The organism is Streptomyces sp. NBC_01497 (assembly GCF_036250695.1).
In the GTDB taxonomy this organism is placed as follows: Bacteria; Actinomycetota; Actinomycetes; order Streptomycetales; family Streptomycetaceae; genus Streptomyces.
In genome coordinates, this window is sequence record NZ_CP109427.1 from 1 (window position 1) to 230686 (window position 230686).

Consider the following 230686-nt stretch of genomic DNA (forward strand, 5'->3'; position numbering starts at 1 on the left):
GCGCTGCGCGCAATGCAAGCGAACCACCTTGCTGCGCAAGGTGGTTGCGCTCCGCTCCGCGGGAGCGCTGGTGGCCCGCTGCGCGGCCACTCACCCCACGGGCTGCGCCCGTGGGTGAGGTTCCGTTCGCTGCGCTCCCGGAACGGGGTGAAGGTTGCGCCTTCGCTGGGGGCTTTCGCTTCGCTTCGGCCCGGGGCGGGTCCGCTGCGCTCCCCGCCTGACGGTCCTTCCGGCTGCGCCTCCAGGCCCGTTGGGGCCCGCTGGCGCGGGCCGGGCTGGCTGCGAGGGGTGGGGGGCTCGTTCGTGTGGGTTCTAGTGGACCGTGTGCATCACGGTTGATGCACCATGTATTGTTGGCGGAAAGGCGGGATACCCCCAGCCATCCGGGAACCTTTCCGGAATTCTGAGAGAGGAACGGCGGTTCAGGGTCAGTTGCTTGCGGCCAGGAGCATGGAGATTGTCTCCGTGTACTCTGCTTGGCGCTCAGGAGTGTGTTTCCAGCGGTTGGCGCCACGGCCAGCTTGGGCCAGTGCCTCGGCTATCCGGGTGGCGCCGTGGTCCAGCAACAGCCGGACGACTGCCGGCCTGCCCCCGGACGCCGCCCATTCCAGCGGTGTCCGGCCCCGTCCCACCGACTCCAGGCATGCTCCGTGGTCCAGCAGCATCTCAGCGATGCCCTCCTGTCCTTCGGTGGCCGCCACCATCAAGGCGGTTGCCCGCCCCTCACACAGTCGGCCATCAGGCTCTGCCCCGGCCTCCAGCAGAATGCGGGCCATGGTCTGCATTCCACGCTCAGCGGTGAAGCGCAGTGGCAGCGTCTCGGCGTACTGCCCGATGGGCTGTTCAGTGTTCGTGCCCGCAGCCAGGAGCAGACAGACAGCTCCGTGCCGCCCCGCCCACAGAGCACGATCCAGAGGAGTACGGCCCTCTCGATCTCTGCCGTCGACCGGTGTGCCCTTGCCCAGCAGACTTGTCATCAGCTCCAGATCGCCACAACCCGCCGCCTCTACCAACTTCGCTGCCCCATCCATCTCCCGCATCGTCCCCCAACATCCCAACCAGAGCTACGTCCATCACCGCCAGTACACCGCAATCACCTCGGCTTCATTGTCGGACAACGAACCGTAGACCTCACTGAAAGAAAGTTCTCCATGCCGCACGTACAGCTTCGGAAACACCAACTGGACCAGAAAACGAGTTTCCGCAGATGGGTAGAATTTACTGCAAGATCATCTCCGCCCCCGCAGGGTGCCCGGGGCACGATCGTCTCCGCGACCGGATCCGGCAAAACGATCACCGCTGCTGCGTGCGCGCTGGAGTCGTTCGCGGACGGCCGGATCCTCATCACGGTGCCGACCCTGGACCTGCTCGCGCAGACCGCCCAGGCGTGGCGGGCGGTGGGCCACCGGGCGCCGATGGTCGCCGTGTGCTCGCTGGAGAACGACGCGGTCCTGGGCTCGCTCGGGGTGCGCACCACCACGAACCCGATCCAGCTCGCTCTGTGGGCCGGGCACGGGCCCGTGGTCGTGTTCGCCACGTACGCCTCTCTCGTGGACCGGGAGGACATCGACGCGCCCGAGGGCCAGCGGAGGGTTCGCGGGCCGCTGGAGGCCGCTCTGGCGGGCGGGGAGCGGCTCTACGGGCAGCGCATGGACGGCTTCGACCTCGCCATCGTGGATGAGGCACATGGAACCGCTGGTGATCTTGGGCGTCCGTGGGCGGCGATCCACGACAACGCCCGTATCCCGGCGGACTTCCGGCTCTACCTCACCGCCACCCCGCGTATCCTCGCCGCGGCCCGCCCGCAGAAGGGCGCGGACGGCCAGGAGGCGGAGATCGCGACCATGTCGGACGACCCGGAGGGCACGTACGGCGCGTGGCTCGCAGAGCTCGGTCTGAGCGAGGCCATCGAGCGCGAAATCCTTGCCGGGTTCGAGATCGACGTGCTGGAGATCCGCGACCCCTCGCCTGTCCTCGGGGAGTCGGAGGAGGCGCGGCGCGGCAGGCGCCTGGCGCTGTTGCAGACCGCGCTCCTGGAGCACGCCGCCGCGTACAACCTGCGTACGGTCATGACGTTCCACCAGAAGGTCGAAGAGGCCCGTGCGTTCGCGGACAAGCTGCCCGAGACGGCTGCCGCGCTGTTCCTGAACGACGCCTCCGACGCCGATCTGGCCGCCGCCGACAAGCTCCCCGCGTCCTCGATCGACGCGGAGTTCTACGAGCTGGAGGCCGGCCGCCACGTCCCGCCGGACCGGGTGTGGTCGGCGTGGCTGTGCGGTGACCACCTCGTAGCCGAGCGGCGGGAGGCGCTGCGGCAGTTCGCCAATGGCATCGACGCGGCCGGGCGCCGGGTGCACCGGGCATTCCTCGCCAGCGTTCGCGTTCTCGGTGAGGGCGTGGACATCACCGGCGAGCGGGGAGTCGACTCGATCTGCTTCGCGGACACCCGCGGCTCCCAGGTGGAGATCGTGCAGAACATCGGCCGCGCGCTGAGGTTGAACCGCGACGGCTCCACCAAGGTGGCCAGGATCATCGTGCCGATCTTCCTGGAGCCGAACGAGGACCCGAACGACATGGTCGCCTCCGCCTCGTTCCGCCCCCTTGTAGCCGTTTTGCAAGGGCTCCGCAGTCATGATGAACGACTCGTTGAGCAGCTCGCCTCCCGCGCCCTCACCAGCGGCAAGCGCAAGGTCCACATCCAGCGAGACGAGAACGGCCAGATCATCGGCGCCGACGGCGCGGGCGACGGCGAGGACCAGGAGCACGACGACACCCAGGCCGCCGCCGAATCCGCTCTGCTCCACTTCAGCACTCCCCGGGACGCCGCCACGATCGCCGCGTTCCTGCGTACCCGCGTCTACCGGCCGGACAGCCTCGTCTGGCTGGAGGGCTACCAGGCCCTGCTCCGCTGGCGGGCGGAGAACGAGATCACCGGCCTCTACGCCGTTCCCTACGACACAGAGACCCAGGTCGGGGTGACGAAAGATTTTCCCCTTGGGCGCTGGGTCCACAAGCAGCGGAAGGCGCTGCGGGCCGGGGAGCTGGAGGAGCGGCGCAAGGAGCTGCTGGACGCCGAAGAGGCCGGGATGGTGTGGGAGCCGGGTGAGGAAGCCTGGGAGACCAAGCTCGCCGCGCTGCGCTCGTACAGGCGGGCCACCGGGCACCTCGCACCCCGTCAGGACGCCGTGTGGGGCGAGAGCGAGGCCAAGGGCATGGTGCCCATCGGGCAGCACATGGCCAATCTGCGCCGCAAGGGCGGCCTCGGGAAGGACCCCGAGCGCGCCGCGGTACGGGCCGCGCACCTGACCGCCATCGATGAGGACTGGGACTGCCCGTGGCCGCTGGACTGGCAACGCCACTACCGCATCCTCGCCGACCTCGTCGACGCCGACGGCATGCTGCCGCAGATTGAGCCGGGCGTGCTCTTCGAAGGTGATGACCTTGGCCGATGGCTCCAGCGGCAAGTCAGCTCCTGGACGGAGCTGCCGAAGGAGCAGCAACAGCGCCTGTCCGGGCTGGGCGTGAAGCCTGCCGAACGGCCCGTCCCGGCCACCACGACCAAGGGCTCCGGGAAGGCGTCGATGGCCTTCCAGCGGGGCCTTGCGGCTCTCGCTCAGTACATCGCCCGCGAAGGCCACGACCGCGTCCCCAGGGCTCATGCAGAGCGGATCACGGTCGGCGGCGAGGCTGAACCGGTGACCGTGAAGCTGGGCGTGTGGGTCTCCAACACCAAGACCCGCCGCGACAAGCTCGCGCAGGAGCAGCGCGCTGCCCTCGCGGAGCTGGGAGTCGAGTGGGCATGAATGCTGCTTGATCGGTGCGCAGACCCCTCCGTTCCGTAACTGGGTGTGGCTCGCAGGTGGTTACGAGAAGCGGGGCCGACGGAGTGGGGTGGCATGAGCGGCGAGAGTAAGGCACCGGCAGCAGTTGAGGGGCTCGCGCTGCCGAGCGGTGTGCTGCGCGTGGGACCGCTGCAGGGCGAGATGACGCAGTCGTTCCTGACGCGGCTGGCGGCGCGCTACGGCATGGCGTTCAGGGACCTGCTGGCGGCGGTCGTCGATGTGGACGGGCTGCCGAACGCGATGGGCAGGGCGCAGCTGGACAGCGAGATCTACCTGAACCAGGAGGCCCGGAACCGGGTAGCGCAGCTGTGTCGCGTCCCGGAGGATCGTCTGCTGCGGGCGCTGCCTGCCTGGGCGCAGGAGGAGCCCCGTCGACGGTTCGCTATAGGGCCGGCAGCGCAGTTTCACCACACCGCGGAGAAGGTTCGGTGCTGGGGGCCGGCTTGCCCTGAATGCACGGCGCGGCGTACCGGAAGGAGGGAGACCGCTCGCCTGTATCTGGGGCCGCAGCAGCGGGTGTGCCCGTCTCATCGCCGGTGGCTGATGCATATCCCGGGCACGGCGGGCCGAGTGATGGACCTGGCCGGGTGCGGGCAGGTGCTGGACGCCCAGCGCCGTCACGTGAGGCTGCTGCGTCGTTCCGCGCTGGCGTCGGATGCTTTTGAGGTGGCGCGGGCGGTGGCGTCGTCGTGGTGGTGGCAGACGTGGCCGCAGGAGCATTTGTGGTCGGCGCGGCTGCGGAGCCTGGACAGTGACGGCTTGGACCAGGATGTGTGGCGGGTTGTGGCTCGGGAACTGGTGATCTATCCGGAGACCGTTGCTCTGGCCACTCTGCTTGCCAGTGACGGCTTCCGGCGCCGCGTGGTGGCCGATGCACAGGGCCATCTTCCTTTTCGCCTGGCTGATCTGCCGTCGCTTTTAACTGCTGTTGCGGGCTGTGTGCGGAGGCCTTGGTACGTGGAGCAGCTGGCGCAGGAGACGTCAGGTCCTCTCTTTGCGTGGGCTTATCAGTGCGTGCGGGCACAGGGTGGGACAAGGGCTGCGGAACAGGCGATGTGGGCGGTGGCTCCGGCGCACCGTCAGCTCCCTCTGGTGGACGAACTCGCGGTACGGGCGCATGTGGGGTCCGGCGGCCGTAGCGCGGAAGGCAAACGGCGGCGCGGACACAGCCGGCAGGCGGACGAAGCCTTCGCGGCCGGCCTGGTGCATGCCAGCCGCTACGTGCGCGAACACGGCAATCTCGCAGTCCCGCAGGACACCGTGATCGATTCCTATCGGCTTGGGGAATGGCTGAGCAACGTCCAGACCAGAGCGTGGGCAATAGGGCCGGACCGTGCACAGGCTCTCGCGGTTTTGGACCCGTGGTGGAACGTCCCCTGGTCGGTGCAGTGGCAGCGCTCGTACTACCGGGCGCGCGATCACGCCGCAGTCGCCGGCCCGCCCGATGCGGCCGCGGGATTCCCCGGCACCCAGATCCTCAACGGCGAGTGGCTGTATCTGCAGTGCACCCACTACAGCACTCTCCATCCTGAGCAGCAGCGTCTGCTGGCGGACATCGGGATCACGGCCGAGGCGGCCCGCACCGCTCTGCCGCGGCGGATCCCCATCCAGGCCGGCTTCGAAACGGGGCTGACGCACGCCAGGTCCTACGTCGCCGAGCAGGGTCACCTGGCCGTCTCGGGCAAGGACGCGATGTACCAGGGGTATCCGCTGAGGTCGTGGCTCGTGCACCAGCGCCGCAGGGCCCGCGAGAACCGGGAACCTACGGAGCACTCCCGTGCCCTCGACGCCGTCGACCCCTGGTGGAATCCGCCCTGGGTGCTGACATGGCAGCGCTCCTACGCACAGGCCCGGCGGCTGGTGGAGAGCCGGGGCGGGCTCGATGTGGGGGGCGGCTTTCCAGGAGTCGAAGCAGATCTTGCCCTGTGGTTGTCGCGGCAGTGCGCCGCGTATCGGCGTCTGGACCCCGATCAGCAGCGCCTGCTGGCAGACATCGGCATCACAGCCGAGGAAGCCGCGAAAGTGCAGGGCGGGTCCGGGGCATCCCAGGCCGTGAACGAGCAGATTGCTGCTGCCGGTCTGTGGGCTTTGGACGGCATGGCCAGTGCTCGTTCCTTCGCCGCGGTAAACGGGCACCTTGCGGTTGCCTCCGAGTACGTGCACGACGGGTTTGCCCTGGGCCGCTGGCTGGTGGAGCAGCGCCGCCAGGACCGTCGGCACGCTCAAGCCACCGAAGGCGTGTGGCTGCGTGGCCGGCTGCTGGCCGAACTGGATCCCTGGTGGAACCCGCCCTGGCCCTTTCCCTGGCAGCGGAGTTACCAGCGGGCCCGTAAGCGATGGCGGAAAGGCCAGCTGAACGTGCTTGGCCCGCATCGCGGCAGGGACGAGGACGAGGTGACAGTGTGGCTGCACCGTCAGTGCGTCCAGCACGACGTTCTGCAACTCGATCAGCAGAGTCTCCTCGCGGACATCGGCATCTCCTCTGCCGTCGCCCGCGCAGTGACCGAAGCCGATCGAAGCCCCGCCCGCGTAGACACAGGGCTCGCCCACGCACGTAGCTATGCCGCCGAACACGGGCATCTGGCCGTGGCCGAACGGACCCGCCACAACGGCTATCCCCTCGGTACCTGGCTCCTACGCCAGCGACACCGCGTGGCTGACGGGCGCACCGATCCGGCCCGGATCGCCGCGCTGAACGCCCTTGACCCGCACTGGAACCCGCCCTGGCCCCTGGCGTGGCAGCGCGCCTACCACCGGGCACACGCCGCCCCTGCCAGCGGCAACCTGACCGTGGCCCAGCGACGCTGGGCCACCACCCAGACAAGGCTGTGGGACAGCCTCCATCCCACCCAGCAAGAGCTCCTGGCCAACCTCGGCGCCACGCCCGCCACCGAACCCGTACCGGCTCCTACAACCGCGCACCGCTATCCCGCAGGCGAAGGCCTCCCCCACGCCCGTGCCTACGCCGCCGCCCACGGCCACCTAGCCGTGTTCAAACACACCCAGCACCACGGCTTCGCCTTGGGGCACTGGCTCATCCAGCAACGGCGCAAAGCCCGCGCTGGCCTCCTGTCCGCCCTCACCCTGCAAGAACTCACCGTCCTCGACCCCTGGTGGAACCCGCCCTGGCCCTTCGCCTGGCAACGCAAGTACCACCAGCACCGCACCCTCCGCACCACAGGCCAGCCCCTCCCGCCCGAGCTTCAGCGCTGGGCCCGTAAACAAACCGTCCTCTGGCACCAACTCCACCCCCACCAACAGGCCCTGCTGAGCACCATCGGTATCCGCCCTGAGGCTTCGAGTCGGCAAGGCACCTTGCGTGAAGCGTGACGGTGAGACTTCCGAGAGTGATCACGTAGGGCGTGCCGATGGCCAAGATCTTTTCCCAACTCCCCCTGTCTCCCGGCCTGTCGCATCGCCTTCGCAGGTCACAGGGGTAGCAGGAGGTGGCAGGAAAAACGGTCTGAAGGTGGCTCCGTCGAGTAGAAGTGACGGCCCCAGGAGGACGGGGCGCCTGGGCATCCGCTGCAAAAGCGCCCGCCGGGACGGCGGACACGAGACCGTGGTGAAGTGACCCATCACCCCGGCCTGCTGCGGACAGTTCCCCTTCAGGGGGAGACGACCTCGTCGCTGATCTGCCGCATCGCGGGCCGTTACGGGATGGAAGCGAAGGTGTTGCGGTCGTGCTGGCAGTGGCGCAACTACCCGCCGGGGCACGACGGCGGGGGCACGCGGGCCGACGCCGAGGTGCTGCTGAACCCGCCCGGACGACAGCTACTGGCAGGCATGTGCGGCGTCGAGGAAGACGTGCTGGCGCGGGCGTTGCCGTCCTGGGGACAGCAGGACGCCAAGCTGTCGGCCAGAAAGAACAGCGTGCCGGCGGCCGCGTGGCGGACCGGGGGTGCGGTCGCCGGGCCGGTCGCCTTCGGCTGCCGTCTGTGCGCGGCCCGGCGCGCGGGGACGGCCGTGCGGGTGGTGCGGTACGCGCCGCGATGGGAGCGGGTGTGTGTCCGGCACGGGCGGTGGCTCCTGGACGCCGACGCCGACCAGCCTCTTGAGTATCTGGACGTACGGGGTGTGCCGGAAGTGGCCGCGGCGCAGCGGCGGTGGACTGGTGTGACGCGGCGGGCGGTACGGGCTGGAGCGGAGCCGGAGAGGGTGTTCGCTCTGGCTTATGCGGTGGTGGCCCGGTGGTGGGAGCAGGCTCTGCACTGGGAGCGGGAGACGCTGTGGCCTCAGCGGCTGCACCAGGTCGCGGGCGGCAACGCCGGTACAGAGCTGGAGCGGTGGCGGATCGTGGGCCGGGACGCGGTCGTCTTCCCCGAGGTGGTGGCCGTGGCCGACGCGCTGCTGGACCCGGCGATGGCCGAGCTGGTGTGGAGGGACAGCGGTGCCGGGCGGCCGCGGGCGCTGCCCTCCGACGGGGCGTTCTGCCGCCGACTCGGTGAGCGCGTCGGGCGGGGGTGGCTGGGGCCGCTGGCGGCAACCGACTACGGCGGCCCGCTGACCTCGTGGATGGGCGCCGTCATCCGCATCCGTCGTGGCGCCGGCGGCCCGCCCGGCTACGACAACGATCCGTGGTGGCTGCGCCAGGAACACCAGCCCGCGACCATGGCCGGACAGTTGCGCGTCCTGTCCAAGGAACGTAGCGCGCCCGGCTCGGGCACCACGTGGCGCTCTGCGGTGCCGGCCGAGCAGCGGGCGCTGATCAGCAGCCTGGTCAACGACGCCGAAGAGCAGCTGACCCAGCTGCGCGGCGCCCAGTACGGCAAGACCGCCGACGCCGCGCAGCAGTTGCTGGGCAACCTCGGCCATGCCGCCACACTGATCGAGCAGGCCGTCCGGGAGAGCGCAGCAGCAGCCTTCGCGGCCGGGATGGCGCTGGAGGACCTGGCGCGCTGGGCCCGTCTGCCGGCCGATGTCCTGGCCGAGGCACTCGCGGACCAGCGCAACGAGCGGCCGGGAAAGGAGCGGTGAGTAAGTGTCAGGAGGCAGGCAGGCTCTGCAGGGACCACGATCCGCAGGGCACTACCTCATGGCCCGGCACTCGTGATCAAAATCCGTGAAGCGGCCCGCCGCACTGGCAGGACGGGCTTGACTGGGGCGCGTGGGCAGCAAGGACGCAGCGGCCGCAGCAGGTGGCCGCTCACAGCGCATGCAGACGGATACCGGATCCGAGTGGGAGGCGGTCTTCGTCGATCCTCTCGGGCAGGTGGTGCAGCAGCGGTGGGCGGACGCGGTTCTCGCGGTGGCCTTCGAGGAGTTGGAGCCGGTGTCGGCGTTCCCGGTGGTGCCGAGGCGGCGGTGGGGTCCTGGGCAGTGGTGGTCGGCCACGACCGGCCGGCATGTGGCGTGCGGGTCGGCCGCGATGCGGGCGCAGCTGACGGTGCTGGACCGCGACCCCGAGGTGGTCGGCCTGGCCGGGCGGCCGGTGCGTCTGCTGTGGCGGGACGCGCGCGGCCAGGTCCGCTCGTGGGTGCCGCAGCTCTTCGCCCGCCACCGCGACGGCACCGCCCTGCTGGCCGACTGCCCCAACCACCTGGAGGCCGGCGGCGAGCGGGCGCAGCGTGCTGCGACGGTCCTTGAGGCGGCGTGCGCGCAGGCCGGCTGGAGCTACCGGCGCCTTGAGCCGCTGGAGAAGACGCTTTCGGCAAACCTGAAATGGCTGGCCGGGTACCGCCACCCCCGCAACGCCGGCCATCCCCGTCTCGCGGCCGCCCTGCGTGAGGTGTTCGCACAGCCGCAGCCGCTGATCGAGGGCGTCGAAGCGGTGGGCGACCCGATCGAAGTCCTGCCCGCCGTCTTCCACGCCCTGTGGCACGGACACCTCACCGCGCCCCTGGACGTACCGCTTAACGAGCGGGTCCTCGTCAGCACCGGCGCCGGCGGTGCGAACGGCCACGGCGGCCCGGGCAGCGGGGAGGGGCAGTGAGCGTGCGGCGTGGCGGCCGGCCGGTGCTGCAGGTCGGAGCGCACGTCCGCTTCCGTGACCGCACCTGGCAGGTCATCGCGATGGCGGGGCAGCAGGTCCACCTCGCCGGTGAAACAGGCGAAGACGAGACGGTCGTGGCCGGACACCTGTTCGCCGACCCGTCCTTCACCATCGTGGGCGCCGAAATGCCCCAGGCCGCAACGCAGTGGGGTCTGTTCGAAACCGCGCCCGAGGACGCGCGGCGCAAGGCACTGGCCTGGCAGCGGCACATCCGCGAGGTGGAGACCGGCCTGCCCGGCGGGACGGACAGCGACGGGGCGCCCCGGGCCGAGTACGACCCCGACCGGTTCACCCTCGCACAGCGCGAGGAGGCCAAGGCCACGGAGCTGACCGCGATCGGCTTCGGCCCTGTCTCCCGGACCACGGTGCAGCGCATGCGCCTGGCCTACCGCAAGCAGGGACTGTGGGGGCTGGTTGACCACCGCACCACCCGTCGGCCCGTGCCTACCGGGCGCACCGACGAACGCGTCATCGCCGCCATCGAGGAAGCGCTGCGCCGCCAGCGCGGCCGTTCCAAGGGCACCGTCAAGGGCTTGATGCCCCTGGTCACACAGATCCTTACCGACCGGCACGGCCGCGGCACAGTGCCCGCCCCCTCCCAGGCCACCTTCTACCGGCTCGTCCACCAGCTCGCCGACCCTGCCGAACACCCCCACCGCCCCGCCCGTACTCTCCCCTCCCCCACCGGCGGACAGGCGTTCACCCCGACCGTGGCGCTGCGGCCGGGCGAGCAGGTGCAGGTCGACACCACACGGCTGGACGTCCTGGCCGTCTTCGACGACGGCACCACCGGCCGGCCCGAACTCACGATCGCCGTCGACGTCGCCACCCGCGCCATCCTCGCCGCGGTCCTGCGGCCCGCCGGCACCAAGGCAGTCGACGCGGCCCTGCTGCTCGCCGAGATGGCCGTCCCGCACGCGGCCCGTCCCTCCTGGCCCGACGCACTGTGCCTCGCCCACACCCAACTCCCCCAGCTACAGCGGCTGATGGACCTGGACGAACGGCTCGAGGGCGCGGCTGCCCGGCCGGTGGTGGTGCCCGAGACGATCGTCGTGGACCGGGGCAAGGTCTACCTGTCCACGGCGTTCACCGCCGCCTGCGAAACCCTCGGCATCAGCGTCCAGCCCACCCCGCCCCACGCCCCCGCCGCCAAAGGCATCGTCGAACGCACCTTCGGCACGGTCAACGCCCTGCTGTGCCAGCACCTGCCCGGCTACACCGGCTCCGACGTCACCCGCCGCGGACCGGACGCCGAAGGCGAGGCCTGCTTCAGCGTCGCCCAGATGCAGGACCTTCTGGACGAATGGCTGATCCACTACCACCACCGCCCCCACGAAGGCCTGCGCCACCCCACCCTGCCGAAGAAGGCTCTCACCCCGAACCAGATGTGGGCCGCGCTTATCGCCGTGACCGGCTACGTGCCCCTCCCCTTGAGCGGCAGCGACTACCTCGAACTGCTGCCGGTGCGCTGGCAGGCCATCACCGAACGCGGCATCCGCGTCGACCACCGCACCTACGACCACGATGTCCTCGCCCCCTACCGCGGTCAGCCCTCCCCCGTCACCGCACGCGGCGGCAAATGGGAAGTCCACACCAACCCCCACGACGCCCGCCAGGTCTGGATCCGCCTGCCCGACGGACACCTGACAGAGATCCCGTGGATCCACCGCGACCACATTCACCAGCCGTTCAACAGCGCCACCTGGCAGCACATCAAAACGATCACCACCCGCCACAGCGACCGCGACACCCACGAAGCCGACCTCGCCGACGCCCTCGACCAGCTCATGCGCCGCGCCCACGCCGGCACCGCTACCCCCGGCGAACAGCGCCTGATCACCCGCGCCGCACCACTGAAAACACCCCCGCCCGCAGCCGGCACCCGCCCTCCCTACGATCCGGCCCCGCAGGCCGACGCCTGGGACGACGCCTGGGACGACGACAGCATCGACGACCTCGACGACCTCGACGACCAGCCCGACGAACCAGAACAGGCCGACAGCGAAGACGAACTCGGACCCGGCGACACCAGCGACGTGCCCGTCCCGTACACCGGACTCGGCCTCTACGACCCCGCTCAGGAAGCCCTCAACTGGTGACCAGCCCCGCACGCAACCACCACGCCCCCGCCAACACCGAGGCACCGCCGCCTGGCACGCAGGCAGTCGAGCCGGAATGGCCGATCACCACCTGGCAGGGCTGGCAACGCTTCGCCACCACCCCGCCCCTCACCCCGCCCCAGCCCGGCGACACCCCACGCAGCACGGAAGAACGCCTCGCCTACCACTCCGCGTTCGTCACCGTCCGCACCCCCGCCATCAACACCCTCGCCACCCAGGTCCGCACCCTGATGCTCCTCGGCCGCCACCAGCAGACCACCGCCCGGCCCTCACTGATCGTCACCGGCCCCGCCGCGGCCGGGAAAACGACCGCCCTCCTCGAAGTCGGACGCACCTGCCACCTCGCCCACACCCGAAAACACCCCGCCCCGCCCGGACGCACCCACCAGCAGACACCGGTCGCGTACCTGCTGGTGCCGGCCGGCGCCACCGCGAAAACCCTGGCCACCGAATTCGCCCGCTACCTCGGCATCCCCGTCACCACCCGCATGACCCAGACCCAGATCACCGAGGCCGTCTGCCACACCTACACCGCCGCTGGCGTCCGCCTGGTCCTCATCGACGAGATCCACCGCCTCAACCCGCGCACGACCACCGGCGCCGAAGCCGCCGACCTGCTCAAAGACCTCACCGAACGCATCAGAGCAACCTTCGTCTACACCGGCATCGACGTCGCCTCAACCACGCTGTTCTCCGGAGTACGCGGCGCCCAACTCGCCGGCCGCGCCAGCCTCATCACCTGCGGCCCCCTCCCCGCCCGCCACGGAAACACCCGCCCCTTCACCGATCTCATCACCGACATGGAGAACGCCCTCGACCTCACCCAGCACACACCCGGCACACTCCCCCGCCACGCCTCCTACCTCCACCAGCGCACCGCCGGCCGCATCGGAAGCCTCGCCCGCCTCATCCGCCAAGCAGCGATCACCGCCATCTGCGACGGCACCGAACGCATCACCAAAAAGGCGCTCGAAGCTATCCAGCTCGACCACCTCGCCGAAGAAGCAAGCCGCCCCCGAACCCGCCAACCCGCCAGAACGGCATGATGCGGACATGAAGACGACCACCGAAACGCCAGGCGGCGACGAGTTCGCTGCCCTCTGCCGGCAGGCCTGGGACACCCTGATCCCCGCCCGCGCCGACTACCTGGCAGGCGTCTCACCCCACTACGACGAGGTCCTCCACGACGTCGCGCAGCGAACCGAGCACACCGGCAGCCTCGGCAAGACGGACATCGCAGCCCTCGTCGTCTGGAAACGGCTCTCCGCACAAACCCGCTGGGTGACAGAACTGATGTCCCTGCCCGACACCCAGGTCCGAGCCGTCACCGAGCGAGTCGTCACCGCCGTCCGCGACACCACCATCTCGCGCGGGGAGGCCGCCCGCACGGGGCGCGGCATCATCTGGGAACTGCCCGGCTTCCGCACCGGCGACGCCCTCGCCTCAGCCATCCTCACCGCAGCAGCACCCCAGCGGATGGCCGTCTACGACCGCCGCGTCCAACACGCCCTCGACACCCTCCGCCTCCCCCTCACCCCCACACCGGGACGCTACGGCCGCTACCTCCAGCTCCTCGACGACCTCCTCCACCACGGCGGAGCACACGCCGCCGGCTGGACCGCACGCGACATCGACACCGCCCTGTACTGGACCGGCGGCAACCCCCACCCGACAGCAACGGCATAGCCCACCAGCAGACCCCGACCATGCAGCAAGCCGCTGACCAGCACAAACCCGCACCGACCCTTTAGATACCGGAGCCCATCACCAACACCACACCGCCGTTATCAACGAACCCCGAACAACCACAGGCCAGACGCCCCATCACCACTGTCTCCAGCTCCCCGTAAGCGCCGGACTCCTTATCAGGGAATCACCAACACCCCAGCTCAAGCAGCCCTCGCCACACCAGCTACGAACCTCGGAATCACAACCACGCCGCTGCGGATCCTGGCCCGCGGCGACGACGGCCGGCCCACCGCCACCGAGATGTCCTCACTGATCGACGTGGCCACCCACAGCATGTGCGCGCTGATGATCACGCCCAGTCGCCCCCGGGACGCCGAGAACGGACACGCAGGCCGGGCGACCCGGGCGATCGACCTGACCCTGATGCTGGCCCAGGCTCTCGCGCCCTGGCCGGTGATGCCCGGCTGGGACCCGCTCAGCGCGGCCGCCGCCTCCAGCCTGCCGTTCGGCGCGCTTCGCGCTGCGGATGAACGGTTCACCGAGGCCACCGCCGCCCGCCCGGTCATCCGCCCCGAACTGATCATCTACGACCAGGGCAGCCCCTACGTCAGCGAGCACTTCACCGAGGTCTGCGACCGGCTGCGCATCGCCCGCCGCCCGGCGCGCAAGAGAACCGCGCCCGACAAGCCGCTCGTCGAGCACTTCTTCATCACCCTCGCGCACCGCTTCAGCCAGCACGTGCGGCACGGCTGGCAGGGCCGCAGCCACAAGAAGCGCGGCCGCGGCATCGAGCGGATGCCGCTGTACACGATCGCCGAGCTCCAGCAGATGGCCCAGGAATGGGTGGCACTGGAGTACCAGCAGACCCCCGATGCGGGGCTGCGCGACCCGTTCCGCCCCCACATCGTGCTGTCACCCAACGACATGTACGCCGTCCAGGTGGCCCGCAGCGGCTACCGGGCCGTGCCGCTCTCCCCCACCCAGAACCGCTTCTTCCTGCTGTCGCAGTGGGTCACCCCCGGCAAGGGCGGCTTCATGATCGACTATCGGACCTATCAGCCCGTCGCTCAGGACGCCGCACACTACCGCGAGGTCCTCCTGCGCGGCGGCTCGAAGCTGCCCGGCGCAGGGGGCAAGTGGGAATGCCGCTTCAACCCCTACCGCCCCGAGCGGGTGTGGCTCTACGACCACACGGCCAACACCTGGGTGACCTGCGATTTCCGGCTCCGGCACCTGCTGCACGATCCGTGGACCGCAGACATGTGGCAGGAACATGCCGAGCAGCACCGTGCGGCAGGCGGCAGCGAGCAGGACGAGGAGGCGATCGCCCTGGCCCTGGCGCAGCGCGAACGCAGGCGGCGCAGCCGCAGGCCGCCGCCCAAGCGCACCGGAGCCGAACCACCCTTCCAGGGGCTGGCGTTGGAGACCGAACAGCCCTCCCACGACCCCTACGCGGACCTGGAAGAGTTCGACCTGTCGACGCTGCGTCCCTACCCAGCGCTGCCCATCTCTCCTCTGGCTCCCCCGCCCGCACCCGTCTCCCCCGCGCTGCCCGCAGGCCCGGGCAGCGCGGACCAGCCGTCGGACAACGGGCAGGCCCCGCATCCACTGGCAGCGCTCTTCCCCGACAACGGCGACAGCAGCCCGCCGGACGCCCCCACGGCCGAAACACCGGCAGTTGCCTACGAGGTCGTCGAAGCGGAACTCCTCGACGACCTCGATCCGGACGGTGATGACGGTGCCGAGGACGACGTATGGGAGATGTAGGCGGCCGGCGCAGGGGCCGTGGACGACGCGGCCGTGGGACGGCCCCGGGGGCGGACGCATCCTCCGGGGCCGGGGCTAGATCTGGAGGTGTGAGGCAGGAACCGTGATGAGGAAGAAGCGTGATGAAGGCGTCCGTCGAACTGCGTAACAAGCGTGAAGCCCGTCTGCGTCAGCAGCTGAGGGACACTCCGATGCGGCCTCTTCCGCTGTTCCAGCTCACCGGTTGGACCCACTTCGTCGACGAGGAGGTGAACCCGCCCGTTCTGGCGGCGGGCAGCAGTCCCGCCGAGGACAGGAAGTCGGACGAGCAGGCCATCGCCTACCACCGGCACCTGCGGATGGTGCCCACCGACGCGATGACGCACATGCAAGAGACGGTCGTCGAGGCGGTCCACCGCAACAGCGGGTGCCGTGAGGGCCTGATGGACCATGTCATCGACGGGCCCGCAGGCACCGGCAAGACCTGCCTGTTGCGTGCGATCGGGCGCACCGCCCAGCAGGAGGTCGAGGCCGCCACGAACGGCAGGCAGCCAAACACGATCCCGGTGGTGCACATCACCACCCCCGCGGACCCGGAGCTGAGGGTGAACTGGGTCTGGGAGATCGGATCCTACCTGGGTCTCAACCCCGAGCCGAAGAGCCTCGCGGAAGTCTTGGAGATGCGCCGGCACCAGGACGTGACCCTGCCGGTCAACTACGTCCTGGAAACGGCACAGACCCGTCTGCTGCTCATCGACGACATCAACCGGGCCTCGCCGCCGCAACTGGCGAACGTACTGCCCTACTTCGACTACCTGCGCGACAAGCTGGGCATCTCGCTCATCTTCTGCGGCACCGGCGCCAGCCACCTCCTGCACCAGGCCCGCATCCTGGCCCAGGACCTGACCCGGGTCAGCGAGGAGAACCGGGTACGGCTCGAGCAGGCGGGACAACCGGCTGAGCCCGTCTCGCCCTCCCCCGCCGCGCTGCTGCCGGTGACCTGGCTGCACCCCCTGCCCCTGGGCACCAAGGCCAAGGAACAGGAGATGTTCCGGCGCGTACTGGCGGGCTTCGAGGCCGACTTGAGCCTGTACCGGCTCGAGGGAAACGCCCTGAGCAAACACGCCGCCGAACTGCACCGGCGCACCGGCGGCTACTTCAAAGCCCTCACCTACGTCATCTCCACCGCCGCCGTCATCGCGATCCGCACCGGCAGCGAGAACATCACCATGAAAGAGATCGACGCCGCAACAGCCCAGCTCAGCTGAACCGCTACCGCCCCAGCTCGATCGGCTGATGCCGACAGCCGGACGAGCCAGCGCGTTCGTGCAGAGCGCTCACCAGGCAGGCACCGCACATTCAACCGCAGCGGGCAAGCATCGCACCGGTGAGCACGGTAGGGGCCACCGCCCACGACGCAGCGCCGTTGTCAGTGGTGGGCTTTACGGTGCAGGCGTGGGTATCGAAGCTTTTACGCACATGTCGGCATCAGCGTGCGGTGACGCATGACAGAGGGAGGTACGCCGCTGCACGCGAGCACTGCCCGCACACGGCGTGAGCGGGAATCTGGGGTGGGAAGCTTGGACTACGACGAACTGGTCGCGCTGCGCAGACACCATTCCGCCTGGAAGCTGCTGCGGGCGGACAACGCGGCACTGATGCTGAGCTTCTTCAACAAGGTCTTCGTCGAGCATGGCACCCGTTCGATCGCCGGTGTGGAGCTGGCCGATCGTCTGGACGACGAGTTGTTCGCACTCAATGAGCGACTTGGCCAGGGGGCGTTCCCGAAGTCCGCGAAGGCGTATCTGGACGACTGGTCGGGGCCGCAGTCGGGCTGGTTGCGCAAGTACTATCCGGCGGACTCGGACGAGCCGCACTATGACGCGACTCCGGCGGTGGAGAAGGCAATCGCCTGGATCCGGTCACTTCAGGTCCGGTCCTTCATCGGTACCGAGTCACGTCTCAACACCATCTTCGACCTGCTGAGGCAGATGACGTTCGGGGCCGAGACCGATCCCGAGGCGCGGCTCGAGGAACTGCAGCGTCGGCGTCTGGAGATCGACGAAGAGATCGCCCGGGCCGAGGCCGGCGACGTGGACGTACTCGACAGTTCCGGTCTGCGGGACCGCTACCAACAGCTGACCGCCACCGCACACGACCTGCTCGCCGATTTCCGTGAGGTCGAGGCCAATTTCCGCGACCTGGACCGGGAACTGCGCCGGAAGATCGCCGTGTGGGACGGCAGCAAGGGCGAGCTCTTGGACGAGATCCTCACCAGCCGGGAGAGCATCGCCGAATCGGACCAGGGCAGGAGCTTCCAGGCGTTCTACGGCTTCCTGCTCTCCCACCGCCGCCAGGACGAGTTCAAGAAACTCCTGGCCGCGGTCGAAGCCATGGACGCCATCGGCGAACCCGACCCCCGCATGCGGCGCATCCCCCGGGACTGGCTGGACGCCGCCGAGCGCACCCAGGCGACCGTCCGCCAGCTCTCCGAGCAGCTGCGGCGTTTCCTCGACGACCGGGCCTGGTCCGAGGACCGCCGGGTCATGGAACTGATGAGCGGCATTGAGGCCCGCGCGATCGCACTGCGTGATACGCCCGGCATGGACCTGATCGTGGAGATCGACGCCGCCGCCCCAACCATCACTCTGCCGATGGAACGACCGCTGTACGCGCCCGTGACCCGGACGCCGATCGACAGCGCCGACATCCGTGTGGGGGATGAGGAGTTCGCGGCCGACGCGTTGTTCGAAGCGGTCTATGTGGACCCGGCCCGGCTCGTCGAGGCCGTCCGGCGCGCACTGGATCTGCAGGCTCAGGTGTCCCTGGCGGACCTCGTGCGCCAGCACCCGCTGGAGCAGGGGCTCGCTGAATTGGTCGCGTACCTCGCGCTGTCCGGGGACGGTTTCACGGTGGTCTTCGACGACAGCCGCCGCGAAGAGATCACCTGGGCCGGCGCGGACGGCGTCCAGCACGTCGTCCAAGCCCCCGTGGCGGCGTTCGCCCGCACCATCTCCGGCGCCACCTGGGCCTCGGGCAAGGAGGAGCAGTCATGACCACGCCTGTGCCACCCATGCCACAGCAGACCCGCAGCCTGTCCCTGCCGGTCAACCAGCTGCTCAAGGGGCCCCTCTTCCGTGACCAGCATGAGCGGGCCTGGGAAGCGCTGCTCCAACTGCGCGCCCGCGTCCAGGACTACGTCGACGTCATGGGCCTGACCGTGGTGATCGACGAAGCCGAGGGCTATGCGTTCCTGCGCTCCCAGCCCGAGGAGGAGAACGCAGATCCGCGCTTGGCTGCGCCGCGCCTGATGCCCCGCCGGTCCCTGTCGTACCCGGTCAGTCTGCTGATCGTGCTGCTGCGCAAGCGGCTGGCGGAATTCGACGCCGGGTCCGGCGAGACCCGGCTGATGATCACCCGCGACGAGATCGTGGAAATGATCCGCATGTTCCTGCCCACCGGCAGCAACGAGGCGCGTCTGGTCGACCAGATCGACACGTACATCACCAAGGCCGTGGAGCTGCAGTTCCTGCGCCGCGCCAAGCACCAGGAGCAGTTGTACGAGGTGCAGCGGATCATCAAGGCCTATGTCGACGGGCAGTGGCTTGCCGACTTCGAAACGAACCTGGCCCGGTACGCGGCCCCCACCACCCCGGAAGGACAGCAGTGATCCCCGCTCAGTCCGGCCCGTTCGTCACCGACGCCTCCCCCGATCTCGACCTGGCCGGGTTCCGGCTGGAGCGGCTGGAGGTGTACAACTGGGGCACTTTTCACCAGCGCGTGTGGTCCTTGGGAGTCGGCGGCGCCAACGCCCTGCTGACCGGCGACATCGGCTCGGGAAAGTCCACCCTGGTCGACGCGGTCACCACGTTGTTCATGCCCGCGAACCGCATCGCCTACAACCGGGCCGCCGGCGCGGAGAGCCGCGAACGCAGCCTGCGCTCCTACGTCCTGGGCCACTACAAGTCCGAACGCAACGAGGCCACCGGCACGACCCGTCCGGTCGCCCTGCGCCAGCCGGGCAACTACTCGGTGATCCTGGGGGTGTTCACCAACCGCGGCTACGACGCGACGGTCACTCTCGCGCAGGTTTTCTGGATGGCCGACGGCAACGCCACCCAGCCGGAGCGCCTGTTCCTCACCGCGGACCGGGCCCTGTCCGTCACGGACGACTTCTCCGACTTCGGTACCGACGTCAGGTCCCTCAAGAAGCGGCTGACCGGCAGCGGCGTACGGGTGCACCCGTCGTTCGCCGCCTACAGCAAGGACTTCCGCCGCCGCATGGGCATCGAGTCCGAGCAGGCCCTGGAACTCTTCCACCAGACGGTGTCCATGAAGTCCGTCGGCAGCCTCGACGACTTCGTCCGCAGCCACATGCTGGAACCCTTCGACGCAGCCATGATGACCGAGACGATCGTGGCGCACTTCGACGCCCTGACCACCACGTATGAGTCGGTGCAGCGCGCACGCGCCCAGATCGACGCCCTCACGCCACTGCTTCAAGAGTGCGACCAGCACGACGTCCTCGCCAGGAGTATCGACGAGGCCGTCGCGCAGCAAAGCGCCCTGCGGTTCTTCTTCGCCCAGCGCAAGTCCGCCCTGCTGGAGGCGGACCGTCTCACGCTGAAGCGTGATCTGAGCCGCCACGAGAACGACCGGGGGGCCGCGAAGGACCGGCTCAAGGATCTTCACGGGCAGCACAGCCGGTTGGAGCTGCAGCGCGCGGGAATGGGCGGCGCTCGCCTCGGCGAACTGGAAAGGGAGATCGAACGGGAGTCGCGCGCCCGCGATGACCGTCAGCGCAGGGCAAGGGACCACGCCGCTCTGCTGGGTCAGGTGGAGCTCAGCCCTGTCAGCAGCGCAGAACAGTTCACCGAACGCCTCCAGGAGATCGCCGACTCCCAACAAGCCGCCACCACGGTGCAGCAGGAGACCCGGGAAGCCCTGAGCGCCCTCGCGGTCGATGCCAACCGCCTGCGCCAGCAGGCGACGGAACTGGGCGAGGAGCTGGTCAGCCTCCGCTCCCGGCGCAGCAACATTCCCAAGAAGCAGCTGGATCTGCGCGCCCGCCTGTGCCATGAGCTCGGGATCGAGGAGAGTGCGCTGCCGTTCGCCGGCGAACTGATCCAGGTCCGGGCCGACGAGCAGGCATGGGTCGGCGCCGCAGAACGGCTGCTGCGGGGTTTCGCGCTCTCGCTGCTGGTCCCGCACGACCTGTACTCTCCCGTGTCGGAGTGGATCAACGCGCACCACCTCGGTGCCCGGCTCGTCTACTTCCGCGTCCCCGAAACAGTCCCGGTGCGGCGCCCGCAGCACACCGAAGCCCCTGTCCTGGCCTCCAAACTGGAGGTCAAGGCAGAGTCCCCGTTCGCCCACTGGCTGGCCAGCGAGCTGGACCGCCGCGCCGGACACATCTGCGCCGAGACGATGGCGGACTTCAAGCGGGCCGACCTGGCGATCACCCCGCAGGGTTTGGTCAAGGGGGCGCGGGGCCGTCACGAGAAGAACGACACCACCCGCATCGACGACCGCAGCTCCTACGTTCTGGGCTGGACCAACCAGCTGAAGATCGACGCTCTCCTCGACCAGGCCCGCGGCACGCAAAAGGAACAAAAAGACCTCAATAAGAGGAAAATCAGCATCGAGACCGCCCATACCAACAGCATCACTCGCGGCCAGATCCTCGCCCAGCTCGCAACCACCCGCGACTACAGCGAGATCGACTGGGCCTCGGCCGTCAGCCGCATCACGGCGCTGGCCGAGGAGAAGCGGCGCCTTGAGGAGTCCTCCGAGGACCTGGACCAGATCACCCGCCGCCTGGAGGTGCTCGCGAAGGAGATCGCCCAGGCGGAAGACGACCGTGAACAGGCAGGCCTGGCCATCGGCGGCCTGAACGAGGCCCTCAAGACCGCGACGCGTGAGCACGACGCCGCCCGGGCCCTGCTGGACGAGCCTGACTGCGCAGCCGCCCGCGCACACTTTCCCGCCATCGAGCAGCGCCTGGCCCAGACACGGCTGGCCTGCCGGACGGTGAGCGAGTGCACTGCCGCGGAAAGCCGTGTGCACGGCGAGCTGGCCTCGGCCAAGGACCGCTTCAGCATCCAGCAGAACCGCATCGGCCAGGCGATCGCCTCCAAGATGGGCGCCTTCCGCCGCGAGTACCCGGTGGAGACAGGCGAACTGGACGACTCGGTGAACTCCGCCCGCGGCTACCGCGAACTGCACCAGCGCCTGGTCGCCGATGATCTGCCCCGCTTCCAGGAGCAGTTCAAGAGCTACCTGAAGACAAACGTCATCCGTGACATCGCGGGCTTCCACGCGCAGCTGACCAGCCAGGCCGACCAGATCGGCGAACGCGTCGCCATCATCAACGACTCACTCGCCGGCATCGACTACAACCCCGGCCGCTACATCACGCTGAAGACCGATCGCACGCCCAACGTCGAGATCCGCGACTTCATCACCGAACTGCGTGCCTGCACGGACGACGCCCTGGCCGACGACCACTCGGACACCTATTCCGAAGAGAAGTTCCACCAGGTCCGCCGTCTCATCGAACGCTTCAAGGGCCGCGAAGGGCACACCGAGGCTGACCGTGCGTGGACCCGCCGCGTCACGGACGTGCGCTACTGGTTCGTCTTCAGCGCCAGTGAGCGGCGGCGGGAGGACGACACCGAGTATGAGGTCTACTCCGACTCCGGCGGCAAGTCCGGCGGACAGAAAGAGAAACTCGCCTACACCATCCTTGCCGCCTCCCTCGCCTACCAGTTCAAACTCGACTGGAACTCGGCCCGATCCAAGACCTTCCGATTCGTCGTCATCGACGAAGCCTTCGGCCGCGGCTCCGAGGACTCCGCCCGATTCGCCCTCGACCTCTTCAAACGGCTCGGCCTGCAACTCCTCATCGTCACACCCCTCCAAAAGATCCACGTCATCGAGCCGTACGTGTCCGCCGTCGGCTTCGTCGACAACCCCGACGGCCACGACTCACGCTTGCGGACCCTGACCATCACGCAGTACCGCCAGGAGCGCCTCGCCCACACCCTGTCCGCGCTGCAGGGCGCCGGCACCGGCCGGGGGCACTGACATGGTGGCGCCGACCGACCGCCGGGCATGGACCACACCCGCAGACGTCACAGACCGCCTGCGCAGACGCTGGATGCGCGGTGACTTCCTCACCGCGCTCGCCGAGCAACATCCCTTCGAACCGCTCTGCATCCCGCTGGGCGGCCCCAAACCCTCCGAGCTGACCCGCGACTTCGACGCCGTCCGCACCTGGGTCCACACCTGGGACTCCGCCCGGCAGCAGTTCTCGCGCATCGAGCACCGGCGAGTCGGAGGACGCGTCGTCGGCGCCAACGACCTCCCTCACCAGGCATGGATCGACCGCCGCGAACAGCTGTGGGACCTCCTCGGCGTCACCAGCGCCGTCCACCGCTTCCAAACGCTGCTGGCCTCCGCCCGAAAGGCCACCCCTGAGCTTGCGGCCTGGATGACCGCCTATCCCATGAAAGTCCTGGACCTCGAAACGGATTGGGAGCGCCTGCACCAGACCGTCCGCTGGATCCTGGACTACCAGGGTCCGCCGCTCTATCTACGGCAGATCGACGTACCGGGCGTGGACACCAAGTTCATCGAGAGCCACCGCGCCATCCTGACCACTCTGCTGGAGCACTGCCTGCCCGCCGACCGGATCGACACCGAAGCGCCGCGCACCAGCTTCACCGCCCGCTTCCGCTTCCGGGGCAAGCCCGCCTACGCCAGATTCCGTCTCCTCAGCGACACCTCTATCGCCGGATTCAACGAACTGACCGTGCGCGTCGATGAGTTCACCGCATCCCCGCCCGACATCACAACCATCTTCATCGTCGAGAACGAGACCACCTACCTCGCCTTCCCGCCCCAGCCCGCGAGCATGGTGATCCTCGGCAGCGGATACGCCGTCACCCGGCTCGCCGAACTGCACTGGCTCCACGACAAGCGACTCGTGTACTGGGGCGACCTGGACACCCACGGTTTCGCGATCCTCGACCGACTGCGCCGCGTCTTCCCCCACACGGAGTCGATCCTGATGGACCGCTCCACCCTGACGGCCCACCGGGGCCAGTGGGTGAAGGAGCCCAAGCCCACCCAGGAACACCTGCAGTCACTGACCGGCGAGGAAACCGACCTCTACCAGAGTCTCGTGGACGACGACTTCGGGCACGGCATACGACTGGAACAAGAACGGATACGCTTCTCCGCCGTCCAGACAGCACTGGCCAGCCTTCACAGCCACCCCTCGCAGCTACCCCACGACGAGGGACGGCCCAGATCCCCGCAGGAATGAGGTGAGACATCACTTCCTCAGGCGCCGACCCTTTTCTTCCCCTTCATCCGAGAATGCCGACGAGGGCGGCGCTCAGTCCGCTGAAGATCCATTCGCCGCGGGTCGGCGAGCGCGAAGGGGTCTGTACGCTCACCGGCTCTGTTCCGTAGTCGGTGGTGACGTTGGGTGTCTATGTGCTGAGTAGGATGCGGTGGCGGAGGAGCTCGAATCCGGCTCGGCCGTGCATCTGCCGCATGATCTTCTTGGTGTGGGTGTTGACGCCTTCGGTGCGGCCGTTGCTCCAGGGGAGGGTCAGGCCGGCGTTGACGGCGGCGCGGTCGAGTTCCAGGCCGTTGCAGAAGGTGTGCAGGTGGGGCAGGTCTGCGCCGCGGGCCTGGGTGATCCACTCGGTGAGCTTGGAGTCGTTGCCGCTGGCGGGTGTCAGCAGGGCGGCGAAGTCGCGGATGAGGGCGGTGAGCTGGGTCATCTCGGGGCAGGTCGCGGTGAGGAGGCTGAGCAGGTCGGTGTCCTTGGTCCGCAGGTGGTCGGGGTGGGTGAGCAGGAGCCGGGCGAGGCGGCGGGGGGTGGTGACGGGGCGGTCGCCTTCGGCGCGGCCCTGGTTGAGGTAGCGGACCAGCAGGTTGGCACTGCCGGTGTAGCCGAGTTCCCTGATCTCGTGCAGGAGGTGCGTGACGGGCACGCCGGGCTCGGCTGCGCGACGCGTGCGCAGGTGCTCGCGGTAGGGGTCGACCAGGGTGGGCCGATAGCGTGGGGCGATGCGCTCGGTGGGCGGCTCGGGGGTGCGTGCATAGCGCTTGACCGTGTTCAGGGACAGGTCCAGGCGGCGAGCGCAGTCCAGCAGGCCAACGCCTTTGTCGAGGAGGTCGTGGACCTTGTGCCAGCGCTCGCGGGTGGTCTGCTCGCGCACCCCGCCGGGACGGGGCGGGTTGACGGTGGCCCAGCAGGGGGCGTGGGCGCGGACTTCGGCCAGGGTCTTGTCGCACAGGTTGCTCCACAGGTGCCAGCGGTCGCTGACCTGCGCCGTGCCGGGCAGCGCCCGGCGGATCGCCTCGGCGTAGGTGGCCGAGCCGTCGCGGCATACGGCCTCGATCCCGGTCCTCCCGCGCAGCCATGCCTCCAGGATGGCGGCCTCGCGGTCGGGGAGTACGTCGATGCGTTCCCCGGTCTCGGCGTTGATGATGATCGTGGCGTAGCGGTGCCGGCGGCGCAGGGCGAAGTCGTCGACCCCGACAACCCGTGGAACGCGCACCGTCGGGGTGGGGATGCGCCGCAGCAGGCGCAGGGCGGTGGCGTAGGAAACGGGCGTGACCAGGATGCGGGTGAGGCGGGAGGTCGCCCGGCCGCATAACTCCTTGACCACCCCGGAGATCTGGCCGGTCAGACGCGTGGTGCGGCGCTGGAGGCGCTCCAGCAGCCCGGGCACCTGCTCGCGGAAGGTCTGCCGCCGGCAGCCCAGGACCGGGCAGACCAGACGCCGCACCCGGACATGGACCACGACCCGGCGGCCGTCCACCGGCACATCCGCCACCGTCCGGCCGTGATACCCGTGCACCTTCCCCGTCACCACCCCGCACACCGGACAGGGCACGGGAACATCCCGGGTCCGGGCAGTCACCCGGATCACCTCGCCACCGTCCTCCACATCCTCGATGACCAGCGCCGACAACCCGGAAAACACCACACCTACAAGGGAGTTGATGTCAGTCATGTCTCATGATGGCATGCGACGACTCAACGTCACCACCGACTACGGAACAGAGCCGCTCGCTTTACAGACCCGTGCGCGCCGCACACCGTGCGCAGTGAACGGGGCCGTAGGACGGAAGCTCCATAGCGTCACGGCCGATGGGTTGGCGGTTGTCGCTCCGTCTATTGAGGACGGTGCGATCAATACTCCTCCCCCGGTCCGCTTTCGAGTCCGGACCGGAAGGGGGGCCGGGCAGGGAAAGTCGGGTGTGGTGCGGGTAGCGAGGAAGGCAGGGAGCCGTTGGAGTGGATCCGCGCCGGCGCGGTCAGCGCGCCCTCACGGCAGTGTGGTCAAGGACGGTCAGGTGCAGGGTATGCAGGGGCTGGGTCCGGGTCGGGCGGATCACCTCGAACCAATCGCTCACATCTTCCAGCAATCGGGACAGGTAACCGAAGCCGCGCCAGCCGAGTCCGATCCCCACCGTGGGCGAGGGAGCGCTGTAGTGGCTACCTGTCAAGGGTTCACCGTGGAGTAGCACGTGGTCCACGGTGTGCTCGGTGCTCTCCAGATGGGCCAGTGCCCCGGCGGCGGCGCGGCGCAGCGGGCTGGTCTCGGTCCAGCGGTGCAGTGCTTCGAGCGCTGCTGGATGCTGCGGTACCGCGTCGGGCAGGTCCAGGCGGTCGATGCGGATGGCTCCCCGGGAGACCAGGTCGACGAGTTCGATGCGGACTGGTCGTGGTATCCACCGGTCCAGGCCCTCGAATGCCTCGATCATGTGGTCGCGCGGGGCCCGGCCGGCGGTGGGGTCGGGGGTGAGGGCGGCCAGGCGGGCGCGGGCGGTGGCGACGGGTTCGGGGCGGGTCCACAGCACGGTCAAGGGGAAGCCGTCCTCCTCCAGGGTGCTGCGCTCGCGCAAGTGGAGCTGCAGGCCGCGGCTGCGGCCTTTCAAGGCGCGTTTCATCGATCCGGACGGATCGCCGCCGTAGGACAGGGCATGGACGAACTCGGACGTCAGCCGGTTGTCGGTGCGGTGCTCCACCACGACGTCGACGTCGTGCGGCTCCAGCGCGCCGCGGGCGTAGGAGCCGAACACCAGGATCTGGTCGACCAGGTCCAGCGGCCATTCGCCTCCTTCCAGGCGGTCGAGCATCTCGGTCAGCAGCAACGTGGCACGAGCGCGCTTCACGGAAGAGACCTCCATCGGGGTCCGGCCGGGGTGGTCATGACGAGCCTCCATGGTCACGGTGGTCTGTCGAGGACGTGAGGCGTATGGGGAGCTGCAGTTGCGTGGCCGTGATCCTGTGGTGGCGGCAGGCCCATGCCTCGACTGCCCAGTTGCCCTGGTGAGGGGCGAGGATGACGGCGATGAGGGTATGGAAGGCCAATTCCGGGTCATCCAGGAGCCGGCGGTAGGTGCTTGCATCGCGCGGGCTGGGGGTCGTCGTGGCGCCCGTGGGATGGGTGTGCCATTCGCCGATCCAGACGCTGCCGTCGGCGGCGAACGCCTGGTCCGCGAAGGCTTGAGCATGTGCCAGGTCGCGCAGGAAGGATGTCGGTGTCCGTACGGCGGCGGGGCCGGGGGTGCCGGCGTGGCGAACGACGACGGTGTCGCGATCGTGGCGGCCCAGAAGGATGCCACCGGTTTCGGTGTCGTGGTCGTTGGTGGCCAGCTCTGTCGTGATGCTGCGGACCGCTCGGGCGGTCATGCGTACCCGGGTGACCGGCTGTTGGACGGTCATGGTGCTTCGCATGTGGGGCAGCGCGGTTCGGGGGGCGGTGCGGGCAGCCAGCGCAGTTCGCCGGTGCGGTTCAGGTCGAACGGCGGGGAGCAGTCGGGCTGGCGGCGCAGTGCCAGGAGCGCGTGTTCGCCGGGCAGCCGCTGGTCGGGGTGCCCGGCGCGTTCCAAGACGGTGGCTACGGCTGTTTTGGCCGCGAGGTGGGCGACCAGGTGCAGATCGGGGCCGACTGCGGTCATCGGTCGGTGGCGTGTGCCGGTGCCGTAGCCGGCGTCCAGGGCGGGCTCGGGGTCCATGCCCCCGTTGTTCACCAGCGTTTGACGGCGGCAGGTCAGGCAGCCGTGGCGGGGCCAGGGCTGGAGCCTGAGTACCTCGCCGATGGCGCCGTCCTGCAGGACGCATGCCAGGACGGCGGTGACGCCGGCACGACGTGCGAGGTGGCCGATGGTTCTGCGGGCCGCGACGCCGTCGGCGGTGCACACCACGATGTCGACGGTGGGAAGCAGCGCCCGTACACGGTCTGCTTGGGCGATCACGTCCCAGGGCAGCGGTTGAACCTGGGTGTCCGGGCGCAGCCGGGTGAGCTCTTCGGCCAGGGCTGTGACTTTGTGGCGGCCGATGTAGCGGCTGGCGCTGGTGTGGCGCACCAGGTTGTGCCAGGACAGGCGGTCGGGATCCATCAGGGTCAGCTGTCCGATGCCGTAGCCGGCCAGTGCGTGGGCAGTGGCGCTGCCGATGCTGCCGGCCCCGACCAGGAGAGCGTGGGTCTTCTGCAGGTGCGCTGCCGGCCAGTGCGGCTCCAGTTGGGCGATGCCGGTGACGGCGGGCTGGATGAGGATGTCGAGCGGGAGGGCGCCTTCTGGGGTGACTTGCCAGGCGACCAGGTCGGGCAGTGCGGCGCCGGGGAAGGCCTCTGCCACGCCGGGCGCGTAGGTCACGGCAAGGTAGGGCGTTCCGAAGGTCCGGTAGCCGCCGCGTACGGCGTCCCGGAATGCTGTTCGGGGAATGACCGTGTCCTGGCGGGCGTGGCAGTGCGCCCAGGCCAGGTGCAAGGCGGGGTCGACCCGATACCACAGGCTGATCGGAGCGGGGTCGCAGTTCGCAAGGAGCCGTTCGGCGGGCTCGGGGTCGACCGGGACTCTGGGGTTGTCGCCGTCCGACAGGGCGCACACCACGGCCAGTTCGTCCGGGGCGCTGACACGCAGGGTCAGGTAGCCCCATGTGCCGGCCTGGCGGATCGTGGCGGCAGCCAGGTGCGGAAAGAGAATCAGCACGGCGCCTCTGCCTTCGGGCCGGTGTCCGCTTGGCCGGTTGCGGGTGCGGTATCGGTTTCACCGACTGCGGGCGGCGGCTGGGAGAAGAGGTGATCGTGGCGGTTGTCGCTGACGATGCCGCAGTGGGACATCTCCTGGATGACGCCGTGTTTCATCAGCGCGTACTCCAGCCGCCATCCAGCCGCTTTGAGCAGCAGGTCGATGAGCGAGTCCCGTCCGGTCCACCAGGCGTGTTCCCGCAGCAGGCACAGGGTGCCGTCTCCGTTGACGTGCCAGCGGGTCTGGGTCCACTCCTGGGGCAGCGGTACGGGGTCCAGGGGCTGCAGAGAGGGCTCCACCATGGGGTAGGCCTGGTTGTAGGCAACGGTCAGGCGCAGCCCCTGCTCCCCCACCCAGGCACTGAGGTTCGGCGGTTCTGGACGGTCGAACGGCCAGCGCGGCAGGACGCCGGTCCAGGTGCCGGCGCCGTCACTGTTCCACACCAGGGCGCTGAACCGGGCGGTGATCTCGGCCTGGTCCCTTTCAAGACGCCGGGGTTCGGCTTTCCACCATGTGATCGGTTCAGGTTCGGGCCTGACCATGGCCGTCATCCCTGGGGTGCGTCCTTGATCGGCCGAGGTGCGATCAGGGCGGGTGTGCCCGTGATCTTCGACGTGGGCTTGGCGGGTGCGGGAAAACCGTCGCCGAAGATGTCCTGCCACAGTCGCAGCGCACCGTCGGTGTCCCCGGCAGCAGCAGCGGCGCAGGCCCGCTCAGCGAGGTCCGCGGCATCGGCGAACGCGTCGGAGAGTCCGGCGTAGTCCAGGTCGGGCTGCACCTCCCCGCACAGGCCCGCGGGATCCGAGACTCCTTCGTTGACCCTGACCGCGGCGGCGGTGAAGAACGTCTTCAGTCCTTCCGCGCGGCTGCCCTCTTTCGGCATGCACTTCAGTGCGAGGACCTCCACGACCAGGGACTTGACGCGGCCCTGGACCGGCGCACTGTGGCGCCAGTCTTTGAGTACCCGCACCAGCGGGCGGAAGTGCTCCCACTCGCCCTGGTGCTCGGCGACCTTGCGGATCAGGTACTCCGGGTCTGCCGGGACCCAGCGGCGGTTGAGCTTCTCCGGGATCAGCAGGGTGCCGTCGCTCTGGCGCAGTGCCGGCATGACGTCGACCGTGAACGCCTCCTCCTCGTCCTTGTCGTCCAGGAAGCATTTGACCGCATGGTTGCGCGGAGCGGCCCGACGGACTTCCTGGGCGACGGTGCCGTAGGTCTGGCCCAGCCGGTGGATCTGACCGCTGGCGTGCTCCAGGGCATCGCCCGCGCTGTCGCCCGGTGCGCCCCAGCCCGGGTGCGCGGCCGCGTCGTAGACCACGACTATGTCCACGTCGTGGATGGGCTTGAGCTGGGTGCTTCGGCTCAGGGATCCCGAGCCGAACGTCTCCAGGACGTCCTCCTCGCCGAGCAGGGCCTTCTTGAAGGTGTCCCGGCGCTCGCGCGCCAGCTTGACCTGGTCGATATCGGCGTTGACCTCTCCCTGGAGCTGATCGAACGCGTCGTTGATCCCCATCACGTGCCTCCTCAGGCTCGTCGTTCAGCCCGAGTGCGCGCCGCCGCCGGCCGTCAGGAGACGGTCGGCGGGCGAGCTGGCAGCACCGACAGCTGTTCCTTCCGACAAGCCTAGGACCCGCCACTGACAACGCCCCGGCGTCGTCAGCCGCCGCCTGCGGGGCGGGGTGGTGCCGGGGCGTTCAGATGTGTGGTGGGGTCCGTAGCGCCTGCTTCTTGAGGCTGAGGCGGGTGTGGTTCAGGCGTCCACGGTGAAGGCCGCCTCGTAGACGTCCTGCGTTGCCACGTGCTCGTACACCACGGTGGGGCGCAGCCGGTTCCAGCGGTGGCCGAGCAGCAGGGCCAGGCCCATGGGGCATGCCTGGAAGAGGTGGATCCGGGATGCGCCGCGGCTGGCCGTACGAAGAGCGTCACGGATACCGACGGCCAGGGCGTTGGCGGTGGCGGCGTCGGGGATCGAGTTGTCCTTGGCGCCGGTGGGCGGGCGCAGGACCAGGAGGCGCGATACCGGTAGTTGCCGGTATCGCAGGAACTCCAGGACGTCGGCGGTGGGGTCGGTGGCCACCGCGATGGCCACGGCCAGGTCCTGGCCCCGGCCGATCGCGTGGGTCTCCTGGGCGGGGGCGAGCGCCGTGTCGTAGGGCTCGGTGGAGGACCAGAGTTGGCCGCGCTGGAGTACTGCCAAGTCGGCGCCGGTGACCATGCGGAAGGCGCTGCCGGTGAGGAAGGCGGGCGCAAGGCGCAGGCTGCCGGTTACCGCCACGGCGGCTGTTCCGGGGGGAAGCCGGTGGGGCGCCGCCTCGATCTCCTCCTGGAGCTGCACCCAGGTAGCGGGGGCCTTGGGGCGGTACTTGGAGTAGGCGGTGTCTCCCTCGAAGCGGTCGGCCCAGTCGACAGCGTAGTCGGCGTCGTCGGCCATCGGGTCGGGCTTGAGGGTGGCGATCGACACGACGGCGCGGTTGGGACCGGCCGTGAGCGCGAGCGTCTGGACGGCATCGGTGATCTGGGCCAGGGACAGCGTGCGCTGACCGTTGATCACCTGGCGGGCCACCCAGTCCGCGCCGGCCTGCACCGCAGCCGTGTCGGGGCGAAGGCCCGCAGCGAACATCAGCAGCTGCAGGTGTTCGTGGAGGTGCAAGGGGTCGCGGGCGATGTCGAAACGCAGCACGCGCAGCAGGTCGAGAAGCTGCTCTTCGTCTGTCCCGGCGTTCGCCGCCCAGCGCCCGCGGGCTTGGCCTTTCGCGGATCGGGGTCCTTGCTGACCGGCCTTGGGCATGAGGGTCTGGGTACGTGGATCACGCAGCGAGACGAGCGAGTCAGCGGGGTCGGGCGCCCGGTTGCTGATCAGTGCCACGTCGACCGGCACCCCGTCGACGGTCAGACGTTGCCAGCTCTGGGTGATCTTCTTCAGGAGCGAGGGGCCGCCGGAGGCGCTGGGAGTGAACAGGTACGTCTCGTTGACGGGGGTGGCGGCGTCAGCGGTGTACTTCACCTGGGCGTAGGTGTGCGGAGGGCTGGCCCGGTACAGGACAACGTCGTCCAGATTGCCCACCTGGTCGGCCTCGACACCGACGCAGACAACCGGGTTGGGTGCGCGGGTAGCGGCGTCCCGCAGTGCTGTGACGCAGCCCTGCCAGGCCCAGAGCCACTGGTATTTATCGCCGGCAATCCGCACGCCGGTGGGACCGGGGGCCGGAAGTTCAGGCATGAGGTCCGCTCCGTGATCTTGGGGGTGAGCTGCAGCTGTTCGAGGGCTTCGACTTCCCATTGCACGGGATGGTCGTATCGAAGCCGTAGCGGCGGGCGAAGGCCGGCCATCACGGGTCGTCGCGCTTGCCCGCGGCCGCGGGCAGAGCGTACTGCTGGACCTGGTCGTGGGTGAGCAGGCCCGCGCCGCGCTCGCGGATGCCGGCGCTCTCATGAAACGGCTCCCCGAGAGAGAAGGGGCGGACACCTGGTTGGCGTACGGCGAGAAGAAGCACCGCGTCCACCTCAGCCACGCCTACACCACGCTCGCAGACACGGCCCGCGCCCGCGAGAGCCAGCAGCGGGCGCCGGAGCTGTCGGCGTCGGCCAGCACCGTGACGCGCGCCCTGCTGCACATCGACGCCGGCCGCCTGTGCCCACCACGACGGCGACAGCGAACAGGCCTGCCGCCGTACGACTGCCACCCTGGCCACGCTGCTGGCCGACTACCGCACCCGCCTGGTCCACCGCTGCGCCCTGGACCCGTACGAGGCGATCCCCCACCGAGCGCCATCACGAGTGCGCCGTACGGAAGTTGCGGGACGTCCTGGCCCTCTGACTCGGATTTCTGAGCGCGATCGTGCTATCGCTGCACCGGGCGGCCGACGGTCCACAGGTCGCCTGGGGCGCGGATGAACGCGCCGTGGGCGAGCATGTCCCTCTTCAACTGCGCGGCGGAGACCGTGTGGCCGCGTCGGGCGAGCGCGTCACGCAGTTCGCCGGGCATCAGGGGCCGGCCGCAGCGCGCGAGGTAGCGGGCGGCCAACTGCTCGCTGGTCGGGTAGACCGGGGGCTCTACCACCAGAAGTGAGTCACTGAGCGTCTGGTGCTCCATCATCCCGGCTTCGGCCAGCTCCAGCAGCGGCATAGCTGCATCCCCCATCCGCGAGAGGCCCCGCCGCCAGTTGTCGCGGGTCAGGTAGCCGCGGTGGTAGCACCACCACAGCAGGCCGCCCACGGCGGCCGTCGCGGCCAGCGGGTTGCGCGCGACAAGGGCCACCAGGCGGTGGGTGCCCTCGCCGAACAGCCGGAGTACCAGCTCGATGAGTACCAGGCCGTTCGCGGCGGTGGCCTCCAGGCCGGCCAGGCGCAGCACGCTCTGGGCGACGGGGATCCACTCGATGACGGCGAACCCGAAGCGGGCGAAGACACTGTACTGGGAGACGATGACGCACGGCCCCAGGAACTCTGCGAGCGCCATCGTGGGCGCGTCGTCCGGGTCGCCCCGGTACTTCAGCGGCATCTCCCGGTCGACCCGCAGGATGTGACGGGTCCGCCAGGACAGGTGATCACGGATCTCCAGGTCGACCACCCGAAGGGCGGGCCATATCTGCTGATCGAGCACGCGGCGTGCCTGACGCTCCGCTACCTCGAAGTGGTCGGCCATCTTGGCCAGGTGTTCGTCGACTTCGCCGGGGACGTGCGCGGCGGTGTACGGGGTGGCGTGGCCGGTGCCGGCCAGCGCGGTGACCCGGTCCTGCCGGCCGCCGTGCCTGGCCAGAGAGCAGGCTTCGACCAGCAGCGCATTGGCATCGAGGATGGGCAGCAGCGTCGGCCGGTCTAGCACCATGGGGTTGAACGCCGATCCGGAGGAGACCAGCAGTGGCGGTGCCAAGTCGGCACGGTCGAGCATCATGGACCAAGTGTCGCCAGCCCCACTGACATGCGGGCAGGATTTTCGGTCCGGCACCGGTCCGCTCTGGCAGCCAAGCTCATAACCGCGTACGCGAGCAGGCCTGGCCTGAAGGCCGGGCCACTCGTGTAACCCCTCTACTCCCCCAGCCGGGCCCGCGAACGAAGACGTTGCCGGTGCTGGAGCGGCGGTGCCGCTCGGACAGTCCCGGCACCTACTCGACGAACGTCTTGCGGGAACAGCTCTTCCGGTCACAGAAGTACCGGCGGACCCGCAGCCGGACTATGACCCGGCGAGACCCCAACAGCCTTTCTTCTAGGGCATGTTGGTACGTGCTGTGTCTGCGCCTCACCTGTTTCCGGCAGTCCGGGCACCGGCCCGGGCGCGCGGTGGACACCGCGTCCACCACAAGGACGTCGGAGGAGTCGCTGACGCGCTCCACTCGCACATCGATCCCCGGAAACAGCACAGCCTCGACCGTCTTGCTCGCCATTCCAGGACATACTCTGCCGAAGCGATCCCTCGCTCATTTCGCTGACCGGGATCGGGGTAGCCGTCGACAGACCTGCCTGACCGGCTACAGCGCGCCGGCCGCCGCCGCGCGGTCACGGATGGTTCGCAGGCTGACGCGTACTCCGTTCTCGTCTTCGATGTGCCATTCGTTCATGCCCTGGCAGGTCTTGGTGCCACGGGCGACGGCCCCGGCCTCGTCGACCCGGCCGTAGGGCGTGCCTCCGGTCGCAGCGAGGATGATGCCGCCGTTCGCGTCGATGGTGGCCCAGTGCTCGGTGGCGCGGTAGGTGAGCACGATCCGGGTGTCGGCTGTCAGAACTTGGGCGTCGATCATCCTGGCCACGTCGGTGCGTCGGCCAGAAGCCGCTCTGCGCCGTGGAGGGGCCTGGCGCGGACGGGCGACCGGCTGGCTGGCGTCGCGTTGCGGAGGTGCAACGGCAGCAGAGACGGGCAACCCCAGGCGTTCGGGTTTCCAGATGCATTCGAACAGGCGCAGATACAGCTCCTGCCGGGTCTCGATGACCGTGGTCATGGTCTCTCTCGGCCCGAAGGCCCGCATGTGCTTGTCGAGTTGGTGTGCCTTGATGAAGTCCCGCAGCTCAGGGTTGCGGTGATCGTATTCAGGGGCCATGACGCCCAGGAGGACGTTGTTGCGGGCGTAGAGGCGGTTCTTGTCGCCGAAGGGGAGGTCATTGATACTGGAGTTCTCTCGGCCCCTCAGCAGGCCGAGGCCACCGAGTTGGTTGCGGCGGCTGCGGAAGACGACCGGGTCAGGGATGTCACCGGCGACGCGATGGTGGTGGTTGGCCCACAGGTGTTCTATGTGGAACTGGTCGCGGTCGAGGTAGGCGAGGATGTCGAAGGGCTTTTTGCAGGCCTCGTCGGCGTAAGCGGTGGCGCGGGCGAGGAGATAGCGGATCTGATGGGCGTTGTTGCCTCGCAGGCCCAGGGTGATTGCTTCGCGCACCGGGTTCCCGTTTTGCTGGGCGAGGTCGCCCAGTGTGGAGGCGACGTCGGCGACGGTGCGGCAGCCGCGCAGGAGGGGGACGAGCTCGGTGTGGACCAGGGCGTCGGCGTCGGCGGACTGGACGGGCAGATCCTGCAGGATCCGCAGGGCGTACCAGCGGTCGATGTAGGAGGCGACAAGGCGGCCCTTGTCCTTGGCGTCGGTGGGCCGGTCGTCGGGGGCGATGGCAGCGAGCACGGCGACGGACTGGACGCCGAGGCCGTTGCGCTCGTTGAACAGCACCGTCTCCAGGCGGTCGCCGTCCATCTTCAGGGTGCGGGTGGCGGCGAGGACGGGCCTGTACAGACGGGCCGTCCTCAGCAGATTCTGCACGAAGTTGAGGAAGTGATCGGGGCGTCCCGGGGTCAGGCCGAGGTACTCCGCGTTGTGGCGTACCCACACGTTGAGGTTGGTGGTGATCTGGCGGCGGTCCTCGTCGCAGTCCTCGCGCGCGCAGCGGGCAAGGAGGTATGCCTTGAGGAAGCGGGATGCCGCCTGGGGGTCATCGCGGTCGGTGGAGAGTTCCCGCAGCATCTCCTGCCACTGGGTATTCAGCTGATCTTCAGCGGAGCCGACGTTGGACAGCAGATGGCTCTTGAGGAGGTCGACGGTGGTGAGGCGGGCGCCGCGGTCATTCATCGTCTCGAACATGCGGTAGCCGTGGTCGGGGCCTGCCGCGCGGATGCCCACCAGGACCACGCGTGTCAGGAGCCATTCGGTGAAGGGGTGGAGTTTCTCGGCGTCGAGTTCCTCGGCGAGCTGGGATTCGATCTGCTGGCCGCGTGCCCACAGGTTGCGGCGGGAGAGGGAGTCCCCCGCGCCGGCCTCGTATTTGCGGCCCTCGCTGACGGCTTGCAAGACGGGGTCGTGGTCGGTGATGGCGACGCTGAAGTGCTTCCCGTCGGTCGTGATGACACGGTTGAGTTGGTCGACCGTGTGGGTATCACCGGCTTCCTGGGCCGACAGTCTCAGCTGCAAAAAGAGCAGGTGCAAAGTGACGAAGCGCTGCTGACCGTCGACGAGGAAGCGGCGCTTTTCCGACGGCTCGTGGTAGACGAAGGGGCCGAGGAAGTACTGCGGCGCGGTGTGGGGGCGGCGCCGGTACGCGGAGTCGCCCAACCAGTGCTTGAACGAATCGCACAAGTCCCGCAGCAGGGTGCGGACTTCTTCGTCACCCCAGGTGTAGTCACGCTGGTAGTAGTCGATCTCGTACGTCACGTCACGGAACAGCTCATTCAGGTTGAATCCCTGAGACCTGATCTCGTCCGCCCCCACGCAACCACCCCTCCACCTGCCAGGCATATCCCGTCATGCTCCCAATCCGGCGCCGCGGCGTACAGACGGCGCGGGAGTCTGGTCGGCAGCGTGCAGAAACATCGGCGCAGGCGACTATGTCGTCCCCAGCCCGTCAGGGCCGGGCGATGCTGCTGCCCATGCAGCCGCCGGCGACCGCACGACGGCTGCTGCTCCGCGGATTGCCTTCTGGACGGGCCGACCGGGTCATTGGGCCGGGGACGGTGGTGGCTTGCGGCCTGCACCGGACGGGTGGTGGAAGATGTCGAGTGCCCTGGCCGGGTTCAGCAGCTCCTGCGCGATGATGGGCGGCGCGGCCAGGGTGACGATGCCCCGGATCCAGTCGGCGGATGTCGTGTAGGCCACGATCGCGGTGGTCTCCCAAAGCGACAGGGGTTCCACCGCGGTGCATGCGTCTGGGTCGCTTCCAAGGGGAGGAAGCCGCACGCTGACCTCCACGCTCTCCGCGCCAGCGTGGGCGGTGTCTCTGTCGGAGAGCTGAAGCCGGGCGCTGAGGGCGTAGGCGGCATAGTCCGGGCTGGTGCTGTCGGTCGAGTCCTGCCGCTGCCGCCACTCCTGCCAGATTCGTGCCGACTGCGTGGTGGCTCCAACCTGCTGCAGCTCGACGGTGGCCTGGTGGAGTAGGGCCGTTTCGATGATGCTCTGTTGTTCTCTACACCGGCGTTCCACGCAGGCGACGGCGCGTTCCAGCGTGGAGCGGGCCCAGTCGTGCAGCCAGGGGTGCGCCTGCAGGCCGTGTGCAGTCTGCGACAGCTCAGTCTGCAGGGTCCGCCAGTGATCCCAGTTGAAGTTCGGCCCCAGGAAGTCCGGTACGTAGGCGGGTTCTTCCCGGCTCTCTGCTTCCTCGGCCTCTTCGGCGAGAAGCTCACAGAGTGAAACAAGGTCGACGAGGACATCCGACAGAGAGTTGTCAGCGGTAACGGTTTCCACCCGGCAGCATCCGCACATGCGGGATGCGATGTCCGCGTCGAAGCGAGCACGACGTGCTTCCCGTGGGCGGGCGCTTGGCCGGGCACCGCATCTGCGATCGCTGTGTACGTGGGTGCGGTCCGGCCGCGTGACCACATCCATCTGCCGGCCGTAGAACCGGTCGACGGGGATGTTGTAGCGGCTCATCAGCCCGACGGGAATAGAATCTGCCAAGGCGCTCTGCACCTGGCCAGGCTAGGCCGCGGGGCAGTCGCGGGTGAGGGGAAGACTGCGTTGGTTCATGGTCTGGCCGATGCAGCGACAAGGCCGGTGCCGCTTCGTTCACGAAGAGTCGCAACCGGGTGGGCTTGCGACCGGTTTGTGGCACCCAAGGTCCAGCAGGACGCGCCCCGGCCGACCGAAGGCAGGCCGGGGCGGCAGTAGCGGAGTCTCCGCCGAAACGGCGACGTCGGTGGGGCAATTCGTCGATGCGCCGAGGTTCGACAACTCATCGGTCGCCGGCCACGGCGCATCTAGAGTGTCGTCCTGTCCGGTGGCTGCAGGATCGGGTTCCAGGAGAACCAGCCCAGGTTCTCGGCGCCGAGTTCCCACGGCGACTCCAGCAACCGTTTCCGGGTTGCCTCAAGGTCCGCGGTGACGGCAGCCGGAGCAGAGCCGATGCGGGTCATCAAGTCGCCCCGTACGCGCCAGAACTCCTCGTCCTCGCCGCGCAGCCGGCGCACCGCCGCTTCCACGCAGGCAGGCCATTTCGGCATCCCGTAGTGGTCGTCGTGGGTCCCGATCCGTGGAGCACCGGCGAAGACGAGGAAGTCGTCCGGCGGCAGGCTCTTCTCGAAGTGCCTGAACATGTCGATGCGCTGTTTCACCTGCTTCTTGATCTCTCCGAGGAACCCCCAGCCGAAGTCCGTCAGGGTCCCCTCACAGCCCGGCCAGACCATGTCCCGGTCCAGGACCAGGTCCTCCAACTCATAGAGACGGAACTGGTCGTCGGAGCCCAGGACGTCGAACGCCTACCGGGTGAGCCAGGTGTTGCGGGCGAACATCGTCCCGTCATGCAATGCCTTGCGCCGGCTGGTCGGCCGGGAGGCGTGCGCGTCCTCAATCGGACCATTGCGCCACACGGACAGGACGAGCCCCTGGGCCGCCGCCCACCGCAGTCCGTCCTCCGCCTCGAAGACGCCCATCTCCTTGAGGCGCTGCCGTGCCCAGTCCAGCGCATCCTGGATGTCCTCGTCCACCGACTGCCGCTCCCCCACGATGCCCCGCTCCCCCTCTGTCTGTTTCGTCGCTGTTCGTGTCATCCGCGCGATGCGGCGCCCGCAGGAAAAGCCGGATCGTACGCGGTCTCGCCGGCACGCGCCGGTGCCGTCTGTGCCAGCCGTGGCGTCCGCCGGGGCCGCTCTCAGACGGACCCGGGCTGTTGGAAGGCCGTGCCGAGCGCGCGCAGTTGAGCGCGCCGGGCCTGCATGAGTTCCTCCGGTCGGCGCAAGGCAGTGTCCAGGAGCCATACCCCGCGGCGGAACGGCTGGAAGCCGATGCTCTCCCACAATGCGGCGATCTTCTTCTTCGCCTGGAGCCGATAGGCCTCGGTGACCTGCTCGCGGTCTTCGGGGTACTCGCCCATGCCGGGAAACACCGCTACCGCGCAACAGCCCCCGGACAGACGGCGGATCGCCTCGACGGCCAGCGCCGGGCCGAGTCCGAAACCCCTCCACGCCTTGTCCAGGCTGACGCGGTCGAGGATCAGCAGATCGCCGACAGGATGTGTGACCACTTTCTCGAACGCGGCGCTGTAGCCCGTGCGTCCGGAACGGCCAAGAACGGCGGAGACAACTACCTCAAGATCGCCGGATTCGGCGTCTGCCGCCTCCCACCGGTTGTCGCCAGTGTAGTCACGCAGCCTCCACAGGATGAGGTGCCCGATCTCGGAGCCCGCGGCCGGAGCGTGGCCGCCCCCTTCTTCATCGTCTTCCCACTCCTCGTCGCCCGCCGTCCCGTAAGTGACCGCGACGTGCCAGGGTTCCAGGGTGTCCTCGGAGTCGTACGGCACTGCGGGATGTCCGTGGCCGTAGCGGAGGTGAAGACGGGCGGGATCGCCCGGGAGTTCACTGACCGGCCGTTTGGGCATCGCTGATGTCATGACGGAAAGACTAGGAGCGGGCACTGACATCCCACCGGGAAACGGCACGAACGAGACCACGGACGCGGATTGGCCCCAACTGGACTGAGCACCTTCGCAGCCCCGCCCCTTGACCGGGATCGACCCGCGTCATCAGTACGTCGAAGAACGGCTTCCTCGTCGCGGGCCGACACAGCTCGGTCAGCCCTGGCCAGCGCTCCGGAAAGCCAGGCGCTGACCCTGCCGCCACTCAGACACGGCCCGCCAGCCCCCTGACCAGCACAGACCAATCCACCTGAACCACGCAGCGATAGAGAAATCCCACGCCGATCACTACATTCCAAGACGATCACTGAATCTGCACTCCAGAGCCCCTCCGGCTTCCGCACCTCCACGAAAACCCCAGCTCAGAGACGCACCACACCACAGCAAAAAATCCTGAAACGATCACTAGATACCCAGGCCAGCACATCACTCATCTAGTGATCACTAACGGATTTGTCAGATCGCGGCCGCGATGGTGACGACCGCCGCGAGGCAGGCGTCGCACGCGAGGGGTCAGGGCCCGCATCTTGCGCAGGGCCAGGGCGCTGAGGACCTGGAGGCGGACGCGGCGGCAATCCGTCGTCAGGTCCTCGGTCAGGGCGGCCTCAGACGCGGTGGCGAAGAAGGCGAAGGAGCCGCGGTCCTGTAAGCCGTTGCCGCGCAGGCGGGGGCGGATGAGCAGGAGGGACAGTGTCACCGAGGCGATGAGGGCCAGGGCCCCGAGCGCGCCCGGCCACGCGGCGGCCGCCGTCCTCGGACAGGCCGCTGCGCAGGTGGGCTTGAGACGGAAACGGAAGAGGGGCCCGGAGCGTAGCTCCCGGGCCCCTCTTCTGAGCGCGGGTCGGGGAACGTCGCGCGCTCATGCACACGGATCAGAGGTGGTGCTGGGCCCACCAGACAGCAGACCAATCGCTCCGCTGCCGATCCCGTACGCCGCCCCGCGCACGACGTAGACCTGCGCGTCGCGTCGGCGGGCGGCGAGCCGTCGCCGGCCTGAGGCGGCGCGCTCGTTTTGCTCAAGCCAGTCCGCCCGGGGGCCGGCCTTGTTAGTCTCGCTCACAGGGTGTTCCTCCTTTTTCGTTGAGGTGGGGCGGATGCCGCGCAGGGAGCCCCCCGGCTGTTGGCCTCGCAAACCGGTGCCGGGACGAGGGCTCCCTTTCGCATGTACCGGCCGCGGCCGGTTGCCCGGTCAGGGGCGGGTGAACTCGCGGATCATGCGCCGGGCCAGGCGGTGGTCGGGCAGGTGGACGATGCCGCAGGTCTGCTCGTCCTCGTCGGCCAGGCGGTCGACCTCCATCTCCAGGTCGCCGGTGGGCGGGTGGGCCTTCGAGCCGTTGCGGCGCACCCACTGGGCGACCAGGCCCATGCTGTCGAGGAAGACGTCGTCGACGACCTCCGTCCCGCGGTCCTCGGCGAGGGCCTCGGCCAGCTGGTGGCGCCAGTGCCGCGCCTCGCGGTCCTCGCCGAGGGCCAGGTGGTGCTGGTGGAGGCAGTAGGCGGCCACGCGGTCGCCGGCGCCGGCCGCGAGCTGCCACCAGAACTTCGCCGACTCCGGGTGCCCGGCCAGAAAGAGCAGGCACGCGAAGACGAGCTCCCCGTCGACGGGCGCCACCTCCTGGCGCTCCTCGTCCGCGCGGTCAGCGAGGCGGTCGACCTGGGCCCCGGCGTCCGGCGCGTTGATGATCCACCGGCACACCACCGACAGCCGCTGACTCGCCGCGGTGGCCCGGGCGACGTCGTCGGCCGGCGCGACCGGCTCGGCCGCCAGGCGGCGCAGCCCGACCCCGACGTCGAAGCCGGTCCGCTCCGGCGCCGTGGTCGGGAGCGCCGCGCCTTCCAGGAGATCTTCGATCGTGACGGTCATTCGGCTGTCCCCTTCCCCTTGGACTGGGTGCTCTTGGTGTTCTTGGACTTGCGGGTCGGCCGCAGGTCGACGCGCAGCTGGGTGGCGAGGCGCTTCTTCGCCTCGCGCAGGTGGTAGCCGGCGGTCCGCTCGTCCAGGCCCATGAACCGGGCGACCTGCTTGGTCGAGTAGCCCAGGACGTAGCGGATGACGATCGCGTTGAACTGGCGGCCGGGCAGGGCGTGTATCGCGTCGTAGAGGCCGGTGGCACTCTCCGTCAGCTCCAACTGCTCGCGCACGCCCGCGCGGCCTCGTGGATCGGGCCGTCGAACAGGTAGGCGGGGTCGCGCCGGTCGTAGACGAGGCGGGCCTGGACGTGGCGGGTGAGGACCGCGAGGGTCTGCTGTTCCAGGTCGCCCTTCCTGAGCAGCTGGCCCCAGGTGGCCAGGATGTCCTGGAAGACGCGATGCACGACCTCCTCGGCGGTGCGGCGGCCACCGAGGTGGATCTCGGCGAACGCGTGGAAGAACTCCTGATGCCCGAGGTAGAGGGCTTCGAAGTCCAGCGGCAGCTGCCGGAGCTCGCCCACGGGCCGCTGCCCGGACTCCGGCGAGGTGCCCTCGAAGGCGTCGTCGTCGTTCACGCGAGCCTCCAGCGTGCTGTCTCCATCAAACAGGTCCTCTTCGTTTAGGGCAGCACAGCAAGAAGCATGCGCCGGCGGAGCGAGAGCTCCACACCCCTCACGATGTCGAGAAGACGCCCGAAACACTCAACCCGGAACCCAAAAAAATCACTCACAGATGATCAGATGCACACACTAGGTAGTTCCATATTCAATAAATGCACGCAAACCACCCTCTGAGCAGGCACAACTCCACGCACCCGAAAGGGAAAGTGCATCTGCACTTGCAGCAAGTGACCGACGTCACTCCGCAGTTGACCGCCCTGCTTCCGAACCTGACGTAGACCAGGCACGTTTCGCCCACCCCGCCCCCTCCCACGCGCGGCGCACGCCCGGCTCGCCCCAAGGCTTCACGGCCGCCCGGGGCAGCGCGGCCGGCCCACGCGTCTGCCCGCGGCCGGTGCGTAGCGAGACCGGTGCAACCGCCGGGCCGTGTGACGGGTCTGCTGCTGTGTGAATGTGAATCTGCCGAGGCGCCGCAGCGAACAGCGCGGACTGCGCTTATGGCCCGTCGGACCTGTCCTGACCCTGACGTTCGTGACGGCCATCGTCGTGGCCGGCGCAGTCTTCTTCGCCGGCTGGGACCTGCTCGACGCGCACGGCCTCAAGCCCGAGCACCGCATCGACTCCAAAACGCTGTTCGACCTGGTGAAACTGTCCTTCGGCGTCGTGGCCGGCGCCGGCGCGCTCGTCGCCCTCGTCGTGGCATACCGGCGGCAGCGCGTCGACGAGGACGGCGCGCTGCGAGACGCCACCCGCCTGCACAACGAGCGCTTCACCACCGCCGTCTCCCAGCTCGGCGACGCCTCGCCCGCGGTACAGCTCGGCGGCGTCCACGCCCTGGCCGGCCTCGCCGACGACGCCCCCACCCGCGAACTGCGCCAGACCTGCATCGACGTCCTGTGCGCCTACCTCCGGCTCCCCTATACGGCGGAGGCCGCCCTGGACCCCGCCGACCAGAATGCTCGGCATGCATACCTGGCGGTGCGAGAAGTACGGCACACGGTCATCCGCCTCATCCGCGACCACCTTCGCCTCTCGTGCGAGCACGTTCACTCCTGGCAGGGCCACGACCTCGACTTCACGGGGTGCCATTTCGACGGCGGCAGCTTCGATGGAGCCGTCTTCTCCGGCGGCAGGGTCGTCTTCACCGGGGCGCGCTTCGCCGACGGTACGGTCACCTTTACCGACGCGGAGTTCTCCAGCGGCACCGTCGGCTTCGCCGCGGAGTTCTCCGGCGGCACCGTTCAGTTCGGCGCGCGGTTCTCCGGCGGCACCGTCGACTTCACCCACGCACGGTTCACCGGTAGCACCGTCGATTTCTCCGACGCTCGGTTCTCCGGCGGCATTATCGATTTCACCGCCGCTCGGTTCTCCGCCGGCACCGTCACCTTCGCCACTGCGGAGATTTCCGGAGGAACGCTCATCTTCACCGTAGCGCGGTTCTCCGGCGGCACCGTCGACTTCACCCACGCACGTTTCTCCGGTAGCACCGTCACATTTACCGGCGCATGGTTCTCTGGCGGCACTATCGCCTTCGTCATGGCTGACTTCTCCCGCAGCACGGTTGACTTCACCGGTGCGCGGTTTTCAGGTAGCACGGTCCGATTCTCGCAAGCAACGGGCTCTATTCCGCCTGTCGGCCTGGTGCCTCCCACCGGGCAACCCGTACCAGGGGGGCTCTTGCTACCTCTGGCCTGGCATATGCACATGCCGACGTCGTGACGGGCGTCTGACGCGCCGCCTTTTGCACGCCCTCGGCCTGCCGCGGAAACAACCCCACCCGCTCGGTAGGACCGGGCCGACGGACGGTGGGGGGCGAGGGGCGGGCCGAGGCGCTCATGCACGCATGATCCCCGTGGGGCGCCCCTTGGACGGTCAGGTCGCTGTACTTTTGCGCCAGTCGCTTTCTGGTCCGGGGAGTCGGCAGTCGAGGATGAAGGCGTCGACCGGTAGCGACAACTGGTCTTTGAGCCGGGCCGCCTGGGATTTCTGGGTGTCGGTGACGTTCTGGAGGCTGTGGTCGGTTACAGGGCAGCTGCGTCGCTGGTGGTTCCAGCGGGTGCAGTCGAAGTAGCCGACCAGGAGGAGGCCGGCTGTCCAGGGCCGGGTTAGGTAGGCGGCAAGCTGGCGTGGGATGGCGTGCTTCAGCTCGTTGTTCCAGCAGCCTTTGCATTCGATGATCAAGCTCAGGGCAGGCCGGTCGCTGCCGTCGGAGACGGGAGCGTCGATGTGGATGTCGGTGCGCTGCCCGGGCAGGCCCGAGCGCCTGATCTCCACTTCGCGGTTGATGATGATGCCGCGGGTGCCGATGTCGCGGCGGAGGAAGGCCGTGACGGCGTCGCATAGATCGTCTTCCCAGCACGGCCAGCACTTGGTGCTGGCCGTGAAACGGTCCGTGTCCCTGTTCCATAGGTTGACGGACGTTCCGTTGTCGCCCTGAACGTCGTCTTGTAGGGCTTGGAGGGATTCCAGGACGACCTCGAGCAGTTGGTGTTCGTCGCGTACCAGGCGGAGCCTGTGGTTGTCGGCCAGGGTGATGAGTTCCTTGGCCGCGACGGGAGTGGCCAGGGAGGCGGCTGCGATGCGGCCGGTGATGCGCGCGAGCCTTCGCAGGGCCGGCACGTCGCTGTAGCTGCTGGCGAGGTCATCCAGGACAGCGGCCGCCTGGGTGGATTCCTTCCTGGCGATGAGCTCGGGCAGAGCCTGGATGAGTTCGGCGACCCGCTCGTCGCCTCCGACGAAACCTGTACGCCACGGCCAGATGCGCAATGCGGCGAGGTCGTCCTGTTCGCAGATCAGCCGGTAGAGGCCGGCCAGGTCGTCCTCTGACAATTGGCCAAGCCCCGACGGCCATCCGTATACCGCCTCCGGATTCCCGGCGGTTACATGGAGGAAGTCCGTGAGAATGACGGGATCGGTGAGGCGGCAGCTGATATCCGACCAGAACACCGCGAGGTTCTTGTCGTGCAGGAGGGTCTGGCAGGCCAGCGTCCAGTGCCGTCTGGCGGGGGTGCCCGGCTTGTGGTCTGCGGGATCGTCCCGCAAGGCGACTGCCAGCTGGTCGGTGGCGTCACGGTCGCCTACGGCGGACAGCTCGGCCAGGACGGCATGCCAGCGTTCCGGGTCGACGTCGGCATTCCGGGCCCAGGACAACAACGCGGGCCTGCAGTCGGGGAAGTGGGCGAGGGAGCGCGCGACACTGCGGACGGTGTGTTCAGTGACGGCATCCAGAATCGTCGGCAGAAGTTTCCGGAGCCCGTCCTCGGCAGTCTGCGGGCACCGCCGAAGGAGATCGCGCTTCAGGTCCTGCGATGCCTGGTCATGGGTGTGGACGGTTGCCAGGGCCAGAGCCCAGCCGCCCCACCTGTCCGGATCGCAGGAGATCTGCGAGGGATCGCCGGCAACGGCGAAGGCTGCGAGCTCGGGGACCCGCCAAACGTCCGCCCCGTCTGCCACGAGATCATCGACAGTCACCACAGGGGCCGTGCGCAGTACGTGCAGAGCAGTCTCGGCGAGCAGACCAGCGAGGTCGCTGCCTGCTAGTGGGCGGGAAGGCGCCAGGTCCGCCAGGGTGAGCAGTGGCTCGAAGGAGCGGGGCTGGGCGCCGTCCGGCGTGCGCTGCAGCTGGTTCAGCACCCTGGCCCACGCCGCGCGGACCTCAGTGCTGTCAGCGGTGCGTGCGGCGTGCAGGGCGCCGCGCAGGTCTGACTCGTCGTAGGTGTTGCCTCGGCGTCGGTGTTCGCGCTCTTCCGCGATGCGCGTGTGCCTGGGGGTTTCGGCAGGTGGCGCGTCCCACCAGGCGGTGAACTCTGCGAGGGACGGGTGTGCGGCCCGAGCGGTTTCTGCCCGCTGTCGTTCCAGGGCGTCTTCCGGCGGTCCGAACCGCACCACCGTGCGGACCATTTGCGAGGGAAGTCCTTCCAGCAGGTCCCAGTGCTCCATCCAGTACAGGACGTCGTCCGCAGGCAGGAGCCCTGCCCCGAAGACTCCGAGAAGGACGAACCATTGCCCGGGCCCGGCGGTGGCGAGCAGGTGTAGGGTCAGGCGGCGCCTGGTGCACACGGCCGACGCCAGGGTGGTGTCCAGCGCCCTGAGGTGGTCTTGGAGCCGGTAATGGTAAAGGTCGTCCTCGCACGCGGCCATACCGAGAAAGGCATCACCGAGCAGTGGCAGGATCTCGTCTGCGGGAATGGAGGCGTCTTCGGCCAGAGTGACCGCGCGAGCCAGGACGCCCAGGGCCAGGGCACGGCTGGCCCTGGTGTCGGGATCGCCCAGGACCGCACCGGCCCACGTCACCGCTTCCATGATCGTCGCTGGGTCCAGGCCCTCGGGAACAGCCTGGCGGTGCAGGTAGGCCGCTCCGATGTGTGCCGGATCCGGATCGCGGAACAGGGCCAGGCGCTCTGTCACGCTCAGATGTGCCGGATAGAGGTGTTCGAGGGCTGCCGCAACCACTTCCGGAGAGGGGGTCTCGGCCAGTTTCCGAAGGCGGAGCAGTTGCGGCGCGGCGGGGGCGGTGACGGTCTCGACAGCGGCGCGGCGTATTTCGGCAGGGCGATCTTCCGCGACCTCGGCCACGTTGAGGAGGGCGTCGTTGAGCTGGTCGAGGCGGCATGCCTGGGCGATGCTCACCGCCGCGTAAACCAGATGAGGTGCGGTGGTCGGCGACAGGTAGGGGCGAAGCTGGTCCGGCAGAGCGGGATGGTCCAGGCGGTGCAACTGAGCGTGGTCGAGTCGCAGGGTGTCGTCTTGCGCCAGCAGGGCGAGCAGGGCCTCGGCGGCTCGGGCGCGGTCTGAGGGGCCGCGCGCGGACAAGTCGGCCTGGAGCAGCGCCAGCGGATCATCGCGCAGGAGGTCCTCGAACACCGTGTCGTCGTCCGTGGCCAGCCAGGCCGCGACTTCCTGATGTGCTTCCAGGACATGCCTGCTCTTCCCGCTCCCGATCCACAGCAACTCGCGCAGAACTGGCGGGGCCAGCGCCCGGGTCCGCAGGAAGAGTGCGGCCAGGTACTCCTGATAGCTGCGATGGGCGAACGTCCACCGCAGCTCCCCTATTGGGGCGAGGAGCCCGGACTCGGTGATCTGCCGCAGTTCGCTGGTCGTGCACGCGATGGTGCCGCCCAAAGGCCCAGGCTCGGCGCCGATCAGCGACGACAGGTGCAGGTCGCCGGCCGGTGCCCCGGACCGGTCCGGTTGGTCGGACAACGCGGCGTACGGGCCGAAGTGCAGCACGGCCGCAACGCGCGAGGCGACTGTGAGCAGGTGCTCCGGTGCCGCCTGGGCATGAAGCTGCTGCGCCGAGTTGGGACGGCGTGTCTCCGCACACAGGTGCAGGCACGCATCGCGATAGGCCTGGCCGACAGTCTGCGGCAGCGCGCCGGTGTCGGTGTAGCCGTGCAGGAGTTGCCGCAGGGTGATCGGGCTGGTCGCCAGTGCGATGAGCCCGCGGTGCCGCAGGGCGGTGGTGAACTCCTCGGTGTCGCTCACGCCCGTGGCCTCACTGGCCATCACCACGTCTTCACGGCTGAGCGGGGCAAGGCTCATGACCGATGTCTGGTCAGCTGGCCACAGGCGGCGCAGCCTGTCCTCCAGGCGTACCGGCCAGCGGGCGGTGCGACAGGAGATCCGCAGCCGCAGATTCGCACGGTCGACAGCACCGAGTCCCTCCAGGTGCGTGGCCAACTTCCGGTCCAGCGCCGGAAACTCGTTGAGCCCCTCATCCAGGCCGTCCAGCAGGACGTACCACGAGCCCTGGGTTCCTGGCGGGCGCAGGAAAGCCCGGTCGAACTGCCTGTCCGCTTCTCCGGCGTCGGTGCAGGCCCCCAGATCGACCCAGGCGGCACAGGCACCGTCGTGGGCAAGCGCCGCCTGCTCCTGCTTCAAGGCCATGGATTTGCCCAGCCCCCGCTCACCGTGCAGGACCAGAACCGGCACGTGCCGCTGGTCTGCCAGTGTGCCGGCCACAGAACGACCCCGGCGTTCAGTCAGCAGCGGCCACCCGTAGCGGTCCAGTCCGGGCATCTCCCCCACCGGGATCACCCGGCGCCGCCACGAAAACTCCGTCCACCCCGTCATACGCCCCGCCCCCGGCACTCATTGCTCTCGAGCCACGAACTGCGACCCGCGCGCGTGCTGCTTCGGTGATCCGACACCCACATGGAGCTGTTCCGCAACTCGGGCACGGTGCACACGCCCGGTCAGTGTCCTCACCGCGGTGGTGAGGACACAACAGCAAGGGAGCCCCCTGCTCCAGGCGGTAGTCATGGTGCGGAGCCTCCCCATACCGAATGCGGCTGCGACGAGTTTGGGATCCAGAGTGTTGAGCAGGTCGAGCAGGCGAGTGCACCGGATCATGTGGGCGGGAAGCCGCAGGCATCCAGAACGTGGCTGACATAGGCAGGGGACGCCGGCCCCCGGACCCGACCGGCACCACCTCTGCGGGTGCCACGCTCGCGGCCGCGGCCGCCCCGAAGCAGGGTCCGGGATCCCCCTGCGCTCGCTCGCCGCACACCCGCCGGCCGCACCGGACCTTGCATCTTGGCTCGCGTGCCGCATCGGCCCGGTCCCTACCGACCAGGCGACGTCGAGGATCCCAGCCCGCTGCGCGTCACGGCGGCCGCACCCGGCGGGTGGGCACCTACACAGTCCGGGCCGGGTCCACGGATGACCCGCATGCGCAGAGCCTTCAGCAGACCACGGGCGGTTGGCGCTATGACGGCCCCGGCTACGCGGCGCGCACCTGCGGATCGTCCCCGAGCGCAACAACCGTGTGCACCGCCTGGCACTGAGAGACCCTTCCGCCTTGAGGGCGTCAGTCAGCGATGCCGGCCGGCGCTTCCCGAAGGCCACCACTGCCGGCGCCGAGGCGTCGCCGCGGAGTCGGAGACGTCGCGTGCGCGCCCCGAGGACTCCCCGGGCTCGCAGGGCGTCAAGGTCGGGGATGCGGGTCCCGGGCAGGTCGTTGAGGAGGTCGTCCTGGGAGCCGCGGATGCTGTGGGCGGAGTCCTGAGGGCCGGAGCCAAGCGTGCGGCGGTCGGTCACTGAGTCATCGTAGGCGGCCCAACCCCCGCTCCCGGGCTTGGGCTTGGGCCTGCGTGCCCATCAGGGCGGGGCCGGCGCGGAAGGTGCTCTCACCACGCCGCTCGGAGTGCTCGTACGTCGGGGCAGTCGACGCCTGGCATGGTTCCGTCACGAGGCATGTCTGGTGATCACCCACGAGAGGTGGAGCCTTTGAGTAGTTGACCGGCTCGCACGCGGACGGAGTCGCCGACGCGAGGCTTACCGGTGGCAGCGCTCACAGGCTGTCCGCTGCCGTGTCGGTGCGCGGCCGTAGGAAGCGGACCGGCTGTCAGTGGCGCCCCGGTCGTCCGTCCGCACTGGGTCGACAGCACTGTCTGTGCGGAATTCGACCGCGAGCATGGGCTGGACAGGCGTGAACTCCAGGGGCTCGCGTGATCCCCACGACGCGCTGAAGGTGACGCCCTGCCAGGGTGCCCGGGCCCGGCGGGGGTGAGCAGCGGACCGAGCTGGGCGCGGTCGGCCGCAGATAGCGGTGCCGTGCGGGCGACCAGATGCAGGCGCCCGGCCGGGCCATGCCGTCCGAGCGTCATCCACCCGCGGCCGCCATGGTCACCCGTTGCAGTGTCCCGGCCATGCGCCGACGCCGGCACCGCGGATCCGGGCGGCACAGTGAACGCCATGCGCGCCAGGATCGTCACCAAGGCCACTGCGGCCGGGCTGCTCGCAGCCGCCCTGGTGAATGGTTTGCCGGCCGGGGCCCGGTCGGCAGCCGCGTTCGTCTCCACCCGGCCGGCACCGCCCGCCCGGGCACCAGACGTCTCCCGCCTCACCACGATGGGCAAACCAGCGGGCCACCAGAAGCACCACGCCGCAGCCGGCCGCACCGGCAGAACGCGGCTACGCCTCGGCGCGTACGGCGGAACACCGGTGAGGCCGGTGGCCGGCACATCAGTGGAGGCCGCGACTGGCGCTCCCGCGCCCGCACCCGCCTGCGGGATGAAGCGGTCGGCTCGGCGCATCTCGCCCTTCGTCGCTCACGCGGCCCGTAGGGCTCGGGCCGCCGCCTCGCAAGCTCGCGCCAGCGGCTCACGCGCCACACCCGGCACGCCGCCGGCCATCGCGATTCGACGCAGCTGCGCGAGGGCCTGCGCCCACTCCACCGCGTCCTCGGGCAGGGTGTACGGCTCGCCGCTCAGCCGGGCCGCCGGGACTTCCCGTACCTCGCCCGGCCTCCGGCGCACGAGCGTGCGCACGATCGTCTCCGTGCGCTCCACCACCCGCGTCGCCGGCTCCCGCGTGAGGCCGCCCTCGTCCGGCGGGCGCCGGGCACGGCCTGCGCCGTACGCAGCTCGTAGGCCCGCGTGCGGTGAGCGGGCCCGCAGTACTTCGGCGGGCGCCCCGTGCCCTTGTAGGGCATCGGCTTCCCGCACCACGCGCACGTGCGCGCGACCAGCTGCTCGCGCACCGACCGCCGCTCCTGCTCGTCACTCACCGGCTCTTTCGTCACTGACGAAACGATACGGAACGCGAAATACAGCTCAGTCGCGGGCCCTTGAACAGGCGCTACTCAGGGGGTGTCGTCTTCCCAGTCCCACTTCGCCGGACGTCGTTGCGGGGCTCCTACATGGCGCGGCCGCCGGGGACGTAGTCGCCGGCGGCCGCGCGGAAGGGGCACGCATGCCCGCGCCCGCACACAGTCATCGAGGGGCGCCCCCGCCGGCCGACGGAGTCGATACCGGTGTGGCCGCTGCAGGGGCCGGTCCGGACACTCCTTCTGCTCCGCCTTGGCGAACACCGGTCAGCAGGAAGGCCCCGATGGTGATCACGCCGGCGGTCGTCACGACGGCCGCGGCCAGTCGCTCACCCCGCGAGGGGGTGCCCGCAGCGCCCAGTCCGTGGGCGGGAAGGGATCGGTAGACGATCGCCCCGGCGACGATCGCGATGACCGCCACCAGGACGATGGGAAGGTTCAGCGTTACGTTCACAGTGGGCCTCTCGGGTCCAGGGGCCTGCCTGTCTGGACTCGACATCTGCCAGGCAGGCCCCAACCTGCCGAGCCCACCACGGGCCCGACACCCCTTCCTGGGACAAGCCGTTGCCCCAGGCGGGCGCGGCCCTCGCGTTTCCCTTGAAGAGGAGACGCCGGCCGACGACCCCGTTGTGCACGGGCCGTCAGCCGAGTACGTCGTACCTCTACGAAAGCGCCTCACACGGCTCTGACCTGCACCTGTGGAACGGAACGGCAGAAGGCCGAGCACCGAGGAACGCCATCGAACGAAAGGAGGCGTTCCACCGCGTTCAGCGGAGTTCCGCACCGTTCCGTTCTCCCGGTCCTACGCTGGGCTCACGCAGGGTGCGGGGGGATGCAGGTGGACGACATCAACGACGGCGACAGACCACACGAAGGCGACTTCGACAGGGGACTTGCCGCATTCGCGCAGGACCTGAAGCAGCTGTGCAGGGACCGGGGCAAGCCCTCCTACCGGGACATCACCCGCCGCGCCGAGCAGATCGACTCCGCGCGTCCCCTCCCCCAGGGCACGGTCAGCGGCATCTTCAACGGCAACAGGCTCCCGCAGCTGCCCACGCTGGTCGCGCTCGTCCGCACCCTGCTCGCTCACGGAGAAGACGGCCGGCCATGTGATCCTCCCTCCTACCAAGCACACGAGTTGAAGCTCTGGCGCCACCGGTGGAGCGAGCTGGACCTCATGCGCGAGAGCTCCGTCCGCGGCCGAGCTGCGCGCGGGCGGCCCGCATTAGTTCTTGCGCCTGAGGGCGAGCCGACGAACCCGAAAGACCCGGCTGCCGAAGAAGCGACGGCATCCGTGTTGGCCGACGCCCACCGCAAGGCGGAGGCCATCGAGGCGGTGGCGCTCGCGCGGGCTGAGGAAATCCTGGCCGAGGCCCAGGCAGACCGCGACCAGGCCGCCGCCGAGAAGGCACGGCAGCACACCCGGATCGCCGGGGAGCTCGAAGAAGCCCGCCAGGAACGGGAACAGGCCGCCGCCGATGCTGCTCGCATACGTGAGCAGGCCATCACGGACGCAGCCAACGAAGCCAGGTCTGCGAACGACGCCGCGGACAGCCAGAGCAAGGATGCGGCCCCCGGCGGGTGCCGCCTGGGAGACTCCTCACTTCCCCCTGCCGCGAGTACGCCGCGGGCAGGACGCCATGATCCCCGTGGAGCTGGACCTCAAAGAGATCGCCTTCGGCATCATCCGGGACGTTCAGGTGGAGACAGCTGACGTCTGCCAGGTCTGCGAGGGCAAGATGACCGCGCCAGGCACCACCGCGCCGGTGTGCCCCGACTGCCTCGGACAAGGTCGCGTCTTCGCGGGGCCGTCCTCCGGCAACTCGGAAGGATCTCCGCAGCCGTGCCCCAAGTGCGAGGGCTTCGGCACCCTGCTCCCACACCCGTGCGCGGAATGCGCCGGCGACGGGCGCGTCCGCATCCGCCGCACGCTCAGCGTGAAAATCCCACCCGGCGTCGACAACGGCACCCGAATCCAATTCGCCGGTGAAGGCGAACGCGGCCCAGGCGGCGACCTGTACCTGGAAGTCCGCGAGCAACCGCACCCCATCTTCCAACGCCGGGGCGACGACCTCCACTGCACGGTCACCATCCCGATGGTGGCCGCCGCACTCGGCACCGAGGTGCCGCTGGAAACCCTGGACGGCCTCGAAGACATCGACATCCCTCCCGGCACGCAATCCGGCGACAAGATCACCCTCAACAACCGAGGCGTGACCCACTTCCGCAGGGGCGAACGCGGCGATCTGTTCCTCCACGTCGAGGTGCGCACGCCCACCGACCTCAGCCCAGTCCAGGAGCGTCTCCTGCGGGACCTGGGAGGCCTACGGGGTGGCGAAGAACGCCCGCCGGGCCACTTCCAGCCAGGCCAGCAAGGCCTGGTCTCCCGGCTGAAGGACGCGTTCACAGGCTGACCCCCCTGCCCCATCGGCAGACCAGCCAGGAGGGATGGGAAGCCTCCTGCTCGACACTTCAGCTTGCCCCGGGGCACCAACGTGACTCAGGGGGTGTCGCCTTCCCAGTCCCACTTGCCCGGCTCGCCATTGCGGGGGCCATACATGGCCCGGCCGCCCGGGCCGTAGGTGCCGATCTCAGTGACCAGCGCCGCGCCCTCCACGAGGGCTTCGGTGTCCCAGCCGGTCACGTCGACCAGGAGGCCGTCCAACGGGCCGCCAACCAGCTCCCGGGCCGCGTGCCCGGGCCGCGGCCCGCGGCCCGGGTCCGAGTCCGGCAGCGTCAGATCGGCTGGCTCTCCGCGCTCCTGGGCAATCTGGCCTTCCATCTGGACGACCTCACCGGTGCCCGCACCCACCTGTCCGCCGCGGCGGCATGGGGCGAACGCACCGGCGACAACCGCTTGACCGCCTGGGCGTGGGGCGCGCACAGCATGGTCGCCCGCACCACCCAACGCTACGACACCGCCCTCGCCTACGCCGAACGCGGCACCCATCTCGCCCCCGCAGGCCTGCCCCGGGCCCAGCTCAATGCGTGGGCACTCCTGCCGGCCCTCGCCCGCCTCCAGCGCCCCGACGACGCCCTGCACACCGCGCTGCACGAACTCGAAGCCGACCCGGACGGCGCTGCGCCCGGACGCTTCGGCTTCGATGAAGGTGAACTCGCCCTCCACCAGGCCGAAGCACACCTCGCCCTCGGGCGCGGTCAGCAAGCACGCGCCCGCGCGGAAGCCTCCGCGGCCGCGTGCCCGCACGGCACAGGCGGCTGGGCAGCCGCAACCAGCGTGTCGCCCGGTGCCCCCGCGGCAGGAGGACCGCCTGCACGGGCGACCGACTTGGTTGCGGCCCCCACTGCTGCCGCCGCTCACAGCACATCAGGCGCAACCGCAGCGGTTGACGATTCACACCTTGTGACAGATCAGCTCAGCAATCAGATCGGATTGCTGCAGTGGCGTGCCGCACCACTGACGTTGAAGTGAAAGCACACCCGAGCCAGGTAGGCCGAACTGTCCAGCACTCCGGGGGACGAGTAGTCGGAGCTGGTAGTGGAGAGGGAACGCTGATAGAAGACGCCGGGCCATGTGTAGCCGTCGTCACTGGAGCGCTCAATCCAGAAAGTACAACCGACGGCAACCTGTGCGTTGATGTACAAACCGTAGGCGTACTGATTCAGATAGCGGACCTCTCCCTCACAGCGACCCCCTGCGCTCGCGTACCACGTGATGGTTTGGTAGTCGTCGCCTCCGCCGGGACCGTTTCCTGATGCGGCCTGCGCCGGACTCGTTGCGGCGAAGGCGGCGCCGAGGGCAAGGATTGTGGTTGCTATCGCCGTCATGATTCGACGGAAGAAGGGTGCTGACATGGTTCCTCCCCGTGATTTTGGGGGTCAGCTTGGCAAGCTCGGCGAGCCGAACGAATGTCGTTCGAATAAAGTGGCTCGTTAATGCTCTTAACCTGGCTGAAATCTACCCTGTCCTCCGACGTCAGTGGCGCCCCTGGTCGTCTCAGTCGCCCATGGCCCGCAGCTCCCAACCCATCACGAGGCAGCAATCAGGCCGTCACAGGCCCGGCCAAGGGCCCTCTGTGATCGAATCTGATGAGGCGGCTGGGTACTGGGCGTCGAAGCCGTGCCCGGGCAGGTCGACGGCGAAGCTGCGATGGCCGAGCAGTGCCAGTTCGCGCTGGATGGGGCCCACATGAACGAGCTGGAGCCAGAGCCGTGCACGAGAACGAAGGTGGTACTCGCATGGCGAGCGGGCAGCGGGCGGGGGGAGTTGCTGGAGACGGATGTCATACGGGTCAGTCCAATGTCCGGTGGGCGGCGCGGCAGGCATACCTGAGGGGCGATGCCGGCGCGGTGATCCGCCGAAGCTGAAGGAGAAACGGGCGCACCTGTCACCAGGCGCGTCGCGGTTCAGTGGCCGGGCGCACAGGCCGGTGAAAGCGACGAACCAGCGTGTGCCTTCCCCTCACGGGCAGCACATAGCGTGGAAGCGCTCACCAGCGACGGTGCGCGTCGACGGTCAAGGTCGAGCGATACCTGCAGGGCAGTGCCGTGAGACCGCGGTGGTCTCCTGCGGGTTCCTCAACTGGCGCCGGTCGATGAACGACTCGGCGGCATGCGTCTTAGGCAGTCCGAACACGGACGAAGATGTAGGACATAGCTGGACCCTATCGGATCACGTGCCAGTACCGAGGCCGATGCTCCTCCTGCCAAGAGCGAGCGCGGCGTGGCAGCGGTGAAGCAAGGACCGTCGTGGGCGATCGGGCAGGGCAGCCCTGTGGAGGGCTGCCCTGCCGCCGGCGGCGGCGGGTCTTGGAGCCGGGTGACTCGGTCAGGCGAATGCTTGCCCGCGCCGTGGCTCTGCAGGACTGGGCTGTGGGACAGCGGGGACGAGGCGTCGGCGGGCGTCCGTGACGTGGACCCGACCCGCTCATCACCGAGGGTCAAACCGATAGTCCAATGATCACAATGAATGACTACAAATGACCGAGTGCTGAATGAAGTTGAACTCTGGATGCGTTCGCGATGCGGTCACTGCGGCCGTATCCATGTCGCAGTCGTGAGCAGGTTCGTCAAGCGCCTCGCGGTCTGCTGGGAACGACGTCTCGGCATGCCGCTCGTGCGCCGGCTGGGCCCAGGTCGAGACCGGGCTTTGAGGACGACGACTCGACGCAGCGGCCCGCAGGGGCATCTGGTCGAGCCTTCCATCGCCGCTGCACTCGAAGCTAGATGTACATCACATCAACCACCCGATTGGGTGACCGTTCAACTTGTGCTGTCCCTGGCGAGCCCTCACTTTCTATGGTGTTTGCATGACTGTCATTCAACTGTGGCGGTGTGCCGCATGACCTGGGACTATGACTGGCGAATCCGATCCGCCTGCCGTGTCTCCGACCCGGATGACCTCTTCGTGCAGGGGGCAGCGCAAAGCCGCGCCAAGGCCGTCTGTCATGGCTGCACGGTGCGTACCGAGTGTCTCGCCTACGCCTTGGACGAACGCATCGAGTTCGGCATATGGGGAGGGATGACAGAACGGGAGCGCCGAGCCGTCCTGAAGCGGCGCCCCACGGTTGCCTCCTGGCGTGAACTGCTTGAAGCCGCCCGCGACGAAGCCGGCAGGGCTTCATGTCGTCGACACGGAACGGCCCTATGAGGCGCGGCGGGACATCGGATTTGCCGTTGCGAGCCTCCTCAGGGGCAGGAGCTCCCGATCGCCGAGCGTTGATTGTCAGCATTCCTGCCTGAACGAGGCGCCTCCTGGAGGGTTCAGCCAGGCGGAGGCTCGCGAGGTCCGGCCCGGCGCAGCGTTCGGGATGTCCCCCCGCGCCTGCGCCCTGCCCCCTGCAACTCGATGCGGACATCTACCCGCGTCCCCACAGGGCAGTCGATGCGTTCACGTCGCTGTGGGGCCTCCCCTTCGTCAGCGGCCAGGCAGCACCCGCCTGTTACCACCTCACCGAATTCACCCGCGCCTTCGTGGCGAAGGCTCACAGCGAGGCTGCCCGCCGGGCTGGCCCAGCCGCCGCAGCACCTCGGGCCCACCGCCATCCGCCTTCAGACGCGTCGACTGCGCGCCTCGGCACGCTTGCCGCGTCCCGTACCGAGGAGGTGATGGAAGCGGGCTGTCACTGTTTGACGTGGGCGTACTGCGGCGAGCGTTCGGACTCGTCCTGAACGAGCAGGGATAGGAGCGAGCCCACGGTGAGGCCCGCTTCCGCGGGGTGGCGCAGCACTTTGCCCGGAACGATCCGGTACGTGTTCGCGCGCCCTTCACGGATGTGGGAGAGGTATCCGTCCTCTTCCAGGTCCGTGATGATCTTCTGAACGGCTCGCTCGGTCAGCCGGCAGTGCGCAGCGATGTCCCGGATGCGAACAGAGGGGTTGTCCGCAATGGCCGTCAGCACGCGCGCATGGTTGGTGAGGAACGTCCATCCGATGCGGGTCTCCGGCACTGTATCCATCCGCCCATGCTAGGCCAACAGGCTGATTGCGTCACCCTGACACGTGAACTATATTTCCGGTATCTGAAGACGTCCGACGTGCTTGTGTAAGGGGCTGGCCATGTCCGGGAAAGTAGGCACTGCGCCGAGCGCCTCCCCTACCCCCGCACGGGCCGCGGGCCGGACGCGCACAGCGGGTCCACGCTGTCTGACGACCATCACCAGCGCACCGGACCATGCGCGGATCTCGGTCGCGATACGGGGAGAGGTCGACCATGAGGCCCGGTACCTGGTCCGCGATCACCTGGTTCAGGCCCTGCGCGCTTCACATCGGGGAGTCGACCTCCGCCTCGACGCTGTCAGCTTCTGGGACTGCTCGGCCCTGGGCGCCCTGCTCGAAGCCCGGCAGCATGCCGTCGCGGAGGGGAAGTCCCTGACTCTGCTCACGGCCAGCCCCATCGTGCGTCGCGTCCTCGACCTCACCGGCACGACCGACCTTTTCACCGCCCCGACGCGGACGTGACCGCCGCGATACCGGAGCACGTTCGCCCGATCCCCATGAGGAGAGCCGCCATGCTGATGGCCCACCCCGCCGTGCTGCAGGAACTTGTCGAGCAGTACGAGACGCTCCACACCCTGCATGCCGAGGAAGGCTCCGCCGAGGCCCGGCAGCGCCTGGAGGACGTTTCCTACACACTGTGCATATCCACCGGCACACGCAGCATCGACACCGCCCTGCGCGCCGCTCGACAGAGACTGACGGACTCGGCTCCCCAGCCACCCGCCATCGCCGCCTGACCCCGCGACCACCCACGCGACAGCAGGCACAGCCGTCGCCCACGCGAGGACTGCAGCAGCGATAACCGGACTGACGCGACGACACGACCAGCGCACCGAGAGGCTGCGATCGTCTCTGGCAAAGGTCGCTCTCGCCTTGGTCGGCTTCCGTCCTCGGCATGTCCGCCGGCCACCTCGCCGCACTCGGCGAGACCCGCGCGGCTTCGTTCCCTCCCCGCGACGGCTGAACGGCCCCTCAACTTCCCTGAGGTGACGGCCATAACGCCCGCTCGTGGTCTGGCCTCCGCAACCGCCGTATCCCGACCGTCGCCGTCTCGGTGACCCGGCACGGGCCGCAGTGCAAGGGATAAGGCCGACCGGCGGAACCGCCGGCCGATTCCCTTCTCGCGTACGCCAGCCCATCGGCGAAGCAGACCCGGCATACGATGATCGCCCAGCGTGCGGCCGAGCGACCGTGGCGGATCCACCACGAAGACGGACGACCCATACGACTCCACACAATGGGCTGCTTCCTCATCTCCCGCCACGACGACGGACACGCCTGCACCCAACAACAGGCCCTGGACGCCCTCGCCCACGGCGCGGAATCCTGCCCCGGCTGCCGACCCGACGGCGAACTGGACACTCAGTAGCCGACAGCTCCAACCAGCAGTTCCCCGACGCAACCACGCGCGCAAGACACAGCACAGGGAAGTAGCCAGCGTGGCGCAGCCACCCCAACCGGCCCCTTGTCCAGCAGGTCAGAGCATCTTTTCGGCGGTGCGCGCCATGACTCCCAGACGCGACCGGGAGCGCGACCTGGAGCGGCGCCCTACTGGGCGTCAGCCGCGAGGCTGTCCAGCGCGGCGAACTCCAGCTCGCGGCCTACAAGCGGCTGGCGACCCGCAGCGAGGATCACGTTGTTCTGCGGGTCGAAGTCCTCGTCCATGCTCGCGGCAGCCACGTGCAGGATGCTGGCGTTCACTCGGTTCCGGCCCCGCGTCCACGGCGTGAACCCGTGCGCGCCCAGGGCACGGCGGATGTGGCCTGCGGCCAGGCGGCCGTCCGTGATGAGCTGGCACTCGCCTCGACCCGCAGGCCGTCCACGACCAGGTGCACGTTGCCGGGCCGTTCGCAGCGGCAGCCGAGCGCCATCACGCTGATGGCGCTCACCACCGATGCGACGGGCACCGCTACCACCAGCCGGCCCGCCGCGACCATCGGCACCGGCACAGTAACGCCGACGTCCAGGAGGCGCTGCGCAACGCGGCGCCACCCGCTCGACCACCGACAGATCGGGCTCTGCGAAGTCGCCCCACCCCTGCCGGGCTGTGAAGTCCCAGGCGATGCCCACACCACCGACCGTTCGCCTGCTGCACCGGGCGCGAGCAAACCTGGTCGCGCACCTCACGCCAAAGCCCGCGAGCCCATCCCTCAGCTCTGCGGCCGCGACTGGCGCCCCATGCCGAAGCGAGCAGCTGCGCGGCGCGGCCGACCGCCGCCGACCATGTATCCGGGGCCGTGGACGGCAGGAGCAAGACCATCGCGAGGGGAGTTGACGCGGTGCAGTGACGAAGAATCCCACAAGAGCCCTCTCCGTCCGCGAACGAGCAGACCCATCGTCCTCGTTCAACAGCCCGGCCGGCACCCGGCGGGCACAAGCCGCGGCCCTACCTCGCCACCGCCGCCCGGTCGGTGGTGAGCGACACGGAACGCGGCCTCGCGCGGCCGTCATACAGCGGTGGGGCCCATCGAATCGATGGGCCCCACCGCTGTATGACGGCGGACCTCCCCAGGCCACGCCAGCAAAAACTCCGCTACCCGGCGCCCCCCGCAGCAAACGAATGTGTGAGCGCCCTCACAGGCCGCATGCTGGGAACTTATTTCTCGGTGAGCAGGCCACTGCGCAGGGTCTTGAGGGCTCGTGCGAGGAGGCGGGAGACGTGCATCTGGGAGTAGCCGAGTTCTTCGCCGATCTGCGACTGGGTCTTCTCTTCGACGAAGCGCATGTGCAGGATGCGCCGGTCGCGTTCGCCTAGCTTGGCGACGAGCGGGGCGAGGGAGGTGAGGTCTTCAACAAGTTCCATGCCGGGGTCGAGGGCGCCGGTGAACTCGGAGAGGCTCACGTTGCGGGCGCGGGCGCCGTCACCATGGTCGTAGGGCATGTCGAGGGAGTCAGTGTTGTAGCCGTTGGCGGCGATGATGCCCTCCGCGACCTCCTCCTGCGGCCGGCCGAGATACGCGGCGAGCTCGGCGACGGTGGGGTCACGGTCCAGGCGGGTGTGCAGGACGTCACGGGCCTTGGCCAGCTCCACACGCAGCTCCTGCAGCCGGCGGGGGACGTGCACGCCCCAGCTGGTGTCACGGAAGAACCGCTTGATCTCCCCGACAATGTAGGGGACGGCGAAGGTCGTGAACTCCGTCTCGCGCGAGAGGTCGAAACGGTCGATGGCCTTGATCAAGCCGACCATGCCGACCTGGATCACATCCTCCATCTCGGTCCTGCCGTTGAAGCGGCGGGCCGCGAAGTGGACCAGCGACATGTTCATCTCGATCAGCGTGTTACGCGCATACGCGTACTCGCGGGTTCCCTCCTCCAAGCTCTGCAGCCGGTCGAAGAACACCCTCGACACCGCCCGCGCACCGCAGGGGCCACCGCCTGCGGATCCTCCACCAACGGCAAGCCACCCGACACTTCTTCACGAGGCGCGGATATGGGAGCTGGAGCGGTGAGTACGGTGCTGACAGACATGCGGGAAACCTCCTCCGTGCCGTGGTGGGCAGTTGCCCGCTATCCCCCGATCGGAGCAGTAAACCTGTCGATTCCGCCCCGCCCTCATCCCACGCCGCCGCCCTGCCGCGGCTCTCGTACGTCCTGGGGGCCAGGGCGCCGCATACGGCGCCCGGCAAGGAGACGCAGAAGGGGACTGCCACACTCAAGGTGCCGACAGTCCCCTTCGCCGAGATTACGCCGCGGCCACGTCAACCCTGCTCCCCAGCCTGGGTGTTGCGGACGGGACGCGCCGGACGGTCAGGCAGCGACGGCGTCGCGTGTCACCTGGGCGGCTTCCGCCAGCCGCTGCCGTGCGACCTCCAGTGCCGCCCCGACATCCCGGGTGCCGGTAGAGACGCACAGCGTGTAGGGGTCAGAGGTCTCCGTGTTCCAGGTCCGGACGGATGCGCAAGTAACGCACGGGGTGGCGGTGGCGGCCGTGGTCGAGCGCGCTGTCCACGCGGAACTCCACCACGACGACGGGTTCCACCGGCTCGACCTCGAGCATCTCGCGGCTACCCCACCCAGCGGAGAAGAGGCCCCCGTACCAGGGATGCCCACGCCTGCCGGAGTGAGCAGGGCGCCCACCTCCGCGCGAGCCTCTCGGGACAGCGGCGTCGTGCGCGCCACCAAGCGCAGACCGCCCACCGCGTCGTGGCGGCCCAGCAGCAGCGTCGCCGGCGCGCCCGGACGGCCGGTCACTCCGGCAACCAGTCCCTCAGCCGTGCTGTACGCGACGGACCTTGGACCAGCTCACCCGCTCGCCCGGCCGGTAGGTGCCGGCAACCGGCTTCACCACCACGCCCTCGATACCCGCCTCACCCACGCCGGATCGAACCAGCCGAGCGCCACCGTCCGATCGCGCGTGCACGGCACCAGAGTCCAGGGCGCGTGGAGGGAGCGCCGCTCGAAGACGTCCACCAGCAGGTCCCATCGCTCCCCAGCGACTCGCCCAGGAGGGCGCGGCCGCGGTGTTCTAAGGCGTCGAAGACGACCAGATGCGCCGGCGCAGTGGTGGCGGCCGCCGCAGCGCGGGGGCGGCGGTAGCGGGCGCGCTGCTGCAAGGCGTCGTCCAGAAAACCCGCTGCAGACCTCCTGACTGTGGGACCGTCTTGCGCGGCCTCGTCGTTCTCGCCCGTCCGGCGGGGCTGCTTTGCGGGTGTTCAGCCCTTCGCCCGGCCTTTGGCGCAGTTGGGGTCTATGCCTTGCCGGTGTGCGGATATTGGAGCCTGTCAGGGGCAGATGATGAGAAAGATGTACGGTCCTTCGAGACTAAGGGGGGCCCATGGAGACTGTTTCGCACAACGAGGGCGAGCCGCTCGTCGACCGTCCCCTCCTCGCGTCCCTCGTGCTCGAGGACAGCGCGGAAATCGCGCAGGCCCGTGAAACGGCCCGGGACTTCCTCACCATCGTGCAAACCGAACACGGGCTACCGGTGTCGCAGCGGGCGATGGACACGGTGCAGCTGGTGGTGAGTGAACTGGTAACCAATGCCCGCAGGTACGCGCCCGGCCCGTGCCTCATGGAGCACGGACTGGAAATCGTGATGGCCGTGTGTCAGACCTTCCGTATCCGCCGAGAACCCGTAGGCAAACGGATCACAGCAGCCATCCGACTCGCAGACGACCCCGGCGGCCATGCCGCCGGCCGCCAGACGCTATGCCCCCGCGCCAGCGTCCTGCACTCAGTTGTTCCTGCCCCGCGCAGATGGTCACGGAGACAACGACGGCCGTAAGCACCCGAACCGGTTGGCGTACTTGCTGGCCCAGTCGGCGGTGCTCGGCGCCTGACGTTCGGGCCGCCTCATACTGGCGGGAGGCGACTACCGGGGGCCGCTCCGTGCACCGCCTAGGAGTGGGCTGCGAGGGAGCGCCGCGATATCACCGGTGGGTCGTCGCCGACGCTCACAGGCTGTCCGCCGCCACGTCGGTGCGCAGCCGCAGGAAGCGCACGGGGTGTCGGTGGCGCCCGAGTCCTCCGACCAGCGTTCCATCGGCGAGGAATACGCCGTCGCGTCCCCCGAAAGCACAGAGGCCATCCGCGAGCTGGCCCGAGCTGAAGGCGTCTTCGTCGGCCCCGTCTACACCGGCAAGGGACTCGCCGGAATGCTCGACCACGCCCGCAGCGGACGGATCCCCGGCGACAGCAACGTCGCATTCCTGCACACCGGAGACACCGGCAACCTGTTCGAAATCCCCCAAGTCGTCGGCCCCATCGCCGACTGAGCCCGCAGTCTGCCAGCCGCGCCCGCCGTCGAGCTTCCGGCGCAGCCCCCGGCCTGGCTAAGCAGTCGCAGGCGAAGACGTACGCACCGGCCTCGGCGCTGGTCTTCGACGTGATCGGCGGTAGGTGCTGGCCAACGGCCCGGCGATCGACTTCGGTGTCTACTCCGACCGCGCCCAACTGGGCGATCTTGCCCAGCGCACGCCTGCGGACAGTCACCGGCAACGTCGCAACCCTCGATGATGCGGTTGCGGCGTTCTCCGGCCAAGCGAATGACGATCAGCCAGATCCGCCCGTAGGGAGCGGAGATACCACCCATATCCCGTCACGTCGTGACGGGGACGAACAAAGACCAGCGTAGAAAGAGGCAGGCAGATGAAAGCGATCGTGGTCACGGACCCGGCTGCCGGAACCGCAGGGATGACGCTGGCTGAGCGGCCCGATCCGGACGCGGCGCGGCTCGCCAGTCTTGACGGCGCGAACTACGGTGATGTCGTCGTGGAAGTTCATGCGTCGGGTTTCACCGGGAACGAGCTGGAGTGGCCCTCGACCTGGGTCGATCGCCTCGGCCGGGACCGGACGCCGTCGATCCCCGGTCACGAGGTGGCCGGAGTGGTCACCTCGCTCAGCTTTGGAACGGCGGGGCTGTCGGTCGGACAGCGTGTGTTCGGCATCACGGACTGGACCCGCGACGGCACCCTCGCGCAGTACGTCGTCGTCGAGGCGCGCAACCTCGCGCCGCTGCCCGGTGACGTCGACTTCACGGTCGGCGCGAGCGTCGCGATGACGGGCCTGACCGCCTGGCAGGGGCTGTTCGAGCACGGTCACCTCTCGGCGGGGCAGAGCGTGCTCGTGCACGGCGCCGCAGGCGCGGTCGGTTCGATGGCGGCGCAGCTCGCACGCGAGGCCGGTGCGTACGTCATCGGCACCGGACGCGCCGCCCATCGCAAGGGCGCACTCGACTTCGGCGCGTACGAGTTCGTCGACCTCGACAACGACACGCTGGAAGACGTCGGCGGAGTCGACTTCGTGTTCGACGTATTCGGCGGCGACATCGGCGCACGATCGGCCCGGCTGGTGCGAGCTGGAGGAACCTTCGTGACGGTCACCGGCCCGCCGGAGGCGCGGCCGGCCAACGGCCTGGCGGTCGACTTCGTTGTTGTCTCCGACCGCGCCCAACTGGGCGAGATCGCTCGGCGAGTGCAGGACGGACGTTTGCGGACGCATATCGGCCAGGTCGCGAGCCTCGACGATGCTGTCGCTGCCTTCAACCCGACCCAGAAGATCAACGGAAAGACGATCATCCGCGTCCGGTGAAGCAGCGCTCACGCATCTGCACGTGCCTGCGGCCCGAATCGCCAACGGTGCGCACACTGCACGCGCGCGGTGCGCAACTCCCGCGCCGGGTGGCAAGCGACGACGAGAGCGCCCCCTCGATGCCAGAGTCGCCAGGTCCCACGGGTCAAGCACCTGAGAATGGACAGCGGACAGATCAGCCCTCTGTCCATAATTTCGGCTGGTACAGCGCGGGCGTCCGTCCGGTGGGAGGCAGGGCGAGAAGCGGACGGGCGAGCATCGGCTCGATCGGAGGCGTCAGCACGCCAGCCTCCTCCCCGGGGCGCGGTCAGGACCCGGCGGCGTTGCCGCTGTCCCACTCGTGCGGCGGATCTCCCCGCCACTCCACCCACCGCGGATCATCCAACAGACCGGACAGGTCCGCGTCCGGCAGGCCGACCCGTTCGAGGAACACGTCCAGGTCATGGTCCGAGTGCGCGAGTCCGACGATCTCCCCGCGCACCACGACCCGCCGGCCACCCGTCCCGGACAGCCGGTGCACCACAATCGGAACGCCCGCCATACCCCCAGCCTGCACCTTCCGGGCCCAGACCTCGCGCGGGGGCCCCGCAGGCGGCAGGTCGAGGGGGAGCGGGAGACGGCCTCTTGCCGCTCGAGCGAGCTGCTGTCTGAAGCCATCTAGGTTCGACGCGGGAACCGCCTTTCGAACTGCTCGAAAGACGCTGCTCCTCGTCATCAACAGAGCCAGCCGTCGCTCCCACGCTCACGCGACCGGGTACGCGGCGGCCGGCGGTGAATGGCGCTGGACACCTGGTCACCCGTCACTGAAAAAAGGGACTCCATGAACCTTTTTCAACCTGGCTGAGGGCGGATGGTTGAGGTGTGCGGCGGTGTCGGCACGTGAGAAAGCTCCTGGTAGACGGGTTCACGACCAAGATCGCCTGTCCGACCAGGAGCTCCATGGTCGACCTGGGGCGCACGTTGTACCTGCCGACGGGGCTGCCCCGCCCGCCGTGGCGGATCTCCAGCCACACCGACCCGCGCTCGGGGATGTAGGCCGCGCCGAGCACGTGGTCGTGCCCGGCCTGGCGCCGGACGTGGAGCTCCACCAGGGCCCCGGGGCCCGTTGAAGTCCGTCTATGCGAGGGTGTGTGCGACGGCCGCGGCGCGGGCGGGGGTGCCCGCGTAGACGAAGCCGTCCGGTTTGTGGGCGACCATCTCGGTGACCACCTGGGTGAGGTTTTCAGCCGACGCCGGTCCGACTCGCGGCTCACCGGCGATCTTGAGGGTCAGGTGGCAACCCGCAGCCCAAGAGCTCCACATCGGCTCCTCCCCTGTACTGCAGCACGGCTGAGGAAGGCAGTCTCCTCGCGGACGCACGTCCGAACCTCGGCGACGAGCAAGCCGACCGCGCAGCGCATCGACGCCTTCACCACGACCCGGTTGTGCCGCGACAGACCGCTGACGCGGCGAGTCGGACGAGCCGCACACCCGCGGCCCGGAGGACAGTTAGGGCATGATGCACGTACTGAGCAGCAGGATCCTGCTCCGGCCCACCGATCCCGAACGCTCGCGATCCTTCTACCGTGAGAAGCTCGGCCTGGAAGTCTTCCGTGAGTTCGGCACCGGACCCGAGCGCGGCACCGTCTACTTCCTCGGGGGAGGCTTCCTCGAGGTCTCGGGCCGCTCCGACAGCCCGCCGTCCGCCGGCCTCGAGCTCTGGCTGCAGGTAGGGGACGCCCAGGCGGCGTACGAGCAACTCGCCCGCCTGGGTGTCCCGATCCAGCGGCCGCCCGCAAAAGAACCCTGGGGGCTGATCGAGATGTGGACCGCCGATCCGGACGGGGTGAACATCTGCGTGGTCGAAGTACCGGAAGACCACCCGATGCGCTACCGGCCGGGCATCTGACCTTAACCGTCGGCCGGTGCGCCACACCACCCACCACGGGCGCCACGACATGCATGAGCAGCTCGTCGATCCCTCATGGACGATCGAGGTGATGACTTCGGTAAGAAGGTGACGTCGGAGCGTCGGCCGCCGCAGGGCTGGCTCCGCCAATGGCGCCGTTGAGGGGTCGGGCCGGGTCGGCGCAATTCGCCCATGGTTTGAGCTTGTTCCGCTTTGACGGACACCTTTGGTGTGGTGGTCAGGCTCAGGGCTTGATCAAGTTCCGGAGTCGTGTCGGTGGGTCAGGCAGTGACAGGTTGGGGTGCATAGCAGAGCAGGCACGGGGTCCGTGATCATTGGGGTGTCGAAGCTCAACGATCATGAGGTGGCCCGTGCCTGCCGCTGTATCTTCCCCTATTCCCGCGGTGCTGGTGAAGCTGGGCCCGCTGGACGCGGACCGGGTCGCTGACCTGCGCCCTTACCTGGACCTGGTGCCCGATCCTCGTGGGCGGCGGGGCCGCTGGTACTCGCTGACCGCTATTCTGCTGGTGTGCGCGTGCGCGGCCGTCTCGGGAGCGAGAAGCGTTGACGAGATCGCCGAGTGGGCGCAACGCGCCTCGGACGCACTGCTGGCGGCGGTTGGTGTCCGCCGTCATCCGTTGCGGTGGCGGCGGGCTCCCTCGCGGACCACGATCGGGCGGGTACTGGGGACTGTTGACGGTGACGCCCTGGACCGGGCATGGGCGCTTACCTCGCCGGCCGCCATGCCGTTGCCGCGGGGACCGCGTCCGGGCGGCGCGTGATCGCCGTCGACGCCAAGGCACTGAAGGGCTCCGTCCGTCTCACCGCCACCCGCAGGCACCTGCTCTCCGCGGTCACCCACCACCGCGCGGTGACCCTTGCCCAGGCGGAGGTCGGCACGAAGACGAACGAGACCGCGTACTTCCGGCCCCTGCTCGAGCCGCTGGACCTGGCCGGAGCCCTCGTCACCTTCGACGCCCTGCACTCGGTCCGGGCGAACGTCACTTGGCTGGTCGAGACCAAGAAGGCCCACTACGTCGCGGTGATCAAGGCAAAACAGCCGACCGCACACCGGCAGCTCGCCGCCCTGCCCTGGCGGGACATCGCCGTCCAGCACACCTCCTCCTCCACCGGCCACGGTCGCCGCGAATCCCGCTCGATCAAGACCTGCGGCATCGCGGACGAGCTCGCCGGGATCGCCTTCCCCCATGGCCGCCTGGCCATCCGGGTCCACCGCCGCCGCAAGCAGACCGGCCGCCGCGAGAGTCGCGAGACGGTCTACGCCGTCACCAGCCTCGACGCCCACGAGGCCCGCCCGGTCGAACTCGCCGCCGCGGGCCGCGGCCACTGGACAATCGAAGCCCTGCACCACGTCAGAGACGTGACCTTCGCCGAGGACGCATCCACCGTCCACAACGGCACCGCACCCCGCGCCATGGCCACCCTCCGCAACCTCGCCATCGGCCTGCTCAAGACCCTCGGAGCCGACAACATCGCCAAGACCACCCGCGCGATCCGTGACCAACCCGAACGAGCACTCCCATTCCTGGGCATCACCAACAAGACGGGAACCGAGGGAACTTGATCAAGCCCTGGGGGGTGGCCCGGTGAGTCACATCCGGGAATCGCACTGACCGTTTTCAGAGTGCCACTCGTGGACGTCCAGCAGCAGGCCGTCCAGCGGCCCGCCGACCAGCTCGGCATAGTTCCGATGTGGGACCGGGCCGGGGTGGGGGTCGTCGTACTCCGAGCCGTAAATGCGGCCGTTCAGCAGCTGCTCATCGCGGTTCCACGCGGGCCTGCCCAGGGCCGCCCGAGCGCCACAACTGTGTGCACTGCCTGGCACTGAGGGCCCTTTGCGTCCTGAGGGCGTCAGTCAGCGATGCCGAGTGGCGCTTCCTGAAGGCCACCGCTGCCGTCGCCGAGGCGTCGCCGCGGAGTCGGTGACGTTGCCGTGTGAGGCGCTAGTGTCCTGAGTCGTTAATTCGTGTGCAGTATGCGGCGAGGGTGTCGAGGATGTCGTCGGCGGTCTTCGTCCAGACGAACGGCTTGGGGTTCTTGTTCCACTCGTTGATCCAGTGGCGGATGTCGCGTTCGAGTTCGATGACGCTGCGGTGGGCAGAGCGGCGGAGTTTGCGGCAGGTCAGCTCGGCGAACCAGCGCTCGACGAGGTTGAGCCATGACGCGGAGGTGGGGGTGAAGTGCAGGTGGAAGCGGGGGTGTCGGAGCAGCCACTTCTTGACCGGTTCGGTCTTGTGGGTGGCGTAGTTGTCCAGGACCAGGTGGAGTTCGAGGTGCTGGGGGACGGCGGCGTCGATGACCTTCAGGAAGCGGAGGAACTCTTGGTGGCGGTGGCGGCGGTAGTGCTGGGCTATGACCGAGCCGGAGGCGATGTCCAGGGCGGCGAACAGGCTGGTCGTGCCGTGCCGGACGTAGTCGTGGGTCATCTTCGCCGGTGTGGCCGGCGCCATCGGCAGCACGGGCTGGGTGCGGTCCAGGGCTTGTATCTGCGACTTTTCGTCCACCGCCAGGACCAGGGCATTTTCCGGCGGGGCGAGGTAGATGCCGACCACGTCGCGGACCTTGGTCACGAACTGTGGGTCGGTCGACAGCTTCCACGTCTCCACGATGTGCGGCTTGAGGCCGAACGCCCGCCAGATCCGCGAGACAGCCGACTGCGACATCCCCGCCGCCTGGGCCATCGAACGCGTCGACCAGTGGGAGTCGCCCGTCGGTGGCGCCTGGTCGAGTGTCCTGGCGACCAGGGCCTCGACCTGCTCGTCCGTAATCTTCCGCGGCGGCCCCGACCGCGGCCGGTCTGCCAGGCCCTCCAGCCGGTCCGCGGCGAACCGGGACCGCCACTTGCGCACCGTCTCCCTCGACACACCGAGGTCATCCGCGACCCGCGCGTTCGACACACCATCCGCACACGCCAGCACGATCCTCGACCGCAGCACCAGCGCCTGAGGGGCGGTCTGCTTACGCAACTAGCCCCGCAGAACCCGACGTTCGTGATCGGACACTTCCAGCGGCAACGGCTTCGGACCAGGCACCGCCCCACCCTACAACCGCAACCGAACTAACGACTCAGGACACTAGGACTCCCCGGGCGGGTCACGACCCACGGAAAAGGCAGCTACGTCCAGACCCGCACCGAGCCCAGCTGACCCGCCGTACCGGGGCCCCGAGCCACTGCGCCTGGACATGAAACCGCCCGGCAAGCCGAGGGACTCGGGCCGAGAAGAGGGTGGTCGCGGAGGGCGGTCGCCTCGCGGCGAAAGGCTCCGTGGGACTTCAGCCGAACGATCTTCCCCACGGGCAATATGTGGAGCCCGGGGACACTGTCCCCTCCACGGCCACGCTCGCTCCAACACCCGCACTGGCCCAGGTGTTCCCCAGCGGCGTGGTCTGCGGCGTCCCGCGTCAGCGGCAGCCCCACACGACCTTCACGACGGCGTCGGGCCGCGCAGTTCGCGAGCGGCCGCCTCGCAGGCACGCGCGAGTGGCTCCCGGGCCATCTCCGGCAGGCCGCCCCGCGCTATGACCTGGCGCAGGTGAGCGAGGGCCTGGACCCACTCCACCGCGTCCTCCGGCAGCGTGTAGGGCTCGCCACTCAACCGGGCCGCCGGCACCTGCCGGACCCCGCCCGGCTCTGTGCGCACCACCGTCTCGGTGCGCTCGACGATCTGCGTCACCGGGTCCGGCGAGCGGCCACCCTCGGCAGGCGACAGGCCCGCGCGGGCCTGCGCGGTACGCAGCTCGTACGCGCGCGTGCGGTGAGCGGCGCTGCAGTACTTCGGGCGGCGCCCGGTCCCCGCGTATGGGACGGACTGACCGCACCAGGCGCATGTACGCTCCACCAGCCGCTCGCGCATAGTGCGCCGCTCCTGCGGCTCATCGCCGCCACTCAGCTGCCCGACACCCACTGGTTTCGTCACAGACGAAACGATAGGGCAAACGAAGTACGGGCAGGTGGAGGGCGAGTTACGGGGCGTTGCCTTCCCAATCCCACTTGGCCGGATTTTCAGGTGCAGGGTGTGGGGCTCGCCGCTCAACCGCTCCCGCTTCACGCCGTAACGGCGCTGGAGGTCGGCGACACACTGGAAGCGGTTCACCAGCGCGTCTCCCCGGCGAAATACTTCGCCGCCTTCCGCAGGATCTCGCGTTCCTCCTCGAGCTCGCGAACCTTCTTCCGAAGAGCCGCGTTCTCCGCCTCCAGCAGGGTCGGCGGCTGGGCCGCTTCCTGCGTCCGACGTCCCCTTGGACGGTTTACTCCCGCAGCTCGCCCCCAGTTCCGTAGGGTCTCCGCATTGATCCCCAGATCGGCGGCGACCGACCTGATCGTCGCATCGGGCCGCGACTCGTACAGCGCGACCCCGTCCGCCTTGAACTGTGGCGGGTAGTTCTTCATGACCACGAGATAAAACCGGTCGCGGTCGAGAGCCTGTCCGAGGCGCTGGGTGACTCGCTGGTCACCGAAGAAGTCATCTCGCTGCGCCCGACGGGCCGCGGCACGGTGGAGGTACTCAGTACCGCCGGCCGCGAAGAGTACGCGACGGCCGTGATGTGCGCGAGCCTGGGCATCGCGCGGCTGGCGCGCAACGTGGGGCTTTCGCTGCCCGTGCAGCCGGCGGCCCACATCCGCGCCATACCTTCCGGGTCAAGGGATCGCCCCCGAAACGGGTCGCCTGCCTGCAGGACAGTAGCGGCGACTTCGGAGAGGTGGGTGTCTACCCGGCTCCCTACCCGGGCAACAGCCGCTATGCGGTGGGCCTGAGCCAAACGGTCGAGGTGCGGGAGGATGGCAGGTTCGCGGACCCCGGAGAACTGGCGGCACTCGGCGACCGAGCCCGCGCGTACGTCTCCCACGCGTTGCCGGGTCTCGTCCCCGAGCCCGTCGAGTACCTCAACTGCTGGATGACAAGCCTGCCGTGGAGCGAGGACAGCATGGCGGTCTGGGAAGCCGACAGGATCTTCTTCGCCGCCGGGCACAACCTCTTCAAACAGGCACCTCGGCTCGGGCGGGCGTTGGCCGGCGCGCCATGGACGAAGGGGTCGAAGAGGATCTGCGCCCCGCAGCGGCGCTGGGCCAGCCTCGCTGAATGCCCTCTCGTCGGCGCCGCCCGCCCCGACGAGAGGGCCGGTACGCCCCCGCCTTTCCGGAGTGCAGGCGGGATGCCCGCTGTCCGGCGATGCCCCAGGCGCCCCGTCCTGCGGGCGCCTGGGGCGCGTCACGGCCGGGTCAGGCGCCGGCGGAGACCGGGCTGCCGGTCCGGGCGAACTGCTCGATGATGGCGGCGCAGAAAGCGGGCAGGTCCGCGGGCGAACGGCTCGAGGTGAGTTGGCGGTCGATGACGACCTCTTCGTCGACGACTTCGGCTCCGGCGTTTCGCAGATCCGTGCGGATGCTGGGCCACGAGGTGAGACGGCGTCCGCGTACGACATCGGCCTCCGCCAGGGTCCACGGGCCGTGGCAGATCGTGGCTACCGGCTTCCCCGCGTTCATGAAGGCTTGGACGAAGCCGATGGCGTCCTTGTTCGTACGCAGCTGGTCGGGGTTCATGGTGCCACCGGGCAGCAGCAGGGCGTCGTAGTCGTCGGCGGAGGCGTCCGAGACGAGTTGGTCGACGGGGAAGGTCCCCGCGGGGTCCAGGTCGCCCTGGCGGGCCTGTATCTCTCCGGGGTGGATGGAGAGGACTTCTGTCGTCGCACCGGCGCCGTAGAGTGCGCCACGCGGCTGTTCGAGTTCGACGCGCTCAACGCCGTCTGTCGCCAGGATCGCAACCTTACGGCCGCGGAGTTCGTCTGCCATGGTTCTCATTCCTTGTGTCGGGAGCTTGTGAGGGCTGCTGTCCGGGGAGTCAAGGACGGACCCTGGACGCGGATCGTGCGTCATGACCGCTGGACGCGCGCGATCGCAGCTGGTTCAGATCGACCGCAGCGCATGCGGCTCATGCCTGTCCGACCTCGGCGGAGCCGGGGCGATCGCCGCCCGTCTCCCCGACCGGTCCAGGAGACGGGCGGCACGGCGGCGGCAGTCGTCACCGCTTGTGGCCGTTTCCGTGTCCGTCCGGGTGCAGGACCACCTTGGTCCAGCCCTCGTCGCGGGCGTCGAAGTGCTGGTAGGCGGTGGATGCCTCGTCCAGGGGCAGTTCGTGGGAGACGAGGAAGCTCGGTTTGGCCTTGCCGCCGGCGATCAGGTCCCGCAGGGCCCGGTTGTACCGCTTCACCGGCGCCTGTCCGGTGCCCATCTGCTGGCCCTTGAACCACATGAGGCCGAAGTCGATCGGAACCTTTCCCCGTGCCTCCAGCTTCCCCTGGGCCTGCTCGCCACCGGGATCCTGGGGCATGAACACACCTACCACGCCGATGTCGCCGGTGAACCTGACCGAGTCGATCAGTCCGTTGAGTGTGAGGCTGGCGTCCTCGTTGCCCTCGGCGTCGTGCGCCTGGTAGCCGACGCACTCACAACCGTTGTCGGCACCCAGACCGAGGGTGGCATCCTTGACGACCTCCGCCGGCTCGTGCTCGGCGGTGTTGATCGGGATGGCGCCCATCTCCTCCGCCTTCTGCAGCCGGTCGGGTTGGTGGTCGGCCACCCACACGCGGCCGGCTCCCTTCAGGAGGGCGGAGTAGGCGGCCATCAGCCCCACGGGGCCGGCCCCGTACACGATGGTCTGGTCGCCCGGCTTGACGTGGGCCATCTCGGTGGCGTGGTACCCGGTGGGGAAGATGTCGGCGAGCATCACGTAGTCGCTCTGCCGCTCGGCGGCGTCCTCACCAAGACGCAGCGCGTTGAAGTCGCCGTAGGGCACGCGCAGCAGTTCCGCCTGGCCGCCCTGGTAGGGCCCCATGTCCGCGAATCCGTAGGCGGCTCCGGCGAGGGCCGGTTCCGGCTGCATGGTCAGGCAGTAGTTCGTCAGCCCCCTCTCGCACTGCTTGCAGAAGCCGCAGGCGATGTTGAACGGCAGAACCACGTACTCGCCGACCTGGACCTTGCTGACGGCCGAGCCGACCTCCACGACCTGGCCCATGTTCTCGTGGCCGAGCGTGCGGCCCGTCTCGAACGAGGTGCGGCCCTCGTACATGTGCAGGTCCGAACCGCAGATGTTGGTTGTGGTGATCTTGACGATGATGTCGCAGGGGTGCTCGATCCTGGCGTCCGGTACGTCCTTCACCGTGACGTCCCGCGGACCTTCGTATACCGCTGCTTTCATGATGACTTCCCTGGTTGTCGTGGCATGACCGCAGCGGCGACGATGAGGAACACTGCGTGTGAGCCTGAGTCCCGTGAGGCGCTACAGCGATGCTCGGGTGCCTGTGCGGGCCCGCACACCAGGATCTTGGCGGCGGGGATCCCGTCGCCGGTTCGCCGGTCGAATTACGGCGCCCCGCGACGTAATGTCCGGGTGTCCCCCGGCCCGGTGGCGAAACAGCCATGCACGGACCGACCCGCCGGAATCCTCGAAGCGGGCGCCACCGACCGACCACGCGTCCGAAACTCAGCCCTCCGCCCCCGACTGGTCACCGCCGGTGTCGCGGAGCATGTCACGACGTTCCTGCTCGCGCTTGGAGTAGGCGACCGCCCGCACCGCCTCGTCGCTCTCCAGCCCTTACCCCAGGACGCCGCACACCGTGGCGACCTAAGCAACGAACCAGGCCAGCGTCCAGTACTGGGCGGCATGCAGCGGGGTCCGTGTCATGGAGGCGAACGTGGCCGTTGAGGATGAAGAGCGCCCACACGAAGTTGATGACCAGTAGCCCCGCGTAACAGACAACCACCCCGATGCCCACCGTCACGACCGTGGACGCGTTGTAGAGAGCCGCCCGCTTCCTCGCCTCCGGCGAGTCCTCCACCGACCGATGCCACAGGCGCGCGTCCACAATCAGCCAGCCGACCATGAGTGCGATGGAACCGACCGTGGCAATCACAAGACGTGGAATGTCGAGGGATGCGGCCAGATTCCAGAGTGTGGAGTTCACGGTGGCGACCGCCCCCGTGGCGAGCGCGGCCGCCAATGCCTTCGAGAGCCCCGGAACCAGGCGCCACGGCCGGTTGGGCCCGGACCATACCGCCGAGCACCCTCGGGTAACCGCGCGGCCCGCCGACGACATACCGGAGATCCGCGGCCCCGTCGTCGCCAACCAAGGCGACCGGTGAAACCTCCCGCCGACAGACGGCGGGCCCGTTCCGCCGCAGCAGCCTGACCACCGGCCAAGCTGACCACGACCCCCTCAGCCGCCCGCCGGGCCCTCCTGGAAACGCTGGCCCCCCAGCGAGGGGAGGGACAGCAGCGCCAGGCCGTGCTCATGGCTCAGCTCCACGACGAGCTTGCGCCCCTGCGCGTGCAACGGCAGGTCGGTGAGCGCTACAACGACGTCCCAATCCTCTCCACGCCCGCGCGCCCGGATCCGGCCCGCCAACGTGGACAGATCCTCGGTCCCCGCGGTGAAGGGCTCTCTCACGACCCTGATGTGGGATCGCCGATGCCGACCGATCCTGTCCACGAGGCGAGCGGGGAGGTCCCGAGCTGCGCACTGCGCGACTTCTGTCGGCGCGTCCGGGTCCGCCAGGAGCGCCACGACCGAACAGTTTGCGACGACTCACCCACGACAGCTCGTCAGCCACCCGGCGTTCAGAAGCGCCCAGAATGTCCCCGACATAACGTCGGCACCCCCGTCGAGACGAAGACCTCTCCCCCGCCTGCAACGGGCGCACCGAGTTCGGCGCGCGAAGAGCGTGACGGAACGTCACAACCTCGACCGCAGGGCCTGCGAGGCCACCCTCACGGGTGTGTTCCCTTGGCCGGGGCCGCGGCCCCGTCTCCCGACCCGGCGGAGCTTCCCCCGGCGCCGGCCGACGCGGTCAAGGGTCCGGGGGAAGGCTGAGGCGGGGTTCCAGCGGGGCCCGGTAGCCCTCACGCATACGTCGCTCGCGAAGGGACGCCGTCGGTGAAGCGAGCCCACCGAGAACGGAGCGTTATCGCCGGCCAGGAGCACGACCTGGCGCTGGGCATCTGGCACAGCAACACCAAAACGCGGCGGGACGAACTCACCCCCGAGCAGCCGCACGCGCTCCGGGAGTTCGGCATCGAATGGGCCTGACCGCACAAGCACCGGCGGGGCCCGGCGCCATCACGCTCCCGGCCCCGCGGAGCCCGCCGTCACCTGGCTGCACCGCCTTTCAGGAGACTCTGTCAAAGGCCGCGGCGGCGGGGACCGACGGGATGCAAGCCCCTGCCACCGCGCCTCGTCGGCTCCGCCCTCGTGTGACGATGGCGAGCCGACATCTCGTCACGGCTTCGGAGGCACCACACCCGCCGCCAAGTCCGGAGTCGCATCACCTTCGACCGCCGTTGCCGCCCCTGGTGCGACAACGGCGCTCCGCCCGCCCTTGATCGGGCCGCCGTCCCGGCCCGGTCGGGGACCGAAGAGCGCGGGTCAGGCGACCGGGTTCTCCAGCAGCGTGACCCGGTTGCCGTCCAGGTCCTCCAGTGCGGCGATCCGGGTGCGCTCGCCACCCCTTTGAACCGGCCCCGCGCTCAAGCCGCGCTCCGCGATCCGCGCCAACGCCTCGTCCAGATCGGGCACTTCCAGGTTGAGAAGCGCCGATCCGGCACGCTCGGGATCCTCGAAGACCTGGAGCCAGCCGCCCGGCGTGAGGTGCCAGTCGGCCAGCGACGCCATCGGCCGGGTGTTCGCCGGGCGTCCCAGCAGCCGTCCGTACCAGACCACCGCGGTCTCGATGTTCCCCACGGGCGCAACCATCAGTACGCGTGCGATGTCCATAAATGCCACCTGCCTCTGAGTTGTGATCGGAGCGCTTCCCGTTGTGCAGACAGCTTGTAGGCACCAGAACTCATCGCCGGACACCCCACACGCACGCCAGGAGTCCCTCGCGGCAGGCGCGGGGGCGTCCGGTCGCGACGGACCGGGTGCGGCCGGATGCCGCCGGCCAGGGGCGTCGGCCGACCCGGTCGGTCGCGGGCTACGACACTTGCCACCTCCCGGCCGGACCGCGCCGAACCGGGGGTTCCCCCCCCCGGACTCCACGTCCGAGGGACGACCCGGGACGCCAGGTCCGGGGGCGACCCGGCAGCCTCTGCCAGCCGTGCCCGCTCACCCAGCAGGCGTCTGCCGGCCCTGCTCCCTGATCGACTGTGCGATCAGGCGCGCACACGCAGTGGCTCGCCAGGCGCAGGGGCGCTCGCGAAACGGACTGCCGAGTAGCCGGGAGGAATCTCACCTCCCGGCTCTCACAGAACCGTGCGTAACAGTCTCCCGTTACACGGCTCTTGTCGTTCTGATCGTCAGGTCATCACAGCTGCGACGGTGCAGCGCCAGTGCGCGAACATGCGGGGGTATCGCTGGGCGATCTCCAGCATTTTCGCGATGGCTTTTCTGCCGAAGCACGATGGTTGTCACCGGCAAAGCCGATTACGCTGGCGAAAGACCGGGTCGAAGCAGCCTGGTTGTCACCTGGAAGGCAGGCCACTTGTCACAGACTCTGCATCAGCGGCTCTCCTGCCACCCGGCCGCGGTGTGATACGCGACGACCTGACCGACATGCTCGGCGAGCAGACGACCGCATGTGGCCCTGCGCGCGACGCGTTGATCACCGGGGGGACCTTCATCGTCTGGGATGGCCTGGTTCCCGCCAATGAGCTCGCAGGCATCTACCGGGGCCGGCTCCGCTCCACCCAAAAGCGCGGACAGCCGACGCTGGCCCTCTCCGCCACCGTCGACCTCCTCTCCCAGGCAGCTGAAAAGCCCATCCGTATCGGGCGCATCGACACTGCGGACGCGTCCTGGACATTCATGCTCTTCCTCAACGCCGCCGCTACCGCAGTACTGGCGTGCACCGGCGTTGCCAGAACCAAGTCCTCGGCAGAGCCAGGCTTCGACGCGGAGTGACACCAAGGCTGCCTTGGTGTCAATCATCGCGCCTCGGCTCAGCTTTCCGTTCGGCCGCAAGCCGTTTGTACTTCTGGCGGATCCAGCGCACCAGATAGGAGTTGATACGCATCAAGAAGGGATTCAGCTCCCACGGTCTGAACCGTCCGTAGTAGTTGATCCAGCCGGCCACGACAGGGTTGGTCCTTCGGGCAAGCTCTCGGAAGGACAGATCGGACCGGGTGTGCAAACGCCAAGACCGCACTTCCCGTCCCATCTTCTTCAGGGCGTCTTTGCTGACAGCGGGGTCGAACGACTGGAATGACTTGCCGTATCGATCCTGGTTCTGTCTGGCTCGGAACGTGTATCCGAGGAAGGTGAACGCCGTATGCTCGAATGCTCTTTGGCGTCGTCCGTCCCTGCAAAATCCGGGTCTTGTCCGGGTGCAGGTGCAGCCCGACCTCAGCCATCCTGTCCACGAGCGCGGCCAGCACCGTCCGGGCCTGGCGCTCGGTGACGCAGTGCAAGACTGCATCGTCCGCATACCGCTCGAACCAGATGTTCGGGAACTCCCGTGCCATCCAGGTGTCGAACGCGTAGTGCAGGAACAGGTTCGCCAACACAGGAGAAACTGGAGCCCCTTGCGGGGTTCCGCGTTCCCGTTGCAGCAGAGTGCCATCGGGCATGGCCAGCGGGGCTTTGAGCCAACGCCGGACATATAGTTTCACCCAGACGGCGTCGGTGTGCGCATCCACCGCCTTGACCAGCAGGTCCCAGGGCACGCTGTCGAAGAACTTGGTGATGTCGAACTCCATCACCCAGTCCCGCTTCCAGCAGCGTTCCCGGCACTTCCCTACCGCGTCCAAAGCGGACCGACCTGGCCGATATCCATAGCTGTCTGGATGGAAAATAGGCTCCACCCTCCGCATCAGATGCCGTGCCACAACGGTCTGAGCCACACGGTCGGAGACGGCGGGAATGCCGAGCATCCTCGTTCCATTTCCGTGCGACTTGGGAATAGCAACCGCACGCACCGGAGGCGGGAAGTAGGAGCCCGATGACATGCGGTTCCAGACCTTGTACAGATTACTCTTCAGGTATTTCTCGAACGCGTCGATACTCTGGCCGTCCACGCCGGGCGCGCCTCTGTTCGCTCTGACTTCCTCCCACGCCTCCTTGACTTCCCACTTAGAAACATCAAACGGCTTGATCTGAGACTTCAACTGGCTCACCGAACTCCTCCCAGACACTGAGGCTTTTTCAACCTGCGGTTGAGCTGGCGTGATGCAGGGTGAGTACGGCCTGGACGAGGCCGGTGATGCGTGTGGTCGAGCAGCGAAGTTTGCGGAGTAGTCGCCAGGACTTGAGGGTGGCCATGGCTTGCTCGACGAGGGCTCGGATCTTGGCCTGAGATCGGTTCACGGCCTGCTGACCGGCGGAGAGAGCCTCCCATCGGCCGCGGAAGGGGACCCGGATCGTGCCGCCGGCGCCTTGGTAGCCCTTGTCCGCCCAGCAGGGGAGGTGGGCCTGGTCAAGAGCATCGATGATGCCGTGTTCCCGGGCTGCGCGAACGTCGTGGACGGCCCCAGGCAGTGCCGGCGAGGCCCACAGCAGCCGGCCGAACGGGTCGGCGATGACCTGCACGTTCATGCCGTGTCCCTTGTGCTTGCCGGAGTAGTAGGGCCGGTCGGCAGCGATCCGGTCGATGGGCAGGAGAGTCCCGTCGAGCAGGACGTAAGCCTTCGTCGATGCGGCTTGGACAGCCTCGTCGAGGGTCGGTGCGAGGGCGGCCAGGAGGTCGACGGCCTCGCTGATGTAGCGGTAGACCGTGCTCGTCCCAATCTCGAAACCCGCTGCGAGCTGGGCGTACGTAGTCCCGTTGCGCAGATGCGCCAACACCAGCAGAGCTTGACGGCTGACCGATAGCCGGCGCCAGCGGCTTCCGATCCGGCGACGGTGTTCGCGCAGACGAGTGGCGAGGTACGTCAAGGACCGACTGGACACGTCCAGCCCGCACCGGTAGACAAGCACGTGAAGCCTCTGGTGGGTATCGGGTGATCTTGGTCGTGAACCCGTCTACCAGAGGCTTCACTCATGTGTCGAACCAACTGAGCCGCTACCGGGCGCAAGTTGGCAAAGGCTCACTGTCTGGTTGATGCGATCAACTCAGTCACGAACAACCCGGCCCCTTCGCTCCACCTCCGTTAAGAGGCTTCATCACTACTACGGACCGGTCCGCCAGCAGGCCCCGCGTCGGTACTCTGCCCCTCACAGTTTCTGCTGCTCGGGGTACTTCCTCTCGCCCACTACCCACCGGGCAGTATCGGGACCTGCCTTCTCCTGTTCCGTACGAAAGCAGCAGACCGGACTCGCGTCACCTACATGCCGGACACCACCTGGCCAATAAACGGGAACCCGCCAGGCTCATCCCGGGATAGTGGTCACACCCCGGTTTCGATGCCGTCTTTATCTTTTTCGACACGTCAGCAGCGATTCACTTGCGTTCGCCTTTCCGATCCCCACCTGACGCCTCTTACGACGCCTTCTCCTCATCGCTCACCACGACGGTCTTCAGCCAACGCAGCATGAGGCGGTTTAGAGCCTCCCCCCGCAGGGCGACTCTGAAGGGCCATACCTTCATCTTTCGCACAGCACCATTTCCAGAAGCGGTCCTACAACCAACTCCCTTTCATGTTCAGGACACAAGACCACCAAGGTCCACCCCACCACCCTTCTCACCCAACCACCAACACCCCAGCCCACACCCCTCCCCCGCACCAACTACCCACCCGCTTAATGTCAGCGGTGCACTGTCCGCAGCGAGGTCAGGGGCTCTACGTCATTGCCGGACGTAGCGCTGAACCACTGGGTACCAGCACCGCTCGGAAGCGCAGGTGGCCGGCAAGCATCTTCTCGTACGCCTGGCTGGCCTGTTCGAGGCGGAACTTTTAGAACATGGGGCGGATATCTTCCGCCACCGCGAAACCGAATGCCTGCTCCCGGTCCAGGGGCGTCCCGGAGATCAGACCGGTGATGCTGCGTGTGTTCGTGATGAGCTGCAGGGCGTTGAGAGACAGGTTCTCCTGGGGGATGCCGATCATGACCATCTCCCCTCGGCGCTTGAGGCCCTCGATCGCGCCGGAGACGGCTGCGGCCTCCGTGGTCGTGGAGACGATGAGCTGCGCTCCGCCGAGTCGGCGTAGTTCCTCGTCGAGGTCCTGGGCCGAGCCGTCGACGAAGTGGTCGGCGCCAAGCCGTCGGTCCAGATCCTCCTTGTCCCGCCCGCGGGAGACCGCCACCGTGACGAAACCCATTCGTGCGGCCATCTGGATCGACATGTGCCCGACACCACCGATGCCCAGGACGGCCACCACCTCGCCCGGCCTGGGACCGCTCTTCTGCAGGGCGTTGAAGGCGCTGACTCCCGTGCAGGCGAGCACGGACGTGTCGCGGTCGTCGATCTCGTCGGGGACGCGTGACACGCCGTTGGCCGGGACGACGACCGACTCAGCGCATCCACCGGGATAGGCGACGCCCGGGATGCGGCCCTCAGGGCAATTGTCGCTGTCCCCGGACCGGCACGCTTCACAGCGCCCGCAGGACCCCGTGAAAGGGTCGGCCGCGACGCGCTGCCCGACCTCCAGCCGGAGCATCGGAGTGACAGAGCCCGCACGCACCCACCGCGATCCGCACCTGGCCCGGAGCGGGCCCCGAGGCACTGGTCGTGGTGACGGTCAACTCCCCTTCGGGCCCGGCAACCCGCACGGCTCGCCTCTGGTCACTCACAGTGAGGCCTTCCGATCCTGGATGTTCCGCGCCCCGGTCGGTCCCCCGTCGGCTCGTTGGCGAACAGTATGAGCCTAAACCGTGCGTAATGTGATTATTCGTGCCTTATATTTACCGCTCGCTTCCTGTATCCACGGGCGTGTCCGACCCCCTCTATGGGTCACGCTGATATCCTCCGGTTCATACCTGATCATCATGTTTTGTGCGGCTCTGGCCCGGGCCTCGCCGGACCGTGAGAAAGCCTGCGGCATGCCTCGTGCCGTATCGGTGCATACAGAGCGCAGTGGGATGGAGCACGATGAAGAGGCAGCTGGACCTGCCCGACGCCCGCATCGTCTTCACCGTCACGGGGAACGGCGAGACGGTGCTGCTCCTGCACGGCGGCTTCTCGCCGGACTGGTTCACGCCTGTCGCCTCCCGCATGCCGGGATACCAGGTCGTCACGATGCAGCGGACCGGCTACGGGGAAAGCGAGGATCTGACTGGCGGCGCGAGCGTCGTCGCCTATGCCGACCACGCGGCCGCGGTGGTGCGCGCCGTCGGCACCGAAAGGGCTCACGTGGTCGGGCACTCGGCCGGTGGCGGTGTGGCCCTGCAGTTGACCAATGCCCATCCCGAGCTGGTGGGCACGCTGGCCCTGCTCGAGACCGCCTTCCCGTACGCCCCTGACGAACCGGCGATGCCCGGCATGCCCCGCGCGATCGCCGCAGCGAAGGAAGGGAACTACGAGCGGGCCTTCGACGAATTCATGAGCAGCCTGTCTGGGCCGGGCTACCGCGATGTCTTCACCCGCGAGCTGGGCGAGGCTGGTCTGCACCGAGCTGTCGACAACACCCCGTACTTCTTCGCGGCCGAGGGCCCGGCGTTCGCGGCGTGGTCCTTCGGGCCAGACGAAATGCGCGCGATCGGCGTTCCCGTGCTACTTGCCGTCGGGGCGGTGGGCGAGCAGCGCAACACCCCGCACCGCGCCCGGGCCGCGCACCTTGCGCGGTACATCCCTGACACCGAGAGCGCGGTCCTGCCCGGCGTCAGCCACAGCCTCCCGTTGGAGGACCCCGACCTGGTCGCCCGGACCATCACCGACTTCGTCTCCCGCCACCCGCTGTCCTGAACTGCGCCCCCCTTTGCGGCAGTGTGGATGCCAGGGAAGGGGCCGAGCCGGTGGCGGCGTAGGATTCCAGGCCACCCAGAATCAGGAATCAGAAACACGCACTGAGCTTGTTCTTATCTACCGTCCGCGTCATAGGGCGGGGATTGACGGTTCCAGACGGCGTCTGACCGGCTGACAACCTTCTGAAGTTCGCGGACACTTCGGGGTAACAGGGCCTGCATCACGGTGCCGAAGAGGGCTCGGGATTCGAGGGGGTTGCCGCAGCAGTACCAATGCACGTTGCCCCACTCGTAGTCGTGCCACAGATCCCGCTCGGGCTGATGGACGTAGTTCATCCACAGGCCCACAGCTGTGCTGACATCGCCTGGCTGCAGATAGTTGCGGGTGCGCTCGAGACGGCTGATATCGGACAGTGCACGCGAAGACAGGCCGTCGATGACTGGCTTTGCACCCGTTGTCAGGTGGCTGCCGGGGGCGCCGGCACGGATCTGTCCTGGCCGTCTACGCGGCATGGACCTTTCGGTTGGTCGTCACGCCGTACATGGTGCCACGATCTCGAATGGCGTCTCGAACGGATTTGCTCGCATGGGGATTCGCCGGACGTGGTGGCTGCCTTCGTCTGATCATGTGCTCCGACCAAGGTCCACCTGACCACGACGAAGGCCGTGAGGGTGAGTCTGCTGCCTGATGCTGTCCGAAAGGAGGCGTTCGCGGAAGCGTCACGCTCGTGCACGGGCGCCGAGTCGGGGCGGATCGACGCGTCGGGGTCGACGTTGGCCGCGGCCGAACGGCTTCGCCTGAAGCACGTCCGGGCCAACTGCCCCGAAATCGACGCCCTCACCAGGCACGTCCGGTCTTTCGCGACCATGCTCACCGAGCGCCGGGGCGAACTCCTGCCCGACTGGCTCGCCGCCGTAAGACAAGACGACCTCCCCAGCCTCCACACCCTCGCAGCAGGCATCGACCGCGATCGTGACACCGCCACTGCCGGTCTCACCCTCCCCTGGAACTCAGGCGTCGTCGAAGGCCACGTCAACCGCATCAAGGTGCTCAAGCGCCAGTCGTTCGGCCGCGTCGGCTTCGAACTCCTCCGCAAGCGAGTCCTGCTGGCATGACCGAGGTGCGTCGCGTCACAAACGACGAGCCCGAGTCCTGAACTCGAACAAAACAAACCAAAGGGATCAGGTGGCGGAGCATTCGTCGATGACGGCGCAGGCGAGGCGGATGCCGCCCATGTAGGTGGAGACACCGTCGTCGCCGTGCATGTGGGGCGCATCCTGGAACCACTGCCGCCACAGCCCGCCTTCCTGGAGGAGGCGGCCGGCCCGGTCACCGTGCAGGGCGGAGTCGGTGTAGGCCAGGGCGCCCACGGCCGTCGGCTGGTCGTAGGCGAGGTCGGGCCGACGCAGGTAGCGATCCAGGTACGTACTCGACGACGAAGTGATCACCCTCGGCGTGCGTCAGCACCTCGGCACGGCGCGCACCAACCTCTGCTGAAGCTGCGCGAACCCCTCCTCGATCTTCCGCTCGGTGCTGCCTACCGAACCACCCCACCCACGATGCGACGACACATCGACCAGACGCTGCCCACCCACAGCCACCGCCGGCCGTCACACCGATCGGCCATACCCACAGCTGTCCGCGGTCGACTGGAACACGGCCGATCGCCCCTGCAGCAGCGGTCCCTGGTCTACCGTCACCGAACGAGGCGCTGGGGGCTACCGTTGGGTCTTCGCGACCCAGCGTCGAGCATGAGGCCGCCGAAGGCCGTCCGAGCAGTTCAGCGCCTCGGCCGAACCACCGCGACAGGTCACGGCGCTCGACCGCACCACAAGCGCGGGCAGCGGGCAGCGGCGCCCATGGGAGACGGTCGCAGGGGGCGACTTCGACGGACGATCCGAGGGTCCGGGATGCCTGCGGCGACACGCGGCTGAACGCGCGTCCCGTCCGAAACGTCCGGGTGGTGGCCCCCGTCACGGGCGGCCACCACCCCTTCAACAGTCGGCGTCAAGTTGCGGCACGACTCGCCCTGTGGGGCGTCCTACGCTCCGATCGGGGCGAGGCCGCCCCGGAACTCGTTGGTCGCCTCATAGGCGCGCCCCACGCGCAGCACCTTCGCCTCGTCCAGCGGGCGCCCGATGAGCTGCATGCCGACGGGCATGCCGGCGCCGTCGTATCCGGCGGGCAGGCTCAGGGCGGGCACTCCGGTGATGTTGGCGGGCGCGCACAGGCGCAGACATGCGTCGGAGACGGACTCCACGGTGCCATCCGGCCATTCCATGCTCTGCTGCCCGGACGGGACGGCTGCCATGGGCACGGTGGGAGCGGCGATCACGTCGACCCGGCGGAACAGGTCCGACCACGCCTCGCGCATCATCGTCCGCGCACGCTGGGCCCGCAGGTAGTCCACCGCGGGAACGAGCGCGCCGGCCTCCAGCACGAGGCGGAGCTCGGGGCTGTAGAGGTCCGGCGTCGCGCGCAGCATTTCCTCGTGGTACGCGCTCGCCTCGGGAACCAACAGCCCGGTCCCGACGGCCAGCATGTGACGCGCCATCGGGATCTCGACCTCGACCAGCTCCGCGCCCAGCTGGGCGAGTTGCTCCACGGCCGCGCGGACGATGGTCTCCACCTCGGCGGTGACGTGGTCGAAGTAGTAGGTGCGCGGCACCCCGACCCTGACGCCCGCCAGGTCCTGCGGGGCCTCCTCGTCACCGGCCGCGGCGAGCGCCGGGACGGTGACACGGCTCGCCGGGTCCCCCGGGTCGTGTCCCGCGACAGCGGCCAGTACGAGGGCCGCGTCCCGCACCGTGCGGGTGATCGGGCCGACGTGGTCGAGCGACCAGGAAAGTGAGGTCACTCCGGTCAGGGGGATCAGACCGTACGTGGGCTTGAGCCCCACCACGCCGTTGAGGGCGGACGGAACACGGACCGACCCGGCCGTGTCCGTGCCCAGCGCGAAGGTGGCCGCTCCCGCGGCGACGGCCACAGCCGATCCCCCGCTGGATCCGCCGGCGATCCGGTCCTGGTCCCAGGCGTTGTGCGTCTGCGGCGTGATCAGACCGGAGGCGAACTCGTGGGTGTGGGTCTTGCCGAGGAACACTGCCCCGGCCTCGTCCAGCCGGGCCGCCACGGCGCTGTCCTGTTTCGCGACGTGTCCCGACCGTACTTGGGAACTCGCCGACGTCGGCAGGCCCTCGACGTCGATCATGTCCTTGAGCGTCATGGGGATGCCGTGCAGCGGGCCGCGCCGGCGGCCGGCGGCGATCTCACGCTCGGCCCGGGCGGCCGACCTCAGTGCCGTCTCCCCCGCGACGGCGACGTAGGCGCACAACCGGTCGTCGACCGCGGTGAGCCGTTCGAGCACCGACTCGGTCAACTCGACCGGGGAGAGCTCCCGTCGGGCTATCGCGCCGGACGCGTCCGCGAGGGTCAGCTCAAACGGCTGCATCAGTGCTCTCCTCTCCGGCCGTGTACGAGGCGGCGGGCCGGGTCTCCCCGAAGTCGAGGCCACGCAGCCCGTCGAGCGCGGAGCTGAACACAGAGGCCACCGCCGCCACGTGCAGGCGGAGGTCCTGCGCCGGCGGCCGCCCCGCGGTCGCACCGGTACTGTCGGCTTCCGCGGGGACGGGTCCGGCTGTCGTCATCGATGGCCCTCTCACTCGTTGGGCGTCGTGTTTTGGAGGACGCCTACCGCGGTACGAGGGGCCGGCCACGAGCTCCGGCCCGGCAAAATCCCGCCGCCGAACCGCGGTTGACCCGCGGGTGCGGGTGTGACGTGCGGGTGGTGTGCCCCGTGTCGCGCACCCGGGCCAGGTTACATCGCCGGCGGGTCGGCGCCGGGTGCGAGGGAGTTCGGCTTTCCGCTCGCGCACGGGCCGGCGCGTCCCGGCCCCCGGCCTCGGCGCCGGCCCTGGCGGCCTCGGACCGGAGGGCTTCCGGCGGTGCGTCCTCCGGTCTCCGCCGCATGGTTTTCTTGTACGGCCGCTTTGCTCGGGGGACGGCTTTCGGCTCCCTGTGCCGAGACCTCGAAGGAGGGCCGTTCTTCTCCGCAACTCCCCCAGCCCGCCTCCGGAGAAGGTCAGTTGGTCTGCACGTCCTACGAGGACGGCGAGGCCCGGTGGGGAGCTGCCTCGAGGAGATCGGAGGCCGCCGGGACGGCGACGTGCTCGTCCTAGAAGACGGCGGCGTCCGACTCCGTATGGTCGAGGATCCCGAAGGGGACGGCCTGCGCGGCGGGAACACACCTGGGCTCCTGCCCGACGGCCGCCCCGTCCCACCGGTCCTCGTGCCGGCGGACGTCTCCGTGGCAGCAGCGGGGACGGCCCGTTGACTGGTGGACCGGACCTCGATACCCGGCCGCGGGATCCGGGTCCCGAGAGCCCGTCTCGGCAAGGTCCTGGCCGATCTGCTGGACGGTGAGTGCGCTCGGGGATCTGGTACAGGACATGGCGCCTACGGTCTGTACCAGGGGGGCGGCGCCCGGGCTGCTTTCCCCATCCTGCCGTAGGCACGGCGTTTGTCCTTCCCTGCCATGCCCACCACCGACGTGGTTCTGCTGGTCCGCACCTCCTTCGGGGACGAGCAGGTTTACCGCCCGTTGCAGGCGCTGGCGGTCGACGACCGGCGTTTCGAAGACCTGCTCAATCAGGGACCGGCCATATCAGTGACGGCTCCTCCGACGCCCGCGACGGGGCCGGCAGCTGCTGCGCTGGTTCGAGGTGGGCTTGTCGTACTCGAACGGCGAACGCCGAGACAACCATCAACGGCTGACGGCTGACGGGGCCGCAACGGTCGGCGGTAGTCGGCGCCGCGGCACCCCGATGTTGCTGTGCGTGGCGTCGCACTTGGCGTAGGTGCCGTGACCTTGATGGCCGCAGTTCGGAGATGCCGCTGGAGACGTCGGAGTCGCTGGACTTCATGGTGGCGGCTGCACTCCGGCGCCCCGATGAGCTGATCCGCAGCCAGGTCCGGTGCGGTGAGTCTGACCACGCACTCGGTCAGCGGGTGGGCGTCCTTCGGTCGGCGGTCCGGCCCAGAGGGCCAGGTGATCGTTCCACGGATCCGGGGGCGGAGCGTCCAGGTCGAAGTTGGCGGCCTTCAGCAGGCAACCGCCCGGCGGCGTGAGCGTTGTCGTCGAGGACCTCGGCGGCCGTGACGGTGTGGCTGCTTCGACGGGGCTGTGTTCGTGGCGCTCGCTCGGGAGCGTCTCGGACCTGGTCGGACCGGCACTAGACGGTGCCGTCCCACCCGTAGCCGCCTTGCCGGAACAGGAGCCGGGCCCCCACCAGTTGCTGTGCCGGCAGGAGGCGTCGTCCTCTCGGCCAGGAGGACAGTCCGGCCGTGGTGGGGGTGCTATCGACGATCCAGACGAGGTCGCTGCGGATCGGGTCGGTCGTGAAAGCCAGCCAGGCGCCGCTCGTGGTGCGGTCCTTGTCCCAGCGGGACCAGGTACTGGCCCCCCTCATGGCGTCCGATCGCTTCGACAGCGGCGAGGTCCCCGATCTGGACGCGCTCCGGGCCAGCGGAGCCCTCAGAATCCAGCCCACGACATCCTCCGGCCCCCGGCGAGCCTTGGCGCCGGTGGCCGCACCGAAGAAGGCCCGCGGCGGACAACTCCGCCTGACACGCCGCCGGACAGCACCGCCCGGGGAAGATCAGTACTGGGCAGTCCGCGGCCCACGACTCCTGAACATGCGGGCTTACCAGTCCAGAGGCCGTTGCCCAACCCGGCGGACCGACCACGGCGGCGCTTACGCAGGCGTTTCACTTCACGTCACCGGCTGAGAACCCATCAGCCCTGGGCCGGTCTCCGACCCTACTTGTCAACAGACGTACGGGGCTGCGCACTGGTGGGTGCGGGCTCGCCTGCGGCGGACCGGATGAGGGCGAGACCGGTGATCAGAGCCCAGAGGAGGTAGCTGTAGAGGGAGATACGTTCGGCCAGTCCGGTGGGCACCCATCCGTAGGTGAGAGGAATATTGACCAGCCCGATGGCCCCCAGGTTGATGCTGACAGTCGAGAACCACCGGGGGAGCCCGAGGGATTCGCGGGAGAGGCCGGTGACTATGGCGAGGGCGTTCCCAGCGATGATCGAGACGAACGCTCCGATCAGATAGAGCGGGAGGGTCCCGTCGTCGAAGCGCGCTGGGTCGAGAGGGAACACCGCGAACAGGATCAGGGCGGTCCACTGGGCCACGCCGAGGGATCGGACCGTCCGTTGTTTCCAGCCGGTGAGCCGGTGGCTGACGGCTATACTCGCGGCGGCGACGAGCGTTCCGGCGACGACCCACGCGAGGCTCATCAGCCACCACAGCGGAGAGGATATAAGGACGCCGCGGAATTTTCCGGCGAAGGGGCTGCCGAGGAAATTGACGTAGTCATCGATGTAGCTGTAGGGACGCCGGTCCCATGCGGCGGCGACGATCGCTTCTGCGATCAGGCTGACAAGGGCTGCGGCGATGAGGGCGGGGCCGGTCCAACGGGCAATGGCTCGGGACGAGGTCGTCGGGGTAGCCGTGGTGGCGGACATGGTTGTGCTGATCTCCCTGTCTATCTTTACGGTGAACACGACGTCGGCCATCCGGTTGCAGGATGCACAGTGCCCTGCGGAGGCCTTTCGCCAATCAAGGACGATGCGGTCTGACACGCTTCGTCCCCGTGAACAACTTTGGCGGAGCCGCGCGGTGGTCCTGGTCCGGGCTTCGCCGCGGTTGTGAAGAGGACACCAGGGCCAGGTATGTCAGACACTGTTTTTGAACGCCTCGCTGACGGCATTACCGACGATTTCTTCGACCCGAAGGGGCCTGGGGACCACCTCGGCAGAGCAGCCGAATGGAGCGCCCTCTATCGCGGCGCCGTGGTGCGAAGATCACGGCGCGAGGATGATTTTGCCGAGGTTGGTGCGGCCGGAGGACTCCGACAGTTCCATGGCCGCGGCCGCCTCGCTCAGCGGGAATCGGGCGGCAATCGTCGCGGTGAGTCGGCCGTCGCGAAGCAGGTCGAAGACGTGTGTGAGGTCGGTGCGCATCCGGGTCCGGAATGCCTCGCGCTTGGCCGAGTCCGGCTTGCCGGCGCCGGCCCAGACGTCGTAGAAGCTCGCGTGCCTGTGTGTTGTGGGCAGGTGGTTCCAGAAGGTCAGCTTGGCCAGCAGCGGCAGGAAGTCGAGCAGCACGGGGCGGGTGTCGTCGAGCGCGGCCGCGATGCTGTACGAGACCAGAGTGCCGGTGCGGTTGAGCAGTCGGTAGGAGAGGGTGACGCTCTTGCCGCCGAGGTGGTCGAACACGGCGTCCACACCGTCGGGGGCCAGTTCCCGGACGCGGGCCGCCAGCTTGGGGTCCCGGTAGTCGATCGGCTCCGCTCCCAGGGCACGCAGCGCCTCGTGATGGCGCGCGCCGGCCGTGCCGATCACGCGGGCTCCGGCGTCCCGAGCGAGTTGTACCAGGACTGAGCCCACGCCGCCGGCGGCGCCCGTTATGAGCACGGTCTGCCCAGCCCGTACCTTCGCGCTGCGATGCACCATCTGATAGGCGGTCAGTCCGTTGACGATCAGCGTCTCCGCCTCGTCGGGACCAATCCCGTCGGGTACTTCCACCAGGTCGGCGGCGGTCAGCAGGGCGGCCGTGGTCCAGCCGCCGGTCTTGGTCAGCGCGGCGACCCGCCGGCCGACCATCGCGCGGTCCACTCGGGGGCCGACGGCCTCGACGACGCCGACGAGGTCGTAGCCAGGCACGAACGGGAACGCGGGCTGGCCGTAGTAGCGGCCTCGGCGCATCGCACTCTCGGCGAAGGACACGGCGGTCGACTCGACGCGCACAAGGGCCTGGCCCGCGGCGGGCGCGGGAAGCGCACGCCGGACCAACCGCAGGCCGGACGGCGCGACCTTGCCCGGGAGCACCACCTCGGTCGCGGTCACAGTGGCCTCGGCAGTTGCCTTCATTTCGGACATGATCGACCTTTCATAGGACCGGGACTGTTCGTCACTCAGTTAATGATCGTAACTCTGCACCGTCCTGTCATCCTGCGTCAATCCGTAACCTGCAGCGGCCCGGCGCTGCGGTCGAACGTGACCTCAAATCAGTTACGTACCGTTGCGCAACGTCGCGTCCGTAGAAGTCCTATGGCACGTTACGATGCGACGATGACCAACACACCGCCGACCATGAGCAGGCGCGAGCGGCTGCGGGTCCAGACGCTCCGGGAGATCGAGGAGGCGTCGTTCGCGATCATTGACGCTGACGGCGTGGACGCCCTGTCCATGGCAGCGCTGGCCCGGAGCCTGGCGATGTCCGCACCGGCCCTCTACCGCTACTTCCGGTCGCGCGACGCGCTGGTGGCGCACCTGGTCACGCTGTCCTACCAGCAACTCGCGTCGGCGATGGGCCACGCCGCGGGAGGGAGCAGGCGAGGGCCGCACGCGCGGGTACGGCTGCTGGTCACCGCGTACCGCGACTGGGCGCTGCAGAACCGGCGGCGCTACGGGATGCTGTTCGGCGAGCGGGCCGGGGACCTGCCGGGCGACGTCGGCGCGCAGACCCCGCTCGACCAGGCGATGGCGCTGCTGATCGACCTGTTGGTGATCGTCGAAGACACCACGCGGGAACGCAGCAGCAGCGGCGACCGAACGCTCGACGGGCAGTTGCGGCTGTGGGCTCGCTCGCAGGAACGACCGGGCACCACACCGCGCGTCGCCCGGGCGGCCCTACTGATCTGGTCGCGGGTCCACGGGATCGTGAGTCTTGAACTGGCCGGTATGTTCGACGGCCATCCGCTCGAAGCGCAGCGGCTGATCGATCTGGAGGTCGACGGCGCCATCCAATCGGTGGGGCCGGCCAACCCATGAACGGCAGTTTCAGGTGCTCCTGGGTTCACTACGCATGCCCGGGCTCGCCGCGCCCGCTGCGGAGGACGGGAGCTCACCTCGTCCACATCGCCCCGTCCTCCGCACCCCTTCCCCCAGTCCCGAGCCCCCAGGGGAAGAAGACCCCTCGTGCACGGTTCGCAGCCCCCGGCAGGAGCAGGACCAGGCGGGCACCCCACGCCGCACAAATCCTCACCGCGCAAACCCCCGGAACGCAGACGTAGCCCCTCAGCGGCTGGGCCTTCATCAAAAACCTCGCCACCCGCACCACTCGAACCCACCACCAGGAGGCTGCGCCGGCCTCTGCCCAAGCCCACTCCGACTCACCCGCGGCATCGCCCGCTGACGACGAACCCCGCTCTGACGTGGATCAGTCAGACGTTTTCCGAGGTCCGATGACGCGGGCCCGTATCGTGTAGGCGGCGGTTTGGGGAGGCGGTGAGCACTGCCGCAACCACGGCCGCAGGCCCGCCGTGGGACGCCTGTGTCAGCCAGGTCAGCGCCTCACCCTCACTGTTCAGGCCGCGCAGCCGAGCCGAGCGTGCATCCAAGGGCCGGAACCACGCCCGAGTGGGACCGATCGTGACCGCCCCAGGGCGCTCACGCCCAGCAGGCCTGCCGTTCGCGGATGAGATCCGAACCGCCCGACCAGCGAGCCGGTGGGCAGCACGAACCTGCGGCCCGTAGCCGTAGCCGCAGCGGCAGCCCGGTGAGACATCCCCAGCCACTCCCACAGCCCCCGCCGCGCTGCCGTCCAGGGTGCTGTCGAGGCCACCGGGCGGGGCCGTGACGACCGCCACGAGAAGCAGTATCGCCACAGCGAGCACGGTGCCGCGCAGCTCGCCCTTGTCACTGAAGACCGCTGCCGGCAGGGACCCGATGGGTGGCCGCTACCGAGCGCTCTCGCCGGCCCGCCGTAGCCACAAGGCTGATGAACCTCCCGACCCGCCCCAGATGCCGCGAGCCAGAACAGCCACCGCCCGCCCGGCGCATCTGCAAACCGCGAAAGCCCGTCTACGGCAACGACCGTCCCGAACATGCGTGGTCCCGCCGGCCTACAGAGGCGGGCGGGACCACGGCAGCACTCGGGTCTTCAGTGGTCGAGGGCGTCCTTGGCATGCTCGACGGCCTGCTTGGCGTCGCCCTTGACCTGGTCGGCCTTGCCTTCGGCCTTGAGGCGCTCGTTGCCAGTGACGTGGCCGACCGCTTCCTTGGCCTTGCCCTTGACCTTGTCCCCGGTGTTCTCGACCTTGTTTTCCGCGCTCATGCCGCTACCTCTTCCGCCTCACGTTGACCCTGCGCATCCACTGGCAGGGAACCTGAACCCCTCGTGCCCCTGATTCCCCTGCCCATGCCGGCTCGCCGACCGCGACAGCAGCAGGAGCCGCCGCCCCCTTCCCGTATCCGTCGGCTACAGGGGGCTGCGCCACTGCAGGGGCGCGTGGGATGGACGCGGCCACCCGGAGCACAGAGCGGAGCAGCGACGGCCGGGCGCACGCGCGCCCCATATCGTCGCCTCGGGCCGTCGGTCGGCCAAGCGGCACTGACCCTCCCTCGGCCACCGACTCAACCGGTCCGCATACAAGGAAGGTGGAGGCGGCGGGCGGCCGAGTGGGATGCTGAGCACGGCGAAACCGAGCCGATGGTCACAGGGTGAGCGGGCGCTGGTCGACGACCCGGCGGCCGACCCGTGGTCCGGCGAGCGCGGAGCCCAGCAGGATGGCCGGGAACGAGCCCGCGGGCCACGGGCTCACGCCCCGCTTCGCGGGGCCCGGCAGGGCGTCACCGCTCGACGCGCCGGGATCAGGACGCGGCGTAGTTGCGTGCGCCGGCCGCTGAGGCGTCCGGGTGGATGGTGAAAACCCGGTCCAGACCGACGAGGCGCAGGATGCGGGCGGTGTTGGCGGGGACCGCGGCCAGAGCGACGCCGCTGCCTTGTTCCCTCGCCAGGTTCCGGGCCGCCAGCAGGGCGCTGATGCCACTGGAGTCGCAGAAATCCAGGGCTGCCAGATCCAGGACCAGCAGCTGCCCCGCGGCGAGGGTGAGGCCGTCCACGGCCCTGCGGAGCTCCGGCGCCGTCGTGTGGTCGAGGTCACCGGTGATCTCCAATACGGGACCGGTGACAGCGTTGCGGGATGTGATCGTCAGGGGGGTCATCTCAGGTTTCACTCACGGGGGTGTGAACAGCGACCGCAAGCGGAGCCGGTACGCCGAAGGCGAGCAGCGCGGTGTCGTCGTCGAGGCCGTCGCCGAAACGAGCGAGCAGCCCGGTCAGGGCGGTGATCAGGGCCTGCGGACCTGACGGCGGCTGACCGGCGGTGAAGGCACGCAGGGCATCGTCGCCATACAGCTCGCGCCCGGGTCCCGTGCGGGCCTCGGTCAGGCCGTCGGTATACAGGAGCAGGGTGTCGCCGGGCGACAGCCGGGTGCGGGCGGCGGTGAACTGGACCTGGGGCAGGACACCGATGAGCATCCCGCCCGGGGTCGGCAGATAGTCGGCGGTGCCGTCCGCGCGTTGGATCAGCGCCGAGGGGTGTCCGCCAGAGGCCAGGTGCACGCCGACGTGGTCGCCGCCGGGTTCCAAGACACCGAATATGGCGGTGCAGTAGCGGGTATCGCCGCGGGTGTATCGCTCGTGAAGGACCGTATTCAACGTACTGAGCACGGTGACGGGGTCGGCGTCGTGCAGGGCCGCGGCGCGCAGCGTGTACCGGGTCAGCGAGGTGACGGCCGCGGCCTGGGGGCCCTTGCCGCACACGTCGCCGAGGAAGAACGCCCACCGGCCGGTGTCCAGGGGGAACAGATCGTAGAAGTCTCCGCCGAGCAGATCCGGGGAGGCTGTGTGGTAGTACGAGGCGGCTTCCAGGCCCGGAACGGTGGGCAGTTGGGCGGGCAGCAGGCTCTGCTGCAGGACGGCGAGAGCCTCCTGGAGCCGTTCACGGTCGGTCTCCGCCTGCCGGCGCGCTTCCTCAGCCGCCCGACGGGCGCGCAGCAACTCGGCCTCGTAGGCACGGCGGTCCCGGGCGTCGAAGACGGTGGTACGGATCAGCAGCGGCTCGCTGTCCTCACTCACCTTCACCTTCGAGGTGACCAGTACCGGCATCCGCTCGCCGGTGGCGCCCTTGATGTCCAGGGCAATACCGCTGACCTCGCCCTTCATCTGCAACAGTGGCGCGAAGTGCGTCTCGTGGTAGAGCTTCCCGCCCACGGTGAGCAGATCGGTGAACCGCATCCGCCCCACCACCCGGGACCGATCCAGGCCCAGCCATTCCAGCAACGTGGTGTTGATCTTGGCGATGGTGCCGTCCATCAGGGTCGATAGGTAGCCGCAGGGGGCCTGCTCGTACAGCTCCTCGGCACTGTCCTCCAGCAGCGAGGTGAACATCGCGTCCGTGGCGTCGGTGTCCTGCTCCCCGCCCGGCTCCGGAGCCTGGTCGGTACCGCACATCATCGGACACCTCCGATGAAGTCGGTGATCGCCCCCGCGGTGGCCTGCGGTGCGCTCAGTTGCGGGCAGTGGCCTGTCGCCTCCAGGGTGACCAGGCGGCTGCCGGGAATCGCGTCGCGGACGTACGCGCCGACCTCACGGGGAGCGATCACGTCTTGCCGGCAGTCCAGGATCAGCGTCGGCACCGTGACCGTCTTGAGGTCCTCACGACTGTCGGACAGGAACGTGGTGTGCGCGAAGACCCGGGCCATGTCCGGGTCGGTCGCGCAGAACGAGGCCGTCAGCTCCTGACCGAGCTCGGGCCGGTCCGCGTTGCCCATGATGACCGGCGCCATCGCCGCCGACCAGCCCAGATAGTTTGAATCCAGGGATTCCAGCAGCTCGTCGATGTCGTCGGCGCTGAACCCGCCCCGGTAACCGTCGTCGTCGATGTAGCGGGGCGAGGGGGCGACCATGACCAGGCGGCAGATACGCCGCGGCTCCTTCGCGGCCGCGAGGACCCCCACCATCGCGCTGACCGAATGCCCCACAAAGGTCACGTCCCGCAGGTCCAGCTCCTCGGCCACCTCCAGCACATCGAGCGCGTAACCCTCCAGAGAGCTGTAGCGCCGCTCATCCCAGGCCGACGGATCTGCTCGGCCGGAGCCCACGTAGTCGAAGAGCACCACCCTGTAGCTCTCAGCCAGAGTGGGGAGCACCAGACGCCACATGTTCTGATCGCAGCCGAAGCCGTGCGCCAGAAGAAGTACCGGCCCGTCGGCACGGCCAGTGACGGTCACGTTGTTCCTGCGGCGTATATCCATACCCGCCAGTTTCCCATCACCCTATCCGGGTGAAGCAGAGGCCTGGCCCCCCGGATCATGATCACGAGGCTCCAGTACGCGCGGACCGCACGCTCGTCGTCAGACAGGTAGCCGCAAAACCACCGCCACTCGGTCCCGACGGCCCCACTCCTGCCCCCCGCGGCCCAGGTTCGCTGCGCGCCAGCAGTCAAGCGAGGGCAATCTGGGCACCGGTCACCGCGGGTCCGTCGCGGTCCGAGCAATCCGCTCGACCAGCGCCAGGTCGGCGTCGGGATTCTCCTTTCGGAAGCGCGGGAGGATATGGCGCAGGTCCCGCCCTGCGATCGCGACCGGGTACGGTACTCCGCCGGTCAGGAGTCCCCGGCCGAGCGGCGCGTAGGACACACATCCGATCCCCAACTCCCGGACGCTCTCCAACACCCCGTTCATCTCCACCTCGGGCGTACCCGTCGTGTCGCTCAGGTAGTGCACGTCAGGGTGCAGAGCGGTCGCAGAAGTGGTGGTGTGGGAGCATCGGCGCGCCCGCGCCGTCCTCGCGAGGAACTGTTGGAGCAGACTATGACGGTAACGGGTTGGCGGAGCGCGCACGATCTGGGACTGGCCGCCTGGTTCGGAGGCGCCCTGATGGGCGCGGTAGGGGTCAACCGTGCCGGTGAGGGCGAGGAAGCAGCCTCGACGGAGCGGGTGGCGGCCCACGGTTGGGCGGTGTGGACGCCGGTGAACGCCGCCGCCATCACCGCGCACCTGGCCGGCGGGGCGGCGTTGCTGGCGGACAACGCCCACCGTGTCGCCACACAGAAGGGCGTGATGGCCTCGACCATCGCCAAGGGGGCGGTCACCGCCGCTGCGCTGGCAGCGACCGCCTACAGCGCCGTCCTGGGCAGCAAGGTGCAGCTGGCCGTTTCGGAGAAGCTCGGCAACCAGGAGAAGGCCGAGAAACACCCCATCGACCTCGACTCGGCACGCAGGCAACTGAGGATCGCCCAGTGGGCGGTCCCCGCACTGACAGGGGCCCTGGTCATCCTCAACGCCCTGCATGGCGAACAGCAACGTCCCGCCAAGCAGGCGGGAGGCATTGTCGAACGGGCGCGCCGCATGACCGGCCTCGGCAGCTGACCCGTCGCTTGCCCTGTTCGCCGAGCAGCGCTGGCCGTCGGCTACTCGGTGTCCGGGGTCGCCGCGATCCCGGCGCGTCCTCGGCGCGTGCCGGTGTCAACTAAAGACGTGTAGGCGGCTGGACTGAGCGGCGCTCGTCACCTGCCTGAGCCCCTTCCTCGTAGGGCATCCGGCCGCGCAGGCCCGGATCAGGTGAGGACCGAGATGATGTGATCGGTCGCCTCGGCGACCGGGGTGTCGTCGATCGGGGTCTGGTCGATCGGGGTCTGGTCGGCTACGTTCCACCCCCTGGGCAGGCCGGCCTGGATGCGGGTGGCGCTGGTGGTGCGGCGTTCGAGCCGGCCGGTGGGCAGGGCGCGTTTGGCGTGGGCAGCGCGTCGCCGAGGGCGACCTCGCGGCAGGTGCGCAGATCTTCCGGGGGGCGTCCGGATCGTTCGTGCGGTCCCTGTTGAGCTGGGGCTCGTAGTGCTCCACGCGACTGGTGACGTCCCCGAGTAGGGGCGGTCAGTTGTGCCGCGCCACCGTGATTGCCTCGCCTGAAAGTACACGGCTCGCCTCGGTGGATCGGGGGCCGGCGGGTGTGCGCGGAACGTATCGGGGGTTCCCGTAATCGTCTGTTCCACTGTGGTGCCATGTTCAGTTGCGGACACGTTCCTGATGGCTGTGTTCCCGCAACTTTTCGGCGTGTCCGGTGACGGCGTCGAGACGGGCGGCCAGGTCGTTGTGGTCTGATCCGAGGTGCTGGCGGGTGTCGGCGAGCCGACTGATCAGGTGCGCCGGGTCGTTGTCGCCGAGTGCCTCCCCGAGGCGGTCGATGGGGGGCCTCGACCGGGCTGGGAGGTCCGTGAGGGCGGTGATCTGGCCGGCCAGCCGGCGCAGGGTCGCTGCGTTGTCCCGTGCCCAGGCGTTGACCGAGCGGTCGGCGGCGCGTCGGTTGCGCGTGGCGGTCACGCGCTGCTCGCCGGTGGTCCCGGTGGCGTCCGGTCGCCCGCGCAGGTAGCGGCGTTCGGCGGCCTGACGACTTGCGACGCCCAAGGGTGCGGCAAGGTCGGCCCAACTGGCTCCGCCTTCCCGGGCAGCCTCGATCAATCCGTTCTCCCAGCCCGCCAACTGCTCCCGAATCTCGCGGAGCAGCACGAGGGAGGCGAGGACATCCTCCGTGGTCGTCGCCGGATCATCGTCTTCCTGGGCCGCCTCACGCACGGTCCGTTCGATGACGCGGAGGGCTGTGACGGCCGCGTGGGCGGTCACCAGGGGTGGGTCTTCGACGCTCTCCGGAGCCCGGGGGCCTTCTGGTGCCGACATATTCTCTCCTTCTTTGTCGTCTGCTGGACGACCTCGATAGTTGTCATCCTTTGGATGACATGCTACAACAGTGGCAACGACCAGCGCATTGGCACTTGTTGCCTGGAGCTTCGGAGGTGTTCGACCATGTTGATGCGCACTGACCCCTTCCGCGAGTTCGATCGTCTCGCCCAGCAGCTGATGGCCCCGGGGACCTGGTCCCGGCCGGCCTCGATGCCCATGGACGCCTACCGGGAGGGCGACACGTACGTGGTGGCGTTCGACCTTCCCGGCATGGCACCGGACGCGATCGACGTCGATGTCGAGGACACCGTGCTCACCGTCAAAGCGGAGCGGCGGCCCGCCGCGAAGGACGATGTGGTGCGGATGGATCTCAGCGAGCGGCCACTCGGGGTGTTCTCCCGCAGCATCGTCCTCGCCGACAGCCTGGACACGGAGCACATTCACGCCGCCTACGACGCCGGAGTGCTGACGCTGCGCATCCCCATCGCCGAGCGGGCGAAGTCACGCAAGATCACGGTCTCCGCCGGTGTGTCGTCCAGCCCGCGCCGGATCACGGGCTAAAGGCCTGGACGGGCCGCACGGGCCCCTGCCTCATCCCCCGTCGGCCCTTCGAAGAGAGGCTTCGAAGGGCCGACAGGGGCGGCCGGACCGAGGAAGGTGCCATAAGCGCGCGGCATCCGGGTACTGGTCCCAGAGAGAGCACGGGCTGTCGCGCACCCTGGTGGATCGCAGGAAAGAGTTCCGGCTCCCCCTCAGCAAGTCCCACGGCTCGGCTTTACCCGGCTGCAGGGACGGGCGTCTGGATACGATCAGAAAGGCTTGAGTCAAGCCATGCGACACAGTGTTCCGGTAGTCGAGTTGAAGCCAACGATCAGCTTCGAGCAGATGCTGGAGCGCATCCGATACGCGGGCGCCTATCCCACGCGGGAACGCGCCGAGGAAGCTGTACGTCTGGTCCTCGGCGGGCTGGGCCGCCAGTTGGCCAGGCCGGAACGCGAGAAGCTCGCCGAGCGACTCCCCCGGCAAGCCGCACAGGTTCTCGCCGCGCAGGCCCCCGACCCCGAAGGTGAGCCCCTCACCGGTTGCGGCTTCGTCAAGGAACTGGCATCCCGCACCGACACCGCTCTCGCCCCCACCCGCTGGGATACAGGATCGGTACTCACTGCCGTCGCCGCACTGGCCGGTCCCGAACTCCTCACCCACATCCTGGCCCAGCTCCCTACGGGCTGGGCGCTCCTCTTCGGCCGGCCCGAACTCAGACAGGCGGCCTGAACAGCGGTGTCGTGAATGGCCGCAAGCCGCCGGGTCGTACACGAATTGAGCGTGTCCTTGAAGCCGGGGTCGTCGGTCATGTTGTAGAGCCGGGCGGTCTGCAGGGCCGGCTCTGCTCCTCGGCGGCCACGTTGGCGCAGACGTCCGCCAGGAGGGTGCCGCCGGCAACGGAGTAGCGGCCGTTCCACAGGCAGCCATTGCTGTCTGCGGGCAGTGCCCCGCCACCGGCGATGATCGCCTGCTGCGGATCCGTGCCGCCCAGCACCGCGCCTTTCGACAAGGAGCGCTACAAGCAGCGCAACGTCGTCGAACGCTGCTTCAACACGTTGAAGCAGTACTGGGCCATCTCCGCACGCTACGACAAAAACCGCGAATCCTAACGAAAACAGCCATCACCATCGCGCCACTCCTCATGCGGGCATGGCCCGTTGAAGACAGCCCTGAGACGCCGTCGTCCCCACACCGTCACCGATTACGCGTGACCCGGGCATGGATGAGGCGCGACGGATGACCCAGGAGGGCGGATCAACGAGATGGCGAGCCGGCAGAGGGAGGCAGCAGGGTGGTCGCGCCGCAGCCGGCCGAGACAAAGCTGCTCGGCGGTTCGCACGGCGGGTCGAGAACGCCGGTTCCGTATACCTTCCGCGCTCTGCGCCACCCCTGCTGGCGCTACGAGCCCTGCAAGAGGAGAGTGTGCCCCCGCACGACACTCGCCACGGCTCCGTGGCCGAGGCCCCCGGCAAGCGGGCCGCCGTACATCCGCGCCGGGCCCTGTGGGGCCTCTCGTGCGCTGCCCGAGGCCACCCGCTACTGGTCACGCGTGACAGCGCATCCGCCTTGGCCTACCGGTTCGTGTGGATCCGCGTGCGCAACGGACCCTGCGCGGCCGGGCTGCGGACCTGCGCACTGTGGAACCATCGCCACGCTCTCCGGCGCGGTGAGCCCGAGGTCGGTTCCCGCGTGGCGAGACTCCGCCGACCGAGGAAGAGTGGTTTTTGAACGGCAGACGCGCCGTGAAAATCACAAGAAACCTCGGGCGGAGCGCGGCGCGAACGGCTCGCGAACGCCGCCCCCGGCGGCCGTGCTGAGCGGCCCGCAGGGGACCGCGGAGAAAGACGCGGACACCGCGATCTTGGCGGGTGTGCCCGCGGAGCGAACACCTCGAATCCTCAAGGCCGGCGGCTGAGCGACCGCCGCCGCTCATCAGGGAGCGCCATGACCAGCAAACGGCAGGACCCAGAGGGGGTCGACACACGCGGCAAGACCGTACCCCCTTACAAGGGGCGAAAAGAGGGGGGCCGCGTCAGGGGCCACAGTGAGTCGACGGAGAACGGCCCGCGCACTGGCGGTGCCACCGGCCCCGTCGAGGATGACGCGATGAAGGCGCCGGATCCCGAGCGCACACCGGGGGGTGCGACCACCTCGCCGGCGCGTGAGAAGCCGGCCGGCGGTTCGCACCGCTCCCGGCGCGACCCCGAGAAGGGAACGGGGCCCGCGCACCAGCAGGGCGTACGCCGCGCGGAGGACCAGGGCTGAGTACGGCCCGCGGCAAGATGAACACACGACGTCCGCCAGGTCGTGGTACCCGGTCAAGAAGGCGGCGACCGGAGGAGTCGGGCCACCGTGGCACGGCCCGCGCGTGGTGCCCGTCGCCGTGAGGGGTCAGTCCGGGGCTCCCGGACGGTCCTGGCGCTGGTGGCGACCGGGCAGCATCTCCTGCACCTTGGCCTTGATGCCCTGGCGGACCATCCCGGTCCGGTCGGCGTCGCCATGCAGCACGGCGGACGCGGCCGCTGCGATCTGGTCCAGCGAGGCGTGCGGCGGGATGGGCGGGACGGCCGGGTCGGTGCGGAAGTCGAGGACGAACGGCCGGTCCGCGGCAAGAGCGCGCTCCCAGGCGCCGCGCACCTCGTCCGGCTTCTCCACGCGGACGCCGTCCAGGCCGATGGAGCGGGCGAAGTCCGCGTAGGGGACGTCGGGCAGGCCCTGTGAGGGCAGGAACTGGGGGGCGCCCTCCATCGCGCGCATCTCCCACGTCACCTGGTTGAGATCCTGGTTGTTCAGGACCGCCACGACCAGCCGCGGGTCCTGCCAGTCCTGCCAGTACTTGGCGGCCGTGATGAGTTCGGCCATGTTGTTCATCTGCATGGCACCGTCGCCGACGAGGGAGATCGCGGGTCGTTCGGGATGGGCGAACTTGGCCCCGATGGCGTACGGCACGGCGGGGCCCATCGTGGCGAGGGTGCCCGAGAGCGACCCGCGCATGGCGCCCCGCAGCCGCAGATGTCGGGCGTACCAGTTCGCGGAGGACCCGGAGTCGGCCGAGATCATGACATTGTCGGGCAGCAGGTCGTCGAGTGCGTGCACGACATATTCGGGGTTGATCGGGACGGCGTCGACGGCGGCCCTGCGTTGCATGACCTCCCACCACCGGGCGGTGTCCTCCTCGATCTTCCTTCGCCACGAACCGTGTTTCTTCGGTTTCAGATAAGGAAGCAACGCGGCGAGGGTCGCGCGGGCGTCGCCCACGAGATTGACCTCGAACGGATAACGCAGGCCGATCATGAAGGGGTCGATGTCGATCTGCACGGCCCGGGCCTGGTCCAGGCCCGGCATGAACTGCGTGTACGGAAAACTCGAGCCGACCATCAGGAGTGTGTCGCAGCCCTGCATCAGCTCGTAGGAAGGGCGGGTGCCGAGCAGCCCGATCGCGCCGGTGACGTAGGGAAGCTCATCGGACAGAACGTCCTTGCCCAGCAGAGCTTTCGCGACCCCCGCGCTGAGGACGTCGGCGTACCGCTCCACCTCGGCGCGGGCTCCACGTGCGCCCTGGCCGATCAGGATGGCCACCTTCTCACCCGCGTTGAGCACCTCGGCGGCCCGTTCAAGGTCCGCGTCCTCCGGCACCGGCGCGGAGCGTCCGAGCCCGAGGCTGGAAGGGACCATCTTGAAGGCGTGCGTGGGTGGCGAGTAGTCGAGTTCCTGCACGTCGCCGGGGATGATGACGGCGGTGACGGTACGTTTGCCGTACGCGGTGCGCATCGCCCGATCGAGGACGTTCGGCAACTGCTCAGGGACGGTGACCATTTCGCAGAACTCAGCGGCCACGTCCTTGTAGAGACTCAGCAGGTCGACCTCCTGCTGATAGGAACCGCCCATGGCTGTTCGGTCGGTCTGGCCGACGATCGCGACCACAGGCACGTGGTCGAGCTTGGCGTCGTACAGACCGTTGAGCAGGTGAATGGCGCCGGGTCCCGACGTCGCCGCACAGACCCCCACTCTGCCGGAGAACTTCGCGTAGCCGACCGCCTCGAATGCCGCCATCTCCTCATGCCGAGCCTGGACGAACCGGGGCTTGTTCCCGGCCCGCCCCCACGCGGCGAGCAGTCCGTTGATGCCGTCGCCCGCGTACGCGAAGACGTGCTCGACGTCCCACTCACGCAAGCGCTGGAGCACGTAGTCGGAGACCTTCATCGACACGGACTTCCTCTCGTAACGATCGGCCGGCGAGTCCGCGCCTGCGGAAATAGCGGCAGCTCAGGTGGGCAGTGCGGCGGCCGGCATCGACGTGTCGTGCCAGCAGAGCCAGGTCCCTCCGCCCAGGACACGGCGTGCCAGTGACCGAGGCAACGACGCGGCCTTCGCCCCGTCCACCTCCAACGTGTGGCACTCGCACACAGGGTGGGCCCACTCTGGCAGCTCGGTCACCGAACCCTCTGGCTGACACGCGCACGCAGTGCGCGACACACCAACCCCCTGAGCCCGTTGACCGACACCCCGCCCTTCCCCATACGGCCCCTGCCTGCCCGTGTGCCCCACGCGGCGGAACGGACGTTTCGGCGGTACACGGTGGGCAAAGCGCCAGATGCGGTGGGTGCAAGCCCACCGATCCCGGACGCGTCTCCTCGGTACCGCAACAGCAACCGCACTGATCAGCCGGCTCCGAACACGATCGGGCGGACGGGCTCTCAGTGATTTCGCGGTGACCCACCACTTCGCGGAGCGCATCCGATTTCGGGCTGAAGAGGGGCAGTGGCACATCATCCGACGGAGAAGCCTCGGTGCAGGGTCCCGACACGTTGATCCTCCTCGGTGTCCGTTTCGGCTGTGAGACAGAAAGCGGACCGACACAACCCATGCTGGGGCAGTCCGGGTGTGGGCGAAACGGCGGAAGCATTCCGGCAGTGAGTGAAGGGGACAGGCGGGGCGGGAAGACGTGTCGAGATGATCCCACGCGCACTGTCGACCGGACGGAGAACAGGCGATGGCCGGCACGGCAGACGAAGCCCGACCAGTTCTGGCGGTGCCGAACAGTCTGCAGTCGCCGGGGCTCATCCTCGGAGTGGGACTCGGTGGGTTCGTCGACGGCATCCTGTTGCACCAGCTACTGCAGTGGCACCACATGCTCACCAGCACCAACCACGACCGCATCGGGGTGAAGTACTACAACCCGAAAACGGTGTCGGGACTGGAAATGAACACGGTGTGGGACGGCATCTTCCACGCCGTGTGCTGGATCGCCGTCCTCCTGGGCCTGGCGATCCTCTATGCACGAGTCACGAACAATCGCCGGGCGGTGTGGGCCTCACGGGTGCTGTGGGGCTGGATTTTCGCGGGCTGGGGGCTGTTCAACCTGGTCGAGGGGATCTTGGACCACCAGATCCTGGGAATCCACCACGTCCACGGCGGCCCCTACCAGGCGTGGTGGGATGCCGGTTTCCTCGTCCTGGGCGGATCGCTCATCATCGGCGGTTACCTCCTCCAGCGCAGTGGCCGTCCCTTCGATCCTGACGCACCACACGGCTCCCGGCGTGCCGGAGGCCGGGCCTGATGGACGGCATGCGGCACGACGGCAGCGACGGCGGTCTGGTGGGGTCGGTACTGACCGCGCTGGTCCTCCTCCCGGTGGGGAGCGGCTACCTGCTGGCCGCACGCCGAGCACGACACAGCAATCCCGCTCGGGGCTGGAACCCCTGGCGCTCGGCCTCCTTCGTCGTCGGGCTCGCCCTACTCGGCGTCGCGCTGCTTCCACCACTGGGTCCTGCCGCGCACACCGACTTCCGCGGCCATATGGCCCAGCACATGCTCATCGGCATGTTCGCTCCCCTGGCGCTGGTCCTCGCCGCGCCCGTCACACTCCTGCTGCGCGTCTTGCCGACTGCTCGGGCGCGGCGAGTGACGGCGGTACTGCACAGCCTGCCCGCGCGAGCCCTGGCCCACCCCGTGGTGGCGCTCGCGCTCAGCACCGGCACCCTGGGGGTGCTCTACTTCACCCCCCTGTACAACACCGCCATGGCGCACACCCCGGGGCACTGGCTGATGGACGCACACTTCTTCGCGTCCGGGTGCCTGTTCGCCCACGTCATCGCAGGCCCCGACCCAGCTCCCGCCCGGCCAGGTGTACCGGCCCGGATCGTCTGCCTCGGCGCCGCGATCACCGTTCACGCCCTGATCGCCGAGGCCATGTACGGCGGATTCTTCATCGACATCCACTCCCCCATCAGCCAGGTGCAACAGGGCGCCGAGATCATGTACTACGGCGGGGACATCGCCGAACTCCTGCTTGCCGGTGCGCTGGTGACCACGTGGCGGCCCGAACCGCGGACCCGGACGGCAGCCACCCGGTCACGGCCCGCCGGGCTGAGTGCCACCGCCACCCCGCGCTGAGCGATCCCGGGTCGTTCGCATCTGCGCCCGTCCCGGCATCCGAGCGAGGAGGGTCATCGGCTCGACGATCACAGACGACCTCCAGGGGTCCTTCGATCAGGACCGGACCTTCGCGATCAACGATCACGCACCTGGCGCGGTCAGGTTCGGCACGGATGACCACCAGCTCCTCGTCGGCGCCGATCAGGGCCTGGGCACGCAGCCATGGCAGCCGTCACGTGACCACGGGCCCGATCGGCGTCGGTGTCGTGTGCCCCTCCGGGAGACACGCCGGCTTGTCGTTCTGTGCCGTGGCAGTGCCTTTCGGGCTCGCTGGGTGGGAGGCGCGGGCGACGCGGTCAGCGATCGGCGGTAGGGGTGTGCAGGACGCCGGCACTGTCCGGGCCAGTGGGGGCCACCGGTGGCGCCACGACGGCGGCGAGGCTTTCCCGGGCCGCGGCGACGACTGCGTCAGCGGTGAGGCCGAACTGCTCGTACAGAACGGTGTACGCCGCGCTGGCGCCGTAGTGGTGCAGGCCGACGATCCGGCCGGCGTCGCCGACGAACTCGCGCCAGCCCATCGGCACGCCGGCCTCGACGCTCACCCGGGCGCGGACCGTGGGCGGCAGCACCTCCTCGCGGTAGGCCCGGGTTTGGGCCGCGAACCACTCCCAGCACGGCAGTGACACGACCCTCGTGGGGACGCCGTCGGCTTCCAGGGCCTCTCGGGCGGCGACGGCGATCTGCACCTCGGAGCCGGTACCCATCAAAATGACGTCGGGGGTGCCGCCGGAGGCTTCGGCCAGCACGTAGCCGCCCCTGGCGGCACCCTCGGCCGACGCGAACCGTGTGCGATCGAAGACAGGCAGGTTCTGCCGGGACAACGAGAGCCCGGCCGGGCGGTCGTTGTGCTCCAGGATGGTGCGCCACGCCACCGCGGTCTCGTTGGCGTCGGCCGGGCGGACGAAGTCCAGGCCGGGAATGGCCCTCAGCGCCGCGTAGTGCTCGATCGGCTGGTGGGTGGGGCCGTCCTCGCCCAGTCCGATGGAGTCGTGCGTCCACACGTAGGTGACCGGGAGCTGCATGAGCGCGGCCAGCCGCACCGCACCGCGCATGTAGTCGGAGAAGGTGAGGAACGTACCGCCGTACACGCGGGTCCCGCCGTGCAGCGTGATGCCGTTCATGATCGCGCCCATGGCGTGCTCGCGGACGCCGAAGTGCAGCGTGCGCCCGTACGGGCCGCCCGACCACATCTTGGTCTGCCGGTCCGCGGGCAGGAACGACGCCTCCCCCTTGACCGCCGTGTTGTTGCTCTCCGCCAGGTCGGCCGAACCGCCCCACAGCTCCGGCAGCACCGGATACAGGGCGGCAAGGATCTCGCCGGAGGCCTTCCGGGTGGCCACGCCCTTCGGATCGGCGTCCCAGGCCGGCAGGTCGTCCGCCCAGCCCTGTGGCAGCCGACGGGTGGACAGCCGCTCCAGCAGAGCGGCGCCTTCGGGATTGTCGGCCCGCCAGGCGTCGAAGCCCTGCTGCCACTTCGCGTGCGCCTGTTCGCCCCGCTCGGCGACCCGGCGGGCGTGCTCCAGCACCTCCGGGGCGACCTCGAACGCCATGTCGGGGCCGAAGCCGAGGATCTCCTTGGTCGCCCGGACTTCGTCCTCGCCCAGCGCCGAGCCGTGGGCCGCGCCGGTGTTCTGCTTGTTCGGTGCGGGCCAGCCGATGATCGTCCGCAGCACGATCAGCGACGGGCGACCGGCCTCGTCCCGGGCAGCGGCCAGCGCGCGATCAACCGCAGCCAGGTCCTCGCCGTCGTCGACGTGCTGCACGTGCCAGCCGTAGGCCTCGTACCGCTTACCGACGTCCTCGGTGAACGCGACATCGGTGTTGTCCTCGATCGAGATCCGGTTGGCGTCATAGACCAGGACCAGGTTCCCCAGCTCCTGGGTCCCGGCCAGCGACGACGCCTCCGCGCTGACGCCTTCTTCGAGGTCGCCGTCGGAGGCGAACGCCCAGACCGTGTGGTCGAAGACGCTCTCGCCCAGGGGAGCGTTGGGGTCCAGCAGACCGCGCTCGCGACGAGCGGCCATCGCCATGCCGACAGCGTTGGCGACGCCCTGGCCCAGCGGGCCGGTCGTGGTCTCCACCCCCGGCGTGTGATTGACCTCGGGGTGGCCCGGCGTCAAAGAGCCCCAGGTCCGCAGCGCTTGCAGGTCGGAGACCTCCAGGCCGTAGCCGGAGAGGAAGAGCTGAATGTAAAGGGTGAGGCTTGAGTGTCCCATCGACAGGACGAAGCGGTCACGGCCGACCCAGTTCGGGTCGCTCGGGTCGTGGCGCAGCCATTTCTGGAAGAGGAGGTAAGCCGTGGGAGCCATGCTCATCGCAGTGCCGGGGTGGCCGTTGCCGGTCTTCTGCACGGCATCCATCGCCAGCACGCGCACGGTGTCGATAGCGCGCCGGTCGAGGTCGCCCATCCCTTCGGGGAGAGTGGGGTGCGGCTGGAAGGGATGGCCGGTGGGCGCGTCGCTCGCGGCTTCGGCGGGTGCTTCGGGGCGGGTACTCTTCGCCCCGGTGTCGGGATCTGTCTCATTGGCGGTCATCTGTTGCGGTGCTCCCTCAAGGGTGGGCGGTGGACGCTCGAACCGTACGGCCGGACCTGGCATGCAACATGGGGGCACGGTCCTGGGGCGGCAGGAGCGTCAGGCAAGTGGGGTGTCGTCCAGCGACTTCGCGAGGTCGCCGGGGGTGTCATAGATGGCGACGGCGCCGGCCTTCTGCAGCTCGTCGTCACCGAAGCCGCCGGAACGCACGACGATCGCCGGCATCCCTGCTTTCTTCGCCGCTTCAACATCCCACACCGAGTCGCCGACCATCACACTCGGCGCGTCGGGCGGCGCGCCCAGCTTCCTCAGCGCCACCCGCAGCAGGTCCGGCGCAGGCTTGGACGCTTCGACGTCGGCGCTGGTGGTCCACGCGTCGACGATGTCGCGGGCGTCCAGCTTGTCCAGGAAGACGTCCGCGTGGCGCTGCTGAGCGGAGCTCGCCAGCACCAGCGGGTGACCGCGTTCCTTGATGGCCACGAGCAGCTCGCGCGCACCGGGCAACGGCGCCATCTCCTCCAGCAGCGCGTCGACCTCCTTGCCCTGCTGTTCGCGGGCCCGGTCGCCCGCCCGACGTTCCAGCTCCCTGCCTCCCACAGCGGTGACCACCTGGTCCCCGCCCATCCCGATCAGCCGGTGCAGCCGCCACACCGGACGGGTCTCCCCCACCGAGCGCAGTGCCCGGTACCAAGCGAGCGCATGCTGATAGTTGGAGTCGATGAGCGTGCCGTCGATGTCGAGAACGGCGATTGCGGATTCGGTCACGTCCGCCGAGTACCCGCCGACCCGGTGCCCACACAGAGCCCGCGAGACGAGCGAGACGATCCTCGGCGCGGACACCGGCTCCCGGCTCTCACTGATCGTTTCAGAATGAGGTTCGGGGTCGTCTCAAGCAGATGATGCTGCAGGCGAGTTGGAGGAGTGCGAGGTGGAGTTCGGCGCGTATTCCGTAGCGGATGCGGAGTCGTTTGAACCGGTGGAGCCAGGCCAACGTGCGCTCGACCACTCAGCGGGTCTTGCGCAGGCCGGAGCGTGCGGGGCTCCGCGGCGCGCGATCTTCGGTGCAACCCGCCGTCCGAATGAGGCGGCGGTACGTGTCGTAGCCGCGGTCCGCGAACAGTCGCCGGGGCTGGTGGCGCGGCCGGCCGCATAAGCCACGGATATGGCGAAATTGTGTCCAGCAGGGGCATGAGAGGACGCCGCGGAGGCGTCTGGGTGGCCTGTCGGCAGCGACTGTCGATCTGCCGCCGCCTGGCCGCCCTCAGCCGGCGTGGGCCGCGCAGCCTGCCGCGATCGATACGCCGCCAGCAAGTGGGCCCTGGAGGCGAAGACGCGGCCACCCCACTCGCCGACACACTCGAACTACCCTTCCCCCCGGCTGCGCCTCCGGGCGGGCGAGCCCGCCAGGACCGCCTTGGCGGCCCGCAAAGCCGCACCGGAAGACGCTCCCTTCGTACCGCTCCCACTCGACTGGTAACCACCCAGCCCGGAAGCAACCGCTCCCCCGCCTCGACGACGAGACACGCCCGCCGTCAGGCGTTCCGAGACGGCCGGGCCTTCACCACTGCACAGCCGCCTGCCTGTGCCAGGCTGAGTGGTTCTGTTCGCGGGGCCCGGTCCGGCTCGGCTTCGGTGATCGCCTTACGCCGCTGGGCAGAGCCGTGCCGTGCCGTGCCGTAATGACGGAAGATCCGCACATCACGTGGCGGGTCCCGCGTTACTGGCGTGTGCGTCGACAACGACATTGCTTCCGACCCTGGCGGAGGCCATGACTGAGCTCAACCAGCCTGCTCCCTACCGGCGAGAGCTCTCGGTGACGGCCCAGCCGTGGCAAGGGAAGGTTGTCGCCGATGTCATGTTCGTCCGCGGGCTGAGCGAGGGTGCAGAACGGCCAGGGCTCGGGCCTTAAGGTCGGACCCACAGGGCCGGTGCGCGCACGGCGGTCAGTAAGCGCGGAGGTGTCTTCTGCCGCTGTGCGACGAGTGCGTGCGTGAACCCGCGGGCTGTTACCAGGAGCGGGCTGCCCGCACGAGGTGCGTCCGCACGGCGACAAGCGCGGGACGGGGGAGGGCACCGGCACGCTCGACCAGGAAACCGGTGTTGATGGGTGGGTCTTGCGGGGAGAGCAGGGCCAGCAGCGTGCCGGAGGCGAGTTCGTCCTTGCACAGGTAACGGGGCAGGACGGTGATGCCCGCGCCCGCGACGACGCAGGCCCGGACACCGCGCAGGTCCGGGACGACGACGGCGGGCCGTGCGGACAGGCGCGTACGGAAGACGTGGCGCCAGTAACGGCGCAGGATCGGCAGGTCCTCGCCGTAGGCGACGAGCGGTACACCCTGGAGTGGCCCCGGATCCTTGCAGTTGAGCGGCCCGATCCGCTCCGCCCATGCCGGTGCGGCGACGAGGACGAACTCCTCGTCCATGAGCGGAACGGCGCTCAGGGAGCGGCCCCTGGGCCGCACGGCCGACAGGACCAGGTCGAAGCGGCCGGCGTGCAGGCCGTCGAGCAGTTCGTCAGCGAGTCCGGCGGTGACGCGCAGCAGGACACCGTGTTGTGTCAACGGCGCGAGGGCGGGCAACGCCAGCACCGAGAGCATCTCGGCGGGGCCGCCCAGATGGACCGGTTCGGCAAGGGCCTCCGCGTCGGAGCGTCCACGGTCCGCGACGGCCGCGAGCGCGTCGAGCGGCGCGGCGATCTCGCCGGCCAGGGCGTCGGCCACCGTGGTGGAGGCCACGCCGCGCGGCAGACGCTCGAAGAGCTGGCGGCCCAACTGCTGCTCCAGGGCCTGTACCTGCGCGCTCACAGTGGGTTGAGAAATGCCCAGGGCCCGTGCCGCGCCGGTGAGCGAGCGGGCCCGGTGGACGGCCAGGAAGGTCCGCAGCAGGCCGAGGTCCAGCGACCCGCCATCGGACGGGCGAGTTCCGGGCACACCTCGCGATACATCGGAATTCTGATGGTTCATGTCGGGCTTCCTATTGGTTTGCCGATGAGTGTGCGGCCTAGTGTCGTCCATGTCAGGCCGCCGGTCCACCGGCGGCTCCATCCCGGTAAACCCGGGACGTTCAGGGAGCACACACGGCATGGCAGAGATACTCATGGTGATGACCGGCGCCGACCACCTCGAGATGGCTGACGGCAGCAAGCACCGCACCGGTTACTGGGCCGAGGAGTTCACGGTGCCCCACCGCGCCTTCACGGAGGCCGGCCATCGGGTGTCGATCGCCACGCCGGGCGGCATCGAGCCCAGCGTCGACCCCGCGAGCCTGCGGCCGGAGGTCAACGGCGGCCCCGAGGGTGCCGCCGCGGCCGCTGCCGCGCTGAACGGCGTCGCCGGGCTGAGCCACCCGCTCCTCCTGGCAGACGTCGATCCCGACGACTACGACGCTGTCTTCTACGTGGGCGGGCACGGACCGATGCAGGACCTCTCGCGGGACGCCGACTCCGCCCGGCTCCTGCGTACCGTCCTGGACGGGGGCACACCGCTGGCCGTGGTGTGCCACGGGGTGGCCGCCTTGCTCGCGACGCGGCAGGCGGACGGCACCTGGCCGTTCGCCGGATACCGGCTCACCGGCTTCAGTTCCGCCGAGGAGAAGCTCACAGGTCTGGCCGACGGCCTGCCGTGGTTGCTGGAGGACCGTCTCGTCGCCCTGGGCGCCGAGTACTCCGCAGGTGAGCCCTGGGCGCCGCACGTGGTCATCGACCGCACCCTGCACACCGGGCAGAACCCCCAGTCCTCGGCATCCCTGGCAGCCGCTCTCCTCAAGACCCTCAGCTGAGCCATCCACCCGGCCGGCACACCACTCGCGAACATGGGAACACCCACTCATGACAACGCCGAACCGCGGGTCGGACACCCCATGCCCCGCCCACCGCATCCCGTCCATCCCCGGCAGCAGACCCGCTGCCAGGCGTGCCGCGGTCAGGGTGGCAAGCCGCCCGCCGCGCGGCGGGCGGGGCCTCGCCCTCGCCCTCGGGCCGGGCGCGACGATGGTCTCGATGGTGCAGACGCTGACGGTGCCTGCCTCGGCACCTCCAGCAGGACCTGAACGCCTCGGCCACCGACATCAGCCGGCTCGCCACGGCGACACTGTTGCCCGGCGCCGTCGGCACGCCGCTGCTCAGCAGGCTGGGCGGCCGGCACGGCAGGCGGCAGGTCCTGCTCGCCGTGCTGGCCGTCACCGTGGCCGGGTCCGTGCTGGGCGCCCTCGCCGACAGTCTTCCTTTGCGAAGTACCACCTACATGGCGGTGAACCCACCTTGGGGATGTACAGCTCCATGCCAGCGGTCAAGGCGCACAGCACCAAGCCCTCGGCAGCCGGGCGGACAGGGGCGACCGACCGTAGAACTGCCTCTCCAGGTCAACCGTCGCTGCCACAAGCTCACTGACATGAAGCCGACACCTCGCGATGGTCCCTTGGGTCACTCGACCTGCTCGCGCCACGCCTACCTCGCCGTCGCCCGCGCAGGAGAACGCGACCGTCGTCCCGCATTCGATGCCCCCGCACCGCTCGCCTGCGACGAGATCGCCCCGGCGGAAACGCGTCAGGAGCGCCTCCGCGGTCGCCGGTGCGCCTGGCCTGTGCGCCTGGCCTGTGCGGTCAGCGGTCAGCGGTACGTACGCATCAGATAAGAGAGAGCGATTTTCCCGCACATGGCGCCGCCCAGCGGGGGCACACGGCGTTCCGGAGGTAATAACTATGGTTCCCATTCTGCTCGTTCTTCTTCTCGCACTCATTCTCGCCGGTGCGGGTTTCGCTCTGCACTTGCTGTGGTGGATCGCGATCATCGTCCTCGTCGTGTGGGCGCTGGGCTTCCTGATCCGCCCGGCCGCGCACAGCGGTGGCAAGCGAAGCCGCTGGTACCGCTGGTAGAAGCGTCCATGCGCAGTGGTGAGGGCGGCCCACCGGATCCGGTGGGCCGCCCTCACCATTTGTCTGTTTCCCCTCACGCAACGGGTGGGAGGCACGGTGTCGGGTAGTCGCAGAAGTGGCCGGGACGGCCCTCGTAGCAGCGATAGGGAACCGCTCCTCCAACGCGGCGGACGCCCTCGCGTATCCGGGCCTTGCCGGAAAGGCAGTTAATCGCATTTCCAACAAGGCCCGAAGCTCTGTTCAGGAATTGGTCGCCCGGGGGGCAAACGCCCATCCCGGTACGTCGGCAGACCGACCCCGCCGCTATTGGCGGGGTGACCGGAACACGGGCGTCGGCCATATTGACGGGCCCGCGAAAGTAAACCGGTGGGGGCGCCTCGGGCCCCGGCGCCCTGTCAACCTCGTTGACCCGCCCTTCATCCCGGTCTCCGGCAGGACGGCCATCGGGGATGTCCACCACAGGCTCGACGGACGCCGACTCGTGCTCCACCGGGTCCGTTTGCCCACCTCTCCCCAGAACTGCTGGCTCATCCGCGTGCGTCCGCCACAGCTCAGCGTCACACGCAGGGGTGGGGCCCGCTGGACTCGGCGGGCCCCACCCCTGCGTGACCCGACCTCCGCAGGCCCTGCCACTCTCACAGCGAACACTCGGTACCCGCGCTGACCCGGACAACCGGGCAGGCGACCGGCCCTCCACGGTAACGAAGGGAGTACTCACTGACAGGTGAGCAGGCCCGCGCGCAGCGTCTTGATCGCGCGAGCGAGGAGTCGGGAGACGTGCATCTGCGAGACGCCGAGCTCCTCACCGATCTGGGACTGGGTCATCTCCTCGACGAAGCGCATGTGCAGGATCCGACGATCGCGTTCACCGAGCTTGGCGATGAGCGGGGCGAGGGACGTGAGGTCCTCCACGAGTTCCATACCCGGATCGAGGGCGCCGGTGAACTCGGAAAGGCTGACGTTGCGGCCCCGGGCCCCGTCGCCGCTGTCGTAGGGCATGTCGAGGGATTCGCTGCTGTAGGCGTTGGCGGCGATGATGCCCTCGGCCACCTCCTCCTGCGGCCGCTTCACGTACGCGGCCAGCTCGGCGACCGACGGATCGCGATCCAGGCGCGCGTGCAGGACGTCACGGGCCTTGGCCAACTCCACCCGCAGCTCCTGCAGACGCCGCGGGACGTGCACGTCCCAACTGGTGTCCCGGAAGAACCGCTTGATCTCCCCGACGATGTAGGGGATCGCGAAGGTGGTGAACTCTGTCTCGCGGGAGAGATCGAAGCGGTCAATGGCCTTGATCAGGCCGATCATGCCGACCTGGACCACGTCCTCCATCTGGTCCCTGCGGTGGAAACGCTTGGCGGCATAGTGGACCAGGGTCATGTTCATCTCGACGAGGGTGTTGCGCGCGTACGCGTACTCACGCGTCCCCTCCTCCACGCTCTGCAACCGGTCGAAGAACACCTTCGACAGCGCACGCGCGTCGGACGGGGCGACCGCCTGGGGGTCCTCCACCCACGGCAGTTCACCCATCGTCAACACGGAGACGGACGTGGGGGCGGGATCGGGGGCGGGAAGAGCGGAGCCGGCAGACATACGGTGAACCTCCTCAAACGCTGATCGGCGCTACCCCCGCTATCCCCCACACGGCCGAGTAAACCTGCCTCTTTCGCGAGGTCATCGACCCCGGGCCACCAGGCTTGCGGGCGCCGGGTGCCAGCCGCTGAAGCGTCCTGCGCGCAGCGGTCGAGGCTCACCCGGGACGCGGCCGCGCTCAGGCCTCCGGCCATCGTGCGTGTGCGGCAAGGAACCAAAGTGGCGGAGGCAAGGCCGCAGGTCCCAGCCGTATCAGAGCGCGGTAGACGGGGCCTGGGCTTGAGCGGTGCGGTGGTGTTCGGCGTTGAGCCGCTGGGCTTCTGCTAGTTGGTCTTCGAGGATGACGATGCGGCAGGCGGCGTCGATGGGAGTGCCGGCGTCGACGAGTTCGCGGGCGCGGGCGGCGATGCGCAGTTGGTAGCGGGAGTAGCGGCGGTGCCCGCCCTGGGATGGCAGGGGTGTGATGAGGCGGGCCGCGCCGACGGCGCGCAGGAAAGCGGGGGTGGTGTGGAGTATTTCCGCGGCCCGGCCCATGGTGTAGGCGGGATAGTCGTCGTCATCGAGACGGCCGTAGGAGACCTCTGCTGCCATCGCACCTCTCTCGTGGAACATGCGGAGGGGCCCTGGTGCCATTGGCACCAGGGCCCCGAAGGAACTGCTACACCATCCGCCGGCCCTCATACTGCGCCGGCCCTCTGTATCCGCACGACCGTCCGGGAGAGGACGGGGCATGCGGGGATCGCGGTTGCTTGACCGGAGACCACCCCACTATCGATGTCCTGCGGTACCCGGGCTCTGGGACTCCGCCCGGGCGATCCTGATGGCGCTCAACTCCTCCGTTCTTCCCTCAGCGATCACGTACCTACTGCCGATACTGCTGGTGATGCGTACTGCTCGGTGACCTGTGACAGCGCCACTCTTCGACAGCCAGCCCCGTCGCCCGTCGTGCATCTGCCCTGGCTTGGAACCCCACTGCCGAACCTCCCGGTGCGCGCGCCCGCAGCCGACGCCTTCACCAAGGTGCTGCTCTGTGACTTCACTGCTGGGTACTGCTGGGTACTGCTGAACCGCACTGCTACTGGCGGCGGCCCCTGATCACCGCGGGCCACCCGGTGCGGTCGTCAGTCCCGTCGCCGTCCTGCGACAACCCTGGCTTCGAAACTCCACCACCGCACCGTCCTGCGTACTGCAACTGCTGCACAACTGCCCGCCAGTTCATCTCTGCCGGGCCCTCGCTCGATCTCGGCTACGAGAGAAACCATAACCACGCCCACCCCCCAATGTCTACTCCAGCCGACACAGATTTCCCTTAGCCCAGCAGTGAGGCAATCGCGCTCCGCAAGGGTTGAGATTTGCCCCGGCAGGGCACAAACCGCGGGTACGCAGGGACAGGCACTGACGAACCAGAGACCAGGGGGACCAGATGGACACGATCTGCCGCAACACCACGGCCGTCCACTCCCCGGCCACCGTCGCCGACGCACGCGAGAGCACCCGAGGCTTCCTCGAAGCCCTCCAGCAGCCGGCCATCGCCTCCGATGCGGCCGACAGCGTCGTCCTGGTCGTCTCCGAACTCGTCACCAACGCAGTTCGACACGGCGGCGGCACCTACACCCTCCACCTCACCGCCCACCCCGACCTCATCGAGGTCGCCGTCGACGACCCCAGCTCGCAGGCGCCGCGCATGCGCACCCCCGACCTGGACGGCGCAGGCGGAGGCTTCGGCTGGGGCATGGTCAACGACCTCGCCCACTCCACCAACGTGACCCACCGGCCATCCGGCGGCAAGACCGTCAGCGCCCTGCTCCCCCGTTAAAGCCAACGCCAAGGCGCCAACCCCGTTCACAGCAGATGGCGGGCGGTGGGGTGGATCCCCGTGAGCGTCTTCCAATGCCGTGAGGGCCATCGCGGCGACGCACCAAAGGCGACGCGCGTACCGCGCCGGGCCGCGCCGGGCCGCGCCGGGCCGCGCCGGGCCGCGCCGGGCCGCGCCGGGCCGCGCCGGGCCGCGCCGGGCCGCGCCGGGCCGCGCCGGGCCGCGCCGGGCCGCGCCGGGCCGCGCCGGGCCATGGAGCACATCAGCCAGAATGCGGCGGATTCGCGGGAACCGTCGCGATCACCTCCTCACTGGCGTACGCGCGCACGCCCATGACCACGAGGACGCGGGACTTCGTCCGGACAACCGGCGTTCGCAGCGTCCGCCGTCTCGGTGAGCTGCGACCGATCGCCCGGGAACGCACGCCGATCACGCCCCACCCGAGCGCCGGTCCACAGGTCATGAGCCGTGCTCGATGTGGCGGCGAGAGCGGGAAAGGCCCCGTAGCCGGCGGGCCGTGTCACCGGTGTGGGTGGCGTTCGTCCCCGCTGGCTTGGCGCAGGTCGTCGGTGTGGCGGGTGAGGGAATCCAGGCGGGCGGCCAGATCCGGGTGACTCGCGGCGAGATGCTCGCGGGTGGCGGCCAGAGGGGTAAGGAGTACGGCGACGTCGTCCTGGCCGAGTGCCCGCACGAGGGGCCGGCGGAATGCGTCCGGGAGATCGGTCAGGTCGCTGATCGCTCCGGCGAGCCGGCGTAGGTCGCCGGCGTTGCCTCGGGCCCACGTCGTGACGGTGCGTTCGGCGGCGCGGTGGTCGCGGGTGGCCTGGATACGCTGTTCGCCGGTACTGCCGGGGGCTCCGGGACGCAGGCGCAGATAGCGGCGTTCAGCGGACTGGCGGTTGGCGACGCCGAGGGGCTCGGCGAGGTCGGCCCAGCTCGCACCGGCCTCGCGGGCGGTTTCGATCAGGCCCGACTCCCAGCCCGCCAGCTGATCGCGCATCTGGCGCAGCAGCAGCAGCGCCGCCAGCACCTGGTCCGCCCCGGCTCCAGGTTCCGACCGCCCGCCGGACCCCGACTGCTGGGCGGCGAGGACGGCGTCCTCGATCGTCTTCAAAGCCTCCTTGGCGGCCAGGAAGGAGGTGGGAGGGGGCGACGGGTCCTGGTCGGCCGCGGTCATGAGCTACCTCCCTTTGTGTCACCCGACAGGCGACACCATCACTTGTCATCGTCTTGATGACATGTTACAACAGGAGCAGTCAACAGGGCACGGGCAAGAACAGCCCGATCGCACATGGAGGTGTTTTCTGATGCTGATGATGCGCACCGATCCCTTCCGTGAGCTGGACCGGCTCACCCAGCAGCTTCTGGTGAACGGGTCGTCCGGCACCTGGTCGCGGCCCTCGGCGATGCCGATGGACGCCTACCGCGAAGGCGACGAGTACGTCATCGCCCTCGATCTTCCCGGCGTCGACCCCGAGGCGATCGACATCGACGTCGAGCGCAACATGCTCACCGTCAAGGCCGAACGCCGCCCCGCCGCCAACAGCGACGAGGTCCACAGGGAGCTCTCCGAGCGCCCCCTCGGCGTCTTCTCACGCCAGGTCATGCTGGCCGACAGCCTGGACACCGAGCAGATCAACGCCGGCTATGACGCAGGTGTCCTCACCCTGCGCATCCCCATCGCCGAACGCGCCAAGCCCCGCAAGATCTCCATCACCCCCGGCTCACAGCGCAAGGCCATCCGCGGCTGAAACCCAGCCTCAAAGCCACAGCGGAGGACGGGCCCCTCTCCTCGTCCCAAGGCCCGTCCTCCGCACCCCTCCCGCCAGTCCCCCGGGGAAGATGACCCTCGGGCACGGCGGTTCGCAGCCCTCAGGCAAGAGCAGGACCCGGCGGGCACTACAGAGCCCGCCCGCCGAATCCGCCGCGGCCCTCCGGCCCGTTCACCGCGAAGGGTCCGTTCAGGATCCGCCGGCACGAGACGAGAAAAATGCCGACCGCGCCTCCGAACATCGACGCTTGACTCAGCTCGTTGCGCCAACCCGCCGGGCAACCACTCCCCCGCGGCAAGCTGCCCCGCACCGCTCCGGGGCCGGCCCAGGCCGCTGCCGCACATGCCCCACGTCCCCCGCCGAACACCGCGAAAGGCCCACCCTCCGATGCAGCTCACCTCTCAGCAGGCCCCGAGCGAAACGACCATGTCGTACACGCAGATGCTGGAACGCGTCCGCTACAACGGCGCCTACCCCACCCGCGAAAGAGCCGAGGCCGTCACGGCTGATGTCCTGACCGCCCTCGGACGCCAACTCACCCACCACGACCGCGTCGACCTCGCGGCCCATCTCCCCCACGAAGCCGCACGGATCCTCACCGCGCAAAACCCCGGAACGCAGACGCAGTCCCTCACAGGCTGGGCCTTCGTCAAGGACCTCGCCACCCGCACCGGCGGAACCCCCGCCACCACCCGCTGGGACGTCGGCTCCGTCCTGGGCGTCGTCGCCCACCTCGCCGGCCCCACCGTCGACCACATCCTCACCCACCTCCCCTCCGGCTACGCCATCCTCTTCGGCCGCGCCGAACTCCTCCAAGCCGCCTGACCCCCCACACCGCTCGAACCACACCGCTCGAACCACACCACCGCCACCATCGACAGATGGCTGCGCCGGCCTCTGTCGCGGCCCACTCCGCCTCACCTGCGGCATCGTCCGCTGACGACGAACCCCGCTCTGGCGTGGACCAGTCAGACGTTTTCCGAGATGTCCGAGGACGCGGGCCCACATCACGTGGGCGGGATCTTGGTGGCATCGAGCACTGCCGCCACCACCGCCGCGGGTCGGCTGTCGGACGCCTGTCTCAGCCAGGTCAGCGCCTCACCCGCAGTGTTCACGCCGCGCCGCCGCGCCGAGCGTCCACTCCGGAGGCATCAACCACGCCCGAGCGGTTCCGATCGTGCCCGAGTCGGACACGGGGAGCCCCGTCGCGGACCGTGCCTGTCGCGACAGGCTCCACGGCGCAGCCCGGGGTGCGTGCTCGTCTGCCGGCTTCATCCTGCTTGAGTTCACCCCGCTGCAGGCAACGTGCACGACGGTGGACGAACTGCTGGGGAAGCAGGTGCGCGCGTCAATGGGCCGCCGGCGGGACACAGGGCCGAGCCGACCGTGGACAGCCGCCTCCTGACGCCCGCGCGGGTGCCCACCTTCGCGAAGGCTCCGGCCGGCCGGTACCCCGCGGACGCACTGAACCAATCACGGTCGACGGCCAGGTCGAGCCCGGCCAGGGTGAAGCTCGCGTACAGGATTCGAAGACCTGCGCCAGGCGAAGCTCACCCCCGCACTACCGGGCACGCTACGGAAACCGGGCATGGAGTGGGCGCGGCGGGCGGGCGGTTCCGGCGTGGGCGAAGCGGTCACCGCGCCGGACTCCGACACCTCGGCCCAGTCGAAGTGGCGATCGACCGGCTGATCCCTCGCCGGGAGGTGAACCTGCGAGAGAGAAGGATAGAGGTCGACGTCGAGCACCTGGACGTGGCCGGCCGCCGCTGTCCGTTGAGGCAAGGTGGGCCCAGCGCACGGTTCGACGCAGCGGCCAGGCGCAAGGACTTCTCGCTGGGGACCGTGTGCTGGGAGGCGGCACGGCCCTCCTGCCGTGACTGCCCAAGCGCCGCGCCCAGGGGCGGGTTCGTCGCCCCCCGGCGCCCAGGGCCCGGCAAGGCTGTCGGCCGGCTCGCGTGAGTCGGCCGCCCGGACACCGGCCTTGCCCGGCCGCCTACGGCCGGGCTCGCGCGCTGCTGGACGAGCACACCGCGGTCCACGGGCCTGGGGCAGGCGGAGACCTCCACGAGTGGCGCCACTCCGGGCTTGACGCACCTCGGCGGGGCCGGGGCGAGCCCTGCTGATGCTGATGGCCAAGGCGAGGCACAACAGGACGGAGAACGTCCGCCGCCCCTTCAAGCCCCACCTCGGGGGGCGATCGCCGAGCTCACCAGCCTGCTCGCACCTGGCATCAGCATCCACTGATGACAAGGGTCAGCTTCGTGGGTCCGGCGCCCCGGATCATCCGGCGATGTCGCGGAGGATCGCTGACTTTCGGTTCTGTCCGCCGCGCGTCCTGCTCGGCGGGTCACAGGCCGTTGGTGGCCGCCAGGGCGAGAACCCCGGGCAGGTCGTGGGCGGGGCGGCGGGCGGCGATGTAGCCGTCGGGGCGGATGAGGACGAGTTCGTCGCCGGTGACTCCATAGGCGTGGTGGGCGATGTCGTCGGTGTCGATGACGGCGCCGGCATCGTTGGCGGCCAGGTCGGTGCTCACCCGGACGATACGCGGACCGCCCGGGGCCTGCTGGACGACGGTGCCCCCGAAGGAGAGCAGGGTCCAGTGGGGGCCGCGCAGCAGGTCGAACAGCCGGGTGGGGCGGCCGGTCTCGGCATCGCGGCAGGGTGCGTCGGGGGCGCGGACCCCCGCGCCGGGACCGTGGGTGAGCGGGCTGTCAGCGTAGGAGATGCCCAAGCCGGTGGTGTGGTCGTCGGTGAGCCCCTGCTGGGCGGAGGCGCCTTCGCTCTCGGCTGCCGCGCGCATCACGTTTTCCAGGCGGGTTGTGCTGTCGTCCAGGACGTTGCGGGCGACGGGGCGGCGTTCGTGCTCGTAGGTGTCGAGCAGGGCCGGGTCCGCGCCGTCGAGGAGGGCGGCGAACTTCCAGCCGAGGTTGTAGGCATCCTGGATGCCGGTGTTCATGCCCTGGCCGCCGGCTGGGGAGTGGATGTGCGCCGCGTCGCCGGCCAGGAGGATCCGCCCGGAGCGGTAGTGGTCAGCCAGGACCACGTTGATCCGGTAGAGGGAGAGCCATGAGACGTCCTGGATGACCACGCCGGGGACTCCTGCGCGCTCGGTGAAGATGCGGCGGAACAGCTCAAGCGACGGCTCCTCGGGCTCGGCCCGGTCGGCGGGAATGGAGGCCTGGAACTGCCACAGGTCGGTTCCGGGCAGCGGGAACAGGGACAGTAGGCCGTCCTTCTTGCTGGTCCACAGGTGCTGGCAGTGGCGGGAGAGGCCGGTGACGCGTACGTCGCCCAGGTGCCAGCGCTGGTCGGTCAGGGAGGTGCCGTGCAGTGCGATGCCGGCCAGTGCGCGGACGGTGCTGCGTCCGCCGTCGGCACCGACGACGTAGCGGGCGTGGACGACGCTTACGCCCGCGTCGGGCCCGGCCGTGGTCTCGATGGTGGCGGTGACGCCGTCGTCGTCCTGCTGGAGGTCGGTGACCTGGCTTCCCCAGCGGATGGTTCCGCCGAGCTCGGCCAGGCGCTCGCGCAGGATGTGCTCGAACCGCGGCTGGGAAAGCCAGACCGGCGGGTAGGGGGCGTCCGTGGTGTGCATCCCTCCGGCGAGTTCCACCGCCTCTGAGACCACCCGCTCACCGTCGTAGCGGCGGGTGGGGACGTTCACCCGGCCCTCGTGTCGGCGTACACATGAACGTCCCCACCCGCGTACGGATGAACGTCCCCAGTTCTTGACGTGTTGAGGGGCCGCTTTCGGCACTCTGCTGCATGTCGGTGTGGGTGGCGAAGGGTGGTCGGCGATGGTTTTGGATCCACGTCGCTGGTTGGAACTGCGGCGTTTTCGTGGCCTCTTGGAGTCCGGGGCGATGAGCCTGTCGGAGATTTCCAGGGAGACCGGGCTGGACCGCAAGACGGTCCGCAAGTACCTCTCGGCACCGGGGCCGGCGACTCCGCCGCGGCGGTCGACGAACGGGCGGTCGTTGGCGAGGGTGATCGACGAGTTCGCGCCGCTGATCGATTCGATGCTCCGGGCAGAGATCTTGATGAAGGCCGCGGTCATCCACGAGCGGCTGGCCAGGGAGTACGGGTTCACGGGCAACTATCAGCGGGTCAAGCTCTACGTTCAGAAAGCCCGCCCGAGGGTCGCCGAGGAACTGGGGATCACGCCGCGGGAACTGGCGGGCATGCACCGCCGGTTCGAGGTGATCCCGGGGGCCCAGGCCCAGGTCGACTGGGGTGACGAGGGGAAGATCCTCGCGCATATGGGCATCCCGAAGGTCTACTCCTTCCACATGGTCCTGTCGTACTCGCGAGATCCGTTCTGCTGTTTTACCAGCAGCCAGGACCTGCAGACGTTCTTCGACTGCCACCGGCGGGCGTTCGCGCACTTCGGCGGGGCGCCGATGACGATCGTCTACGACCGCACCAAGACCGTCGTCCGCCGCCACGTCGCTCCTGGTGAGGCGGTTCCCCTGCATCCGGAGGCGGCCGGATTCGCCGGCCACTACGACTTCGACATCGACGTGCTGGCTGCCTACCGGCCCACCGGAAAAGGCCGGGTCGAACGCCAGGTTCTGATCGTCCGTGATCATGTTCTGTCCGGGCGGGCCTTCTCCTCCACCGATGAGATGGACGCCGCGTTCACCGCGTGGGTGCCGCACCGGCGGGCTCAGATCCACAAGACGCACCGGGAAGTCATCGGCGAGCGGGCTGCCCGCGATCACGCGGCTCTACGACCGTTGCCGCCCACCCCGTATCTGGTGGCCGAAAGGCATCTGCGACCGGTCGGCAAGGACTGCCTGGTGGCCTTCGGCGGCAACCTCTACTCAGTACCCGCCCGCAAGGTCCGACCCCGCCAGCTGATCGAGATCCGCGCTACGAAGTCGCAGGTCATGCTGTATTCGACCGCCCCCGATACCAGCGGCGAGACCTTGCTGGCCATGCACCCGCGGGCGGTCGGCCGCGGAGCGCGGGTCGTCGAGGAGAAGCACTGGGACGGCCTCCCCACCGGCAAGGGGCGCCGGACGACCACCGGCGACATCCCGCTCCAACCCCGCCAAGGGCGTCCCCGCAGTGAGGAATCCGGGCCGCTGCAGGCCCTGTTGAACAGGGCCGCGGCCAGCCGGATCGAGGTCGGACGCCGGCCGTTGTCGGTCTATGACGAGCTGACCGGCACCCGCCCCTTCACCACCCGTTCCCAGAGCAAGGACACGTCTTGAGCGAGCTGACCGGCAACCGCATCCGCACCACGGCCGCCAAGCTCGGCCTGCCCCACCTGGCCGAAGCCGTCAACGAGTACACCCGGCGGGCGGATGAGGCGAAGATGGGCTATCTCGACTTCCTCGACCTGGTGCTTTCCGAGGAACTCGCCGTCCGCGACGACCGGCGCTTCCGCAGCGGCCTGAGGACCTCGAAACTGCCGCACCACAAGACGCTCGACGAATACGACTTCTCCTTCCAGCCCGAGCTCGACCCGCGCAAGATCAAGGACCTCGCGACCCTGTCGTTCGTCGAGGCCAAGGCGAACGTGGCCCTGCTCGGGCCGCCCGGAGTCGGCAAAACACACATCGCCGTCGCGCTGGCGGTCGCGGCCTGCCGGGCCGGCTACTCGATCTACTTCACCAGCCTCGACGACATGGTCCGCAACCTCAAGACCGCCGAGGCCGCCGGCAGATTGACCAGCAAACTCGGCTCCTACCTGCGGCCGAGTGTCCTGGTGGTCGATGAAGTCGGCTACCAGCCGCTGGAGCGAGCCGAGGCGAACCTGGTCTTCCAAGTGATCTCCAAGCGCTACGAGAAGGGCTCGATCATCCTCACCTCGAACAAGACCTTCAGCGAATGGGGCCAGGTCTTCGGCGACGAAGTCCTCGCCACCGCGATCCTCGACCGCCTCCTCCACCACTGCGAAGTAGTCCCCATCAACGGCAACAGCTACCGGCTGAAGAACCGCCTCAAGGCCCTCGAGCGAGAGACCGAAGTGGCCTGACACCTGGGGACGTTCGTCTGTACGCAACTGGGGAGCTAAAGCCGTACGCCGACAGCTGCGGAGGTGCTCGTCAACAGCTGCCCCATGGCGGCCAGCACGGACGGCTCCACCCGGTAGTACACCCAGGTGCCGCGCCGCTCGGACGTCAGCAGCCCCGCGTCCTTGAGCTTCTTCAGGTGGTGCGAGACGGTCGGCTGGGAGACCCCGACATCGGAGATGTCGCACACGCATGCTTCCCCGGCCTCGTGGGAGGCGACGGAGGAGAACAGCCGCAGACGCACCGGGTCGCCGAGCGCCTTGAACATGCGCGCGGCCCTCTCGGCCTCATCGGCACTCATCGGGCGCTCGGTCAGCGGAGGACAGCACGGCGCCACACCCTGATTCTCGGGTTCGAGCAGCGGCAGCACCTTGGCATTCGACATACGTCTATGTTGACACATGTCGAAGCAGTCCGTCGATGGCTGTCAGGGCCGCGCGAGGTGAGCGGCCAGCTGCCGGGCGATGCGGCCTGCCTCGCGGCCCACGCCGCGCAGCGAGTTCGACGACAGGCTGCGCTGCCGTGCAGCACCTGGCCGGTGAAGTCCTCCAGGCCCGCCAGCAACGGGCGGTAGGGGCGGCCGAACGACCCGGAGGCCGCCACGACTGCCCGCGCGGACAACGGGCGAGTGCCCTCCAGTTCCACCGTGAAGCCGTCGCCGGTACGACGGACGGCACTGACCCGGCACCCGGTGCGGATCTGCGCGTCCAGGCGCTCGGCATAAGCACTGAGGTAGGCGACGACCTCGTCGCGGTGCGCGTAGCGGTCCGGATCGCGGCCGGGGAAGGGCATGCCGGGCGGGGAGCTGTAGTGGGCTGGCGAGAACAGCGTGAGGCTGTCGTAGTAGCGCGGCCAAGACCCGACCGGCCGATCGGACGCCTCCAGGACCACGGGCCGCAGACCGCGGCGCAGCAGGGCATGAGCGGTGGCGAGTCCGGACTGCCCGCCGCCGACGACGGCGACGTCGGTGTGCTCCATCAGCAACCGCTGATTCGATGAATGCCTATGTTGACGTTTATCAATACAGGTGTGATGCTGGACGGCGCAAGCCATCGACAAAGGTCGAAACACGCAAGGAGTCGCCGTGAATGCGTCCGCACCCACCGACCTGCCGGTCGTCGTCATCGGCGCCGGCCCGACCGGCCTGGCCGCAGCCTCCCGCCTCGTCCAGCGCGGCCTGTCCCCGCTGGTCCTCGAGCAGGGCCCGGCCGCCGCCCACGCCGTGCGCGACTGGCAGCACGTGCGGCTGTTCTCCACGTGGGCGGAGCTGACCGACCCGGCAGCGGAGAAGCTCCTCGCCCCCACCGGCTGGAGCAAGCCCGACCCGGCGACCTACCCCACCGGCGGGGACTGGACCGCGCTCTACCTCCAGCCGCTGGCCAACGCCCTCGGCGACGCCGTGCGCTACGGCGCGCGCGTCACCGGCGTCTCCCGTCTCGGGCGGGACCGGATCGTGGACACCGAGCGCGACGCCCAGCCCTTGACCGTCCACTACGCGCTGCCCGACGGCCGCGAGGAACGGATCCTGGCCCGGCAGGTCATCGACGCCTCCGGCACCTGGTCCCTGCCCTCACCCGCAGGCGGCAACGGCCTGCCGGCCCTCGGCGAACACGCGGCGGCGGAGCGCATCGCCTACCGCGTCCCCGACCTCAAGGACCCGGCCGTCCGCGCCCGCTACACGGGCAAGCACACCGCGGTCATCGGCTCCGGCGCCTCCGCCTTCACCACCCTGGCCGCCCTCGCCGACCTCGCCCAGGCCGACGACGGCGCCGGCACCCATGCGTTGTGGGTGCTGCGCCGCGGCATCTCCGGCTCCACCTTCGGCGGCGGCAGCGCCGATCAGCTCCCCGCCCGCGGCGCCCTCGGCCTCGCCGCGAAAGCCGCCGTCGAGCAGGGGCACGCGGACGCCGTCACCGGCTTCCGCACCGACGCGATCGAACCGGGCAGCGACGGCCGGCTGGTACTGGTCGGCGACGACGGGCAGCGCCTGGACGCGGTGGACGAGGCAATCGTCCTCACCGGCCTGCGCCCGGACCTGTCCTTCCTGACAGAACTGCGCCTCGCCCTGGACGAACGTCTTCAAGCACCGGTCGCTCTCGCGCCTCTGATCGACCCCAACCAGCACTCGTGCGGCACCGTCTACCCCCACGGCCACCGCGAACTGTCCCACCCCGAAGCGGGCGTGTACCTGGTCGGGATGAAGTCCTACGGCCGCGCCCCCACGTTCCTGGCGATGACCGGCTACGAACAGGTCCGCTCCGTGGTCGCCGCCATCGCCGGGGACCTGGAAGCCGCCGACCACGTCGAACTCGCTCTGCCCGAAACCGGAGTCTGCAGCGGCGCAGGACTGCTCGACGACTCGACCGCCGAAAAAGGCGGCGGCTGTGCTCCCGCACCGCAGCTGGTGCAGATCGGCGTCGGCGCCACGACCGTCGTGCAGGAGGGTTCGGCGGGCGGCTGCTGCGGCTGATGACCAGCACCGACCATGTGCGCGCCGTCGCGACCGGTACGGGGGACCTGTCGCGGCCCCGGGCCTTCTCCGCCGGCTGGGCCACCAAAGACACGCTGGATGTCACGCTTGTCCTACCCGAGCTCGTCGTCGAGGTACGAGCCGACATCGCCCGGGATTCCGCAGGGCGATGGCGTCACCCGGTGAGACTCGCCCGCTTCCGCGACGACCTCGCCCCCAGCGATGTACCCCTGTTCGACGCCGACGATGACACCCCCGCCGACTGAACCATCCTTGCTCGCTCCAACGACGCTGCTTCCGACTGCCGGTCTCTTTCATGGGCATGTCGGGACGTCCCATCCGTGTCCGTGGATTCCACGGGTCCTACTCTCGTCCTGCCGCCGCGCCGCACCACCGCATCTGACATGGCCGGCTTCCGCACGACGATCATGCAGGCATGCCACACGACTGGCGAGCCGATTGCTCCAGAAGCATGCCGCTCGTCACCGATTCGACCGTCCGCCACGTCGGACGGGCCGGCGCCGTGCCTCCGTCGCTTCATGGCCGCGGAGCGCAGGGGTTTTCACACGCATCTTCTCCTGTGACACCTCGGGCAGCACGACCGTGCTACCCGAGCCTGATTCCGGCTACGAGGGATCGAGGCGTCGTCCAGGAGCCGCCGACCCCGGTGATCGTGCTGATCGCATGGCGGTCGCTCCTGTGGGCCGTGCCCGCCCTCGTGGTCGATGGCCCGTTGTGCTGCCTGGCACGAAGGGTTGCCGTTCCGCTGTGATAGGCGTCTTCCGGGGTGGAGCGTGCGTTGCGGTGCCGCGTTCCGGGAGGACACGAAATACCCAGGTCCGGTAGGAAAGGAAGCGAAACAGAGTCGCGACCGCTATCCCGGTGAACTTGAAGACATTGCTCTCCCATGGGCCGTCTCTGCCGAACGCGTTCGCCGCCAGGTAGAGGATCCCGTTCTCGATCACCAGGCCGAGGGCACTGAACAACAGGAACAGTGCCAGTTGGCGGCCTGCGCGGCTCCTGTCGCGTTCGCGGTAGGCGAAGTAACGGAAGCCGGCGTAGTTGAAAGCGATCGACACCACGGTGGCGATGACGCTCGCCCGCACGACGGGCAGTTGGGTGGTGTGTCGCAGGAGGTTGAAGACCAGGAGGTTGACCGCCACTCCGACGCCGCCGACCACCGCGAACCTCGCGGCCTCCCGTGCGAACCGGGGCTTCGACGACGCTACTGGTGCGGCCCTCTCGCCTCGAGAAAACATAGGCGCACAGTTCCTGTAGGGGCTCGCCCCAGTCTGGCACGTGCGTGGGCATGCCGCGCGCCTGGCCGGGGCGAGGCCCTACGCCGCAGGCGGTGGGGCGTTTCGAACGACTGTCGGTTGCTGGAAGGACCGGCAGGCGACCGCTGCCGCTCTTCGCTGACCTTCCGGCCAGCTCGCGAAGCGGTTGAGGGGCATGAGCGGTCCTGATATCCGGATCCCGCGAGGCTGCCCCCGCCTTTCGGTACCTCGGTGCCTGGCCGGACGGGTCGCGGTTTCAACCAGTGCGTGCGGGCTTCGTTCGCGCGCTCTGGGCTTTGCGCAGCTGGGAAGCGGCACCCCACAGCGTGACCCGCCACAATGCCTCCGCGACGATGGCACGGCTCATTTTGCTCACGCCGTGTTCGCGTTCGACGAAGGTGATGGGCACCTCCGCGACCGAGAAGCCCCGGGCGGCCGTGCGGCGCAACAGGTCCACCTGGAAGCAGTAACCCTGTGAACGGACAGTGTGCAGCCCGACGCCGTTCAGCGTGTGTACCCGGAACGCGCGGTACCCGCCGGTCACGTCGCGTGCCGTCAAACCGAGGAGGAGACGTGCGTAGGCGCTGCCTGCTCGCGAGAGCCACTCACGTGACCTGGGCCAGTTCACCACCCGGCCCCCCGGTACCCATCGTGAGCCGAGTACCAGGTCGGCCCCCTCGGCGATTGCCGTGAGCAGCCGAGGCAGCTCTTCCGGACGATGGGATCCGTCGGCGTCCATCTCGACGAGAACGTCGTAACCGCGTTCCATCCCCCATGAGAACCCCGCCAAATAAGCGGCTCCCAGCCCTTCCTTCCCCCTCCGGTGCAGTACATGGACCTGTTCATACGCGGCGGCCAGTTCGTCGGCGATCCTGCCCGTCCCGTCGGGGCTGTTGTCGTCAGCGATCAACAAATCGGCCTGCGGTACCGCGAGGCACAGTCGGCGCGTCACGTCGCGGATGTTCGCGGCCTCGTTGTATGTCGGGGTGACGACCAGGATGCGGAGGGCGCTCATCTCGTCTCTCATAAGTGTGTGGCCTCGCGCTCGCGCAACTGCGAAGGTCCTCCCCTTTTGACTCTCTTTGGTATCAGGGTTGCCTGCTCGTTCACCACAGCTGGCACCCGTCAGATGGCACCCGTCAGATGTACACGCGGTGGCGCAGCCAGGAAGGATGGCGATGGACGAAGCGACGCCGGATGCGCGGCTGCCGGGCATCCGGCCGGCGCTCTCCACAGGCACCGCCCCGGCGGTACCCGTGGCGCCGGTCCCGGGCCCGCAGCAGTGGCACCGCGGGTTGAGCCTGCTCGCCATCGTGAGCCTGTTCATCGGCACTCGGGCCGCCTGGACGGCTGCCATGTCGTCGCGTCCCGCGGTCGGCGGGGTCATCTCCGTGTGCTACGCGGGCATCCTGCTGTGCGCCGTGCTCACCCTGACTGTGCATTCCAGGCGGGCGCTCACCCGAGTCGACCTCGGCGTCCTGGTGCTGGCCGTCACCTTGGTGGGTTGTCACTACATGCTGCACCACGCCGGCAACGACGAAGGTGTACTCACCGCCCAGGCAGCCGCGCAGATCGCACACGGCCGGCCCGTCTACGGACAGCCGTGGCCGTGGCTGTTCGGCACCCCCCAAGTCGGGCTCACCAAGACCATGTCGGGCGGTGGCGACTACACCTACGCTTATCCGCCTCTCACGGCGCTGCTGACCGCGCCCGTGTACACCGTGCTGCCCACACCGGCTGCCGCGACCGCGGTCGTCACTGCGGCCCTCGTCGCCGGATCGGTGCTGCTGTGGTCACTGCTCCCGCCCCCGTGGCGCCCCGCAGCCACCGCCGTCTGCCTGGGCTTCAGCTTCCTGCCCGCCGCCGCAGCCAACGGATACCCGGCCATCGTCGCCGTCGCCCTTCTGGTACCCGTGGCCGTCCGCTGGCCCGCCACCGGCGCCGGCGGGCGCCTAGGGCGCGGCGGTGCACTGCGCGCCGCATGCCTCGGGGCAGCCTGTGCCACTCAGCAACTCGCCTGGTTCCTCATACCGTTCCTGCTCGTTGGCCTGTACGCCGTGCGCCGCGCCGAACTGGGAACGGGCGCGGCCCTCAAACTACTCGGCCGTTACGTTGCGCTCGCGGCCCTGGTCTGGGCGGTGGTCAACGCCCGTTTCGCCGCGCAGGGCTTCCACGACTGGCTCGCTGGGCAGTTGCTCCCGCTCACGCAGAAAGCGATCCTGCACGGGCAGGGCCTCATGGGCATCTCGTACTACTTCACTGACGGCAGCAGACGCCTCGACTTCTACTCCTACAGCAGCATCCTGCTGCTGCTCGGGCTGCTCGCCGCCACCTTCCTCTTCGTCCGGCGCCTCGGCCCCGCCCTGACTGTCCTGCCCTGGATCCCGTTCTACTTCGCCACGCGTTCCCAGGATGGCTACTTCCTGCTGATGACCCCGCTATGGCTCGCAAGCGCCGCGACTGTCCCGGCCACCGCGCTCGCCGCCGCATGGCAGCCCCGTCCGCCGCGCCTACTCGGCCGGCGGATCCCCGCATTCGCCGCTCTCGCCGCGCTTACCTCTCCCGCGCTGTTGTGCGCGGGCATCGCCGCAGCGAGCCCGCCGCCTCTGCACATGATTCTCCACCCGCACTACACCAGCCGTCCGCGCCTCGGCGTCAACGACATCACCGTCCGCGTGGTCAACGTTTACGACAGGACGCTCACGCCCCACTTCGCCAGCCGCTTCGGCCAGGGCGCGTCGCGGTGGTGGCACGTCAGGTCGGGACCCCTCTCGCTCGCCCCGGGAGCCTCCGCGACCTACGTGGTCGTACCGCCCGGGGGATTCCGGGCGCTGCCCCGTGGCGGGCTTCCCCGGCTGCGCCTGATCGCCGTGACGGGCACACCCATGACGATCACCTCGGCCACGGTCGACCTCCCGCACGGCTAAGAGCGTGGGGATCTGGCGAATGCGAACGGGCTTGGCTGGAGTCGTTCTTACCTCCTGGTGGTGCGGGTAGAGGTGAGTGGAGCGACCACCGTCGGGTCGTCAATGGGGTTCTCTACCGAGTGCGGACCGGTGTGCAGTGGCGAGATCTGCCGGAGCGGTTCGTGCCGTGGGAGGCGGTCTATAAGCGGCATCGTCGCTGGTCAACTGGTGGAACGTGGACGATGCTGCTGTCTCGCATGCAGGCGGCCGAGGATGCCGCGGGTGGGATCGACTGGGACGTGTCGGTGGACTCGACAGCGGTGCGAGCCCACCAGCACGCCACCGGCGCGAGGAAAGCGTCTCCGGCCGCTGTTCCTCAAAGCGTCGTCAACTGCTGCTGAAATGAAACTCATCGACAAACGCAGCACACATGGCAAATCCCGCGGCGGCCCATTCCGTGGCGGGAAAACGCCCCCGGCAGGAAGCAGAGACAACAGGTGACTGAGGCGATCCTCCTGGTCGGAGGCAAAGGCACCCGGCTCCGGCCGCTCACCGTGCACACGCCGAAACCCATGGTCCCGGCGGCCGGCGTGCCGTTCCTCACCCACCAGCTGGCCCGCGCGCGGGCGGCGGGTGTCGAGCACGTGGTGCTCGCCACGTCGTACCTCGCCGAGGTGTTCGAACCGTACTTCGGCGACGGCGCGGCGCTCGGCCTCCATCTGGAGTACGTGACGGAGGTCGATCCGCTCGGTACCGGCGGCGCGATCCGCAATGTCGCCGGCCGGCTGCGCTCGGGTCCCGACGAACCCGTGCTGATCTTCAACGGCGACATCCTGACGGGCCTGGACATCCCGGCTCTCGTCGACACGCACCGCTCGACGGGCGCGGACGTCTCGCTCCACCTGACCCGCGTGCCCGACCCACGAGCCTTCGGCCTCGTCCCCACCGACGCCACCGGCAGGGTGACGGCGTTCCTGGAGAAGCCCCAGACGCCCGAGGAGATCGTCACCGACCAGATCAACGCGGGTGCCTACGTCTTCAGACGGTCCGTGATCGACGCGATTCCGGCCACTCGCCCGGTGTCCGTGGAACGGGAGACGTTCCCTGGGCTGCTCGCCGACGGTGCCCACCTGCAGGGCATGGTCGACTCCACGTACTGGCTGGATCTCGGCACCCCCCAGGCGTTCGTCCGGGGCTCCGCCGACCTCGTCCTCGGCCGGGCGCCGTCGCCGGCCGTGCCGGGCAGCTGCGGGGAACGGCTGGTGCTGCCCACGGCCGAGGTCGCCCCGGACGCGAAGCTGACGGGCGGCACGGTGATCGGCGCCGGGGCGGTCATCGGCGAGGGCGCGCGGATCAGCGGTTCCACGGTCCTGGACGGCGCGGTCGTCGGACCCGGCGCCGTCGTCACGGATTCGATGATCGGCCGCGCGGCCCACGTGGGCGCGCGCACCGTGCTCTCCGGCGTGGTGATCGGCGACGGGGCGCGGGTCGGAGCGGACAACGAACTGCGCGAAGGGGTCAGGGTCTGGTGCGGGGCGTCGGTCCCGGACGCCGCGATCCGCTTCTCGTCCGACGCCTAATCATGGCACGAGCTTCCCGTTACCCGCTTGAGCTCCGCCGTCGTGCGGTGCGCATGGTCGCCGAGGTGCGCGACGACCATCCCAACGAGACGGTCGCTCTGCAGGCGGTGACCGAGAAGCTCGGCATCGGCTCAGCCTGTATCTCGGGGTCGTAGCGGATCACCACCTCATCCTCTCGCGACGAGCACGCAGCTGAGGGGGTGGGGCGGAATACGGCTGCATTGTCCCCGAGACGGGTGGGACGCCACCTGGGACCCAGGTCGGGCGAGCAGGGCCTCGACACGCAGCGTTACTGCTCCACAGAAGATGAGCCAGAACCCAGTAGTGACGTCACTTGTCGACGGGTTTGGGAGGCGCCCAGAACCACGGTCGGGTGATGTTGATGAGTTCGGGAGGCGCTGGGGTTCTTGCCAGTGCAGCATCGGGCTGCTCCTGGTGAAAGGTCCTGGTCATGCCGCGAATGTCGAAGGTCGAGCTGTACGCCGCGATCCGGCGTGACCATCGCGACGGCATGTCGATGCGGGAGCTTGAGCGCAAGCACGGCGTGACCTGGCGGACGGTACGCAAGGCGTTGGACTCGTCCTGGCCTGAGCCCCGTAAGAGGCTGCCTCCTCGAGCCACCACGCTGGACCCGTATAAAGCGGTGATTGATGAGATCCTGCGGGCTGACCTGGACGCGCCGCGCAAGCAGCGGCACACGGTCACCCGGATCTTTCACCGACTGGTCGAGGAGCACGGGGCGGACGTCTCTTACGGCGTGGTGCGCTACTACGTCGCCGGCCGGAAGCCCGTCCCCGTCTCCGAGCGGGATCTGCAGTGCGGCGGGGTATGCCGGGAAGCGGGCGTGGTCGCGTGGATGTACCTGCGGGAGCGCAACGGCCGCCGGGAGGCGGTGCACGAGCGCTCGGAGGACCAAGCCCGGCACCAAGCAGTCCTGTCGGACGAGCACAAGGCATACCAGGAGCTGTCTCGGCGGCCGACGGGCATCGCACGGACAGCGAGGTGCTTACACCGGTAGGACCTGCCGGGGGCGCAGCGCCTGGGCGGCAAGGGGCAGCTGGCGCGGCCGACACGTGACCGCACGCTCATGACCAGCGGCAAGGCACTCCACGCTGTGCCGATCTCAGAGTGCCGTTCCCGAGACAGAGACACGGGGCGGGATGCACCGCCCCATGACAGCCACGCCCGCCCCAGGTACCGCCCCACGACAGTGACCACGCTCATCATCCACACCCGACCAGCGGAAACACCCCGAACTGACATGCCGGCCAATGACACCACCCACCGACACCAAACCGGCACATTGCAGCGTGGCTATCGGCATCATCCGACTCGTCGCTCCTACTGCCCGGCCGAGTGGGCTTCCTTCCCTGGTGAGACAGATTTGTCGCTCAGCTTGCGGGAGGGGGCGTCCGCCCGTTCTGCCATTTGACTCAATTTGTCCATGCGGCGAGAGGAGCGGCGCGTCAGACCTGGTAGGTGACGGGGGCACGGTGGTGGACGTGCCCCCGACCGTGATTTGCTCGCCCTGGCAGTGAGGCAGGAAGACAGCATTGTCGTGGCGTACGTGAAGGGGTTGTGATGCAGGTAGCGGTGGTCACCTTCGACGGGTTCAACGAACTCGACAGTTTCATCGCCTCCGCACTGATCAACCGGTGCCGCAACGGCGGCCTGGAGGCCCTCATCACGACGCCGACGGCGGTGGTCACGTCGATGAATGGCGTCGAGGTGACGGGGCAGCGCCCGATGGAGTTCGTGGCGGAGGCCGACGTCGTCCTGATCGGCAGTGGGGTCAAGGCACAGGAGGTGGCCGCCGACAACCTGCTGCTGTCCCGGCTGCCGCTCGATCCCTCGCGGCAGCTGATCGGTGCGCAGTGTTCCGGCGCTCTGGTCCTGGCGCGTCTGGGGCTGCTGGGTGACACCCCGGCGTGCACCGACAGGAAGAGCCGGCCCTTCGTCGAGGCCTGCGGTGTCACCGTGCTGGACGGGCCGTTCCACGCCGAAGGGAACATCGCTACAGCGGGCGGCTGTCTGGCGTCGCAGTATCTCGCCACTTGGGTGATCACGCGGACGCTCGGGGCGGACGCCGCCCGCGACGTCCTCGACTGTGTGGCGCCGGTCGGTGAAAGCCCTGAGACCGCGGAGCGCGCCCTGCGTGCGGTACGCGCGGGCGCACTGAGCAGCCGCTGATCCCTAACCGGGGCGCGGCTGCATCGCTGCGTCACGGGCGGAACTCTCCTACGGCTTTGCCGAGGTCGCGTTCGAGCTCTCCGTCACTCTGCAGGCCCCGGTCAGCCAGGTGGTCGAGGCGCTCGCGGGTTTCGGGCAGGGCGATCAGGCCCTGGAACAGGACGGCGTCGGAGCGGACATGCGCGGGTTCCGCCAGGGTGAGGTCGTTGATCGCGCGTTTGGCGGCCTTGACGCCCTGGGGTGGGAAGCCGGCGATGCGCTTGGCCAGGCTCTCGACGAAGCCGTCCAGTTCGGTGTCGGGCAGGGCGCGGTTGATCCAGCCATACCGTTCGGCGAGGTCGGCGTCGAAGTCGGCGGCTCCGGTGATGGCTTCGACGGCGCGGGTCCGGCCCAGCCTCCGGGTCAGGTGCTGGATCCCGCCCCCGCCGGGTAGGGCACCGGTACCGGCCTCGAACTGGCCGAAGACCGCGTTATCCCGCGATGCGAAGATCATGTCGCAGGCGAGGGCGAGTTCGTTGCCGCCGCCGCGGGCGCGGCCCCGCACTTTGGCGATGGTGATGACCGGGACCCGGGCCAGCTTGTGGAGAAACATGCCGAGGGAGGCGTCGCCGGGCCCCCCGGCCTTGGCTGCCTCGGCGGTGTACTGCGGGACCGCCGCCAGGTCGACATGCGCCGAGAAGTAGTTGGGGGAGGCGCTGTCGATGATGACAACGCGCACGTCGCCGGGGTCGTTGGACAGGCCGTCGACGAGGGAGACCAGGTCACGGACCAGGTCGACACCGAGGAGGTTGAGGGGTCCGGCATCGAGAGTGGCGGACAGAACGCCGTCCTCGACTCGGGTTTGGATCGACGTGTAGTCAAAGGCCATGACAACTCCAGCCGGTAGGAACGTGTGTGGAACATGCCTTGGGGCCACCTCACCAGGGGCATCTGGATGCGGCACCAGGCCCGGTTCCAGGCGTGCTATTGGTTCGTCGTCGGTTCATTGAGAATCTGTCCGGGGGGCCGCGGGCAGTTCGGCCCAGACTGTTTTTCCCTGCGGGTGGAACCGGGTCCCCCATTGGTCCGTGAGGCTCGCCACGATGAACAGCCCGCGGCCGCTCTCGTCGACGGTGCGGGCGTGTTGGACGCGTGGAACGCTGGTCGCGCCGTCACTGACCTCGCAGGTCAGTCTCTGCCCGCGGATCAGACGCAGGCGCAGCGGCGCGGCGCCGTAGCGGATGGCGTTGCCGACGAGTTCGCTGACGACGAGTTCCATGGTGTAGGCCGTCTCCTCGTCCACCCGCCACCGGCTCAACTGTTCGAGAGTCGCCTTCCGGGCAATCGGTGCGGCCTCGGATGTCACCGGCAGGGGGCAGTTCAACATGTCGTCCTGGGGCAGGGCTTTGGTCCGCGCGAGGAGCATCAGCGGTTCGCCGCCGCCGCGACCGGGACTGAACTCGGCGGCAAGGGCGTCGCACAGGTCCTGCAACGGCCGTGTGGCGGCGCTGTCGAGGAGCGGGCGCAAGGCACCGGACGGTGCCAGCGCCGCGTCGGCGAGGCCTGCTGTGGCCATGGCCAGGACGCTTCCTTCCGGAAGGTCGACGGTTGTCACGGGGAAAGGCTCCTTGCCCGGTCCCGCCAGCGGGGCCCCGGTGGGGCAGGCAGGTTGGCGGAGATGCCGTCGGGGAGGGCGGCCAGCGGCTCAGTGGTGCCGACGCAGGCGACCGTGAAGATCAGGTCGACCGGATCGTAGATCGCGAATGTACAGGTGGCGGTCAGAGGTTCATGGTTCGGGAGGTCTGCGGGGGCGTACCCGGCGGCGAGGCGGGTCGCGACGTCGTTGAGGCGGGCCGGCAGCTCGTCGGGCTGCAGATCCATGGCGGCGAGGGTGTGGATGGCTGTGCGCAGGAGCCCCATGGTGATCGCCGTGGTGATGCCCTCCCCCGATACGTCTCCGACGACGAGCGCAGTCCGTTCGCCGGGCAGAGCGATCGTGTCGAACCAGGCACCGCCGCCCTCGGGTTTGGCAGGTGCAGCCGGGTGATCTCCAGCGTGGGCTGCGTGACCGGTCCTTCGGGGAGCAGCCGGCGCTGGACGGACTGGGCAACGACCCACTCGCGCATGTAGCGGGTCACGTTGTCGATACAGAGGGCGGCGTGCGCGCACATCCCGCTGGCGACGGTGAGGTCGTCCTCCACGAAGGGGTCCTTGTGCCCGGCGCGGTAGAAGCTGACCACGCCCAGTGCCAGGCCGTGCAGGACCAGTGGTGCCACGATCAGGGAGTGGGCACCGTATCGCCTGATGATTTCGGCGCGGGTCGGATCGGCATCCAGCCATGAAGTGTCGTCCTCGATCACGAGCAGGCGGGGCTGGAGATCGGTCAGCACGCCTGAGAAGGGGGTGCCGGGCGGCATCGGGCGCACCTCTCCTACCGGGTAGGCCGGTTCAGGGCCCTCGAAGGCCGCCCGCCGCAGAGGGACATCCTGGTGAACGGGCACAGGAGGCGGCTCCTGGCCGCGAACGATGTCCTCGATCACCTCGACGATGGCGGCACTCGCGAAGGCGGGCACCACCGCTCCCACCAGCTCCCGGCAGACAGCCCCCAGGTTCAGCCCATGCCCCACCCGGGCGCGGACCTCGTCCACGAGGGCCAGGCGGTTCTGTGCGTTCTCGCGCTCCGTGAGGTCGACCTCGGATGTCACCAGTCCGAGCACCTCACCCTCGGGTCCCTCCAGACGGAAGTAGGAGAGGGAGTGGGTGCGACGCCCGGGCTTGCCCGGTACCCTTACGCCCCGAACGAGCCGGTTAATCACCGGCTCCCCGTTCTCCAGGACCCCGCGCGCGACGGCGGTTTCCTCCTCCGCCCCCTCACGCTCGAACATCTCGGTGAAATGCCTGCCCACCGGCTGCTCCCCCATGCCGCGGTGAGCGCTACCTGGGCGGACCACACGCAGCTCGCCATCGAGAACGTGCACCCCTTCCGGGGACGGCGTGAACAGGGCCCTCAAGATCGCCACGTCCCGTCCCGGGATGACGTCCCCCGCCGCAAGCACCTGCCACACCACGGAAGTGCCCAGCAGCATCGGCTTGACCAATGCCGACACCGCCTCGGGAAACCCTTCCCGCCGCAGTTCGTCGTCGGCGGCGACCTCCGGTAAGGGCGCGGTCACCTGTTGCCCGACGGCCTCCTCGGCGGACCAACCGAGCAGCTCCTCCGCCGGACGCCCCCACTCGATCACCCAGCCGCCCTCGTCGATGAGTACCAGCACATCACCACTGGGCATGCGCACGCACCTCCGCCCGCATCCCTGCCCGCCCCGCGCCGGCACCAGGCCTGCCCACCGGACATCCACACCTATCGGCGCAGCTAGGCCTTGTCCGGCCTCCGCCAGCGCCCTGCGCGTTGCTCCGCCCTTCACGAACCCTCATGCAAGCACAGCCATCCCCGCGCAGCCCGCCGCCGGCGATCGGGCCCCGGGACGTCTGTTGGACTGGAGTGGCGGCGAGCACTGGTCCCCCAATCCGCGGCCCTGCCGCTACTGCTCCCGCACCACGAACCTGCGCGACGACGACGGCCTGCCCACACACAAGACATGCGCGGAGAACCAGCACTCAGCGGACCGCGGCATCCCGCTGCGCTGAGCCCCGGGTATCCGGTGCGCCGGGGCTTGGCGTAGGGAGCGCCTACTGATTCAGCGATTCCTGTCTTGGCCACCAGACCCGCGATCCGGCAGGGGGCGCGGGGATCCGCGGATACAGGGCCCCGTAACGACCGGGGTGCCGGCGGCTGATGTTCAGGGCCTGGCGGGTCACCATGACGCGCTGCATGTCGTCGCCCCGTCGTTCGCGATCCACGACGATGAATCCCCGCGCGATCAACCCCTCGTAGGGATCATCCGGTTCGTACGCGAATGGATCGTTCCGCCGGTTGTGTCGCTGGATGACAGGTTAGGCCAAGTTGTCCGATGGACAGCGCGAGCGCTTGGTGCAGCTCGGCGTCCAGACGCCGGCGCAGGAGGCCGACGCCGCGGAGAGGTCGGCGCCGCGGGTGAGCGGGGCGCGGTACAACCGGTCCCGCCGGGCAGGCGGCGCGAGGCACGGTTCAGGCGCTGCGGGCGGTGCCCTCAGCGCCGCGGGGTGCGCGCGAGCCGACGGGGGATGTCCTCGGCCGCACCGGGCGGCCCGGGAACGAGCCGGCGCAGGGTGGTCAGTGCCTGACCGTTGTCGGTGTGGGACGGTGCCGTGGGCCCGGCCGCGTGCCAGCTGGCGTGCGCATTGTCGACGGCCAGCTGCACGTCCGGGTGGTAGGCGGGCAGCCCCGACAGCAGCAGCGCCCCGGCGTGGGTGAGCCAGAGGGCACACGCCTGGCCCATCTCCCCTTCCATCCCGGCGAGGTGGGCACGGACCCCGATCCACCGAGCGCCCTCCAGCGAGGCGTCACGGCGGGCGGCGTCGGCTTCCAAGGCCGCAACGATCGCGTACGCCTCCACTCGATGCCCGGCCTCCCACGCGGCCACGATCGCGCGGTGCGCCTCGGCAGGGCCGGCCGCGGGCGGAGCCTCGGGGCCCGGCGGAAGCTCGGGCGCGGTGACGGGCACGGAAGCCGCCTCCGGACCGGTGCGGGGTCCGTCTTCGAGCCACGCGCCGGCGGTCGATCCGCCCTCGTGGGCCGCCTGCCAGTGCGTACCGCCTGCAGGGATTCGGCCTGGCAACGGCGCGAGCATACGATCCAGAGCCAGAGCTGCGACGGGGGCGGTCGAGGGGTGCATGCCCGGTCCAACGGGTATTTGCGCGGCGGGAGTGCGGCGCGCACGCCGTGATCACCCTGACGGGCCCACGCGAGTCGCCGCTTCCTGCGAGGGCGTGTGCGATCGTCGCGGACGCGTACGCAGCTCGCTGCGCGGACGTCCGCGAGTCAAGGACCGTTCGCGAGAAGTCGGCCAGGTCCTGCTCGTCCAGGCAGTGGAGGATCTCCTGCTGCGGCCGGCCCCAACCCCTGCCCACGGCTACCGCCGCGTTTCGAGGAGTCGAAGTCGACGGTGCATCACCGGTTCACCGTCTGGCCGACCGACGCGCGGAACCGGCCGAGGCAACGGCCGACCGGGTCGCAGTTCCGTTCCCAACCGCTAGCTGGAGACGGTGTGTAGAGCGGGCGAAGGCTTGTCGCGCTCGGTTTCAACGCGCGTAGAGCCGGGGAGTTTGCCGACGCTCCGCCTCCCCATCGGTTGTCACCCCACGGATAACTGCATGCGCCGCGCCGTCCTGGCCTGCTCCAGCGCCGCCCTCATCCTGACCGGCTTCGCCGCTGTCCCCGCCTCCGCCGCCCCGCCCGCGCCGCCGCCCCTCGCGACGGCCCGCAGTGAACTCGCCGCCCTCACCCTGGCCACCCCCCGACTCCATGACCGGCTACAGCCGCGACGCCTTCGACGTGTGGGCCACCCAGCCCGACCACTGCACCACCCGCCAAGACGTGTTGGCCCGCGACGGGAAGAACATCGTCGAGGAGTCCGACGGCTGCCAGCCCTCCTCAGGGTCCTGGTACTCGGAGTACGACGACACCACTGTCACCGTCGTCGCCCAGGCCACCATCGACCACATGGTCCCCCTCGCCAACGCCTGGCGCTCCGGCGCCGACAAATGGACTGCGGTGCAGCGCAAAGCCTTCGGCAACGACCTCACCGACCCCCAGCTCATCATCGCCTCCGAATCCTCCAATCCTCCAAGGGCGACTCCGGCCCCGACGTGTGGAAGCCGAAGAACACTGCCATCTGGTGCACCTACGCCGAGGCCTACACCCGCGTGAAATCCGTCTTCAAACTCACCACCACCACGGCCGAAAAAACCGCCCTCACCTCCATGCTCAACACCTGCAGCTGACCCCCGACCCGCAGGCGGGGCCGGGGCACCACACCCCGGTCCCCGGCCGGCCCGAAGCCACCCAAGGCCAAAGCACCCACCTGGACGGCAACCCGGCGGCTGCGGATGGGCACCTGCGCGCCGTCTGCCCACGAGCGGATACAGACGGCGCGACACGCTCCGTCACGCCGAAGTACACGCGGCCCTTCACCGAACCCGCGGACCTGGTGAAGGGCCGCGTGGCCGCGGCGTTCACTCACGCGCTGCCCTCCACCGAACCTCGGGAAGAGCTGATCTGCTGCGGGGCCGTGGACCCGCAACTGGAGTACTACGATTGCGGGTTCAAGCGCGTGCTGCGGCAGGCTCCGGCGTAGGAACGGATTTGGCATGACATCACAGGACGGTCTGAGCGGGTCAGCATTCGAGTCCTGGCGGCCGCCACTGGACCTGCGAACGGACCGGCCGCACTCCGCCCGTGTCTACAACTTCCTGCTGGGTGGCAAGACGAACTACCAGCCGGACCGGGATGCCGTCGCGCGGCTGCTGGAGGTCATGCCGATCGCGCGTCCGACCGCGGTGGAGAATCGGGCGTTCATGCACCGGGCCGCGCACTACGTGGCGGCCGAGGCGGGGATTCGGCAGTTCCTCGACGTTGGCACGGGCATCCCGACCGAGCCGAATCTCCACCGGGTGGTCCAGGACGTGGATCCGGCCGCCCGCGTCGTCTACGCCGACAACGATCCGATCGTGCTCGCCCACTCCCGCGCCCTGCACCAGGGCACCGCGGAGGGCCGCACCGCCTACGTGCACGGTGACCTGTGCCAGCCTGACGCCATCCTCGCCGAGGCACGCAGGACCTTGGACTTTGACGAACCCGTCGCCGTGATGCTGCTGACGGTCCTGCACTGGCTGCCGGCCGACGCGGACCCGTACGACATCGTGCGGCGCCTGATGGGCGCCGTGCCGGCGGGGAGCGCGCTGGTCATCACGCATCTCACGCGCGACTTCGACGCTCCGTCTGTCGGCGCGGCGGCTGAGGGGCTCAATCAGGAAGGCTCCAATGTCACCTCCCGCACGCGGGAGCAGGTCGCGGCGTTCTTCGACGGGCTCGACCTGGTGGAACCGGGGTTGGAGGTCATCGAACGGTGGCGCCCCTCTGCCCCGCTCGCTGACACGCCCGCGCTGTCCATCGCCTCCTCGACTGCGGCCGACGCGGCCGACGAGATCGTGCCGCTGTACGCGGGAGTCGCCCGCAAATCGTAGTAGCGGGGCTCTGGCCGCCTCACGGAAGCAAGGTCCCCTCGGAGGGCGATGTATCCGCAGCTTGTCGAGTCCGAGCGTCAGTAGCCGGGGACGGGGAAGAGCGAGCTCCAGCCGGCCAGCCGTCCGGGCGTAGACCCACCTGACCTCGTGCGTGTGACTGTGTATCTGAGAGCGGAAGTCGTTCACCGATCCGCGCGAGCTCGCGCAGCTGACCCTGGCGCGCGGCGAGGGCGCGGGGACGGTGCCGCGCGAGCTGCTGGCGAACTTCGGTCCGAAGGAGCCCGTGCACGTACCTCACCTCATCAGCTTCGACGAGTTCACCGGCATGTTTGCCAGTCTGCGGCACAGTGCCTGGCGGCTGGAGACCCGCCGGCGCTATGCCTCTGACGAGGCGGCCGCGACCTACACACAGTTCCTCGCTGAAGGCCGTGTCGACTGGGACCTTGACGACCCCTGGTGTGTGGGGCGCCGCGAGCAGCGCGACCTGGGCAAGAGGTTCGAGCGTGTCAGGATCCTTGACACGCCGGCCACGGTCGGGCAGCGCTACCTCCTCGACAACGCCCGCCGCAACGCGGAGGTGGGCGAGGACATCCGTACCCTCACCCACGCCGAAGCCCAGCACCTGCGGCTTCCCGAGGAAGACTTCTGGATCTTCGACTCCCGGGTTTGTCGCCCTGCTCCACTTCGACCAGGCCGACGAGATGACCAGCGTCGAACTGATCACCAACCCCGTCGAGGTCCTGCGCTACGCGCAGGACCGCGAGGCCGCCTGGCACCTCGCCGGCCCGTATTGGATCGCCGGGTAGCCTGCCCGCGTGAGCACGGTTTTTCAACAGGCCAGGGTGGCCCTCGGCGCGCGCCTTCGTGAACTGCGCACCGGGGTCACCGGCCGGGAGCTCGCGGCCCGGCTGGGCTGGCCGCAGTCCAAGGTCTCCAAGCTGGAGACGGGCCGGCAGACCGCAAACGCCGCGGACCTCACCGCGTGGGCCGAGGCCACTGGGCACGCGGAGGCGAGCGCCGAACTCCATGCCCGTCTCTCGGGCCTGGAGTCGCACACCCGCTCCTGGCGCCGTCAGCTGGCCGGCGGACACCGCCCCGTCCAGGACGCGCTCAGCGTCGAATACGAGCGCTCCACCACCCTGCGGGCGTGGGAGGGCGCCATGGTCGTCGGCATCCTCCAGACCCCCGACTACGCCCGCGCCATCTTCCGCGCGTACGCGGATCTCCAGCACTCCCCACGCGACACGGAGGCTGCCGTCCGCGCCCGAATACAGCGCGAGGAGATCCTCTACCGACCCGGCCGCACCTTCCACATCGTCATGTGGGAAGCCGCCCTCCATGCCCGCGTGGCACCCGCGCCCGTGATGGCCGCTCAACTGGACCGGCTGGTGGGCGTGCTGGGCATGGACACCGTCCACCTGGGCATCGTGCCCTTCGCCTCCCCCGTGCGGATCCCGCCCGCCAACGCGTTCTGGCTCTACGACCAGCGCCTGGCCATCACCGAGGACTGGCACGCCGAACTGTGGCTCGACGACACCGACAGCGTCGCGACCTACCGGCGCGTGTGGGACCGCCTCGCCCAGGCCGCGGTGTACGGACCGGCCGCGCACCACCTCCTCGCCCGGGCCCGCACCGCACTGGACACATAACCCACCCGGGTGACTGGCTGCACTGTCGGAGAATATTCGAGAATCACGCCCCTCCGGGCTACCGCAGCAGTCCTACCGTGCCTTTCATGGACTTCGCGGACCCCGCCGGATCCGCCGAGCGCCTGTGCACCTGGCACCGCGGCCCCTCCACGACCACGCGACTGGTCCGCGTCGACGCGGCGACCACCAGCAGCCGCGGCGCCGGCGTCTACGCCTGCGTCGACTGCCGCACCCGAGACGGCCTCACCCCACTCGACACCCTCGCTCCCGCCCAGCTCTACAAGCAGCTGGAAGCAACGGCCATCAACTTCCTCGGCCGGGGTAGAAGCGCATGAGCAACGCCGTGCCCGAGGTCGCGACCGTCGCGGACATTCATGCCAGCATCGAGCAGGCCCGTGAAGCCGGCTGCGGACAGAGCAGCCCCAGCGAGATGGCTGCCCTCGCCGACCGGCTCACCCGGCACATCCGCCAGATGACGCCCACAGCGCAGGCCGCCGTAGACGAGTTGTGGCACGGAGACACGCGCTGGTACTCGCTGCGGACCCGGCTCGACGGCATCGAGCACCAAGCCGCCCGCAGCCTCGGAGAGGGCGCACTGGCCGCACACGTAGAACTCGGCCTCCTCGCCGCCGACACCGCCTGGCTCCTAACCCGCTACGGCCCCACCGAGTAGACCGACCGCTCTCGTGCGGCCAAGTGTCGGTAGTTGCGGGCGCGCCTCGGTGAACATCCGAGAGCGAGCAGTGGCGCGGAGCGCGCAGCGCATGCCCCGGAGGGAACACGAGAGGGTATAGGACGGCTCTCCACTCCGTGCCGCCAATGCTCTTTGTATGGAAGACATCACACTCTGTCGTGAGGTGGGCGAAGCCAGAGCCACACCGTCATCGGCTTACTCGGTCTTCCTCGGTGACCGGGTCTCCGATCTGGCCGGGCCGGTACCAGGTCTGGCCGTTCCACCAGTAGCCGCCGGCCCGAAACAGATGATGAGACGTGCTGGGACGTGATCCTCTTGCAGAGAATCGCGTCCCGACCAGACCGGGGTCGGTTCACTCTGCCCATGTTGTGACTCTTGGGTACCATTTGTGTGGTGGAAGGTTGGCGCGCTGAGTGGAATCACTTCGTCACCCGACCGTGGGGCCGGGCGATAGTGTTCGTTCCCCTTGCGATAATCGCAGTGATCACCTTGGTGGACATGATGTCCTCAACAGCCATCCACCTCGGCCCCCTCGTTGCGCTGGCGCCCGCTCTGACCGCTGCCTTCGCGGGTCCGCGCACGACCGCATTCATTGGGCTCGTGGCGCTTGGCGCCCAGGAACTCGTCGATGGATTCAACGGCGAGACGATGACCAATCACATAGCGCAGGTCGTGGCGTTGGCTGTCCTGTGCTTTGCGATGGTCGTAGCCAGCTATGTGCGGGAACACCGAAACTGGCAGCTGACCCGGTTGCGGTCAGTGGCCGACGCGGCCCAAAGATGCATCCTGCGGCCTCCACCGAACCGGATCGGCTCATTGCGCCTCGGCTGGCTGTACTTGGCCGCCGAGAACGAGGCCCAGATCGGCGGTGACCTCTTCGCCACTGCCCGCGGATCCGGCCCGTCGACCCGAGTGATCATGGGAGACGTGCGGGGCAAAGGGATAGCCGCGATAGGAGAGGTATCGGTTGTTCTCGGAGCCTTCAGGGAAGGGGCCCACCGTTGCCCCACCCTGCGTGATCTTGTTGCAGCGCTGGAGGAGAGTGTCAGCCGGGACATCGAGGACGTCGCCGATGTCGAGACGGACATCGGCGAGCACTTCATCACCGCACTCATGCTGGAAATCCCGGATCAAGACCAGTCCGCCGAGGTGAAAAACTGCGGTCATCCGCCACCCATGCTGATCCACCAACGCCACGTCACCGCCCTCGACTTCGATAACTCTTCCCCTCCATTGGGCATGGGCGGGCTACCCACTACGGGCCAGCACACCGACTCCATCGCCTTCGAACCAGGCGACATGCTGCTGCTCTACACCGACGGCGTCATTGAAGCCCGCTCGCCGAGCGGTCAGTTCTACCCCCTCGCTGAGCGCCTGGATTCCTTCGCCGGATCCAACCCCGACGCCCTGCTCCGGGAGATCCAGAGCGACCTGATCAGCCACGGGGGAAGAGAACCAGCCGATGACGTCGCTCTCCTGGCCATCCAGCGCCTTCCAGCCAAGAAGCGCCATGGGCGCCGCACTTGATTGGCACCCCCTGCGCCTGCTCTTGCCGTCAAGGACCTGGGCCGGGTCGGCGTTGCGCGGAGTTGCATCTCCCGAAGCGTGGATGGGTGATCGGGAGCGCTGCCGGGCGGTGAAGATCCCCGAGGAGCTTGCTCCGCAACACCTCCGACCGGGCCGGCTACCGACCAAACCCGCTTCACCGGCCTTATATTCTTGGCCGCACGTCGACAGGCATGGCAGGACGGCCGCCACCGAAGGAACTACTGGCACGGTCGATCTCGCCGAAGAAGACCATAATGTCGTTCGGATCTGTTCCTGCCGTCTGCAGGTGACTCACGATCGCAGAGAGGAGCAAGCGCTTCCTTTCCTCCTCAGTCCCTGATGAGAGCACTGCCTCGACTATCAGAACGTGCTCGCTGCGAGGCTTCTGCAGATCGGGGTAGAGAGGACTGATGCGAAGGTCAGATGCCCCCAAAGAGATGAATCTCTGGAAGTGGTCATCCTCGGGGTAACCTGCGCTGACGCTTGCCGCATGGATGGCGGAGGATATCGCATCCTTTTCCGTCACCGTCATCCCGGAACGCGTTGTGATGGTGAAAAGCGGCATGAAATTCCTTTGCGCTGCGTAGGGATTTTCTGCTTATTGCCCTACGATTTTACGATATCTTCAGAGCGGGGTGAGCGGCGGGGGTGGCCCGGTGAGTCACATCCGGGAATCGCACTGACCGTTTTCAGAGTGCCACTCGTGGACGTCCAGCAGCAGGCCGTCCAGCGGCCCGCCGACCAGCTCGGCATAGTTCCGATGTGGGACCGGGCCGGGGTGGGGGTCGTCGTACTCCGAGCCGTAAATGCGGCCGTTCAGCAGCTGCTCATCGCGGTTCCACGCGGGCCTGCCCAGGGCCACCTTGCCCGCGTGGCCGGTCGCTGCGGCTTGTCCAGTCAGGTGCGGGATCGGGAGAACCAGCCGCTGGCCCCCTGCGCGGCGGCCGGTTCCTCTGCTTCCTGGCGCAGGTGCTCCTGCTCCCGGCACTCGCGTTTTTCGGCTTCGGCCTGCGCCTGGCTGCGACGGCGCGCTGCCGACAGTCCTCGCACAGGTCCGGATGCGACTGGCGTGTGCTCCAGTCCCGGCTGTAGCCGATCGCCTCCCACCGGGTATCGGTGAACTTCTGCCCGCAGTCCTTGCAGATCGGTCGCCGCGCCTCCCGCAGTGCGGCTTCCCGCTCCTCACGGCGCCGCTGCTCTTGTCGGGCCGCCTGGCGGCGGGCGAGGTAGTCGTCCCGGCGGACATTGCCGATAGCGTCCAGCAGCGGGGCGCGGTGGTCGCGGCCGAAGCGCAAGAAGACGGGCCCGGCCGCGCCGTGTTGAAGTAAGTTCCTCCAGCCTGGTCGCTACGATCGGGATGCAGCGGTCGTAGGAGTGCTAGGGCTGGCGCGATGGCGTCGAGTACTCCTGCACAGGATCCATGCGGCCGATGGTGGTCCCCCCGCGAACCTCCGCTGCTGCGGCTCGGCCGATCGCGCCAGACCGTCGCGGCTTGGCAGGGCACGGGGCGTGCGGTGCCAGCGCCACTCACGACGGTCAGGCGGCTGATCAGGGCAGATGGATAACTGGGACAGAAGTATTTAGGGTCAGCACATGGCTCTCATCATGGTGTGCGAAGACGACGCGGCGGTCCGTGGCGTCCTCAAGCGCGCCCTGGAGTACGACGGCCACACCGTCGCGATCGCCGCCACAGCCGACAGCCTACTGCGGCAGCTCGCACCGGCGCCCCATCTGGTCGTCCTGGATCTCGGGCTCCCGGACGCCGATGGCCGTGACGTCTGCCTGGCCATTCGGGCTCGCGGTGTCGACGTGCCGGTGCTGATGCTCACCGCGTTGGACGGCCTACATCATAAGGTGGGCGGCTTCGAGGTCGGCGCCGACGACTACATGACCAAACCCTTCGACATCCCGGAACTACTGGTCCGGGTCCGAGCCCTCCTGCGCCGGGCCACCGTGGCGCCCGCAACACGCGAGGTCGTCCTGGATCCGGCGAAGCACATGGTGACCTACGGCTCGGTGAGTGAGAGCCTGACCCCGACCGAGTTCCGGCTGCTGGGCCGCTTGATCGCCTCGCAGGGCGACGCGGTACGCCGCCACGCCCTCATCGCCGCTGGCTGGCCGCACGGAGCGCAGGTCAGCGACAACACCCTCGACTCCTTCGTGCGCCGGCTGCGGACCAAGCTCGGTCCGCTGGCCGTGGCCGAGCATCTGGTGACGGTCCGCGGCGTGGGCTACCGATGGCAGTGACGGGATTCCGCAGAAGGGTCGTCGTGCTCACGGTGCTGATCGCCACCGCGGTGGTCGTCATCCTGGTCGTGGTTTCGCACGTGCTGCTGAGCAGGGTGACGGATGTCGACGCGCACGATCTGGCCCGTACGCGCGCCGAGGCGGTCGCGGCGAACGTCAGCGCCAAGGGCGGCCGTGTCGTACTGACGGAGAACAGCAGCGAGGCGCTGGACGAGGTCGCCTGGGTGTACGCCGACGGCCGTCTGATCGACGGGAACGTACCGGCAAGCGTGGTCGATCGCGTCGAGGAGCTGGCGGATTCGAGGCGCCCGCAGACCACGTCCGCCGGCAACTACCTCCTGTACGCGCGGCAGGTCCCGCTCGACGGCCACCACGTCATGGTGATCGTCCGGGTGGACCTCACGCCCTACGAGACGTCCGAGCAGCGCAGCCTGATCATGTCGCTGATCCTGGGCGGCCTCATGATCCTCCTCGCCGGCGGTGTCGCGCACCTCGTGGTGCACCGCGCGCTGCGGGTCGTGCACGAGATGGCCGCCCTCGCCGACGACTGGGGTCATCACGAACCTGGGCGCCGCTTCAACCTCGGAGTCCCACGCGACGAGTTCGGGGAGCTGGGACAGACCCTGGACCGCCTTCTGGAGCGCGTCGACAACGCGCTGGCGGACGAGCGCCGGCTCACCGACGAGATCGCCCACGAACTGCGGACACCGCTCACGGTCCTGCGGGGCGAGGCGCAGCTGGCGCAGCTGTCCGGCGAGCCGGTGGTGCCGGAGGCGGTGCTGAGCGAGGTCGACCGCCTCGATGCGGCGATCACGACGATTCTGCGGGCCGCACGCGCACGGACGGACGAGGGGACCCGGTGCGATCTGCGCTCCGCCGCGCGGCAGGCGATCGGCAGCCGCGCGGTCGAGGTCGCCTTTCCCGCGAAGGTCGAGGTCGCCGTGGCGCCCGACGTCGCCGTGTCGCTGCTGTCACCCCTGCTGGACAACGGTTTGCGGCATGCGAAGTCCCGTGTGTGGATCACCGCGCGCAACCAGGGTAAGGCCATCGTGGTCGATGTCCTGGACGACGGCCCCGGGTTCGATCCCGACGAGGTCGACCGGGTCTTCGAAGCGGGTGTGACCGGCGGCACCGGGTACGGGCTGGGGCTGCCCGTGGTCCGGCGCATCGCCGCCTCGGCCGGTGTGGAGGTCCGCGCGATCGCGGACGGCCGCGGCCACGTCGAGGTGACACTCCAGGCCGCGCGAGCGACCACGTAGTCAGGTTACTTGCAGGTTCCCCGCGTAAACCTCCCTATATGACAACGACAACGGAAGCACGCACGCGCAGCGGGCGCCTCATGCTCAACAAGGTGCCCGAGGTCACCATCTGGTTCTGGGTGATCAAGATCCTGTGCACGACGGTCGGTGAGAGTTTCGCCGACTGGATCAACATGAAGCTGGGCATCGGCCTGGTGAACACGGCCTGGATCTTCACCGCGGTGTTCGTGGTGGTCCTGGCCATCCAGCTGCGGCTGAAGCGGTACGTCCCGTTCCCCTACTGGCTGACCGTGGTCGTTGTCAGTGTCACGGGGACGCTGTACACCGACATCCTCACCGACCAGCTCAACGTGTCGCTGTGGATCAGCTCCGCCGTATTCTCGGTGCTGCTCGCGGTGGTCTTCGGTGTGTGGTGGCTGCGTGAGCGCACCCTCTCGATCCACTCCGTAAGCACGTTCCCGCGTGAGTCGTTCTACTGGCTCGCCGTTCTCGTCACATTCGCGCTCGGCACCGCGACCGGCGACTGGACTCTCGAGCTGACCGGCTGGAGCCCGGGCGCCTCGGTGCTGCTGCCGCTCGGCCTCATCGCGGCGATCACCGCGCTGTGGAAGTTCGGCGCGAACCCAGTGCTGTCGTTCTGGCTCGCCTATATCCTGACCCGCCCGCTGGGCGCCAACATCGGTGACTGGCTCGCCTCCCCGAAGGTCGCCCAGCCGGGCGAGCCCACCGGTCTCGCGTTGGGCACGTTCACCACCAGCCTGATCTTCCTCGGCCTGATCCTGGCGACGGTGGTCTACCTGACGGTGAAGCGCTCGGACGTGACCGAGACCTACGAGGCGGCCCACGCCGCACACGCCAGCGGCGGCCCGCGCAGGGAGCGCGTCGGGCTGGCCGGCTTCGGCCTGCTGGCCGTTGCCACCACGGGCCTGATGGTGTGGGCCCACGGCCAGCCGCACGTCGGCCCGGCGCCGGAGGCCGACAACACCTCCGCCGTCCAGATGGCTCCTGGCCAGGCGGTGAAGAAGTTCCCCGCCGCCAAGGTCGCCGCGCTGAAGAGCCTCGCCTCCACCTCGCTCAAGGACGCACGCTCGGGGAACGTGAAGGGCGCGCACGCGGCCGCCCAGTCGCTGCGTGACCTGTGGGATGCCGACCAGGCATCGTTGCAGCCGCTGGACAACTCCGGCTGGACCTCCATAGACGCCCAGATGGACAAGGTGCTGGGGACCTTCGGCATCGATCACTCCAACCCGCCGATGTCGCCTGCGCGGCAGGAGAAGGAACTGAACGCCCTCCTAATGGACATGGGCTGACGGACCTAAGGGCTGTCCCGTAAATGATCTCTGTCTCGTGTGGGCAGGGTGAGTTGCTGTCTGGACTGGGTGGATTATCCGGCGAGGGCGAGGTTGTGCATCCGGGCGATGCCGAGCATGGCGTGGTGGACGCCGTCGCCTTTGAGGCGGCAGTCGCGGAGGATCTTCCAGGTCTTCATCCGGGCGAAGGCGTGCTCGACGGCGGGCGCGGACCTGTTTGTGGGACGTGTTGTGGGCCTGCTTCGAGTCGGGCAGTTCCTCGCCCGGCCTGCGCCGGTCCGGCATCAGGAGACCGGTGCCGGGATAGCCGCCGTCGGCCATGGTCGTGGTCGCGCCGACAGCGGCTTTCGCGCCGGACTCCTCCCATGCCTTGCAGTCGTTGTTGTTGCCGGGCAGGGGACGGCCGACCACCACGACGAGGCGGGTGTCTGCATCGATGACGACCTGGTGGTTGGTGGAGTACCGGTAGTTCTTCGACTGCTCGGCGATGGTGTGGTCGCGGGTGGGCACCAGGGTGCCGTCCACGGTGAGCACCGCGTCCTTCGCAAACCTCTTGCGGGGCTGCAGGGCGAGCATCGGCCCGAGATGATCGATGATCCGATCTGCTGCGGACTTGGACACCCCGAACAGCGGGGCCAGTTGGCGCATGGTCAGGTTCGTGCGCCAGTAGGTCGCGACCAGCAGTGCACGGTCCTCCAGCGGCAGGCTCCACGGCCGGCCCCTGCGGACCGCGTCCGCACCCTCACGCCGCAGAACGGTCACCAGCTTCCCGAACAGGCGCGGGCTGAGCCCGGTGAACGGGGCTATACCAGGACGGCTCCGACGCCGTGATCACACCAGCCACGACAAGATCATCTCACCTGCGACCAGCAGTTACGGGACAGCCCTTAGAGACCCGAGCGGCCGTTCGATGCTCGGCCGGTTGCCGGCCCGGCGGGGCGGGCGCCGTGGCCGCTCCTACGGCCGGTCGACCGCTTCGAGGTGGTGGCGCAGGACGGCCGTGATCTCCTCGGTGCCGCCAGTGGCCGGGAGGGGCGTCGGCTCCTGTTCGCCGTTGGCCATGGCCAGGCTGCTGGCGAAGCGGACGAGATGGGGGGCGGGGACGAACGCATCACGAAGCCAGCGGGCGAAAGCGGCGGCCTCATCCGCGGTCACGTCGGTCAGGGTGATGTAGGAATAATCGGGTCCGGGCATCGTGGCCGTCCCGTCCACCCATACCCGTGGCGCCACTTCGACCTCGAAATCGAGAACAGTCATGTCGTGGATGCCGGATCTCCGGTACTCCAGGGCAGGGTCGGAGAACGCCTGCCTCAGGGACCTCTCCAGCGACTCGGTGGTGGCCCCCCAGGCGCCACTGTCCTCCGCGGGCGGGTAGAAGGCGAAGTTCGTCCGAAGGTTGCGCTCAGCGGTCACTGTCTTCCTCGGTCTCAGGGCACGTATCGCGTGGAGCCCGGCGTTCCTGTCATCGCCATCATGGACTGCCAGTAGGCGGCGTTGTCCGGTCCGTTCGTGGCGATCTCGAGCCCTCGGATCTCGCTGTTCGCGGGATTGGCCATGGCCTGCTTGTACCGGACGAGTTCTCTCTCGTCTCCGGCATACATGGAATCAACGACAGGATCCCAGACGATGTTCCCCTGCTTGTTCACCTTGACGGGCGTGGCCAGCGTCTTGTCCACCCGGTCGAGGGACCGGAAGCTCGTCTCGCAGTCCGGGTCGCGTACGTGCTTGGCCTCGACGAGGTATCCGTCGGCGGGGCGTATGCCGTCCACCATCAGTCCTCGCTTCTTCCCCGGCAGTGGCACTTCCCGTTCGGGATAACCGGCGATGCGGAGCTGGTAAGCGTCGTCCGGGTCGGTCGGGCCGCCTCCGCCTGCCAGCCCTCCCTGGTTGAGGGAGTTCATCCAGCTGCGGAACTGTTGTTGCTGGGCGGTGGTGAGCAGGTGTGTCGTGCCCGGCGCAGGTGCTATGGGGTCCGCGACGCGGATGTTGGGATCGACTGCGTTGGACGCGGGCAGCAGGGCCGGCGCGTCCCCGGGGTAATCCGCCAGGGCGAACGGTATCGGGACGGGTACCTCGATCGGTGGGGGGAGCCACGGCAGGAGAGGACTTCGTGGGTCGTCCGAACCGTTCGGCAGCTCCACCCGGGCCTCGGACCCGCCGAGGGCGTGGCCGGTGTCGCCGAGCTGGTGAATCCACGGGTCTTCCAACACGGCGTTGTGCAGGCCGCCGTCGTAACCGTTCCCACCGAACATCGGGGCGTCCCAGGGCATATCCGTGGCGAAGAGATCCGCTTTGTGCGTGAGGATCTTCACGTTCGCGGCTTCGACGTGATCGGCATACCGATCGCAAGCCTTGGCAAGTTGGGAGCAGGCCGCTACGAGGTTCGCCACGAGGGGTTCATCCTGCTGGGCCTGCTCCGGTGGGGAAGAGGCGCCCACGCAGTGCGCGAAATACACACGGAATGAGTCCGCGGCCTCGCCCGAGTGCGCCTTGTCCGCCGTCGATGCGTAGGCCTGGGCATCTTCGAGTACCGTCTGCACCAGTTTCCCGGTGTGCCGCCAGGAGCCGGCGACATCGCGCAGCTTCTCCGGCGAACCGGAAGCGATCGCCTCCGCCGGGCTCGACGTACTTATCGAACCAGCCTGTCTTGCCCACCACTTCCGGTAGCTCATCACCGAGCCCGAGATAGTTTTCCGTGCAGCCTTCGTTCGGGTCACCCATGCCGACGGTCAGGTCGACCTGTCTGCCGATGACGGCTGCGACAGTGCTGCTCTCCTGCGCCATGAACTCGCGCGCGTTGCGCATCAGCCCACGCCCGGACTCGCCCAGGACATACGAGCTGAACCCCAGCTGGTCGAGTGTCGCGGACGCCGCCGACCTGTACACCTTGGCGAAGTCGCGGCCCGCGTCGTCGTCCCCGGCCATGCCCCTCTGCCGGTCCCGTTCGTGCGAGAGCGCGATCGCGGTGTCTCGGGCCCCTCTCATCACGTCGGTCACGAGCCCCATGGCACCGCGGATCATTCCTTCGGCTATCACTTTCACATCAGGCGCCAGCCCGTCACCCACGAACGACCCCTCCCCCTTGCCGGTCCGGGGAGACCGAACTCGCCCCCCTGGCTTACCTGTTGTACCTCGTCTCCTGTCATCCGCGCGAGAGGCCCGGGAGCGTGTCGCTGTAGGAGGCGCTCTTTCGTCGGTCCGGTGTCGCTGAGCGTGCGGGGCTCGGGGCTGGAGGTCCGCGACGTGCCGTTCGAGCCACGACCTGACCTTGATCGTCGCGGGCCCGCAAAGCGCGGACGGGACAGCTACGGCGCTTCCGGTTCGCTGTCGTCTTCAAAGTCCAGCACGGGGTCAGGGAGCTGCTCGGGAACGTTCCGCAGCAGGTCCGCGGCCATCGCCAGCAGTGTTTCAGCCTCCGCCCGGCTGTACTCGAAGTCCCGTGTGACCGCATCGTCGTGCATAACGCCGGAGGTTTGGCCGTAGGGCGCGTCCTGGATGCGCCACCACCGCTCCGTCTGGTTGAGCTGCATCTGCGAGGTCCGTTGCCTCAGCCGGCCTCGGCGATACAGCGGCATCGGATCGTCTGGGCTTCTGTGAGCCAGGGCCCGCCGACGCTGCACAGATTCCGGGACCGGGTTCACCACTGCTCCGCGACTGTAGCGCCGGTGGAAGGCGTAGAAGCGGCTGACCACGGTCAGGGCGTTGATCGTAGTCGGCTCGTATCCAGCCTTCAGATACTGCTTGCCGGTGCGGGTGTTCACCGACCCGGGCGGCGGGGCGGACGGATTGCTGCGGCGGTGCTGCGCACTCTTCGCCGTCCGCAACCAGCCGTCCATGGCGGCGGCTTCCGCCTCGGTGGCCTTCTCCCACCCGACGCCCAGCAGCCACAGCAGCCTTCTCTGCACCAAGCAAAACGGCACGCCGAGGAGATCTGTTCAGGAGCTTCCACAGCGTCCTGTCACGGCTACGGCCAGAACGACCCAACTCCCAGGTGATCGACAGGGTGCGCCGGGCAGCGCCAGCACTCCACCGTGCCTGACGGGGACGAGCGTGGACGGTCTCATCCAGTACCAGACGTCCGTTATGGACTCTGGTCCCGGCCTGCTTGAGGCGATGCAGAACCGGCACGACTTCGACTTGCCGCACGGCGGGGAGCACGCCGACCTTGGTAGTGATGAAGGTGTACAGGTCCTCGGTGTCCCTGCAGGTGACAGTGACCAGCAGATTGGCCGCGCCGGTGACAGCGGCCGTGAACGTGGACCCGGGATGCAGCGATAGTGCAGTGCCGGTCGCATCGAGATCGCCCGGGGTGACGGTGAGCCAGAGGTATGCGGTGGCGTGAAAGCCGAACTGGGCTGGCGCGAGGTCCACCGCGATGTGCAGTGCCCCGGAGGACAGCCCTATGGCGACCTGTTGCCGGTGGACCGTTTCACCCGCCCCCGTCCCGCCGCGCCTGACCCGCCGGGGGGCCAGCCCTCCGGCTTGACTTCGAGCGCGCTCCAAGTCCTAGCTTCGGAGGCGTTAGTCAGCCCTTGAGGTACCGCCCGGTCCGCCGGGCAGGAGGAGCATTTCGCGCATGATCACTCGAACGACGCTGGGCTCGCCCGGTCTTACCGTCAGTGCGATGGGCCTGGGGTGCATGGGGATGAGCGAGAGCTACGGCGCCGCCGACTGGGACGGCGGCATGGCCACCATCGGCCGGGCGCTGGAGCTGGGCAACACGTTCCTGGACACTTCCGACTCCTATGGCACCGGGCACAACGAGGTGCTGGTGGGCCGGGCCATCCACGGCCGCCGGGACCAGGTGCAGCTGGCCACCAAGTTCGGCATCGACCGCAGCGCCGGTGACCGGGCACGCCGCATCCGCGGTGCCCGCGACTACGTGCTGCGCTCCTGCGACGCCTCGCTGCTGCGGCTGGGCATCGAGGTGATCGACCTGTACTACGCCCACCGCCCGCCCCAGGACGTGGAGATCGAGGAGACCGTCGGGGCGATGGCCGAGCTGGTCGAGGCGGGCAAGGTCCGTCATCTGGGTCTGTCCGAGGTCGACGGCGAGCTGCTGCGCCGGGCGCACGCGGTGCACCCGATCACCGCGGTCCAGAGCGAGTACTCGCTGTGGACCCGCGACGTCGAGGCGGTCACTCCGGTGATGGCCGAGCTGGGGGTCGGGCTGGTGCCGTACTCGCCGCTGGGGCGGGGGTTCCTGACCGGCGCGCTGGACCGCTCCACATTGGGCGAGAAGGACTTCCGGCGCACCAACCCCCGCTTCGCCGGCGAGGCGGGCGAGGCCAACGAGAAGATCGCGCGGACCGTGCGCGAGGTGGCCGACCGGCTGGGTGCCACCCCGGCCCAGGTGGCGCTGGCCTGGGTGTACGCCCAGGCCGAGCGGCTCGGGGTGGCGGTGGCGACCATTCCGGGCACCCGCAGCCCGGCCCGGCTGGAGCAGAACGCGGCCGCGCTGGAGCTCACCCTGGACGCCGAGGCACTGGCCGCGCTGGACCCGCTGAGCGACCAGGTGATGGGCGAGCGCTACACCCCCGCGCACACCGCTGAGGTCGCTCGGGGTTAGGACTTGTCCGGCCGATCATGCGCGGAGCCAAATGATGAGGGCTGCTGCGGTCGCGGTCCCAAGGAAGACGTAGCCGCGTTTGTCGTAGCGGGTGGCTGCTGCTCGGGCGTGCTTGAGCCGGTTGATGGCCCGTTCGACGGTGTTGCGTTTCTTGTACCGCTCTTCGTCGAAGCCGGGCGGCCGTCCGCCGCGTGCCCCTTTCCGCCGGCGGGCGGCCTGGCTGTCGGTCTTCTCCGGGATCGAGTGCCGGATGCCCCGTCGCCGCAGATACTCGCGGCACAGGCCGTTGCTGTAAGCCTTGTCCGCCGCGACGCTGTCGGGCTTCTTGCGCGGCCTGCCCGGCCCGGTCCGAGGGACGCGAATCTTCTCCAGCACAGGCTCGAACTGTGTGCAGTCCGCCCGCGCCGGCGCCGTGCTGATGAGCCCGCACGATGCTGGAGTCGACCGAGACATCCCAGTCGATCTCCCCAGCCGCATCGGCCTCGGCCTGGACCTGCTGGAGCAGGCGTTCCCAGGTTCCCTCGGCCGACCACAGACGGTGGCGCTCGTAGACCGTCTTCCACGGGCCAAACCGTTCGGGCAGGTCACGCCACTGAACGCCGGTCTGGGGACAGTCGCGGCCAGTACCACCACTAGGACTTGTCCGGCCGATCATGTGACTCCTTCCGGCTGTCACCGGGGCAGGCGCCCGAAGCCGAGGAGGGCGACCCCCTCACGCTCCAAAGATGCTTGGGCATGGGGGCGGGGAGATCTGACAGATGGAACGGCTGCGGCCGTCCTGCCGGTCAGCAACCGGCGTTGTGGCAGGTGGCGGTTCCTTTGCCTGGGCCCGGCTCGCGGCCGGTACGGGTCGCGTGCAGACCTGGCCGCCGGGCCGTCCGTGAGCAGGGCGACGCTTCAGGGCGCTTGGGTGGACGACGCCGAAGTGGTCTACGTCGGCAAGGCATCATCGGGGAGTGCCGGTCGGCGCGGCCTGCGCAAGCGGCTGGACGAATTCCGCCAGTTCGGGGAGGGCAGGGCCATCGGGCACTGGGGCGGCCGATACCTGTGGCAGCTTGAAGACACCGGCGCCCTCCTGGTGGCATGGCTCGAGACTCCGGATGGGGATCCTGCGACCCTCGAGGCGACTCTCATCGCCGAGTTCGTGGCCGTCCACGGCGCCCGTCCGTTCGGGAACCGCAACCGCGGCCGCCGGCTCGAATCAGGTTCCGCGGAGCCCGGCCGTGGACGGGGCACCGACCCGCGCGCATCGGCCCGTAGGTGAGTTGCTGCTGCAGCCACTCCCGCAAGCGATCTCACTCACGATCCCACCTCGTGGCGCCTCGAAATACGGGTTCCTCTGCTGCCGGGACGTCAGCGCGCGGGGGCGTACGTCATTCTTCGGTGGCCAGGTTGAGCGTTCGTACGGGATGTCCTGTCCATCGGTCCGGGTGGATGGTGGCGATGACGGCGCCGTCGGGGCGCTCCGGGGTGGGTTGAGCGGCGTGCAGGGCGTGGGGCATGCTCCAGGCGCCCGCCGGGTCGGCTGCGACGGCGAGGGCCGTGGGAAGGTCGAGCGGGAGGAGCGTGAGGGCGGGCAGGGCTGCGAGGTACTCGGCGGTGCCGGGGCGGGCGCGGTCGGCTTCGACGAGGGCGCGGGCCGGGGCGTAGAGGTACCAGCCCGCCTCGGCATGGGCACGGTGAATGAGGCGGGAGACGAGGACGTTGCCCTGCCCGGCGGCCACCATGACAATTTCGTCGAGGACGACGTGGACCGGTTCGCTCATTGGCCGAGACGGTGCGTTCCGGACGGTGTTTCAGCCGCAGTGGGAGTGGTACTGCTCCTCGATGGCATGGTCGATCTGGCCGTACCAGTCGATGCACTTGCCAGCTGCGTTGAGGTACACCGGGCCCGCGTAGCTGGTGTAGTTACCGTAGTCGGCCACGGCGGAGGCGGAGTTGCCGGCCAGCTGTACGGCGGCCCCCATGTACACCTTGACGCCTGGATCGGCACGGACGGTCACGACGCAGTTCTTGCCGGTGGAGCTGTTGAAGGTCAGCCAAGTGGTGCCGAGCCATTTGAGGTCCAGATGGTCGATCGCGCCATATCCGGCGCCGCAGGCGCCGTTGTAAGGGGCGAGCGGTGCCGCCGTAGCCGAAACCGCTGGGTGGGCTGACGAAGCCGACTGAGGTGCCGCGCTGGCCGGTGACACAAGAGCTCCGGCAGTTGCTGCCGCAGCCACGGCAATAAGAGCGATTGATCTACCAAGGGTCTTCATGAAGCGGATTTCCTCCTCTGATCTCACCTGGCGAGCAATGCTGAACAAGATCTTCCGCGGTCGTCCCGGTCCGTGGTCCTGTGGCGACCGGGATCCGCAGGTCTTTCGGACCGCTGCGTGTAACGGTCACTCACACGCTAGAGGGGCGGCCGTGCACGTTCCTTGTCGCTGAGTGCCCTCACCGCACTCTCGCAACGCACCATTCAATCAGGCGCGTCCGACCTCTGCGCGCTGTTTCTGACATTTTCGTATGCATCGGTGTCACGCGCGCTGCCGAGCACCCCCGGCCCGTGCCGATGCCGCCATGACGGCGAGCTACGAACGCGGGTTCCGTGCTTTTCGGATCGAAACCGTGCTTCCTCCTGCGTCGCCGCGAACGTGGCGCACGATGGGAACCGACGCCGCCCCTGGCGTCACACCTTCCGATCCGGAAGGCCAGCGGCCCCTGTGCTGAAGAACTCTGAGGGGACCACTCCGCTTCCGCCCAGCAACCCACGGGCTGGGCGGAAGCGGCGAAGACTCAGCCGAACGCGGTCCAGACCGCCACGGAGACCAGTCGCGCCAGCAACCACTGCATCAGCGTCGCCATCCGCGGACAGGACGCGACGCTGGAGCGGCTCCGCGTCGACCGCCAACCCCAAGAGGCCCTGACCCACGGCCCCACCCGCTCCATCTCGCCGAGGTGTTCGGGCTCGACGAGAAAATTCGTGATGCGCTACGCGGACCCCGCACGAGCTCTCCTGGAACAGGCCGCTGAACAGGAGATTCATGAAACCCGCTCGACCCGGCCGCACCATGAAGAATCATGAGCAAGTGACGTCGAACGAAGCAGCAGCAATCGCCCTACAGGAACGTGCCGCCCTCTGGAGCACGGGTGAACTCCGTGCGAGCGACGTCGTCGATGCCGCCTGTGATGCGCTCATCGCCGGAATCGACACCCCCGGACTTCGCATCCTCGCCGCCTGCACACGCGCCGAAGCGGACTACCACGTCCAAGACCTGCTTCCCGCAGCACTCGACGAACTCGGCCTCACCTTCTATCCGGTCGCCAGCGCCGCCAGTCAGAAAAGCCGCCGCCCGAGCCCTCGCTCGCCGCATGCTCGACGGAGAACTCACTTCTCGGGAGTTCACCTTCCGGATTCACCAGCGCCATGGACATGAGCTGGCTCTGACCGAGCGCCTCGCTGAACTCGACGACGAGTACGACATCCTCGAATACGGCGACAGAACCGTGGACCAGGTCGATGCCGAGGTCACGGCCGAAGCCCGCCGCCTCGCAGCCCACCCCGACGTTCTCGCCGAAGCCACGGACACGCTCTGGTGATGCACACGGACCGACCCGTGGGTTCTCGCTGAACAGGCTTCAGTTTCCCTGATCCCACGGGGCTCACCGGCATCAGGGAAGGTACAGCCGTTGGCACTGAGAACGATCATGGTCCGGGTGTGAGCGCGCTGACCCGGTTCTCGTACTCGCGGCGGGCTCTGCGCCGGGCGGGGACCGCTAGGAGGTCCTGGCTGCCGTCGAGTTGCCGGCATCGGGCGAGGAGCCGGCGGTGCACGGCGGGGGCGGCGCTGACGCGCACGGTGCAGCCCTGGCCCCGCCGTACCTCACCGGCTAGCTCGGGCGGCCGAGGGCGATGTCGAGAAGGGTGCCGAGCTGGTCGAGCTGGTCGGGGGTGAGGGCGCTGAACGAGGCCGTGGTCACGACGTCGACTGCCGCCTGGCCCTCGGCCCGCAGCCGCGCGCCTTCCTCAGTGAGCCGGTGGTGGATGGCGCGCCCGGGGCCTGGTACCCGTTCGATCAGGCCGCGGTCGGCCATGCGGGTGGCCAGCGATCCGAAGGACTGGTCGCTCTGGAAGGTCAGCACGGCCAGGTCGTGCAGCGAGGCTTGGGGTTTGGTGTGCAGGTGTCGCAGGGTGTCCCACTGGACCAGCGACAGACCGAGAGGCGCCAGCGCCTGGCTGGCGGCGCGGTGATGCCGGTGCTGGAGACGCTTGACGGCCAGGCCGACGTCGGAGGGTTGGTACATGGCCCGAGTCTACCCCAATATAAGTTTGCTTATATACGCGAACTGGTCTAAGCTTATTTATATAAGGAAGCTGCCTTACAAGGAATGGAAGACCATGAGTGCCCCAGTTCCCGCCCGTTCCCTCCAGTCCACCCGCACCTCCGACCACACCGTTGCCTCCCCCGCCGGACCGGTCGGGATGACCGTCCAGGACCGCGACCGCACCCGCTCCTTCCTGCTCCTGCATGGTGGGGGCGGCACCCCCACCATGGCCGGCTTCGCCGACCTCCTCGCTGAGCACGCCCACGCCCGGGTGCTGCTGCCGACTCATCCCGGATTCGGCGGCACCTCCAAGCCCGACGCCCTTACCGGCGTCACTGCGCTGGCCCGCGCATACGTCGCACTGCTGGACGAGTTCGACCTCACCAACGTCACCGTCGTCGGCAATTCCTTCGGCGGCTGGCTCGCGGCCGAGATCGCCCTGCAGGAAAGCCCGCGCGTCAGCGGTGCCGTCATCGTCGACGGCGTCGGCATCGAGGTGGACGGCCACCCCATGACCAGCCTCGCCGGCATGACACCGCAACAGATCAGCGCCTACTCCTTCCACGACCCGCGCAAGGCACCCGTTCCGCCCGTCGGCCAGACCGGGCCGAGCCCCGACTTCCAGGCCCTGACCGGCTACACGGGACCCACGATGTCCGACCCGACGCTCACCGGCCGGCTGGCCGGCCTCCACTTGCCCGTCCAGGTCATCTGGGGCGAGAGCGACGGCATCGTCACCCCCGACTACGGCCGCGCCTACGCCGCAGCCATCCCCGGCGCCGCCTTCACCCTGCTGCCCCGCACCGGCCACCTCCCACAGCTGGAGACCCCCGAAGAAGTCCTCGGCGCCATCCTCGACCTCGGTGTCTGACCCACCCGAACAGTCGCGGCCACCCCTCAAGAGCCGGAGAGGCGCCCCGCGCGGCCCACGCCTCGTCCGGCCTACGCCTGGACATAACAGCCGCCGACATCCCCGAAGCCGAGTAGACGCCATGGGGCAGTCGATCCGTGCGCCCCGGCACGCACGGCTACGTGGCCTGGTGGACGCCCGCCTGCGCGAGGTCTCGATCCGCGCCCCCTCCTGCTCCCGGCGGCGCTTCGCCGGTCGCGCGGACCTCGGTGAGGTGAGCGCGAACGAGCACGAGCTGATGCCCGAAGAACGCCTCCAGCGTGGCCGGCCGCTCCTCGTCGGGCCGCAGGGACCTTCAGCCCGTGGGCCCCAGCGGATCCCGGCGCCGCAGCGTGTAACCCGGTTCGGGCCTCCAGCCGGCTTCGTCCGAGTCGTCCGCCTGGACGGTCCGCACCGGGTTGAACACTCCGTACCGCGAACCCGCCCAGGTATAGGAGAAGTTCAAGGACAGCACGATCCGTATCGAAGGGAGTCGGCCGGATTCGTTCATCATTGCGCAGGTCCGTGATTCGCCAGTCCTTGAACGCTTCGACATCGCGTACCCTCGCGCCCCACGAACTGCCGATGACATCCAGGAAGTCCAGCCACACGATCAGCGCGCACGCGTACCGACGCCAGGTGCTTGCTTCGTGTCCCGCCCTCCGCCCCCGTACGGAAGAACAGGTTGATGCGAGAGTCCGGCCGACCTGACGGAGAGATGATCGCAGGGTTCCGTGGCGTGCGCCGTTGCGGACCGCTCGGGCGAGCAGATCACCGAACCTCAGAATGTCGGGATCATCGGCGGGTGCGGGCGGGACGCTGCAGTCGGAGAAGTCCACACTCCAGTGCTCGGGTACGTTCATTTAGACGGCCAGACGGTCCGTTCTTCCTCTGCCGGCAGCCAAGCGTTCCACGGCCTGGAGCAGACACCAACGGTCAGGCAAGCGGTACCGACCTCATCCAATCCCGGTGACTGGTCAGGCGAGTTGGGCTGGGCCACAAGGACGACGCGGACGGTCGCGGACCGACGGCGTCGGTGGATGGGAGCGGCCGACGAGGGGCCGGGGCGGGCCGGGCCCGATGGGACCGGCCCGCCCCGACGGGAGCGGGCGGCATACGTGGGCCGGGACCGGCCGCGGGCCGGGCCCGACGGGGCGACAGCCACCGGCGGGTGGGCACGGCGGCCGGGTGACGCGGCCGGCGCCGATTCGAAACGGCGCTGCGGCGGACCAGAGCTCGCGGCGCGGGGACCCTACGGCAGCGGGCCGCGTACGGGAAACTCCAAGATCCTCGAAAGATCAGCGGGTGACCATGAGCTTGCGGACGCCGTAGTTGGTGCCGGTGAAGTCCATGGGGACCTCTTCGAGAGGGGTGGCCAGGCGCAGGTTGGGGAAGCGCTGGAAGAGTTTGGGCAGTACCGACTTCAGTTCGGCGCGGGCGACGTTCTGGCCCAGGCACTGGTGGACGCCGTAGCCGAAGGCTATGTGGCGGGTCATCTTGCGGTCGATGTCGAGGGCGTCGGGGTCCTGGAAGGCGCGGGGGTCACGGTTGGCGGCATTCATCGCTGCCACGACCAGGTCGCCCTTCTTGATCTGGGCGCCGGCGATGTCCAGGTCTTCCTTGGCGACGCGGCCGAGTCCGAACTGGACGATGGTCAGGTAGCGCATCAGCTCCTCGACCGCGGTGCCGATCTTCTCCGGGTGCTGGATGAGGTCGTTGCGCTGTTCGTCGTGGGTGAGGAGGGTGAGGGTGGACAGGCCCATCATGGCCGCGGTGGTGTCGTGTCCGGCGAACAGCAGCAGGACGCCGATACCGATGAGTTGCTTCTCGGTCAAGATGGCGTCGTCGCCCGCGGCCTTGCTGATCAGTTCGGCAAGGATGCCGTCGGTGGCGCCGGTGCGGCGCTTCTCGGCAACCAGGCTGGTGATGTAGTCGATCAGCCAGTGGCCACCCGCGTCGCGCTCTTCCCGGGTCTTGCCCACGTCCATCATGCTCATGGTGGCGTGGTGGAAGCCGTCGCGGTCCTCGTAGGGGACGCCGAGCAGTTCGCAGATGACCAGGCACGGGATGGGCAGGGCCATGGCCTCGACGAAGTCGAAGGTCTCGGGGCCCGCGGCGATGGCGTCCAGGTGCTCGTCGACGACCCGGTCGATGTAGGGCTGGAGCTTGTTCTGCACGGCCTTGGGGGTGAAGCGGGCGGTGAGCAGTCGCCGGTAGACACTGTGGTCGGGCTCGTCCATCATCACGAAGACCGGGTCAAAGGGCGCGCTCTCGCCGGCCTCGTCGACCTCGCCCTCGGGTGTGTCGTGGCGCGGGCGGCGTGCGCTGAGGCGGGGGTCGCTGAAGACCTGGCTGGCCTCCTCGAAGCGGGTGGCCAGCCAGCCGGTGGTGCCGTTGGGGAAGCGGACGTTGAGGATGGGCTGGTCCTCGCGCAGCTGGGTGTACTGCGCCGGCGGGTCCAGGGGGCGGTGGGGGTCGCGGGTGATGGGCTGGCGGACGAGGTCGTCGGTCACTTGGTCTCCTGCTGGGTGTGCTCGTTGATGGCGGCGGTGATGCCGGTGTGGGCGGCGGTGGCTTTGCACCAGCCGGTGTAGGCGGCCAGGTGGAGTGCCGCTTCCCGCAGTTGTTCGGGGGTCAGTTCGTCGTTGATCAGCCCGCCGCGGGCGATGATCTGGATGAGTTCGGGGCGGCCGACGGTGGCGGCGACGCCGAGGGTGAGCAGTCGCCGGTCGCGGATGGACAGGCCGGGGCGGGACCAGACCTGGGCGAAGAGGTAGCTGGTCGTTTCGTCGGTGAACGGGTCTCCGCTGGGCTCCGCCGGCATCTGGGCGCTGAAGCCGGGACCGTAGGCGGCGTCCATCATCTCCAGGCCGAACCGGTGCAGGCTCTCCTGGCTGTCCGCGGCCGCTGCCTCCGGCTCGTCCGGTGATGTGCTGGTGCCGGGGTCCTCTTCGAGTTGCAGTGTCTGGCGCACGCCGGCCTCGGTTGCCTCGACGAGGGGGACGTCGACGCCCAGGGCGGAGGCGAGGTCGCGGGCGGCAGCGAGGTCCTTGGCCATCAGGGGTTTGATCTGCCGGCCGATGGCCTCGGGCAGCCGGCCGTCGGGGTCCTGGAAACGCAGGAGTTGGAGGAGGGTGTGGCCTTCGGGGTCGGCGGTATCGATGACCTCGGCGAGCTGGTCCGGGTTCACCCCGGCTGCTCGGGCCAGGGCGGACGCCTCGTGGACGGTGCGCCAACTGCCATAGGTAACGACGTTGCGGGCGATCTTGGTGGCCATCCCTGCGCCCAGCGGCCCGCAGTGCACGACCTTCTTCGCCCAGTCCTCCAGCACCGGCCTCGCCGCCTCGACGGTGGCCTCGACGCCGCCGACGATGGCGACCATGCCGTTCCCGGCTGCCTTGTCACCGGGGGTGACGCCGCAGTCCAGGAAGCCCACGTTCCGTTCGTCGCACAGGGCGGCCAACTCGTGGACAACCGGCAGCGCGACCGTGGACTGCAGGACGATCACCAGTCCCGGACGGGCCGCCGACAGCAGGCCGTCCCTGCCGCCGATGACCTCACGGGCCTGGTCGGCGTTGACGACGGCGACCATCACGACATCGCTGCTCCGCGCCACCTCGGCCGGTGAGCCGAGCGGCTCCGGGACACCCGACAGATGCGCCGAGGCGTCCGGACGGATGTCGTAAACCACGGGCGTACGACCTCGCCGGGCAAGGCTGACGGCGACCCCGCCGCCGATCATTCCCAGGCCGACCACACCGGCCCGAAGTTCGTCCGTCATGCCGCACTCTCCACTTCGACAACGGCCGCCTCGGCGACCTGCGCCCGATAACCGCGCAAGGCGCGCGCCATGTTGACGCCGACCGCCGCGCAGACCCGGCCCCTTGTGGCGTAGAGGGCGATCAGCCTGCGGTCGGTGAGACTGCCTTCGACGATCCGCACCTCGTCGGCGCCCCGGGAGCGGCCGTAGATCTGGATCTTCAGGTCGTACTGGTCGGACCAGATATAGGGCACCGAGTCGAAGGGCCGTGCACATTCCGGGCCGGCCAGGATGTTACGGGCGACGGCCAGGCCCTGCTCGGCGGCGTTGGTGCGGTGCTCGATACGGACCGGCTCCTGGGTGCGGGGGTCCAGCCAGGAAGCAACGTCGCCTGCGGCCCAGACGCCGAAACCGGCGTAGAGGGTGGCGTCGCACTCCACACCGTTGCCGACGGGGACGCCGCTGCCGGCGAGCCACTCCACGTTCGGCTGAGCGCCGATGCCGACCAGGACGGCGTCGGCGGCGATGGTGCGGCCGTCGGCCAGCCGCACCCCGCAGGCCCGTCCCCCGTCGGTCAGGACCTGGCCGGCCATGGCACCGGTCTCGATGTGCACGCCGTGCTCCGTGTGCACATTGCCGAGCATGGACCCCAACTCGTCCCCGAGCGCGCCGCCCATGGGCTGCGCGGTGTCGGTGACGAGGGTGACCTCGCAGCCCAGGCCCCGGGCGACGGCGGCGGCCTCGGCGCCGACGAAGCCGCCGCCGACCACCACCAGGTGCGGCTTGCCGGCCAGAGCCTCGCGCAGGGCGAGAGCGTCCTCCACCGTGCGCAGGACGTGCACGCCGGCCACCCCGTCGGTACCGGGCAGACGCCGGGCGCGCGTACCGGTGGCCACCACCAGGGTGTCGTAGCCGGCCAATCCGCCGTCGGCCAGAGCAATCGTGCGCTTTCGTGCGTCCAGCGCGACAGCCCGCGCCCCCAGACGCAGATCGACCCCGAGGGCTTCGAAGTCGCCCGGGTCACGCAGGCGCAGACGGTCGGTCTCCCAGGCGCCGGACAGCAGTTGCTTGGACAGCGGCGGTCGGTCGTAGGGGAGGTGCGTCTCCTCACCGATCCACGTGATCGACCCGGCGTACCCCTCGCGACGCAGTCCCTCCACGACACTCAGGCCCGCCGCCGAGGCACCGACGACAGTCACCCGGGAGGGGCCCGGGGTGGTCACTGCTCCACCTTGATCACGGCAGCCGGGCAGAGGGCGGCCGCTTGGCGGACGTTCTCCTCCTGCTCGGCCGACGGACGGGGGTGGAGCAGGACCACGACACCGTCGTCGTCCCGCTGGTCGAAGACGTCCGGCGCGGCCAGGACGCACTGGCCCGCGCCGCAGCACTTGTCGAAATCGATGGAGATGTTCATGGAAGCCACCTCGGTCAAGCCCCTCACCAGGGGCGACACGGTCGAGTAGCCGGGGCAATTTTGTTGCCCCAGTCACCTAACTAAGTTCACTGAGCACTGTACCCGTGCCTCCCTGGAACGCAACCGGGCCCAAGCCCGGGTGGCTGAAAAGGGGAGTCGGGCACTCGTGACGGTCGGCGCGCGGCTCGCCGCAGGAGCGGCTAGTCGTGGTTACGCGGCGTACCGGAGAGGATGGCCTTGATGTGGCGGGACGCGGCCGTCTCCGCGAGGGCGGCCGGAAAGGACGGCGACGGGCCCGGCGCCGGGGCGACGAGCGAGCCCAGCAGGCCGTCGGCCAACTGCAGGGTGAGGGCTTCGGTCGAGTCGTCGTGAAACATGCTGTGGTGCAGCGAGACGATGCCGTGCAAACCCGCCCATAGCGTCTGCGCCGCCTGCTCGTAGGGCAGGGACAGCGCATATCCCGCCTCCCGGCACCCCAGGAAGCCGGACCGGAGGCCCGCCGAGATGCGGCGGGCCGGGTGTCCGCTGACCCTGGAGACCTCGACCGCCGGCTGTCGCACCTCGAACATCAGCCGGTAATGCCCCGGGTTGTGCAGCGCGAACCGGCAGTAGGCGTACGCCTGGGCCCGCAGCGGCTCGCGGGGGTCGACGCTGTCGCAGTCATCGGCGGCGCCGGCCATCCTCGCCGCGAGGTCGTCGTACTTGTCCGTCAGCGCCGCCCACACGAGCTCCGCCTTGTCGGCGAAGTGGAGATAGATGCTCGGCGCCGCGATCCCCACCTCCTTGGCGACCGCACGCATCGTGAGCTTCTCCGCGCTGCCCCACTCGGCCAGCAGGTGGTTGACCGCGGCCAGAATCTCCCGGCGGAGCTGCTCACCCTGCCCCCGCCGGCTGCGGTCCCTGCTGCCGCCGGGTCTGACCGGCTCTGTGCTCGCCATCGATGACTACCTCCGGGATGTGCCGCACCAGGCTTGCCCGCTCGTGATGATGAACCGGTGGACCGGGCGAGAATCAGCCCGCTGACGACCAACCGCCGCCCGCTGGGCACCGGACCGACCCGCGCCGAAGTGTCGCGCATGCGAGACACGCAACCCGCAGTGCCGCCGCGTGCCCAGCTCGCCGCCGAACGCCTCCCATCCAGCCCGGCTGCCACATGATCCGCCCACCGAGCCGTCCGCGAGGCCAAACGCTGGGTACGTCAGAGCTGTCTTGTGGCGAACAGGGTGGTCCCGTGCACCGCGTCTACTTCCTTGCGATCGGTCTCGGTGAATCCGACCTTGGCCAGCACACGGCGAGAAGCGGTATTCCAGTCCCGGACCGTGGCCCACAAACGTTCACACCCAGACGATCTCGCCCATTCCAGAACCGCCAACGAGGCCTCGGTCGCGTATCCCTGACGCCAGACTCGGCGTAGCAGCTCGAATGCCAGTTCGGGCTCCCCTACCGCCCCTCGCCCGCTGTCGACCAGCCCGCAGTAGCCGATGACGTCACGAGATGTCTTCCGTTCGACCGCCAGCAACCCGGTCGACGACACTTGGTTGGTGCGGATCGAATCTTCGATCTCCGCGATCGTGGGGTGTCCGTCCGCGTCGATTCGGCGGTGCGGCGGCACTCGTGGATCACGTTCGGTCCACAGCTCACGCTGGACGGCAGCCTCGGCTACCCGCCAAGGCCTGAGCAGCAGACGACTCGTCTCGAGTACAACCTCGCTGCCCGGCGCGCCGACGGTCATGAGAGCAACCATCTCACGGGCGTACGCGGTGTCGTGCCACTGGGCGCCGTCGGTCCTGACGATTGCGGACGCTCGATATGCCGGGCCAACCGAGATCCATCCCCGAGCGTCGTCTTGGACCGCTGCACACTCGACTGTAACCGGGGGGACTCGTTGACCTGTGCGCCAGTGCAGCGACCCTTGCCTCGTCGGCGAGACCGTTCCGCCTCAGTACCGTGCGCCGACCACCCGGGCGGCCAATGCGTCCAGGGCCGCGAGGTCGTCAGCACTCAACTCGATGTCAAGGGCCGCCACGTTCTGCTCCAGCCGCTTCACTCGCTTCGTGCCGGGGATCGGGACCACCGGGGTGCCGAGCTTCCCGCTCTGGGCGGCGACCCAGGCGAGGGCGATCTGGCCCGCCGTGACACCCTTGGCCCCTGCGATCTCCTTCACCGCGTCGGCGATCGCCTGATTCGCGGCGGCGGCTTCCACCGTGAAGCGGGCAAGCCGGCGGCGCCCGTCATTCGCGGCCAGCGCGCTTGCGTCGACCGTGCCGGTCAGGAAGCCACGGACCAGTGGGGAGTAGGCCACCAGGCCGACCCCCAGCTCCGCGGCCACACCGGCGACATTGGTCTCCGGGTCGCGCGTCCACAGCGAGTACTCGCTCTGCACCGCGGCGACCGGGTGAACCGTGTACGCCATCCATAACTGCTCGCCGCTGACCTCGGACAGACCCAGGTGGCGGACCTTGCCCTCGGCGACGAGTTCAGACATGGCTCCGACCGACTCCTCAAGGGGAATGTCGGGGTTGACCCGGTGGAGGTAGTACAGGTCGATGCGATCGGTGCCCAGGCGTAGCAGCGAGGCGTCCGCGGCGGCCTTGACGTAGTCAGGGTCATTGTTGATGACGACCTTGGCGGCGTGATCGTCAACATCTCATCGGGAGCGGCCCTCACGCCGGCGCCGCCATTGGCTCACTACGGTGCCGCCAAGGCCGCCCTCAACACCTACAGCAAAGCGCTCGCTTCCGAGCTCGCGCCTGCCGGAATCCGTGTCACCACGATCATCCCCGGCAACGTGCTCACCCCGGGCGCCGACGCGATCCGCCAGAACTTCGCCGACGCGATGGACGTCCCGCTTGCCGCCACCACGGCGGGCATCCCTCTGGGTCGTCCCGGAGATCCGCGCGACATCGCCGAGGCCGTCGCCTACCTCACATCGGACCGGGCTCAGTGGGTCACCGGCGTAAGCCTGACAGTCGACGGCGGCGAACTCCCCGTCATCTAACCGCCGGGCCCCGACCCGCCCCCACCACAACTCCGGCAGCACGCCACAGCCCCCGCACCGCCGCGCACCAGGTGCGTGCAGCCGACGCACCAGGCCCGGGCCCGGGCACCGCCCCCACCAGGGAGACGGTGGTGTTGACGGAGGCGCTCCAGTTGGGGAAGAAGCCGCGGCTGGTGGGGGCGAGGACCGGGAAGCGGGCGATGTTCACCGGGCGGTGCGAGCCGGTGAACAGTGGGGCGTAGAGAGCGCGTCCGGGTTGACGCCGAGGATGTCCAGGCGGCCGTTGCGGATGAAGGCCGGGGAGTCGGTCATGGACTCCAGGACGCGCTGGAGGCTTGCGGGCACTGACTGGTTGGCTCTGCGGGAGGCGCGGCGCGCCGGGCCGCGGCGCTGGGGGGCGGCCAGGTCCTGCAGGTGGGCGCGTTCGGCCTCGTCCAGTTGCAGGGCCCGGCCGACGGAGTCGAGGACCTCTTCGGAAGCGCCGGCGAGCCGACCGCGCTCGACGCGGCCTGCCGTAGTCGATGCCGATACCGGCCGGCAGGGCGACCTCTTCACGGCGCAGGCCGGGCACCCTGCGGTTGCCGCTGCCGAAGGCGGGCAGACCGGCCTGCTGCGGGGTGATCTTGGCGCGGCGGGTGGTGGCGAGGAACTCGCGGATCTCATGGTCGGTGTCCATGCCGTCCAGGCCAGGCACCGTGGAGCAGGGCTGGGGCGTTCTGTCCGTGCCTGTAACGGCAGTGCCTTCCTCACGGCTGTGAGCTGCGGTTTCCTCGTTGGTGGCAGCGGATGTGGCTGCGGTCCGCGAAGGGTGGGAACCCCTCTGCGGATGCCGTACGGCCCGGCAGGGCCGACGGTGAGGAGTGCCGCATCCCGTGTTCGAACGTTCGTAGGGAGTCCTCTTATGGCGCAGCAGTCCGCCCCAGGAACTGGCCGGCATTGCGCCGAAGCTGGTCGGGATCACCAACGAGATCCTGTTCCAGGACGTGTGGGAGCGGCCCGGACTGTCGCCGCGGGACCGCAGCCTGGTCACCGTGAGTGTGCTGGCCGTCCTCTACCGCAGCGAGCAGCTGCCTTACCACCTGGGTGTGGCCCTGGACAACGGGCTCACGGTGGAGGAGTTGTCCGAGGCGATCACCCATCTCGCCTTCTACGCCGGATGGCCCAACGCCATGACCGCAATCACCCAGCTGAAGAACATCGCCGACGAACGCATCGCCTGATCACCGGCGCAACCAGCGCAACTACGCCCCGCACGGTCAGCGGAGCGCGTCGAATTCAACGGAGAGAACGAGATGGCTGGCAACGAATTCGAGCAGATCTTCCCCCTGGGGGAGAAGAACGACGCCTTCGCCCGGTACTTCACCGGCCAGAGCTACCTAGCTCCGCTCGCCTCGGGGAACGTTCCCGTCAGCAACGTCTCCTTCGAGCCGGGGTGCCGCAACACGGGGTGCCGCAACAACTGGCACATCCACCACGGCACGGGTGGCGGCGGCGACCAGATTCTGCTGTGCACGGCGGGCAGCGGCTGGTACCAGGCTGAGGGTGAGAAGCCCGTCAGTATGGAGCCGGGAGCAGTGGTCCGCGTCCCGGTGGGCACGAAGCACTGGCACGGGGCGAAGGCCGACTCGTGGTTCTCCCACGTCGCCTTCATCACCCCGGGCGAAGACCTCAGCAACGAATGGCTTGAGCCCGTCACCGACGAGGTGTACGGCAAGCTGCCGAAGAACGGAGCGAACGCATGACCATCCTGGACGAGACCTACACCCTGCCCAACGGCGTCGATATCCCCAAGCTGGGGCTCGGCACCTGGTTCATCGACGACGACCGGGCGGCCGACGCGGTCCGCGCAGCCGTGGAGATCGGCTACCGCAACATCGACACCGCCCAGGCATACGGCAACGAGCGCGGAGTCGGCGAGGGCGTGCGCACGTCGGGAGTGCCCCGCGACGAGCTGTTCGTCTCGACCAAACTCGCCGCCGAGATCAAGGACTACGACCGGGCCCTCGCCGCGGTCGAGGGCTCTCTCGGGAAGCTGGGTCTGGACCGCATCGACCTGATGCTCATCCACAGCCCGCAGCCGTGGGACGACTTCCGCGGCGGCGACTACGCCGAGGGCAACCGCGCGGCATGGCGCGCGCTCGAAGAGGCGCACCGGACCGGCAAGGTCCGCTCCATCGGGGTGTCCAACTTCCAGCAGCAGGACCTGGAGAACCTTCTCCAGGGCGCGACCGTCGTGCCGCACGTGAATCAGTTGCTCGTGCACGCCGGCAACACACCCTCCGACCTCCTGGCCTATTGCGAGGACAAGCAGATCCTCGTCGAGGCGTACTCGCCGATCGCCCACGGGTCGATCCTGGAGAACGCCGAGGTCAAGACGATGGCGGAGAAGTATGGCGTGTCCGTCCCCCAGCTGTGCATCCGCTACACCCTTCAGCTGGGCACGGTGTCACTGCCCAAGACGGCGAATCCCGAGCACATGCGGTCCAACACCGAGGTCGACTTCGAGATCTCCGACGACGACATGAACGTCCTGCGAGACCTGCGCGACGTGGACTACGGCGAGCACAGCGCTTTCCCTGTCTACAGCGGCAAGTGACGCCAGACGAGCGCCAGCTCACGCCGGCACGGGTCGGCTACGAGGCGTCGAGGCATCGGGCCGGACGCATCCGCGCCGAGGTCGCGTTCCTGACGCGCCGGCCCGGAGCACCGGGCGGTGTGTGACGTCCTCCGGCCTTCGGGCTGACCCGGACTGCGGCGAAGTGAACCTCTCATGCGCACACGCGACCAGAGGCACGACCGAGCGGTTTGCCGTCCCGCGTCGACACACGACGCCGGCGGCGGCCCGTCCACTCCACCGAACCCCCCGGACGGCCTCGGCACCCTGCTCGACCCCTCGGCCGTCCCGATACCACCCGAGCGCGACCCGGGGCTGTATTCCGCAGCTGCGCCCGACCCGGCCGGAACAGCCATGATCGGCAGCCTTCCCGGGCATCGAGGTCTCCGTCGGACCTGGGGCGAGGCCGTCCACGCCACCATCCAGGCGACGTACGACCACCGTATGTCGGGACCGGGCGTGTGGTGGGAGCAACAGAGCATCGGCAACGCCCTCCATCTGCCGAACTCGTACCCCGTGAAGAACAACCCGGCAGGGACGCGCCGCCCCACTGGGGGAGGCGGCGGCGCGCAGGCCCACGTGTCGTACTTATCGCCCTACGACTCGTCCGACGGAGCATCGAAGCGCACCGAGCGGACCTCCAGCGTGTCCTTGGCCGGCTTGCCGTGCGCCTTGAGCCGCCACTCGGAGCCCTGGCAGTTCCCGCCGAGGTAGACGGTCACGGCGGTGTCGGTGTCGTTGTGCGGGCCGTATCCCGGCAGTGCCTCGTCGTCGCTGACGGCATGGAGGTTGATGCAGTGGCCGCTGAGCGGGTCGTGGAGGGCGACCTGCTGCTCCTGGCCGAACCCGTCGACGTACTTGTAGTGGAAGTCGCCCTGGGCCGCCTGGGCGGAGCCCGCCAGCGACAAGACCAGGGCGAGCGAGCCGAGTCCGGAGACCAGGGTGGTGCGAAGCTTCATGACGAGAGGGATCCTTCCGGAAGTGACGCACGGGTAGTCCGGGCCCGATCCTAGAAAGGACGGCCGGCGGCGAATCGATCCGCCATGCCGCCCGCCCCGCGTGTTCCAGCCGCTCCCCCCGTTCAGCCCACACCAGCACGGCCTCGGCCCACGGCCGTTCAAGGACCAGGACGCCACACCATCCCTCGGGGACTGAACCCCAGCGGCTTCCCCGGTGGGGGACCGTGTGACGGCACAACGCCCTCGGCCTCCTGGCGGCCCATCACGGCCGGCTCCGCCCCCCGAGCCGAGGACCCCTTTCAGCCCTGCGACGGCGTTCCTCCTGGCCTCGGCGGCGAGTTCGCCGACCGGGCCACCGCCCTCACCGACGCTGCCGAGCCGGCCCACGATCACCGCGCAGCCATGCCTCACCGGAGAAGCTCAGCGAAGGCGGAAGCGTCACCAGAGTGCGGCTCACATGGGCGACGCCGAAGCCCGTACCCAGGTGCGGGTCGTCAAAGGCGATCCCGAGCCACGGCCAGGCCCCTCGGATGCCCTGGACCGGCGTCAATCTCTGGCGCTATGGCTCCTTCAAAGGGCTGAGAGTTGTAGCTCCGAGGGTGATCTGAGACGTACGGCGCTACGGCGAGGGCGCAGACTCCGAGGTCAGTCACCGGATCGAGGAGCAGTTGTGCCCAGACCACCCTGTCGTGCTGCTGTGATCATGGGTGATATCGGCCTCCGGGGCGAGGAGTACGACAACCTCTTGACCAGTGAGGGGGGCATCGAGCCGAGCGTGCGGGCGGCTGTGGTCAGCGGGGTGTCCTGGTGGTCGTTGTTCGCGCTCCGCACTGAGAGGCGGTGGCGCCCGCGGCCCGAGGTCGACTCTCTTGTGCGGTTCGGTCAGCGGGTGTTCCGTGCTGGGGTCCGTGCCCGCAACGACGTGGGCGTCCGAGTGGCGCCTGGCCGGCGGCAGGGCCCCTCCGTGGGCGTTTCTCGGTCTGCGGCGGAGGCTGCTGCCGTCGGGGCGAGCGCGGTATGAGGGGTCTTGTTCGGTGCCGGAGGGCTGCGGGGCGTGGTGCGCGCGCGTGGCCGGGAGTGCTGCGGCGTCGTGCTGTGTGGATTCTGGCGGGGCTCGGAGTCGTGCTCGTGACGTCGGTGGTGGTCGGATCGGGTGCCGCCGGGCGGCTGTCGGCGGGTGGGTATCAGTACCGGGACGCGGCAACTCAGGCGGCGGTGGACGTGCTTGCCTCGGACTTCCGTGTTCCGGCCGACGCCAACCTCATCCTGACCGTGCACGACGGCGGCACGGTGCGTTCGGGGCCGGCCGCCACCGCCGGCAAGGCTCTGGTTGCCCGGGTTCGCGCGGATCCGGCAGTGACGTTGACGGCTGATCCGTGGACCTCACCCGCCTCTCCCCTGGTCAGCGAGGACGGCCGCACCGCGCTGGTGCTCGTGCAGATCTCCGGTTCGGAGCGCGCGGCCGCCGCGGCCGCCCGCCGCCTGGCTGAGGAGGCAACCCGCACCGAGGGGCTCAGCGTGGGCGCAGGAGGTCAGGCGCTGGTCCAGGACGAGCTGATCCACAGCTCGCAGGAGGCGCTGCTGCGCGCGGAACTCCTCGCCGTCCCGCTGGCGTTCCTCGCCCTGGTGATGGCCTTCCGCTCCCTGGCGGCGGCGTTGCTTCCTGTCGTGGTCGGCGCGGTGGCCGTCACCGCCGGCCTTGCCCTGCTGCGGCTGCTCACCCTGGTCGTCCCGGTGGGTACGTTCGCGCTCAATCTCACCACCGCCCTCGGCTTCGGTCTCGCCGTGGACTACAGCCTGTTCCTCCTGACCCGCTACCGCAACGAACGCGCCGCCGGCCAAGGCCGCGACCAGGCTCTGGATGTCACCGTCCGCACCGCCGGCCGCACGGTCATCTACTCCGCGCTCGCTATCGGCGCAGCCCTGCTGGCCTTGCTGTTCTTCCCCGTCTACGCACTGTCCTCGCTGGCGTACGTGGCTCTGAGTGTGGTCGCCCTCGCCGGTCTGAGCGCCGTGATCGTGGTCGTGTGCGCGATCACGGTGCTCGGCGACCGGGGGGACCGGTTTCTCCTGCCCCGCCGGCCTGCGTCCCGCGCGCGGGGTGACGGATGGGGCAGGCTGGCGGCCTCGGCCACCAGACGCCCCTGGCAGTGGGCCGTGCCGCTGGTGGTAGTGCTCTGCGCGCTTGCCGCACCTTTCGCGCACGCGACGTTCACCGTCTCGGACGAGCGGATGATGCGCGACTCCTCAGCGGTGCGGGCCGCGACGGAGCAGGCGCGTACGCGATTCGACCTGGGGCAGGTCGATCCCGTATGGCTGTTGCTGTCTCCCGGTGTGGGGGACGGTAAGGCCGCGGCCTACGCCCGGGCCGTGGCCCGCACCCCAGGCGTGGCACGCGCCACGACGGTGGCTGCCCCGGGCCCGTCCGGGCGCACGGCAGTGCGGGTGGAGACCACCGATGCCCCGGACAGTGAAGCGGCCGCCGGCACGCTGGCCCGTCTACGGGCGCTGGCCCCGCCGGGGCCGGTCACCGCGGTGGGCGGCACGGCGGACCGGGTCAATACTCTGACCGCTCTCTCGGAGCGGCTTCCCTGGGCGCTGGGCCTGATGGCTGTCAGCACCTTCGTGCTCCTGTTCCTGTTCACCGGAAGTGTGCTGCTGCCGGTGAAGGCCCTGGTCCTGGCGGGGCTTGGGCTGACTGCCGGCGTGGGCGTGCTGGTGACCGTGTTCCAGGACGGCAAGGCGGCCTTCCTGCTCGGCGAGGTCACTGCTCCGGGTTACCTCGATCCCTCCATCGTCATCGTGATCATCTGCGTGTGCTTCGGTCTCGCGACTGACTACGAGATGTTTCTCCTCTCGCGCGTCCGCGAGCGGTACCTCCTGACCCGTGACATCCGCGCCGCTGCTGTCGAGGGCACACGCCAGAGCGCCGCCACGATTTCCTGGTCCGCGATCATCCTGATCACCGTGCTGCTGGCGCTGGCCGCCTCCCCGCTGTCCGTGCTGAAGATGGTGGGCATCGGCTGCGCGGTGAACGTCCTGGTCGACGCCTTCGTCATCCGGCCGATCCTCGTCCCCGCGGCCCTGGCCCTCTTCGGCTCAGCCAACTGGTGGGCACCGCCGTGGATGCGCCGCCTGCACGAGCGCATCAGCCGGCCACACGACGGACCGCCGCACGCCCCGGCACCTCCGGCAGTACGGGCCGGCAACTCCCTGGATACCTCCGGCAGCCCTGGTCACCAGCCGGCCGCGCCCGTCCCGGAGCGCACCTGACGAGTGCTCCCGCTCCCTGGCGGCCGCCCGCCTGCCGCTCGCCGTGTCCATGACCTACTCCGGACAGGGGCGTGCCCACCCCCTCCGGTAGTACGGCGCTGACGCGGAAGCCGGGAACATCGCGGCACCGCCCCCCACTCCAATAAGGATCTTCGTGTTCATCTCCGCCCGCCCCAGCCTCATGGACCTGACCATGCATGACATGGCCCAGAAGCAGCCATGGCTTTCCCAGACCATCGGTGCCGCCCTGCACCTGCAGGGTGCGGCGCCGACACTTGCGGACCTTCGTACGTATGTGGCCGGCCGTCTTCCCCGACTGCCCTGCCTGACCCATCACCTCCAGGGGCGCGGGCTGCGAGCCCGCTGGGTCCACGAACCGCGACCCGACCTCCAGCCACGCATCCAGGAACGCGGACTCGCACCCGGTAAGGACACCCTCGACGCCGCGCTGCAAGACCTGCTCGCCCAGCCGCTCCCGCCCGGCGGCCCACTGTGGGACCTGTGGCTCCTGCACGGCCACGCCACAGACCAGTACACCCTCTGCTACCGCGCCCACCACTCCGGCCAGGACGGCGCAGCCGTGATCACCACCCTCAGCAACCTCTTCGGTGCCACGCTTCCCGCCGCCCCCATCGGCACGAACCCTGTGGCCGGACCACGCGCCTGTGCTTCCACGCTCAAGGGGATGCTCGCCGCCCTCGCCCAGAACAACATCTGGAACGACCCCTCCCATGTCCTGGACAACTCCCGCATCAGTACCTGGGTCAGCGTCCCCACCCAGGTACTGCGCGACATGGGTGCGGCCCGCGGCGGCAGCGGCAACGACGCGTTCCTGGCCGCACTGGCCACCGCCATGCGGACCTGGACCCACTCGCACTGGGCCCGAGGAGCGGACCGGCCGGTACCCGCGGTGATGATGGCCAATCTGCGCCGCGCCCACGAGGCGGACCACCCCGGAAACCTGTTCGCCTACGCCACCATCCCGCTACCCAGCCACGAACCCACCCACCAGGCACGGCTCGACGCAGTCATCGCCGCCACCCAGGGACCGAAAAGCCCCGTCCGGCGCGAAGCCACCCGCACCATCCTCAACGGGACGCCCCCGCGCCTCGGCCGCGCTCTCGCCGACCGGCTCACCACCCCCTCGCGGGCCGTCATCGACACCTCCTACGTCGCTCTCCGCCGCCCCCTGCACTACCAGGGCGACCCGGTCACCCACATCCAGCCCTTCACCTGGCTTCCTCGCAACCACCCGGCCTCCATCCTGGCGTGCAGCTACAACGGCACCACCACCACCCATTTCCTCACCAGTGGGGCCCTGCCCGAGTTCCACCACCTCGCCGCCAGCTGGGAACAAGCCGTCAGCCAAGCCCACATGACCACTCCCCAGGACAACACCCGGCCCACTGGCTGACCTTCCGGAGCTTCCCGCCACATCAAGGGTGCTCAGGGACACGCCTGCCTCATGCCGTGCCGTGGGGTGATGATCACCGGGTGGTGGGCTCGCCCTCATCCTTCGGAAGGGAAAAGGACATGACGGGCTTCGTACCCGGGACCACGACACCGCGACCGACGCCGGCAACGAACAGGTCGGTACAGGAGGCGACTGGCCGCGCGCGGGAATTCGTCACCAGCTCGGTGGGGTCGGCCGGGGCGCCTTCCGTGATGCTCTCCCTCGATCCCCAATTCAGGCAGAGCTTCTCCGGCTCGCTCGCGCGCGGGGTACTGCAAAAAGGATTCGGGGTCGATCCGGGCTTCGGTCTTGACGGGGAGGTCTTCTCGGCGATGGTGTCGCTGACACTCCTTCCAACGACCGCGGACCGGAGTGACCAGGGCATGTCCGGACAGCTCGCCGGGCGACTGATCGCTCAGGTACAGACATGCCGATGGGGCGAGCGCTACCGGTTCTTCCCCGGCATCGGCGGCTTCCCCGCAGACACCGACTGCACCGCCCTGGCAATCAGCGCGCTTTACGACCACGGCCGGCTCACCAGCGCCGGCCTGGACCGAGGAGTGCGTGAACTCCTGCGCGCCACGCCTCCCACCGAAGACCTCGCGCGCCCTCCCGGCCCGTGCCGGAAGGAGAGCGTGAACAGGGACGTCTTCATGGTCTATTGGGAGGATGGCGAAGAACCGGCTACGCTACGACGCGGACGCAAGCACGACGCCGTAGCCTGTACGAACGCCCTCTACACCGTCCAGATGGCCCCCCATCCGTTCACCGAGCAAGCCCATGCGGTGATCGACGCGGCGACCCGCTACCTCCAGAGCCACCTCAGCTCGGGGCGCTACCTGGCCGGCACCCGCTACTACCCCTCCCCCGACGCGTTCCTCTACGCCGTCGCACGTCTGTGCGCCCGCTTCCCGGCCAGCGCGCAGGCCTTGGCCGCCCCCGCCCGCCAGGCCCTGGCCGACCGGGAAGCCACCGTTGCCGCCACCGCCGCCGCGGTCCGGTTGCCTGACAGCGCCCTGGAGATCGCACTGCGGATCCTGGCCGCCGACCATCTCGGGCTCACCGCCGACCAGGACCGGCGCCGGGCGTCGCTCGCCAACACGCAGCTCACGGACGGGTCCTGGCCAGCCGCCGCGTATTACCGGATGGGCCGCTTCCCCGTCTACTTCGGCTCGCGCTACCTCACCACCGTCTTCGCAATGGCCGCGCTCCGCCTCCGCTCCACAGACGGGGGCGTCAGCGGAGCCAACAGTCTGCCCGCAGCGTTCCCGACCTGCGGGACGCCCTCGTGGCCCGGACTTGGGCGCCCGCCTCGCCCGGTCCTGTGACCGGATCCTGCACGCAGCCGAACCGTGCGGAACCGGGTTCAGGGCGCGGCAAAGCGGCCGGTGACGGCCAGCCAGTGCAGCGTGGCGGCCATGAACGTCTCCAGCATGTCCACATAGCGGCGCACCTCATCGTGGTTACCGGACTCGCCAGCCGGATCGGTGCGCAACGCGACGGCGGCGGTTCGGAATTCCTCCCTGCGTTCTTCGATCATCGCAGTCACCCGCCTCCGGGCGCACGGGGCGCAGCAGCCGTGCTCGCGCATGAGGACGGCCACCAGATTCTCCTGGCCGGCGGCGATGTCATCGGCGTGGGAGGCAAGGTCGTTCGCCCACCCCGCCACGTCGGCCACCGCCCGGCCCAGATCCCCCAGTACGGCGTCGATCCCGTCCCCCTCCACCAGCGGGGCGCGGCCGGTGCGTTCCAGGACGGCAAGCATGGGCAGCAAGGTGATCGTGCGCCGCCGCAGCGAGACGTACTGCGACAACGACAGCCGCGCCCCCCTGCGGCGAAGATCGACTTCCTGTTCGCTGGCGTCGAGAAAGTCGTTATAGGCGCAGGCGAAGCGCGCACACCACCGGTCTGTCATACCCGGTGCGGTGCGCCGCCAAAGATTCGACAGGACCATCGCGTGCGGGGCCGTGGGCGGGCTCTGCCCGCCAGGCGTGAGGACCTGGCGTAGCGGAGCGGTGAACCCCTCGAGCTCACCTGGCCGGGAGCCCAGACCTCGTTGGTCGATGTGGTCGTCCACCCAGCAGATGAACGCCGCCCACTGCGCTGTCAGCGCCACGTCCGCAGCGCCGGCCCGCGGCAGAGCCCGCGCGGCGAGCACCTCCAGGCGCATGGCCAGCAGACGGCGCTCGGCACGGTCATCAGCAACCAGGCCCTCGCCGCGGGCCCACGGCAGCACAGCACCGATTTCGGCCCGGGCTACGGACGCACTGTCAGTCATGTACCCGATCCTGGCAGAGCCGGCAGCGGCCCAGGCCAACCACCCCGCGGCGGCTTGCTTCACACTCCAACGGTGTTCCTGAAGGCCCTCCACCCCACGTGGGACACGGCCTAGATCCGGGACTTGCGTAGCGAGTGCCACGCCGCCCCGGACAGCGCCAGCGTGGACCGCGGCACCGAGAGGTGTTCGTGCTCTCGGTAGAGCCGCCAGTTGTACTCCACCAGCGCCAGCTTGTTCGAGGACAGCGACCCCGCCCGACCGGCCCTGTAGACCGCCAGCGGTTCCTGCAGACCCCGGGCCGGGTGTCCGTCCCTCATGATCGACAGCCACAGTGCGTAGTCCTGCCGCTTCGGCATGTCCGCCATCAGCCTCGTGCCCAGCACCGTCCGGTCGTACATCGCGGTCAGGGCCCCGATGTGGTCCTGCACCAGCATGTCCCGGTACGTCACACGCTCCCTTGCCGCGACCACCCGCCCGTTCGGCGTGAACGCGGAGGCCTCGCCCGTGAAGTCGCCATCGACCTTGTAGTAGGAAGTGAACGTCAGTGGAGCTTCGCCTCCTGCGGCGAACGCGAGCTGTCGCTCCAGCTTTTCCGGGAGCCACATGTCGTCGCTGTCCAGGAACCCCACGTACTCCCCCCGTGCCCGCGCCAGTGCGAGATTGCGGGCCCTGGCCGCGCCGCCCTGCTCGGGCGCCGACTGCGGGCGCACACGCTCGTCCTGGCGGGCCAGTTCCTGAAGCAGGTCCATGGAGCCGTCGGTGGACGCGTCGTCGGTGACCAGCAGCTCGACGTCGGTGTGGGTCTGCGCCAGCACGGAGCGCACTGACGCGCCGAGAGTGGCGGCCGAGTTGTATACCGGCATCACCACGGAAACCAGGGGCACAGCAGCGCTCCTTACCCAGATTGGACTCGTCATGAGAGCAGTTGTCGCCAGCCAAGGCTACGTGGGACTGCCGCTCGTCGTGCGCGCCGGTGGGGACACACTGTTCAGGTCTCGGCCCCTGGGGGCGTCGGCCCGAGAAGCCCCCGGGCGCCGGCCACGTCATCCTGTCGTTCCCGCGGCTGCCTCGCCCTCCCAGAGCAGCCCCAGGACGGCCGAGGCCAGTGCGGCGTCCACTGCTCCGACGCCGGTGAGGTCGGCGACCGTGATCGCATCGTCCGGCCGTGCTGCGGGCGTCTTCAGCAGAAGGCCTGCGGGGACGTCGCTGTCCACCGTGGTGGTGCCGGACCGGACGGCGTGGCCGAAGTCGCCGTGGTCGACGCACTGCTCGTGATCATCCGTCGCGATCAGGCCCGCACGGCCGAACAGGGCTGCCGGAAGTTCGTTCTTGTGCGGCATGTCCGTACCGATCCCCGTCACGTGCGCGCCCTCACGTACATGGGCGGCGTCCAGAATGGGACGGGTGGCGGGCGTCGTGGTGACGACGATGTCCGCTTCCGCCGTCTCCCGCGCAGTGGCGGGTCGGGCGGGCAGATGATGATGCGCGATCAGCCAGTCGCAGGCCGCCCGGGAGGTCTCCGAGGTCCTGCCGTGCACCAGTACGCGGCTGAGCGGGCGGAGCCGGGAGAGCCAGAGGGCCTGGAGACGGGCCTGCTCGCCCGTACCGAAGACCCCGAGCGTGCCGGCACCGGGCCGGGCCATCGCATGGGTGACCAGAGCACCGCAGGCGGCTGTGCGGACCGCGGTGAGCAGACCGCGGTCGTCGAGGACCGCTCTGATCTGGCCGGTCTTCGCGCTGACGACGCAGATCAGCCCGTGGTTGGAGGGAAGGCCGAGCGCGGGGTTGCGGTAGAAACTGGTAGCGATCTTGATGGAGAAATCGGGGGCGCCGGCGATCTGTCCTGCCTTGACGTGGCAGTCCCCGTCCGCGTCGGGAAACTCCATGGCCAACGGCAATGGCACGCTGGTCCTGCCCTCGGCATGGGCGATCAGCGCGTCGCGGACGGTGTCCAGAATCAGTCGCGGTGTGGCGGCGTTCCGGATGATGTCGGCGCCGAAGACGGGCAGACTCATCGGCAGCCTCGCATCAACCGGGCAAGAAAGGGGGGCCGGTTCCTGTCGTTGGCAAGAAGGGTCATGAGTGTTCACTCTCCCCGCGCTTCATGGCGTCGAGGAACGTCTCGACCGCGATGTTGCGGCCACAGAGGACGACCGCCACCTTCTTCCCGCGGTAACGCGCGGCCGTCTGTATCAGCCCGGCGACGGCGACGCCGGCCGCCCCCTCGATCATCCACCGTTCACCTTCGGCCACGAGGCGCATCGCGTGCGCGATTTCATCCTCGCTCACGGTCAGGGTTTCGTCGATCACTTCCTGACAGATCGGGAAGGTGACAGAACCCGGTTCGACCGCTCCGGTCGAGCCGTCGGACAGCGTCTCGTACTCCGGCGTCTCGACGATATGGCCCGCGTTCAGCGAGTCAAGCATGCACGTGGACGCCTTCGGCCAGACGCCGACGACCCGGGTCCTGGGATTCAGCATCTTGAGCGCCGTGCCGACTCCCCCGATGAGGCCGCCTCCGCCGACGCAGACGAACACCGCGTCGAGATCACTCGCCTGCTCGAAGAGCTCGACGCCCAAAGTGCCTTGCCCTGCGACCGTGTCGAGATCGTTGTACGGGGCGACGTACGGCTTCCCCGTCAATTCCGACTGGTGGCGCGCCTCCTTCTCCGCGTCGAGCGCGCTCCCCTGCACCACCACGAGTTCGGCGCCCAAGGCCTCGATCGCGGCCATCTTCGACTTCGTGGTCGTACGACTGACGTACACGGTGACTCCGACACCAGCCAGGCCGCCTGCGCGGGCCACCCCTTGTCCGTGGTTGCCGGTGGACGCCGTGATCACGCCCGTGCGCTTCGCGGCCGTGCCGAGGGTGCGGATCTTGTTGGCCGAACCGCGCACCTTGAAGGAACCCGTCGGCATCAAGTGCTCGGCCTTCAGCCAGACATCGCTCTCCAGCTCGCGGGAGAGAAGAGTACTGCGTTCGAGCGTGCTTACCGGAACATCAGGGCGAATTCCTTCGTGAGCTTCCAATATTCTCTCGAAAAGGCTGACCATGTTTGAACTCCCGCGCTCGGTGCCCCACTGAACGAGTTTCTCGGCAAGGAAAATCTGAAGGAGATGACCGGACGAATCATGGCCTGCCTGCCTACGGACATCGCCGGCTCTCCGCCTGCACGCGACCTGTGACACCCGCCGAAGTCGACCTGCGCGCCACCCGCGAGGCCGCCGGCCACACGGAGACGGCGGCGCAGCTCGGAGTATCGCCACATCGAACGTTAGCATAACTATAGCCTATAAGCTGTAGAACACTGATCCTCTCGTCTGGCGGGGCGGACCGGGCCAGATGCCGTTGACACCGCCCCACTGCCCCACTGCCCCACTGCCCCACTGCCCCACCAGGATCGTCCTCGGCAGCGAGTCCGTGTGGACCTCGGAGCGGAGGACTGCGCGGCGGCGTCGCGCGCGCGTGATGGTGCGGGTCTACTTTTCGGTGCATGCGGGCAAGTTGGGCACGTGGTGCACAAAGCACCGCAGTTGCCGGTTCGGGTTGCACGTCCCGGGACCTTGATGCCGACCTGTCCGCAGAGTGGTCCAGGGGAAGCGCAGTCGCGCGCCACCGGTGGTGCCGGACGTTGCCCAGGGGTCACGGTCGGGCTCATGACCGGGTCAACCACGGTGGACGAAGGGACCGTCGACGTGGCGGCCGCATGCGAGCTGGTGCGCATGCTGGCCGCACGGGTGACCATCCACTCCCTACCGAAACGCACCGGTGCGGCCGGCGATACGGCACGGGTGCGCTCCCGCCGTGTGCCCGCTGACCGCCTCCGCCGGGGCCGTGTGCCCGGTCACGAACGCGGCAGGGCCGACAACGTGTCCCGACAGCGCTGGTCCGGGGTCACGGTCCTGTCACTCCTCGGTCAGTATCTCGGCCAGGAGTTCCGGTGCGATGTTGCGGCCGGAGACGATCAGCACCACGGGCCTGTCGGTGGGCACCAGGCCGGTCCGTAGTGCGGCCAGGGCGGCGGCGGACGAGCCTTCGGCAATCAGGCCCGTGCCCAGGGCGAACTCGCGGACCGCATGGCGGATTGCGGCCTCCTCGACGCTCACCAGCCGGACTCCGCACGCGCGGACGATGCCCGGTGTGATGGAGCCGGGTTCGAGGTTGCCCACGAGCCCGTCGGCGATGGTGTCGCCGACCGGTACGCGAACCACTCCGCCGGCGGTGACGGCCGCGGAGACCGCATGGCAGGCATCGGACTCCACGCCGATCACCCGGATGTCCCGCGCCGCACGGCGCGCGCCCAGTGCCGTGCCTCCCACCAGCCCTCCGGCGCCGGTGGGCACGACCACGGTGAAGTCCTCGCCGAGGCTGTCGGCGACTTCCGCGACGAGGGTGCTCTGCCCGGCGATGACGTGCGGGTCGTTGTAGGCGGAGACGTACCTCATGCCGGACTCGGCGAGCGCGAGCGCGTGGTGCTCGGCGCCGTCGTAGTCGTCGCCCTCCACGACAAGGTCGACGGGGTACTCCCGCAGCGCCCGGATCTTGGCAGGCGAGCCGTTCCGCGGTACTACGACGGTTGCTCTGACGCCGAGCAGACCCGCGGCGTGCGCGATGCCGAGGGCATGGTTGCCGGCCGAGGCCGTCACCACGGGGATGCCCTCGGCGGCATAGGCGGACAGTGCCGCCACCGCCCCGCGGACCTTGAACGAGCCCGTTGGCTGAGCCCCTTCGTACTTGAGGTGAACAGGCACCGGCAGTCCGGCGCCTCCGTAGGCGAGGAGCGGCGTGGCGACCAGGTACCGTGCCACGGTCTCCCGCGCATGGCTCAGTGTCGCGTCGTCGATGCCGGTGTGTTGTGCGTGCATGTCTCTCCTCGGTGGAAGCCACGGAGCGCGAGGACGCGCCGAGAGCCGGACGTTCCCGCCGAGTTCCTTTCGAAGCCTGGCGGCACTACGTAGGCGTGTTGACGGCGAGGTCCCCGCCGGCCGCCGTCGTGACGATCACGGGCACGTCGGTCAGGGGCGTCGGGCACAGCGGCTTGCTCGGTGGGCCTTCCCATGGGCAACGCGACGGACGAGGCCCGCACCACGGCACCATCCGGGCCTCGGTGCGTCGGCAGGCCCCTCACACCGAAGGCCTTCAAGATCGTGATGTCCGAACTCTCCCAGGTACGCCGCGGGTTCACGGCCCTGCGACGTCTTCGTCGGCCGGGTCGGCGTTGTCGGCCGCTGCCGTCCTGCGCAGCCTGCCGCGCACCGCGGGAAGGCCGGTGGGACCGGCGTTGACGTTGACCTGCCGTTCGACGATGACCCCGTCCGCCTCCAGGGTGAGCGTGAGCCGGTCGATGAACGGTGTCTCAAGGAAGTGCCAGGTCAGATGGAGTACGTCCACGGCACCGGTGGACCACTCGGCCGTCGCGAGGATGGGGGCGGCGGTGTCCTGGTAGGCGTGGTGCAGCCGCCACGTACTCGCGTCGGTCTCCTGCTTCGTCCAGTGCCCCACCCCGTGCTCGACCACGTGCCCCCCGCGTTCGTCCTCCAGCAGGACCCGCACGGTGTCGGTCCGCACATCGACGGCGAGGGACCGCAGGCCCTGGACGTTGGTGTCGAAGTCGTACGTCGCGGCGAAGCCCTCCCGGTGGCGCGAGGGGTCGGGCCGTTCCGGAGTCCGGGCGTCGGCCACCTGGCGGCGTACGGCATCGGCGGCCTGCGCCCGTACGACGTGGGTGGCGAGATCGTGGCCCGCCGGGTCGAAAGCCGCCCGGAACGCCGTCCGGAGCATGTCCGGGAGGTCGTGGTAGGTACCGTCTCCCATCGCGCCGGTGACCACCACGACCCCGCCCTGGTCGGGGAAGACCATGCACTCCTGGCCGAAGATGCCCGAGGCGCTGTAGATGCGGTCCTCAGTCGTCCAGAACTGGTAGCCATAACCCGAGTCGGCGACCGCGTCAGCGGCGGGCGGCACCAGTTCCCTGCCGTTCCACTCGCCGCTGATCGCCCGGCGCACGTGCAGCGCGGACGCCTTCTGGACCCAGCCCGGGGGCAGAACCCTTCGGCCTTCCCAGGCTCCGTCCTGAAGGTGGAGGACGCCGAAGGAGAGCAGATCGTTGGGTCGCATCGACAGCCCGTTGCCCCCACTGGCGACACCCTCCGGGTCGCGCTCCCAGGTGAAGTCGGTGATGCCGAGCGGGTCGAAGAGCCGCGGCCGCAGGTACTCGTCGACCGGTTGTCCCGAGACCTCCTGCACGATCGCGGAGAGCACGTGGCTGGTTGTACTGCTGTAGAGGAAATCACGGCCGGGACGTCCGACCACCGGCTCCTCCAGGAACTCACCGACCCAGCCGGTCCTGCGCAGCCGGGTGGTCGCGCCCGAGAGCCCCCGGCCGTGCCCGGTCTGCATGGTGAGCAGGTCGCGGACCCGCATCCGGCTGAAGTTCTCGCTGGGCTCGGCCGGGAGCCGCCCGCCGAAGAAGTCCGCCACCGGGTCGTCCAGCCGGAGCAGCCCTTCGGCCTCGGCGAAGCCGACCGCTGTACCGGTGAAGGACTTGGTGGCTGAGTGTATTTTATGCTTCAGCCCGGGTTCGTGCGGCCATCCCCACAGGTCGAGCAGCGTCTTTCCGTGCCGGTGGACGAGCAGGGAGTGCAGGCGCATGCCCCGGGCGGCCAGCTCGCCCAGCAATGCGTGGATCGGGCGCATGTCGAGGGGTGGCAGCGCGTTCGCCATCGTCATCGTTTTCGTCCTGTCCATCGTGTGGAGGTGTCACATCTCGGCGCCGGCCGGGAAGTTGACGGGAGGCAGGCGGCCCTCGCCCGGCCGGTGACGCGTCATGGGAGGGCTTTCCGCGGTGAGGGACGCGTCGGCCGGGTCACCGGCGGCGAGGGCCGTGCGCCTGGACGCCACGAGGCGGGGCTGCGGCGATCGGCACCTCCGATTGCCATGACGCCCGTCGGGGCGACCGCGGACCGGCCGTTGCACACGTACGCCGGACACTGTCGGTCCACGCCGCCCCGGCCTGCCCGCCGCGGACCAGTGCGAGTGCTCCCGCGTTTGCCGTGACCTCCCGCGCGTCACGCGGGCCCCAACCCGCTCCTGCGGACCTTGGCGACGGTGTGCCGTGGCGTCTCAGGAACGCCCGCTCAGCAGATCGGCCATGAACTCCTGCACCACCGGCATGACGAGGCTGCCCTTGTGCGCCACTCCGGGCACCACGTCGAAACGCGCGGTGACTCCCTGGGCCTCGAAGCTCGCCCGCAATACCTCCAGTCGCTCGATCCGGGTACGGCCGGTCTTCTCCACACCGTCCATCCAGTTGGGCCCGCCGGCGTTGTTGATCTCCCAGGTCTCGGTGTCCTCGCCGCCGACGACCAGTTGCACCGGGACCCTCCGCAGCGCCGGCAGGTCGATGTCCACGCCGAACTGTTCCTTGAAACCGCCCGTGCCCAGCCACCAGGGCAGCGAGTCGTCGAGCTGGGTGATCCTGCCTGGCGCACCGATCGAGACACCGGCCAGCCGGTCGGGGTGGGCGTAATAGAAGCGGTGCGCGAACTGGCCGCCGCCGGAGAAGCCGTGCAGCAGGAAACGCTCGGTCTCGGTGTTGAACCGCTCACCGACCTCGTCGACGATATGCAGCAGCTCGTGGTCGAAGCGGGTCCCCTTGTACTCCAGGAACTTGAAGCTGTGCAGCTCACCGGGCTCCACCAGGCCGGCCGGGAAGAGCGGCGTGAGGATGACACAACCGTGGTCGATCGCGAACTGCTTCCAGTTGTTGCGGTAGAGCTCGGCCGAGCGTCCGGTGCCGTGCTGGATGACGACCAGCGGCAGCGGATCCGCCTGCGCGGTGTGGTCCTTCGGCACGTACAGGGCGTACGACAGGCGCTGGTCGTGCCGGGAGGCGAAGAAGGGGGTGCCGCCGACGAAGTGGGCGCCCTGGGAGTCGGGCTCGGTCGCGCTGGTCATGTGGCGTACTCCTCGGAGGATCAGTGAAGTACTTATAGGCTATAGCTTAAATAGCCGTCGAACCAGAGGCACGCAAGGGCCGGTCGCCGCCAACGCCCGGTGGGACGCCACTGGGAGCCGCCCATCACCTCGACCGTTCGGACCGAGTCGCGGACGTCGGGCCGCGCGCCGGGGACCCATCGTCGGCGAGTCGGCCGACCCTGGTTTGGTATTTTTGTACGGATCCGGAACCAACCGCACTCGCAGCCGCGGGACGATGGCAGTGTCAGCAGCCAACGAGACGAAAGAGGCCCGAAGTTGCGCAACACCGCGACCGGCGACACCAGCGCGGCTCCCCCCGAGGAGAGCGACCTCACGGCCCGGTTGAGCGCCGAGATCCTCACGTACCTGCGCGAGGAGAACCCGCCGATCGGTCACCGGCTCACCGAGCGCGCACTCGCCGAACGGCTGCGGGTCTCGCGCTCACCGGTGCGCAACGCGCTGCGGCAACTGCACCGCGACGGCTTCATCGAACGTACGGCGTCCGGGCGCTATCTCGTCGCACGCTCGGGAGCCGGGGTCATCACGGCGCACACCGTCCCCCCCGAGGACGAGGTCTATCTGCGGATCGCCGCCGACCGGCTGGACGGGGTCCTGCCGGACCGGATCACCAAAACCACCCTGCTCAAGCGCTACGACCTGACCCGGACCCAGCTCGACCAGCTACTGCTGAGGATCTCCAACGAGGGCTGGATCGCACCGCTGCCCGGCTACGGCTGGACCTTCCTGCCGGTGCTCACCTCGATGGAGTCGTATCGCAGCAGCTACCGGTTCCGGCTGCTGATCGAGCCCGCCGGGATTCTCGAACCCACCTTCCGGATCGACCGGGAGGCGATCGAGCGGCGGCGTTCGGAACAGCAGCGGCTCGTCGACGAGGGCCTGGCCTCGGTGACCGGCGCGCAGCTGTTCGACCTCAACACCCGCTTCCACGAGACCCTCGCGGAATGCACCAACAACGACTTCTTCGTGGAGAGCCTCGCCCGCGTCAACCGGCTGCGGCGACTCATCGAGTACCGGCAGGCACTGGTCCCCGAACGGGCGGTGATGCGTTGCCGCGAGCATGTCGAACTCGCCGACCTGTTGCTGGCCGGGGAGCTCACGGCCGCGAGCGCCTTCCTTCAGAGGCACCTCACCACTGTGGGAGTGGAGAAGTCCGGCCCTGGGGAGTCTCCGCAGGGCACCGCCTGACGCCTGACGCCCGTCGAGCGTCGAGCGTCGGCGGCAGGGAACGTTCGGCCTCCTCTCCCGACCAGCTCAGGACGGTCGGCGGGAAGTCCCGTGCGGAAAAGGGGTGTTGCCGGCGCTTGCCTGGGCAGCCTCGGCTCCCACGCCTCGCCGGGTCCGGCGCCCGCCCGCGAGCGCCGAGCGGCCCCCCGCCCCGCCGGGTCGAGGAGTACCCGGTTGCGAGGCGAGGGGCACCACGGCGCGCCGCCGGTCCTCAGGACCGCGACGTCACCGGCGTCTCGGACTCCGCCTCGGCCGACGCCGGCCGCGAGAGGCGTTCGGACAGCTTCGCGGTCGCCACGAACGAGACCGCCAGCATCACCACCAGCAGCACGCCGATGGCGAAGATCCCGCCGCTGAGCGTCGGATCGGGGTCGCCGGCCTCGTCGCGGGACGAGCCCGTCAGGAAGGCGAGCACGAAGAGCACGCCCACCGCGAGTGCGACCTCGACCCCGACCAGTGCGGGGAAGGCCCGCAGCGCCAGACGGAACACCGAGCCTTCCTCCCCCCTGGCACGCGCCCTGGCGATCCGGGGCATCATCAGGAACTCGTTCACCCCGCCGACCAGGATCATCGTGGCCACCAGTGAGACCTTGACCAGCAGGAAGCGCCCGAAGCTGGTACTGAGCAGTTCGCCCGGACTGCCGATGTACGTCCAGGCCAGGAAGAGCCCGGTGATCAGCACGCACCCGACGGCGAACAGCGCGAGTGTGCTGAACCGGGTCCACAGCTGGGCCCAGGTCGTACCCGCCGCCGGGGTGAGCCGGCGCCGGGCCGCGGCCAGCACCACCAGGCCGGTAATGCCGCCGACCCACGTGGAGATGGCGAACACATGCAGGTGGTCCAGCAACGAGTCGACGACGGCGAAGGAGGTCTCCTTGCGGAAATCGGTCGGCAGCAGCGTCACCTGGTAGGCGGCAAAGACGAGCACCAGGCCCGCCCACACGACCGCGGTGGTACGGGCGCGGATCCGCGGCGACCAGAGCAGCATCAGCACCACCGCGGAGAGCGCCCACATCAGGTACTGGACCAGTGTCAGCGTCCCGCTTGCCACCCACTCACCCGGGTTGGCCGGCACCCGCACGTAGTGCCAGATCGAGCTGGGCCGCAGGCCCACGCTGTAGGGAAGCTCCTTCCCCTTGACCCGGGACGCCTTCCCCGCGATCTGGAAATAGAGCGCCACCAGGAACCAGGTGCCGATGAGGGCGAGGAAGATCCCCGCCCGGCGTTCGAGCGCGGTGCGGTCGGACGGTGCCACTGACGGCCTGCGCAACACCGGCCGCAACACGATCAGGTAGAGCATGCAGACCCCGATGGTCCCGATGAGACCGGCGAAGTAGGTCATCTTGGTGATGATCCGCCAGAGTTCAGGGGTCGGGTTGGCTGCGTTGGCCAGCACGGCATGGGCGATCTGCTGGGACATCAACGGCCGGGCCTCCTCAGAAGTGAGCCACAGGGTTGAGTACGGGAACGCCCGCTGTACGGGGGCGGGTACGACCGGTTTCGGGAAGGGCAGGCGGTCGGACCTGTCCGGCGGGTGGTGACACGGTGGTGGGGCGGACACCCAGACCACGGCGCCCGGGACCGCACCAGGTCCCCGCGCCGAGTGGCCGGCGGCAACGAGTCAGGCGGCGAGTGCCGCTCGCAGGCGGTCGAGTCCCCAGTCCAGGTCTTCCTTGCTGATCACCAGGGGCGGGGCGAGGCGGATGGTCGAGCCGTGGGTGTCCTTCACCAGCACACCTCGCGTCATCAGGCGTTCGGAGATCTCGCGGCCGGTGCCGTGGGAGGGCGTGATGTCGACGCCGGCCCACAGGCCGCGGCCGCGCACCGCCTGAACCGCTCCGCCGCCGACCAGCAGCCCCAGTTCATGGTGCAGGTGCTCGCCCAGCTCCGCGGCTCGCTGCTGGAACTCTCCGGTGTCGAGCATCGCGATGACCTCCAGGGCCACCGCGCAGGCGAGTGGGTTGCCGCCGAACGTCGAACCGTGCTCGCCGGGTGCGAAGACGCCGAGTACCGCCGCCGACGACACCACGGCTGACACCGGCACCACCCCACCACCGAGGGCTTTGCCGAGGATGTACATGTCGGGGACCACGCCCTCGTGCTCGCAGGCGAAGGTCCGCCCGGTGCGCCCGAGGCCCGACTGGATCTCGTCCGCGATGAACAGCACGTCACGGGCGCGGGTCAGTTCGCGCACCCCGGCCAGATATCCGCTCTGCGGGACCAGTACGCCCGCCTCGCCCTGGATGGGTTCGAGTAGCACTGCCACAGTGTCGTCGGTCATCGCCGCTTCGAGCGCCGCGAGGTCCCCGTAGGGAACGATCTCGAAACCGGGAGTATAGGGACCGTAGTCGGCCCGGGCCTCCTGGTCCGTCGAGAAGCTGACGATCGTGGTCGTACGGCCGTGGAAATTGTTGCCCGCGACGATGATCTTTGCTTGGCCGTCGGGCACGCCCTTGACCCGGTAACCCCACTTGCGCGCGGTCTTCACGGCGGTTTCGACCGCCTCGGCACCGGTGTTCATCGGCAGGACCATCTCCATGCCGCACAGCTCGGCCAGCCGCGTGCAGAAGTCCGCGAAGCGGTCGTGGTGGAAGGCTCTCGACGTCAGCGTCACCCGCTCCAGCTGCGCTTTGGCCGCGTCGATCAGCCGCCTGTTGCCGTGGCCGAAGTTGAGCGCCGAGTACCCGGCGAGCATGTCGAGGTAGCGACGGCCCTCGATGTCGGTCATCCACGCCCCCTGCGCCGAGGCGACGACGACCGGCAGCGGATGGTAGTTGTGCGCACTGTGGGCCTCCGCCGAAGCGATGGCACTCGCCGATGTCGGCACGAGAACTCCTTTCGTTCACACCGCACGTCTGAGGACAGGCATCCGGCATGGGGGTGGGTGCGTGTTCTCCGGCACGGACGGGACGTCGCTCCCGGGGCGCGCCTCGCCCGGCCGACTGGAAGCCGTCCCCGGCACGGACGGTGGGCACTGAGTACGAGGCGCGGCCGCGTTGCCCTGTGCCGCGCCGTGGTCGAGGGACTGCTCCGTACCGGCCGCAACACTCTCGGCGGCGGGAGGGCATCACGACGCCGTTGGGGCCCTGGCGGACGCCGTAGGGTGATAGCCGGGCCTGGGGGATCGGACGGCGCAGGGTGCTTATCCCGCCGGGCCGAGGGGCACTGCTCGGGGCCGGTCTCCCCCGGCGCCCCCTCGGGAGGCCGCCGGCGCGGGCGATTCCCGCCAGGTTCACCTGTCGGGATCACACACGCGGGCCGCGCGTCAGCCCTGCTTCTCGATCTGCTTCTGGATCGAGGGCCAGTACGTGTACATCTGCTTCGGGTACGGCAGGTCCGGGAAGTACTTCTGATACAGCTTCAGGAACGTTCCGTCGTTGGCAAGAGAAGCCAACTGCTTGTTGTAGGCCGCGAGGAACGTGGTCAGCTTCTTGTTGACCGCCATCGCGCCGGGCTCGTCCTGGGGTTCGGTCAGGGATACCTTGAGCTTACCGGGATGCTGCTTGATGATCTGGCCCACGTGGGTCGAGCCCAGGACCATCGCATCGAGGTTGCCGGCGAGCAACTGGCTGACACCGGCGCTGTCGGTGGCCTCCGAGACGAGATCCGAGGACGACATCTTCTTCTTGGCGAAGTCGGCCTGCGTACTGTTGGCGCCGCTCCCGACGCGTTTGCCGGCGAAGTCCGCGATCGTCTTCGCCTTTGACGTCCCGGGCACGACGACGACGTTCTGTCCCCAGAAGATCGGCTTGGTGAAAGCGACGCTCTTCTTCCTCTCGGCGCTGGCCACCAGGCCCACCGACATCATGTCGTACTGACCACTGGTCATCGCGGGCAGACCGGCCTGGACCGTGGTCGTCTTGTAGACGATCTTGAGCCCCATGCGCTTGGCTATCGTGTCATTGAGGTCGACGAGCATCCCCACCGGCTTGCCGGAGGCGTCGGGGGACACGAAGGGGTAGTCGCCCGCCGTGATGGCGGCGGTGATGGTTCCCGGCTGGACGAGGCCGTAGTCGGCGCTCCCGCTCGAAGTCGATGTCGAGTCCGAGTTGCTGCCGCAGGCTGTGACGCCAGCCCCGATGACAGCGGCGACGGCAAGCACACTGACGCCTCGTCCCACGGTGAGTCGGTTCATGGTTCTCCCTTGGACTGCCTGGATGGGCCCCGACGATGGTGCGTGACTATAAGCTATAGGCAATAAGGCAGTCAACGACTTCGTGATCCGGTCGTCGTCCGGGGGCTCTCGGCCCCGGGACACACCGGCGCCCCACCCCTCAGGAGGCGTCGACGAGCCGCGCGAGCGCCCTGATCACCAGCCGGTAGGCCTCGTCGGTGAGGTGGATGCCGTCCACGTGAGTCGGCACCCCCGCCGCCACCAGCGGGGCCAGCACCTCGTCGGTCTCCACGGCACGGCCCAAATCGACGACGTCGCGCAGCACGTCCCGGTACGACGCCAGCACGGTGTTCGTCCGCCCTCGCGGTCCGACCCCGTCCTGCTCGATGACCGAGGGCGGCAGGAAGCCCAGCACCGTGGCGCGTGGGAAGGCCTCGACGATCGAGCGGAGATACGCGCCGAAGGCGTCGAGGCCGACGAGCCGCTCCGGGGCACAGTCGTTCATCCCGAAGGAGAGCACAACGACGTCAGGAGCCATCCTGGCCACCATCTCCACCCGGCGCGCCCCGTCGCGACAGGTCCAGCCGCCGGCCCCGCAGTTGATGACGACGATTTCCGTCACGGCCTCGTCCTCGAACTGATCGATCCGGCTCTTCGTGAATCGTCCCAGCATGCTGTCGCCGAACAGAACGACGGTCTTCAACGAGGTTCTCCCTTGTCGTCTCGGTGGCCCGGGTCCGACTGCGGCGTTCCCTGCCGCGCCGGCGACTTCGGACCGTTGCACGGGGGCGGAGAAGCACGTGCGGGCCCGATCATCGGCCGCCCCGCACCGCTCGCCCACCATCCCTCCCCCACCGGCTGTCGCGGCCCGGCACGTTGTGACTCCCTGGCCGACATGCGGTTGACAGGATGGTACTAGTCGCCTACAAAATACCAACAGTTGACCTGCTGCCGTCGGAACCCCGCTGCCAAGCGCCGGACTTCCCCCGACCGCGCGGGACCGGACATTCGGAAAGAGGCTGTCACCGCCATGAAAGTTCTCGTTCTGCCCGGAGACGGGATCGGCCCTGAGATCGTCCCGCCGACACTGGAGGTACTCGAAGCGGCTGACGGGGCGTACGGGCTCGGCCTCGCCTTCGAAACGGCCGATATCGGGCTCGCCAGCCTCGCCCAGCAGGGGACGACGCTCCCACAGGCCGTGATCGACCGGATCCCGGAAGTCGGCGGGGTGGTTCTCGGTCCCGTGTCGCACTACGAGTACCCGCCGCGCCAGGAGGGCGGAATCAACCCCTCCGCGGAACTCCGCGTGCGCTTCGAGCTGTTCGCGAACATCCGGCCCTCCCGGTCGCGGGCGGGCCTGCACCGGCTGCGTGCGCCGATGGACATCGTCCTCGTCCGCGAGAACACCGAGGGTTTCTACTCCGATCGCAACATGTATGCGGGAAGCGGTGAGTTCATGCCGGACGCGGACAACGCGTTCAGCATCCGGAAGATCACCGCGCGAGGCTGCGAGCGGGTGGCCCGCACCGCGTTCGAGCTCGCACGCGCCCGGCGCGGAAAGGTCACGGCGGTACACAAGGCGAACGTCCTCAAGCTCTCGGACGGACTCTTCCTCCGTGAGGTGCGCAAGGTCGCCGCCGGGTTCCCCGACGTCCGGCTCGACGAGCTGATCGTCGACGCCACCGCCGCGGCGCTGATCCGGCGACCGGACGATTTCGACGTCATCGTGACCACCAACATGTTCGGCGACATCCTGTCCGACGAGGCGGCCGAGCTCTCGGGCAGCCTCGGACTCGGCGGCTCGCTCAACGTGGGCCACGACATCGCGGTCGCCCAGGCGGCGCACGGTTCCGCGCCCGACATCGCGGGCCGCGGCGTCGCCAACCCCACGTCGCTCATCCTCTCCGCGGCGATGCTGCTCGACTGGCGGGGCCGCCGTGACGGGAACGAGGCCATGATCGCGGCGGCAGCGGACATCGAAACGGCTGTGGAACGAGTGCTCGACGACCCGGCTTCCCGTACCCACGACCTCGGCGGAGGCCTCGGCACAGCCGAGTTCAGCGCCGCAGTGGTCGCCGGCCTGCGAGACCAGGTACGGGTCGCTCCCGGCCGGAACTGAACACACCAGCACCCGTCGAAAGGACCACGCATGCCCCTGTCCCTCAACCCGGCGACCGAGGTCCGGGACGCCGAGTACGCCACACACACGCCCCCACAGGTCGAGGCGGCACTGGCCGCCGCCGCCACCGCGCAACGGAGCTGGCGTGCCACACCCATCGCCGGCCGGCTGCCGCTGCTGAGCGCGATCGCCCGTGAGCTCCGCGCCGATCGGGAGAGCTTCGCCCGGTTGATCACGCGCGAGATGGGCAAACCGATCACGGAGGCCCGTGCCGAGGTCGAGAAGTCTGCGTGGACACTCGACCACTACGCCGAGCACGGCGAGCGCTATCTCGCGGCGGAGACGGTCCCTTCCGGCGCGAGCGAGAGCACCGTCGTCTTCGAGCCCCTGGGCGTCGTGCTCGCGATCATGCCGTGGAACTACCCGTTCTGGCAGTTCTTCCGCTTCCTCGCACCGGCGCTGGCCGCGGGGAACGGAACGGTCCTCAAGCACGCGAGCAACGTGCCGGCCTGCGCGACACTGCTGGCGGAGATCGTGCGGCGGGCAGGCGCGCCCGAAGGGCTGTGCGCCAGTCTGCTGGTGGAGCCCGAAGCGGTGGCCGGCCTGATCGCCGACGACCGTATCGCGGCGGTCACCCTCACCGGCTCCACCCAGGTGGGTGCGATCGTCGCCGCGCAGTGCGGCGCCCACCTGAAGAAGCACGTCCTGGAACTTGGCGGCTCGGATCCGCTCATCGTCCTCGCCGACGCCGACCTGGACGAGGCTTCCACGGTGGCGGTCCGCTCCCGCTTCAACACCACCGGGCAGAGCTGCGTCAACGCCAAACGCTTCCTCGTGGACGAGAGCGTGGCGGACGAGTTCGTGGAACTCCTGGTGGCCAAGGCCGGTGCGCTCGTGGTCGGCGACCCGCTGGATGATGCGACGGACATCGGGCCGCTGGCACGGGGCGACCTGCGTGAAGCGCTCCACGACCAGGTGCAGCGCACCGTAGCGGCAGGCGGGGTCCTGCGGCTGGGCGGGCAGAGCGTCGAGGGCCCGGGATTCTTCTACCCGCCCACGATCATCGACCATGTCACCCCCGCGATGGCCGCGTTCACCGAGGAGACGTTCGGCCCGGTGGCCGGGGTGACCCGGGTCAGCGGCGCCGAGGAGGCGGTCGAGCTGGCCAACAGGACCGAGTTCGGCCTCGGCGCCGCACTGTGGACCGCTGATCTCGACGAAGCCCGGCGGCTCGTCCGGCTCATCGACGCCGGCGCCGTCTTCGTCAACGGCCAGGTGGCCTCGGACCCCCGTCTGCCGTTCGGCGGGATCAAGAAGTCGGGATACGGCCGCGAGCTCGGCGGCTACGGGATAAGGGAGTTCGTCAACGTGAAGACCCTCTGGTTCGGTCCCGCGGTGACGGCGTGAGCGCCGGCGTCCACCAGCGGCCGTCCATCCTCCGGCCCGCCGACCTCCCGGCCACGGACCGCGGTGCCGGGGCGCGGACGGTGCCGCTGGTGACGAACGCCCGGGGCGCGACCGCCTTCCTCAACGGCATCACGAGTTTCGAGCCCGGTGCGGCGATCGGGCATCACGTCCACAACGTCGCGGAATCAGTGGTGGTCGTCCAGGGTGACGCCGTCGTGGACATCGACGGAGTACGCACACCGCTGAAGGTCTTCGACACCACTTTCGTGCCGGCGAACATCCCGCACCACTTCGAGAACGCCTCTGACACAACACCCATGAAGATCTTCTGGACCTACGCCTCCGTCGAGGCGACCAGGACGCTCGTCGGCTCCGGTGAGCACTCGCGCATCGACGCGGAACACCAGGGACGGGCCCCGGACTCAGGGACGGTGGTGCACGAGGTCGCCCGGATCACCGTACAGCCGGGCAGGGAGGCCGAGTTCGAGGCGGCGGTCGCGAAGGCGGCCACGCTGTTCCAGCAGTCGAAGGGGGCACGGACCCTCGTGCTGGACCACGCGCACGAGAACCCACTGGAGTACCGCCTCGTCGTGGGCTGGGAGACGGTGGACGACCACCTCGCCGGCTTCCGGGACTCGGCGCGGTTCCAGGAGTGGCGCCGGCTCATCGCCGGCACCCTCTCCGGGCTCCCCGAGGTCACGCACTTCACGAACGTGCTGACCGCGTTCTGACACCTGGCGGAGAAAGGGACGACGTGACGAGCGACTGGGACCTGGACGCGGTCCAGGATCTGCTGCACGGACGGAGCAACTGGCGCCGCTGGGGCGACGACGACCAGATGGGCGCCGTCAACCTGATCACGGACCGCAAGCGTGTCGAGGCGGCGCGGCTGGTGCGCACGGGCCGGACGCTCTCGCTGAGCCGGCCCTTCCCGACCCGGCCGCAGGCAGGCAATCCGCGCCCGGCCGCGCACTACACGACGAAGACGCCCCGAGGGGCGGGCGGAATCTCGGGCGACTACTACGGGATCGAGTACCACGGCATCGCGTCCACCCATGTCGACGCCCTCTGCCACGTCTGGGACGACCAGGGAATGTGGCAGGGCAGGGATCCCGATGTGGAACTCACGTCGCGGGGCAGCCGGTGGGGTTCGATCGACCACTGGCGTCGCGGGATCCTCACCCGAGGCGTGCTGCTCGACGTGCCGGCCTTCCGTGGTGAGCCGTACGTGACACAGAGCCGGCCCGTCCACGGCGACGAACTCGACGAGATCGCCCGGGCACAAGGGGTCACCCTCGGCGCTGGTGACGCGGTGGTCGTCTACTCGGGACGCGACAGCTGGGACCGTGAGCAACCCGCCTGGGGCACCGGACACACGGAACTCGGCGCGCCACGCCGACCGGGGCTGCACGCCTCCTGCCTGGCGTTCCTGCGCGACCACGACTGTGCGGCGCTCGCCTGGGACATGCTGGACCACACCCCGAACGAGTGGGGGATTCCCTGGACGGTCCACGGTGCCGTCTTCGCGTACGGGCTGGCCGTCGTGGACAACTGCGAACTGCGTCAACTCGCCGACGTGTGCCGCGCCGAGGGCCGGTACGAGTTCCTGTTCGTCGTGTCCCCCCTGGTCGTCGAGGGCGGGACAGGTTCGCCCGCCAACCCGCTCGCGGTGCTGTGACCCGCGGGCGGTCAGGACTCCAGAGCGGTGAACACGTGGGCGCCGAGGCTGCCGCGCACGTGCTTCTTCATGACCCTCTCGGCGGTCCTGGCGTCGCCGGCGATCACCGCTTCCGCGATCTCGATGTGCTCCTGCCTGACCCGTTCCTGGTCTTCGGCGGAGTCCGGCTTCGAGCTCAGCTGCAGCTGCCGGTAACGGTCGGCCTTGTCCCAGAGGCCCTCCAGCAGCGACATCAGCAGCGGGTTGTGGGACGCCGTGTAGACACTACGGTGAAAGGCCCGGTGCAACAGCAGGGACTGCAAGTCGGTCGAGGTGCTGAGCGGTTCGAGGCCCTTGAGGGCCCCTTCTATGGCGGCCTTGTCCGCATCGGTCAGCCGGCTGGCCGCGAGCTTCGCGGCCAGCGGGTCGAGTCGCTCCCTGACCTCGAACAGGCTGCGTGCCTCTTCGGCCGTGAGCCTCGTGACCCGCGCGTCCCGGTGCGCGTCGATCGTGACCAGCCCCTCGGCGTCCAGCCGCCGCAGCGCCTCGCGCAGCGGCGTCGTGCTCACGCCGAGTTCGACGGCGAGCTGCTCCTGCGAGATGGATTGGCCCTGTTCCAGTTCCCCGGCGAGAATGCGGCGGCGCAGCTCCTCGTAGACGTAAGCGTTCTTCGTAAGGGCGGGACGAGGATTGACGCTCATCGACCTGGCATTCTCTTCTCCGGCGGATGTAGTGAAGGTCAGGATACAGAGCCCGCCCGGCAAGCGAAGGCAAGCTGTCCACTACGGGCTGCATCCTATGGTGTCGTGGATCGACCGGTCCCCCGCCGCCCGAACCGGCGGCCCGAACAGGACCGCACCGACCATTTCTTCTTGAGCTTATAGGCTATATCCTCCGGGGACTGCCCGTACGCGGTGACCCGTACCCGGTGACCCCGTACGCGGTGACCCCCACCACCAGCAACCGGTACTGCGCCACAGAAGAGGTAAGGACACCTTGTTCCATGGGCGATTTCATCCATTCATTCTTTGATCTGCATCAGATACTCGCGGTCATGCCCGACCTGCTCGGTGAGGGCCTGCGCAACATGCTCATCATCGCGTCGCTCTCGCTGCTCCTCGGGCTCGTCGTCGGGCTCGTCCTGGCGATGCTCCTCATCGCCGCGCGCTGGTGGCTGCGTACCCCCGCCCGGATCTACGTCGACGTGTTCCGCGGCCTGCCCGCGATCGTCACCGTGAGCCTCATCGGCATCGGGCTGCCGTCCGCGGGGATCAAGCCGTTCGGCCAATCGCCCCTGGGCTACGCGGTTCTCGCCGTAGGCCTCATCAACGCGGCCTACATCGCCGAGATCTTCCGCTCCGGGATCCAGAGCGTGCCGACCGGCCAGACGGAAGCCGGGCGCAGCCTCGGCATGAGCCACATGGCGACCCTCTTGCTGATCGTGGTGCCGCAGGGCATCCGAAACGTGCTGCCGGCGCTGGCCAACCAGTTCATCATCGCCGTCAAGGAGAGCTCACTCGTCTACCTGCTCGGGCTCGCCGTCGGCGAGCGCGAGCTGTACTTCATCGCCCAGCAGGCCCAGTCGGTCACGTACAACTCCTCCTCGTTCGTCGCCGCCGGCCTGGTGTACATCGTGTTCACCGTGCCACTCACCCACCTCGTCAACTGGTTCGACCGGCGCCTGCGGGAGGGCAAGCGCCCCACGGTCGACGACGCACCGGACATGACCGAGCCGCTGACGCCCGCCGGCGTGGGATTCGAACCAGGAGCCTGACCATGGAGAAAGTCATCCAGTCCCCTACGAAAGCCGATGCGCGGGCCGGGGACAGCCATGCGCCCGCCATCGAGCTTCAGGAGATCCGCAAGTCGTTCGGCCGCGTCGAGGTCCTCAAGGGTGTCTCGGCGACAGTGGGTTCGGGTGAGACCGTGTGCCTCATCGGCGCCTCCGGCTCAGGCAAGTCCACGCTGCTGCGCTGCGTCAACCTGCTTGCCCCGCCCACCTCCGGAACCATCCGCCTGCACGGGCGGACGATCACCGATCCGAAGGTCGACCTCAACCTCGTCAGGTCACGGACGGGCATGGTCTTCCAGCACTTCAACCTCTTCCAGCACATGACCGCGCTGGGCAACATCGCCGTGGCCCTGCGCAAGGTGCGCAAGATGTCCCGGGAAGAGGCAGAGCAACGGGCGCTGGAACAGCTCGACAAGGTGGGACTGCGTGCGCTGGCTTCGGCACGGCCGGGGAACCTCTCCGGTGGACAGCAGCAACGGGTGGCCATCGCCAGGTCGTTGGCGATGGAACCGGACATCATGCTGTTCGACGAGGCCACTTCGGCCCTCGACCCCGAACTGGTCAAGGGCGTGCTCGACGTCATCCGCGACCTCGCCACGTCTTCCGGGATGACGATGCTGATTGTCACGCACGAGATGAACTTCGCTCGCGAAGTCGCGGACCGGGTCCTGTTCATGGACCGCGGAGTCATCGCCGAGGAGGGCCAGGCCCGGCAGGTGCTGTCCGACCCGGGGACACCGCGGTTGCAGTCCTTCCTCTCCCAGGTCCTGTAGCGCGACTCGGGCAGGCGTGACCCGCCGGCCCGAGGACACGGACAGGCGTGACAGGCGCAGCGAAGCGGTCGCGAGGCGGTGCGACGCGCACAGAGCCGCCGGGGCGCCGATTCCTTTCCCTGGAATCGGCGCCCCAGTCGCTTTCCGACGAGGCTCAGGCCCGCAGCTCAGCCAGGGACTGGCGGAGCTGATCGATGAACAGGTCCACGTGAGTCGCTTCCCAGACCAGAGGCGGCCGCACCTTCAGTACGTCGCCGCGGGGGCCGGTCAGACCGGCGAGCACACCCCTGCCGACGAGGTTCTCCAGCAGGGACTGCGCCACCCCGCGCGAGCTCGCTCCGCCACGGGAGCGGACGTCGACGCCGGCGAGCAGCCCGACACCGCGGACCTCGCCGAGCAGCGGCTCGTCGGCGGCGAGTTCACGAAGCCGCTCGCGCAGCCGTGTGCCGACCTCGACCGCCTGCGCCGGCAGGCCGGTCAGCTGGAGCACGTCGAGGACGGCGTGGCCGGCGGCCGCCGCGGCGGGTGTCGCGGCGAACGTCGAGAAGTACTCGTACTTCCCGGCCAGTACGTCGGCGATCTCGCGCCGGGTGACCACTGCGCCGATCGGATACCCGGCGCCCATCGGCTTGCCGAGCGTCACGATGTCGGGCGTGATGCCCGCGCGGGCGAATCGCCACAGCAGCGGACCGCTGCGCCCGTATCCCGACTGCACCTCGTCAGCGAGGTACAGGGCATCGACGGCGTGGGCACCGTCGAGGAGACCGGCGAGGAACTCGTGCGGCACGTCGAGGATCCCCTCGGACGTGAACTGCGAGTCGGCCAGAACCAGCGCCGGCTGTTCGCCCGCCGCGCGCAGCGTCGCGGCGGCCCGCCCGACGCGTCCCACGGCGAGGGACCTGGTCAGTGCGGCCGCGGACCCGTGCGCCGCCTCATACGTCGCCACACGGTGCGGCCGGTACCCCTGCGGCCACTCGTTGGAACTCAGATCGGCCATCCACTTCGAAGAACCGTGGAAGGCGTGCTCCGCGACGATCGCGGCGTCACCGGAGGTGTACTCGCTCGCCAGGCGCCAGGCGAGTTCGTTCGCCTCGGTGCCCGAGGCGGTGAACAGGCAGGTGTCCAGTCCGGGCGGCATCGTCTCCAGAACGCGCTCCGCCAGGCCGACTATCTCGGAGTGCAGATAGCGGGAGTGCGTGTTCAGCGTGGCCATCTGGCTGCTCACGGCGTTGGTGACCGCGGGGTGCGCGTGTCCGACGACGGCGACGTTGTTGTACGCGTCCAGGTAGCGGGTGCCGTCTGCGGAGTACAGCCACGGCCCCTGACCGCGGACCAGTTCGAGCGGTTCGCGGTAGAAGAGGGGGGACAGCGGGCCCCCCATGGACCTGGCTCGCCGACCGGGCAGGCTCCGGTCCCCCGCGTGGTCCCCGGGCTGCCGGGTCCCCGCCAGCCGTTGCATACGGTCCGCGAGTTCGTCGGATCCGAGTGTGCTCAGGAGGCCGAGGACGTGCTCGCTGTTCCGGTCGTACTGCGTGATGTAGCGGTAGTTGTCACTGTGGCGACCGCGCCGCGCCGTGGACACCGCCAAGGTCGTGAGCAGGCGGGCGATGACGAGATCCCCGAGCACGGATGCTTCCGCCGGGGTGAGGGCGCGGTGCCGTTGATAGCCGCGCAGGACCGCGTCGGTCAGCCGCCAGAGCTGCTCCAGGTCGTCGCCGATCGTGCCGCGCAGTACGGAGGTGAGAGTGACGGCCAGGTCGCAGACGGCCGCCGTGTGGTGCATGTCCCCGAAGTCGATCACCGCGCTGACCGCGCCCGACTCGGCCAGCACATTGGTGAGAGTGACATCGGCGTGCTGGACACCGGACGGCAGCGTGCCGGTGGCTTCCAGTGCCGGGCCGACTCTCGCCGCGAGGTCGCGCCACCGGGCGTCCTTCATGCCCGAATCGGCCACGACACCCGGCATACGCCTGATGTCCCACATCAGCGTGCGTCCGGCCGCCGGGTGGAAGAAGCCCTGCAGGGCGACGGACATACGCCCCGCGACAGCGCCGACCTGCTCGGCGAGCCCGAGGTCGAGTGCTGTGCCTTCCAGCGTGCTGCCGGGAAGGAACGTGATCAGCCGGGCCAGGCAGCTCCGGCCGGTGTCGTCCCGCAGCTCCGCGATCAGGGTGCCCGCGCGCGTCGCGACGGAGGCCGGGACGGGCAGTGAGGGGTCCGAGGCAAGAACGTGTTCGCGTGCCCGGACCTCCATGTCGACGACGTCCGGTTGCTCCGCAGGGTTCGCGATCTTGAGGACGAGCCGACCGTCGACGAGGAGGTTGAGGTCGCGCTCGGCGTCGAGCGGACTCAGCCTCGGGTCTGTCAGGTTCCAGTGCTCGCTGAGCACTTCTTTGAGGCTCTCGGGTGAGAACGTCGGTGCCCGTTCCTCGAAGACTCCCTCCGCTGAGTCGTTCGTGCCGTCCGTCCTGATGGCCATGGTGAAGGGTTCCTTTCCCCGGTCGGTGCGCGCCGCCGTCAGGGCGACGCGGAGGGTCTGTCGGTCAGGGAGTCCGGCGGGGCCGTGACCAGGTCCGCGCGCGGGAGTACGTAGCGACCGGGCGCCCCGGCCACGACCGTGAAAGGCCGGTCGTGGCCGGGGTACACGAGGTCCGCGTGCACCCGTACGTGTTCCATGGAACGCGCGGCGGCGTCCTTCCCGGCCAAGACCACGGTGCAGCGCCCGGAGCGCAGTGCGCGCGCGGACGAGACGGCATCGCCCGTCAACAGCGCGGCACCCGCGGCCGTTTCGACGGTGAGGCCGATCGAACCCGCGGTGTGCCCGGGCAGACCGGTGACGGTGACTCCCGGGGCGACGGCGAGGCCGTCGATGGCCGCTCGGACCGACAGCGGCCGCAGAATCGCTCCTGACCAAGGAGGAGTCACCGGGTCGTCGAGGGGTACGGCCGCGAGGTGGTCGAGCTCCGCCGGATGCAGCAGGACGTCGGCATGCGGGAAGAGGTCGGCGTTCTGGATGTGGTCGTAATGCGCGTGGGAGAGCACCAGGGTGTCGATGTCCCGGACGGTCAGACCGCGTTGGGCGAGGGCGCGATGCAGCGCCCGCCTGCGCCCGGCGTGGGCGCAGTCGAAGAGGATCCGCCGCGACCCGCGGGTGACGAGGTAGACGCCGCAGAACCCGATGCTCCCCTGGTCCGAGGAGAGCGCGAAGCCGAGGAGAAGGGTGTCGACGACGGCCGCCGGGCCGGCGGCGGGCTCGGCCGGGCGTGTGCCGCCCCGCTGGTCAGACAAGGTCCCCTCGCAGGAGTCGGCGGTAGACGTAGGGCAGGACGCCACCGTGGGCGTAGTAGACGAGTTCCTGGGGGGTGTCCAGGCGCACCCGGACGTCGAACTCGAATGCGGCGCGCTCCGCGGTCCGCGGCTGGACCCGTACGGTCACCGTGGACGAGGGTGTCCGGAGCGCTTCTTTGATCCCGACGATGTCGAAGGTCTCGGTGCCGTCGAGGCCGAAGGACCCCGCGCTCGCTCCGTCGGGGAACTGCAACGGCAGCACGCCGAGCTGGACCAGGTTGGAACGGTGGATGCGCTCGAAGGACCGCGCGAGGACCGCGTCGACGTTCAGCAGCGCGGTCGCCTTCGCGGCCCAGTCCCGTGAGGATCCGGTCCCGTACTCCTTGCCCGCGATGACCAGCAGGGGAGTCCCGGCGGCCGCGTACGACTGTGCCGCCTCGAAGACGGGAACGATTGCGCCGTCCCGGGTGAAGTCGGCGGTGAGACCGCCTTCATGACGGCTCGTCAGCATGTTGCGCAGCCGCGGGTTGGCGAAGCCACCGCGCACCATGACCTCGAAGTTACCGCGGCGGGAGGCATAGGTGTTCAGGTCGCTCTCGCCGAGCCCGGAGAGATAGCGGCCCGCGCTGCTGCTCGCGGGTATGCGTCCGGCCGGGCTGATGTGGTCGGTGGTGACCGAGTCCCCCAGCAGGGCGAGTGTCCGGGCGCCGGCGATGTCGCTCCGTGGGCTCGCCTCCGCGGTGACGCCGTCCAGGAACGGCGGGCGGCGCAAGTACGTCGAGTCGTCGGGCCAGTCGAACAGGTCACCGCGGGCAGTGGGTACGGCGGCCCATCGCTCGTCGCCCTCGAAGATGTCGGCGTAGGCGTCACTGAACAGTTGGGGGGTGAGATGGGCGTTCACCACCGCGTCGATCTCGGCGTCGCTCGGCCACAGGTCGGCGAGCATCACGGGCACACCGTCCGTGTCGACGCCAAGGGGCTGGGTCACCACGTCGTGCGTGATGGAGCCGGCCAGGGCATAGGCGACGACCAGAGGGGGCGATGCCAGGTAGTTGAGCGAGACGTCGTTGTTGATCCGTCCGTCGAAGTTCCGGTTGCCCGAGAGCACGGACGCGACGACGACGTCCCGTTCCTCGATCGCCTCCGCGACGCCCGGCGGGAGCGGGCCGGAGTTGCCGATGCAGGTCATGCAGCCGTAACCGACCAGCTGGAAGCCGAGTTCGTCGAGCGGCTGCGCCAGCCCCGCACGCCCGAGGTAGTCCGTGACGGTCTTCGAACCGGGTGCCAGGCTCGTCTTCACCCACGGTCTGGACATGAGCCCACGGGCCCGCGCGTTGCGCGCGAGCAGGCCGGCCGCGATCATGACGTGCGGATTGGACGTGTTGGTGCACGAGGTGATCGCGGCGATGGCGATCGCGCCGTCCTTGATCCCGTCGCTGTCCCCGACCCGGGTGGACGTTCGTCCCACCGCGTCGGACGACAGCGCGGGGACGCCCGTGGGCCCCACGCCCCGGTTCGACCTGATCTGCCGGACCGCGGCCGATGCGTTGGCGGCGACCGAGGACAGCCCGACGCGGTCCTGTGGACGCCGCGGCCCCGCGAGGGACGCGGTGACCGAGGAGAGGTCGACGGTCAGCCGCTCGTCGTAGCGCGGGCGGAGACCGGGCTCGTGCCAGAGCCCCTGTTCCTTCGCGTACGTCTCCACCGCTGTGAGGTGATCGGGCCGACGGCCGGTCAGCCGCAGGTAGTCCAGCGTCGCGCGGTCGATCGGGAACATGGCGGCGGTGGCACCGAATTCCGGGCACATGTTCGCGATCGTCGCCCGGTGGGCCAGGGGGATCCCGCTGATCGCCCTACCGGTGAACTCGACGAACCTGCCGACCACTCCGTGTGCCCGCAGGGTCTCGGCGATGGTGAGCACCAGATCGGTCGCCGTGACACCGGGAGAGAGCTCACCCACGAGTTCGACACCGATCACCGGCGGCACAGCCATACTCAGGGGCTGTCCGAGCAGGGCGACTTCGGCCTCGACGCCGCCTACGCCCCAGGCGAGCACGCCGAGCGCGTTCACCATCGTCGTATGCGAGTCCGTGCCGACGCAGGTGTCGGGGAAGGCCCATCCGTCGCGTCGCTGGACGACCTGCGCGAGGTACTCCAGGTTGATCTGGTGCATGATCCCGGTGCCCGGCGGAACGACGTGCACACCGCTCAGTCGCCCGCCCCACTTCAAGAAGCGGTACCGCTCCGCGTTGCGCGTGTACTCGATCTCGACGTTGACGCGCAGCGCGTCCGCTCGCCCGGACACCTCAGTGGAGATGGAGTGGTCGACGGTCAGGTGACTGGGGATGTGAGGACTCACACGTCGCGGGTCGCCACCCGCCTCGGCGACCGCGTCACGCAGCGCGGCGATGTCCGTCAGCACGGGGACACCGTTGGTGTCGTGCAGGAACACCCGCGACGGCGAGAAGGATACGACGTCCTGGACCGCGCCGGTCCGGCCGGCCACGAGCGCCGCGATGTGGTCCGCCGTCACCGTGCGGCCGTCCTCGTGCCGGAGCAGGTTCTCCAGCAGGATCTTGAGGCTCATCGGCAACCGCTCGGCGCCGGCGACCGCGTCGAGCCGGTGTACACGGAAGCTACTGCCCGCCAGGTCCAGGCGGGCGAGACTCCCATGACTGTTCAGCGGCGCCTTCTGCATCGCGTTCACGCGTTTGGTCCCTCACTATATTCTATAAGCTATATTATTGGTCGCCGTGAGAGCGGAACAGGCCGTCACCCCGACCGCCCACCCCCGCGCCGGAGCTCCTCACAAACCCGGCCCGAACACCTACCGAAGGCCGCCCGACCCGAAAGGGCACGGACCTGCGGAGCGGGGCCGGACGGCCACCCCGGTGCGGCTGCCTCATTCCGTCCCGCGCGCAGGGATCGCCAGCACGGTGGCCGAGCCGTCGGACCGGGGATCGCTTCCCGCCGTGAGAGTGCCGTCGGATTCGACCGAGACGACGTTCGTATGACCGAGGAATTCGGTACGGGGCGGCACCTCACACAACGGGAAGCCGTCCGCGGCCAGGTGAGCGACGGTGGTCTCCGCAAGGTCCGCCTCGTAGTGGACCGTGTCGGACCTCTCGCCGGGGCTCCGCGGCCCGACCACCCATCGCGGCGCGCTCACCGCGTCCTGCGGTGACTTGCCTTCGAGCAGTCGGATGAGCACCTGGGCGTGGATCTGCGGCTGACCGTGACCCCCCATGGTGGAGCTGACCCACCGGACCCGCCGGCCACGGGTGACCATGACGGGCATCAGCGTGTGCTTGGGGCGCTTGCCCGGCCGGATCACGTTGGGCGACAGCGCGTCCAGGGAGAAGCTCGTGCCGCGGTTCTGCAGAAGGATGCCCGTCTCCGGTTCGAGGATCGCCGCCCCGAAACTGTCGAACACACTCTGGATGATCGAGATCGCGTAGCCACTCGAATCCACGGCGGCGATACCGACGGTGTCGCCGCGCGGTACGGACGGCCTGCCGACCGTGCCAGGGGCACGGCCGCTCCGTGCCCGGAGCTGCGCGACGATCTCAGCGAAACCGTCGTTCTCGACGTCCACTTGGGCGAACAACGGGTCGGCCAGGAGGGTGTCGCGCACGTGGGTTCCGTCGAGGAACAGACGGCCGAGGACCTCGGCCGGAACATCCGGCGGGAGGGAGTCCAGGCCCAGCTCGGTGAGGGCCCGCACCGTTCGCAACAGCGCGAATCCCTGCGTGTTCGGCGGGCTCGTGTGGATGTCGAAGTCTCCGAGCGGCGCGGAGATCGCCGGAGTGACCCCGGCCGCGTACCGCTTGAGGTCCACCGTTGTCAGCGGGCAACCACGGGCCTGAAGACCGGCGGCCAGGGCGGCACCCACCGAACCGCCGTACAGCTCGTCGGGGCCGTTCGCCGCGATCTTCTCAAGGGACCCCGCGAGCCGCTTCTGGGTGAGGAGGGCACCCTCCGGCAGGAGTTCGCCGCCGGGTGCGAACACCTCCATGGCACCGGGATCCTCGGCGAGGCAGTCGCGGTCCTGGACGAGCGCCGCGCGCAGCGAACGCGCCACGGGAACGCCTGCTCTCGCGTAGTCGATGGCGGCACGGAACTGGTCCGCCCAGTCCAGCGCGGCGCCGTGACGCCGGATCTCCTCCCAGCCACGTACAGCGCCGGGCACGGTGATCGTGCTGGGGCCCCTCTCCGGCAGCCGGTCACCGTGGCGCTCGCGCAGCGCGTCCGGGTTCCGGGCGGCAGGAGCGGTTCCTGTGGCGTTGACGCAGGCAAGGGAACCTTCGGGGCTGCGCACGAGCGCCACGAGATCGCCGCCCACAGCGGTGTTGTGCGGGTACACGACGGTGAGCGCGGTCGCCGCAGCCAGCGCGGCGTCGATCGCGTTGCCACCCGCCCGATACGCGGCCTCGCCGGCTTCCGTCGCCAGGTGATGCGGGGAGGCGATCGCGCCCATGCTCTCGGCCAAGGAGGCACCTGTCCTTCGTAGTGGAGGCGAGCCGGCGAACACCGACCGCCGGGGCAGCACCGATCACCGGCCAGCGATCTCGCGGACGGGAGTCGTACCGGACCGGGCGTGCCCACTCCGATCGACCCGGCTTCCTTATAGGTTACAGGCTATCTTATCAACGCGCCGCTGACAGTGGCCGGGCTCGGGAACCAACAGAACAGCCAGTAGCGCCAAGCACGTGATCTCGGGCTTCCAGCACGGGTGGTCGGCGCGGGGCGAGGGGTCCGGCGGAAATCCTCGATCAGTGGTGGGGGCGGCCACGATCCGTCACATGCCGGTGGACCTCCGACCGAAGAGCAGACTGAGGTGCATCCGAAGCCCGCCGAGGAGCCGACGAGGCCCGAGTTGAAGGGGTTCTTCTTCCTCGATCAGTGGTGGGGACGGCCGCGAACCGTCAGATGCCACCGAACACACCCCGCGTGAGGACGGGGCGGTCCACATTTCTGGGCACTCTCGTGAGCCGAGCTGTCGGAGGCGGCTTGTACCCTGCACTCATTCGACGATCGGACGATCACGGGTACGGACACGCGGGCACGGGGCGGGTGTCCAGGGGCGGGAGCACGGGGATTTCCATGAATGACGCACATCCGATACGAAGCCGCAGACCGGGTCTCTTGGTCGGTGCGCTCATCATCGCCGGGGTCGTCCTCACCGCGATCGGGGCCATCGGTGGCCATCTCCAGCACGACGCTCCCGGCCGGAGTACGGAGCCACGGAGGGAGTTCACCGCGAACAACCCGCCCGCCGATCTGCCCACCGCGCTCACCACCGGCCAGCACCTGCACTGGTCCCGCTGCACCTCGCCGCCCACCGCGGGCACGGGCTACGACTGCGCCACCATGAAGCCCCCCCTCGACTACCAGAAACCAGACGGCAAAACGATCGACGTCGCTCTGATCCGCCGCAAGGCCACCGGCCCGAACGCCCGGCGTATCGGCTCGCTCGTCCTCAACTTCGGCGGCCCCGGCGTGTCCGGCGTGATCGGACTGCCCGAACTCCTCAACCAGTACAAGCCGCTCCTCGATCGCTACGACCTGGTCTCCTTCGACCCGCGCGGCGTTGGCGCGACCATCCCCGTGCGCTGCGGGAAGACCGCGGACGACACGGGCTACGACGGGGCCGACGCCTGCGCCGAGCACTCCGGGGCGCTCCTCCCGTACATCGGCACCTCGCACACCGCGCGCGACCTCGACCTGATGCGCTACCTCCTCGGCGACGAGCGGCTGTACTACTTCGGCGTCTCGTACGGAACGGAACTCGGCGCGGTTTACGCCCACCTGTACCCGTCGCACGTCGGACGACTCGTCCTCGAAGCGTCCGTCGATCCGACCGAGAATCTCGACGAGGAGCAGGTGTCACAGGTCAAGGCGGTCCAGGCGGCGTTTGACCGGTTCGCTGCGCACTGCGCGGCCCGTATCCGCCACTGCCCGACCGGCGACGGGCCCGAGGAGGCCGCGCGACGCATGGCGCGCCTGGCCGACCGCCTGGAGAAGAAGCCCGCCCCGGCCGGCGGCGGGGGGAGCCTCGACGCCCGTGCCCTCGCGTACGCGGTCAGTGACTACCTCGACCTCGGCACGGACGGCTGGTCGCCGCTCGCCAAGGCCCTCACCGCGCTGATCGACCACAACGACGGCCGTCCGCTGAGCAAGGGCGCGGACGACATCGGCTCCGCCGACCGCGCTGCGACCCCGCGCGACAGCAGCCGCGCCGCCCGGACCGCGATCACCTGCGCGGACTCCAGCCTGCGACCCGGCTTCGAACACCTCGACAGGGACGGGGCCCGCGTCAAAGCCGCCTCACCCGTCTTCGGCGCGGCCTGGTCCACCGGCGTCTATCTCTGTTACGACTGGCCGTTCGACGGCGAGCGTGCCACACCCCAGGTGAACGCCGACGACGCGGCCCCCGTCCTGGTGGTCGGCGGCACCGGTGACCCGACTACCCCGTACCCCGGTGCCCGCCACATGGCCCGCGCCCTGGGCGACGGTGTCGGCGTGCTCCTGACGGCCGAGGAGGAGGGCCACGGCACATACCCCCAGAACCGCTGCGTCACGGAGACGGTCGACCAGTACCTCCGCACGGGCCGCACACCGGCCCCGGGGACGGTGTGCCGGGGCAGCATGTCCTGAGGCCCGTACGGATCCGGCGGGCGGCTGTCAGCACACCGGTTCGCTCGCAGGGGCCCCGGGCCCGCAGCAGCAGACCGCCCGGTCCACACAATGGAGGGATCCGGACCGGCGCCGGAGTGATCGCTCTCGGCCTCCACGGCGTCGTCGCGACCTTCCGGAACGATGACAACTTCGGGCGCGTTCTGGCTGTGTACGGCGGAATTTCTGTCGCCGGGCCGATCACCCGGAGCGTGATCGCCGACGGATACCGCCCCGACCGCTTCGACGTCATCGGAGCCCTCGTCCGCCACGCGGGAATGGCCGTGATCATGTACGCCCCGCGTGGTGACTGACGACCTCAACCGCAGCCCATGCCGCAGGTTCTGACAGCCGGACTTACCAGCAGAGACACCCACGACGATCTCTCCCTCGTCCCGTAGGAACTGCCCCGCTGGGCATCCACCGGGGCTTTCGTATGTCCGCCTCTGCGCCGGATCTCCCTGCGCCCATCCCACGAGAGTTATCCGGTGGCACCAGTCCTGCTCCGCTTCTCGGCCGCCGATGACGGCCTGGAGCTCAGCGACCTGCTCAGCGGCTTCGTGCACGACGGCTCTGTCGGGGTAGTCGTAGTTCTGATGATCCCCGGCATCGTGGTTCCCCAGTACGTCCTCAGTGACCCAACAGCGGACTGGGACACATGGCGGGATGCCTTCGAGGTCGAGCGGGATGCCCACGGGGTAATAACCCGGGAGTCGCTCGCGAAAGCCGAGGAGCGCGCGGACATCGCCAACAAGCAGGCCAAGAAGCTGATCAGACTGCTCGAAGAACTCGGGCACCGGCCCGATCCCCTCAGGAGCAACTGGTCATGGGGCTCTTCACCCGATGCACGAAGGTGTCTCCCGAGACGGAAACTGCGAAGAGGGCTGCCGAGAAGTGCCTCCGTGCGGCGAAGTCCCATGCCAAGGAGGCCGAGGTCTGGTTCAGGGAGAGCCTGTCAGGTGAAGGCCCGGCTCCAAGCCCACAACAACGCAGATTGCTCCGACGACTTCATCATCTCCCTGGTCCGGCAAAGGGGCGGAGCGACGTGACCGTCTCGATCTTCGCCCTGGTGCTCACCGGACACACGCTGTCCGTGACCTTCCTGGCCCCGCACCGGCCGGAGCAGTGGCGCCGGCCCAGGTTCGCTCGTCGTCTCCGGCATGGGCGTCGTACTGCTGATCGCCCTGGGCCGGCCACTGTTGCTGCCCATCCTCCGAAGCGGACCCCAGCCGTACGACGGCCTGGCGGACGCCTTCCTCTCCATCATCGCCCGGTGCTTGTGGATGCCTGGTTGAGCCTCCTGCTCGCGGTCTTCATGTCAGAGCGCCACAAGCCCGTTCTCCCCCCACAGACCCCACCTGTCCTGCCAGCAAGGAGCATTCATGACCATCAAAGGCATCGATGTCAGCAGCTACCAGGCGCCCACCTGGTCGACTTCGGGCTTGTCGTTCGTCTTCGCCAAGGCCACGGAGGGGCACACCGTCGTCGACTCGTCCCAGGCCGCGCACGCTGCTCGGGCCAGGGGCGCGGGGCTCGTCTTCGGCCAGTACCACTTCATGTGGCCCGGCGACATTCAGGCCCAGGCGTCCTGGTTCGCCGAGAAGTCGGTGACCGTCGAGGGCGACATGATGGCAGTCGACTGGGAGCGGACCGGCAGCGGCACGATGGCGAGCAACGCCGACAAGGACGCCCTGATCAAGGCGATCAAGGCCCTGCGCCCGGACCACAAGGTCGGGCTGTACACGAACAGCAGCACCTGGCTGAACGTCGACAGGACCAGCTACTTCGGGGACTTCCTGTGGATCGCCGAGTACGGCGTGGCGGCAGGTCACCCGAAGATCACGGCCAAGTGGACCTTCCACCAGTACACGGACACTCCCCTGGACACGAACGTCGGACACTTCGCGAACCGTGCCGCGCTCGCCGCCTGGGCCGGGGCGTCCACATCGTCGATCACGGTGAGCAAGACCAAGGTCTCCCTGAAGAACCTGGTGGCCGCCGCGAAGTCGGACCCCAAGGCGGCCCAGGGGCACGCCAGCCACCCGGCCGACGTGAAGCCGGTGGAGGCGGCCCTCCAGAAGCTCGGGTATCTGGACGCCTCGTACGCCAAGGACGGATCTTTCGGCAGCCTCACGATCGCCGCATACAGCGCCTTCCAGAAGGCCTACTCGAAAGCCCACGGCCTCGGCTGGACGGGCGACGACGTCAACGGCATCCCCGGCGCCACCTCGCTCAAGGCCCTGGCGACCGAGGCCGGAACCTTCACCGAGACCGCGTGAGCGCCCGCCCCGTGATGAAGGCCCCACTCAGCCCGCACCGTTGGCGCGCCTCACTCGCACGGGTGGCTTTCCGCGCGAGCGCGAACCTGCGGGGCTGCCCACACGTCTCGGCGGCCCGGACAGCCGACGACACGACAGTGCACACCGCGCACATCGCGAAACCGGGCCTGATCGTCCTGGACATCGCCCCTGGCGATGAGGACCCCGCGCGTGTCACGGTGCGGCAATTCGAGCAATCGCGGCGCACCTCCGGGATCGTGCCCGTACGACACGTGCCCGGACAGCCCGGCGTCACTGCCCGCATCTGCGCCGATCCGCTCCCCCGGTAGATCCGTCCTGCAGGCAACAGCCCCTCGCCTCCACACGGAGGCGAGGGGCCATTTTTGCGTGCCGGCGTGTGTGTCTTGGACATACCGCTCGACGCTTCGGGCGTCTCGGCGATGAGGCTCTCGCACTGGCCGAGTCGTTGGCGGCGCGCGCCGAGGCCGATCATCCCTCGGACGTGGACGGTCGGGCTCTCGACGGCTATGACGACGCCCGGAGCTTCCTGCGCCTGTGGTGACCAGCCGCGGGTGCGACTCGGGCGGCGCTCGCCCTGCTCCCGAGGGCGGTGAGACGCTTGTCCGTGGGGTGCTTGTTCCGCCGGACGATGTAGCGGCGGATCATGCTGCCACTTTCGCGTCTCGGTATGGCGGTACTCACGGTTTGTGGGTCACCCAGAGCATTTCTGCCGGCCAGCGGTATGCCCAGTCAGGCGGGTCGGTTCGGTTGTAGCCGTTGGCTGCTCCGGGTTCGGGCCGCGGTTCGATGAGGTCGTCGATGACGAGACCTGCGCCGCGCAGGACCTTGATCCAGTCGCCGTAGGTGAGCTGATAGCTGACCGCGCCCTGGCCTTCGGCGATGGTGTCCAGCCCGAAGTAGTCCTGGTGCAGCGTCGTGGTGACGCGGCTGGCGGCTTCGTCGTAGCAGGCTTCGAACCATGGGCTGGCGACGTTGAACACCAGGCGCCCACCGGGGCGCAGGATGCGTGCGGCCTGCGGGACAGCCAGGTGCGGGGGCGCCCAGCTGAGCCCGCCGTAGTCGCAGAACACCAGGTCGAAGCTGTCGGCGGCGAACGGGAGGTGTTCTGCGGCGCCTTGCACCAGCGAGTAGCGGGCCGCTCCCCTCGCGTGAGCTGCCGCGGCGAGCTGGGCTTCGGACAGGTCGAGCCCGACCACGGTGGCGCCCTCAGCGGCGAGCGCCCTGGACCACTGGCCGGCGCCGCAGCCGAGTTCGAGGACGCGCTTGCCGGTGACGTCGCCCAGGGCGTGCAGGTGCGCGTCCGGGATCGCGTACGTGCCCCACAGCCGGGGCGTTGCGCCGATCTGCGGGTCATGTTCGTGCTGGTACGCGCTGCTGATCTGATTCCAGAACCGCCGGTTGGCAGTAATTCCGTCCACGCGCCGAGCCAAGCACTGCCTGCCGGGGGCGGTCAACACGATGGTGGTGCGACCGGAAGGAATCGGGTCCGGCGAACGATGAGGACGTCGGCGGTGGGTCATCGGGCGGACCATGTCACGGCTGACCGGCTACCACCGTGTCAACCACCGCCACGAACGCCAACCCAGCAACTACCCGGCCTTTCTCGGCCTCGCCGCCGCCCTCCGCTGCTACAAACGACTCGTCCGCCTCACCACGCAGGAGACGGTCCAAGGGCTTGCAGGGAATCAAGGTGTTGTTTCCCTGCAAGCCCTGAGGACCGGAGGTCAGTTTCTGCGTCGTGACCGCGCCACGAGCAGCACGGTCAGTGGGCCGACAACTGCGCCCACGATCGCACACACCACGATGATGGTGACGGTACTCACCAGTTTCTCCTAAAGCAGCGCGTCGTTGAGAGTGTAGGTCAGTGCACCGCCGACAAGACCGCTGTAGCCGGCGCCGATCGCACCCATGGCGCAGCCTCCTACGGCCCCGACTGCGGTGCCTCCGGGGCCTGCGGCAGTGCCTACCAGTCCGGCCGTGATTGCTCCGCCGATACAACCGGTAACAGCTCCGGCGATGCCACCTATCGCGCTGGAAATGCTGAACTTGCTCCAGCTGAACAGCCCCGCGGGGTCGATGTGGTTGATGGGGTCGCCGGTGGCGTAGAGGTAGGGGTTGGTTTCCTTGCCTGAGGGGTCGGGTTGGGTGAAGCGGCCCGTGGTCTGGTCGTAGTAGCGGGCACCCATCTGGTAGAGGCCGGTGGTGTCGAGGTAGGCGCCGGCGTAACCGAAGGGCTGGTCGATCGGGGTGGTGGTCTCGGGGCGGGCGCTGCCGGTGGGTCCGTAGTCCCAGCGGTCCTGCAGGGTCCCGGTGTTGTCGACGAGGACGGACGGGGCGCCCTGGTTGTCGGTGACGTAGTAGTACGGGTTCCCGCCGTTTGTCATGCCGATGAGGGTTCCCGCGGGATCGCGGACGATTCCTGTGCTCTGCCCGTCGGTTGTCGTGCTGGAAATGCCCACCGGGCCCTGGTCGATGCGGGTCGAGTCGGCGGTGAGGCGGTTGGAGCTGTCGGTGCCGGCGTAGGTGTAGTGACTGGTGGTGTTGTTCGCCGTGAGGGCGGTGAGCTGGTTGAAGTCGTTGTACGTCTCGCCGGTGCGCGGAAGTTGGCCTGCGGCGGAGAGTTCGTTGCCGTTCTTGTCGTACGACCATCCCGTGGTGTCGCCGTTCATGCCGGTGGTCTCGTTGGCCGCGTTGTAGGTGTACGTCGTCAGACCGCTGCTCGCCGAGCAGGACGAGGCGCTGCCGGAGGTGGCGGTGACGTTGCCGGCCTTGTCGTAGCAGTACAGCCAGGAGGCGTCCCGCGTGCTGCCGGTGTTCTCCTGGGCGTAGCTGAGGCGGGACTGACTGTCGTAGGTGTAGGAGATCGTCTTGTTCGCGCCGGGGTCGGTGCGGGTCTGGATCTGGTCGGTGTCCGTGCCGTCGGCGAGTTTGTAGGCGTAGTTGTAGGTGACCAGCGTGGCCGTCGAGTTGGTGGCCTTCACCTGGGTGGGGCGGTTGGAGGCGTCCCAGGTGGCGGTCTGCGTGGTACCGCCGGGGAGCTTGGTGGCGGTGCGGTTGCCGTCGTTGTCGTAGGTGAAGGTCGTGCTCGCACCGGCCGGGTCCTTCAGCGAGGTGAGTTCGTTGGCCGCGTCGTAGCCGTAGGTCGTGGTGCCGTTGCGGTCGGTCAGCGTCTTCAGGTTGCCGGCCGGGTCGTAACCCTGCGTGTAGACGACAGCGTCGGCGAGAGTGCGGGTGGCTTCCCGGCCGAGCGCGTCGTAGGTGTGGATGAGGGTGCCGGAGGCGTCGGTCTGGGTGAGCAGGTTGCCGTCGTGGTCGTAGGTATAGCCGACGGTGAGGTTCCCGCTGCCGCCCGACGTGGCGACCTTCGTGACACGGTCGTGCGTGTCGTAGGTGTAGGTGGTTGTCACGCCTCGGCCGTCGGTGACGGTGGCGGGCCGGCCCAGGTTGTCGTACGTGTAGGACGTCGCGCCCAGGGGCGACGGGGGCGTGCTCTTGGTCAAGTTGCCCTGACCGTCGTAGGAGTACGACGTTTTGTTGCCGCCCGCGTCGGTGGAGGTGCAGCGCTGGCCGTCGAAGCCGCCGCAGTCTGCGACGCCGTCGTCACCCTCGTAGGTGTAGGTGAGTTTCGCCCCGTCGGAGACGCCGCTGGTGGTGTCCTGCGAGGACATCAGGTTGCCGGAGGTGTCGTAGCTGTAGGACGTCTTCTTGCCTGACGGGGTGGTGAGGCTGGAGGGCAGGTTCGCCCCGGAGTGGGTGCTGTAGGCGCCGAGCGCGGTGGTGGCGCCGGTCGGCAGCTTCGCCGAGGTCAGGTTGTCACTGGAGTCCCAGCCGAAGGTCGTGGTGTTCTGCGAGCCGGTGCCCAGGGCGTTGACCGCGGTCAGCTGGTTGTGGTTAGCGTCGTACCCGGAGCTGCGCGTGTGGCTGAGCGCGTCGACGACCTTCGTGACCTGGCCGGTACCGTCCGCCGTGTAAACGGTCTTGTGTGCGTTAGGGTCCGTCACGGTCGTCGTTCCGGCCGTGGCACGGGTGGTCGCCGAGTAGGAGTAGGTCCACGTGTCGGTTCCGGTCGGCGCCACACGTTGCATCGAGGTGATGCGGGACTGGGAGTCGTAGCCGAACTTCGTCACCCGGCCTTCCGGGGTGGTGACCTGGCTGATGCGGCCCGAGGTGTCGTACGCGTAGGCGGTCGTGCCGCCGGTGACGTCCGTGACGGTCACTTTCGCCGTACCGGAGGCCGCGGTACCCGAGGTCGCGTACGTGACCGTGCGGCCGGAATTGTCGGTGGCCGTGTAGTGCTGTGCATCGGCGCCGCGGGTAAGGGACAGCCAGCGTCCCGACCGGGTGTCGGTGGCCTTGAAGCCGGTCACCGCGCCCGAGGTCAGGGTCTGGGCGACGGTGATCTTGTCGCTGTTGCGGTCGGTGACCGCGGTCAGGTTCCCGGACGCGTTGTAGGTGTCCTTCGACCCGGACTGCGTGTGGGTCAGCGTGTAGGTACCGTCGCTGTTCTTGGTCAGCGAGGTGTGGTAGCCAGTGGCGTTCTTGTACGTGCCGTCGCTGTTCTGGCTGAAGACCAGGGCCTCACCGCCCGGCCCGTACGCCGTGACCTTGCCGGAGGCCGCCGCATCCAGGGTGCGGTCGTAGTCGGCGAACCACTGCGAGCCCAGCGAACCGGCCGGCATCGGGAACGAGGACGCCGACCGTGTCAGCTGCAGCGACTGCCCCACCGCCGAGAGGTCGAGGTCGGTGGCGTTCAGGACCAGGTCGCCGGTGGACAGGTTCGGCGAGGCGACCAGCGAGTCGTTCAGACGGACGGAACCGTACTGCTGCCAGGGAATGTTGCCCTGATCGTGCGGCGTGGGCGCGTAGTTGACCGTCAGGGTCGGGTTGGTCGACATACGCTTGAACTGGAGCTTGTCCGTTTCGCTGTGCCCGGCCACGCGCAGGGTCAGAGTGCCGTCGCCGTCCGTGGCGACCGCCGGGGTCTCGTCGGTGGTGAACTTCACCGCCCCGTCGCAGCCCGTCCCGTTCGCCCCGCCGACCTGCGCCGAGGCCGTCTGGCTGAACAGTGCGGGCTGCTTGCTCCACGTCGTGGCCGAGCTGATGTGGTCCGCGTTCTGGACATCGACCTGGTACTTCGTGCACGCGTTGTTCGAGGAGTAGACCTCGACCGCGTTGAGTGTCGCCGAGTGGATGTCCGTGTGCAGGACATTCTTGATGTCGAACTGGTAGAACGCCCGCTCGATCCCCGTCGGCGACGACCAGCCCTGGAAGCCCACACCCAACTGTGCACCGGACTCGTTCCAGTGCGACGTGTTGGGATACGCCTGCTGCACATAGGTGAACGACGGGCTCGACTCTGTCACCGGCTGCCACGACGGGTCCACGTAGACCGGGAAGTGTGTGGCGGAGGAGGCCAGCATGCCGGCGTCGGGCGTCAGCCGGAGCGAACCGTCGTCGCTGAGTGCCGTTTTGACCGGCACTGTCGTCGCGCCCGACGCCGGCTCCAGACCGTCCGCGGCCTGCCCGGCCGTCGATGCTGTCGTCCCCGCGGCGGCCGGCTTACTGCCCTGCGTCGCGGCGGCCGGTGTGTCCCACATGACCGGGGCCGGGGCGTGGAAGACCACGTTCCCGGCGGTGTCGGTCGCCGACAGGTTGCCCGCCGCGTCCGCGGTCAGTGAGACGCCGGAGGTCTTCGTCGCCAGTCGCAGCGTGGTCAGCGCCGGATTCGACGCGGCCTGGGCCGACTTGATGACCAGGACCTCGGAGAACCCGCCCTGCGCGTTCGCGGTCACGACCAGGTCCACGCCCGGCAGCACATCCGCATACGTCGCCGTCGCACCCGAAACGGACGGCGCAGGAAGGCTCGCCGGCCATGACACGGACACCGTGCGGCCGCCCTCGTCCAGCACCGCCAGTGGTCCCGAACCCCCGCTCGACAAGGCCAGCTTCGACGGCGTCACCTTCGGCACGTACGACCCGTCGGCGGCCTTCGCCAGCGTCGCGTCCACGTCCGCCCACGAGCCGTCCGCCTGCCCGACCCGCACCGGCAACGGCGAGACCGTGTCCGTGAACGTACCGTCAGGCTCCGCGGTTGTGGTGGAGGTCGCTGTCGTCTGCGACGCGACTGCCACCGCCTTACCCGACGTCCGCGCCTGCGCCGCCGCCCGTACGGCATCCGACCCCGCCACCTGCGACGCCGCGGCCCTCGTCACTCCTGCGGGCACCACCGGAGCCGACGGCTTCCCCGCCCGTGCCACCGTCGCCGCCGACGCCGCTCCCGACGGAACCAGCGCCCCCAGCACCACAATCGATGTGACCGCAGCGGTCTGCGCCAACAACCCGAGACGACATCTGCGTCTCGGCCCACCCCTGTTGTCCGACACCAAGATCCCCTCACTGAAAGTGTTGCCCTTGCACCTCTGCGTGCAGGAGCCTCGCAACAGTGGCAGGAGATATGAAGATTTGAAGGAGTGATGCACGTGAGAAGAGAGACACGGATGGGTCCACACATCACGGGCACACGGCTCTAGTTGACGTCCCGTCACACAATTCCCGGACACGCAGGTCATGGGCAGGACGATGCGGCGCCGAACGAGACCTCCATCTCTTCGTCACTTGATCGTGACGTGTTCTCCTCCGCAGACACCGCGCGTGCGCCCTGCAAGCCTTGCCTCAAGCCGCTGCGGTGAGACCGCAGGCGCCGGTTCTGCCGCACTGGCTGCCGGTCGCCCGGCGTTCTTTTCCTGGCCCTGCCCGGGTGACACAGCAGGGCGTCCGTGGACTCGGGCATCGCCACCGGCGAGCCGCACGGCCCTCCGGACCCGACGTCAAGCTCGCCGTCCAGGAGCACGGCCACCTCGCCAACTGATCGCCTGCGGCGGCGACCTCGGAACGTGCGGGCGTCAGATCCACGCCCCTGCACGGCTGAAGGAACACCCGGTCGTCTCGCACGACCGTCAGCGCCAGGAACCCGTCCGGGCCGGCCTCCTCGCAAGGGCAACTTGCCTGCGCATCCTGCGGCGGTTGAAGGGCCAAGGCGCCTCAGCCTGCTTCGAGCAGAATGTCCTTCAGTTCGCTCAGGCTGTTGATTCGATAGCTCGCCTGGGAAAAGTCGTTTGCTTTCGTGAAATCGTTATGGACGACAGCGCAGTCGATACCGGCCGCCACGGCCGAGGTCAGTCCTCTTGCCGAATCCTCCACGACCAGGGTCTCTTCCCCGGTGGCGCCGAAGCGTTTCAGCCCGGCCAGGTATGGTTCCGGGTGCGGCTTGGCGCGTTCGTAGTCCTCGCGGACAATGACGAAATCCATGAACTGCCTGATCTGGCGCTGTTCATGAATGATGTCGAAGTCGGCCCGTTTCGCCGTCGTCACGATGGCCATGCGGACGTGCTTCGACAGCTCGACGAGAGCATCGACGACGCCATCGATCTCGATGGCCTCGGTCCGCAGGTACTCCTGGTAGTAGCCGTTGCGGGCCTCGCGAACCGGCCGAGGGTCCGATCGTCGACGCCGGCCGCCCTGGCTTGGGCCCAGGAGCCCGATCCCCGGACCATGTCTCGGAGGTATTGATCCTTGTCCAGCGTGAAACCGGCGTCGGCCAGGGCGCGTTCGGCGGATCTGAAATACCAGAACTCGGTGTCGACCAGGACGCCATCATGATCGAAGAGTATGTATTTCTTCACGACCTCGATCCTTTCCGGCGGCCGCAGCAGCTGCCAGGCACGCCGCCGCGGATCGTATCGTCACCCACAGGTAAACAGGTCCTTGATGCTCGCGTTGTCGGTGGGATGATCACTCCACGCCGCTCATCCGACCACTGGCCTGGTGGAACCGTATGCGTGCCGGCCAGCAGACAAGCAGGCAGCACCGGAAGCAGTTCCGCACAGCTGAGGGTCTTGTCCCCGGCCCGCGGGCCATTGCCCACGCCGTCGCCGCGTCCGCTGGACACACCCAGCAGCCGCGAATCGCCGGGTCCGGCACCAAGGACCGACTGCGTCTGGAGAGCGTGTGCCGCGCACGGTGCGTAGCAGTTGCACCCGGGAGGTTCCGTCCGCGGTGGCCGCCGCTCGCGCCCCGCCCGTCCGGAGCCCGCCCCTTGCACGCCCCGCTCGCGCCCCGCTCACCGCGGGGCGGGCGCGGTCCGCGTCGAGGCCTTGAGACACACGAAACACATGAGGCCGGAGAGCCAGAGGGACGAAACGCGCCGGGACATCCCGGAACCTACGGCACACCAAACCAGCTCAGATGTTAGGGAAATGGTCTAAAAGATATGGAGTAGACCGGTCTCAGAGAGGGATCTCATCATGGCTGACGAACTCATTTACACTGACGCGAACAGACTCGCGGAGCTGATTCGTACCGGGAAGGTTTCCTCCGTCGAGGTGGTGCAGGCACACCTCGACCGCATCGAGGCCGTCAATCCGCGGCTCAATGCGATCGTCACTCTCGCAGACGGTGCGCTGGAGGCCGCGAAGGCGGCGGACGACAAGCTCGCCGCGGGCGCGGAGGTGGGGCCGCTGCACGGCGTGCCCATCACGGTCAAGGACTCGTTCGACACCGCCGGGGTGCTCACCCAGCGCGGTTCGCCGATCTTCGCAGGCCGTATCCCGGACGCGGATGCCACGGCCGTGGCGCGCATCAAGCGGGCCGGCGCGATCCTCATCGCGAAGACCAACCTCCCGGAGTTCTCGTACTGGATCGAGACCGACAACCTCCTGACGGGCCGGACGAACAACCCCTGGGACCTCAACCGCTCGCCCGGCGGTTCGAGCGGCGGGGAGTCAGCGGCGATCGCGGCCGGGATGTCTCCGCTCGGCCTCGCGAGCGACCTGTCCATCTCGGTGCGCGGGCCGGCCGCCGACACCGGTGTCGTGTCCTTCAAGCCGACACACGGCCGCATCCCGATGACCGGGATCTGGCCGCGGGAGCCGCGCCGTAACTGGCACGTCGGACCCATGGCCCGCAGCGTCCGCGACATCGCACTCGCATACACACTCCTGGCCGGCCCCGACGGCGCCGACGGCTTCTCCACCGCGCCGCCCGAGTTCGACACCGGCCTGGGCACCGCACCGAACCGGGCCTTGCGCGTGGGCTGGCTGGTCGACTCCGGACTCGGTCCCACCGACCCGGAGGTCGCAGCAACCGTCCAGGCAGCCGCCGAAGCCCTGCAGACAGCGGGGGCCCAGGTCGACGCCGTAGGCATTCCGGCCTTCGAGCGGGACAACCCCCTCGAACTCTGGACCAAGCTGAGCACCATGGAGGTGAAGCCGGCCTTCCATCAGGTCACCGCCGGTCACGAGGACCAGATGTTCAGGTACTCCAAGTTCCTCGCCGGCCTGCCCGACACGTCGATGGAGGACTTCATCCTGGCCGAGCAGGCCGTCGAACGGCTCCGGGACGGCACGGCGGAGCACTTCCACCAGTACGACATCCTGCTCCTCCCGGTGACCACGACCCCGGCCCACAAGCACCAGCTCGGAGACTTCACCGTGGACGGCCGGACGATGGGCCCCTTCCACGTGAGCTCGACGACCGTCCCCTTCAACCTGACGGGACATCCAGCCCTGTCGATGCGGTTCGGCACGAGCAGCGACGGCATGCCGATCGCTGTCCAGCTGGCAGCCAACCTGCACGCGGAGTCGACGATCCTCCACACCGCCGCACTGCTGGAAACACTCAGCCCCGTGCGCGACCAGCACCCCGCCCTCTGACAGCCAAAAAGCCTTGGCTCTGCGGTTCTCGACGCCGGTGTCTCTGTGCGGCCCGTGGAATTCTCCGATCCGCGGTGACGAAGCCGCCGAGCGGACGCTGCCCGACGGAGACCGCAGGCACGACCGGGGCGGGCGCCCTGACCAAGGTGCCTGCCCCAGGGTCTCCGTTGTCCGCCGTCACACCCGTGATGTCCCGGTTCCTCGGTGACCGTCGTGAGCATTGCCGAACTCGCTGCTGAGCAGGAACTACTCATGACCGGCGTCGTCGGAGCCACCGGACGAGTCGGCCGACTCATGACTGCGGAGCTTCTTGCCGCAGGAGAGCCCGTGCCCGCGCTCGTGCGCGACGCCGATCGGGCCCGCCGGATCCTCGGTGAAGCCTCGGGGCTACCTGGCGCGGAAGGGGGACCTGACGGTCGAGCGGGGTGTCGTAGAGATCGAGAGCGAAGACGACGGCCGGGAGCACGCGATGCGGCTTGGTGCGTGGCTGAGCGACCAGCGGACCGCCGTGCAGCGCTGAGCGGGGACCGCGCGCAGCAGTTGGCGGGGATCGGGGTACCACGCACGCACGAACCAGGGGGCAGGGGCCGGAGCCATCGGCAGCGGCTCCGGCCCCTGCCTGTATACGGGGGCGAATGAGGCCACCCGGGGCACAGAACGGAGCGGCAACGGTGAGGGTCGCACTCGCCCCCGTATGGTCGCCTCGGGCCGTCGGGTGTGACGGCTGCGGCCGCGCGGCAAAGGCTCCGTCGGCGGGTCCCTTCGTGCCTGTTTCCTGCGATGCTCGCAACCCGCCCTCGTCTGGGCGCTCGCTTCCGGCAGCGCCGCATCCCCACACACCCAAGGGAAGCGTTCGGCGAGTGCGCCGCCGCCTGCAGTGCACCACCCAGACAGGAGACCGACATGACCTCCGTACTCATCACCGGCGCGTCCCGGGGCATCGGGCGGGCCATCGCCACCGAACTCGCGGCCCGCGGCCACCGGGTCGTCGCCACCGCCCGCCGACCCGAAGACCTCGACGACCTCCCCGTCGACCGGCGTCTTCGCCTCGACGTCACCGATCAGCAGAGCATCGACGAGGCCCTGCGCGACGCCGGTGAGATCGACGTGCTCGTCAGCAACGCCGGCACGACGATCCGCGCCTCCCTGGAGAGCGTGCCCCTGTCCGAAGTCGAGGCCCTCTTCCAGCTCAACACCTTCGGCCCCCTGCGTGTCGCCCAGGGCGTCCTGCCCGCCATGCGCGAACGAGGCGCGGGACGACTCATCTTCGTCTCCAGCATCCAGGGCCGACTCGTCGTGCCGATCATCGGCCCCTACGCCGCCAGCAAGTGGGCCATGGAGGCGTTCGCCGAGACCCTCGCCGTCGAAGCGGGCCACTTCGGCATCAAGGTAACCATCCTCCAGCCGAGCACCGTCTCCTCCGGCGGAGCCGAAAAAGCCAAGTCCTACTTCACGGACAACGACCCCTACACCCCCCTGTTCCAGCAATTCGCCCCACTGCGCGGCACCTCCATCTTCGAACCCGTCACCCCCGAAGACGTGGCCACCGCACTCGCCGACACACTCGAACAACCCGATCCCCCGCTGCGCCTCCCGGTGGGCGAGCCCGCCAGGACCGCCCTGGCGGCCCGCAAGGCCGCACCGGAAGACGCTCCCTTCGTACCGTTCCCACTCGACTGGTAACCATCCCGCCCGGAAGCCACCACGGCCCCGACAACCGGACACACCCGCGGCACACAGGTCGAGCAGCCCCCGTCCTTGGCTGCCGCACCCCATGTGCGCCCCTGGGGCCAACCAACACCAGGCGCGCCAGGGGAACCCCATGGTCGGGCCGGGGCATCGTCGGTGTACTCGCGTAGGTGCAGAGCGGCGGCACCGTCCGCGTCCCTCACCGCGGGCGCTGGGACACACTCCCCGCAGGCCAGCGAGCCGTCAACACTTACCACGCCATGATCCGAGCCCTCGGCGAGAGGGCCATGTCCACCTCAAGGCCTGGCGCCTCCTGCGCAAAATCCGTTGCGGTACGACCCGCGTCACCCCGATCGTCAAGGCCATCCCGGCTGCCCCGCAACCCGCGGCGCACTGAAGAGACCGGGATCAACAACACAGAAGAGACCACGGCATCGTGCCTGACGTCAAAGTCACCTACGACAAGACCGCGAACGCGGCCTACATATACTTCACCGACCCGCAGGTCAGCGTGAGATCAGCACATACCTGTCCCTGCGATCCGATCGATGTCGACGGCATGATCAACCTCGACTTCGACAAGCAGGGCCGTCTCATCGGCATCGAGGTCCTGGCCGCCACGTCGAAACTCCCCGAGTACGTGCTCCAAGCCGCCGAGCGGCGGGATCCCCAAGGAAGTTGAGCCCGGGAGCAGTCCGGCGCGTGCTGTCCTGATAGCCGCCGGATCAGGTTGGAAAGGCTCACTCAACTCGGGATCAGTCCTCGATGACGGGACGGACAGGCGAGAGGAAGGGGTCCAGGCGGATATGAATCTCTCCTCTCGCCATGACCTTGACGCGAAAAGCGCCCTGGCCCGGCGCGACCTCCATGTCCGGAGAGCGCTCGTAGAGCAGACCCCAGGAGCCCGGGAAACGGGTGGCGATGTGACGCAGAAGACCGTCCACGTCCTCGGCCTCGTCCCTGCGCCTGTTCACGAGGCCGTTGACCAGAACGAAGTACTCGCCGTTGTGCACGTTCAATGCAGCCTCGCCGGTCGACCAGTCGATCTCAGAGATTTTCGCCCGTAATTCGGCGATTCCCTCGTCGCGACTCCCTGCATCCGACTCCTCGGCCGATTCGGCGATCCCGAACCAGCCATGAAACTCATACATGGCCGTTATCCTAGTGGAGTTTTATCGATCACACGGTCGATGCCGAAGCGTCGACCGCATTCCTCAAGCCTCGCGATGACATCAAGGCCCGGCTCGCCGCCGAAAGGGGAATATGGCGTGCGTCCAATTGTATCGCATATTCGAATATTTCTTTCGCCTGGTTGCGAAGGACTCTTCCTCCCTGCATTCCGCGGATTTCGACTGCCGACGTACTGGTCGCCGATGGCGTCGAACTCGCGTCCCTCGGGGCCATTTTCGAACTTGCCACCGGACTCGCCGCCCAGGCGTTCAGACAGTTCGTCGGCAGCGGGATCTGGTTTGTTCACCTGACGAGTTTGCCGAGTCCGCCATTGTCCTCGTGCGGACCCGGTCCCTCCTCCCCGCTCCCTCCACCTTCTCCCTCAGCGTCCGTTCCTCCGCGTCCGCCTGATCTCGTCGTCCCGGTTGAAGTGAAGCAGTGCCACGACCCGCGAGTCGACGGTCCAGAAGTCCTCCTCGTGGAGCCGGAGATGGTCCGCCCGCCTGCTACTCGGACCCGTTGACTTGTGATCAACCAACTGGAAAGGTCACCTCCACGCAGCGAGACAACGTTGTCAGATTCGGCCCCCAGCGGCGTGCGCGGACCAGCGCGGTGTGGAACAGGAGAGCGGCATGACACAGGACGTACCTCCGGGCGGTGCCCGCCTGACGCGCAAGGGCTTCCTGCGAGGCCTCGCAGTGACGGGCGCGGGCATGGCGCTCGCGCAGTCCCCGCTCCTGTCCGGCGTGGCCGGCGCGGTGGCGGGCACGGCGAAGAGCGCGGGCGGCAAGGGCGCCCCGGGGGACCTGGCCGGGCACGTGAACCCCTTCGTGGGTACCGCGATCCAGAAGGACAGCCCCCTTGCCTTCGGCAGCCAGCAGGCAGGGAACACCCAGCCCGGGGCGGTCGCGCCCTTCGGGATGGTCACGTGGGGCCCGGACACGGTCGCGAACCAGCCAGGTGGCTACTCCTGGGCCGATCCGAGCATCCGCGGCTTCAGCCTGACGCACATCTCGGGCGGTGGCTGCGACTCGCTCGGCGACTTCCCGTTCATGCCGTTCCCCGGCGAGGTGACGTCCTCGCCCGCGACGACGCCCGAGCGATATGCCTCGGCCTTCTCGCACCAGGCGGAGTCCGCCTCCCCGGGCTACTACGGGGTACGCCTGGACAACGGCACGAAGGCGGAGTTCACCGCGACGCAGCGAACGGGTACCGGGCGTTTCAGCTACCCCGGCGGCACGACGGCGAGCCTCCTCGTGGACGTCTCGGGCTCGGCGGCCGGCGCGAGCGCCGCCGAGGTGCAGGTCGGTCGGGACACGCTCAGCGGCTGGGCCGAGAGCGGCATGTTCTGCGGGGCTGACGACCTCTACCGGGTCTACTTCTGGGCCGAGTTCGACCAGCCGTTCAAGACCTCGGGGACCTGGAGCGGCGACACCGTGCGCCCCGGCGGCACGAAGGCCGCGTGCGCGGCACAGAACGACGGCACTGACGACAAGAGCGGGAACTCGTGCCTGGCATCCCCCGCGAGCGCCGCGGGCACCGGCGCGGCCGGCTGCGGCGCGTACGTCACCTTCGACGGGCCGGCGGTCGAGGTCCGGGTGGGTATCTCCTTCACCAGCCTGGCCGGTGCGCGCGCCAACCTGCGCGCGGAGAACCACGGGAGCTTCGAGGCGCAGCGCGCGCGGGTCCGCGCCGAGTGGAACGAGCGGCTCGGCGCGATCCGCGTCGAGGGCGGTGAGCCGGCGGACCTGGCGACCTTCTACACGGCGCTCTACCACTGCTTCCTGCACCCGAACGTCTTCTCCGACGCGAGCGGTGAGTACAGCGGCTTCGACGGGAAGACGCACCGCGCGCGCAGCGGGCACGCGCAGTACGCCAACTTCTCGGGCTGGGACGTCTACCGCTCCCAGATCCAGTTGCTCGCCATGCTCGCGCCGCGCGAGACGAGCGACATGATGCAGTCGATGGTGAACGGCTACGCGCAGAGCGGTCAGTTGCCCAAGTGGTCGCTCGCCAACGGCGAGGCCTACATCATGGTCGGCGACCCGGCGGCACCCATCCTCGCCGACGCCTACGCCTTCGGGGCCCGGGACTTCGACGTGCGGGCCGCGGTGGACGCACTCGTCGCGCAGGCGACGAAGGCGAACGGCATCCGCCCGGGGATCGAGGACTTCCAGCGGCTCGGTTACCTCCCGGCCGATCGGACCTACGAGCAGTACCACTACGGTGCGGTCTCGACCTCGCTGGAGTACAACACCGCCGACTTCGCCGTGGCCGAACTGGCCCGGCAGACCGGGGACAAGCGGACCGCGGCGGCGTTCGACAAGCGCGCCCAGTACTGGCGGAAGCTCTTCAACCCGCGGACGGGCTACATCCAGGCGCGCAACACGGACGGCTCCTGGGCCGCGGACTTCGACCCCGCGAGTCCCACGAACTTCGTGGAGGGCAACGCCACCCAGTACACCTGGATGGTGCCGTTCGACGTGCGGGGCCTCTTCGACGCGCTCGGCGGCGACGAAGCCGTCCGCGCGCGTCTCGACACCTTCTTCACCCAGCTGAACGCGGGGATGGACAAGCCGTACGCCTGGATGGGCAACGAACCGAACATCCCTGTCCCCTACCTGTACGCGTACGCGGGGGCGCCGTACCGCACGCAGGAGGTGGTGCGCCGGGCGATGACGGAGCTGTATACGCCGGAGCCGGGTGGGCTGCCGGGCAACGATGACCTCGGCACGATGAGCGCCTGGTACGTGTGGTCGGCGCTCGGCATGTTCCCGCAGGTGCCGGGGCGGGCCGAACTGGTCCTCGCCAGTCCGCTGTTCCGTGCGGCCACAGTGCGGCTCGGCTCGGGCCGCACGATCGAGGTGCACGCGCCGCATGCCGCCCGGGACGTGCCGTACGTGCAGGGACTGCTCGTCAACGGCCGCCGCTCCACGAAGCCGTGGCTGCCGGCCGAGTTCGTTCACACCGGTGGCAAGCTGGACTTCTCGCTCGCGTCGACGCCGGACCGGAGCTGGGGCAGCGAGCCCGCCGACGCGCCGCCCTCCTTCGGGGTAGGCGGCCACGGGGCCTGAGCTCCCGCCGCCGACCGCCCTTTCCGGCCCGCGCCGGGAGGCGTCCGCCGACCGCTGCCCGGCCTCCGCGGCGGGATGTCCCCGCATCCCCGGACCGCTGCACGGGCGAGTGCTCCCAGCGCGCCGGGAGAACCGAGGGGCCCCAGACCGACCGTTCTGGGGCCCCTCGTTTCATCGAGGACCGGACATCAGACACGTGTATTCGCGCGTGCGCACGACACGGAGCCGGACACCAGCGAAAACCTCCACGCTGTCACCTATCAGCCTCATGCCTCATGCCTCGGGCAGCGGGCAGCGGGCAGCGGGCAGCGTCTACGGTGTGTCCTGCGGCCACCGCATGATCTTCAGTCTTCAGGCACCGATGATCAACGGTGGCCGTACCTGTTCCCGCAGCGCCGTTCACCAGCACAACCGCGAACCGCTGCTGGAGGAGTAACGGGTCGATCAAAGCCGGAGGGCCGCTGTCAGTGCCGGGTGATAGGAAGCGGGGATGACCCAGACACCTGCCTTCGAAGACCTCCTGGACCTGGTCCAGGACCGCTCCGCCGCGCTGCACAGCAGCGTCGCGGGCTCCCCCGATCTGGATGTCCGCGTCCCCAGCTGCCCCGACTGGTCACTCCGCGACCTCGTCGAGCACCTTATTGAAGTGCACCGGTTCTGGGCGGCGGCAGTCGTGGCCGGTCCCAGCGAGAAGCCCCCGACCGTGAAACCGGCCGATGACATGCTGTCAGCCGACCTACTGGCTCGTTCGGCCGCAGCCACCGAGGAGCTGATCGCCGCCCTGCGAGCCGCTGGTCCCGCGGTGGGTTGCTGGACCTGGTGGGGCAACTCCGACGTGCCGTCGACGAGCGGTGCCGTGGCGCGCCATCAGGTCCAGGAGGCCGCTGTTCACGCCTTCGACGCCCAGCTTGCCACCGGGACTCCCCAGCCGGTCCCGGCGGTTGTCGCACTCGACGGCATCGCCGAGTTCGTCGGCGTCAGCCACGGCACCGCCGGCCCCTGGCCGCACGAGGCGGCCCGGATCGGCCTGCACGCCGCCGAGGGCGAGTCGTGGCTGGTCGACCTGACGGCTTCGGGCTCACACCTCATCGACGGCCAACACGAGACGGCCGCCGATCTGCACGGATCGGCCAGCAACCTGTTGCTCGCCCTGCACGGCCGCCTCCCCCTCGACAGCCTGCGAAGCGAGGGTGACCGCGCCACCCTGGAGAACGTCCTGAGCTGGCCCGACTTGAGCTGACCTCCCAGCCCAGGCCCTACGCTCTGACCTGCGGTGGCCGCACCAGCAAGGTCACGGTCTACGGCTGGAGTCAGGGTACTTGGGGCGGAGATCAGCCTGCCGGAAGGGAAGGCCATGACGGTCATCAAGCCTGAGTCGACGCCCCCCTTGGGAGGGGGTGCCGCGGGAGCCGGCCGCCGGCAGCAGCCGCAGCAGCGGCGTGGTCGTGTTGGCCGGGTCGAGCGGACGGGTGGATCAGCGGCGTGCCCGTCCGCTCGCTGAGCAGGCCTCCTCGCCTTGGTCATCCGCTGGTTCGGCGGGGCAGGGCATCCAGAGGGCACCTGCGAGATGCCGCTGGCGACGTTCCTCGCAGCCGTAAATCTGCTGCGATCTCGCGGCGTCGAGCGCGTCGGCGTCCTCGGAGTACCCAAGGGCGCCGAGGCGGCCGGCACGACGCGGCTCGCGACCGTGGCGCTGCTGCGCGCACGGTGACCCGACATCACGGCCGCCCAGGGGTACAGGCCGTGGAGAGGCTCTCGCTCCGGTCCCACGCCGGCCAGCGCGCGGCCCACCTTGGCTGCGGCCCTCGGAGCACTGGGGGATGGAGTGGGGAGCTGCGAGCCCCCGGTCCAGCCGGGGGCCTGCCGGCGTCCCGGTGGATGACTTGGGTGGCTTCTGGCCGGCCAGGGGACGGAGTGTGGCGCCCCGGCCCCGGCTGCTGCAGGTGTTGAGTATGGAGGTGAGGGCAGGTCTTCGGTGGTGGTGGGTTTGAGGACGGACTTTACGGCAGCGTGCAGTCGTCGGCGTTGGTGCACCGAATGGCGGTGTTCCGGGGTTTCCACACGTCGGGCCGCTGTCGCCTTGAGGAGAGTTTGAGGACTCGGAGGCCTTGATCGGCTGGAGTCGGTGAGGTCGTCGCCGAGGGATGTGCGCTGAGCCGCAGTCCACTTGTCCGCGCCGGAGCGCTAAGGTGCGCTGATGTCAGCGATCAAGAAGTTCCAAGTCACCTTTGACTGCGCGGAACCTGAGCGCCTTGCTCGTTTCTGGTGTGAGGTGCTGGGTTACGAGATACCGCCTCCACCGGAGGGGTCCGCCACCTGGGACGATTTCAACCGTACATTGCCTCCTGAGGAGCGGGACTCGTGGTTCGCCTGCAGTGATCCCTCAGGCGAGGGCCCGCGCCTGTACTTCCAGCGCATCCCAGAAGGCAAGGTCGTCAAGAATCGGGTGCATCTCGACGTCCGGGTCGGCACCGGACTCGTGGGGGACGAGCGCCTCGCCGCGCTCGAAGCCGAGTGCGCCCGCCTGGTCGCCCTCGGCGCCACCCACGTGCAAACGCTGTATGCCGATGAGGAAAACGAGTCGTGCATCCCCATGCTGGACATCGAGGGCAACGAATTCTGCGTCGACTGATGCGTTCTCGGGGCCGGGGAGGCGCGAAGCGGCCTCCCCGGCCCCTCCCTCTGGTCCCGTAGGAGTGGAACGCACCCCGTGGAGGCGAGGTTGTGCACCATGCTGGTGCCGAGCATGGCGGTGCGGACACGAGACGGTGGCCGCGGCGGATGACACGGTCGGCCACGGTTTCGACAGGCGGAGCCGTGGCGCGGACTGCCGCCGCGTCGATCACTTCGGTACAACGGATGGCAGTCGCCGTGGTCGTGCACACGACGCTGCCGTCTGCCGTGGCCTATCTTTCAGGAGGTGCGGATGCCCAGTGCGACGACCTGGGTGACCCCGTCGTCGGCGAAGTTGTCATCGCTGACCAGGACCAGGGTGTGTTCGCCGTTCGGCAGCGTCGGGCCCCAGGTCATGCCCTCGGTGTTGTCGACCGTGGAGAGGCCCAACTTGTCGAAGTCCGCGACCAGTTTCTTGCGCATCGGCACGATCTTCCGTCCGGCCAGGGAGTCGACGCCGCGCACCTCGGTCGCGCCGCGCGTGGTGGCGTCGTAGACGCGGATCTTGTAGCCCGAACCCGCGACCCATGTACGTTCGAGTACGAGATAGCGGCCGGGGTCCCCGGGGAACGCGAGGATCGACGGCACGCCGGTGTCCGCGGGCCACGGGCTCGACGGGTCGGACTCGGCGAAGATCCTCTC

Annotated in this window: 206 protein-coding genes and 19 pseudogenes (1 of these 225 cut by a window edge); 102 read left to right on the top strand and 123 right to left on the bottom strand. The window is 69.0% G+C overall.

Annotation, left to right across the window (positions count from 1 at the left end; translation table 11 throughout):
- Positions 1–428 precede the first annotated feature (428 nt).
- A complete protein-coding gene (locus tag OG310_RS00005) occupies positions 429–1031 on the bottom strand; it encodes an ankyrin repeat domain-containing protein (protein WP_329453783.1) in 603 nt (200 codons plus the stop codon).
- 120 nt (positions 1032–1151) lie between these two features.
- Between OG310_RS00005 and OG310_RS00010 the strand changes: the two genes are divergently transcribed.
- From OG310_RS00010 to OG310_RS00070, 13 genes are all read left to right on the top strand, one after another.
- The gene (locus OG310_RS00010; RefSeq protein WP_329453784.1) at positions 1152–3803 is read left to right on the top strand and encodes a DEAD/DEAH box helicase; all 2652 of its coding nucleotides are present in this window, start codon (positions 1152–1154) and stop codon (positions 3801–3803) included.
- 93 nt (positions 3804–3896) lie between these two features.
- Positions 3897–7172 carry a Helicase associated domain protein gene (locus OG310_RS00015; protein WP_329453785.1) on the top strand — a complete coding sequence of 1092 codons (3276 nt, stop codon included), beginning with the start codon at positions 3897–3899 and terminating at the stop codon, positions 7170–7172.
- 240 nt (positions 7173–7412) lie between these two features.
- Positions 7413–8819, top strand: a complete 1407-nt coding sequence (locus OG310_RS00020) for a DNA-binding protein (protein ID WP_329453786.1) — start codon at positions 7413–7415, stop codon at positions 8817–8819.
- Between the two features lie 178 nt (positions 8820–8997).
- Complete coding sequence (locus OG310_RS00025; RefSeq protein WP_329453787.1) at positions 8998–9774, top strand: TnsA-like heteromeric transposase endonuclease subunit; 777 nt, start codon at positions 8998–9000, stop codon at positions 9772–9774.
- Positions 9771–11933: a Mu transposase C-terminal domain-containing protein gene (locus OG310_RS00030; RefSeq protein ID WP_329453788.1), complete on the top strand. Its 2163-nt coding sequence runs from the start codon at positions 9771–9773 to the stop codon at positions 11931–11933. Before OG310_RS00025 ends, OG310_RS00030 begins: the two co-directional genes overlap by 4 nt.
- An 83-nt stretch (positions 11934–12016) precedes the next feature.
- The gene (locus tag OG310_RS00035) at positions 12017–13000 is read left to right on the top strand and encodes an ATP-binding protein (protein WP_329459966.1); all 984 of its coding nucleotides are present in this window, start codon (positions 12017–12019) and stop codon (positions 12998–13000) included.
- A gap of 7 nt (positions 13001–13007) precedes the next feature.
- Complete coding sequence (locus OG310_RS00040) at positions 13008–13640, top strand: hypothetical protein (protein ID WP_329453789.1); 633 nt, start codon at positions 13008–13010, stop codon at positions 13638–13640.
- Positions 13641–13943: 303 nt separating this feature from the next.
- Entirely contained in the window at positions 13944–15410 is a 1467-nt protein-coding gene (locus OG310_RS00045) for a hypothetical protein (protein ID WP_329453790.1), read from the top strand.
- A 122-nt stretch (positions 15411–15532) separates the two neighbouring features.
- Entirely contained in the window at positions 15533–16657 is a 1125-nt protein-coding gene (locus tag OG310_RS00050; RefSeq protein WP_329459967.1) for an ATP-binding protein, read from the top strand.
- Positions 16658–16960: 303 nt separating this feature from the next.
- Positions 16961–18445: a DUF3375 domain-containing protein gene (locus tag OG310_RS00055; RefSeq protein ID WP_329453791.1), complete on the top strand. Its 1485-nt coding sequence runs from the start codon at positions 16961–16963 to the stop codon at positions 18443–18445.
- Positions 18442–19059 (top strand): DUF4194 domain-containing protein, encoded by a 618-nt coding sequence (locus OG310_RS00060; RefSeq protein WP_329453792.1) that lies wholly within the window; start codon positions 18442–18444, stop codon positions 19057–19059. Before OG310_RS00055 ends, OG310_RS00060 begins: the two co-directional genes overlap by 4 nt.
- Complete coding sequence (locus OG310_RS00065; RefSeq protein WP_329453793.1) at positions 19056–22475, top strand: ATP-binding protein; 3420 nt, start codon at positions 19056–19058, stop codon at positions 22473–22475. Before OG310_RS00060 ends, OG310_RS00065 begins: the two co-directional genes overlap by 4 nt.
- A 1-nt stretch (position 22476) precedes the next feature.
- A complete protein-coding gene (locus OG310_RS00070; protein WP_329453794.1) occupies positions 22477–23718 on the top strand; it encodes a Wadjet anti-phage system protein JetD domain-containing protein in 1242 nt (413 codons plus the stop codon).
- 169 nt (positions 23719–23887) lie between these two features.
- Here OG310_RS00070 and OG310_RS00075 read toward each other — a convergent pair whose 3' ends face one another.
- From OG310_RS00075 to OG310_RS00160, 18 genes and pseudogenes are all read right to left on the bottom strand, one after another.
- Positions 23888–25426, bottom strand: a complete 1539-nt coding sequence (locus OG310_RS00075) for an ISL3 family transposase (protein ID WP_443078506.1) — start codon at positions 25424–25426, stop codon at positions 23888–23890.
- Between the two features lie 304 nt (positions 25427–25730).
- Entirely contained in the window at positions 25731–26591 is an 861-nt protein-coding gene (locus OG310_RS00080) for a nucleotidyltransferase domain-containing protein (RefSeq protein ID WP_329453795.1), read from the bottom strand.
- A 34-nt stretch (positions 26592–26625) separates the two neighbouring features.
- Positions 26626–27156, bottom strand: a complete 531-nt coding sequence (locus tag OG310_RS00085; protein ID WP_329453796.1) for a Mov34/MPN/PAD-1 family protein — start codon at positions 27154–27156, stop codon at positions 26626–26628.
- On the bottom strand, positions 27141–28415 hold the full coding sequence (locus tag OG310_RS00090; RefSeq protein WP_329453797.1) for a HesA/MoeB/ThiF family protein: 1275 nt from the start codon (positions 28413–28415) through the stop codon (positions 27141–27143). The genes OG310_RS00085 and OG310_RS00090 overlap by 16 nt, the downstream gene beginning before the upstream one ends.
- Positions 28409–29005, bottom strand: a complete 597-nt coding sequence (locus OG310_RS00095; protein ID WP_329453798.1) for a hypothetical protein — start codon at positions 29003–29005, stop codon at positions 28409–28411. The genes OG310_RS00090 and OG310_RS00095 overlap by 7 nt, the downstream gene beginning before the upstream one ends.
- Positions 29002–29967 (bottom strand): SMODS domain-containing nucleotidyltransferase, encoded by a 966-nt coding sequence (locus OG310_RS00100; protein WP_329453799.1) that lies wholly within the window; start codon positions 29965–29967, stop codon positions 29002–29004. The genes OG310_RS00095 and OG310_RS00100 overlap by 4 nt, the downstream gene beginning before the upstream one ends.
- 237 nt (positions 29968–30204) lie before the next feature.
- Positions 30205–31674: an SAVED domain-containing protein gene (locus OG310_RS00105; protein WP_329453800.1), complete on the bottom strand. Its 1470-nt coding sequence runs from the start codon at positions 31672–31674 to the stop codon at positions 30205–30207.
- Positions 31675–31783: 109 nt separating this feature from the next.
- Positions 31784–31966 carry a hypothetical protein gene (locus OG310_RS00110; protein ID WP_329453801.1) on the bottom strand — a complete coding sequence of 61 codons (183 nt, stop codon included), beginning with the start codon at positions 31964–31966 and terminating at the stop codon, positions 31784–31786.
- Positions 31967–32295: 329 nt separating this feature from the next.
- Entirely contained in the window at positions 32296–33348 is a 1053-nt protein-coding gene (locus tag OG310_RS00115) for a hypothetical protein (RefSeq protein ID WP_329453802.1), read from the bottom strand.
- Between the two features lie 574 nt (positions 33349–33922).
- A complete protein-coding gene (locus tag OG310_RS00120; protein ID WP_329453803.1) occupies positions 33923–36139 on the bottom strand; it encodes a DUF262 domain-containing protein in 2217 nt (738 codons plus the stop codon).
- A gap of 225 nt (positions 36140–36364) precedes the next feature.
- A complete protein-coding gene (locus OG310_RS00125; RefSeq protein ID WP_329453804.1) occupies positions 36365–37333 on the bottom strand; it encodes a hypothetical protein in 969 nt (322 codons plus the stop codon).
- Between the two features lie 287 nt (positions 37334–37620).
- Complete coding sequence (locus tag OG310_RS00130) at positions 37621–38073, bottom strand: hypothetical protein (RefSeq protein WP_329453805.1); 453 nt, start codon at positions 38071–38073, stop codon at positions 37621–37623.
- A 45-nt stretch (positions 38074–38118) separates the two neighbouring features.
- Positions 38119–38409, bottom strand: a complete 291-nt coding sequence (locus tag OG310_RS00135; RefSeq protein WP_329453806.1) for a hypothetical protein — start codon at positions 38407–38409, stop codon at positions 38119–38121.
- Between the two features lie 101 nt (positions 38410–38510).
- Positions 38511–39248 carry a hypothetical protein gene (locus OG310_RS00140; RefSeq protein ID WP_329453807.1) on the bottom strand — a complete coding sequence of 246 codons (738 nt, stop codon included), beginning with the start codon at positions 39246–39248 and terminating at the stop codon, positions 38511–38513.
- Between the two features lie 454 nt (positions 39249–39702).
- Positions 39703–40017: pseudogene (locus OG310_RS00145) on the bottom strand (Pycsar system effector family protein); the annotation flags it as partial.
- Between the two features lie 444 nt (positions 40018–40461).
- The gene (locus tag OG310_RS00150; RefSeq protein ID WP_329453808.1) at positions 40462–41136 is read right to left on the bottom strand and encodes a hypothetical protein; all 675 of its coding nucleotides are present in this window, start codon (positions 41134–41136) and stop codon (positions 40462–40464) included.
- Positions 41133–41414 carry a sigma factor-like helix-turn-helix DNA-binding protein gene (locus OG310_RS00155; protein ID WP_329453809.1) on the bottom strand — a complete coding sequence of 94 codons (282 nt, stop codon included), beginning with the start codon at positions 41412–41414 and terminating at the stop codon, positions 41133–41135. Before OG310_RS00155 ends, OG310_RS00150 begins: the two co-directional genes overlap by 4 nt.
- Positions 41393–41758 carry a hypothetical protein gene (locus OG310_RS00160; protein WP_329453810.1) on the bottom strand — a complete coding sequence of 122 codons (366 nt, stop codon included), beginning with the start codon at positions 41756–41758 and terminating at the stop codon, positions 41393–41395. The genes OG310_RS00155 and OG310_RS00160 overlap by 22 nt, the downstream gene beginning before the upstream one ends.
- 576 nt (positions 41759–42334) lie before the next feature.
- Between OG310_RS00160 and OG310_RS00165 the strand changes: the two genes are divergently transcribed.
- A complete protein-coding gene (locus OG310_RS00165) occupies positions 42335–43522 on the top strand; it encodes a pentapeptide repeat-containing protein (protein ID WP_329453811.1) in 1188 nt (395 codons plus the stop codon).
- 153 nt (positions 43523–43675) lie between these two features.
- On the opposite strand, the gene OG310_RS00170 is transcribed toward OG310_RS00165, so the two are convergent.
- Both OG310_RS00170 and OG310_RS00175 read right to left on the bottom strand, forming a co-directional pair.
- Complete coding sequence (locus tag OG310_RS00170) at positions 43676–47821, bottom strand: NACHT domain-containing protein (protein ID WP_329453812.1); 4146 nt, start codon at positions 47819–47821, stop codon at positions 43676–43678.
- Positions 47822–49854: 2033 nt separating this feature from the next.
- A complete protein-coding gene (locus tag OG310_RS00175; protein ID WP_329453813.1) occupies positions 49855–50250 on the bottom strand; it encodes a hypothetical protein in 396 nt (131 codons plus the stop codon).
- Positions 50251–51183: 933 nt separating this feature from the next.
- Here OG310_RS00175 and OG310_RS00180 point away from each other — a divergent pair.
- Positions 51184–52065, top strand: a complete 882-nt coding sequence (locus OG310_RS00180) for a hypothetical protein (protein WP_329460529.1) — start codon at positions 51184–51186, stop codon at positions 52063–52065.
- A pseudogene (locus tag OG310_RS00185) lies at positions 51959–52765 on the top strand (DnaJ C-terminal domain-containing protein); the annotation flags it as partial. The gene OG310_RS00180 and the pseudogene OG310_RS00185, both read left to right, overlap by 107 nt.
- Positions 52766–52851: 86 nt before the next feature.
- On the opposite strand, the gene OG310_RS00190 reads toward OG310_RS00185, so the two are convergent.
- From OG310_RS00190 to OG310_RS00200, 3 genes and pseudogenes are all read right to left on the bottom strand, one after another.
- Complete coding sequence (locus tag OG310_RS00190; RefSeq protein WP_329459969.1) at positions 52852–53133, bottom strand: hypothetical protein; 282 nt, start codon at positions 53131–53133, stop codon at positions 52852–52854.
- A 602-nt stretch (positions 53134–53735) separates the two neighbouring features.
- The gene (locus OG310_RS00195) at positions 53736–54167 is read right to left on the bottom strand and encodes a hypothetical protein (protein WP_329453814.1); all 432 of its coding nucleotides are present in this window, start codon (positions 54165–54167) and stop codon (positions 53736–53738) included.
- 238 nt (positions 54168–54405) lie between these two features.
- A pseudogene (locus OG310_RS00200) lies at positions 54406–54599 on the bottom strand (alpha/beta fold hydrolase); the annotation flags it as partial.
- Positions 54600–55653: 1054 nt separating this feature from the next.
- Between OG310_RS00200 and OG310_RS00205 the strand changes: the two are divergent.
- The gene (locus tag OG310_RS00205; RefSeq protein ID WP_329453815.1) at positions 55654–55962 is read left to right on the top strand and encodes a WhiB family transcriptional regulator; all 309 of its coding nucleotides are present in this window, start codon (positions 55654–55656) and stop codon (positions 55960–55962) included.
- Between the two features lie 472 nt (positions 55963–56434).
- Here the strand turns inward: OG310_RS00205 and OG310_RS00210 are convergent, their stop codons facing one another.
- A complete protein-coding gene (locus tag OG310_RS00210; protein WP_329453816.1) occupies positions 56435–56770 on the bottom strand; it encodes a helix-turn-helix transcriptional regulator in 336 nt (111 codons plus the stop codon).
- 100 nt (positions 56771–56870) lie between these two features.
- Between OG310_RS00210 and OG310_RS00215 the strand changes: the two genes are divergently transcribed.
- The 3 genes from OG310_RS00215 (at position 56871) to OG310_RS38415 (ending at position 58179) form a co-directional block, all read left to right on the top strand.
- Entirely contained in the window at positions 56871–57272 is a 402-nt protein-coding gene (locus OG310_RS00215) for an STAS domain-containing protein (protein ID WP_329453817.1), read from the top strand.
- Between the two features lie 50 nt (positions 57273–57322).
- A complete protein-coding gene (locus OG310_RS00220) occupies positions 57323–57547 on the top strand; it encodes a DUF5133 domain-containing protein (protein WP_329453818.1) in 225 nt (74 codons plus the stop codon).
- Between the two features lie 425 nt (positions 57548–57972).
- Positions 57973–58179 carry a DUF6233 domain-containing protein gene (locus tag OG310_RS38415; RefSeq protein WP_443078508.1) on the top strand — a complete coding sequence of 69 codons (207 nt, stop codon included), beginning with the start codon at positions 57973–57975 and terminating at the stop codon, positions 58177–58179.
- 179 nt (positions 58180–58358) lie between these two features.
- Here the strand turns inward: OG310_RS38415 and OG310_RS00225 are convergent, their stop codons facing one another.
- From OG310_RS00225 to OG310_RS00245, 5 genes and pseudogenes are all read right to left on the bottom strand, one after another.
- A complete protein-coding gene (locus tag OG310_RS00225) occupies positions 58359–58490 on the bottom strand; it encodes a hypothetical protein (protein WP_329453819.1) in 132 nt (43 codons plus the stop codon).
- A 17-nt stretch (positions 58491–58507) separates the two neighbouring features.
- Entirely contained in the window at positions 58508–58753 is a 246-nt protein-coding gene (locus OG310_RS00230) for a hypothetical protein (RefSeq protein ID WP_329453820.1), read from the bottom strand.
- A gap of 653 nt (positions 58754–59406) precedes the next feature.
- Positions 59407–60278 (bottom strand): annotated as a pseudogene (locus OG310_RS00235) (RNA polymerase sigma factor SigF).
- A 279-nt stretch (positions 60279–60557) separates the two neighbouring features.
- Complete coding sequence (locus OG310_RS00240) at positions 60558–60662, bottom strand: DUF5133 domain-containing protein (RefSeq protein ID WP_443078810.1); 105 nt, start codon at positions 60660–60662, stop codon at positions 60558–60560.
- 10 nt (positions 60663–60672) lie between these two features.
- Complete coding sequence (locus tag OG310_RS00245; protein ID WP_329460530.1) at positions 60673–60807, bottom strand: hypothetical protein; 135 nt, start codon at positions 60805–60807, stop codon at positions 60673–60675.
- A gap of 777 nt (positions 60808–61584) precedes the next feature.
- On the opposite strand from OG310_RS00245, the gene OG310_RS00250 reads away from it, so the two are divergent.
- From OG310_RS00250 to OG310_RS00260, 3 genes are all read left to right on the top strand, one after another.
- Positions 61585–62034, top strand: coding sequence for an ATP-binding protein (locus OG310_RS00250; RefSeq protein ID WP_329453821.1), 450 nt, complete (start codon positions 61585–61587; stop codon positions 62032–62034).
- Between the two features lie 220 nt (positions 62035–62254).
- A complete protein-coding gene (locus OG310_RS00255) occupies positions 62255–62524 on the top strand; it encodes a pyridoxal-phosphate dependent enzyme (RefSeq protein WP_329453822.1) in 270 nt (89 codons plus the stop codon).
- Positions 62525–62897: 373 nt separating this feature from the next.
- The gene (locus OG310_RS00260) at positions 62898–63839 is read left to right on the top strand and encodes an NADP-dependent oxidoreductase (RefSeq protein WP_329453823.1); all 942 of its coding nucleotides are present in this window, start codon (positions 62898–62900) and stop codon (positions 63837–63839) included.
- A gap of 307 nt (positions 63840–64146) precedes the next feature.
- Here OG310_RS00260 and OG310_RS00265 read toward each other — a convergent pair whose 3' ends face one another.
- Positions 64147–64380 (bottom strand): hypothetical protein, encoded by a 234-nt coding sequence (locus OG310_RS00265; protein ID WP_329453824.1) that lies wholly within the window; start codon positions 64378–64380, stop codon positions 64147–64149.
- A 338-nt stretch (positions 64381–64718) separates the two neighbouring features.
- Between OG310_RS00265 and OG310_RS00270 the strand changes: the two genes are divergently transcribed.
- The gene (locus OG310_RS00270; protein WP_329453825.1) at positions 64719–64874 is read left to right on the top strand and encodes a hypothetical protein; all 156 of its coding nucleotides are present in this window, start codon (positions 64719–64721) and stop codon (positions 64872–64874) included.
- An 81-nt stretch (positions 64875–64955) separates the two neighbouring features.
- On the opposite strand, the gene OG310_RS00275 is transcribed toward OG310_RS00270, so the two are convergent.
- Complete coding sequence (locus OG310_RS00275; protein ID WP_329453826.1) at positions 64956–65141, bottom strand: hypothetical protein; 186 nt, start codon at positions 65139–65141, stop codon at positions 64956–64958.
- Positions 65142–65334: 193 nt separating this feature from the next.
- On the opposite strand from OG310_RS00275, the gene OG310_RS00280 reads away from it, so the two are divergent.
- The 3 genes from OG310_RS00280 to OG310_RS00290 all read left to right on the top strand — a co-directional run bounded on the left by OG310_RS00280 (position 65335) and on the right by OG310_RS00290 (position 67312).
- Positions 65335–65727: a VOC family protein gene (locus tag OG310_RS00280; protein WP_329453827.1), complete on the top strand. Its 393-nt coding sequence runs from the start codon at positions 65335–65337 to the stop codon at positions 65725–65727.
- Positions 65728–66086: 359 nt separating this feature from the next.
- Entirely contained in the window at positions 66087–66509 is a 423-nt protein-coding gene (locus OG310_RS00285) for a transposase family protein (protein ID WP_329453828.1), read from the top strand.
- On the top strand, positions 66446–67312 hold the full coding sequence (locus OG310_RS00290; RefSeq protein WP_329453829.1) for an ISAs1 family transposase: 867 nt from the start codon (positions 66446–66448) through the stop codon (positions 67310–67312). The genes OG310_RS00285 and OG310_RS00290 overlap by 64 nt, the downstream gene beginning before the upstream one ends.
- A 379-nt stretch (positions 67313–67691) precedes the next feature.
- On the opposite strand, the gene OG310_RS00295 is transcribed toward OG310_RS00290, so the two are convergent.
- The 6 genes and pseudogenes from OG310_RS00295 to OG310_RS00320 all read right to left on the bottom strand — a co-directional run bounded on the left by OG310_RS00295 (position 67692) and on the right by OG310_RS00320 (position 74310).
- On the bottom strand, positions 67692–68714 hold the full coding sequence (locus OG310_RS00295) for an IS630 family transposase (protein WP_329453830.1): 1023 nt from the start codon (positions 68712–68714) through the stop codon (positions 67692–67694).
- A gap of 459 nt (positions 68715–69173) precedes the next feature.
- The gene (locus OG310_RS00300; RefSeq protein ID WP_329453831.1) at positions 69174–69665 is read right to left on the bottom strand and encodes a hypothetical protein; all 492 of its coding nucleotides are present in this window, start codon (positions 69663–69665) and stop codon (positions 69174–69176) included.
- A 173-nt stretch (positions 69666–69838) separates the two neighbouring features.
- Positions 69839–70366, bottom strand: coding sequence for a transposase (locus OG310_RS00305; RefSeq protein ID WP_329453832.1), 528 nt, complete (start codon positions 70364–70366; stop codon positions 69839–69841).
- Between the two features lie 603 nt (positions 70367–70969).
- Positions 70970–71539 (bottom strand): type 1 glutamine amidotransferase domain-containing protein, encoded by a 570-nt coding sequence (locus OG310_RS00310; protein WP_329453833.1) that lies wholly within the window; start codon positions 71537–71539, stop codon positions 70970–70972.
- A gap of 229 nt (positions 71540–71768) precedes the next feature.
- Positions 71769–72944, bottom strand: coding sequence for a glutathione-independent formaldehyde dehydrogenase (locus tag OG310_RS00315; RefSeq protein WP_329453834.1), 1176 nt, complete (start codon positions 72942–72944; stop codon positions 71769–71771).
- 285 nt (positions 72945–73229) lie between these two features.
- Positions 73230–74310, bottom strand: a pseudogene (locus tag OG310_RS00320) (hypothetical protein).
- 369 nt (positions 74311–74679) lie between these two features.
- Here OG310_RS00320 and OG310_RS00325 point away from each other — a divergent pair.
- The gene (locus OG310_RS00325) at positions 74680–74832 is read left to right on the top strand and encodes a hypothetical protein (protein WP_329453835.1); all 153 of its coding nucleotides are present in this window, start codon (positions 74680–74682) and stop codon (positions 74830–74832) included.
- Between the two features lie 336 nt (positions 74833–75168).
- Here OG310_RS00325 and OG310_RS00330 read toward each other — a convergent pair whose 3' ends face one another.
- Positions 75169–75516, bottom strand: coding sequence for a VOC family protein (locus OG310_RS00330; RefSeq protein WP_329453836.1), 348 nt, complete (start codon positions 75514–75516; stop codon positions 75169–75171).
- Positions 75517–76269: 753 nt separating this feature from the next.
- Here OG310_RS00330 and OG310_RS00335 point away from each other — a divergent pair.
- Positions 76270–76641 carry a hypothetical protein gene (locus OG310_RS00335; RefSeq protein ID WP_329453837.1) on the top strand — a complete coding sequence of 124 codons (372 nt, stop codon included), beginning with the start codon at positions 76270–76272 and terminating at the stop codon, positions 76639–76641.
- A gap of 19 nt (positions 76642–76660) precedes the next feature.
- On the opposite strand, the gene OG310_RS00340 is transcribed toward OG310_RS00335, so the two are convergent.
- From OG310_RS00340 to OG310_RS00355, 4 genes and pseudogenes are all read right to left on the bottom strand, one after another.
- Entirely contained in the window at positions 76661–77164 is a 504-nt protein-coding gene (locus OG310_RS00340) for a group II intron maturase-specific domain-containing protein (protein ID WP_329459970.1), read from the bottom strand.
- Positions 77058–77870, bottom strand: a pseudogene (gene ltrA / locus OG310_RS00345) (group II intron reverse transcriptase/maturase); the annotation flags it as partial. The pseudogene ltrA and the gene OG310_RS00340, both read right to left, overlap by 107 nt.
- Positions 77871–77880: 10 nt before the next feature.
- On the bottom strand, positions 77881–78651 hold the full coding sequence (locus tag OG310_RS00350) for an IS5 family transposase (protein WP_329453838.1): 771 nt from the start codon (positions 78649–78651) through the stop codon (positions 77881–77883).
- 917 nt (positions 78652–79568) lie between these two features.
- Complete coding sequence (locus OG310_RS00355) at positions 79569–80273, bottom strand: zinc-binding dehydrogenase (RefSeq protein WP_443078509.1); 705 nt, start codon at positions 80271–80273, stop codon at positions 79569–79571.
- A 431-nt stretch (positions 80274–80704) separates the two neighbouring features.
- Here OG310_RS00355 and OG310_RS00360 point away from each other — a divergent pair, with 431 nt between their 5' ends.
- Both OG310_RS00360 and OG310_RS00365 read left to right on the top strand, forming a co-directional pair.
- Positions 80705–81517, top strand: coding sequence for an alpha/beta fold hydrolase (locus OG310_RS00360; protein WP_329453840.1), 813 nt, complete (start codon positions 80705–80707; stop codon positions 81515–81517).
- 824 nt (positions 81518–82341) lie between these two features.
- A pseudogene (locus OG310_RS00365) lies at positions 82342–82632 on the top strand (transposase); the annotation flags it as partial.
- Between the two features lie 66 nt (positions 82633–82698).
- Here OG310_RS00365 and OG310_RS00370 read toward each other — a convergent pair.
- The 4 genes from OG310_RS00370 to OG310_RS00385 all read right to left on the bottom strand — a co-directional run bounded on the left by OG310_RS00370 (position 82699) and on the right by OG310_RS00385 (position 85964).
- Positions 82699–82965 carry a DUF6000 family protein gene (locus OG310_RS00370; protein WP_329453841.1) on the bottom strand — a complete coding sequence of 89 codons (267 nt, stop codon included), beginning with the start codon at positions 82963–82965 and terminating at the stop codon, positions 82699–82701.
- A gap of 593 nt (positions 82966–83558) precedes the next feature.
- Positions 83559–84965, bottom strand: coding sequence for an amidase (locus OG310_RS00375; RefSeq protein WP_329453842.1), 1407 nt, complete (start codon positions 84963–84965; stop codon positions 83559–83561).
- Entirely contained in the window at positions 84952–85161 is a 210-nt protein-coding gene (locus OG310_RS00380; protein ID WP_329453843.1) for a hypothetical protein, read from the bottom strand. Before OG310_RS00380 ends, OG310_RS00375 begins: the two co-directional genes overlap by 14 nt.
- Positions 85162–85688: 527 nt before the next feature.
- Positions 85689–85964 carry a hypothetical protein gene (locus OG310_RS00385; RefSeq protein ID WP_329453844.1) on the bottom strand — a complete coding sequence of 92 codons (276 nt, stop codon included), beginning with the start codon at positions 85962–85964 and terminating at the stop codon, positions 85689–85691.
- A gap of 84 nt (positions 85965–86048) precedes the next feature.
- On the opposite strand from OG310_RS00385, the gene OG310_RS00390 reads away from it, so the two are divergent.
- Complete coding sequence (locus tag OG310_RS00390; RefSeq protein ID WP_329453845.1) at positions 86049–86294, top strand: hypothetical protein; 246 nt, start codon at positions 86049–86051, stop codon at positions 86292–86294.
- A 451-nt stretch (positions 86295–86745) separates the two neighbouring features.
- Here OG310_RS00390 and OG310_RS00395 read toward each other — a convergent pair whose 3' ends face one another.
- The 3 genes from OG310_RS00395 to OG310_RS00405 form a co-directional block, all read right to left on the bottom strand.
- Positions 86746–86982 carry a hypothetical protein gene (locus OG310_RS00395; RefSeq protein WP_329453846.1) on the bottom strand — a complete coding sequence of 79 codons (237 nt, stop codon included), beginning with the start codon at positions 86980–86982 and terminating at the stop codon, positions 86746–86748.
- A 350-nt stretch (positions 86983–87332) separates the two neighbouring features.
- The gene (locus OG310_RS00400) at positions 87333–88097 is read right to left on the bottom strand and encodes a DUF998 domain-containing protein (protein WP_329453847.1); all 765 of its coding nucleotides are present in this window, start codon (positions 88095–88097) and stop codon (positions 87333–87335) included.
- Between the two features lie 288 nt (positions 88098–88385).
- Positions 88386–89453 (bottom strand): medium chain dehydrogenase/reductase family protein, encoded by a 1068-nt coding sequence (locus OG310_RS00405; protein ID WP_329453848.1) that lies wholly within the window; start codon positions 89451–89453, stop codon positions 88386–88388.
- 201 nt (positions 89454–89654) lie between these two features.
- Here OG310_RS00405 and OG310_RS00410 point away from each other — a divergent pair, with 201 nt between their 5' ends.
- Positions 89655–90356 (top strand): TetR/AcrR family transcriptional regulator, encoded by a 702-nt coding sequence (locus OG310_RS00410; protein WP_329453849.1) that lies wholly within the window; start codon positions 89655–89657, stop codon positions 90354–90356.
- A 1111-nt stretch (positions 90357–91467) separates the two neighbouring features.
- Here the strand turns inward: OG310_RS00410 and OG310_RS00415 are convergent.
- The 5 genes from OG310_RS00415 to OG310_RS00435 all read right to left on the bottom strand — a co-directional run bounded on the left by OG310_RS00415 (position 91468) and on the right by OG310_RS00435 (position 95096).
- Positions 91468–91641 carry a CsbD family protein gene (locus OG310_RS00415; RefSeq protein WP_329453850.1) on the bottom strand — a complete coding sequence of 58 codons (174 nt, stop codon included), beginning with the start codon at positions 91639–91641 and terminating at the stop codon, positions 91468–91470.
- Positions 91642–92177: 536 nt separating this feature from the next.
- Positions 92178–92531 carry an STAS domain-containing protein gene (locus OG310_RS00420; RefSeq protein ID WP_329453851.1) on the bottom strand — a complete coding sequence of 118 codons (354 nt, stop codon included), beginning with the start codon at positions 92529–92531 and terminating at the stop codon, positions 92178–92180.
- Between the two features lies 1 nt (position 92532).
- Positions 92533–93825: a PP2C family protein-serine/threonine phosphatase gene (locus OG310_RS00425; RefSeq protein ID WP_443078510.1), complete on the bottom strand. Its 1293-nt coding sequence runs from the start codon at positions 93823–93825 to the stop codon at positions 92533–92535.
- Positions 93822–94625, bottom strand: coding sequence for an alpha/beta fold hydrolase (locus tag OG310_RS00430; RefSeq protein ID WP_329453853.1), 804 nt, complete (start codon positions 94623–94625; stop codon positions 93822–93824). The genes OG310_RS00425 and OG310_RS00430 overlap by 4 nt, the downstream gene beginning before the upstream one ends.
- A gap of 213 nt (positions 94626–94838) precedes the next feature.
- Positions 94839–95096: a hypothetical protein gene (locus tag OG310_RS00435; protein WP_329453854.1), complete on the bottom strand. Its 258-nt coding sequence runs from the start codon at positions 95094–95096 to the stop codon at positions 94839–94841.
- Between the two features lie 87 nt (positions 95097–95183).
- Here OG310_RS00435 and OG310_RS00440 point away from each other — a divergent pair, with 87 nt between their 5' ends.
- Complete coding sequence (locus tag OG310_RS00440) at positions 95184–95741, top strand: hypothetical protein (protein ID WP_329453855.1); 558 nt, start codon at positions 95184–95186, stop codon at positions 95739–95741.
- 636 nt (positions 95742–96377) lie between these two features.
- Here OG310_RS00440 and OG310_RS00445 read toward each other — a convergent pair.
- A complete protein-coding gene (locus OG310_RS00445) occupies positions 96378–97046 on the bottom strand; it encodes a hypothetical protein (RefSeq protein ID WP_329453856.1) in 669 nt (222 codons plus the stop codon).
- 126 nt (positions 97047–97172) lie between these two features.
- Between OG310_RS00445 and OG310_RS00450 the strand changes: the two genes are divergently transcribed.
- Together OG310_RS00450 and OG310_RS00455 are read left to right on the top strand one after the other, a co-directional pair.
- The gene (locus OG310_RS00450) at positions 97173–97610 is read left to right on the top strand and encodes an Hsp20/alpha crystallin family protein (RefSeq protein ID WP_329453857.1); all 438 of its coding nucleotides are present in this window, start codon (positions 97173–97175) and stop codon (positions 97608–97610) included.
- 270 nt (positions 97611–97880) lie between these two features.
- Entirely contained in the window at positions 97881–98321 is a 441-nt protein-coding gene (locus tag OG310_RS00455) for a DUF2267 domain-containing protein (RefSeq protein ID WP_329453858.1), read from the top strand.
- 76 nt (positions 98322–98397) lie between these two features.
- On the opposite strand, the gene OG310_RS00460 is transcribed toward OG310_RS00455, so the two are convergent.
- Positions 98398–98586, bottom strand: a complete 189-nt coding sequence (locus OG310_RS00460) for a manganese catalase family protein (RefSeq protein WP_329453859.1) — start codon at positions 98584–98586, stop codon at positions 98398–98400.
- Here OG310_RS00460 and OG310_RS00465 point away from each other — a divergent pair.
- Positions 98567–98686: pseudogene (locus tag OG310_RS00465) on the top strand (IS5/IS1182 family transposase); the annotation flags it as partial. The gene OG310_RS00460 and the pseudogene OG310_RS00465 sit on opposite strands and share 20 nt — an antisense overlap.
- Positions 98687–99536: 850 nt before the next feature.
- A complete protein-coding gene (locus tag OG310_RS00470; protein WP_329453860.1) occupies positions 99537–99857 on the top strand; it encodes a hypothetical protein in 321 nt (106 codons plus the stop codon).
- Positions 99858–99983: 126 nt separating this feature from the next.
- Here OG310_RS00470 and OG310_RS00475 read toward each other — a convergent pair whose 3' ends face one another.
- Positions 99984–101795 carry a thiamine pyrophosphate-requiring protein gene (locus OG310_RS00475; RefSeq protein ID WP_329453861.1) on the bottom strand — a complete coding sequence of 604 codons (1812 nt, stop codon included), beginning with the start codon at positions 101793–101795 and terminating at the stop codon, positions 99984–99986.
- A 790-nt stretch (positions 101796–102585) separates the two neighbouring features.
- On the opposite strand from OG310_RS00475, the gene OG310_RS00480 reads away from it, so the two are divergent.
- Together OG310_RS00480 and OG310_RS00485 are read left to right on the top strand one after the other, a co-directional pair.
- On the top strand, positions 102586–103152 hold the full coding sequence (locus OG310_RS00480) for a DUF2243 domain-containing protein (protein ID WP_329453862.1): 567 nt from the start codon (positions 102586–102588) through the stop codon (positions 103150–103152).
- Positions 103152–103988 (top strand): cytochrome c oxidase assembly protein, encoded by an 837-nt coding sequence (locus tag OG310_RS00485; RefSeq protein ID WP_443078511.1) that lies wholly within the window; start codon positions 103152–103154, stop codon positions 103986–103988. Before OG310_RS00480 ends, OG310_RS00485 begins: the two co-directional genes overlap by 1 nt.
- Positions 103989–104326: 338 nt before the next feature.
- On the opposite strand, the gene tkt is transcribed toward OG310_RS00485, so the two are convergent.
- The 4 genes and pseudogenes from tkt to OG310_RS00505 all read right to left on the bottom strand — a co-directional run bounded on the left by tkt (position 104327) and on the right by OG310_RS00505 (position 109527).
- Entirely contained in the window at positions 104327–106564 is a 2238-nt protein-coding gene (tkt, locus tag OG310_RS00490) for a transketolase (protein WP_329453863.1), read from the bottom strand.
- A gap of 99 nt (positions 106565–106663) precedes the next feature.
- Complete coding sequence (locus tag OG310_RS00495; protein ID WP_329453864.1) at positions 106664–107329, bottom strand: HAD family hydrolase; 666 nt, start codon at positions 107327–107329, stop codon at positions 106664–106666.
- Positions 107330–107429: 100 nt separating this feature from the next.
- Positions 107430–107757, bottom strand: a pseudogene (locus tag OG310_RS00500) (IS5/IS1182 family transposase); the annotation flags it as partial.
- An 813-nt stretch (positions 107758–108570) separates the two neighbouring features.
- A complete protein-coding gene (locus OG310_RS00505) occupies positions 108571–109527 on the bottom strand; it encodes a LysR family transcriptional regulator (RefSeq protein WP_329453865.1) in 957 nt (318 codons plus the stop codon).
- Positions 109528–109645: 118 nt separating this feature from the next.
- Between OG310_RS00505 and OG310_RS00510 the strand changes: the two genes are divergently transcribed.
- The 3 genes from OG310_RS00510 to OG310_RS00515 all read left to right on the top strand — a co-directional run bounded on the left by OG310_RS00510 (position 109646) and on the right by OG310_RS00515 (position 111436).
- Positions 109646–110341: a type 1 glutamine amidotransferase domain-containing protein gene (locus OG310_RS00510; protein WP_329453866.1), complete on the top strand. Its 696-nt coding sequence runs from the start codon at positions 109646–109648 to the stop codon at positions 110339–110341.
- Positions 110342–110583: 242 nt separating this feature from the next.
- Complete coding sequence (locus OG310_RS38420) at positions 110584–111195, top strand: MFS transporter (protein ID WP_443078811.1); 612 nt, start codon at positions 110584–110586, stop codon at positions 111193–111195.
- Positions 111196–111262: 67 nt separating this feature from the next.
- The gene (locus OG310_RS00515; RefSeq protein WP_329453867.1) at positions 111263–111436 is read left to right on the top strand and encodes a hydrophobic protein; all 174 of its coding nucleotides are present in this window, start codon (positions 111263–111265) and stop codon (positions 111434–111436) included.
- 714 nt (positions 111437–112150) lie between these two features.
- On the opposite strand, the gene OG310_RS00520 is transcribed toward OG310_RS00515, so the two are convergent.
- Together OG310_RS00520 and OG310_RS00525 are read right to left on the bottom strand one after the other, a co-directional pair.
- The gene (locus OG310_RS00520) at positions 112151–113026 is read right to left on the bottom strand and encodes a SigB/SigF/SigG family RNA polymerase sigma factor (RefSeq protein WP_443078512.1); all 876 of its coding nucleotides are present in this window, start codon (positions 113024–113026) and stop codon (positions 112151–112153) included.
- Between the two features lie 252 nt (positions 113027–113278).
- On the bottom strand, positions 113279–113617 hold the full coding sequence (locus tag OG310_RS00525) for a MerR family transcriptional regulator (protein ID WP_329453868.1): 339 nt from the start codon (positions 113615–113617) through the stop codon (positions 113279–113281).
- 832 nt (positions 113618–114449) lie between these two features.
- Between OG310_RS00525 and OG310_RS00530 the strand changes: the two genes are divergently transcribed.
- Positions 114450–114842: an ATP-binding protein gene (locus OG310_RS00530; RefSeq protein ID WP_329453869.1), complete on the top strand. Its 393-nt coding sequence runs from the start codon at positions 114450–114452 to the stop codon at positions 114840–114842.
- 520 nt (positions 114843–115362) lie between these two features.
- Here the strand turns inward: OG310_RS00530 and OG310_RS00535 are convergent.
- Positions 115363–116019: a type III effector protein gene (locus tag OG310_RS00535; protein ID WP_329453870.1), complete on the bottom strand. Its 657-nt coding sequence runs from the start codon at positions 116017–116019 to the stop codon at positions 115363–115365.
- A gap of 133 nt (positions 116020–116152) precedes the next feature.
- On the opposite strand from OG310_RS00535, the gene OG310_RS00540 reads away from it, so the two are divergent.
- Positions 116153–116593 (top strand): Hsp20/alpha crystallin family protein, encoded by a 441-nt coding sequence (locus OG310_RS00540; RefSeq protein ID WP_329459973.1) that lies wholly within the window; start codon positions 116153–116155, stop codon positions 116591–116593.
- A gap of 408 nt (positions 116594–117001) precedes the next feature.
- Positions 117002–117439, top strand: coding sequence for a DUF2267 domain-containing protein (locus OG310_RS00545; protein WP_329453871.1), 438 nt, complete (start codon positions 117002–117004; stop codon positions 117437–117439).
- Positions 117440–118961: 1522 nt separating this feature from the next.
- Here the strand turns inward: OG310_RS00545 and OG310_RS00550 are convergent.
- Positions 118962–120278: an FAD-dependent monooxygenase gene (locus OG310_RS00550; RefSeq protein ID WP_329453872.1), complete on the bottom strand. Its 1317-nt coding sequence runs from the start codon at positions 120276–120278 to the stop codon at positions 118962–118964.
- 199 nt (positions 120279–120477) lie between these two features.
- Here OG310_RS00550 and istA point away from each other — a divergent pair, with 199 nt between their 5' ends.
- Both istA and istB read left to right on the top strand, forming a co-directional pair.
- Positions 120478–121830 (top strand): IS21 family transposase, encoded by a 1353-nt coding sequence (gene istA / locus OG310_RS00555; protein WP_443078513.1) that lies wholly within the window; start codon positions 120478–120480, stop codon positions 121828–121830.
- Entirely contained in the window at positions 121827–122597 is a 771-nt protein-coding gene (gene istB / locus OG310_RS00560; RefSeq protein WP_329453874.1) for an IS21-like element helper ATPase IstB, read from the top strand. Before istA ends, istB begins: the two co-directional genes overlap by 4 nt.
- A 35-nt stretch (positions 122598–122632) precedes the next feature.
- On the opposite strand, the gene OG310_RS00565 is transcribed toward istB, so the two are convergent.
- Positions 122633–123019, bottom strand: coding sequence for an ArsR/SmtB family transcription factor (locus tag OG310_RS00565; protein WP_329453875.1), 387 nt, complete (start codon positions 123017–123019; stop codon positions 122633–122635).
- 131 nt (positions 123020–123150) lie between these two features.
- Positions 123151–123612: pseudogene (locus tag OG310_RS00570) on the bottom strand (flavin-containing monooxygenase); the annotation flags it as partial.
- 106 nt (positions 123613–123718) lie between these two features.
- On the opposite strand from OG310_RS00570, the gene OG310_RS00575 reads away from it, so the two are divergent.
- Complete coding sequence (locus tag OG310_RS00575; RefSeq protein ID WP_329453877.1) at positions 123719–125104, top strand: NAD(P)-binding domain-containing protein; 1386 nt, start codon at positions 123719–123721, stop codon at positions 125102–125104.
- On the top strand, positions 125104–125370 hold the full coding sequence (locus OG310_RS00580) for a hypothetical protein (protein WP_329453878.1): 267 nt from the start codon (positions 125104–125106) through the stop codon (positions 125368–125370). The genes OG310_RS00575 and OG310_RS00580 overlap by 1 nt, the downstream gene beginning before the upstream one ends.
- A 360-nt stretch (positions 125371–125730) precedes the next feature.
- Here the strand turns inward: OG310_RS00580 and OG310_RS00585 are convergent, their stop codons facing one another.
- On the bottom strand, positions 125731–126363 hold the full coding sequence (locus tag OG310_RS00585) for a GtrA family protein (RefSeq protein ID WP_329453879.1): 633 nt from the start codon (positions 126361–126363) through the stop codon (positions 125731–125733).
- Between the two features lie 274 nt (positions 126364–126637).
- Positions 126638–127396 (bottom strand): polyprenol monophosphomannose synthase, encoded by a 759-nt coding sequence (locus OG310_RS00590; RefSeq protein WP_329453880.1) that lies wholly within the window; start codon positions 127394–127396, stop codon positions 126638–126640.
- A 163-nt stretch (positions 127397–127559) separates the two neighbouring features.
- Between OG310_RS00590 and OG310_RS00595 the strand changes: the two genes are divergently transcribed.
- The 6 genes from OG310_RS00595 to OG310_RS00620 all read left to right on the top strand — a co-directional run bounded on the left by OG310_RS00595 (position 127560) and on the right by OG310_RS00620 (position 133057).
- Positions 127560–129308: a hypothetical protein gene (locus OG310_RS00595; protein WP_329453881.1), complete on the top strand. Its 1749-nt coding sequence runs from the start codon at positions 127560–127562 to the stop codon at positions 129306–129308.
- A 35-nt stretch (positions 129309–129343) separates the two neighbouring features.
- On the top strand, positions 129344–129688 hold the full coding sequence (locus OG310_RS00600) for a transposase (protein WP_443078812.1): 345 nt from the start codon (positions 129344–129346) through the stop codon (positions 129686–129688).
- 96 nt (positions 129689–129784) lie between these two features.
- Positions 129785–130867, top strand: a complete 1083-nt coding sequence (locus tag OG310_RS00605; protein WP_329453882.1) for an NDP-sugar synthase — start codon at positions 129785–129787, stop codon at positions 130865–130867.
- A gap of 2 nt (positions 130868–130869) precedes the next feature.
- Entirely contained in the window at positions 130870–131022 is a 153-nt protein-coding gene (locus OG310_RS00610; RefSeq protein ID WP_329453883.1) for a hypothetical protein, read from the top strand.
- Positions 131023–131318: 296 nt separating this feature from the next.
- Entirely contained in the window at positions 131319–131885 is a 567-nt protein-coding gene (locus tag OG310_RS00615) for a hypothetical protein (protein ID WP_329453884.1), read from the top strand.
- 563 nt (positions 131886–132448) lie between these two features.
- Complete coding sequence (locus OG310_RS00620) at positions 132449–133057, top strand: DJ-1/PfpI family protein (RefSeq protein ID WP_329453885.1); 609 nt, start codon at positions 132449–132451, stop codon at positions 133055–133057.
- A gap of 31 nt (positions 133058–133088) precedes the next feature.
- Here OG310_RS00620 and OG310_RS00625 read toward each other — a convergent pair whose 3' ends face one another.
- The 4 genes and pseudogenes from OG310_RS00625 to OG310_RS00640 form a co-directional block, all read right to left on the bottom strand.
- Entirely contained in the window at positions 133089–133925 is an 837-nt protein-coding gene (locus tag OG310_RS00625; RefSeq protein ID WP_329453886.1) for an enoyl-CoA hydratase/isomerase family protein, read from the bottom strand.
- A 114-nt stretch (positions 133926–134039) separates the two neighbouring features.
- Positions 134040–134462 carry an ATP-binding protein gene (locus OG310_RS00630; protein ID WP_329459974.1) on the bottom strand — a complete coding sequence of 141 codons (423 nt, stop codon included), beginning with the start codon at positions 134460–134462 and terminating at the stop codon, positions 134040–134042.
- A gap of 69 nt (positions 134463–134531) precedes the next feature.
- Positions 134532–135205 (bottom strand): annotated as a pseudogene (locus tag OG310_RS38425) (PP2C family protein-serine/threonine phosphatase); the annotation flags it as partial.
- A pseudogene (locus OG310_RS00640) lies at positions 135193–136323 on the bottom strand (PAS domain-containing protein); the annotation flags it as partial. The pseudogenes OG310_RS00640 and OG310_RS38425, both read right to left, overlap by 13 nt.
- Before the next feature lie 202 nt (positions 136324–136525).
- Here OG310_RS00640 and OG310_RS00645 point away from each other — a divergent pair.
- Entirely contained in the window at positions 136526–136681 is a 156-nt protein-coding gene (locus OG310_RS00645; protein ID WP_329453888.1) for a hypothetical protein, read from the top strand.
- 482 nt (positions 136682–137163) lie between these two features.
- Here the strand turns inward: OG310_RS00645 and OG310_RS00650 are convergent, their stop codons facing one another.
- From OG310_RS00650 to OG310_RS00660, 3 genes are all read right to left on the bottom strand, one after another.
- The gene (locus OG310_RS00650) at positions 137164–137751 is read right to left on the bottom strand and encodes a hypothetical protein (RefSeq protein WP_329453889.1); all 588 of its coding nucleotides are present in this window, start codon (positions 137749–137751) and stop codon (positions 137164–137166) included.
- A 516-nt stretch (positions 137752–138267) separates the two neighbouring features.
- Complete coding sequence (locus tag OG310_RS00655) at positions 138268–138426, bottom strand: hypothetical protein (RefSeq protein ID WP_329453890.1); 159 nt, start codon at positions 138424–138426, stop codon at positions 138268–138270.
- 19 nt (positions 138427–138445) lie between these two features.
- Positions 138446–138628 carry a hypothetical protein gene (locus OG310_RS00660; protein ID WP_329453891.1) on the bottom strand — a complete coding sequence of 61 codons (183 nt, stop codon included), beginning with the start codon at positions 138626–138628 and terminating at the stop codon, positions 138446–138448.
- Between the two features lie 155 nt (positions 138629–138783).
- Between OG310_RS00660 and OG310_RS00665 the strand changes: the two genes are divergently transcribed.
- The 7 genes and pseudogenes from OG310_RS00665 (at position 138784) to OG310_RS00700 (ending at position 144028) form a co-directional block, all read left to right on the top strand.
- A complete protein-coding gene (locus OG310_RS00665; RefSeq protein ID WP_329453892.1) occupies positions 138784–139269 on the top strand; it encodes a hypothetical protein in 486 nt (161 codons plus the stop codon).
- A 13-nt stretch (positions 139270–139282) separates the two neighbouring features.
- Positions 139283–140158 (top strand): SAM-dependent methyltransferase, encoded by an 876-nt coding sequence (locus OG310_RS00670; protein ID WP_329453893.1) that lies wholly within the window; start codon positions 139283–139285, stop codon positions 140156–140158.
- Positions 140159–140483: 325 nt separating this feature from the next.
- Positions 140484–140768, top strand: a pseudogene (locus OG310_RS00675) (DUF6879 family protein); the annotation flags it as partial.
- A gap of 205 nt (positions 140769–140973) precedes the next feature.
- Positions 140974–141807 (top strand): helix-turn-helix domain-containing protein, encoded by an 834-nt coding sequence (locus OG310_RS00685; RefSeq protein WP_329453895.1) that lies wholly within the window; start codon positions 140974–140976, stop codon positions 141805–141807.
- An 86-nt stretch (positions 141808–141893) separates the two neighbouring features.
- A complete protein-coding gene (locus OG310_RS00690) occupies positions 141894–142142 on the top strand; it encodes a hypothetical protein (protein WP_329453896.1) in 249 nt (82 codons plus the stop codon).
- Positions 142139–142480 carry a DUF6415 family natural product biosynthesis protein gene (locus tag OG310_RS00695; RefSeq protein ID WP_329453897.1) on the top strand — a complete coding sequence of 114 codons (342 nt, stop codon included), beginning with the start codon at positions 142139–142141 and terminating at the stop codon, positions 142478–142480. The genes OG310_RS00690 and OG310_RS00695 overlap by 4 nt, the downstream gene beginning before the upstream one ends.
- Before the next feature lie 501 nt (positions 142481–142981).
- The gene (locus OG310_RS00700; RefSeq protein WP_329453898.1) at positions 142982–144028 is read left to right on the top strand and encodes a PP2C family protein-serine/threonine phosphatase; all 1047 of its coding nucleotides are present in this window, start codon (positions 142982–142984) and stop codon (positions 144026–144028) included.
- A gap of 184 nt (positions 144029–144212) precedes the next feature.
- Here the strand turns inward: OG310_RS00700 and OG310_RS00705 are convergent, their stop codons facing one another.
- Positions 144213–144614 carry a tautomerase family protein gene (locus OG310_RS00705; RefSeq protein WP_329453899.1) on the bottom strand — a complete coding sequence of 134 codons (402 nt, stop codon included), beginning with the start codon at positions 144612–144614 and terminating at the stop codon, positions 144213–144215.
- Between the two features lie 96 nt (positions 144615–144710).
- A complete protein-coding gene (locus OG310_RS00710; RefSeq protein ID WP_329460531.1) occupies positions 144711–144911 on the bottom strand; it encodes a hypothetical protein in 201 nt (66 codons plus the stop codon).
- Between the two features lie 731 nt (positions 144912–145642).
- Between OG310_RS00710 and OG310_RS00715 the strand changes: the two genes are divergently transcribed.
- From OG310_RS00715 to OG310_RS00725, 3 genes are read left to right on the top strand one after another with little or no spacing between them, the layout of a single operon-like run.
- A complete protein-coding gene (locus tag OG310_RS00715; RefSeq protein ID WP_329453900.1) occupies positions 145643–146296 on the top strand; it encodes a response regulator transcription factor in 654 nt (217 codons plus the stop codon).
- On the top strand, positions 146287–147555 hold the full coding sequence (locus OG310_RS00720; RefSeq protein ID WP_329453901.1) for a sensor histidine kinase: 1269 nt from the start codon (positions 146287–146289) through the stop codon (positions 147553–147555). Before OG310_RS00715 ends, OG310_RS00720 begins: the two co-directional genes overlap by 10 nt.
- Positions 147556–147593: 38 nt before the next feature.
- On the top strand, positions 147594–148865 hold the full coding sequence (locus OG310_RS00725) for a COG4705 family protein (protein ID WP_329453902.1): 1272 nt from the start codon (positions 147594–147596) through the stop codon (positions 148863–148865).
- Positions 148866–148939: 74 nt separating this feature from the next.
- On the opposite strand, the pseudogene OG310_RS00730 reads toward OG310_RS00725, so the two are convergent.
- The 5 genes and pseudogenes from OG310_RS00730 to OG310_RS38430 all read right to left on the bottom strand — a co-directional run.
- A pseudogene (locus OG310_RS00730) lies at positions 148940–149709 on the bottom strand (transposase).
- Positions 149710–149822: 113 nt separating this feature from the next.
- Positions 149823–150278 (bottom strand): hypothetical protein, encoded by a 456-nt coding sequence (locus OG310_RS00735; protein ID WP_329453903.1) that lies wholly within the window; start codon positions 150276–150278, stop codon positions 149823–149825.
- Between the two features lie 14 nt (positions 150279–150292).
- The gene (locus OG310_RS00740; RefSeq protein ID WP_329453904.1) at positions 150293–151582 is read right to left on the bottom strand and encodes a restriction endonuclease fold toxin-2 domain-containing protein; all 1290 of its coding nucleotides are present in this window, start codon (positions 151580–151582) and stop codon (positions 150293–150295) included.
- A gap of 588 nt (positions 151583–152170) precedes the next feature.
- Positions 152171–152770, bottom strand: a complete 600-nt coding sequence (locus OG310_RS00745) for a hypothetical protein (RefSeq protein WP_329453905.1) — start codon at positions 152768–152770, stop codon at positions 152171–152173.
- A gap of 208 nt (positions 152771–152978) precedes the next feature.
- Positions 152979–153236 (bottom strand): annotated as a pseudogene (locus tag OG310_RS38430) (Lrp/AsnC family transcriptional regulator); the annotation flags it as partial.
- Positions 153237–153441: 205 nt separating this feature from the next.
- On the opposite strand from OG310_RS38430, the gene OG310_RS00750 reads away from it, so the two are divergent.
- Positions 153442–154434 carry an aldo/keto reductase gene (locus OG310_RS00750; protein WP_329453906.1) on the top strand — a complete coding sequence of 331 codons (993 nt, stop codon included), beginning with the start codon at positions 153442–153444 and terminating at the stop codon, positions 154432–154434.
- A gap of 15 nt (positions 154435–154449) precedes the next feature.
- Here OG310_RS00750 and OG310_RS00755 read toward each other — a convergent pair.
- A pseudogene (locus OG310_RS00755) lies at positions 154450–155110 on the bottom strand (transposase).
- Positions 155111–155344: 234 nt separating this feature from the next.
- Here OG310_RS00755 and OG310_RS00760 point away from each other — a divergent pair.
- Positions 155345–155698 (top strand): hypothetical protein, encoded by a 354-nt coding sequence (locus OG310_RS00760; RefSeq protein ID WP_329453907.1) that lies wholly within the window; start codon positions 155345–155347, stop codon positions 155696–155698.
- A gap of 109 nt (positions 155699–155807) precedes the next feature.
- Here the strand turns inward: OG310_RS00760 and OG310_RS00765 are convergent, their stop codons facing one another.
- The 3 genes from OG310_RS00765 to OG310_RS00775 form a co-directional block, all read right to left on the bottom strand.
- Entirely contained in the window at positions 155808–156200 is a 393-nt protein-coding gene (locus tag OG310_RS00765) for a hypothetical protein (protein ID WP_329453908.1), read from the bottom strand.
- Positions 156201–156230: 30 nt separating this feature from the next.
- Positions 156231–156740: a spore-associated protein A gene (locus OG310_RS00770; RefSeq protein WP_329453909.1), complete on the bottom strand. Its 510-nt coding sequence runs from the start codon at positions 156738–156740 to the stop codon at positions 156231–156233.
- 795 nt (positions 156741–157535) lie between these two features.
- On the bottom strand, positions 157536–157790 hold the full coding sequence (locus OG310_RS00775; RefSeq protein ID WP_329453910.1) for a hypothetical protein: 255 nt from the start codon (positions 157788–157790) through the stop codon (positions 157536–157538).
- Here OG310_RS00775 and OG310_RS00780 point away from each other — a divergent pair.
- Positions 157789–158016 carry a hypothetical protein gene (locus OG310_RS00780; RefSeq protein WP_329453911.1) on the top strand — a complete coding sequence of 76 codons (228 nt, stop codon included), beginning with the start codon at positions 157789–157791 and terminating at the stop codon, positions 158014–158016. The two genes, OG310_RS00775 and OG310_RS00780, sit on opposite strands and share 2 nt — an antisense overlap.
- 291 nt (positions 158017–158307) lie before the next feature.
- On the opposite strand, the gene OG310_RS00785 is transcribed toward OG310_RS00780, so the two are convergent.
- Positions 158308–158721: a MarR family winged helix-turn-helix transcriptional regulator gene (locus OG310_RS00785; RefSeq protein WP_329453912.1), complete on the bottom strand. Its 414-nt coding sequence runs from the start codon at positions 158719–158721 to the stop codon at positions 158308–158310.
- A 94-nt stretch (positions 158722–158815) separates the two neighbouring features.
- Between OG310_RS00785 and OG310_RS00790 the strand changes: the two genes are divergently transcribed.
- Complete coding sequence (locus tag OG310_RS00790) at positions 158816–159613, top strand: alpha/beta fold hydrolase (RefSeq protein WP_329453913.1); 798 nt, start codon at positions 158816–158818, stop codon at positions 159611–159613.
- A 334-nt stretch (positions 159614–159947) separates the two neighbouring features.
- Here the strand turns inward: OG310_RS00790 and OG310_RS00795 are convergent, their stop codons facing one another.
- From OG310_RS00795 to OG310_RS00830, 8 genes are all read right to left on the bottom strand, one after another.
- A complete protein-coding gene (locus OG310_RS00795) occupies positions 159948–160097 on the bottom strand; it encodes a hypothetical protein (protein WP_329453914.1) in 150 nt (49 codons plus the stop codon).
- An 832-nt stretch (positions 160098–160929) separates the two neighbouring features.
- The gene (locus OG310_RS00800) at positions 160930–162144 is read right to left on the bottom strand and encodes a cytochrome P450 (protein ID WP_329453915.1); all 1215 of its coding nucleotides are present in this window, start codon (positions 162142–162144) and stop codon (positions 160930–160932) included.
- Positions 162141–163412, bottom strand: a complete 1272-nt coding sequence (locus tag OG310_RS00805; RefSeq protein WP_329453916.1) for an NAD(P)-binding domain-containing protein — start codon at positions 163410–163412, stop codon at positions 162141–162143. Before OG310_RS00805 ends, OG310_RS00800 begins: the two co-directional genes overlap by 4 nt.
- On the bottom strand, positions 163409–164614 hold the full coding sequence (locus OG310_RS00810) for an NAD(P)/FAD-dependent oxidoreductase (RefSeq protein WP_329453917.1): 1206 nt from the start codon (positions 164612–164614) through the stop codon (positions 163409–163411). The genes OG310_RS00805 and OG310_RS00810 overlap by 4 nt, the downstream gene beginning before the upstream one ends.
- A complete protein-coding gene (locus OG310_RS00815; RefSeq protein WP_329453918.1) occupies positions 164611–164805 on the bottom strand; it encodes a ferredoxin in 195 nt (64 codons plus the stop codon). Before OG310_RS00815 ends, OG310_RS00810 begins: the two co-directional genes overlap by 4 nt.
- A gap of 200 nt (positions 164806–165005) precedes the next feature.
- A complete protein-coding gene (locus tag OG310_RS00820) occupies positions 165006–165743 on the bottom strand; it encodes a TetR/AcrR family transcriptional regulator (protein WP_329453919.1) in 738 nt (245 codons plus the stop codon).
- 260 nt (positions 165744–166003) lie between these two features.
- A complete protein-coding gene (locus OG310_RS00825) occupies positions 166004–166537 on the bottom strand; it encodes a GNAT family N-acetyltransferase (RefSeq protein ID WP_329453920.1) in 534 nt (177 codons plus the stop codon).
- A 207-nt stretch (positions 166538–166744) separates the two neighbouring features.
- Positions 166745–167422 (bottom strand): aldo/keto reductase, encoded by a 678-nt coding sequence (locus OG310_RS00830; RefSeq protein WP_329459975.1) that lies wholly within the window; start codon positions 167420–167422, stop codon positions 166745–166747.
- On the opposite strand from OG310_RS00830, the gene OG310_RS00835 reads away from it, so the two are divergent.
- Positions 167414–167803: an SDR family oxidoreductase gene (locus tag OG310_RS00835; RefSeq protein ID WP_329459976.1), complete on the top strand. Its 390-nt coding sequence runs from the start codon at positions 167414–167416 to the stop codon at positions 167801–167803. The two genes, OG310_RS00830 and OG310_RS00835, sit on opposite strands and share 9 nt — an antisense overlap.
- Before the next feature lie 204 nt (positions 167804–168007).
- Here the strand turns inward: OG310_RS00835 and OG310_RS38435 are convergent, their stop codons facing one another.
- Positions 168008–168358, bottom strand: coding sequence for an MmyB family transcriptional regulator (locus OG310_RS38435; RefSeq protein ID WP_443078515.1), 351 nt, complete (start codon positions 168356–168358; stop codon positions 168008–168010).
- A 371-nt stretch (positions 168359–168729) separates the two neighbouring features.
- Here OG310_RS38435 and OG310_RS00845 point away from each other — a divergent pair, with 371 nt between their 5' ends.
- From OG310_RS00845 to OG310_RS00855, 3 genes are all read left to right on the top strand, one after another.
- On the top strand, positions 168730–169023 hold the full coding sequence (locus OG310_RS00845) for a carboxymuconolactone decarboxylase family protein (RefSeq protein ID WP_329459977.1): 294 nt from the start codon (positions 168730–168732) through the stop codon (positions 169021–169023).
- A gap of 72 nt (positions 169024–169095) precedes the next feature.
- The gene (locus tag OG310_RS00850) at positions 169096–169545 is read left to right on the top strand and encodes a cupin domain-containing protein (RefSeq protein ID WP_329453921.1); all 450 of its coding nucleotides are present in this window, start codon (positions 169096–169098) and stop codon (positions 169543–169545) included.
- Complete coding sequence (locus OG310_RS00855; protein ID WP_329453922.1) at positions 169542–170399, top strand: aldo/keto reductase; 858 nt, start codon at positions 169542–169544, stop codon at positions 170397–170399. The genes OG310_RS00850 and OG310_RS00855 overlap by 4 nt, the downstream gene beginning before the upstream one ends.
- Positions 170400–171013: 614 nt before the next feature.
- On the opposite strand, the gene OG310_RS00860 is transcribed toward OG310_RS00855, so the two are convergent.
- The gene (locus OG310_RS00860; protein ID WP_329453923.1) at positions 171014–171376 is read right to left on the bottom strand and encodes a hypothetical protein; all 363 of its coding nucleotides are present in this window, start codon (positions 171374–171376) and stop codon (positions 171014–171016) included.
- A 1095-nt stretch (positions 171377–172471) separates the two neighbouring features.
- On the opposite strand from OG310_RS00860, the gene OG310_RS00865 reads away from it, so the two are divergent.
- The 3 genes from OG310_RS00865 to OG310_RS00875 all read left to right on the top strand — a co-directional run bounded on the left by OG310_RS00865 (position 172472) and on the right by OG310_RS00875 (position 177430).
- Positions 172472–174649: an MMPL family transporter gene (locus OG310_RS00865; protein ID WP_329453924.1), complete on the top strand. Its 2178-nt coding sequence runs from the start codon at positions 172472–172474 to the stop codon at positions 174647–174649.
- A gap of 154 nt (positions 174650–174803) precedes the next feature.
- A complete protein-coding gene (locus OG310_RS00870; RefSeq protein ID WP_329453925.1) occupies positions 174804–176063 on the top strand; it encodes a wax ester/triacylglycerol synthase domain-containing protein in 1260 nt (419 codons plus the stop codon).
- Positions 176064–176311: 248 nt separating this feature from the next.
- Positions 176312–177430, top strand: coding sequence for a hypothetical protein (locus OG310_RS00875; protein WP_329453926.1), 1119 nt, complete (start codon positions 176312–176314; stop codon positions 177428–177430).
- 38 nt (positions 177431–177468) lie between these two features.
- Here the strand turns inward: OG310_RS00875 and OG310_RS00880 are convergent, their stop codons facing one another.
- The 7 genes from OG310_RS00880 to OG310_RS00910 all read right to left on the bottom strand — a co-directional run bounded on the left by OG310_RS00880 (position 177469) and on the right by OG310_RS00910 (position 186337).
- Positions 177469–178380 (bottom strand): terpene synthase family protein, encoded by a 912-nt coding sequence (locus OG310_RS00880; RefSeq protein ID WP_329453927.1) that lies wholly within the window; start codon positions 178378–178380, stop codon positions 177469–177471.
- 110 nt (positions 178381–178490) lie between these two features.
- Positions 178491–179264, bottom strand: a complete 774-nt coding sequence (locus tag OG310_RS00885; RefSeq protein ID WP_329453928.1) for a glycosyltransferase family 2 protein — start codon at positions 179262–179264, stop codon at positions 178491–178493.
- Between the two features lie 159 nt (positions 179265–179423).
- Positions 179424–180395 carry an ornithine cyclodeaminase family protein gene (locus OG310_RS00890; protein ID WP_329453929.1) on the bottom strand — a complete coding sequence of 324 codons (972 nt, stop codon included), beginning with the start codon at positions 180393–180395 and terminating at the stop codon, positions 179424–179426.
- Positions 180396–180456: 61 nt separating this feature from the next.
- On the bottom strand, positions 180457–181434 hold the full coding sequence (locus tag OG310_RS00895) for a threonine/serine dehydratase (protein ID WP_329453930.1): 978 nt from the start codon (positions 181432–181434) through the stop codon (positions 180457–180459).
- A gap of 852 nt (positions 181435–182286) precedes the next feature.
- The gene (locus OG310_RS00900; protein ID WP_329453931.1) at positions 182287–183246 is read right to left on the bottom strand and encodes a threonine ammonia-lyase; all 960 of its coding nucleotides are present in this window, start codon (positions 183244–183246) and stop codon (positions 182287–182289) included.
- A 316-nt stretch (positions 183247–183562) separates the two neighbouring features.
- Positions 183563–185110, bottom strand: coding sequence for a serine hydrolase domain-containing protein (locus tag OG310_RS00905; RefSeq protein ID WP_329453932.1), 1548 nt, complete (start codon positions 185108–185110; stop codon positions 183563–183565).
- A 393-nt stretch (positions 185111–185503) separates the two neighbouring features.
- Positions 185504–186337: an alpha/beta hydrolase gene (locus tag OG310_RS00910; RefSeq protein ID WP_329453933.1), complete on the bottom strand. Its 834-nt coding sequence runs from the start codon at positions 186335–186337 to the stop codon at positions 185504–185506.
- A gap of 297 nt (positions 186338–186634) precedes the next feature.
- Between OG310_RS00910 and OG310_RS00915 the strand changes: the two genes are divergently transcribed.
- Positions 186635–187564: a GntR family transcriptional regulator gene (locus OG310_RS00915; protein WP_329453934.1), complete on the top strand. Its 930-nt coding sequence runs from the start codon at positions 186635–186637 to the stop codon at positions 187562–187564.
- Between the two features lie 250 nt (positions 187565–187814).
- On the opposite strand, the gene OG310_RS00920 is transcribed toward OG310_RS00915, so the two are convergent.
- The 4 genes from OG310_RS00920 to OG310_RS00935 form a co-directional block, all read right to left on the bottom strand.
- Positions 187815–189023, bottom strand: coding sequence for a copper resistance D family protein (locus OG310_RS00920; protein ID WP_329453935.1), 1209 nt, complete (start codon positions 189021–189023; stop codon positions 187815–187817).
- Positions 189024–189224: 201 nt separating this feature from the next.
- Positions 189225–190430, bottom strand: a complete 1206-nt coding sequence (gene rocD, locus OG310_RS00925; RefSeq protein WP_329453936.1) for an ornithine--oxo-acid transaminase — start codon at positions 190428–190430, stop codon at positions 189225–189227.
- 438 nt (positions 190431–190868) lie between these two features.
- Positions 190869–191738: a substrate-binding periplasmic protein gene (locus OG310_RS00930; protein WP_329453937.1), complete on the bottom strand. Its 870-nt coding sequence runs from the start codon at positions 191736–191738 to the stop codon at positions 190869–190871.
- A 139-nt stretch (positions 191739–191877) separates the two neighbouring features.
- Positions 191878–192420: an SGNH/GDSL hydrolase family protein gene (locus OG310_RS00935; protein ID WP_329453938.1), complete on the bottom strand. Its 543-nt coding sequence runs from the start codon at positions 192418–192420 to the stop codon at positions 191878–191880.
- Positions 192421–192747: 327 nt separating this feature from the next.
- Here OG310_RS00935 and OG310_RS00940 point away from each other — a divergent pair, with 327 nt between their 5' ends.
- The 4 genes from OG310_RS00940 to OG310_RS00955 are packed head-to-tail and all read left to right on the top strand — an operon-like array spanning position 192748 to position 196921.
- Positions 192748–193836 carry an isocitrate/isopropylmalate dehydrogenase family protein gene (locus OG310_RS00940; protein ID WP_329453939.1) on the top strand — a complete coding sequence of 363 codons (1089 nt, stop codon included), beginning with the start codon at positions 192748–192750 and terminating at the stop codon, positions 193834–193836.
- A gap of 30 nt (positions 193837–193866) precedes the next feature.
- Positions 193867–195243: an NAD-dependent succinate-semialdehyde dehydrogenase gene (locus OG310_RS00945; protein ID WP_329453940.1), complete on the top strand. Its 1377-nt coding sequence runs from the start codon at positions 193867–193869 to the stop codon at positions 195241–195243.
- Entirely contained in the window at positions 195240–195974 is a 735-nt protein-coding gene (locus tag OG310_RS00950) for a cupin domain-containing protein (RefSeq protein WP_329453941.1), read from the top strand. The genes OG310_RS00945 and OG310_RS00950 overlap by 4 nt, the downstream gene beginning before the upstream one ends.
- A gap of 23 nt (positions 195975–195997) precedes the next feature.
- Entirely contained in the window at positions 195998–196921 is a 924-nt protein-coding gene (locus OG310_RS00955; protein WP_329453942.1) for a cyclase family protein, read from the top strand.
- 11 nt (positions 196922–196932) lie between these two features.
- Here OG310_RS00955 and OG310_RS00960 read toward each other — a convergent pair whose 3' ends face one another.
- Positions 196933–197601: a GntR family transcriptional regulator gene (locus OG310_RS00960; RefSeq protein ID WP_329453943.1), complete on the bottom strand. Its 669-nt coding sequence runs from the start codon at positions 197599–197601 to the stop codon at positions 196933–196935.
- 353 nt (positions 197602–197954) lie between these two features.
- Here OG310_RS00960 and OG310_RS00965 point away from each other — a divergent pair, with 353 nt between their 5' ends.
- Positions 197955–198674 (top strand): amino acid ABC transporter permease, encoded by a 720-nt coding sequence (locus OG310_RS00965; protein WP_329453944.1) that lies wholly within the window; start codon positions 197955–197957, stop codon positions 198672–198674.
- A 2-nt stretch (positions 198675–198676) separates the two neighbouring features.
- Positions 198677–199465 carry an amino acid ABC transporter ATP-binding protein gene (locus tag OG310_RS00970; protein WP_329453945.1) on the top strand — a complete coding sequence of 263 codons (789 nt, stop codon included), beginning with the start codon at positions 198677–198679 and terminating at the stop codon, positions 199463–199465.
- 154 nt (positions 199466–199619) lie between these two features.
- Here the strand turns inward: OG310_RS00970 and OG310_RS00975 are convergent, their stop codons facing one another.
- From OG310_RS00975 to OG310_RS00990, 4 genes are all read right to left on the bottom strand, one after another.
- On the bottom strand, positions 199620–201944 hold the full coding sequence (locus OG310_RS00975; protein ID WP_329453946.1) for an aminotransferase class III-fold pyridoxal phosphate-dependent enzyme: 2325 nt from the start codon (positions 201942–201944) through the stop codon (positions 199620–199622).
- 38 nt (positions 201945–201982) lie between these two features.
- A complete protein-coding gene (locus tag OG310_RS00980) occupies positions 201983–202753 on the bottom strand; it encodes an MBL fold metallo-hydrolase (RefSeq protein WP_329453947.1) in 771 nt (256 codons plus the stop codon).
- The gene (gene acnA, locus OG310_RS00985) at positions 202746–205451 is read right to left on the bottom strand and encodes an aconitate hydratase AcnA (RefSeq protein ID WP_329459978.1); all 2706 of its coding nucleotides are present in this window, start codon (positions 205449–205451) and stop codon (positions 202746–202748) included. The genes OG310_RS00980 and acnA overlap by 8 nt, the downstream gene beginning before the upstream one ends.
- A 204-nt stretch (positions 205452–205655) precedes the next feature.
- Entirely contained in the window at positions 205656–207242 is a 1587-nt protein-coding gene (locus OG310_RS00990; protein WP_329453948.1) for a gamma-glutamyltransferase family protein, read from the bottom strand.
- 614 nt (positions 207243–207856) lie between these two features.
- Between OG310_RS00990 and OG310_RS00995 the strand changes: the two genes are divergently transcribed.
- The 6 genes and pseudogenes from OG310_RS00995 to OG310_RS01020 all read left to right on the top strand — a co-directional run bounded on the left by OG310_RS00995 (position 207857) and on the right by OG310_RS01020 (position 212036).
- Entirely contained in the window at positions 207857–209410 is a 1554-nt protein-coding gene (locus OG310_RS00995) for an alpha/beta hydrolase (RefSeq protein ID WP_443078516.1), read from the top strand.
- Positions 209411–209511: 101 nt separating this feature from the next.
- Positions 209512–209742: pseudogene (locus OG310_RS01000) on the top strand (YnfA family protein); the annotation flags it as partial.
- Positions 209743–209916: 174 nt separating this feature from the next.
- A complete protein-coding gene (locus OG310_RS01005) occupies positions 209917–210477 on the top strand; it encodes a hypothetical protein (RefSeq protein ID WP_329453950.1) in 561 nt (186 codons plus the stop codon).
- Between the two features lie 111 nt (positions 210478–210588).
- Complete coding sequence (locus OG310_RS01010; RefSeq protein WP_329453951.1) at positions 210589–210723, top strand: hypothetical protein; 135 nt, start codon at positions 210589–210591, stop codon at positions 210721–210723.
- A gap of 87 nt (positions 210724–210810) precedes the next feature.
- A complete protein-coding gene (locus OG310_RS01015) occupies positions 210811–211707 on the top strand; it encodes a GH25 family lysozyme (RefSeq protein WP_329453952.1) in 897 nt (298 codons plus the stop codon).
- A 14-nt stretch (positions 211708–211721) separates the two neighbouring features.
- Positions 211722–212036, top strand: coding sequence for a DUF6207 family protein (locus tag OG310_RS01020; RefSeq protein ID WP_329459979.1), 315 nt, complete (start codon positions 211722–211724; stop codon positions 212034–212036).
- 369 nt (positions 212037–212405) lie between these two features.
- Here the strand turns inward: OG310_RS01020 and OG310_RS01025 are convergent, their stop codons facing one another.
- A complete protein-coding gene (locus OG310_RS01025; protein ID WP_329453953.1) occupies positions 212406–213146 on the bottom strand; it encodes a class I SAM-dependent methyltransferase in 741 nt (246 codons plus the stop codon).
- A gap of 82 nt (positions 213147–213228) precedes the next feature.
- Between OG310_RS01025 and OG310_RS01030 the strand changes: the two are divergent.
- Positions 213229–213384: pseudogene (locus OG310_RS01030) on the top strand (IS5/IS1182 family transposase); the annotation flags it as partial.
- 176 nt (positions 213385–213560) lie between these two features.
- Here OG310_RS01030 and OG310_RS01035 read toward each other — a convergent pair.
- From OG310_RS01035 to OG310_RS01045, 3 genes are all read right to left on the bottom strand, one after another.
- Positions 213561–218063 (bottom strand): RHS repeat-associated core domain-containing protein, encoded by a 4503-nt coding sequence (locus tag OG310_RS01035; RefSeq protein WP_329453954.1) that lies wholly within the window; start codon positions 218061–218063, stop codon positions 213561–213563.
- A 706-nt stretch (positions 218064–218769) separates the two neighbouring features.
- Entirely contained in the window at positions 218770–219177 is a 408-nt protein-coding gene (locus OG310_RS01040) for an HAD family hydrolase (protein ID WP_329459980.1), read from the bottom strand.
- Positions 219096–219410 (bottom strand): hypothetical protein, encoded by a 315-nt coding sequence (locus OG310_RS01045; RefSeq protein ID WP_329453955.1) that lies wholly within the window; start codon positions 219408–219410, stop codon positions 219096–219098. Before OG310_RS01045 ends, OG310_RS01040 begins: the two co-directional genes overlap by 82 nt.
- A gap of 621 nt (positions 219411–220031) precedes the next feature.
- Between OG310_RS01045 and OG310_RS01050 the strand changes: the two genes are divergently transcribed.
- From OG310_RS01050 to OG310_RS01070, 5 genes and pseudogenes are all read left to right on the top strand, one after another.
- Entirely contained in the window at positions 220032–221438 is a 1407-nt protein-coding gene (locus OG310_RS01050) for an amidase (protein WP_329453956.1), read from the top strand.
- Between the two features lie 373 nt (positions 221439–221811).
- A complete protein-coding gene (locus tag OG310_RS01055; protein WP_329453957.1) occupies positions 221812–221958 on the top strand; it encodes a hypothetical protein in 147 nt (48 codons plus the stop codon).
- Positions 221959–222341: 383 nt separating this feature from the next.
- On the top strand, positions 222342–223121 hold the full coding sequence (locus OG310_RS01060) for an SDR family oxidoreductase (RefSeq protein WP_329453958.1): 780 nt from the start codon (positions 222342–222344) through the stop codon (positions 223119–223121).
- A gap of 182 nt (positions 223122–223303) precedes the next feature.
- Positions 223304–223524 (top strand): annotated as a pseudogene (locus tag OG310_RS01065) (IS5/IS1182 family transposase); the annotation flags it as partial.
- A gap of 39 nt (positions 223525–223563) precedes the next feature.
- The gene (locus tag OG310_RS01070; protein ID WP_329453959.1) at positions 223564–223809 is read left to right on the top strand and encodes a DUF2283 domain-containing protein; all 246 of its coding nucleotides are present in this window, start codon (positions 223564–223566) and stop codon (positions 223807–223809) included.
- Positions 223810–223882: 73 nt separating this feature from the next.
- Here OG310_RS01070 and OG310_RS01075 read toward each other — a convergent pair whose 3' ends face one another.
- The 3 genes from OG310_RS01075 to OG310_RS01085 form a co-directional block, all read right to left on the bottom strand.
- On the bottom strand, positions 223883–224278 hold the full coding sequence (locus tag OG310_RS01075; RefSeq protein WP_329453960.1) for an Imm7 family immunity protein: 396 nt from the start codon (positions 224276–224278) through the stop codon (positions 223883–223885).
- A gap of 5 nt (positions 224279–224283) precedes the next feature.
- A complete protein-coding gene (locus OG310_RS01080) occupies positions 224284–224604 on the bottom strand; it encodes a restriction endonuclease fold toxin (RefSeq protein ID WP_329453961.1) in 321 nt (106 codons plus the stop codon).
- Positions 224605–224679: 75 nt separating this feature from the next.
- Positions 224680–224835 (bottom strand): DUF6879 family protein, encoded by a 156-nt coding sequence (locus OG310_RS01085; protein ID WP_329453962.1) that lies wholly within the window; start codon positions 224833–224835, stop codon positions 224680–224682.
- A 94-nt stretch (positions 224836–224929) separates the two neighbouring features.
- Here OG310_RS01085 and OG310_RS01090 point away from each other — a divergent pair, with 94 nt between their 5' ends.
- From OG310_RS01090 to OG310_RS01110, 5 genes are all read left to right on the top strand, one after another.
- Entirely contained in the window at positions 224930–227371 is a 2442-nt protein-coding gene (locus tag OG310_RS01090) for a GH92 family glycosyl hydrolase (RefSeq protein WP_329453963.1), read from the top strand.
- A 268-nt stretch (positions 227372–227639) separates the two neighbouring features.
- Positions 227640–227807 (top strand): hypothetical protein, encoded by a 168-nt coding sequence (locus tag OG310_RS01095; protein ID WP_329453964.1) that lies wholly within the window; start codon positions 227640–227642, stop codon positions 227805–227807.
- Positions 227808–227861: 54 nt separating this feature from the next.
- A complete protein-coding gene (locus OG310_RS01100) occupies positions 227862–228611 on the top strand; it encodes a maleylpyruvate isomerase family mycothiol-dependent enzyme (protein WP_329453965.1) in 750 nt (249 codons plus the stop codon).
- Between the two features lie 327 nt (positions 228612–228938).
- Positions 228939–229082: a hypothetical protein gene (locus tag OG310_RS01105; protein WP_329453966.1), complete on the top strand. Its 144-nt coding sequence runs from the start codon at positions 228939–228941 to the stop codon at positions 229080–229082.
- Between the two features lie 486 nt (positions 229083–229568).
- Positions 229569–230003: a VOC family protein gene (locus OG310_RS01110; RefSeq protein ID WP_329453967.1), complete on the top strand. Its 435-nt coding sequence runs from the start codon at positions 229569–229571 to the stop codon at positions 230001–230003.
- 281 nt (positions 230004–230284) lie between these two features.
- Here the strand turns inward: OG310_RS01110 and OG310_RS01115 are convergent, their stop codons facing one another.
- Positions 230285–230686, bottom strand: the end of a protein-coding gene (locus OG310_RS01115) for an esterase-like activity of phytase family protein (RefSeq protein ID WP_329453968.1). Its footprint extends 780 nt past the window's final position; only the last 402 of its 1182 coding nucleotides appear in the window; its start codon lies off the right edge, out of view — the gene reads right to left on this strand; it ends in the stop codon at positions 230285–230287.

What these genes read in the sequence shown, in the direction of transcription:
- OG310_RS00855 (WP_329453922.1), top strand. Translation starts at nt 169,542, where the DNA reads ATGACCATCCTGGACGAGACCTACACCCTGCCCAACGGCGTCGATATC.
- OG310_RS00880 (WP_329453927.1), bottom strand. Translation starts at nt 178,380, where the DNA reads ATGACTGACAGTGCGTCCGTAGCCCGGGCCGAAATCGGTGCTGTGCTG.
- OG310_RS00140 (WP_329453807.1), bottom strand. Translation starts at nt 39,248, where the DNA reads ATGACATCAGCGATGCCCAAACGGCCGGTCAGTGAACTCCCGGGCGAT.
- OG310_RS00485 (WP_443078511.1), top strand. Translation starts at nt 103,152, where the DNA reads ATGGACGGCATGCGGCACGACGGCAGCGACGGCGGTCTGGTGGGGTCG.
- OG310_RS00195 (WP_329453814.1), bottom strand. Translation starts at nt 54,167, where the DNA reads ATGTCAGCACCCTTCTTCCGTCGAATCATGACGGCGATAGCAACCACA.
- OG310_RS00015 (WP_329453785.1), top strand. Translation starts at nt 3,897, where the DNA reads ATGAGCGGCGAGAGTAAGGCACCGGCAGCAGTTGAGGGGCTCGCGCTG.
- OG310_RS00670 (WP_329453893.1), top strand. Translation starts at nt 139,283, where the DNA reads ATGACATCACAGGACGGTCTGAGCGGGTCAGCATTCGAGTCCTGGCGG.
- OG310_RS00470 (WP_329453860.1), top strand. Translation starts at nt 99,537, where the DNA reads ATGACCAGCAAACGGCAGGACCCAGAGGGGGTCGACACACGCGGCAAG.
- OG310_RS00530 (WP_329453869.1), top strand. Translation starts at nt 114,450, where the DNA reads ATGGACACGATCTGCCGCAACACCACGGCCGTCCACTCCCCGGCCACC.
- OG310_RS00455 (WP_329453858.1), top strand. Translation starts at nt 97,881, where the DNA reads ATGCGACACAGTGTTCCGGTAGTCGAGTTGAAGCCAACGATCAGCTTC.
- tkt (WP_329453863.1), bottom strand. Translation starts at nt 106,564, where the DNA reads ATGACCGCCAATGAGACAGATCCCGACACCGGGGCGAAGAGTACCCGC.
- OG310_RS01050 (WP_329453956.1), top strand. Translation starts at nt 220,032, where the DNA reads ATGGCTGACGAACTCATTTACACTGACGCGAACAGACTCGCGGAGCTG.
- OG310_RS00535 (WP_329453870.1), bottom strand. Translation starts at nt 116,019, where the DNA reads ATGACCGCGGCCGACCAGGACCCGTCGCCCCCTCCCACCTCCTTCCTG.
- OG310_RS00405 (WP_329453848.1), bottom strand. Translation starts at nt 89,453, where the DNA reads ATGAAGGCAACTGCCGAGGCCACTGTGACCGCGACCGAGGTGGTGCTC.
- OG310_RS00205 (WP_329453815.1), top strand. Translation starts at nt 55,654, where the DNA reads ATGACCTGGGACTATGACTGGCGAATCCGATCCGCCTGCCGTGTCTCC.
- OG310_RS00215 (WP_329453817.1), top strand. Translation starts at nt 56,871, where the DNA reads ATGTCCGGGAAAGTAGGCACTGCGCCGAGCGCCTCCCCTACCCCCGCA.
- OG310_RS00040 (WP_329453789.1), top strand. Translation starts at nt 13,008, where the DNA reads ATGAAGACGACCACCGAAACGCCAGGCGGCGACGAGTTCGCTGCCCTC.
- acnA (WP_329459978.1), bottom strand. Translation starts at nt 205,451, where the DNA reads ATGCAGAAGGCGCCGCTGAACAGTCATGGGAGTCTCGCCCGCCTGGAC.
- OG310_RS00210 (WP_329453816.1), bottom strand. Translation starts at nt 56,770, where the DNA reads ATGGATACAGTGCCGGAGACCCGCATCGGATGGACGTTCCTCACCAAC.
- OG310_RS00790 (WP_329453913.1), top strand. Translation starts at nt 158,816, where the DNA reads ATGAGTGCCCCAGTTCCCGCCCGTTCCCTCCAGTCCACCCGCACCTCC.
- OG310_RS00085 (WP_329453796.1), bottom strand. Translation starts at nt 27,156, where the DNA reads ATGCGAAGCACCATGACCGTCCAACAGCCGGTCACCCGGGTACGCATG.
- OG310_RS00690 (WP_329453896.1), top strand. Translation starts at nt 141,894, where the DNA reads ATGGACTTCGCGGACCCCGCCGGATCCGCCGAGCGCCTGTGCACCTGG.
- OG310_RS00920 (WP_329453935.1), bottom strand. Translation starts at nt 189,023, where the DNA reads ATGTCCCAGCAGATCGCCCATGCCGTGCTGGCCAACGCAGCCAACCCG.
- OG310_RS00190 (WP_329459969.1), bottom strand. Translation starts at nt 53,133, where the DNA reads ATGGAAGGCCAGATTGCCCAGGAGCGCGGAGAGCCAGCCGATCTGACG.
- OG310_RS01095 (WP_329453964.1), top strand. Translation starts at nt 227,640, where the DNA reads ATGCCTCATGCCTCGGGCAGCGGGCAGCGGGCAGCGGGCAGCGTCTAC.
- OG310_RS00765 (WP_329453908.1), bottom strand. Translation starts at nt 156,200, where the DNA reads ATGAGCGAACCGGTCCACGTCGTCCTCGACGAAATTGTCATGGTGGCC.
- OG310_RS00775 (WP_329453910.1), bottom strand. Translation starts at nt 157,790, where the DNA reads ATGCGGCGAGCGAGGGCTCGGGCGGCGGCTTTTCTGACTGGCGGCGCT.
- OG310_RS00095 (WP_329453798.1), bottom strand. Translation starts at nt 29,005, where the DNA reads ATGACGGCCATGGTCAGGCCCGAACCTGAACCGATCACATGGTGGAAA.
- OG310_RS01015 (WP_329453952.1), top strand. Translation starts at nt 210,811, where the DNA reads ATGACCATCAAAGGCATCGATGTCAGCAGCTACCAGGCGCCCACCTGG.
- OG310_RS00970 (WP_329453945.1), top strand. Translation starts at nt 198,677, where the DNA reads ATGGAGAAAGTCATCCAGTCCCCTACGAAAGCCGATGCGCGGGCCGGG.
- OG310_RS00960 (WP_329453943.1), bottom strand. Translation starts at nt 197,601, where the DNA reads ATGAGCGTCAATCCTCGTCCCGCCCTTACGAAGAACGCTTACGTCTAC.
- OG310_RS00275 (WP_329453826.1), bottom strand. Translation starts at nt 65,141, where the DNA reads ATGTGGAGCTCTTGGGCTGCGGGTTGCCACCTGACCCTCAAGATCGCC.
- OG310_RS00180 (WP_329460529.1), top strand. Translation starts at nt 51,184, where the DNA reads ATGCAGGTGGACGACATCAACGACGGCGACAGACCACACGAAGGCGAC.
- OG310_RS00750 (WP_329453906.1), top strand. Translation starts at nt 153,442, where the DNA reads ATGATCACTCGAACGACGCTGGGCTCGCCCGGTCTTACCGTCAGTGCG.
- OG310_RS00315 (WP_329453834.1), bottom strand. Translation starts at nt 72,944, where the DNA reads ATGAAAGCAGCGGTATACGAAGGTCCGCGGGACGTCACGGTGAAGGAC.
- OG310_RS00025 (WP_329453787.1), top strand. Translation starts at nt 8,998, where the DNA reads ATGCAGACGGATACCGGATCCGAGTGGGAGGCGGTCTTCGTCGATCCT.
- OG310_RS00440 (WP_329453855.1), top strand. Translation starts at nt 95,184, where the DNA reads ATGACGGTAACGGGTTGGCGGAGCGCGCACGATCTGGGACTGGCCGCC.
- OG310_RS00075 (WP_443078506.1), bottom strand. Translation starts at nt 25,426, where the DNA reads ATGACTGACATCAACTCCCTTGTAGGTGTGGTGTTTTCCGGGTTGTCG.
- OG310_RS00850 (WP_329453921.1), top strand. Translation starts at nt 169,096, where the DNA reads ATGGCTGGCAACGAATTCGAGCAGATCTTCCCCCTGGGGGAGAAGAAC.
- istA (WP_443078513.1), top strand. Translation starts at nt 120,478, where the DNA reads ATGAGCCTGTCGGAGATTTCCAGGGAGACCGGGCTGGACCGCAAGACG.
- OG310_RS00725 (WP_329453902.1), top strand. Translation starts at nt 147,594, where the DNA reads ATGACAACGACAACGGAAGCACGCACGCGCAGCGGGCGCCTCATGCTC.
- OG310_RS00565 (WP_329453875.1), bottom strand. Translation starts at nt 123,019, where the DNA reads ATGTCGAATGCCAAGGTGCTGCCGCTGCTCGAACCCGAGAATCAGGGT.
- OG310_RS00625 (WP_329453886.1), bottom strand. Translation starts at nt 133,925, where the DNA reads ATGGCCTTTGACTACACGTCGATCCAAACCCGAGTCGAGGACGGCGTT.
- OG310_RS01105 (WP_329453966.1), top strand. Translation starts at nt 228,939, where the DNA reads ATGCCGCTGGCGACGTTCCTCGCAGCCGTAAATCTGCTGCGATCTCGC.
- OG310_RS00310 (WP_329453833.1), bottom strand. Translation starts at nt 71,539, where the DNA reads ATGGCAGACGAACTCCGCGGCCGTAAGGTTGCGATCCTGGCGACAGAC.
- OG310_RS00410 (WP_329453849.1), top strand. Translation starts at nt 89,655, where the DNA reads ATGACCAACACACCGCCGACCATGAGCAGGCGCGAGCGGCTGCGGGTC.
- OG310_RS01075 (WP_329453960.1), bottom strand. Translation starts at nt 224,278, where the DNA reads ATGTATGAGTTTCATGGCTGGTTCGGGATCGCCGAATCGGCCGAGGAG.
- OG310_RS01090 (WP_329453963.1), top strand. Translation starts at nt 224,930, where the DNA reads ATGACACAGGACGTACCTCCGGGCGGTGCCCGCCTGACGCGCAAGGGC.
- OG310_RS00400 (WP_329453847.1), bottom strand. Translation starts at nt 88,097, where the DNA reads ATGGCCGACGTCGTGTTCACCGTAAAGATAGACAGGGAGATCAGCACA.
- OG310_RS00595 (WP_329453881.1), top strand. Translation starts at nt 127,560, where the DNA reads ATGGACGAAGCGACGCCGGATGCGCGGCTGCCGGGCATCCGGCCGGCG.
- OG310_RS00905 (WP_329453932.1), bottom strand. Translation starts at nt 185,110, where the DNA reads ATGACGATGGCGAACGCGCTGCCACCCCTCGACATGCGCCCGATCCAC.
- OG310_RS00290 (WP_329453829.1), top strand. Translation starts at nt 66,446, where the DNA reads ATGGGCGCTTACCTCGCCGGCCGCCATGCCGTTGCCGCGGGGACCGCG.
- OG310_RS00265 (WP_329453824.1), bottom strand. Translation starts at nt 64,380, where the DNA reads ATGGCGGGCGTTCCGATTGTGGTGCACCGGCTGTCCGGGACGGGTGGC.
- OG310_RS00425 (WP_443078510.1), bottom strand. Translation starts at nt 93,825, where the DNA reads ATGATGTGCGGTACCGACCAGGCTCCGGAGCCGGGCGGGGAGCAGGAC.
- OG310_RS00965 (WP_329453944.1), top strand. Translation starts at nt 197,955, where the DNA reads ATGCCCGACCTGCTCGGTGAGGGCCTGCGCAACATGCTCATCATCGCG.
- OG310_RS00890 (WP_329453929.1), bottom strand. Translation starts at nt 180,395, where the DNA reads ATGAGTCTGCCCGTCTTCGGCGCCGACATCATCCGGAACGCCGCCACA.
- OG310_RS00115 (WP_329453802.1), bottom strand. Translation starts at nt 33,348, where the DNA reads ATGATGCTCGACCGTGCCGACTTGGCACCGCCACTGCTGGTCTCCTCC.
- OG310_RS00430 (WP_329453853.1), bottom strand. Translation starts at nt 94,625, where the DNA reads ATGGATATACGCCGCAGGAACAACGTGACCGTCACTGGCCGTGCCGAC.
- OG310_RS00415 (WP_329453850.1), bottom strand. Translation starts at nt 91,641, where the DNA reads ATGAGCGCGGAAAACAAGGTCGAGAACACCGGGGACAAGGTCAAGGGC.
- OG310_RS00475 (WP_329453861.1), bottom strand. Translation starts at nt 101,795, where the DNA reads ATGAAGGTCTCCGACTACGTGCTCCAGCGCTTGCGTGAGTGGGACGTC.
- OG310_RS00105 (WP_329453800.1), bottom strand. Translation starts at nt 31,674, where the DNA reads ATGCCTGAACTTCCGGCCCCCGGTCCCACCGGCGTGCGGATTGCCGGC.
- OG310_RS00695 (WP_329453897.1), top strand. Translation starts at nt 142,139, where the DNA reads ATGAGCAACGCCGTGCCCGAGGTCGCGACCGTCGCGGACATTCATGCC.
- OG310_RS00420 (WP_329453851.1), bottom strand. Translation starts at nt 92,531, where the DNA reads ATGACCCCCCTGACGATCACATCCCGCAACGCTGTCACCGGTCCCGTA.
- OG310_RS38415 (WP_443078508.1), top strand. Translation starts at nt 57,973, where the DNA reads ATGATCGCCCAGCGTGCGGCCGAGCGACCGTGGCGGATCCACCACGAA.
- OG310_RS00900 (WP_329453931.1), bottom strand. Translation starts at nt 183,246, where the DNA reads ATGCACGCACAACACACCGGCATCGACGACGCGACACTGAGCCATGCG.
- OG310_RS00930 (WP_329453937.1), bottom strand. Translation starts at nt 191,738, where the DNA reads ATGAACCGACTCACCGTGGGACGAGGCGTCAGTGTGCTTGCCGTCGCC.
- OG310_RS00355 (WP_443078509.1), bottom strand. Translation starts at nt 80,273, where the DNA reads ATGCTCCGGCTGGAGGTCGGGCAGCGCGTCGCGGCCGACCCTTTCACG.
- OG310_RS00100 (WP_329453799.1), bottom strand. Translation starts at nt 29,967, where the DNA reads ATGGGGATCAACGACGCGTTCGATCAGCTCCAGGGAGAGGTCAACGCC.
- OG310_RS00785 (WP_329453912.1), bottom strand. Translation starts at nt 158,721, where the DNA reads ATGTACCAACCCTCCGACGTCGGCCTGGCCGTCAAGCGTCTCCAGCAC.
- OG310_RS00580 (WP_329453878.1), top strand. Translation starts at nt 125,104, where the DNA reads ATGACCAGCACCGACCATGTGCGCGCCGTCGCGACCGGTACGGGGGAC.
- OG310_RS00660 (WP_329453891.1), bottom strand. Translation starts at nt 138,628, where the DNA reads ATGGTGGCCTGGGCGACGACGGTGACAGTGGTGTCGTCGTACTCCGAG.
- OG310_RS00895 (WP_329453930.1), bottom strand. Translation starts at nt 181,434, where the DNA reads ATGGTCAGCCTTTTCGAGAGAATATTGGAAGCTCACGAAGGAATTCGC.
- OG310_RS00150 (WP_329453808.1), bottom strand. Translation starts at nt 41,136, where the DNA reads ATGACCGTCACGATCGAAGATCTCCTGGAAGGCGCGGCGCTCCCGACC.
- OG310_RS00480 (WP_329453862.1), top strand. Translation starts at nt 102,586, where the DNA reads ATGGCCGGCACGGCAGACGAAGCCCGACCAGTTCTGGCGGTGCCGAAC.
- OG310_RS00705 (WP_329453899.1), bottom strand. Translation starts at nt 144,614, where the DNA reads ATGCCGCTTTTCACCATCACAACGCGTTCCGGGATGACGGTGACGGAA.
- OG310_RS00620 (WP_329453885.1), top strand. Translation starts at nt 132,449, where the DNA reads ATGCAGGTAGCGGTGGTCACCTTCGACGGGTTCAACGAACTCGACAGT.
- OG310_RS00250 (WP_329453821.1), top strand. Translation starts at nt 61,585, where the DNA reads ATGGAGACTGTTTCGCACAACGAGGGCGAGCCGCTCGTCGACCGTCCC.
- OG310_RS00285 (WP_329453828.1), top strand. Translation starts at nt 66,087, where the DNA reads ATGAGGTGGCCCGTGCCTGCCGCTGTATCTTCCCCTATTCCCGCGGTG.
- OG310_RS00780 (WP_329453911.1), top strand. Translation starts at nt 157,789, where the DNA reads ATGCTCGACGGAGAACTCACTTCTCGGGAGTTCACCTTCCGGATTCAC.
- OG310_RS00220 (WP_329453818.1), top strand. Translation starts at nt 57,323, where the DNA reads ATGCTGATGGCCCACCCCGCCGTGCTGCAGGAACTTGTCGAGCAGTAC.
- OG310_RS00815 (WP_329453918.1), bottom strand. Translation starts at nt 164,805, where the DNA reads ATGAACATCTCCATCGATTTCGACAAGTGCTGCGGCGCGGGCCAGTGC.
- OG310_RS00720 (WP_329453901.1), top strand. Translation starts at nt 146,287, where the DNA reads ATGGCAGTGACGGGATTCCGCAGAAGGGTCGTCGTGCTCACGGTGCTG.
- OG310_RS00615 (WP_329453884.1), top strand. Translation starts at nt 131,319, where the DNA reads ATGCCGCGAATGTCGAAGGTCGAGCTGTACGCCGCGATCCGGCGTGAC.
- OG310_RS01010 (WP_329453951.1), top strand. Translation starts at nt 210,589, where the DNA reads ATGGGCGTCGTACTGCTGATCGCCCTGGGCCGGCCACTGTTGCTGCCC.
- OG310_RS01110 (WP_329453967.1), top strand. Translation starts at nt 229,569, where the DNA reads ATGTCAGCGATCAAGAAGTTCCAAGTCACCTTTGACTGCGCGGAACCT.
- OG310_RS00340 (WP_329459970.1), bottom strand. Translation starts at nt 77,164, where the DNA reads ATGCGGACGATGCAGTCTTGCACTGCGTCACCGAGCGCCAGGCCCGGA.
- OG310_RS00385 (WP_329453844.1), bottom strand. Translation starts at nt 85,964, where the DNA reads ATGTCCTGTACCAGATCCCCGAGCGCACTCACCGTCCAGCAGATCGGC.
- OG310_RS00260 (WP_329453823.1), top strand. Translation starts at nt 62,898, where the DNA reads ATGAAAGCGATCGTGGTCACGGACCCGGCTGCCGGAACCGCAGGGATG.
- OG310_RS00135 (WP_329453806.1), bottom strand. Translation starts at nt 38,409, where the DNA reads ATGACACGAACAGCGACGAAACAGACAGAGGGGGAGCGGGGCATCGTG.
- OG310_RS00010 (WP_329453784.1), top strand. Translation starts at nt 1,152, where the DNA reads ATGCCGCACGTACAGCTTCGGAAACACCAACTGGACCAGAAAACGAGT.
- OG310_RS00245 (WP_329460530.1), bottom strand. Translation starts at nt 60,807, where the DNA reads ATGCTCGAGGTCGAGCCGGTGGAACCCGTCGTCGTGGTGGAGTTCCGC.
- OG310_RS00360 (WP_329453840.1), top strand. Translation starts at nt 80,705, where the DNA reads ATGAAGAGGCAGCTGGACCTGCCCGACGCCCGCATCGTCTTCACCGTC.
- OG310_RS00390 (WP_329453845.1), top strand. Translation starts at nt 86,049, where the DNA reads ATGCCCACCACCGACGTGGTTCTGCTGGTCCGCACCTCCTTCGGGGAC.
- OG310_RS00505 (WP_329453865.1), bottom strand. Translation starts at nt 109,527, where the DNA reads ATGAACCATCAGAATTCCGATGTATCGCGAGGTGTGCCCGGAACTCGC.
- OG310_RS00945 (WP_329453940.1), top strand. Translation starts at nt 193,867, where the DNA reads ATGCCCCTGTCCCTCAACCCGGCGACCGAGGTCCGGGACGCCGAGTAC.
- OG310_RS00940 (WP_329453939.1), top strand. Translation starts at nt 192,748, where the DNA reads ATGAAAGTTCTCGTTCTGCCCGGAGACGGGATCGGCCCTGAGATCGTC.
- OG310_RS00050 (WP_329459967.1), top strand. Translation starts at nt 15,533, where the DNA reads ATGAAGGCGTCCGTCGAACTGCGTAACAAGCGTGAAGCCCGTCTGCGT.
- OG310_RS00070 (WP_329453794.1), top strand. Translation starts at nt 22,477, where the DNA reads ATGGTGGCGCCGACCGACCGCCGGGCATGGACCACACCCGCAGACGTC.
- OG310_RS00825 (WP_329453920.1), bottom strand. Translation starts at nt 166,537, where the DNA reads ATGACCGTCGGCGCGCCGGGCAGCGAGGTTGTACTCGAGACGAGTCGT.
- OG310_RS01020 (WP_329459979.1), top strand. Translation starts at nt 211,722, where the DNA reads ATGAAGGCCCCACTCAGCCCGCACCGTTGGCGCGCCTCACTCGCACGG.
- OG310_RS00910 (WP_329453933.1), bottom strand. Translation starts at nt 186,337, where the DNA reads ATGACCAGCGCGACCGAGCCCGACTCCCAGGGCGCCCACTTCGTCGGC.
- OG310_RS00380 (WP_329453843.1), bottom strand. Translation starts at nt 85,161, where the DNA reads ATGACGACAGCCGGACCCGTCCCCGCGGAAGCCGACAGTACCGGTGCG.
- OG310_RS00995 (WP_443078516.1), top strand. Translation starts at nt 207,857, where the DNA reads ATGAATGACGCACATCCGATACGAAGCCGCAGACCGGGTCTCTTGGTC.
- OG310_RS00585 (WP_329453879.1), bottom strand. Translation starts at nt 126,363, where the DNA reads ATGTTTTCTCGAGGCGAGAGGGCCGCACCAGTAGCGTCGTCGAAGCCC.
- OG310_RS00515 (WP_329453867.1), top strand. Translation starts at nt 111,263, where the DNA reads ATGGTTCCCATTCTGCTCGTTCTTCTTCTCGCACTCATTCTCGCCGGT.
- OG310_RS00820 (WP_329453919.1), bottom strand. Translation starts at nt 165,743, where the DNA reads ATGGCGAGCACAGAGCCGGTCAGACCCGGCGGCAGCAGGGACCGCAGC.
- OG310_RS00060 (WP_329453792.1), top strand. Translation starts at nt 18,442, where the DNA reads ATGACCACGCCTGTGCCACCCATGCCACAGCAGACCCGCAGCCTGTCC.
- OG310_RS00525 (WP_329453868.1), bottom strand. Translation starts at nt 113,617, where the DNA reads ATGGCAGCAGAGGTCTCCTACGGCCGTCTCGATGACGACGACTATCCC.
- OG310_RS00510 (WP_329453866.1), top strand. Translation starts at nt 109,646, where the DNA reads ATGGCAGAGATACTCATGGTGATGACCGGCGCCGACCACCTCGAGATG.
- OG310_RS00445 (WP_329453856.1), bottom strand. Translation starts at nt 97,046, where the DNA reads ATGTCGGCACCAGAAGGCCCCCGGGCTCCGGAGAGCGTCGAAGACCCA.
- OG310_RS00715 (WP_329453900.1), top strand. Translation starts at nt 145,643, where the DNA reads ATGGCTCTCATCATGGTGTGCGAAGACGACGCGGCGGTCCGTGGCGTC.
- OG310_RS00805 (WP_329453916.1), bottom strand. Translation starts at nt 163,412, where the DNA reads ATGACGGACGAACTTCGGGCCGGTGTGGTCGGCCTGGGAATGATCGGC.
- OG310_RS00375 (WP_329453842.1), bottom strand. Translation starts at nt 84,965, where the DNA reads ATGCAGCCGTTTGAGCTGACCCTCGCGGACGCGTCCGGCGCGATAGCC.
- OG310_RS00045 (WP_329453790.1), top strand. Translation starts at nt 13,944, where the DNA reads ATGTCCTCACTGATCGACGTGGCCACCCACAGCATGTGCGCGCTGATG.
- OG310_RS00520 (WP_443078512.1), bottom strand. Translation starts at nt 113,026, where the DNA reads ATGTCTGCCGGCTCCGCTCTTCCCGCCCCCGATCCCGCCCCCACGTCC.
- OG310_RS00280 (WP_329453827.1), top strand. Translation starts at nt 65,335, where the DNA reads ATGATGCACGTACTGAGCAGCAGGATCCTGCTCCGGCCCACCGATCCC.
- OG310_RS00545 (WP_329453871.1), top strand. Translation starts at nt 117,002, where the DNA reads ATGCAGCTCACCTCTCAGCAGGCCCCGAGCGAAACGACCATGTCGTAC.
- OG310_RS00630 (WP_329459974.1), bottom strand. Translation starts at nt 134,462, where the DNA reads ATGCTCCTCGCGCGGACCAAAGCCCTGCCCCAGGACGACATGTTGAAC.
- OG310_RS00610 (WP_329453883.1), top strand. Translation starts at nt 130,870, where the DNA reads ATGGCACGAGCTTCCCGTTACCCGCTTGAGCTCCGCCGTCGTGCGGTG.
- OG310_RS00975 (WP_329453946.1), bottom strand. Translation starts at nt 201,944, where the DNA reads ATGGCCATCAGGACGGACGGCACGAACGACTCAGCGGAGGGAGTCTTC.
- OG310_RS00395 (WP_329453846.1), bottom strand. Translation starts at nt 86,982, where the DNA reads ATGAGGGGGGCCAGTACCTGGTCCCGCTGGGACAAGGACCGCACCACG.
- OG310_RS00590 (WP_329453880.1), bottom strand. Translation starts at nt 127,396, where the DNA reads ATGAGCGCCCTCCGCATCCTGGTCGTCACCCCGACATACAACGAGGCC.
- OG310_RS00005 (WP_329453783.1), bottom strand. Translation starts at nt 1,031, where the DNA reads ATGGATGGGGCAGCGAAGTTGGTAGAGGCGGCGGGTTGTGGCGATCTG.
- OG310_RS00860 (WP_329453923.1), bottom strand. Translation starts at nt 171,376, where the DNA reads ATGAAGCTTCGCACCACCCTGGTCTCCGGACTCGGCTCGCTCGCCCTG.
- OG310_RS00330 (WP_329453836.1), bottom strand. Translation starts at nt 75,516, where the DNA reads ATGGACATCGCACGCGTACTGATGGTTGCGCCCGTGGGGAACATCGAG.
- OG310_RS00170 (WP_329453812.1), bottom strand. Translation starts at nt 47,821, where the DNA reads ATGCCCGGACTGGACCGCTACGGGTGGCCGCTGCTGACTGAACGCCGG.
- OG310_RS01060 (WP_329453958.1), top strand. Translation starts at nt 222,342, where the DNA reads ATGACCTCCGTACTCATCACCGGCGCGTCCCGGGGCATCGGGCGGGCC.
- OG310_RS00450 (WP_329453857.1), top strand. Translation starts at nt 97,173, where the DNA reads ATGTTGATGCGCACTGACCCCTTCCGCGAGTTCGATCGTCTCGCCCAG.
- OG310_RS01100 (WP_329453965.1), top strand. Translation starts at nt 227,862, where the DNA reads ATGACCCAGACACCTGCCTTCGAAGACCTCCTGGACCTGGTCCAGGAC.